At 40.6% G+C, this 230686-nt stretch carries 188 protein-coding genes, 8 tRNA genes, 1 other RNA gene and 3 pseudogenes (2 of these 200 only partly in view); 129 read left to right on the forward strand and 71 right to left on the reverse strand.

Translation table 11 applies throughout. The annotated features are described in order from the left end of the window. A pseudogene (locus tag M998_RS20220) lies at window positions 1-93 on the reverse strand (hypothetical protein) (its annotated part extends 78 nt beyond the left edge of the window); the annotation flags it as partial. A 336-nt stretch (window positions 94-429) separates the two neighbouring features. Here M998_RS20220 and M998_RS17115 point away from each other — a divergent pair. From M998_RS17115 to M998_RS17130, 4 genes are all read left to right on the forward strand, one after another. After that, complete coding sequence (locus M998_RS17115) at window positions 430-951, forward strand: hypothetical protein (RefSeq protein ID WP_243851777.1); 522 nt, start codon at window positions 430-432, stop codon at window positions 949-951. Between the two features lie 177 nt (window positions 952-1128). Continuing rightward, the gene (locus tag M998_RS17120; protein WP_068909991.1) at window positions 1129-2733 is read left to right on the forward strand and encodes a class I SAM-dependent DNA methyltransferase; all 1605 of its coding nucleotides are present in this window, start codon (window positions 1129-1131) and stop codon (window positions 2731-2733) included. After that, a complete protein-coding gene (locus tag M998_RS17125; RefSeq protein ID WP_068909993.1) occupies window positions 2723-4177 on the forward strand; it encodes a restriction endonuclease subunit S in 1455 nt (484 codons plus the stop codon). Before M998_RS17120 ends, M998_RS17125 begins: the two co-directional genes overlap by 11 nt. 119 nt (window positions 4178-4296) lie before the next feature. Next, on the forward strand, window positions 4297-7575 hold the full coding sequence (locus tag M998_RS17130) for a type I restriction endonuclease subunit R (RefSeq protein WP_068909995.1): 3279 nt from the start codon (window positions 4297-4299) through the stop codon (window positions 7573-7575). Between the two features lie 357 nt (window positions 7576-7932). Here the strand turns inward: M998_RS17130 and M998_RS20185 are convergent, their stop codons facing one another. Further along, on the reverse strand, window positions 7933-7998 hold the full coding sequence (locus tag M998_RS20185) for a hypothetical protein (protein ID WP_082787591.1): 66 nt from the start codon (window positions 7996-7998) through the stop codon (window positions 7933-7935). A gap of 145 nt (window positions 7999-8143) precedes the next feature. Here M998_RS20185 and M998_RS17135 point away from each other — a divergent pair, with 145 nt between their 5' ends. Continuing rightward, window positions 8144-8368: a hypothetical protein gene (locus M998_RS17135; RefSeq protein WP_068445476.1), complete on the forward strand. Its 225-nt coding sequence runs from the start codon at window positions 8144-8146 to the stop codon at window positions 8366-8368. A gap of 89 nt (window positions 8369-8457) precedes the next feature. On the opposite strand, the gene M998_RS17140 is transcribed toward M998_RS17135, so the two are convergent. Next, window positions 8458-8898, reverse strand: coding sequence for a DUF2625 family protein (locus tag M998_RS17140; protein WP_068909997.1), 441 nt, complete (start codon window positions 8896-8898; stop codon window positions 8458-8460). 215 nt (window positions 8899-9113) lie between these two features. Here M998_RS17140 and tnpA point away from each other — a divergent pair, with 215 nt between their 5' ends. Continuing rightward, the gene (gene tnpA, locus M998_RS17145; protein ID WP_068909998.1) at window positions 9114-9569 is read left to right on the forward strand and encodes an IS200/IS605 family transposase; all 456 of its coding nucleotides are present in this window, start codon (window positions 9114-9116) and stop codon (window positions 9567-9569) included. 454 nt (window positions 9570-10023) lie between these two features. On the opposite strand, the gene M998_RS17150 is transcribed toward tnpA, so the two are convergent. Further along, on the reverse strand, window positions 10024-13668 hold the full coding sequence (locus M998_RS17150; protein WP_068910000.1) for a hypothetical protein: 3645 nt from the start codon (window positions 13666-13668) through the stop codon (window positions 10024-10026). A 496-nt stretch (window positions 13669-14164) separates the two neighbouring features. Between M998_RS17150 and M998_RS17160 the strand changes: the two genes are divergently transcribed. Genes M998_RS17160 through M998_RS17170 form a run of 3 tightly spaced genes read left to right on the forward strand, consistent with a single transcriptional unit; the run spans window position 14165 to window position 17488 of the window. Beyond that, entirely contained in the window at window positions 14165-15214 is a 1050-nt protein-coding gene (locus M998_RS17160; RefSeq protein WP_068910004.1) for an ABC-three component system protein, read from the forward strand. After that, window positions 15207-15683, forward strand: a complete 477-nt coding sequence (locus M998_RS17165; RefSeq protein WP_068910005.1) for an ABC-three component system middle component 2 — start codon at window positions 15207-15209, stop codon at window positions 15681-15683. Before M998_RS17160 ends, M998_RS17165 begins: the two co-directional genes overlap by 8 nt. Beyond that, a complete protein-coding gene (locus M998_RS17170) occupies window positions 15680-17488 on the forward strand; it encodes an AAA family ATPase (protein ID WP_068910007.1) in 1809 nt (602 codons plus the stop codon). Before M998_RS17165 ends, M998_RS17170 begins: the two co-directional genes overlap by 4 nt. Before the next feature lie 200 nt (window positions 17489-17688). On the opposite strand, the gene M998_RS17175 is transcribed toward M998_RS17170, so the two are convergent. The 8 genes and pseudogenes from M998_RS17175 to M998_RS17215 form a co-directional block, all read right to left on the reverse strand. After that, the gene (locus tag M998_RS17175; protein ID WP_068910009.1) at window positions 17689-18525 is read right to left on the reverse strand and encodes a DUF932 domain-containing protein; all 837 of its coding nucleotides are present in this window, start codon (window positions 18523-18525) and stop codon (window positions 17689-17691) included. Between the two features lie 13 nt (window positions 18526-18538). Next, window positions 18539-18964 carry an antirestriction protein gene (locus M998_RS17180; protein ID WP_068910011.1) on the reverse strand — a complete coding sequence of 142 codons (426 nt, stop codon included), beginning with the start codon at window positions 18962-18964 and terminating at the stop codon, window positions 18539-18541. Between the two features lie 91 nt (window positions 18965-19055). Beyond that, window positions 19056-19396 (reverse strand): annotated as a pseudogene (locus M998_RS19590) (GTPase family protein); the annotation flags it as partial. 451 nt (window positions 19397-19847) lie between these two features. Then, entirely contained in the window at window positions 19848-20321 is a 474-nt protein-coding gene (locus M998_RS17190; protein WP_068910015.1) for a YfjT/YkfB family phage-associated protein, read from the reverse strand. Between the two features lie 73 nt (window positions 20322-20394). Continuing rightward, the gene (locus tag M998_RS17195) at window positions 20395-21024 is read right to left on the reverse strand and encodes a hypothetical protein (protein ID WP_068910017.1); all 630 of its coding nucleotides are present in this window, start codon (window positions 21022-21024) and stop codon (window positions 20395-20397) included. Window positions 21025-21135: 111 nt separating this feature from the next. Beyond that, window positions 21136-22461 (reverse strand): DUF3944 domain-containing protein, encoded by a 1326-nt coding sequence (locus M998_RS19845; protein WP_232007542.1) that lies wholly within the window; start codon window positions 22459-22461, stop codon window positions 21136-21138. 567 nt (window positions 22462-23028) lie between these two features. Beyond that, complete coding sequence (locus M998_RS17210; protein WP_232007544.1) at window positions 23029-24183, reverse strand: hypothetical protein; 1155 nt, start codon at window positions 24181-24183, stop codon at window positions 23029-23031. A gap of 232 nt (window positions 24184-24415) precedes the next feature. Further along, window positions 24416-24649 (reverse strand): helix-turn-helix transcriptional regulator, encoded by a 234-nt coding sequence (locus M998_RS17215; protein WP_068910019.1) that lies wholly within the window; start codon window positions 24647-24649, stop codon window positions 24416-24418. Window positions 24650-24791: 142 nt separating this feature from the next. On the opposite strand from M998_RS17215, the gene M998_RS17220 reads away from it, so the two are divergent. From M998_RS17220 to M998_RS17235, 4 genes are all read left to right on the forward strand, one after another. Next, window positions 24792-25538 carry a hypothetical protein gene (locus tag M998_RS17220; RefSeq protein ID WP_068910020.1) on the forward strand — a complete coding sequence of 249 codons (747 nt, stop codon included), beginning with the start codon at window positions 24792-24794 and terminating at the stop codon, window positions 25536-25538. A gap of 525 nt (window positions 25539-26063) precedes the next feature. Then, on the forward strand, window positions 26064-28778 hold the full coding sequence (locus M998_RS17225; protein ID WP_068910181.1) for a DNA methyltransferase: 2715 nt from the start codon (window positions 26064-26066) through the stop codon (window positions 28776-28778). A 3-nt stretch (window positions 28779-28781) separates the two neighbouring features. Beyond that, window positions 28782-30725, forward strand: a complete 1944-nt coding sequence (locus M998_RS17230; protein WP_068910022.1) for a DEAD/DEAH box helicase — start codon at window positions 28782-28784, stop codon at window positions 30723-30725. Continuing rightward, window positions 30726-31886, forward strand: a complete 1161-nt coding sequence (locus M998_RS17235; RefSeq protein WP_068910024.1) for a GIY-YIG nuclease family protein — start codon at window positions 30726-30728, stop codon at window positions 31884-31886. Window positions 31887-32093: 207 nt separating this feature from the next. On the opposite strand, the gene M998_RS17240 is transcribed toward M998_RS17235, so the two are convergent. The 4 genes from M998_RS17240 to smpB all read right to left on the reverse strand — a co-directional run bounded on the left by M998_RS17240 (window position 32094) and on the right by smpB (window position 35387). Next, window positions 32094-32867, reverse strand: a complete 774-nt coding sequence (locus tag M998_RS17240; protein WP_068910025.1) for an LEM-3-like GIY-YIG domain-containing protein — start codon at window positions 32865-32867, stop codon at window positions 32094-32096. Between the two features lie 201 nt (window positions 32868-33068). Beyond that, window positions 33069-34310 carry an integrase gene (locus tag M998_RS17245; RefSeq protein WP_068910027.1) on the reverse strand — a complete coding sequence of 414 codons (1242 nt, stop codon included), beginning with the start codon at window positions 34308-34310 and terminating at the stop codon, window positions 33069-33071. Between the two features lie 182 nt (window positions 34311-34492). Further along, window positions 34493-34856, reverse strand: a transfer-messenger RNA (tmRNA) gene (gene ssrA / locus M998_RS17250). A gap of 48 nt (window positions 34857-34904) precedes the next feature. Further along, entirely contained in the window at window positions 34905-35387 is a 483-nt protein-coding gene (gene smpB / locus M998_RS17255) for an SsrA-binding protein SmpB (RefSeq protein WP_068445342.1), read from the reverse strand. 152 nt (window positions 35388-35539) lie between these two features. Here smpB and M998_RS17260 point away from each other — a divergent pair, with 152 nt between their 5' ends. Then, window positions 35540-35974 carry a type II toxin-antitoxin system RatA family toxin gene (locus tag M998_RS17260; RefSeq protein WP_197467561.1) on the forward strand — a complete coding sequence of 145 codons (435 nt, stop codon included), beginning with the start codon at window positions 35540-35542 and terminating at the stop codon, window positions 35972-35974. Continuing rightward, window positions 35967-36260: an RnfH family protein gene (locus M998_RS17265; protein ID WP_068445340.1), complete on the forward strand. Its 294-nt coding sequence runs from the start codon at window positions 35967-35969 to the stop codon at window positions 36258-36260. The genes M998_RS17260 and M998_RS17265 overlap by 8 nt, the downstream gene beginning before the upstream one ends. Before the next feature lie 282 nt (window positions 36261-36542). Here the strand turns inward: M998_RS17265 and bamE are convergent, their stop codons facing one another. From bamE to nadK, 3 genes are all read right to left on the reverse strand, one after another. Beyond that, window positions 36543-36920, reverse strand: a complete 378-nt coding sequence (bamE, locus tag M998_RS17270) for an outer membrane protein assembly factor BamE (RefSeq protein WP_068445338.1) — start codon at window positions 36918-36920, stop codon at window positions 36543-36545. A gap of 112 nt (window positions 36921-37032) precedes the next feature. Further along, the gene (gene recN / locus M998_RS17275) at window positions 37033-38694 is read right to left on the reverse strand and encodes a DNA repair protein RecN (protein WP_068910028.1); all 1662 of its coding nucleotides are present in this window, start codon (window positions 38692-38694) and stop codon (window positions 37033-37035) included. Between the two features lie 85 nt (window positions 38695-38779). Beyond that, window positions 38780-39679 (reverse strand): NAD(+) kinase, encoded by a 900-nt coding sequence (gene nadK / locus M998_RS17280; RefSeq protein WP_068910184.1) that lies wholly within the window; start codon window positions 39677-39679, stop codon window positions 38780-38782. 101 nt (window positions 39680-39780) lie between these two features. Here nadK and grpE point away from each other — a divergent pair, with 101 nt between their 5' ends. Further along, window positions 39781-40371: a nucleotide exchange factor GrpE gene (gene grpE / locus M998_RS17285; RefSeq protein ID WP_068910030.1), complete on the forward strand. Its 591-nt coding sequence runs from the start codon at window positions 39781-39783 to the stop codon at window positions 40369-40371. A gap of 61 nt (window positions 40372-40432) precedes the next feature. Here the strand turns inward: grpE and ung are convergent, their stop codons facing one another. Then, entirely contained in the window at window positions 40433-41113 is a 681-nt protein-coding gene (gene ung / locus M998_RS17290; RefSeq protein WP_068445333.1) for a uracil-DNA glycosylase, read from the reverse strand. A 329-nt stretch (window positions 41114-41442) separates the two neighbouring features. On the opposite strand from ung, the gene grcA reads away from it, so the two are divergent. Both grcA and M998_RS17300 read left to right on the forward strand, forming a co-directional pair. Next, window positions 41443-41826 carry an autonomous glycyl radical cofactor GrcA gene (gene grcA / locus M998_RS17295; protein WP_068910032.1) on the forward strand — a complete coding sequence of 128 codons (384 nt, stop codon included), beginning with the start codon at window positions 41443-41445 and terminating at the stop codon, window positions 41824-41826. A gap of 162 nt (window positions 41827-41988) precedes the next feature. Next, window positions 41989-43440, forward strand: a complete 1452-nt coding sequence (locus M998_RS17300) for a Tle-like phospholipase domain-containing protein (RefSeq protein ID WP_068910034.1) — start codon at window positions 41989-41991, stop codon at window positions 43438-43440. 25 nt (window positions 43441-43465) lie between these two features. Here the strand turns inward: M998_RS17300 and srmB are convergent, their stop codons facing one another. The 4 genes from srmB to M998_RS17320 form a co-directional block, all read right to left on the reverse strand. After that, window positions 43466-44806, reverse strand: a complete 1341-nt coding sequence (srmB, locus tag M998_RS17305) for an ATP-dependent RNA helicase SrmB (protein ID WP_068910035.1) — start codon at window positions 44804-44806, stop codon at window positions 43466-43468. 161 nt (window positions 44807-44967) lie between these two features. After that, the gene (gene gltS / locus M998_RS17310) at window positions 44968-46173 is read right to left on the reverse strand and encodes a sodium/glutamate symporter (RefSeq protein ID WP_068445325.1); all 1206 of its coding nucleotides are present in this window, start codon (window positions 46171-46173) and stop codon (window positions 44968-44970) included. 645 nt (window positions 46174-46818) lie between these two features. Further along, complete coding sequence (hutG, locus tag M998_RS17315) at window positions 46819-47736, reverse strand: formimidoylglutamase (protein ID WP_068910037.1); 918 nt, start codon at window positions 47734-47736, stop codon at window positions 46819-46821. Between the two features lie 2 nt (window positions 47737-47738). Next, the gene (locus tag M998_RS17320) at window positions 47739-48470 is read right to left on the reverse strand and encodes an IclR family transcriptional regulator (RefSeq protein ID WP_068445321.1); all 732 of its coding nucleotides are present in this window, start codon (window positions 48468-48470) and stop codon (window positions 47739-47741) included. Window positions 48471-48626: 156 nt separating this feature from the next. Between M998_RS17320 and trmN the strand changes: the two genes are divergently transcribed. Beyond that, entirely contained in the window at window positions 48627-49364 is a 738-nt protein-coding gene (trmN, locus tag M998_RS17325) for a tRNA(1)(Val) (adenine(37)-N(6))-methyltransferase TrmN (protein WP_068910038.1), read from the forward strand. A gap of 61 nt (window positions 49365-49425) precedes the next feature. Here the strand turns inward: trmN and nadB are convergent, their stop codons facing one another. Continuing rightward, entirely contained in the window at window positions 49426-51027 is a 1602-nt protein-coding gene (nadB, locus tag M998_RS17330) for an L-aspartate oxidase (protein ID WP_068910040.1), read from the reverse strand. A gap of 362 nt (window positions 51028-51389) precedes the next feature. On the opposite strand from nadB, the gene rpoE reads away from it, so the two are divergent. The 11 genes from rpoE to acpS all read left to right on the forward strand — a co-directional run bounded on the left by rpoE (window position 51390) and on the right by acpS (window position 61169). Then, complete coding sequence (rpoE, locus tag M998_RS17335; RefSeq protein WP_068445318.1) at window positions 51390-51968, forward strand: RNA polymerase sigma factor RpoE; 579 nt, start codon at window positions 51390-51392, stop codon at window positions 51966-51968. A gap of 60 nt (window positions 51969-52028) precedes the next feature. Further along, window positions 52029-52646: an anti-sigma-E factor RseA gene (rseA, locus tag M998_RS17340; protein ID WP_068445315.1), complete on the forward strand. Its 618-nt coding sequence runs from the start codon at window positions 52029-52031 to the stop codon at window positions 52644-52646. Then, window positions 52646-53596, forward strand: coding sequence for a sigma-E factor regulatory protein RseB (gene rseB / locus M998_RS17345; protein ID WP_068445313.1), 951 nt, complete (start codon window positions 52646-52648; stop codon window positions 53594-53596). Before rseA ends, rseB begins: the two co-directional genes overlap by 1 nt. A 3-nt stretch (window positions 53597-53599) precedes the next feature. Continuing rightward, window positions 53600-54064 (forward strand): SoxR-reducing system protein RseC, encoded by a 465-nt coding sequence (rseC, locus tag M998_RS17350; protein WP_068445310.1) that lies wholly within the window; start codon window positions 53600-53602, stop codon window positions 54062-54064. A 309-nt stretch (window positions 54065-54373) separates the two neighbouring features. After that, a complete protein-coding gene (gene lepA / locus M998_RS17355; protein WP_068446556.1) occupies window positions 54374-56170 on the forward strand; it encodes a translation elongation factor 4 in 1797 nt (598 codons plus the stop codon). Between the two features lie 17 nt (window positions 56171-56187). Next, window positions 56188-57153, forward strand: a complete 966-nt coding sequence (gene lepB / locus M998_RS17360; protein WP_068445308.1) for a signal peptidase I — start codon at window positions 56188-56190, stop codon at window positions 57151-57153. A 297-nt stretch (window positions 57154-57450) separates the two neighbouring features. After that, window positions 57451-58131 carry a ribonuclease III gene (gene rnc / locus M998_RS17365; RefSeq protein ID WP_068446554.1) on the forward strand — a complete coding sequence of 227 codons (681 nt, stop codon included), beginning with the start codon at window positions 57451-57453 and terminating at the stop codon, window positions 58129-58131. After that, window positions 58128-59036: a GTPase Era gene (era, locus tag M998_RS17370; RefSeq protein ID WP_068445307.1), complete on the forward strand. Its 909-nt coding sequence runs from the start codon at window positions 58128-58130 to the stop codon at window positions 59034-59036. The genes rnc and era overlap by 4 nt, the downstream gene beginning before the upstream one ends. A gap of 12 nt (window positions 59037-59048) precedes the next feature. Further along, a complete protein-coding gene (gene recO, locus M998_RS17375) occupies window positions 59049-59777 on the forward strand; it encodes a DNA repair protein RecO (protein WP_068445305.1) in 729 nt (242 codons plus the stop codon). Between the two features lie 274 nt (window positions 59778-60051). Continuing rightward, entirely contained in the window at window positions 60052-60783 is a 732-nt protein-coding gene (gene pdxJ / locus M998_RS17380) for a pyridoxine 5'-phosphate synthase (protein ID WP_068910043.1), read from the forward strand. Further along, entirely contained in the window at window positions 60783-61169 is a 387-nt protein-coding gene (acpS, locus tag M998_RS17385; protein WP_068910044.1) for a holo-ACP synthase, read from the forward strand. Before pdxJ ends, acpS begins: the two co-directional genes overlap by 1 nt. Window positions 61170-61290: 121 nt before the next feature. On the opposite strand, the gene M998_RS17390 is transcribed toward acpS, so the two are convergent. After that, window positions 61291-61551 (reverse strand): YfhL family 4Fe-4S dicluster ferredoxin, encoded by a 261-nt coding sequence (locus M998_RS17390; protein WP_068910046.1) that lies wholly within the window; start codon window positions 61549-61551, stop codon window positions 61291-61293. A gap of 258 nt (window positions 61552-61809) precedes the next feature. After that, window positions 61810-62262 carry an XRE family transcriptional regulator gene (locus tag M998_RS17395; protein WP_068910048.1) on the reverse strand — a complete coding sequence of 151 codons (453 nt, stop codon included), beginning with the start codon at window positions 62260-62262 and terminating at the stop codon, window positions 61810-61812. A 198-nt stretch (window positions 62263-62460) separates the two neighbouring features. Here M998_RS17395 and leuE point away from each other — a divergent pair, with 198 nt between their 5' ends. Beyond that, on the forward strand, window positions 62461-63108 hold the full coding sequence (leuE, locus tag M998_RS17400) for a leucine efflux protein LeuE (RefSeq protein ID WP_068445298.1): 648 nt from the start codon (window positions 62461-62463) through the stop codon (window positions 63106-63108). 78 nt (window positions 63109-63186) lie between these two features. Further along, entirely contained in the window at window positions 63187-63678 is a 492-nt protein-coding gene (tadA, locus tag M998_RS17405) for a tRNA adenosine(34) deaminase TadA (protein ID WP_068910050.1), read from the forward strand. Window positions 63679-63737: 59 nt separating this feature from the next. On the opposite strand, the gene mltF is transcribed toward tadA, so the two are convergent. Further along, a complete protein-coding gene (gene mltF, locus M998_RS17410) occupies window positions 63738-65402 on the reverse strand; it encodes a membrane-bound lytic murein transglycosylase MltF (RefSeq protein WP_068910052.1) in 1665 nt (554 codons plus the stop codon). Window positions 65403-65671: 269 nt separating this feature from the next. On the opposite strand from mltF, the gene purL reads away from it, so the two are divergent. Continuing rightward, window positions 65672-69559, forward strand: a complete 3888-nt coding sequence (gene purL, locus M998_RS17415) for a phosphoribosylformylglycinamidine synthase (RefSeq protein WP_068910053.1) — start codon at window positions 65672-65674, stop codon at window positions 69557-69559. Window positions 69560-69674: 115 nt separating this feature from the next. Here purL and M998_RS17420 read toward each other — a convergent pair whose 3' ends face one another. The 8 genes from M998_RS17420 to M998_RS17455 form a co-directional block, all read right to left on the reverse strand. Beyond that, a complete protein-coding gene (locus M998_RS17420) occupies window positions 69675-70040 on the reverse strand; it encodes a type II toxin-antitoxin system PemK/MazF family toxin (protein ID WP_068445292.1) in 366 nt (121 codons plus the stop codon). Beyond that, window positions 70040-70303 (reverse strand): AbrB/MazE/SpoVT family DNA-binding domain-containing protein, encoded by a 264-nt coding sequence (locus M998_RS17425; RefSeq protein WP_068445290.1) that lies wholly within the window; start codon window positions 70301-70303, stop codon window positions 70040-70042. Before M998_RS17425 ends, M998_RS17420 begins: the two co-directional genes overlap by 1 nt. Window positions 70304-70467: 164 nt before the next feature. Beyond that, window positions 70468-71553: a ferric ABC transporter ATP-binding protein gene (fbpC, locus tag M998_RS17430; RefSeq protein WP_068910055.1), complete on the reverse strand. Its 1086-nt coding sequence runs from the start codon at window positions 71551-71553 to the stop codon at window positions 70468-70470. Continuing rightward, complete coding sequence (locus M998_RS17435) at window positions 71543-73612, reverse strand: ABC transporter permease (RefSeq protein WP_068910056.1); 2070 nt, start codon at window positions 73610-73612, stop codon at window positions 71543-71545. The genes fbpC and M998_RS17435 overlap by 11 nt, the downstream gene beginning before the upstream one ends. A 296-nt stretch (window positions 73613-73908) precedes the next feature. Further along, window positions 73909-74940, reverse strand: a complete 1032-nt coding sequence (locus M998_RS17440) for an ABC transporter substrate-binding protein (RefSeq protein ID WP_068445283.1) — start codon at window positions 74938-74940, stop codon at window positions 73909-73911. 46 nt (window positions 74941-74986) lie between these two features. Next, window positions 74987-76315, reverse strand: a complete 1329-nt coding sequence (uhpC, locus tag M998_RS17445) for an MFS transporter family glucose-6-phosphate receptor UhpC (protein ID WP_068445281.1) — start codon at window positions 76313-76315, stop codon at window positions 74987-74989. A gap of 105 nt (window positions 76316-76420) precedes the next feature. Further along, the gene (locus M998_RS17450) at window positions 76421-77947 is read right to left on the reverse strand and encodes an MASE1 domain-containing sensor histidine kinase (protein ID WP_068445279.1); all 1527 of its coding nucleotides are present in this window, start codon (window positions 77945-77947) and stop codon (window positions 76421-76423) included. 5 nt (window positions 77948-77952) lie between these two features. Beyond that, window positions 77953-78579: a response regulator transcription factor gene (locus tag M998_RS17455; RefSeq protein ID WP_068445277.1), complete on the reverse strand. Its 627-nt coding sequence runs from the start codon at window positions 78577-78579 to the stop codon at window positions 77953-77955. Window positions 78580-79764: 1185 nt separating this feature from the next. On the opposite strand from M998_RS17455, the gene M998_RS17460 reads away from it, so the two are divergent. The 5 genes from M998_RS17460 to glnB are packed head-to-tail and all read left to right on the forward strand — an operon-like array spanning window position 79765 to window position 85385. Next, the gene (locus M998_RS17460) at window positions 79765-81204 is read left to right on the forward strand and encodes a sensor histidine kinase (protein ID WP_068910058.1); all 1440 of its coding nucleotides are present in this window, start codon (window positions 79765-79767) and stop codon (window positions 81202-81204) included. 2 nt (window positions 81205-81206) lie between these two features. Continuing rightward, window positions 81207-82034 carry a two-component system QseEF-associated lipoprotein QseG gene (gene qseG / locus M998_RS17465; protein ID WP_082913045.1) on the forward strand — a complete coding sequence of 276 codons (828 nt, stop codon included), beginning with the start codon at window positions 81207-81209 and terminating at the stop codon, window positions 82032-82034. Beyond that, window positions 82021-83361 (forward strand): two-component system response regulator GlrR, encoded by a 1341-nt coding sequence (gene glrR, locus M998_RS17470; RefSeq protein ID WP_068445273.1) that lies wholly within the window; start codon window positions 82021-82023, stop codon window positions 83359-83361. Before qseG ends, glrR begins: the two co-directional genes overlap by 14 nt. A 50-nt stretch (window positions 83362-83411) precedes the next feature. Beyond that, on the forward strand, window positions 83412-85034 hold the full coding sequence (locus M998_RS17475) for an NAD+ synthase (RefSeq protein WP_068910062.1): 1623 nt from the start codon (window positions 83412-83414) through the stop codon (window positions 85032-85034). Between the two features lie 12 nt (window positions 85035-85046). Continuing rightward, the gene (gene glnB, locus M998_RS17480) at window positions 85047-85385 is read left to right on the forward strand and encodes a nitrogen regulatory protein P-II (protein ID WP_068445269.1); all 339 of its coding nucleotides are present in this window, start codon (window positions 85047-85049) and stop codon (window positions 85383-85385) included. A gap of 211 nt (window positions 85386-85596) precedes the next feature. On the opposite strand, the gene hmpA is transcribed toward glnB, so the two are convergent. Further along, window positions 85597-86796: an NO-inducible flavohemoprotein gene (hmpA, locus tag M998_RS17485; RefSeq protein WP_068910066.1), complete on the reverse strand. Its 1200-nt coding sequence runs from the start codon at window positions 86794-86796 to the stop codon at window positions 85597-85599. Window positions 86797-87262: 466 nt separating this feature from the next. On the opposite strand from hmpA, the gene glyA reads away from it, so the two are divergent. Next, window positions 87263-88516, forward strand: a complete 1254-nt coding sequence (glyA, locus tag M998_RS17490) for a serine hydroxymethyltransferase (RefSeq protein ID WP_068445265.1) — start codon at window positions 87263-87265, stop codon at window positions 88514-88516. A 79-nt stretch (window positions 88517-88595) separates the two neighbouring features. After that, window positions 88596-89747: a 3-phenylpropionate MFS transporter gene (locus M998_RS17495; protein ID WP_068910068.1), complete on the forward strand. Its 1152-nt coding sequence runs from the start codon at window positions 88596-88598 to the stop codon at window positions 89745-89747. 142 nt (window positions 89748-89889) lie between these two features. Here the strand turns inward: M998_RS17495 and suhB are convergent, their stop codons facing one another. Beyond that, window positions 89890-90693 (reverse strand): inositol-1-monophosphatase, encoded by an 804-nt coding sequence (suhB, locus tag M998_RS17500; RefSeq protein WP_068445261.1) that lies wholly within the window; start codon window positions 90691-90693, stop codon window positions 89890-89892. Between the two features lie 125 nt (window positions 90694-90818). On the opposite strand from suhB, the gene trmJ reads away from it, so the two are divergent. The 22 genes from trmJ to rluF all read left to right on the forward strand — a co-directional run bounded on the left by trmJ (window position 90819) and on the right by rluF (window position 117762). After that, window positions 90819-91550, forward strand: coding sequence for a tRNA (cytosine(32)/uridine(32)-2'-O)-methyltransferase TrmJ (gene trmJ, locus M998_RS17505; protein ID WP_068445259.1), 732 nt, complete (start codon window positions 90819-90821; stop codon window positions 91548-91550). Between the two features lie 119 nt (window positions 91551-91669). Continuing rightward, window positions 91670-92167, forward strand: a complete 498-nt coding sequence (gene iscR / locus M998_RS17510) for a Fe-S cluster assembly transcriptional regulator IscR (RefSeq protein ID WP_068445257.1) — start codon at window positions 91670-91672, stop codon at window positions 92165-92167. A 156-nt stretch (window positions 92168-92323) separates the two neighbouring features. Then, window positions 92324-93538, forward strand: a complete 1215-nt coding sequence (locus M998_RS17515) for an IscS subfamily cysteine desulfurase (protein WP_068910069.1) — start codon at window positions 92324-92326, stop codon at window positions 93536-93538. A gap of 24 nt (window positions 93539-93562) precedes the next feature. Beyond that, window positions 93563-93949: a Fe-S cluster assembly scaffold IscU gene (gene iscU, locus M998_RS17520; RefSeq protein ID WP_004264914.1), complete on the forward strand. Its 387-nt coding sequence runs from the start codon at window positions 93563-93565 to the stop codon at window positions 93947-93949. A gap of 153 nt (window positions 93950-94102) precedes the next feature. Continuing rightward, window positions 94103-94426, forward strand: a complete 324-nt coding sequence (gene iscA / locus M998_RS17525) for an iron-sulfur cluster assembly protein IscA (RefSeq protein ID WP_068445253.1) — start codon at window positions 94103-94105, stop codon at window positions 94424-94426. Between the two features lie 108 nt (window positions 94427-94534). Then, window positions 94535-95056 carry a co-chaperone HscB gene (gene hscB, locus M998_RS17530; RefSeq protein ID WP_068910071.1) on the forward strand — a complete coding sequence of 174 codons (522 nt, stop codon included), beginning with the start codon at window positions 94535-94537 and terminating at the stop codon, window positions 95054-95056. A 9-nt stretch (window positions 95057-95065) separates the two neighbouring features. Next, the gene (gene hscA / locus M998_RS17535; protein WP_068910072.1) at window positions 95066-96916 is read left to right on the forward strand and encodes a Fe-S protein assembly chaperone HscA; all 1851 of its coding nucleotides are present in this window, start codon (window positions 95066-95068) and stop codon (window positions 96914-96916) included. A gap of 2 nt (window positions 96917-96918) precedes the next feature. Then, on the forward strand, window positions 96919-97254 hold the full coding sequence (fdx, locus tag M998_RS17540) for an ISC system 2Fe-2S type ferredoxin (RefSeq protein ID WP_068445247.1): 336 nt from the start codon (window positions 96919-96921) through the stop codon (window positions 97252-97254). A 36-nt stretch (window positions 97255-97290) separates the two neighbouring features. Continuing rightward, window positions 97291-97491: a Fe-S cluster assembly protein IscX gene (gene iscX / locus M998_RS17545; protein WP_068910073.1), complete on the forward strand. Its 201-nt coding sequence runs from the start codon at window positions 97291-97293 to the stop codon at window positions 97489-97491. A 171-nt stretch (window positions 97492-97662) separates the two neighbouring features. Beyond that, a complete protein-coding gene (pepB, locus tag M998_RS17550) occupies window positions 97663-98958 on the forward strand; it encodes an aminopeptidase PepB (protein WP_068910075.1) in 1296 nt (431 codons plus the stop codon). A gap of 116 nt (window positions 98959-99074) precedes the next feature. Continuing rightward, window positions 99075-99527: an enhanced serine sensitivity protein SseB C-terminal domain-containing protein gene (locus M998_RS17555; protein WP_068910076.1), complete on the forward strand. Its 453-nt coding sequence runs from the start codon at window positions 99075-99077 to the stop codon at window positions 99525-99527. Between the two features lie 299 nt (window positions 99528-99826). Beyond that, window positions 99827-104866, forward strand: coding sequence for an alpha-2-macroglobulin family protein (locus tag M998_RS17560; protein WP_068910078.1), 5040 nt, complete (start codon window positions 99827-99829; stop codon window positions 104864-104866). Between the two features lie 100 nt (window positions 104867-104966). Beyond that, a complete protein-coding gene (gene pbpC, locus M998_RS17565; RefSeq protein WP_068910079.1) occupies window positions 104967-107288 on the forward strand; it encodes a peptidoglycan glycosyltransferase PbpC in 2322 nt (773 codons plus the stop codon). A gap of 236 nt (window positions 107289-107524) precedes the next feature. Beyond that, window positions 107525-107950 (forward strand): nucleoside-diphosphate kinase, encoded by a 426-nt coding sequence (ndk, locus tag M998_RS17570; RefSeq protein WP_068445237.1) that lies wholly within the window; start codon window positions 107525-107527, stop codon window positions 107948-107950. A 220-nt stretch (window positions 107951-108170) separates the two neighbouring features. Then, on the forward strand, window positions 108171-109343 hold the full coding sequence (gene rlmN / locus M998_RS17575) for a dual-specificity RNA methyltransferase RlmN (protein WP_473086662.1): 1173 nt from the start codon (window positions 108171-108173) through the stop codon (window positions 109341-109343). Window positions 109344-109548: 205 nt separating this feature from the next. After that, window positions 109549-110487: a cytoskeleton protein RodZ gene (rodZ, locus tag M998_RS17580; RefSeq protein ID WP_068910081.1), complete on the forward strand. Its 939-nt coding sequence runs from the start codon at window positions 109549-109551 to the stop codon at window positions 110485-110487. A 165-nt stretch (window positions 110488-110652) separates the two neighbouring features. Then, window positions 110653-111774: a flavodoxin-dependent (E)-4-hydroxy-3-methylbut-2-enyl-diphosphate synthase gene (gene ispG / locus M998_RS17585; RefSeq protein ID WP_068910083.1), complete on the forward strand. Its 1122-nt coding sequence runs from the start codon at window positions 110653-110655 to the stop codon at window positions 111772-111774. A 199-nt stretch (window positions 111775-111973) separates the two neighbouring features. Next, window positions 111974-113251, forward strand: coding sequence for a histidine--tRNA ligase (gene hisS, locus M998_RS17590; RefSeq protein ID WP_068445229.1), 1278 nt, complete (start codon window positions 111974-111976; stop codon window positions 113249-113251). A gap of 10 nt (window positions 113252-113261) precedes the next feature. After that, on the forward strand, window positions 113262-113885 hold the full coding sequence (locus M998_RS17595) for a YfgM family protein (RefSeq protein WP_068910085.1): 624 nt from the start codon (window positions 113262-113264) through the stop codon (window positions 113883-113885). A 21-nt stretch (window positions 113886-113906) separates the two neighbouring features. Continuing rightward, the gene (gene bamB, locus M998_RS17600; protein WP_068910087.1) at window positions 113907-115079 is read left to right on the forward strand and encodes an outer membrane protein assembly factor BamB; all 1173 of its coding nucleotides are present in this window, start codon (window positions 113907-113909) and stop codon (window positions 115077-115079) included. A 140-nt stretch (window positions 115080-115219) separates the two neighbouring features. Next, window positions 115220-116698, forward strand: a complete 1479-nt coding sequence (gene der, locus M998_RS17605) for a ribosome biogenesis GTPase Der (protein WP_068445222.1) — start codon at window positions 115220-115222, stop codon at window positions 116696-116698. A gap of 191 nt (window positions 116699-116889) precedes the next feature. Then, window positions 116890-117762, forward strand: a complete 873-nt coding sequence (rluF, locus tag M998_RS17610) for a 23S rRNA pseudouridine(2604) synthase RluF (protein ID WP_068910089.1) — start codon at window positions 116890-116892, stop codon at window positions 117760-117762. 192 nt (window positions 117763-117954) lie between these two features. Here the strand turns inward: rluF and M998_RS17615 are convergent, their stop codons facing one another. Together M998_RS17615 and hemF are read right to left on the reverse strand one after the other, a co-directional pair. Beyond that, window positions 117955-119088 (reverse strand): M4 family metallopeptidase, encoded by a 1134-nt coding sequence (locus tag M998_RS17615; protein WP_068910091.1) that lies wholly within the window; start codon window positions 119086-119088, stop codon window positions 117955-117957. 158 nt (window positions 119089-119246) lie between these two features. Continuing rightward, window positions 119247-120164, reverse strand: a complete 918-nt coding sequence (gene hemF / locus M998_RS17620; RefSeq protein ID WP_068910093.1) for an oxygen-dependent coproporphyrinogen oxidase — start codon at window positions 120162-120164, stop codon at window positions 119247-119249. A 136-nt stretch (window positions 120165-120300) separates the two neighbouring features. On the opposite strand from hemF, the gene M998_RS17625 reads away from it, so the two are divergent. The 8 genes from M998_RS17625 (at window position 120301) to cysM (ending at window position 128121) form a co-directional block, all read left to right on the forward strand. Beyond that, window positions 120301-120732 (forward strand): GNAT family acetyltransferase, encoded by a 432-nt coding sequence (locus tag M998_RS17625; protein WP_068445214.1) that lies wholly within the window; start codon window positions 120301-120303, stop codon window positions 120730-120732. Window positions 120733-120881: 149 nt separating this feature from the next. Continuing rightward, window positions 120882-121469: an RpoE-regulated lipoprotein gene (locus tag M998_RS17630; RefSeq protein WP_068445212.1), complete on the forward strand. Its 588-nt coding sequence runs from the start codon at window positions 120882-120884 to the stop codon at window positions 121467-121469. A gap of 214 nt (window positions 121470-121683) precedes the next feature. Next, a complete protein-coding gene (locus M998_RS17635) occupies window positions 121684-122580 on the forward strand; it encodes a Dyp-type peroxidase (protein WP_068910094.1) in 897 nt (298 codons plus the stop codon). Between the two features lie 439 nt (window positions 122581-123019). Further along, on the forward strand, window positions 123020-124042 hold the full coding sequence (locus tag M998_RS17640) for a sulfate ABC transporter substrate-binding protein (protein ID WP_068910096.1): 1023 nt from the start codon (window positions 123020-123022) through the stop codon (window positions 124040-124042). Further along, window positions 124042-124872, forward strand: coding sequence for a sulfate/thiosulfate ABC transporter permease CysT (gene cysT, locus M998_RS17645; RefSeq protein WP_068445206.1), 831 nt, complete (start codon window positions 124042-124044; stop codon window positions 124870-124872). Before M998_RS17640 ends, cysT begins: the two co-directional genes overlap by 1 nt. Then, complete coding sequence (gene cysW / locus M998_RS17650) at window positions 124872-125732, forward strand: sulfate/thiosulfate ABC transporter permease CysW (RefSeq protein WP_068445204.1); 861 nt, start codon at window positions 124872-124874, stop codon at window positions 125730-125732. The genes cysT and cysW overlap by 1 nt, the downstream gene beginning before the upstream one ends. Window positions 125733-125734: 2 nt before the next feature. Continuing rightward, window positions 125735-126823, forward strand: a complete 1089-nt coding sequence (gene cysA, locus M998_RS17655) for a sulfate/thiosulfate ABC transporter ATP-binding protein CysA (protein WP_068910098.1) — start codon at window positions 125735-125737, stop codon at window positions 126821-126823. Between the two features lie 413 nt (window positions 126824-127236). After that, a complete protein-coding gene (gene cysM, locus M998_RS17660; protein ID WP_068445201.1) occupies window positions 127237-128121 on the forward strand; it encodes a cysteine synthase CysM in 885 nt (294 codons plus the stop codon). A 113-nt stretch (window positions 128122-128234) separates the two neighbouring features. Here the strand turns inward: cysM and crr are convergent, their stop codons facing one another. From crr to cysZ, 5 genes are all read right to left on the reverse strand, one after another. Further along, window positions 128235-128744, reverse strand: coding sequence for a PTS glucose transporter subunit IIA (gene crr, locus M998_RS17665; protein WP_068445199.1), 510 nt, complete (start codon window positions 128742-128744; stop codon window positions 128235-128237). Between the two features lie 321 nt (window positions 128745-129065). Beyond that, the gene (ptsI, locus tag M998_RS17670; RefSeq protein WP_068910100.1) at window positions 129066-130793 is read right to left on the reverse strand and encodes a phosphoenolpyruvate-protein phosphotransferase PtsI; all 1728 of its coding nucleotides are present in this window, start codon (window positions 130791-130793) and stop codon (window positions 129066-129068) included. Window positions 130794-130933: 140 nt separating this feature from the next. After that, window positions 130934-131191, reverse strand: a complete 258-nt coding sequence (ptsH, locus tag M998_RS17675; RefSeq protein ID WP_068445195.1) for a phosphocarrier protein Hpr — start codon at window positions 131189-131191, stop codon at window positions 130934-130936. 355 nt (window positions 131192-131546) lie between these two features. Next, on the reverse strand, window positions 131547-132500 hold the full coding sequence (gene cysK / locus M998_RS17680) for a cysteine synthase A (RefSeq protein ID WP_068910102.1): 954 nt from the start codon (window positions 132498-132500) through the stop codon (window positions 131547-131549). 236 nt (window positions 132501-132736) lie between these two features. Further along, window positions 132737-133501 carry a sulfate transporter CysZ gene (gene cysZ, locus M998_RS17685; RefSeq protein WP_068445191.1) on the reverse strand — a complete coding sequence of 255 codons (765 nt, stop codon included), beginning with the start codon at window positions 133499-133501 and terminating at the stop codon, window positions 132737-132739. Window positions 133502-133719: 218 nt separating this feature from the next. On the opposite strand from cysZ, the gene zipA reads away from it, so the two are divergent. The 4 genes from zipA to M998_RS17705 all read left to right on the forward strand — a co-directional run bounded on the left by zipA (window position 133720) and on the right by M998_RS17705 (window position 138583). Continuing rightward, complete coding sequence (gene zipA, locus M998_RS17690; RefSeq protein ID WP_068445189.1) at window positions 133720-134715, forward strand: cell division protein ZipA; 996 nt, start codon at window positions 133720-133722, stop codon at window positions 134713-134715. Between the two features lie 73 nt (window positions 134716-134788). Continuing rightward, window positions 134789-136825, forward strand: a complete 2037-nt coding sequence (ligA, locus tag M998_RS17695) for an NAD-dependent DNA ligase LigA (protein WP_068910103.1) — start codon at window positions 134789-134791, stop codon at window positions 136823-136825. A gap of 288 nt (window positions 136826-137113) precedes the next feature. Continuing rightward, on the forward strand, window positions 137114-138298 hold the full coding sequence (locus M998_RS17700; RefSeq protein WP_068445186.1) for a NupC/NupG family nucleoside CNT transporter: 1185 nt from the start codon (window positions 137114-137116) through the stop codon (window positions 138296-138298). A gap of 69 nt (window positions 138299-138367) precedes the next feature. Further along, the gene (locus tag M998_RS17705) at window positions 138368-138583 is read left to right on the forward strand and encodes a DUF3820 family protein (protein ID WP_068445182.1); all 216 of its coding nucleotides are present in this window, start codon (window positions 138368-138370) and stop codon (window positions 138581-138583) included. 205 nt (window positions 138584-138788) lie between these two features. Here the strand turns inward: M998_RS17705 and M998_RS17710 are convergent, their stop codons facing one another. Both M998_RS17710 and M998_RS17715 read right to left on the reverse strand, forming a co-directional pair. Beyond that, the gene (locus M998_RS17710) at window positions 138789-139829 is read right to left on the reverse strand and encodes an LLM class oxidoreductase (RefSeq protein ID WP_232007545.1); all 1041 of its coding nucleotides are present in this window, start codon (window positions 139827-139829) and stop codon (window positions 138789-138791) included. A 2-nt stretch (window positions 139830-139831) separates the two neighbouring features. Next, window positions 139832-140455 (reverse strand): glutathione S-transferase family protein, encoded by a 624-nt coding sequence (locus M998_RS17715; RefSeq protein ID WP_068910105.1) that lies wholly within the window; start codon window positions 140453-140455, stop codon window positions 139832-139834. Window positions 140456-140566: 111 nt separating this feature from the next. Between M998_RS17715 and M998_RS17720 the strand changes: the two genes are divergently transcribed. Next, on the forward strand, window positions 140567-141445 hold the full coding sequence (locus tag M998_RS17720; protein ID WP_068445177.1) for a LysR substrate-binding domain-containing protein: 879 nt from the start codon (window positions 140567-140569) through the stop codon (window positions 141443-141445). 35 nt (window positions 141446-141480) lie between these two features. On the opposite strand, the gene M998_RS17725 is transcribed toward M998_RS17720, so the two are convergent. The 3 genes from M998_RS17725 to gltX all read right to left on the reverse strand — a co-directional run bounded on the left by M998_RS17725 (window position 141481) and on the right by gltX (window position 143307). Then, window positions 141481-141556 (reverse strand) — tRNA-Ala (locus M998_RS17725). A gap of 52 nt (window positions 141557-141608) precedes the next feature. Continuing rightward, a tRNA-Ala gene (locus M998_RS17730) sits at window positions 141609-141684 on the reverse strand. Between the two features lie 201 nt (window positions 141685-141885). Further along, the gene (gene gltX / locus M998_RS17735; protein WP_068910107.1) at window positions 141886-143307 is read right to left on the reverse strand and encodes a glutamate--tRNA ligase; all 1422 of its coding nucleotides are present in this window, start codon (window positions 143305-143307) and stop codon (window positions 141886-141888) included. Between the two features lie 419 nt (window positions 143308-143726). On the opposite strand from gltX, the gene M998_RS17740 reads away from it, so the two are divergent. From M998_RS17740 to M998_RS17765, 6 genes are all read left to right on the forward strand, one after another. Then, a tRNA-Val gene (locus M998_RS17740) sits at window positions 143727-143802 on the forward strand. Window positions 143803-143827: 25 nt separating this feature from the next. Continuing rightward, window positions 143828-143903, forward strand: a tRNA-Val gene (locus M998_RS17745). Window positions 143904-143938: 35 nt separating this feature from the next. Further along, window positions 143939-144014, forward strand: a tRNA-Val gene (locus M998_RS17750). 40 nt (window positions 144015-144054) lie between these two features. Then, window positions 144055-144130: transfer RNA gene (locus tag M998_RS17755), tRNA-Lys, on the forward strand. A 33-nt stretch (window positions 144131-144163) separates the two neighbouring features. After that, a tRNA-Lys gene (locus M998_RS17760) sits at window positions 144164-144239 on the forward strand. Window positions 144240-145609: 1370 nt separating this feature from the next. Further along, the gene (locus M998_RS17765; RefSeq protein WP_068445173.1) at window positions 145610-145903 is read left to right on the forward strand and encodes a helix-turn-helix domain-containing protein; all 294 of its coding nucleotides are present in this window, start codon (window positions 145610-145612) and stop codon (window positions 145901-145903) included. A gap of 268 nt (window positions 145904-146171) precedes the next feature. On the opposite strand, the gene M998_RS17770 is transcribed toward M998_RS17765, so the two are convergent. From M998_RS17770 to M998_RS17790, 5 genes are all read right to left on the reverse strand, one after another. Next, the gene (locus M998_RS17770; protein WP_232007547.1) at window positions 146172-148046 is read right to left on the reverse strand and encodes a potassium/proton antiporter; all 1875 of its coding nucleotides are present in this window, start codon (window positions 148044-148046) and stop codon (window positions 146172-146174) included. Window positions 148047-148340: 294 nt separating this feature from the next. After that, window positions 148341-149009 (reverse strand): methionine ABC transporter permease, encoded by a 669-nt coding sequence (locus M998_RS17775; protein ID WP_068445172.1) that lies wholly within the window; start codon window positions 149007-149009, stop codon window positions 148341-148343. Then, complete coding sequence (locus M998_RS17780; protein ID WP_068910109.1) at window positions 149006-150019, reverse strand: methionine ABC transporter ATP-binding protein; 1014 nt, start codon at window positions 150017-150019, stop codon at window positions 149006-149008. The genes M998_RS17775 and M998_RS17780 overlap by 4 nt, the downstream gene beginning before the upstream one ends. A 3-nt stretch (window positions 150020-150022) precedes the next feature. Beyond that, window positions 150023-151480, reverse strand: coding sequence for an FAD/NAD(P)-binding protein (locus tag M998_RS17785; RefSeq protein WP_068910111.1), 1458 nt, complete (start codon window positions 151478-151480; stop codon window positions 150023-150025). A gap of 7 nt (window positions 151481-151487) precedes the next feature. Then, entirely contained in the window at window positions 151488-152612 is a 1125-nt protein-coding gene (locus M998_RS17790) for a peroxidase-related enzyme (protein ID WP_068910187.1), read from the reverse strand. 214 nt (window positions 152613-152826) lie between these two features. Between M998_RS17790 and M998_RS17795 the strand changes: the two genes are divergently transcribed. Together M998_RS17795 and M998_RS17800 are read left to right on the forward strand one after the other, a co-directional pair. Continuing rightward, the gene (locus M998_RS17795; RefSeq protein WP_068445166.1) at window positions 152827-153669 is read left to right on the forward strand and encodes a MetQ/NlpA family ABC transporter substrate-binding protein; all 843 of its coding nucleotides are present in this window, start codon (window positions 152827-152829) and stop codon (window positions 153667-153669) included. A 249-nt stretch (window positions 153670-153918) separates the two neighbouring features. After that, window positions 153919-154656 (forward strand): cyclase family protein, encoded by a 738-nt coding sequence (locus M998_RS17800; protein WP_068445165.1) that lies wholly within the window; start codon window positions 153919-153921, stop codon window positions 154654-154656. 78 nt (window positions 154657-154734) lie between these two features. Here the strand turns inward: M998_RS17800 and M998_RS17805 are convergent, their stop codons facing one another. The 3 genes from M998_RS17805 to M998_RS17815 form a co-directional block, all read right to left on the reverse strand. Then, a complete protein-coding gene (locus M998_RS17805; RefSeq protein ID WP_068910113.1) occupies window positions 154735-155970 on the reverse strand; it encodes an ArsB/NhaD family transporter in 1236 nt (411 codons plus the stop codon). A 208-nt stretch (window positions 155971-156178) separates the two neighbouring features. Then, window positions 156179-156589: a hypothetical protein gene (locus M998_RS17810; RefSeq protein WP_068910115.1), complete on the reverse strand. Its 411-nt coding sequence runs from the start codon at window positions 156587-156589 to the stop codon at window positions 156179-156181. Window positions 156590-156713: 124 nt separating this feature from the next. Then, window positions 156714-156788, reverse strand: a tRNA-Arg gene (locus M998_RS17815). Between the two features lie 451 nt (window positions 156789-157239). On the opposite strand from M998_RS17815, the gene mlaA reads away from it, so the two are divergent. After that, window positions 157240-157992 (forward strand): phospholipid-binding lipoprotein MlaA, encoded by a 753-nt coding sequence (mlaA, locus tag M998_RS17820; RefSeq protein ID WP_068445006.1) that lies wholly within the window; start codon window positions 157240-157242, stop codon window positions 157990-157992. Window positions 157993-158614: 622 nt separating this feature from the next. Here the strand turns inward: mlaA and fadL are convergent. After that, window positions 158615-159927, reverse strand: a pseudogene (gene fadL / locus M998_RS17825) (long-chain fatty acid transporter FadL). Between the two features lie 354 nt (window positions 159928-160281). Here fadL and M998_RS17830 point away from each other — a divergent pair. From M998_RS17830 to sixA, 4 genes are all read left to right on the forward strand, one after another. Continuing rightward, a complete protein-coding gene (locus M998_RS17830) occupies window positions 160282-160578 on the forward strand; it encodes a YfcZ/YiiS family protein (protein WP_073890231.1) in 297 nt (98 codons plus the stop codon). 255 nt (window positions 160579-160833) lie between these two features. Then, entirely contained in the window at window positions 160834-162153 is a 1320-nt protein-coding gene (gene fadI / locus M998_RS17835; RefSeq protein WP_068910116.1) for an acetyl-CoA C-acyltransferase FadI, read from the forward strand. Beyond that, window positions 162153-164327 carry a fatty acid oxidation complex subunit alpha FadJ gene (fadJ, locus tag M998_RS17840; protein ID WP_068910118.1) on the forward strand — a complete coding sequence of 725 codons (2175 nt, stop codon included), beginning with the start codon at window positions 162153-162155 and terminating at the stop codon, window positions 164325-164327. Before fadI ends, fadJ begins: the two co-directional genes overlap by 1 nt. Window positions 164328-164575: 248 nt before the next feature. Next, a complete protein-coding gene (sixA, locus tag M998_RS17845; protein ID WP_068444997.1) occupies window positions 164576-165064 on the forward strand; it encodes a phosphohistidine phosphatase SixA in 489 nt (162 codons plus the stop codon). 87 nt (window positions 165065-165151) lie between these two features. On the opposite strand, the gene smrB is transcribed toward sixA, so the two are convergent. Continuing rightward, window positions 165152-165694, reverse strand: a complete 543-nt coding sequence (gene smrB, locus M998_RS17850; protein WP_068444995.1) for an endonuclease SmrB — start codon at window positions 165692-165694, stop codon at window positions 165152-165154. A 287-nt stretch (window positions 165695-165981) separates the two neighbouring features. On the opposite strand from smrB, the gene hutI reads away from it, so the two are divergent. The 11 genes from hutI to M998_RS17905 all read left to right on the forward strand — a co-directional run bounded on the left by hutI (window position 165982) and on the right by M998_RS17905 (window position 178335). Beyond that, window positions 165982-167226, forward strand: a complete 1245-nt coding sequence (hutI, locus tag M998_RS17855) for an imidazolonepropionase (protein WP_068910120.1) — start codon at window positions 165982-165984, stop codon at window positions 167224-167226. Between the two features lie 355 nt (window positions 167227-167581). Next, window positions 167582-168319, forward strand: coding sequence for a histidine utilization transcriptional repressor HutC (gene hutC, locus M998_RS17860; RefSeq protein WP_111750936.1), 738 nt, complete (start codon window positions 167582-167584; stop codon window positions 168317-168319). A gap of 499 nt (window positions 168320-168818) precedes the next feature. After that, window positions 168819-170498 (forward strand): urocanate hydratase, encoded by a 1680-nt coding sequence (gene hutU / locus M998_RS17865; protein WP_068910122.1) that lies wholly within the window; start codon window positions 168819-168821, stop codon window positions 170496-170498. A gap of 12 nt (window positions 170499-170510) precedes the next feature. Next, complete coding sequence (gene hutH, locus M998_RS17870) at window positions 170511-172043, forward strand: histidine ammonia-lyase (protein ID WP_068910123.1); 1533 nt, start codon at window positions 170511-170513, stop codon at window positions 172041-172043. A gap of 98 nt (window positions 172044-172141) precedes the next feature. Beyond that, complete coding sequence (gene hutT / locus M998_RS17875) at window positions 172142-173527, forward strand: L-histidine transporter HutT (RefSeq protein ID WP_068444988.1); 1386 nt, start codon at window positions 172142-172144, stop codon at window positions 173525-173527. Window positions 173528-173731: 204 nt separating this feature from the next. Beyond that, complete coding sequence (gene prmB, locus M998_RS17880; protein ID WP_068444986.1) at window positions 173732-174664, forward strand: 50S ribosomal protein L3 N(5)-glutamine methyltransferase; 933 nt, start codon at window positions 173732-173734, stop codon at window positions 174662-174664. Between the two features lie 100 nt (window positions 174665-174764). Continuing rightward, on the forward strand, window positions 174765-175853 hold the full coding sequence (gene aroC / locus M998_RS17885) for a chorismate synthase (RefSeq protein WP_068910125.1): 1089 nt from the start codon (window positions 174765-174767) through the stop codon (window positions 175851-175853). A 212-nt stretch (window positions 175854-176065) separates the two neighbouring features. Next, the gene (locus M998_RS17890) at window positions 176066-176869 is read left to right on the forward strand and encodes a TSUP family transporter (protein WP_068444981.1); all 804 of its coding nucleotides are present in this window, start codon (window positions 176066-176068) and stop codon (window positions 176867-176869) included. A gap of 17 nt (window positions 176870-176886) precedes the next feature. Further along, window positions 176887-177435, forward strand: coding sequence for an elongation factor P hydroxylase (locus M998_RS17895; RefSeq protein ID WP_068910127.1), 549 nt, complete (start codon window positions 176887-176889; stop codon window positions 177433-177435). A 29-nt stretch (window positions 177436-177464) separates the two neighbouring features. Further along, complete coding sequence (locus M998_RS17900) at window positions 177465-177737, forward strand: YfcL family protein (RefSeq protein ID WP_068444977.1); 273 nt, start codon at window positions 177465-177467, stop codon at window positions 177735-177737. Window positions 177738-177819: 82 nt separating this feature from the next. Then, a complete protein-coding gene (locus tag M998_RS17905) occupies window positions 177820-178335 on the forward strand; it encodes a GNAT family N-acetyltransferase (protein ID WP_068910128.1) in 516 nt (171 codons plus the stop codon). On the opposite strand, the gene mnmC is transcribed toward M998_RS17905, so the two are convergent. Continuing rightward, window positions 178332-180368 carry a bifunctional tRNA (5-methylaminomethyl-2-thiouridine)(34)-methyltransferase MnmC2/FAD-dependent 5-carboxymethylaminomethyl-2-thiouridine(34) oxidoreductase MnmC1 gene (gene mnmC / locus M998_RS17910; protein WP_068910130.1) on the reverse strand — a complete coding sequence of 679 codons (2037 nt, stop codon included), beginning with the start codon at window positions 180366-180368 and terminating at the stop codon, window positions 178332-178334. The genes M998_RS17905 and mnmC overlap by 4 nt on opposite strands. Window positions 180369-180571: 203 nt before the next feature. Between mnmC and fabB the strand changes: the two genes are divergently transcribed. Then, entirely contained in the window at window positions 180572-181783 is a 1212-nt protein-coding gene (gene fabB / locus M998_RS17915) for a beta-ketoacyl-ACP synthase I (protein ID WP_068910131.1), read from the forward strand. A 564-nt stretch (window positions 181784-182347) separates the two neighbouring features. Here the strand turns inward: fabB and M998_RS17925 are convergent. From M998_RS17925 to M998_RS17935, 3 genes are read right to left on the reverse strand one after another with little or no spacing between them, the layout of a single operon-like run. Then, window positions 182348-183856 (reverse strand): tripartite tricarboxylate transporter permease, encoded by a 1509-nt coding sequence (locus M998_RS17925; RefSeq protein WP_068444966.1) that lies wholly within the window; start codon window positions 183854-183856, stop codon window positions 182348-182350. Window positions 183857-183866: 10 nt separating this feature from the next. After that, entirely contained in the window at window positions 183867-184298 is a 432-nt protein-coding gene (locus M998_RS17930) for a tripartite tricarboxylate transporter TctB family protein (protein ID WP_068444964.1), read from the reverse strand. An 11-nt stretch (window positions 184299-184309) separates the two neighbouring features. After that, window positions 184310-185284: a Bug family tripartite tricarboxylate transporter substrate binding protein gene (locus M998_RS17935; RefSeq protein WP_068444963.1), complete on the reverse strand. Its 975-nt coding sequence runs from the start codon at window positions 185282-185284 to the stop codon at window positions 184310-184312. Between the two features lie 396 nt (window positions 185285-185680). Here M998_RS17935 and tctD point away from each other — a divergent pair, with 396 nt between their 5' ends. Together tctD and M998_RS17945 are read left to right on the forward strand one after the other, a co-directional pair. Next, window positions 185681-186349 carry a transcriptional regulator TctD gene (tctD, locus tag M998_RS17940; protein ID WP_068444962.1) on the forward strand — a complete coding sequence of 223 codons (669 nt, stop codon included), beginning with the start codon at window positions 185681-185683 and terminating at the stop codon, window positions 186347-186349. Beyond that, window positions 186346-187779, forward strand: a complete 1434-nt coding sequence (locus M998_RS17945; protein WP_068910133.1) for a sensor histidine kinase — start codon at window positions 186346-186348, stop codon at window positions 187777-187779. Before tctD ends, M998_RS17945 begins: the two co-directional genes overlap by 4 nt. A gap of 61 nt (window positions 187780-187840) precedes the next feature. Here the strand turns inward: M998_RS17945 and M998_RS17950 are convergent, their stop codons facing one another. Beyond that, on the reverse strand, window positions 187841-192517 hold the full coding sequence (locus tag M998_RS17950) for a tetratricopeptide repeat protein (RefSeq protein WP_068910134.1): 4677 nt from the start codon (window positions 192515-192517) through the stop codon (window positions 187841-187843). Between the two features lie 494 nt (window positions 192518-193011). After that, complete coding sequence (locus M998_RS17955; protein ID WP_068910136.1) at window positions 193012-193929, reverse strand: DMT family transporter; 918 nt, start codon at window positions 193927-193929, stop codon at window positions 193012-193014. Between the two features lie 97 nt (window positions 193930-194026). On the opposite strand from M998_RS17955, the gene M998_RS17960 reads away from it, so the two are divergent. From M998_RS17960 to M998_RS18010, 11 genes are all read left to right on the forward strand, one after another. Further along, a complete protein-coding gene (locus M998_RS17960; protein ID WP_068910138.1) occupies window positions 194027-194842 on the forward strand; it encodes an AraC family transcriptional regulator in 816 nt (271 codons plus the stop codon). Window positions 194843-195025: 183 nt separating this feature from the next. Further along, window positions 195026-196156, forward strand: a complete 1131-nt coding sequence (gene pdxB, locus M998_RS17965) for a 4-phosphoerythronate dehydrogenase PdxB (protein WP_068910140.1) — start codon at window positions 195026-195028, stop codon at window positions 196154-196156. A gap of 93 nt (window positions 196157-196249) precedes the next feature. Continuing rightward, entirely contained in the window at window positions 196250-197260 is a 1011-nt protein-coding gene (locus tag M998_RS17970) for an aspartate-semialdehyde dehydrogenase (protein WP_068444952.1), read from the forward strand. Then, window positions 197260-198075 (forward strand): tRNA pseudouridine(38-40) synthase TruA, encoded by an 816-nt coding sequence (gene truA, locus M998_RS17975; RefSeq protein WP_068444950.1) that lies wholly within the window; start codon window positions 197260-197262, stop codon window positions 198073-198075. Before M998_RS17970 ends, truA begins: the two co-directional genes overlap by 1 nt. Window positions 198076-198165: 90 nt before the next feature. Then, window positions 198166-198852 (forward strand): DedA family protein, encoded by a 687-nt coding sequence (locus M998_RS17980; RefSeq protein ID WP_068444948.1) that lies wholly within the window; start codon window positions 198166-198168, stop codon window positions 198850-198852. A 178-nt stretch (window positions 198853-199030) separates the two neighbouring features. Continuing rightward, a complete protein-coding gene (gene accD / locus M998_RS17985) occupies window positions 199031-200011 on the forward strand; it encodes an acetyl-CoA carboxylase, carboxyltransferase subunit beta (protein ID WP_068444946.1) in 981 nt (326 codons plus the stop codon). Next, window positions 200001-201290, forward strand: a complete 1290-nt coding sequence (gene folC, locus M998_RS17990) for a bifunctional tetrahydrofolate synthase/dihydrofolate synthase (RefSeq protein ID WP_068910141.1) — start codon at window positions 200001-200003, stop codon at window positions 201288-201290. The genes accD and folC overlap by 11 nt, the downstream gene beginning before the upstream one ends. Before the next feature lie 5 nt (window positions 201291-201295). Beyond that, the gene (dedD, locus tag M998_RS17995) at window positions 201296-201952 is read left to right on the forward strand and encodes a cell division protein DedD (RefSeq protein WP_068910144.1); all 657 of its coding nucleotides are present in this window, start codon (window positions 201296-201298) and stop codon (window positions 201950-201952) included. A gap of 179 nt (window positions 201953-202131) precedes the next feature. After that, complete coding sequence (cvpA, locus tag M998_RS18000) at window positions 202132-202635, forward strand: colicin V production protein (RefSeq protein WP_068444940.1); 504 nt, start codon at window positions 202132-202134, stop codon at window positions 202633-202635. Between the two features lie 14 nt (window positions 202636-202649). After that, a complete protein-coding gene (gene purF / locus M998_RS18005; RefSeq protein ID WP_068444937.1) occupies window positions 202650-204167 on the forward strand; it encodes an amidophosphoribosyltransferase in 1518 nt (505 codons plus the stop codon). 258 nt (window positions 204168-204425) lie between these two features. After that, window positions 204426-204998, forward strand: coding sequence for a UbiX family flavin prenyltransferase (locus M998_RS18010; RefSeq protein WP_068910145.1), 573 nt, complete (start codon window positions 204426-204428; stop codon window positions 204996-204998). Window positions 204999-205003: 5 nt separating this feature from the next. Here the strand turns inward: M998_RS18010 and M998_RS18015 are convergent, their stop codons facing one another. Beyond that, on the reverse strand, window positions 205004-205930 hold the full coding sequence (locus M998_RS18015) for a TIGR01777 family oxidoreductase (protein ID WP_068910148.1): 927 nt from the start codon (window positions 205928-205930) through the stop codon (window positions 205004-205006). Between the two features lie 408 nt (window positions 205931-206338). On the opposite strand from M998_RS18015, the gene yfcD reads away from it, so the two are divergent. The 4 genes from yfcD to M998_RS18035 all read left to right on the forward strand — a co-directional run bounded on the left by yfcD (window position 206339) and on the right by M998_RS18035 (window position 210251). Next, complete coding sequence (gene yfcD, locus M998_RS18020) at window positions 206339-206884, forward strand: NUDIX hydrolase YfcD (RefSeq protein ID WP_068910150.1); 546 nt, start codon at window positions 206339-206341, stop codon at window positions 206882-206884. A gap of 471 nt (window positions 206885-207355) precedes the next feature. Beyond that, window positions 207356-208591 carry a M24 family metallopeptidase gene (locus M998_RS18025; RefSeq protein WP_068910152.1) on the forward strand — a complete coding sequence of 412 codons (1236 nt, stop codon included), beginning with the start codon at window positions 207356-207358 and terminating at the stop codon, window positions 208589-208591. A 17-nt stretch (window positions 208592-208608) separates the two neighbouring features. Then, window positions 208609-208806 carry a DUF3311 domain-containing protein gene (locus tag M998_RS18030; RefSeq protein ID WP_068444925.1) on the forward strand — a complete coding sequence of 66 codons (198 nt, stop codon included), beginning with the start codon at window positions 208609-208611 and terminating at the stop codon, window positions 208804-208806. Continuing rightward, window positions 208803-210251: a sodium:solute symporter family protein gene (locus M998_RS18035; protein ID WP_068444923.1), complete on the forward strand. Its 1449-nt coding sequence runs from the start codon at window positions 208803-208805 to the stop codon at window positions 210249-210251. The genes M998_RS18030 and M998_RS18035 overlap by 4 nt, the downstream gene beginning before the upstream one ends. A gap of 101 nt (window positions 210252-210352) precedes the next feature. Here M998_RS18035 and pta read toward each other — a convergent pair whose 3' ends face one another. Together pta and ackA are read right to left on the reverse strand one after the other, a co-directional pair. Then, a complete protein-coding gene (gene pta, locus M998_RS18040; RefSeq protein WP_197467567.1) occupies window positions 210353-212482 on the reverse strand; it encodes a phosphate acetyltransferase in 2130 nt (709 codons plus the stop codon). A gap of 80 nt (window positions 212483-212562) precedes the next feature. Beyond that, the gene (gene ackA / locus M998_RS18045) at window positions 212563-213765 is read right to left on the reverse strand and encodes an acetate kinase (RefSeq protein ID WP_068444920.1); all 1203 of its coding nucleotides are present in this window, start codon (window positions 213763-213765) and stop codon (window positions 212563-212565) included. Between the two features lie 566 nt (window positions 213766-214331). Between ackA and yfbV the strand changes: the two genes are divergently transcribed. The 5 genes from yfbV (at window position 214332) to M998_RS19850 (ending at window position 219214) form a co-directional block, all read left to right on the forward strand. Next, window positions 214332-214787 (forward strand): terminus macrodomain insulation protein YfbV, encoded by a 456-nt coding sequence (gene yfbV / locus M998_RS18050; RefSeq protein ID WP_068910153.1) that lies wholly within the window; start codon window positions 214332-214334, stop codon window positions 214785-214787. A 572-nt stretch (window positions 214788-215359) separates the two neighbouring features. Then, window positions 215360-215854 (forward strand): YfbU family protein, encoded by a 495-nt coding sequence (locus M998_RS18055; protein WP_068444917.1) that lies wholly within the window; start codon window positions 215360-215362, stop codon window positions 215852-215854. A 203-nt stretch (window positions 215855-216057) separates the two neighbouring features. Continuing rightward, the gene (locus M998_RS18060) at window positions 216058-216732 is read left to right on the forward strand and encodes a sugar phosphatase (protein WP_068910155.1); all 675 of its coding nucleotides are present in this window, start codon (window positions 216058-216060) and stop codon (window positions 216730-216732) included. An 87-nt stretch (window positions 216733-216819) separates the two neighbouring features. Beyond that, complete coding sequence (locus M998_RS18065) at window positions 216820-218649, forward strand: SLC13 family permease (protein ID WP_068444913.1); 1830 nt, start codon at window positions 216820-216822, stop codon at window positions 218647-218649. A gap of 139 nt (window positions 218650-218788) precedes the next feature. Further along, window positions 218789-219214: a hypothetical protein gene (locus M998_RS19850; RefSeq protein WP_231906733.1), complete on the forward strand. Its 426-nt coding sequence runs from the start codon at window positions 218789-218791 to the stop codon at window positions 219212-219214. Between the two features lie 55 nt (window positions 219215-219269). Here M998_RS19850 and yfbR read toward each other — a convergent pair whose 3' ends face one another. Both yfbR and M998_RS18080 read right to left on the reverse strand, forming a co-directional pair. After that, entirely contained in the window at window positions 219270-219851 is a 582-nt protein-coding gene (yfbR, locus tag M998_RS18075) for a 5'-deoxynucleotidase (protein WP_068444911.1), read from the reverse strand. Between the two features lie 651 nt (window positions 219852-220502). Further along, the gene (locus M998_RS18080; protein ID WP_068444910.1) at window positions 220503-221717 is read right to left on the reverse strand and encodes a pyridoxal phosphate-dependent aminotransferase; all 1215 of its coding nucleotides are present in this window, start codon (window positions 221715-221717) and stop codon (window positions 220503-220505) included. 893 nt (window positions 221718-222610) lie between these two features. Here M998_RS18080 and M998_RS18085 point away from each other — a divergent pair. From M998_RS18085 to nuoG, 7 genes are all read left to right on the forward strand, one after another. Then, a complete protein-coding gene (locus tag M998_RS18085) occupies window positions 222611-223534 on the forward strand; it encodes a LysR family transcriptional regulator (RefSeq protein WP_068444908.1) in 924 nt (307 codons plus the stop codon). Window positions 223535-224567: 1033 nt separating this feature from the next. Then, window positions 224568-225011, forward strand: coding sequence for an NADH-quinone oxidoreductase subunit A (locus M998_RS18090; RefSeq protein ID WP_068444906.1), 444 nt, complete (start codon window positions 224568-224570; stop codon window positions 225009-225011). 18 nt (window positions 225012-225029) lie between these two features. After that, complete coding sequence (locus M998_RS18095; protein WP_068444905.1) at window positions 225030-225704, forward strand: NuoB/complex I 20 kDa subunit family protein; 675 nt, start codon at window positions 225030-225032, stop codon at window positions 225702-225704. A 74-nt stretch (window positions 225705-225778) separates the two neighbouring features. Next, window positions 225779-227581, forward strand: a complete 1803-nt coding sequence (nuoC, locus tag M998_RS18100; RefSeq protein WP_175403104.1) for an NADH-quinone oxidoreductase subunit C/D — start codon at window positions 225779-225781, stop codon at window positions 227579-227581. A gap of 2 nt (window positions 227582-227583) precedes the next feature. Further along, complete coding sequence (nuoE, locus tag M998_RS18105; RefSeq protein ID WP_068444901.1) at window positions 227584-228132, forward strand: NADH-quinone oxidoreductase subunit NuoE; 549 nt, start codon at window positions 227584-227586, stop codon at window positions 228130-228132. Next, window positions 228129-229490, forward strand: a complete 1362-nt coding sequence (gene nuoF / locus M998_RS18110) for an NADH-quinone oxidoreductase subunit NuoF (protein WP_068444899.1) — start codon at window positions 228129-228131, stop codon at window positions 229488-229490. Before nuoE ends, nuoF begins: the two co-directional genes overlap by 4 nt. A gap of 98 nt (window positions 229491-229588) precedes the next feature. Next, window positions 229589-230686: the 5' end (the start) of an NADH-quinone oxidoreductase subunit NuoG gene (nuoG, locus tag M998_RS18115; protein WP_082913046.1), read on the forward strand. 1626 nt of this gene lie beyond the right edge of the window; 1098 of the gene's 2724 nt are visible here — the first part of the coding sequence; it begins with the start codon at window positions 229589-229591; the stop codon falls past the right edge of the window.

Here is a 230686-nt window from a genome sequence, read left to right on the forward strand (position 1 = left end):
CGGTGGGAGGTGATTTAAACTTTCATGAGTCCGATTTTGATTATAATCTTGCAGCCAAAACCAAGCCATTTCTCTGACTTGGCAAATGTCTTCTACTTTCATACCAGAATCAGCAAGTTTTAAAATATTAACGATCTGAGTTTCAGTAAAACGAGCTTTTTCATCATGACCTCTGCAATTGTTAGGGCAGAAAATCTAATTATAGTTGTCTTATTTTAGGGGAAGTGGACAAAACCTATACACGAATACCATTTTATTTCAGAATATTTAGAGCTTATAGTAATGGTTCTCTTTATTTTCACGGAATGTTATGGCAATAAATAGGTAGCGAGTCTGAACTATAAATAAATAATTAATTTAGGGAAATAATTAAGGTTTTTTATGGAATACCAATTTAAATCATACAGTAAGGGCAATAAGAACAAAAAAATGTCTGTTTACTGGATTGTTATTCCTTTTATCATTTGGATAGCGTTCATGTATTGGTCGCTAATTCTAGGTCGGAGGATTGTGTTATTCGAATGGCTCCCTCAGTGGACTATCTCTATTACGTTTGCTGCTATTGCGGGGATAATTGGCGGAGTTTGGAGCATTTTGCGTCGTCCGATAAAGCATGTATTTAAAAACTTTCTCCAGTCTGGGTTTATGGCTCTTGTATTAATCGTTCCTACGTTTGATGTGTTGGCGTATTTACTAGCAAACAAAACAATTCGCTACCAAACTGAATATGAAATCACATCACCGGGCCCTAGCACTAGCCGATTTAGTCGATGTGATTACGGTATATGGATAAAAGAAACCTATACAGGTCGGTGGAAATTACTTTGTATCAGTGATCCAAAATCGAAAACTCAGAAAAGCACAGGAATGGTATGGGTTACAACAAAAACAGGGCCTATTGGCGCATACATTGTTGATTACCAGTTCTCGCCTTTTACCCCTGAGTACTGAATATTGGGCTATAAAGATTGATATAATTTTAGCTTTAGCTGCCCAAACCCACCTGATTTTATGCGATAATCTTTTCCAAACCTATTTTGTATACATTATCGGCAGTTAGCGTAAAAATAACCAACACTAACTCAGCGCTCTCCGATAATAACTGATAAGAAAAGAGAATCTATCGACATGGCTAAATCACCCGCGAAAAAACCAACTAAAGGCTTTGAAGAAACCCTTTGGGATACCGCTAATCAACTGCGTGGCAGTGTTGAATCCTCCGAATATAAACATGTGGTGCTAAGTTTGGTGTTCCTGAAATTTATCAGCGATAAATTCGAAGCCAAACGTAACCAGTTAATTGCTAACGGTCAGGAAGCCTTTGTTGATATGGATGTTTTCTATCAACAAGATAACGTTTTCTTTTTACCGCAACAGTCTCGTTGGTCTTATGTTCAAGAGCGTGCGAAGCAAGACGATATCGCAGTCATTATTGATACCGCGTTATCCACCATCGAAAAAAGCAACGCATCACTGACAGGCGCTTTACCGGATAACTATTTTTCTCGCCAAGGGCTTGAGCCGAAAAGGCTCGCCTCACTGATCGACAGCATTGAAAACATCGATACCCTTGCCACCGAATGTGGGCTAGGGGAAGAGGATCTGGTTGGTCGCGTTTATGAGTACTTTTTAGGGCGCTTTGCGGCTAGCGAAGGTAAGGGCGGCGGCGAGTTCTATACGCCGAAATCAGTCGTTACACTGCTGGCTGAAATGCTCGAACCCTACCAAGGCAAAGTGTATGATCCGTGCTGCGGCTCGGGGGGGATGTTTATACAGTCTCTAAAGTTTGTGGAAAGTCACCAAGGTAAAAGCAAGGATATCGCGATTTATGGGCAGGAACTCACCAGTACCACCTATAAACTGGCGAAAATGAACTTGGCGGTGAGAGGGCTAACGGGCAACTTAGGGGAACGCCCAGCGGATACCTTTTTTGCCGACCAACACCCTGATCTGAAAGCTGATTTTATTATGGCAAATCCGCCATTTAACTTAAAAGATTGGCGTAATGACGCTGAGCTAACCAATGACCCACGTTTTGCCGGTTTCCGTACCCCACCGACTGGCAATGCTAACTATGCGTGGATTTTGCATATGTTGTCTAAGCTCAGTGAAGACGGTGTTGCTGGGTTTGTGTTAGCCAATGGTTCGATGAGCTCGAATACCAGCGGTGAAGGGGAAATTCGCCAAAAGCTAATTAAAGATGACCGTATTGAGTGCATGATTGCTTTGCCCGGTCAGCTCTTCTTTACCACGCAAATCCCTGTTTGCCTGTGGTTTATCAGTAAAAGCAAACAAGCGAGCGCCAAATATGGTTATCGTGATCGCCAAGGGGAAACCTTGTTTATCGATGCCCGTAATCTTGGCTCCATGATCAGCCGTACTCAGAAAGAGTTCACAAGCGAAGATATCGCTACTATCGCCGATACCTTCCACGCATGGCGCAGTAGCGAAAGCGAACTAAAACGCCGTGTCACCGCCAAAGAAATCAGTGTTGAACAGTATCAAGACCAAGCCGGTTTTTGCAAGGTGGCCAGCCTTGAAGATATCAAGGCCAATGATTTTGTCTTAACACCGGGGCGTTATGTGGGCGCTGCGGAAGTTGAAGATGATGGTGTGGCGTTTGAAACAAAGATGCAGGAACTGACCCAAACCCTTTATCACCAAATGGATGAAGCCGCTGAATTAGATAAAGCGATCCGTAAAAATATGGAGGCGTTGGGTTATGGTGAGTGACACTAAGATCTATACTGTTAAGGAGTTAGTTGACCTAGGAATAATAGAAAAGCCTCTTGATGGTAACCATGGCGGTATTCATCCTAAAAGCAGTGATTATGTTGAAAGTGGAATCCCATTTATTATGGCATCAGATTTAATCAGTGGTTCCGTCGATATTGAAGGTTGTAAATTTATTACTGAAAAACAGGCGAAATCATTAAGGAAAGGTTTTTCTAAACAAGGTGATATACTACTTTCCCACAAGGCTACTATAGGTCGTACAGCTATAGTTGGAAAATTATCAACTGATTATATAGTGCTGACACCACAGGTTACTTTTTATCGAGTGAGAGACACCACACGATTGAATCCAATGTATTTAAAATACTACTTTGATTCTGAGGCATTCCAAACATTGTTTGAGCAGTGGGCTGGTGGCGGTTCTACACGCCTATATCTTGGTATTACAGGGCAAATGAAGCTCCCTATTGAGCTACCACCGATAGCTAATCAAAATAGCATTGTGAATTTAGTCGATAAATTAGATAAAAAAATCACCCTCAATCGCCAAATCAACCAAACTTTAGAGCAAATGGCGCAAGCATTATTTAAATCATGGTTTGTGGTTTTTGACCCTGTTATCGATAACGCTTTGGATATTGGTTTTTTTGAGCAGGATTTAGCTTTCTCTGATGAGTTACTGCGTCGAGTTGAAGCGCGTAAAGCGGTGCGAGAAAGGGATGATTTCAAACCGTTACCGGAAGATATTCGTCAGTTATTTTCTGACGCTTTTGAAGAGTCTACTGAGCCTACGTTGGGGCTTGGGGGATGGGTGCCGAAAGGGTGGGACTCGTCGCCAGTAGGTTCATTAATTGAGTTGATTGGTGGTGGTACGCCTAAAACATCTGAGAGTAGCTATTGGGGGGGCGATATACCATGGTTTTCAGTGGTTGATGCTCCGAATGATAGTGATGTATTTGTAATGGATACTGAGAAAAAAATAACAGAATTAGGTATTCAAAATTCATCAGCGAAAATTTTAAAGGTAGGGACAACTATCATCAGCGCTCGAGGTACTGTTGGTAAATGTGCTTTAGTCGCTAAGCCTATGGCTATAAATCAATCATGCTATGGTATAGTCGGAAAGAATGGGGTTCATGACTATTTTATTTATTACCTTATTCGACATTCAGTATCTCATTTGCAGCAAAGAAGCCATGGCTCTGTTTTTAGTACGATCACCCGGGATACATTCAGTTCCTTCAACTTCATTTTTTCAGGGCAGTTGATAGCTAATGCATTTGGAGAAACTATATCCTTTTGGTTTGAAAAAATAGATAGAAATAACCAACAAAATTATATTTTACAGAACCTCCGCAACACGCTCCTCCCCAAACTGATCTCCGGCGAGCTGTCTTTAAACGATATCAAAATAGACATTCCAGAAGAAACTCCCATCTAATTTATTCGACCGCTTCACACTTTTTTTGTTGTGAGGCGGCTTTTCTTATTCAATCAATTAAACTATCTTAATTAAAACAATTCGATAAAAACCAATATATAAAAATAGAAGCCACTGACATGAGCCATATCTTTACTGAAGCTAAACTGGAACAGGCGATAATTGAACTGCTAGGACAACATGCAAACAATGCAGGGCAAACTTGCTATCCGCATTATGTCGGCAATACCATCCCACGCAAAGACAACAGTGAAGTGTTGATTGTTGATGATTTGCGCCAGTACCTTGCTCGCCAATATCAGTTGGATGGCATCACTGATGGTGAAATTAATTCCATCCTCCATCAGCTTCAAGCCCTGCCTGCCAGTGACCTATACCAAAGCAACAAAACCTTCTGCCATTGGCTCAGTAACGGCTTTTTACTCAAACGAGAAGACCGCAAGCAAAAAGACCTGTATATCGAACTGATTGATAGCCAAACATTACCAAGCCAATTGATGCGGTTATTTGCAGGGGAAGACGTGCTATCGGTGGCCGATAATAATCGCTATCGGCTAGTTAACCAGTTGGAAATAGAGGGGCAAGCGCGAGATGGCGGGGTGCAAACGCGTATCCCCGACGCGATTTTATTCGTCAATGGCTTGCCGCTGGTAGTATTCGAATTCAAATCGGCTGTACGTGGGGAAGAGGCTACCCTGTTTGATGCGTGGACACAGCTTTGTGTCCGCTATCGTCGCGATATTCCTAAGCTGTTTGTTTATAACGCCTTGTGTATTCTTAGCGATGGCGTGAATAACAAAATGGGTAACTTGTTTGCCCCTTACGAATTCTATTATGCATGGCGTAAAGTCAACGGTAACGAATCAACGGAAAAACAGGGTATTACTGGCCTGTATACCATGATCGAAGGATTATTCCATCCAGTGCGTTTATTGGATGTACTGAAAAACTTTATTTTCTTTCCTGATACCAGCAAGACTCCAGTGAAGGTCTGCTGTCGTTATCCGCAGTATTATGCGGCTCGTAAGCTGTATTACAACATTAAAAAAGAGCGTAAACAGATCATTGCGGGTGGTGAAAACATTGGCGGCAGTGGTAAAGGTGGCACCTACTTTGGTGCGACAGGCTGTGGTAAAAGCTACACCATGCAGTTTTTAGCACGTCTATTGATGAAAAGCATCGATTTCGCTAGCCCAACGATTATTTTAATTACTGACCGTACCGACCTTGACGAACAATTAGCAAAACAATTTTGCAATGCGAAAGCCTTTATTGGCGATGAAATTATCGTACCGGTATCCAGCCGCCAAGATTTACGCGATAAGCTAGCAGGGCGTGCCAGTGGCGGGGTATTTCTCTCCACTATTCATAAGTTTACCGAAGATATTCAACTACTGTCTGAGCGCAGTAATATTATCTGTATCTCTGATGAAGCTCACCGTAGCCAAATTAACCTCGACCAAAAAATCACTATCAACCAAGAAGATGGTACGGTTAAAAAGACCTATGGTTTTGCCAAATATCTGCATGATTCACTGCCTAATGCCACTTACGTTGGTTTTACGGGCACGCCTATCGACGCCACCTTAGATGTCTTCGGGGAAACCATCGATAGTTATACCATGACCGAATCGGTGAATGATGAAATCACCGTGCGTATTGTGTACGAAGGGCGTGCGGCTAAAATCGCTCTTGATAATAGCAAACTGGAAGAAATCGAACGCTATTACCAAGAGTGTGAAACTCAAGGCACCAGCGATTATCAAATAGAAGAAAGCAAGAAAGCGACGGCGAATATGAACTCCATCCTGGGTGACCCTGATCGCATAGACGCACTAGCCAAAGATTTCGCGCAACATTACCAGAAGCGGGTTGAGGAAGGTTCAACGGTCAAAGGCAAGGCGATGTTTGTCTGTGCCAGTCGTGAAATTGCGTATGCGCTTTACCAGAGCCTGAAATTACAACGACCTGAGTGGTTTGAAGCGAAACTGGCAATAGACGGCGTGGAACTTACTGAGCAAGAGAAAAGTGAATTGATGCGTCTGCCGATGGTCAACATGGTGATGACCCGCGGAAAAGATGACCAAGAAGCCATGTACAACTTACTGGGGACGAAAGATTACCGCAGAGAGTTAGATAAGCAATTTAAGAACCCGAAATCCAACTTCAAAATAGCTATCGTAGTGGACATGTGGCTGACCGGTTTTGACGTGCCAGAGCTCGATACCATCTATATCGACAAGCCGTTGCAAAAGCATAATCTTATTCAAACCATTTCCCGCGTGAATCGCCGTTTTGAAGAAAAGAAAAAGGGTTTAGTTGTCGATTATATTGGTATTAAAAGCCGAATGAATATGGCGTTGGCTATGTATTCGAAGGCGGATAAATCTAACTTTGAAGATGTTCAGCAATCTATTGTCGAGGTACGTAATCACCTGCATTTATTGGCGCAGGTATTCTATAAGTTTGATAGTCGTGACTATTTCTCAGGCACGCCAACACTGCAATTAGACTGCCTCAATAGAGCGGCTGAATTTATTCTGCAAACTAAGAAAGTTGAATTGCGCTTTATGGGCTTAGTGAAGCGGTTGAAAGCAGCCTACGATGTTTGCGTGGGCAGTGAAGATATCACCCAAGGCGAACGTGAACACATTCATTTTTACCTAGCAGTACGTTCCATCGTCTACAAGTTAACGAAAGGCGATGCACCTGATACGGCGCAGATGAATCAAAAAGTACGCGAGATGATAGCTGAAGCTCTCAAGGCTGAAGGGGTCGAAGAGATCTTCACTTTGGGGGATGACAAAGCTGAAATCATCGATATTTTTGATGATGAATACATGGCGCGCATCAATAAAATCAAGTTGCCTAACACCAAAATGCAACTGCTGCAAAAGATGCTGCAAAAAGCCATTAGTGATTTTCAAAAGGTCAATCAGCTCCAAGGAATTAATTTTTCCAAGCGCTTCCAAGCATTAGTTGAACAATATAACCAACGCAAAGAGAATGATGTGCTTAATGGTGAAGAGTTCGACGATTTCACTGCGCAAATGGCGGATATGATTTGTGACATTAAAGCAGAAATGATGTCGTTTAAGGATATCGGCATCGATATGGAAGAGAAAGCGTTTCTCGATATTTTGCTGCATATGTGCAAGAAATACGATTTTACCTACGATGACGACAAAATGCTGGCACTTGCTAAAGATATGAAGCTGATTGTTGATGATAGCACACGATATCCTGACTGGAGCAATCGGGAGGATATTAAAGCGAAGCTGAAAGTCGATCTGATTTTATTATTACACCGTTATGGTTTCCCGCCAGTGGCGAATGACGAGGTATATAAAAGCGTGCTGGAACAAGCTGAGAACTTTAAAAAATATCAATTGGTGTGACTGGTAATAGCTGAAATATCGTAGGTTACTCTAATTTACTGAACTAACACGCATTAATGGGGGAGTTGATGGCACAACCGTTTATTAATACCCCCGAACCCTGCTGGTTACTTCAAGAACTAGAGGCTATGGCTCAAGCCATTTAGCTTAATCGCTTAAACAACGAATCATAATCTTCAGAAAATAATGCTGAAAGTTTATTTAAACAATATCGGCAGTTTTCTGGGTAGTATACTTAATGTACCTGCATCAAAAGTAGGGTCAAATTCGAGCTGTAATGCACTGTACCAAGCTGTGGTGCTCATCGTCTAAACTAGGTTCGAATAAATTGTAATCTCCTAGATGGTAGTCGGCATCTTAATTAAAGACTAAAAATACATGGTAGTGAGGACGCTCAACTATTGCGATTTCTTTTACCCACATATAACGCACATTGTTTTCAAAGGTACGTTTACCTTGAAGCTCTTAACGGTGTTGGTCGTGCTGAAGTTTAGCCTTTAAGGACTCAGTAAATCGGGATAGGATTTCCTATGATTGAAATTAAATGACTAATGGAGTTTAACTGAAAATGGCTATAGTATTCATTCCTTCACTTGTTGCATTACTTGAATCAAAAGAGAAAGAGGCTGGGTATGAATTGACTCAGAATGAGGTTGAATCCATCTGTGATAATGCTACTGCTATTGAGTTACCAGCGGAAGTTGTAGACGATATGGACAAAAGCCGTGGCTATCAGGATCTGAATGCGAATAATGTCTGGAATGGTTGGTTAATTTACAAGAAAACTAGATGATTATGAAAATAGTTGAAGAACTAAGAACTGAACATCTCAAAATCGATGGTGAGCTATAAATCAGTCTGCTCAGGGAGCCGGTAAGTCATTTACATATTGGTTAATTGATGTTGTAAGTTCAGGCTGAATTGACCAGTGTTTATCAATAGGCCTGTTTTTCGTGAGCGCTGATCTATCGACAATTGCGGCTCAGTCCAAAGGAAAGGATAAAAGGAGTAGACGGAATCATAATTCATTGAAGATATTTCCTCTCGCCAACCAGTCCAACGTACACTTTGATAGAACAAATCTAAATCGCCGCTAAGGGCCCAATGCAAAAAGACCCTGTAAATAATTCTGTGTATTGACCATGAGCGTGTTTGAGCTGAATTTAATGATGTCACATGTCTAGAGTTCCCTGAATCGTTATCATAAAAAGACTCAGAAGAATAATGAGTCAAATAGGCTTTGCTTGAATTTTCAAATGCTTTATCTATTGCCTTCCTATTCTCCTTTCTTTTGGAAAGTCGAACCAATTCAGCAGAAGCCATTTAAAATACTCCAGTTAGTTTGTCAGATATAAAAAAGCTCACCGAAGTGAGCTTTTTTATTTATGGCTTCAGCCAGTTTAAGTCGCGTTAGCGTCTTAAACATAAAACCACCCGCTTTGCGGGTGGAGTTCAAGGGTTATACCAAGAAAAACACCTTTCCGTTACGATATAGATGTTCAAGCTAATATTCGTAACTCAAATAAGGAAAGGTGTTTATGGGCATTAAAGCACAAAGCTCAGCGCATACAAAGTGGCTGTGCAAATACCATATCGTCTTTTCGCCGAAATATAGACGAAAAGTTATTTTCAACAGTATCCGCTCGAGTGTAGGTGAGATTTTACGAGACCTTTGTAAGTATAAAGGCGTCGAAATAATTGAAGGGCATCTTATGCCAGACCATGTTCATATGTTGGTGAGTATCCCACCGAAGATAAGTATTTCAAGTTTTATGGGTTACTTAAAGGGTAAAAGCTCGTTGATGATATTCGATAAGCATGCAAATTTAAAATATAAGTTTGGCAATAGGAAATTTTGGGCGGAAGGCTACTATGTAAGTACAGTAGGATTAAATGAAGCCACGATCCAGAAATATATCAGAAAGCAAGAAAAGTCAGATTTAATCCAAGATAAATTAAGTATAAAAGAGCATGTAAACCCCTTCAAGGGGTAAGCCAAAGTAGCAAAGACACTTAGCTTGAACGAAGAGAAAGCAGCGTCATTTAGGCGCAGTCGGTAACAAGCCCTTATAGGGCTAGAGCAAACCACCCGCTATGCGGGTGGGCTGGCGGAGTCTGAATTCGTCGCTTAACTAAATGATTTTATAGTGCTAATGTTAAATTCAACTTTTCAAAAGTGCCTAATAAGGTGCCTAAAAATATTTTGATTGATTTCTGTGCATTGGAATTAATGGGCACTGATTCGCTGTAGTTTGGTATTTTATCAGTTAATGAAGAAATTACCACTTTGCTTCAGTGGTTTATATTTCGCCATGAACGATAAAAAACACAGGATGTATTTTACAGGTAGCATAGCTAATACAACCAATACATACAAAGATACATAGAAGTCAAAAATTAAAATTCAGAGGATGCATATTTATTAATTAGAACCTGCATCCTCATAAATCAAAAATTATTAATTTGTAGGTCTACTACCATGAATACCACAGCGATCTCACGATGGTCTACCCGATAAGTTGTTAAATAACCACTTATTTCATAGTCTGGAGGCATTAATTTTTCGTAGCTGAGATAGGTAAGATTAGTAGGAATATCTCTTTCAAACATTTCTTTTACATAATCAAGTAAAGGTTTTATCTCACTAGCGTATGAATAAATTACATGAAAATATAAATCACAATTACCATAATTTATAAGTTTATCAAAATGAGACTTTATATTTGTTCTGTTCAGTCCAGAACAGACGAGTGCTTCGTAAATGGCAATTTCTTGGCCTGCGACTCGAATAACTGCATCTCTTTCTCCTGGGTTACCATTTGGATTTCTCCCTCCAAGAGATTGGTCTGCTACATCCCACTTGGCTACAGCAAGGGAAGCTCCTAGTACTTCCCTTACTGCAGTATTCAGGTCATCCTCGAATCTTGCTTCATCTTTTTCATTTTTTTTATTACGTAATATGCAAGCCATATGTTGAAGTGACGATACGGCTCGTGCGACTTGTCGTACAAGATAACCTCTAACACCTTTTCCAGGAGGACCAAGCACATCACCAACCTGAGAAGGTAAAAGCTCAGACAGTTGTTGTAGGGCATTTCGTATTGGGGCAATAAGGTCAATAGACGCAGTAGTGGAACTTATGATAAGAGTATTATCACTTGACTCCAAACTTTCCTTGAGATTTAGAAGATTCTCGTTATCTCTATATTTTGTGAGAGCGCCATCCAGTATAGCGATAGCTTCACTTTTATTACCTATTTCATACATTGCTAACACAAAGATGTACTCGATATCGGGAGTGGTTGCTTTTCTTCGACGCTTGCTTAAACTTTCTAATGCATCTTCTGGTCGTTGCAACCCAATCAGGAGTATGGCTCGGTTAGAAAATAGAGCATTACTAAAACAATCTTCATTATCATCAATCTCTGCATTTATTTCTGCGAGGAGAGTTTCAGCAGCCGTTCGGTTTGTATCATCAATAGGTTGTAGTTTAGTCCCTAGTAGCTGTTGAACAGCAACAGCGAATAAGTTCTCTTTATAAGAAAAACTTGCATTAGGTAAGGATGCTAAACGAGAAAGAGTAGCTCGTGCTTGTACAAGATTTCCATTTTGTCGAAGTAACTGTGAAGTAGCCCTGTAGAAGTCTAGTTGATTTTGCGCCTGATGTGCAGATGCACCTGTTAATTCTAGTGGTATATTTATGGAATCAAGTGATGACCAGTTTTTTTCCTTCATGAGAATTTGAAGTTCAACACTAAAAAGACCAAGTCTGAACTGAGGCGGTGCTTTGGGTAGATCTACTTTGATATCACTAAGGTACTCTCGTGCAAGGTTAACTTGCCCTACCGCTAGCAATGATTCCATTCGGTGTTGTATTTCTACCCATGTCCATGGAACAAACGCTTCACTCGGTTTCAATTGCTTTAATCTTTCATCAACTTGAGTTTTTTCAGAATAAGGCAAATGTTGGCTGAGCTCAGATAAAAATACCGGATCATCAGACTGCATAAAGATTTGCAGCAACTCCTTTTGATTATCTCTATCTAGTTTTTGATATGCATCAGCTAGATCTGATGCTGGTGAACCTTTCTCCGTAGCCATAAAAATAGTTGAGCTATACCTATCTGTCAGTGCTCCAATTTTCCCTTTTTCATCATGCTCTATAATACTCCAAGAAGTAAGAGTCTTTAGAGCATTGTTAAGCTCCTTAGGGATGCTTTTTTCAGGCCATTCTGATACTGCGCGAGCAAGTAATCGTACGTGAACTCTTAATGTTTTCCCTATTGAAGAGCGTACTGAAGGTTTATCATCTACAGTTGCCGCTTTTAAAATGTCAGTACTATTGAATGGGATCAGTAAAGCATCTCTTTCGGAGGTATTTTGAGCAAAGGCTGTCATGACGAGTCTCATAGCCTGTGAAGGTGTCAAATCTTCAGCATCAGTCCAGTCAAGATTTCGTTCTTGGGCAAATTTTGAATACAACGTGATAATAGGCTGACATTCGCTTCCTGATAGTTCAGGCTGGAAGTTTAGAACATCTAACACAGCTGCAAAGCATGCACGTGGAATATTAGTCTGATAGGCAGACTGATCTAACATATGCTTCAGTACAGAGAACTTAACATCTTCATTCTGCTTATTCAGCAATCCAATAAGTTTACGCCCAATAGGTTCTTTCGAATTCGTTAGAGAATGTTTATTTGAGGCTTTATCTATATAGCACCAGGTAATTAAAGATGTATAATCCTGAAGCTCAAGCTTACCACTCTCCAAATGGTAATCAACAAATGATAAAGCATCTTCGATGGCAAATGCCTTAGTTTGAATTTCACGCCCTTTTATTCGATTACTGTGCTGTCCTAATCCAATTTGCCAACCAATAATTATTTTGGTGGTCATGCAGACTGTTCTGCAATCCATGAGCATATCAACTAATAGTAAAGGATTAGCTTTGATTCGTAACGTGTGTAGCAATAGTGCCATTGGATGCTTGGTAACGAACTCAAGAAATGTTGTATTTTTAAGTATTAGATCATGCCCAAAATCTGTCATTTCAAGTTCTGAGCGCAGTAGGTTAAAAGCAAAGCTTACCGCACATGGGGCATCAGAACGCATAGACAAACGCCCCATCATTAGATATTCAATATCTTGACGCTCTAGCCAATCCAACTTGCTGACCAGCGTTTCTGGAGGTGCGTCAGATTGGCTATATCTATACCGAAGTTCACTACTTGAGATTGCAAAGGTATTCTCAACTAAACTGGTGTAATCTTTTAGATCGTTACACCATGTTCCCCATAGATTTTGACGCTCTAATACTCGATATGCTGCGTCATGGCAGAATTGTTTCTCAATCACACTCCAATCCAGATCCCATTTACTACTACCTCCGAGTAGATAGCACCAGACAGACCACTCGGTAAAAGCGGAGTCAATGCTCTCTTTATGAGAAACTAACAGTTCTGGGGAGCCATTTACTGCATCTTTGTTAGCTTCTGCAATTTTGAGACTATCATCTTGTTTACTTTCATGTGAAATCAATGGCGCTGGACAAAGTTGCTTCCATAGATTGCCAAGGAAAATATCAGGATTATTGATAGAAATATGATTACTATGACTTAGCTGGCATATGACTTCGTCGGCAATTTCCTGAATATCTGAAGGGATAGTTTCAATTTTAGAAATAAAAGAAATTTTACTGAGCCCAAGAAGAAATGATTTTGTGCTTGGGCTAGGATAATTGATGTGCGAGTAGGTGCCTATAGGAGGTTTTTGCATGATCCAACTGCAACCATCGAATGTTACCCAACCAAATCGCCTAAGCTCATTAAAGTTTGGTCCTCCATCAGTAATACGTTCTTCTGTAGTGTCCCATAGGCTGATTATGTCTTTCTTACTTCCTAAAAACTCCGGCCTAAAGTACTGGATAAGTTTATGAAGGCTAATTTCATCAAATGTAGCTTCAATATTTTGGGCTAAGTTAGAATTATGCGAATGTGATAGCCAACGTTCAAACATTTCACGTAACTCGTGACGTACTCCAATAGGGTCCCACATACCTTCAAGCGGACGTATTTTTTCAAATTTAGACATAACGACTCCATTTTAATTGACTTTATCTTCATTACTGATGCGCTCAGTATAATTATATTGAGTGTAGTTTTAATGATCTCTAGTGTAGATAGTTGGTGGAAGTGATGAAGATATTACTGACATTGTGGTCTATTAAACAACGGAAATGAAATGACTAATTGTAATTATGGGTTATTGGATTGATTTTACTAGACGATATTTTATCTCAAATAGCTTTTATCAATTGATCGCTAAATGAATACCTGCTCAAATGAGAATACTTAGCTAATAGCCTGCTTTGCGCCAGAAGCAGATATAACTAAAATTATTTTTTATTACCAATGAGTGCTAGGTATATATTTAAGGGTATGAAATTTTGAAATAGTGGAGCAAATGTAGTAAATAACCTACTAGTATTAAAGGTTAGCGGGTATAAATGTCGTTTTTTGAGGTCATTATCCCTGTATTGGATAATGAATATACAAAATAGAGCATTAGCAGTTAAAAAAGGATTATCATGAGCATCACTTATCATAGAGGGCCGGCGCTTCCAACTCCAGAACAAAGGTTGTTACTGATGAATGAGGATGAATGGGAGAACTTTATCCTTCAATCCGTTCAGCAACTAACTAAAGAAGGGGAGTATGTACAGGCTCATCGTATTGGTGGTGCTGGAGATAAGGGCCGTGATGTTTGTGGTAACACACAAGAAAAAACTGAATACTGTTCTTGGGATCTTTATCAAGCCAAACATTACGCAGACACATTATCACCAAGTGCTTTTGCGCCTGATTTGGCAAAATTTTTGTTTTATGTTTTTTCAAATGAATATTCACAGCCAAGAAATTATTTTATTTGTGCATTAAGAATAGGCCCTAAACTCTACGACTTAGTTACTAATCCCAGTTCATTAAATACTGAAACGTTGAAGACCTGGATATTAAAGGAGTGGAAAAATAAAAAAGGAGATTTTAAAACCTTTAAGAAAGAATTAAGCCCTGAGCTAGAGTCTTTTATAGAGGTATTTCCATTTGATATTATAAAAATAAAAACTCCAAGTGAACTGATTGATATACATTCTAGAACCGATAAGCATTGGGAGATGTTTGGTATCTTAGGTCCGAGAGGAGATAATCCCAAAGTGCCTATTGAGCCTGGTACTCAAGAGCAAAATTATATAAAAAAATTATGTGGAGCATATGAGAGTGTCGAACGAATAAAAATCTTATCGATCGATCAAATACCAAAGGCTTATAGCAAGCATTTTTCTAACCAAAGAATTATTTTTTATTCCGCTGAAGGGTTAAATAGATTTAGCCGAGATAAAATTCCAGGGGCTTTTGATGAGCTTTTAGAACAAGTAAATATAGGAATAGGTTCTGTAGAATCAATACCTTATGCCCATGGTGTTGATAAAATCAATGAGGTTCAAAAGGTAGCTAATGCACTTCAGGTAACTTCTAACCCTCTTCATATGCGGTTACAAGCAGGAGATCTTCAGGGCGCATGTCATCACCTAGCTAATAATGGAAAGTTAAATTGGGTCGAGGAAGATGAGAATGAATAACATATTTAATTCACCATTTGAGATGGGTGTTCGAATGGTGTACTTACTGCTTTCACTCTACCCAAGAAAGATGGATTTACAAAAATTAGTTTATCTTGAATATGCGGCTGTATACTCTGAGGATTTAGGTGGTCCAACAAGTTTGCATACTCCTGTCCCAATGCGAGGCGGTGAGCATATATCCAAAAGGGATATAATTGAGTCAGGGCTTCATTTAATGTCAGCAAGGTCTTTCATTGATATTACTTATGACTCTACCGGGATTTATTATTCAGCTGGTGAAAACGGACCTACACTAGTGGGATTAATTGGCGGCACTTATGCATCTCAGTTGCTTATATCGTGCGAATGGGTGGCAAGAAATTTTGGCGATTTCGACATTAATGAACTCTTATCTTTATTTGACAAGAAGAGTTTAATTTGGGGGGCTGAGTTCTCCTCTTTAGAAATTGAAAGGAAACTACTATGACAATTAAAATATTCAAACTCACAGTTTCTGGAGCAAATAAAGAAAAAGGCATTATTTTATTTAATGGCGAATCTCATTTAATTTATGGGCCAACCGACACAGGAAAGTCGTATATTGTAGAGTGCTTTCGCTATTGTTTAGGAGGGCGGGATAAGCCAAAAGATATTGGTTTCTCTGAAGGATATACAACTCTTTCATTGCAAGTTAAAGTAAATAATGAAAAAGATTTCACTATATTTAGAGGATTGGATAGTAATGAAAAAAGTGTATATCATGGATTTGTTGATACCTTGCCGAATCCAGAACATGATAAATTGAACGAGGATATTACTTCACTATTAGTTAAATGGAGTAATGCTGCTGGCAAGTTAATTTTAACTAAGCGTGGTGTTAAGGGTAACTTTGCCGCAGGGGATATACGTTTCCTCTCAATTTTTGATGAGATAAGGACATTAGATAATGTTGCTTTCATTGGCTCAGACTCAAACGTAAAGACTAGGAATTCGTCAAGTCTAGCATTAGTTCTATCTGGATGCGATGATTCAAAAATGATTTTACCATTATCAACGGATGAAATAAATAAAGCAAAAGGTCACGCGACTGCTATCGAAGAACAAATTAGTGATCTTAAAAATGAAATGCCTGATAATTTGATTAAAAGCGAATTAGAAGATTCGTTAAAAAAAATTGACTCTGAGATTAAGAGAGTAAATGAAATTGTCAATGATTTAGGTGTTGAGTTAACTGAGATTAGAACACAGGAGCTTCTTCTAGAGAAACAAAAAAATAGAATAGATAATGAAATAATAGCTTTTCGTGAATCATTATCCCGCTTTAATATTTTAGATAAAAAATATTTGAATGACATATCCAGATTAGAGGTACTAAAGAAAGCAGCCGAGATTGTACCTGAATTTGAAATAAAACCTTGCCCATTATGTGCAACGCCATTAGAAATGCAAGTTAATCACGCTAGCAATAATGTCGATTTTTCAATTTTTAGTTTGGCATCTGAGTCTGAAATAAATAAAATTATGAGCCTCAGAGCAGGTCTTTTAGATGCTGTTCGAGGGATTCAAGATGAATTGAATGTTTTGGATGAAAAAAAATCCATTGTAATAGAAGTGGTTAAGGATCTTCGAGAGAAGAAAAAATATCTAATGAAACCAGTAAAACCGATTGATAAATTCGGGTTTGCTCTTTTGTCTGAAAGAAAAACTGAACTCAGTTCGTTTATTAAAACTCTGGAAAAAATAGATAGTTTGGATGTGCGCCTTGCTGAAGTGACAAAGAAAACAAAAAAAAATAAGCATGAAGTAGTCCGGGATTTATCAGCAAGCAGTACTTTACTGTGTCAGGATATATTGAGTTTATTGTCTGAATGGCAAGTACCAGGAGTGGAGACTATTTCCTTCGATGATAAACTCTCTGATATTGTCATAAATCATCGCCAACGTGTATCGTTCGGTAAGGGAAAAAGAGGTATTTTCTTAACTGCTTTCATGATTTGTCTTATGGAGCGAGCAATTAAAAATGGTTATCCTCATCCAGGGTTTCTGGTTATTGACTCACCTGTTGTTACATATAAAGATCCAAAATATTCATCTAATGATAATGACGAAGAACTTTTAGATGAAAGTGTTAAAGAAAGTTTCTATTCTTGGTTCGGAAATAAAACCACATTAGGTCAAATTATTATCTTGGAAAATGAAGAACCATCTCCACTACAAAAGAGAAAATTAAAATACACTGAATTTGTTGGAGTCGCTGGATCGAATGGTAGAAAAGGTTTCTTTCCTATGTAAGTGGTCATTGTTGATGACTCAATTTGTTTAAAGTTGAGTCATCATTTACTAGAGCTTACTATACTTTTAATAACATTAGACTACAGTCTCGTTTTTTCTTTGCTCGAGTTTGATTATCAGATTTAGTTGTGTTCTATCTACAAAACTTGCTATCTTGAGTAAGAGCACATCATTTTATGAAAAACAATGTGCTACCATTTTTAAATCCTTTCTCTTCCAGAAAAACACTCATGCATCTTTTCAGTCATTACCCACAGTGCCTTATTTAATTTAATATCCCCATCAATACCATTCATCGAACGTGTGCGAGCTCGCTTACCTTTCGCATTTCTGCCCGATAGTCCTCCTTTAATTAAATTCTCCTGCAAACGTTGATATACCGTCCACAGGTCATCTTTCTTATCCTCCCAGCGGCGCGGCTGTAACACTTGGTCTTCGGTAATCGGTTGATGTTCCTCACCAAAGCGATAAGTTAAAGCCGCATGTGCCAAGGCTTGCTGTGCTGTTGGAGGTAACATGAGAGATTGCATCTGTTCACGCTTTTCAGCAACAGAATCAAACGTTTCTAGTACCTCATATGCTCCTTCAATTACCTTGCCTACCACATCACCTTTATGTGGCACACGCACTTCACCAAAGGTATCGCCGCACACTAAACCATTTTGGCATACAGCTCTAAATAGACCCGGCAGCATTTGATAACTGCTTGAGCCATCATGGCTATTTAGGAGAATAATTTCAGGCACTTGGATTCCTGTGATTTGGTCATGTCGCCGAAGTCTTAACATATGCTTGGTGTGCTCTCGACGACTGATATCACGCACCCGAGTCTGGCAGGCAAAGAACGGATAGAAGCCTTCTTTTTGCAGGCTATCTAACAAGGTAATGGTCGGGATGTAGGTATAGCGTTCACTGCGAGAATCGTGCTTTTCTTCAGAAAATACGCTCGGTACAGTACGAAATAATTCTTCAATGGTGAGTGGACGGTCACGACGAATACTGTTAGCAGAACCAAAACGCGAAGCTAATAAACTCATGATAGACTCCTGATTAATCAATTAAGTGGAAAATGGCATTGGATTCGGGATGTTGTGAAGCATAGTCACGCAGCTGATAAAAGCGGTCGCACATCACTTCGCTTTCCGTTTGGAATGACCAGATGCTGTACAGGATCAGACACACCGCAATCCCTGCAGCCTCTTGGCTCACGGTGGCTTCGTTGCCGTTGTGCATGTTGAATAGGGTTAAGATGTCTGCGTTGATATCGGGGTAGATAAAGGCACCGCCATTGCTGAGTGTGCCATATTCCCAGTAACCGCCATGATATTCATCACAAAACTGGCCCATCGTGGTGAAGATCACCACTTCAAAGGTGGTCCAGCCTTTCACACCACCAAAATGGTTGAGCCAAAAATCAAGGCGTTGTTCATCAGGGACTAATTCCATTGTGATAGCGGATTCAGTTGTGTTATTCATAAGTTGATACTCCAATAAAAAGAAATAAAAAAGCGCCAATCCCGTTAAGGACTGGCGCTTGATGTCATCAATGTTTTGTTAATTTAAGAAGCTAAAAGAAAAAACTCCACAGGGATTTAGCAACGGATACGATGCTATTTTTGACAGTACTGACCGTATGTTTTATCAGTGGGGGAAATGGAATGATATCGACTATGGTATTGATGATATCACTGATAAGTTGTTCAAAATCATTAAGTAAAAGGATTTCTACAGAGATGGTTCTATAAGTTGAGTGTAGCTGCCTAGCGATGCTACTACTGACTTCTGCGGGTAATACCTGCATGAGTTGGTCTGTGAATTCAGTAGTTGATAGTCTTCTATCGCAGATGCGACCATCACAGAATGATGTGACTTAAATGTGGTAATCACTGCTTGTATTTTTATATCAAGTTAGTACTTATTTAGGGATGGCTGGTGGTACTCCTTATCCGGGGAAAAATATCCCGAGAACCTCATCAGTGGCTTCAATGACTTTCAGGGGACAGGAGCAGCGATTCAGCTCGTTTGTTGTAACAGCACTTAATGGCATCAGACACTGTCAAGGATCCGCAGAATACAAGTCATTAAAGCCGTTATCAACTCGGTAAAAAACACCGTAACTGCTTCTCTGGCTATATTGATATAATCGTCATCATAGCCAGCGTGGCGAAAGTGAATTTCAATAAACTGCTGTGCTTGACGGGCTCCGTACCCGTTAAGAACCTTGCCTAAGGCAGTGATAAGCATTTTCAAAAAGGACATAGTGAAACCTCAGAGCTACCAGTAGTAGCCTACAATAAAAAAGGTAGGGGAATGTGAGCACATCCGTTTCAGACAAAACGGATGTTGTGAGGTGCTGATATTAATCCTCAGTGAGGGTTGTACAAACTGACATATCAGCGAGTACCTTATGAATATTGCTGGCGGAGGGTGTGAAACGGGCTACTTTTTTGTTGTTAATCCAGACTTCAAACGGTGTTGCTTTTCTAACAGCATCAATGAATGATATCCATGCATTATCCCCATTACGCCAGCCTAAAGACGGGGGAATACCATACTGTTCATCGCCGGTAACCAGCGTGATCTGGGTATTTTCGTCATGTGAACTCAGTATTCTTCCATCCGGCAATGTGACTAGTACACTGTGTTGTAACACCTGAGTATCATCGGGATTACTGGTACAGCTGATATTCAACTGAGTATCCTGTGAATCGGTGATGATATACTCAAATACACCCATGCCGTAGCCGGAACCCCAGATGTTGGGTACGGCATAAGCGGTGGGGACAGCACTCAGCAGCGTAGCTGTGAGTGCAAGATATGATAATATTTTCATGGTCTTTCCTTAATTATTACCTATAATTTAAATAGTTAATGACAGTATTTATATTCAGAGCCTCACTCCTGATTTATCGTGCGCGAAACATAGACAGAATATCGATAGAATAAAAATTATTTAATGATAACTCTCCCTGCTGAGCTGCATACACTCTTGTTATAGGGCGTAATAATTTATCTCCAATATGATTAATTACCCGGCTCACCTCTGGCGTATTACTGACTTCAGTCACCACCTGTCCCTTTGACTGATAGAGAGTATATTCTACCGTACCCGTGACTTGCCTAGTGTTTGCCATATCAATAGCGGTTTTATTCACATTCGCGATAAAACTTTTATTATTCTCGTAGCTGGGTTCTTTCATCGCCCTTTGGTTAATATCATCAATCCGCTGTTTTAAATTGTTATTTTCATCATCGGATAGCATGGCTGTGAGATGCACTTTGCAAGTTAACGATTTCACATTCGGATTGCTATCAATAGCGATAGGGTTATCCCAAGTTATCTTCACCGCATGACTCGTTAAACCAGACTGACCGTATGGGTGGAATGTTCTGAAGTCGACTTTATTTAAAGCGTTACTGACAATAACCTCGTTAACTGATTTTAGTACCTCTTCGTTTTCACACGAAAAATTATCTCCACATCCCGTTAGGGTAGATACGACGAGAAGAAATATCGCTGATTTAAACATTTTCATTTAATAATCCTTGATCAGAATAAATTGATTTTTTTGAGGAGCAGGGTGATCAGATATTTCATTTCTTCTTTTTAAAGAGACTTTGAATATACCTGCAGAGTGATAATGAATTTATTTATGAATAATCCCGCTGATGTAATCAAAATGAGGAAGAGCACGCATAAATCTCGGGTCCTGCAGGATACGATCAATATGCCTGTTCCGTGCAAAATTGCTGGTGGTCATCACCACATCGGTAATTGCAGAGAGGGTAAAAACTTGAATACGATCCTTTGATACCGCCGCCAGATACCACTCTCCGTCGTGGCAGATGAGTCTGTAAGGTGCGATTGATGACTGAAGATGTTTCCGATGCAGGAAACGTATAAGGCGGTTACGGATGATGGCCTGAACAATGACCTGAAAACCACCAAATAATTCAGGAGCCTGCCGTGGCGGATCATTCCAGATAATACAAGGTGAGTCCTGACGGTTATCGAGTAGTACTGAAAGCAGTTTAGGATCCAGAACCGGAAAATAATGTGCCACGCTGGTTATCTGGGCAAAGCGTAGAATATCACTATTGGTTCGGAAAGGTCCTCGTGCATCACGGAGACTAACGTGACCGTCGATATATTCAGTGTCGAGATAACGTAGACGCTCACGCAGGTCGCGCTGCACCGTGCGGCCAGAAACGCCAAACTCTTGTGCCAGTTGACTAATGTTGAGTGATTCCCCCATAAAGAGGCGGCTGACAAGTATAGCAAGACGTATGGCTAACCGGTCATAGCGGTGTTCCTGTTTAGGCATGATAAGTGCTCCCTGCAGAAAATAGCCGGACCAGCCAGCGGTCGGCAAAAAGTGGATTAACGGGAAATATGTCACTGATAGAGTGAGGTCACGATAATGCAGACCAGTATGGTGATTCGGTAAGCCGAGCCAGAAATGTTGAAAATCATTTATGCTGAAAAAAGAGGTTCGTAACGCTGTCTGTACTACCATGATGATAAGCTGAGGTGTTGGGTTGGTCAGATCAGGTTGCATATTGCGGGAAAAGGCAGCCAGCTCTTCTTGGGTCATCTGATCCAAGTTCTTCTCTAGTAGCTTCATTAACAGAGTGAGTTCAATGGCTTCGGTGGAACTTTTTACGTTGTAGTTCACCTTGAGCTTGTCGTATTCCTTTTCAAGGATTTCCCTGTAAGCCACTCCTTGCCACAGACGGGCTAAACTCATCAAGATATTCGCGCCATAGCACTGAATCTCAGCAGCTATCTGTTGCCAATAGCACCGATGTTCAGCTTTTAGTAAATGGTACTCAATGGTGCAGGTCAAGCTCTCAGCTCTATGGGTATCACTGTCACGGGGGGCTGTGGTAAGAATGAAAACCAGCGATTGAAGTTCTTCATTGCTGCATTGGCCCAGTAGATGTAAATCAGGAGCGTGGCGGTAAACAGCCATTGCTTGCCCTCAGTCAGTATGGTGGAAAGACCATACTGTAAGGGAGTGTGTTGCGCAGATATGTCACTGAAAATGGCTAATATATGTTCTATTCTGAGGAGTATGGACAAGGTGTGTCTGAGAATATAGAAGAATTAACAGATAATTTTTAGCGTATATGGATGTTAAAAATATAATTCATGAGTTATTTTATTTATCAGTTAGTACTTATTCATAGTAGTAATATATATTTGAAATTTTTATGGTTATACATAAATTATAATTTTTTAATTTTAATTATTAGTAATGATTAATTTTTGGTTTGTTTTTACTCGACTGATTTTAATATTACTCCATATCTTGCGATGTTGGCTTTTATTCAATTAGGACTGTTCTGTATTTTAGTTAGCAAGAAAGATGGCATTGCAATATGCTTTGCCATCTCTGTAAATTTTTTAATTTAGACCTTTTTGAGTTAAGATAAAGTCGGATATTTCCATCTTGCAGTTTAAATAAAGCCGGTAAAGTCGAATGTAAGTTATCAATAGCAAAGTATTACTTGTAGATATTTGCTTAAAACTCTTCTTACTATGGGATGACTAAAAAACCATGCTTGTCAAGTGGTGGCTCTGAAAAAAAAGAGTTATAAAATATATTACATGCTTCCTGATCATGTAAATCCAGATTGAAATAATTGGTCATATATTGATCTAGTATATTTTGATAATAAGCGTAATTTAAACTCTTTTTATCTTCTGCCTGACATATAATGTCTTTTCGTAGACCGGAAAATATATCAATAAAATGGTCTTTATCTCCATTTAACATGGCGTGAAAAGAAGCAACAGCAAATAACTCATTTGCAGGACCAGCGGATATATATGAACATATTTCAATATGATTAATTGAGTCTCTAAACTGTTCAAGACCTAGGCGCCATGTTTCTTCCTTTAATAGCTTTAGCAATGGTGGATTAGTATATATATTAGTACCAAATAACCTATACGATACCTCGGCGGAAGCAAAAGTTACCTGTTTAGCCGGAAATAGAGCTTCTTGTACTTCAATCTTTCCATATTGCTCTATAAGTGCCTTTAAAAGCGTGGATTTGACAGGAGTAGATGGTCTTGCCGCCTTAATACCACTAAGCTTTTCACTAAAATTATCAGTAGGTACAGAGTCTTTCATCTTTCTGTTAATCAACGCTGGGGCAATAATTATATTTCTTACTGTATTGCTCCCACCTTTGGAATTAGGATAAATATGACATAGCTCTAACTCAAACCAAGGAATAAGACGTTTTATAGGAACACGATACGAGTCAGTAACTCTGTGTCCATTTATTGTATTATATGCCTTCTGGTGAGTTGCTTTACGCTGGTATAACCGAATAAGGTTAGTAATATCATCCGGACTGTTAATACTCCCCAACCCTAGAGGATTATTTTTGAGCGTAGACTCTACATTAAGCCAGTAAGAATGTTTGACTAGATTAACAATGCCATTATCATCTATCAATCGTCTAGCTTTATTACGATGCTCATTACAGCAGTAGCGATGATTACGGGTATTAGATAGACTGTTACCACAAGGTGGATATTGACATGTTAATCCCCGCTTAATTGCTCGCCTATCCGCATTGAACAATCTACGTTGATAATGGTCAGAGCATAAACGTAATTCACGCTCAGCAGGTAGCTGACCTACTAAGGATTTACAGTTATTTCGTTTACAAATAGCCATGCTGAACTCTTATTAAAATAGTTTATATTATCTGATGAAGTAAGTGTTTTTATAAATATCAATGAGCATAAACATATTAATTAATAGACTAATGTCATTCACTCCAATTAATAAGATACATCTGTCTCAAATGAAGTAGAAATACACTAGCAAACCAATAATTAATTTCATTGAATTAAATTTCTTATTCATCAAATTTTATTTGCTAAGTTGGTGGTATGTAATTCGATATTTACGTCGGTTCGGCAATAGCAGATGCTGATGCTAAATGGCGTTTCAACAACCATTCATCCAGTTCAGATTCAAGCCAACCGACAGACTGTATACCCAGACGATATTGTTTGGGAAATGTACAGTCATAGCGTGGTGACTTTGGATTGAGCCAGTCATAGATGGTTGAACGGGCGATACCAAGTTTGTCCGCGACTGCATTCATACGTAAGATTTTTATGGTTTGTGTCGTCATATACGTTTGTTCCTGTTAGGTCCTGTATGGATAGGACTACAAGGTACAGGGAGAACTTACAAGGTGAAATATGTGAAGGCATGTATTAAAATACATTTACTATATGTATATTCACTTTCTAATAAAACTATTAGGTAACAATATGATGAATGAAATCTATGAACGTATAAAAAGTGAATTTGATTCATTTATTACTAGATTAGATACAAGAGGAATTCGCACGATAGAGATACTTGATGAGAGGGTAGTCCAGCAAATGGAGTGGATACGTCTAAATTATGATGATCTAAACCAGGCCAGAGAATACGTGAAAGATAAATATAGTGATATTTATCATAGTGTTAACTTACGCATAAACTACGATATAAACGGCTATTTGTATTGGGCACGTCTTAACTTTTACTGGGGAGAACATGAGTGGGGTCAAGGAGAGCAGACTGAGGGAATATGGTTTATGGTACAGGCTACAAGAGCTCTTGCTTTATGGCAGGGGTATCTTGATGGATTGGATCGTCGTGAGCATGAGGAGTCGGTACAGCAACGACGGAAAAGTAGTGGATCTAAAGGTGGTTTTAAACGTGCGGGACGTTATCAGCCCGTGAAAGAGGAACTTATAAGGTTGCTCAAAGAAGAAAAGCCTGAAACGGGTTGGAAAACAAAGCGTGACGCTGTTGATGCTATAGAACCCAAGCTGTGGCGTTTTATTGATGGCTCTTATAGAAAGGCATTTAACAAAGAAAATATACAGCGCCGTAAGGCCTTTGAACTAGAAAGAAAGCCTTTCAGCATGGTCAGAGAAAGTTTAGATCGTACTATGCTGGACTGGTCAAGGAATGATGAAGCAATCAAAAATGCATTTCAACAGGTTGTTGTCAGGAGAGGTAAATAACCTGAGCTGCGAATAAGAATTGAACTAAATGCCCAAGTCACGATCAGATTGTTTGACGAGAACATTCATAATCGTAAGGATTTGGGCAATGGTTAATTTAGAAAAAATCTACACTGATGTCGATACTTTTGAGTCTGTAATTTTAATTAGTGATTATGCTGATAATATAATATAATATAATATAAATTAATTTAATTTAAATTATATTATCTTCTTCTTTTATGGTCTATTTTAGCTCTATATTTTTCTTTATATGTTTATCTATCCCGTAATCACTATTATCTTAACTCTTATTATGATGGGCTTATTTGTCTAGGATAAATACTAATGAAGTAACATTAGCTATCGAAACTTGAAATAAGTCAGGTTTGATCTAACGTTTTTATGAAATTTGACTATATTTCCCGTCTAGTACCTGTATGAATAATTTTTCATACTATCAAAATCAGGGTTAACTAATAGATTGAATTAACTATTCATATTACAATGAATTTAATATCATTTTGGTCATGTGGTCATGAAAATATGAATAGCGTACAAATAGAAGAAAATGTAAAAAATTTGGTGAAACAAGTATTAAGCCAAGAAATATCAAAAGATGATTTTGTTTACGAATTTCTGCTTGCTTATGGGCATCGTAAGTCAGTAATCAGCCGCGTTAAGTCTGGAGAGCGCAACCTAGCTAAGAATGCTGGTGAAGTGATCTTAAAGCGTCACTTGTATTTCAAACCATGCGTCTCAAATTTGTTCTCTGAAATAGATACCCTCAAAAATAGCAAAATAGTTGCTACCAATAAGATTCGTTTTGTTGTTGTCACGGATTTCTCTCAGCTCATTGCTATTGATATAAAGACTCAAGACACGCTTGATGTTGAGCTTGGTCAACTAGCGAAGCACTTCGATTTCTTCTTACCTTGGGCGGGTATGGAGAAAATGGTCTATCATGGTGAAAACCCCGCGGATGTTAAAGCTGCTGAGAAGATGGCAGATTTCTTTGACTATATAAAATCGATCAATTATTCAGCGAATGCTACAAAAGAGCAGTTGCATGAGGTGGTTTTATTTCTTAACCGTTTACTCTTCTGTTTATTCGCTGAAGATACGAAGATTTTCAAGCATGAGCCATATCAATTTACTAATGTAATTACACGTACAAACGTTGATGGTAGCGATGTTCATTTAGCTTTGAAAAGGTTATTTGAGGTATTGAATACTCCGGCAGAAAGCCGCCCAGATTTACCTGATTACTTAAGTAAATTCCCATACGTAAATGGCGGGTTATTTAAAAAAGAAATAGCCATTCCTACGTTCGATTTCAAAGCTAGGAAAATGTTACTTGATGCAGGTGAGTTGGACTGGTCTGATATCAATCCAGATATCTTCGGTTCTATGATTCAAGGTGTTGCCGAACCAGAAACTCGTAGCAAAATGGGAATGCACTACACATCGGTATCAAACATCATGAAAGTGATTGAGCCGCTGTTCTTGAATGATCTTTACGAAGAGTTTGATAAGTGTAATGACAACCTAAACAAACTAAAGAAACTTCAGGTACGCCTAAGCCGCATTAAGTTCTTTGACCCCGCTTGTGGCTCTGGCAACTTCTTGATCATTACTTACAAAGAAATTCGTTTATTAGAAATAGAAATATTAAAGCGTATCAGTGAACTAGAAAAACAGTTAACGAATTCATCTATTGGACAAAATTATACCGTTGATGTTTTTGGTGAAAGTTTATCAGCAATCCACTTAGATCAATTCTATGGTATCGAGTTTGACGACTTTGCTCATGAGATGGCGATTCTCTCTCTTTGGCTAGTCGAACATCAGATGAACATGGTGTTTGAGACCGAGTTTGGTTATACGGCACCAACGCTCCCATTGAAGCAAAGTGGTCGAATTTTTGCGGGGAATGCAGCGAGAATTGATTGGGATTTGGTATGCCCGATAGCAGATGATGAAGTATATGTGTTGGGAAATCCTCCTTATTTAGGCGCTCGAAATCAGGACAAACAGCAAAAATCGGATGTTTATACCTGTTATAATGGTGCGAAAGAGCATAAGGATGCTGATTATATTAGCTGCTGGTTTATTAAGGCGTCAAAGTACATCTCTCAATCAAATGGTAAGTTTGCGTTCGTTTCTACTAACTCTGTGTGTCAAGGAGATCATGTCTCTATATTATGGCCACTGATCTTCAATAATGAGCAAGAAATATTTTTTGCCTATGAGTCTTTTAAATGGACTAATAATGCCAAATCTAATGCAGGAGTTACTTGTGTTATTATTGGGATTAGAAATATTTCTCGTGAAAAGAAAAGCTTATACAGCGCAAAAGAGTTTCGAGAAGTTAATAACATTAATGGCTATCTTACATCGTCAAGTAATGTATTGGTATCAAAGCGAACTGATGGCCTTACACGTAGACCCAAAATGGTAATGGGGAGCCAAGCGAGGGATGGCGGAAATCTTATATTATCTGTAGAGGAGAAAGATGAAATTGTTTCTTTATATCCTGAGTCAGAGGTATTGTTTAAAAAACTTGTTGGATCGGATGAGTTTATTAAAGGTAATGTTCGATGGTGCTTATGGATTGAAGATAATCAAAAAGAACTAGCTGAATTAATACCACCTATTAATTTACGAATTAAGAATACTTTTGAATTTCGGTTAGCATCTAAAGCAAAAACTACAAATGGTTATGCAAGTATACCTCATAAATTCGCGCAGAGAGCACATAAAAATGGATCTGCATTACTTATTCCTGCGGTTTCATCGGAACGGAGAGATTATATACCTCTTGGGTTTGTAGATGATAGTGTTGTTATATCCAATCGAGCTTTTGTTATTTATGAGGCACCTATTTACCTTTTTGGTCTTTTAACTTCCAAAATACATGTTGCTTGGATAAAAGCTGTGTCTGGAAGGTTGGAGACGAGAATTAATTATTCATCAGGGATATCTTACAACACATTTCCTATTCCAGAATTAAGTTCTGTACAAAAAGAAAAAATAGAAGAACTTGTTTTATCTGTACTAGAGGTTCGTGAAGAATTTCCAGAACGAACCATTGCCGAACTATATGATCCAGAAACGATGCCAAAGTTATTGCTTGATGCTCACCGGTCATTAGATCTTTATGTAGATAAATGTTATAGAAAACAAGGGTTTTTAAATGAGGACGATGCTCTAAACTTTCTGTTTAGTCTTTATGAATCAACTTTGGCGCTAGGGAGGTAAGAAATGCCTGATTTAGTCCACGTAACCTACGCCCAAACAGGCGAAAGTACCAACACCAATGATAGGGGGATGCGAGCCATGCAGGCTCGTGCTTTTGAGCAGCGAGCCAGTCAATATCTGCTGATTAAAGCACCTCCTGCTTCTGGTAAATCTCGTGCCCTAATGTTCATTGGCTTGGATAAGCTTCACAACCAAGGCATCGATAAGGTAATTGTTGCCGTTCCTGAACGTTCTATCGGTGGCTCTTTTGGGTACACTCAGCTAACTAAATTCGGTTTCTTTGCGGATTGGAACATCAATCCGCATTACAACCTTTGTACATCTGCCAGCAATCAAAGCAAAGTTAAAACCTTTAAAGAGTTTTTAGATAGTGATGAGCGCATTTTAATCTGTACTCACGCTACCTTACGCTTTGCATACCAAGAATTAGAAGACTCAACTTTTGACAATACCTTATTGGCAATCGATGAGTTCCATCATGTTTCTGCTGATGGTGACAACGTGTTGGGTGATGTGTTGCGTGCACTTATCGAGAACAGCACCGCACATATCGTTGCGATGACGGGTTCTTACTTTCGTGGGGATAGTGTATCTATCCTGACCCCAGAAGATGAGATGAAGTTTGATAAGGTTTCTTTTAACTATTACGAGCAACTGAACGGCTACCAGTATCTCAAGTCTTTGGGGATTGGCTACCACTTCTACAAGGGGCATTACCTCACTGCACTAGAAGAGGTGTTGGATACTGATAAGAAAACAATTGTTCATATCCCTAATGTAAACTCTGCTGAATCAGGTAAAGACGACAAGTATGAACAAGTTGCAGCTATCTTAGACATTATTGGTGAGCACCAATTCACTGATCCTGATACTGGTGTTATTCATATCAAGCGTAAGGAAGATGGCAAAATCATCAAAGTTGCCGATCTCGTATGGGATGAAAAAGACAGAGAAAAAACCCAAGCGTTTTTACGTGACATTGAGCATGAAGATGACATCGATATCATTATTGCGCTAGGCATGGCTAAAGAAGGATTTGACTGGAGTTTTTGTGAGCATGCTTTGACAATTGGGTATCGCAACTCTTTGACTGAAGTTGTACAGATTATTGGTCGTTGTACTCGTGATAGCCACAATAAGACTCACGCTCAGTTTACCAACTTGATTGCGGAACCTGATGCTTCAAGTGATCAAGTTAACTATGCCGTGAACAACATGCTCAAGGCAATCACATGTTCTCTCCTTATGGAGCAAGTGCTAGCACCAAACTTTAAATTTAAAGCAAAAGATCCAGCAGATAAGGATCCAACACCGCCAGGAGTGATCAGTATTGGTGGTTTAAAAGAGCCAAGCACTAAGCGTACTAAGCAAATAATCGAAACAGACCTTGATGATTTGAAAGCTTCTATTTTGCAGGATGATAACATAGTGAAAGCTTCAGCAGCAGGTCACGATCCTGAAGTCATAAATAAGGTGTTGATTCCTAAGCTTATTGAGAAAAAATATCCAGACCTTTCTAAAGATGAGATTGAGGAAATTCGTCAACGAGTGGTTGTGGACTCAGCAATCTCAACTTCTGAAATTAAAGAAGAGGGGGGCAAGAAGTTTGTTCGTATGGCTGGGAAGTTCATAAATATTGATGAGCTACATATTGACCTTATCGACCAAGTAAACCCGTTCCAGAAAGCATTTGAGATTCTATCGAAAGCGGTAAACACAGACACACTTAAGTTGATTCAAGACTCTATTGAATCGACTCGTATGCAAATGTCTAAAGAAGAAGCTATCGCTCTGTGGCCGAAAGTTCAAGAATTTGTAAAAGAGCACAATCGACACCCAGATCTTAACTCTCGTAATGGTCGTGAGCGAGAATTAGCTCAATGTGTTATCTATCTGCGCCGTGTGGCTCAAGAACAGGCAGCACAAGCTCAAAAAGAGGCAATGTAGATGGAAGATTGGCTGAAAGATATCCTTGCTTCAGATACGCTGGGCTTATTAAAAACAAAACCTAAATCATTGGTACCAACCGCCGACGACCACTTACTAACTAAATTTAAACAGATTAATGAATTTTTTGATAAGCATGGGAGAGAGCCTCAAGCGAATCGTGGCAATCCGATTGAGCTGATGCGTAACAAAAGCCTTGAGTCTATCCGTAGTAATGAACAGTATTGCCGTGCACTAGAACAGTACGATATTCATGGACTTCTACCACGGTTTGAAGAATCCAAACCAGACTCTATTGAAGCGATACTTGCTGATGACATGTTAGGGATATTGGATTTGCCTGATGGCAGCATCTTCAATCTAAAACACGTTAAGAAGACCTTAGAAATGCCTCGTCATGTTGCCAAGCGTAAGAAGTGTGCCAACTTTCATGACTATGAACCTCTGTTTCAACAGTGTCATGCTGATCTTAAAACAGGCGAAAAAGAAGCGGTTCAATTCACTGGTGAGCAGCAAATTCAAAAGGGTATGTTCTTCATTCTTCATGGCATCACTTGCTATGTTTCTGACATGGAAGAAAGACAGAAGAAGAATGGCAAGGTAAATGCTCGATTACATCTGGTTTTTGAAAACGGCACGGAATCAGACATGTTACTGCGCTCGCTAGCTACTGAGCTATACAAGGATGAAACGGGACGTCGTATATTAGATAAAAATGATAAAGCTTTAGATGCATTGCTAAACATCACGAATGATGATCAAAAGTCTGGTTATATCTATATCCTAAAGTCCTTAAGCAGTGAACCTGAGATCAGCGGTGTGAATAATCTATACAAGATTGGTTATTCAACCACACCTGTAAAACAACGTCTTGCTAATGCAGAGAATGAACCAACTTATTTAATGGCACCAGTTCAGCTAGTATCTGAGTTTGAGTGTTACAATATGAAAACACATAAGTTTGAAGGATTGCTACATACATTTTTTGGGCATTCCTGTTTGGATGTGAAAGTAGCAGATCATAAAGGGATCTCTCATATCCCAAGAGAATGGTTTATTGCACCTTTAAAGTGCATCAAGCAGGCTATACAAATGCTTATCACTGGTGACATTATTAACTATTGCTATGATGCTGTAACACAAGAGATAGTTGAGAGGTAGGCTGTTTGTTGAAGGGAGGGACTTGTCACTCCTCCCTATTATTATCAGAATAATAACTATTCATACTGCCGTGTGGTTTGTTTTATGCCTATATAAGCGATGTATTAACAATTATAATTAATGTAGGTCTATAAGCTTATTGTATGAGCGTTAATCTTTGTATCTTTCCATCTTCCTCTATCTACTTAAACTTTGTTTATTTAGCAATTAAAAAATAGAAGAATATCTTACAGGTGACATAGCACCTTTTTTTCTCAAATCATCAGGAATTTTTTTGCCGAGATAAAGTTGTGTTATTTCAGGTGGTGCCGCTTTTCCTCGGAACCCAAAACGGGATTTTTGAGTAGATTCAAACTCGTCGTCTGCATTCCAGGAAAGCATCTCTGGAAAATTCTCACGGGTAGATATGAGCCACTCATCAGCCACATACACCCCCCTTACGATTCCTCTAACTGTAGCCAGTATAACTTCAGCTTTACGGGCACGCTCAACATTGACACGCCAGCTAAAACGTACGGCATCATAGAGGTCTACATCCTTTGAACTTCTGTTCACAGATATCATGAGAACTTTATGTTGGAACACGACTGTTTCAGGTTGGTATGTTGCGATTAACTCTTTTATGTGTGCAGCTCCATATTCATTACTGCCAGCACCGTTCGTGATGTTAGTTAAACCGGGATAGGCGTCTATAAGTGCGGCTTCAACCTCGTAAGCGGTCTTTTCATCAGACATGCCGTGTCGGTGAATTACATGGATAACCTCAAGACCAGCTAATCTTATCTCTCGAAGTTGTTTAAGTTTGTTGCTAAGTAATTCATCATCGTCAGCCGCGGCGACCTCTCCTCGCATATGAGCAAATACACGATTTCCTTTTCCTTTTCCCACGTAGAAGGTACTTCCATCCCGAGGATCAATTAGGCGGTATACATACCAGCCAAGATGTTCTATTATTCCCGGTGGAAACTCATTAATATCCATGTCATAACTCCTTATTACTTGATTTATGAGGCATAAGCAAAACATAGTAATGCCGATTAACACTTAATAGTACTCATTAATCTTCTTTGATTGGTATAGTGAAGAAAAAGCAACTTCGGATCTTGGCACAAAGCTGACATTTGGACGATGTATAGTTCTGTGCCCTTATAGTACCAGCTCAAATTTGAGCTGGTACACATGTTACCCAACTAGCGATATCCCTCTTATTCCACCTTCTATAATACTTCCCCTATCAGCCGCTTCAATAAAATCAGCCCACCATTGCATCATAGGGCGTCTTTGCTCTAGATAATCACTGCGGTTATAAGCACGCCTAACTTCATTTTTATCAACGTGGGCGAGGGCGGCTTCAATCACATCGGGTGGGAAGTCCTGTTCATTGAGAGCGGTGCTGGCAATTGAACGTAGACCGTGTGAAACAAGTACACCTCCGAATCCAGTGCGTTTTAATGCAGCATTGACGGTTTGGCTATTCATAGGTTGGGTAGGTTTAATGCGGCTAGGAAAGATAAACTCACGATGACCACTGAGTGGTTTCATTAGTTCTAAGATAGCTAACGCAGCGTCAGATAACGGAATAGTGTGCTCACGGTTCATCTTCATTCTGGCAGCAGGGATCTTCCATTCTTTGGTTTCAAAGTTGATTTCATCCCAACGCGCTTCAGCGGCTTCGGCAGGGCGGGAGATGGTAAGTAGCTGCCACATAAACAAGCATCGAGTCGATAGGCTAATACTAGCTGTACGCATTGTCTGCATGAGCTTTGGTAGCTGATCTGGGGGGATGCTTGGCATATTCTTTTTCTTGGGCTTTTCAAAAGCTTTACCAATGTTGATACTTGGTACGGCATCAATTAACCCAGTATTTTGAGCATAGATCATGACTTCGTTGATTCGCTGACAAAGGCGACGAACGGTTTCTAACGCACCTCTGGCCTGAACGGGTTGTATTGCTTGAACCAATATATGGGCTTTGATATCGGTAACGCTGATATCACCAATAGCGGGAAATACATCTCGTTCAAGTGAACGCCAAATATCGTTACCGTAGTCTTCTGTTACAGTAGACTTCTTCACTTCCCACCAACGTTCAGCGACAAGTTGAAAGGTATTTGCCTTAGCTTCTAAGCTGTTACGGACTTGCTCTTTATGGTGATCTTGTGGGTCTATTTGTTTAGCGAGGAGTGTTCTTGCTTCAAGGCGATAGCTACGTGCATCGGCAAGGCTGACGGCAGGGTAAGAACCAAGGCTCTTTTTAGCTCGCTTTTTAGTGAGAGGGCGAATGTAGCGAAATGACCACAGCTTGCTGCCATTGGGTTTAACCAATAGCTCTAATCCATCGCCATCATAGAGGACATAATCACTCTGTTTCGGCTTTGCTGCGTCGATCTCTTTTACTGATAAGGGTTTGGTTTGTCTTGCCATTTTGATGTTCCATTGTTTTTAGGCACCTTAAAAACTATAAAGGTTAATGAGGTGCCTATCAAGGTGCCTAAGATGATCGGATTTAATTAGGTGACATCAGACTGCGCAGGACATAAAAAAGCCCGCAACTCATTGAGTTAGCGGGCTTTTCAGTCTTCTTTGGACGTCCTTAGAAGATAATTTGGTGGAGCTGGCGGGAGTTGAACCCGCGTCCGAAATTTCTACATCCTCGGTACTACATGCTTAGTCTAGTCTTTAAATTCATTTGCCAGCTGCGGACAGACACGCCACTAACAAACTATCCTGATTAAGTTTAATGCTTCAATCCCAGGCAAGGTATCCACACGATCTCTTTTGGTTTTGACCTCTCTTGATCCCCGTCCTAAGAGCGGAGGCTAGGGAGAGAGGGCGCTATGCAGGTTATTAAGCTGCTAGTGCGTAGTTTTCGTCGTTTGCGACTATTTTTTTGCGGCTTTTTACGAGGCCAACCGCCCCTCGGCATGCACCTTGGGTTTCGCAAATCCCGTCGAATCCAGAATCAGCCCCAAGTTGTTGAACGCAGTATAACAGGAAATTACTCTATAAAGCTAGGACTTAGCGATTAGAATGTTTCATTATACGTGCTTTATCTAATTGCCACTCACGATCTTTGATGTCAGAACGCTTATCGTGTGCTTTTTTACCCTTGGCAACGCCAATTTTAACTTTACACCACGCGTTTTTCCAATATAAGGAAAGCGCGATGACAGTGTAACCTTCACGGTTGACTCGACCATAAAGGCTATCTAATTCACGTTGGTTAAGTAATAACTTTCTACTACGTGTTGGGTCACACACAACATGTGAGGATGCAACCATTAGTGGTGTGAAGTTAGCGCCGAATAAATATGCCTCGCCATCTCTTAGCAAGACGTAGCTATCACCAATGTTGGCTTTGCCAGCACGTAATGATTTGACTTCCCAACCTTGTAGGGACAAACCCGCCTCGAACTCCTCTTCGATAGAATATTCGTGGCGAGCACGTTTGTTCATAGCAATTGTTGCTGAACCGGGTTTATAGGGTTTTTTCTTTGTCATAGTCCAGTCATTATACTGTAAGCTGAGTTGAAAGAAATCTTTCTGCACGGATATTTTTTTAATTGTGCAATTATTGCTCTATTAGGTTTTGTTTTTTGTTTAACCAACCAATAGTGGTATTATATGCACAGTTTTTGGGGATAGGAATTGATATGCCACAGATAAGTCGCTCTGCATTAGTCCCTTTTAGTGCAGAACAAATGTATAAACTCGTTAATGATGTTGTTTCATATCCTAGTTTTTTGCCAGGGTGTGTGGGTAGTCGTATTATTAGCCATAATACGGATGAAATGACTGCGTCAGTAGAGGTATCGAAAGCAGGGATCAGTAAAACGTTCGTAACCAAAAATGTGTTAGAAGACAATAAATGTATTCACATGCAATTGGTTGAGGGACCTTTTAGTAAACTTTCTGGAGGATGGCGATTTATTCCATTAAGCGCAGATGCTTGTAAAATTGAATTTCATCTTGATTTTGAATTTACAAATAAGCTGATTGAACTGGCTTTTGGTAAAGTATTCAAAGAGCTTGCTAATAATATGGTTCAAGCTTTTACGTTAAGGGCTAAGGATGTTTATAGTGTCTGACCTAAATGTTGAAGTAACTTACGCTTTACCAGAAAAACAATTTTTATTACCTGTTAAGGTTGCTGAAGGTGCAACTATTGAAGATGCAATCATTGCATCGGGTATTCTTTCATTACGTGCTGATATTGATCTGAAAAAAAATAAAGTGGGTATTTACAGTCGTCCTGCAAAACTAACTGATGCGCTGCAAGATGGTGATCGTGTTGAGATTTATCGACCTTTAATTGCAGACCCTAAAGAGCTACGACGTAAACGCGCTGAAAAATCAAAAGAAGCTAAAAAGTAATTAGATCTTTAGTTCATTACTGAGCTGATAAGCCGAGTTAATACTCGGTTTTTTTGTTTTTGTCTTAGCACTTGCCCACACAAAAGAAACTCATTGAGTGGAATAATTAATTTAGGTCATCAAATAAGACAAGTTAGGGAAATAAGGATGACAGATAAAAGAGTCAGAAAGAGAAAAGTTAATAAGAGAATTAATAACTACCCGCTGGTTACTTATTTTAAGTCTTGGCAGGTAGTTACAATACAGAATATTGAAAAATTAAGAATATGCTACTTCAGTGTTTTATTCTGAAGCTTTAATTTCTTTTTTTTCCATTGATTCTTGCGCAGCAAGGTTTTTCTCATTCTTAATGTCAGTCAAGATACCATTACGATCAAAAATGAGCGTCAGAGTTTCTTGTTGAACTGGATCATGACCAAGCTCTTGGCGGAAAACATAATACCAGGTCTGAGTACCAAACGGGTCGGATAACATTGGTGTGCCCAAAGCATAAGCGACCTGTTGCTGAGTCATTCCTTTTTGGATCTTAGCAACATCTTTCGCTGTCAGGTAATTACCTTGGTTAATGTCTGGATGATAGACAAGACGTTCCATCATTGAACAGCCCGTAGACATTAATGCGAGTGATAGTGCAGCAGCAGTTAACAATTTATAACGCATGGATATCTCATTCCTTTTGGAGTCAGAACATCAATGATAATCGACATTGATACAATTTAAAACCTTCCTTAACGACTCTAAGACCACATGAGAGCAAAAAAGTTGTGAAAAACTAGGCTGCAAGCAATTCTTTTGCATTTGCGAGAGTGTTTTTTGTTACTGCTGAACCTGCCAAAAGCCTTGCAAGTTCTTGTAATCTTGACTTTTTATCTAAGAGTTGCATATGGGTTTCAGTTTCCACTCCATTTGTTTCTTTGCTGACATAAAAATGATGGTGTCCACAACCGGCCACTTGAGGTAAATGCGTCACGCACATAACTTGGGTTGATTCTCCTAGTTCTCGCAGTAATTTACCAACGATAGCTGCGGTTGGTCCACTGATACCGACATCAACTTCATCAAATATCAGTGCAGGCGTATCCATTTTTTTCGCGGTGATAACTTGAATAGCAAGTGCGATACGAGATAGCTCTCCACCTGAGGCGACTTTAGCAAGAGCTTGATGAGGCTGCCCCGGGTTAGTCGTCACATTAAATTCCAGTTTAGATGCACCATCAACTTGTAGCTGCTCAGGGACAAACTTAATGTCGATGGTAAACTTACCGTGAGGCATTGATAGTTGATGCATACTACTGGTAATTAATTGGCTCAGTTCTTGCGCATAATGTAAACGTACGTGGTGTAGTCTTTCTGCGCTGGCTAATGCAGTTTGTCGATCCATAATGACTTGTTCATTTAAAGCGACACAATCTTCATTTTGATTAGCGATTTGTTCTTTTTCTGCTAATAACTGTTGAAATAATTCAGGTAATGTTTCTGGAGATACGTGGTGTTTTCGCGCAAGATTGATTTGCTTAGAAATACGTTTTTCAAGCTCAAATAAACGATTTGGATCTAATTCATACTGGTCACAATAATGCTTTAATTCATCACTGACTTCGCTTACTTGAATAGCAGCCTCGTCAAGCATGTCTAACAAACCCGAGAACTTAGGATTTAAGGAGGTCAATTCAGTTAATTCGCTCTTCGCTGTATTCAACAAACTAATGATATTAGAATCATCACTGTCAGTTAAAATTTGAGTTATATTTTGGCCGAGAGAAAGGAACTGCCCGTGATTTGCGAGTTGTTTATATTCTTGATCGATTTCTTCAAACTCACCTTGAATAGGCGTGAACTCGTTGAGTTCTTTTAAATGATATTCAAGTAACTGTTGGCGAGATTCTCGTTCTTGCATTTGTTTTTGAAACACGGCAAGTTGTTGGCAGGAATCATGCCATTTTTGCCATGATTGTTTCATTTGAGATAACAGATCTTGTTGATTTGCATACGTATCAAGTAGGAATTTTTGATGGGTGGTATCAAGCAATAATTGGTGTGCATGTTGTCCATGGATTTGAATCAATAGAGCGCCGAGTTCTCTTAATTGTGAAAGTGGAACTGAAACACCGTTGATAAAGCCACGAGAGCGGCCGTCAGACGCAATAGTACGGCGTAATAAACACTCATTGTGATTATCAAGCTGATGCTCAGAGAGCCAATTAGAGGCCATTTGCGCGTCTTTAAGAGAAAAACGCGCGCAGAGGTCAGCGCGTTGTGCGCCGGGACGAACCATATTAGCTTCCCCGCGATTGCCTAGACACAGGCCGAGAGCATCAATAGCAATAGATTTACCTGCACCAGTTTCACCCGTAATGGCGGTCATACCACTTCGAAAGTCAATTTCTAACTCACGGACAATAGCGAAGTTATTAATAGTTAGTTGCGTCAGCATGTGCGCTCTCCTGTAAAAATACACACCTGTGTTTTCATACAGTTTAACCTGTTTTTTTATACAGTAAAGAGCTAGAGTGAAAAAATTAAAAAGTTTTTTTAGACCATCCTAATTTTGAACTTAACGTATTGAAATAATTATAATCTATTGGATGAACTAAATTTAAATTTTTATTACTGCGCTTAACAATAACTTCTTCTCCATCTTGAATAGGTAGCATTATTTGGCTATCACAGCTGACTTCATAGTCAATATTGCTACGTAAAAACTTCAATCGGATACTACTATCGCTGCTAATAACTAAAGGGCGAGATGAAAGAGTATGAGGAAACATAGGAACAAGTACAATGGCGTCTAAGTTTGGTGTTAATATTGGTCCGCCTGCAGATAAAGAATAGGCTGTTGAGCCTGTTGGTGTTGCAATAATGAGGCCGTCTGAGCGCTGAGAGAAAGCGAATTTATCATCAATATAGACTTCAAATTCAATCATATGAGCCACTTTACCTGGGTGTAAAACAATTTCATTGATTGCCGTACTTTTCCGCGATTTTTGATTGGGCTTAATGACTTGAGCTTCGAGTAAAAAACGTTTTTCTTCATGATATTCACCTTCCAATACACGGGAAAGCTGTTGTAAAGCGTTATCAGGATCAAGGTCGGTTAGAAAACCTAAATTCCCACGGTTTACACCGATTACTTTATTGTTATAGCGAGACAAAATTCGTGCAGCGCCGAGCATATTCCCATCACCACCAACGACGACAACTAGATCTGCTTGCTGACCTATTTCAGTTAGATTGCCTGTATTCGCATTTTTTAAATTTAAATCTTTCGCAACTTGTTTATCAATAATGGCATGATAATCTTTGGATATTAGCCAATGGTAGATGAGTTCATGTGTAGCCAAGGCTTCAGGGTGCCTAGGGTGGCCAACAATGCCAATGGTCTTAAAATGTGATTGTGGTTTAATCTTGTCCGTTTGCATACTTTTTTGGCCTCTCATTGTATGACTTCCCTTGAATCCCTGTATTAGATCCCCATAATACTCTCATATATGGGATTAATGCTAAATACGCGGAGATATTCATGAGTAGTAAAGACCAAAATATGCATGATGAGCAAGCTTCTGATCAAAATGAAACTCAAAAAGTTCAAGCAGAACAAGAAGTCGAGCTTCAGCAAGACGAATTGCAAGCAGATGAACAAGCGTTAGCAGCGCGTATTGCTGAACTTGAGCAACAGCTTGAAGCTTCAAGAAAAACAGAGCGTGAAGCGATGTTACGTGCTCATGCAGAAATTGAAAATATTCGTCGTCGTACTGAGTTAGATATCGAAAAAGCACATAAATTTGCGCTTGAGAAATTCTCAAACGAATTATTACCCGTGCTTGATAATCTAGAGCGTGCAATTGAAGCGGCTGATCACGAAAGTGAAGAATCAAAAGCAATGCTCGAGGGCTTAGATTTAACACTAAAAGCCTTTACGAATGCGATTGCTAAGTTTGGTATTGAAGTTGTCGGTGATACTAATGTGCCATTCAATCCAGAAGTTCATCAAGCAATGACAATGATTGAATCACCAGATCATCAATCAGGTCAAGTCATCAATGTGATGCAAAAAGGTTATACTTTAAATAGTCGCTTATTAAGGCCAGCAATGGTTATTGTCTCTAAATAATCATTGGGTTGAATATAAAATGGGATGCAATGGCATCCCATTTTTTGTGATAGAGACAAAATTACTCTGGGATCACAGGGTTCCAGTCAATTGGGGGGCAGTTCTGCTGCTCTAATAATGTGTTTGTTTGGGAAAAATGCCCACAGCCTAGAAAACCACGATGAGCAGAAAGAGGGGAAGGGTGAGGTGCTTTTAAGACATGATGACGTTTAGTGTCAATGATACGCCCTTTTTTCTGAGCATGAGCTCCCCAGAGTAGAAAAACAACCCCTTCAGTATGTTCATTAATTGCGGCAATGACTTTATCGGTGAACGTTTCCCAGCCTAAATGGGCATGTGAATGGGCATTACCTTGTTCAACCGTTAAGACGGTATTCAACAATAATACCCCTTGGCGTGCCCAATTCAGTAAATAGCCATGATCAGGACGGCTAAATCCATCAATATCTTTTTCGAGTTCTTTATACATATTGACTAGTGATGGTGGCGGCTTAATGCCAGGCAGTACGGAAAAAGATAAACCATGTGCTTGCCCTGGCCCATGATAAGGGTCTTGCCCAAGTATCACGACTTTGACATCAGCAAGTTCGGTGTAGCGAAATGCATTAAAAACATCATCTTGAGGTGGGTAGATGATTTTTCCTTGTTGACGTTCATTTGCGACATAAGCCAATGTGTCTGTAAAGTAAGGCTGAGTCTTTTCAGCGCCAATGACATCGTGCCAAGTGAGTGAATTTGACATGAAATATCCCATAACGATTAATTTATAGCGGTTAGCTTACTTGTTCATGGGTGAGAGATAAAGCATTGTTCTTGGCTATGTCGTTCAAATTATTTTGAAAAACTATAAAAATAAGTAAATTTGTGATTTTTAAATTTTGATTTAAATCATAAAGTTGTATAAGACTGATTAATTACTATTCGAAATAATTGATAAATATCAAAGAAAATGACCACTCTAGCTGGTATATATTAGATAAATAGATTGGTTAGACCAAATATCCAATCGGTTGTTGGTATAAGGCTAACAATCAAAGATTGATTCAATCTAGCTCGAACGTGGAGGTCGACATGATTACTGGTATTCAAATTACTAAAACTGATAACGCAGCGCTACTGAACTCTTTTTGGTTACTTGATGACGAAAAAAATGAAGCGCGTTGTGTCTGTGCTAAAGCGGATTATAACGAAGGGCAAATCGTTACTAAAGAACAACTTGGTGCTTTCGAGTACCGTGAGGTTCCTTTAGAAATGAAACCAACAGTGCGTGTTGAAGGTGGGCAGCATTTAAACGTTAACGTGCTTAGCCGCGAAACGTTAGAAGATGCGGTTAAAAACCCAGAAAAATACCCGCAATTAACTATCCGAGTTTCGGGTTATGCGGTACGTTTCAACTCATTGACCCCAGAACAACAGCGTGATGTTATTACCCGTACTTTTACTGAAAGTTTGTAATAAACGTTAAGCTTAAAACACGCTTGTTAAGCGTTAACAAACTCTAAAAGCCATTGATGACAATGGCTTTTTTATTACCTTCTAATAAAGTAAATTATTTCCCTCCTTTGTTATTTGAATTTAAATATTCTTCCTACTTATAGCATCTGTTAGGGAGAATTTATGCTTTTGAATAACAGTACAGCACAAGCACAAACTGCAACAAATGCGCTTTCTTTAATTAAAGATAGCCTAAACTTATATCTACAAAATAGTTTTGCTGGGGAAACGTTAAGCGAGCGAGATAAATGGCCAGAGGATATCACTCGGAGCGATTTTCATGGTAGAGATTCACAGCATAAAGACTATGTTTTAGCGCTACTTTCACATGGGGTCTATCATAATAATTGGAATGAAATTCAAGGTGTTGAACGCTTAACTAAGGAGAAGGTCACTCAATTGGGCATCGATGCTGACCTGTTAACGGATGACGCTACTGGATTTCAAGCAAATATATGTCGATTTAAAGATTTATATATTATTTGTTTTGCAGGTTCGAATGATCTTGTGGATTTTTATGCCAATGTGCGTCAAGGTCTTGGGTATTATGAACCACAATATTTTCAAGCTGTGGGTTTAACTAATATTTTATTCAATGCGGTTAAAGGTAATATAATCTGTACTGGGCATTCGCTTGGTGGTGGCCTTGCATCAATAGCGGCTTTAGCGAGTCAATCCCCCTGTATTACATTTAGCCCGGCAGGCCTTGCTAAGAATACGGTGAAACATATTGGAATGGATTATAATATGGCTAAAAAAATTGCCGATGAAGGGCTCATTCGGTTCTATTTAGTACAATATGACTGGCTTGATACACTCCAAAATACCCTACCTATCCCTTCCTCATTGGGAAATCGTATTAAAATGGCTTATAGCGAACATGATTCTTGGAAAGATTGGTTGCCCCACCGCTTATTAACCCGAAGTTTTATTGCACACTCAATGGTGAAAATTGTTAGGATGATGTGTAAATATCAACCATGGAATAATTGGAATGCATTAACGGGTGACTATGAAGAGAAGAAGGGAACTATTATTACTGAACTCCCTACACCTGAAGAAATAAAAGCAACTACTTGGCAAGAAAGTTGCAAAAATGCAATTAAAAACGGAAATATTACTGAATTTTCTCAGTTAATTAAATTAAATGAGAAACAAGCTGATATTGTTTTTCTTGCTAAGCAATCGGTCGGTGCATCCAACAGCCAATTTATGCAGCTTTTAATTGAATCCCCCTATGGTCAAACAATTAAAAATATACAGTCAATGCAGCAGAAAAGTATACTTCATTTAGCTGCGCAGAGTGGGCGTATCGCTCAATCTCAAATTTTATTGAAAAACGGTTCAATGGTTAATCTCAAAGATAATTTAGGGAATACACCTTTGCATGATGCTTTAAATAGCCATGCTTTAGCAGTTGCTGAATTACTTTTAGTGAATGGTGCAGATTGGCGGATGAAAAACAATCAAGGCTATGATTGCCGTGATGTATTGGATAATCATATATTAAAACTTGATACTTTGACGCAAGAAGGAAAAATGATGCGAGAGAAGATCATAGGAATGATGAATTAAAAGCGGGCCGAAGCCCGCTCAAAGATTACTCTGTTTTATCGCTTGTTGTAGACGCTGCTGGGGTAACTGGGGTACGGCGTTTACCAATATTTTTCTTATCGCGATGACGTATTTTTTCTTTCTTTTTAGTCTGCTCTTCTTTTTGTTTTTCTTTACGTTTTGCAAGCACTTTCTTTGACGGTTTTGGTTTATTCAACATAGCGTCTGAAGGTGCTTTAGTTGATGGGCGTAAAGAGTCAATAACGCGTACTTTGATCGGGTCTTCAATATAACGCGTGATTTTACCAAATAATGGGTAGTCATGTGCTTCAATTAAAGAAATAGCAATTCCTTTACGGCCTGCGCGACCCGTACGGCCAATACGGTGTAAATAAACATCGGCAGTGCGTGGTAAATCAAAGTTAAATACGTGGCTGATATTATCAATATCTAGGCCTCGAGATGCGATATCAGTGGCCACCAATACTTTTACTTGTCCACTCGTTAATCGGCGTATCGCTTCAGTACGTTTAGCTTGGACCATTTCACCTTCAAGGTAACACGGCTCAATGCCTGCAGTACGCAACCACTGTACGACTTCACGTAAGCGTTCACGCTTGCGAACAAATACAATGGACTTAGTGACTTCTTCTTGTTTTAGAAGATGACATAACAACGCGGTTTTATGCTCAAGGGAGTCAGCACGGTAATGAAATTGTTGGATCTTTTTACGTTCGCGACGAGAAGGGTCAGAATCAATTTCGATAGGGTTTTCTAACAGGCGTTCAGCAAAATCACGAATAGCTTCCCCTTCAAGGGTGGCAGAAAACAGCATGGTTTGTTTGCGCCAGCGGGTTTCACCTGCAATCGTTTCGATATCATTTGCAAAACCCATGTCTAACATGCGGTCAGCTTCATCTAAGATCAAAATTTCAACCGCTCGACAGTCAAAGTTTTCTTCTTTAATGTATTGTAGCAAACGACCTGTTGTCGCTACGCAGATGTCTTGGTTTTCACTAAAGACTTCAGCATGGTTCATATAAGCAACACCACCCGTAATAGTGGCAATATCTAATTGATTATGCTCACAAAACTCTCTTGCTTGATCAGCAACTTGCATAGCAAGTTCTCGAGTTGGTGTTACAACCAGAACACGAGGTGGTCCTGATTTTTTTCTTGGGAAATCAAGTAAATGCTGAATTGCTGGCAATAAGAATGCCGCAGTTTTACCTGTTCCTGTTGGGGCTGAACCTAGAACATCACGTCCATCCATTGCTGCTGGGATGGCGGCTGCCTGAATAGCAGTCGGGCGCTGGTAGTCTTTTTTGGCCAGCGCTTGGAGCAGGCTTTCGTCTAGTTCAAGTTCAGAAAATGTGGATGCAGTCATGATATACCTCTATTTGGGGCGCTGATTATAAACAGGTTAGCGAAATTGTTCACCTGAAAAAATCAGCTTTGTATAAAGTGTACATGTTTTCATTGATGACGGGCAGTGATATATCAGGGGGTAGGTGCTCTTCCTTTGTCGGGAAAAGCACCTTATTTGAATTAACTGAGCATATTAATCAACCATGTATGGTATGGGATCCCAACTAAATCGATTAACACAGCGCCACTTAATGGCACAATCATAAACGCTTTCATTGAGACTTGTTTATAGCGTTCGCAAACAGAGGACATATTTGCCATCGCATTAGGTGTCGCACCTAAGCCATGTCCCATCAAGCCTGCGCACATCACTGCCGCATCATAGTTTTTACCTAGCAATCTAAATATAACAAAAACAACCAGTAAAATTAAGATAATGACTTGGGCAATGAGAATTGTGAATAGTGGTAAAGCGACAGATTTAAGCTCCCATATTTTCAGAGACATCATCGCCATCGTCAAAAAGAGCCCCAATGAGACTTCAGAAATGAGGTCAACGGACTTTTGGTTAATACGGAATAATTCAACTTGGTCGTTAATATTGCGGATCACAATGGCGATGATCATGGCACCAACATAGCTAGGCAATGAGAACCCGGTTGCTTTGGTAAATTGGGCAGAAGCAAATTGACCAATGACCATAATACCTAGAATGAGTGCTAGCATTTTTAAAAAGGCATGAGCATCAATGGATTCGATTTTACTGGCGATAGTCTCTTGCACTTTGACACTCGTGACATTCTCATCAGCTTTAATTTTAACGTTATGTTTTTTTATTAAAAATGATGCAATAGGCCCGCCGAGTAAGCTACCCGTAATTAAACCGAAAGTTGCAGCGGCAATGGCTGCGACAGTCGCAGATTGAACACCAAGGCCTTCCGCCATTCCACCAAATGCTGCAGCACCACCGTGACCGCCCGTTAGTGAAACACCACCCGCCATGATCCCTATGACAGGCTCAATGCCAAGAAGGTGTGCTAATCCTGCGCCAAACGTATCTTGGAAGATAACCACAAACCAGCAAATAAATAAGTAAATAAACAGCAACCTACCACCGCTTTTTAAAATACGGAAGCTGCCATCAATTCCGATGGTCGTAAAGAAAGCAACCATCAAGAAGGTTTGCAAGCTGGTGTCAAAATTGATTTCGGCAAGATTGAAAGACTTTAACCCCCAAATAATCAAACTTACCAAAAAACCGCCAATAACGGGAGAAGGGATGCAAAAGCGTTGAAGCCATTCAACGCGTTTTTTCAAGTGGATCCCCATGAGTAGGCAAATTACAGTGAGGAAGAGTGTTGCGAGTGTGTCGAGATGCAATATCATATATTTCCCTTTTTAAACTTTGTCTTTCAAATTACAGCGTTGTTGGCTGCACTTAGCTACCCAAGTCACATACTTTTGTATGCTCCTTGGGATAGCTTCATTTGCCGCCTAGCTGTAACTCGAAATCCAAGCGTTTAAATACAGTTAGATTCAAATTACAGCGTTGTTGGCTGCACTTAGCTACCCAAGTCACCTACTTTTGTATGCTCCTTGGGATAGCTTCATTTGCCGCCTAGCTGTAATTCGAAATCCAAGCGTTTAAATACAGTTAGATTCAAATTACAGCGTTGTTGGCTGCACTTAGCTACCCAAGTCACCTACTTTTGTATGCTCCTCGGGATAGCTTCATTTGCCGCCTAGCTGTAACTCGAAATCCAAGCGTTTAAATACAGTTAGATTCAAATTACAGCGTTGTTGGCTGCACTTAGCTACCCAAGTCACCTACTTTTATATGCTCCTTGGGATAGCTTCATTTGCCGCCTAGCGGTAACTCGAAATCCAAGCGTTTAAATTTAGTTAGGTTTCAAGCTGCAGCGCTGTTAACACTGTATATTTTCATATGGTTACTTAGTGGACTAAGTTTTTATTTATTGTTTGAAAGACAAGGTCTTTAGTTTATCAGTCGGTTTATAATGGTTGTTTTTATTAGAATAAATATTGGTAAATCAAATAAGCGGCTAATTTCGATGTATGGTTATCGATATCAAATTCAGGATTGCATTCAGCGATATCAAATACGGTGATTTTGCCACTTGATTTGATAACGCCAAATAGTTCATCAAAGGTTTCGGTTGAAATACCTCTAGGGGCAGGAGCGCTGACACCCGGCGCGATAGCGGCTGAAAAAACATCAAGATCGATAGTGACATAAAGATGATCAACCTGATCGATAAACTGCTGAATCTGTACACGTGCTTGGGCTAATTGAGATGATGTTAATGCTTTATCTCGAATATATTGGCAACCAAGTTTGTCTGCGGTATCAAATAAAACCTTAGTATTTCCATGCTCAGCAATGCCTAAACATAAATAATTGAATGGACGCTGATGCTGTTTACACAATTTTGCTGATTGTAAAAAGGGGGTACCGGAAGTGGCTTCTGATGCTTCCCGCAAGTCAAAGTGGGCATCAAAATTGATAATACCAATCGTTTTATTTGTATTTTGCTTTTCAACAAAATCAAATAACCCTTGAAAACTAGCGAAAGCGACTTCATGACCACCGCCTAGCACGATTGGCTTTTGATTTGCCTCTAATATAGTCACTATTTCATCAGATAAGCGGCGTTGTGCGGCTTCTAAGTTTCCATCGTCACAGCTAACATTGCCTGCATCTCTAATGGCTAATGGTTGATGAAGAGGAAGACCGGCTAATTGACGTCGGATCTCATTGGGTCCCGCTTTTGCACCCAAGCGACCTTTATTGCGGCGAACACCTTCATCTGATGTAAAGCCAATTAGAGCAAACTGAGCAGGAGAGGTTTTATTGATAACTTGATGAATACGCAGGTGCTCTTGTGTTTCACCGTCAGTGCGACCTTGCCATTGAAAAGGTTGTGTCATGGTTACTCCAAGTTAATGAGTTTGGTAATATTATGGGCTGATTGACAAGTTTCAGTGATAAATTCGTCAAGTCGATGAGTAGAACGAAATTCAGGCGCCATCACAGAGACAACCGCGAGTACATCATTGCCTTTAAATATGGGGGCTGCGACGCCCAGAACGCCGACATCAATTTCACTCACCGACATGCCATAACCTTGTTGGCGGATCAGGCTTAAATCTTGCTTTAGCTGCTCCGTGGTTCCCATCTGTTTTAACTGTTTGGCATAAATATCAAAAACTAATGCTTGATATTGTTCATCACGAAAAGCTAATAAAGTTTTGGCACTCGCCCCTTTAATTAAGGTGTTTCCACGACCAATAATGAAAGAGCACCGCAATGCTTGTTCGCTTTCAATCATATCGACGCAAATGGTTTCACAGAGATTGGATGTGACAATTGCCGCTGTTTCTTGTGTTTTTTTCGCTAAAGATTGCAACTCAATTCTTGATGAATTCATTAACAAGCTATGGTGATAGTATTTTTCTTGAGTTTTGATACTCTGCGAGCCAACGGTGTATGTCCCGTATTGTTTAGCATAAGTCACAAATTCCCAGTTTATGAGAATAGTCAGTAATCGATAAACAGTTGATAAAGGGATGCCAAGTGCTGTTGAGATAGCCTGTGGTGTGACAGGAGATGCGTAACTAGTGATATACGAAAGGATATCGAGTGTTCGGTTTATACTGTTCATAGCATCTCCTTTTTTTCGAACTTAGCAGTAAAACTTTTCGCTCTCAAATATAATTCTCATATAGTGAGAATTATATTGTAGCAAATATGTGAAATTTACACTTTAATTCTCTTATTTTGAAAAAAAGAGAGTAAAAAAATAATTTAGAGAGCTGAAATGAGCCATTTGAAAAAAAAATACCGGAAAGGTGGTTTTACATTTAAGCAATTTTTTGTGGCACATGACCGTTGTGCAATGAAAGTGGGAACAGATGGCGTATTACTTGGTGCTTGGGCGCCAATTGCGGGAAAAAAACAAGCGCTTGATATTGGTAGTGGAAGCGGTTTGGTGGCTTTAATGCTAGCTCAGCGAAACGAAAATATTTTAGTTGATGCTGTTGAATTAGATACAGCAGCAGCAAGACAAGCTGAGGAAAACTTTATTGAATCAATGTGGGCAAAGCGGCTTAATGTCGTCAACCAAAATATTATTGAATTCAGTGAACAAACAACCACACAATATGATTTGATTGTCAGTAATCCTCCTTATTTCGAGCCTGCGGTTGCTTGTCGTGATGAAAAGCGGGATCAAGCTCGTTATACCGCCACGTTGACGCATGAAGTTTTGCTGGATTGTGCAAAACGTTGTTTAATCCATGATGGATTATTTTGTTTGGTCTTACCTTATGATGTCGGTGAAAAAATTGAGAAAATGGCGTTAAATAGTGGATGGTTTAGCGCATATCGTATCAATATTCGTGATAAAGCAACCACGGAATATCATCGAATGTTACTTGGTTTGATGTTAAAAGACGCCGAGACACTGGAGTCAACACTGGTACTTAAAGAAGAAAGTGATAATAGTTATACGGAAGCGTTTCAGGCGCTAATTAGGCCTTTTTATTTGAAATATTGAAGAATTAAAAAGCGAAAAGCCTAAATTTAATCGGGTATTTAGGCTTTCAATCGCGATGTGATTAAGGTTTGAGTACCGTTGGCCCTGAGTGCTCGAGTAAATTCGGGTAATCCAATGTGTAATGCAAGCCGCGACTCTCTTTGCGTTCTAACGCACAACGCACCATTAATTCAGCGACTTGAACGAGGTTTCTTAACTCTAACAAATTATTAGAGATACGGAAATTGGCATAATAGTCATGAATTTCTTGTTGTAAGAGGTGAATTCGACGCAAAGCTCGCTCAAGCCTTTTAGTACTTCGAACAATCCCCATATAATCCCACATAAACAGTCTTAATTCGTGCCAGTTATGTTGAATGACAACTTGTTCATCTGAGTTATGAACTCGGCTTTCATCCCACTCGGGTAGCACTGGAGCTTCATCGATTTGATTGATGGTGCGGATAATGTTTTCAGCGGCAGACCAACCATAAACTAAGCATTCTAAAAGAGAGTTAGAGGCCATCCGATTTGCACCATGCAAGCCCGTGTAACTCACTTCGCCAATGGCGTAGAGATTGGCAACGTCAGTCATTCCTGTTTGATTCACAATAACGCCGCCGCAGGTATAGTGGGCAGCGGGTACAATTGGGATTGGCTCTTTGGTGAGATCTAAGCCTAATGATATTAATTTGGCGTAAATCATTGGAAAATGGTTTTTTATGAAATCAGCAGGTTTATGACTGATATCCAAATACATGCAATCTGCACCTAACCGCTTCATTTCATGGTCAATTGCTAGTGCAACGACATCTCGTGGGGCTAATTCACCACGATCATCATGATCGGGCATAAAGCGGCTACCATCAGGGCGTTTTAAGTATGCGCCTTCTCCACGAAGGGCTTCGGTGAGTAAAAAATTGCGCGCTTGAGGATGGAATAAACAGGTTGGATGAAACTGGTTAAATTCAAGATTAGCAACGCGGCAGCCTGCTCGCCATGCCATAGCAATGCCATCCCCAGAAGAAATATCAGGGTTGGTGGTATATTGATAAACTTTGGCGGCACCACCAGTAGCAAGCACAATCGTTTTGGCGCTGATGGTTTCAACTTGTTCTTTTTGGCGATTCCAGACGTAAGCACCGACAATGCGCGGTGATCCTGTGGTATCCGTTTCGTTTGAAAGGATTAAATCAACAGCGTTATAACGTTCTTTTATATGAATATTGGGATGGGCGAAAGCGAGGTCAACTAATGTGGTTTCAACTTCTTTACCTGTCGCATCAGCATGATGAAGGATGCGACGATGACTATGACCCCCTTCACGGGTTAAATGATATTGAGTTTCCCCAGCTTCAGTCACCTCGGTATCAAAAAGAACGCCTTGGTCAATCAACCATTGCACACAGTTTTTTGCATTAGAGGCAATGAATTCAACGGCTTCTTTTTCGCAAATACCGGCACCTGCAATTAAGGTGTCTTCAACATGAGATTCGATACTGTCTGCATTATCGAAAACGGCAGCAATGCCCCCTTGAGCGTAATAGGATGCCCCCTCGCTGAGACTACTTTTACTCAGAATAGTGACTTGATGAAAGGGTGCGAGTCGTAATGCAGCTGAAAGCCCTGCGACACCACTCCCAATGATTAAAATATCAGTGTAATGCTGTGTGGATGCGTTCATAAGTGTTTGCGTGTGTTTATAGTATTTATTGAACTTTTTATGTTAGCCTATCAGGCTGTCTAATGCTATTGGCTGAGCGATGTTTAGTATTAACGAATCAGCTGTTATTTAGGGATAGCATTAGATAAGTTTAATCCGTATGCTGTATTCTTTCTATACGATTGTTTTATGTAAGGTATTAGCAAGGATCGTTAAGATCATCGGAAAGTAAAAATGGATACTTTTGTAAATTTTTTACGATTTATCTTTATTAAATTGAACTTCATCTATTTTTACTACTCCAAGTTTACGCTTGCTTAAGGAAGGGAGAACATGAACAGGTTAAGAAATTATCAGTCTAAGTTCGGGAGATTGTTCTTGGAATGAGCGAGCAACTAACAGATCAGGTATTGGTTGAGAAAGTACAAAAAGGTGATCAACAAGCCTTCAACTTACTGGTTATAAAATACCAGCATAAAGTTGCGAGCTTAGTATCCCGCTATGTACCACAGGCAGATGTTCCTGATGTAGCTCAGGAGTCGTTTATAAAAGCGTACCGTGCAATTGGTTCATTCCGTGGTGATAGTGCTTTTTATACTTGGCTTTACCGTATCGCGGTCAATACAGCTAAAAATTATTTAGTTGCGCAAGACAGGCGTCCGCCAGCATCAGATCTTGAAGCGAGTGATGCAGAAAACTTCGAAAGTGCGGGGGCTTTAAAAGAAATTTCGAACCCAGAGAACTTAATGTTGTCTGAAGAATTGAAAAAGGTTGTTTTCCGAACCATCGAATCATTGCCTGAAGATTTACGAATGGCGATTACATTAAGAGAACTCGATGGTTTAAGCTATGAAGAAATTGCGGAAATTATGGATTGCCCAGTCGGCACCGTACGTTCACGTATCTTTAGGGCAAGGGAAGCGATCGATAACAAAGTGCAACCATTGATTCAAGGTTATTAAAATTATTGAATTGATGAGTTGGCCTATAATTGTGATGCAATTAACTGAAGGTAATTGGGCATGCAAAGAGAGAAACTTTCCTCAATGATGGATGGCGAAGCTCTAGATTTAGAACTTATTAACGCTATTGCATATGATTCAACGTTAAAGCAACGTTGGGAGAGCTATCATCTTATTCGTGATACTCTGCGTAATGATACTGGCGATGTCATCCATTTTGATATTGCAAGTAAAGTTGCGGCAGCATTAGAGAATGAAGCTGTGCGTATTAATCCTCAGGTGGTTGTAGAGTCGCAACCTGAACCCGCAACGTGGGGCAGATTCCCATTTTGGGACAAAGTTCGCCCTTGGGCTAGCCAGATCACTCAAATAGGTGTGGCAGCCTGTGTATCGTTAGCGGTTATTGTTGGTGTGCAGCAGTATAATCAAAGTAATGCTATTGACTCAGTGGTTGATGAACCTGCTTTCAACACAATACCAGTGGGCAGTGGTGCTCCCGTTAGTTTGAACATATCTGATGGGCAGCTATTTGGTAACGAACAACAAATTCAGCAAGTTGAACAACAAAATCAGCGTATTAATGCAATGCTGCAGCAGTATGAAATTGAGCGTCGTTCTATGCTTAATCAACAAGCTAATGAAAAGTCAGCGTCCTCCGCAGGAGTTAACTCGCACTAATGAATAAATGGTTATCCGTCATCTGTCTGACGGGCGCCCTAATTATTTCTAATCAAGCTTCGGCATCTCAACAGGATGCCGAAGTTCTTTTTAAAGAAATGGGAAGTGCTGCTCAGAACCTGTCTTACGAAATGTCATTTATGACGTTCAGTCCACAAACTATCGTACCTGTCCGCTATCGGCATGCAATTATAAATGGCGTACCCATTTCACAGATGATCCAAATGGATTCATCAAGGCGTGAAATTGTGCAAAAAGGCGATGAAATTAGCTATTTTGAACCCGGTTTTGACGCATTTAGCCTAAACGGGAAAAATATTGTTGATAATTTGCCTGCGGTACTTTTTGCCGACTATCAAAAAATTGAACCTTACTATAATTTTATTGATGCGGGTCGCACACATATTGGTGATAAGCCGGCATTAGTAATTCGAATTATTTCCAAAGATAATTCGCGTTTTAACTATGTTATTTTAGTCGATGAAGAAACTAAGTTACCACTAAGAGTTGATTTGCTTGATAGCAATAATCAGACTCTAGAGCAGTTTCGTGTTATTTCAACCGTGCTTGATAGTAAAACAGTCAGTGATTCATTAATGGCTCTGAGTAAGGTTAATCTCCCTCCGTTATTAATTTATCCAAAAAATAGTAATCCTTCATTTAAATGGCAAGTGGGTATGTTACCCCCAGGTTTTGAAGAAATTTCACGCTCTTTACGTAAACTTGGTGATAATGACACTGTTGAAACTGCGATGTTTAGTGACGGCCTATTTACTTTTTCAGTCAATATTACCAATACGAATCAAGGCTCATTATTGGACGTTCCTCTGCAAAATGGGCGCCGCACAATTTATAGCATGACTAAGAAGCAAAATGTGATTACGATAATAGGTGAGCTGCCGTTATCAACTGCGCAATTAGTCGCAGGCAGTGTTCAGTTTCGGGAGTAAATTATGGTAAAAGAGTGGGCAACAGTTATTCGTTGGCAAAAAGGTAGGGCACTTCTACGTTATGGTGCTTCATCGGGATGCGGTAGCTGTAGCGCCCGTGCTGCTTGTGGCTCTTATGCTTTAAGCAAGATTGGGCCAAATACAGAGCATGAATTAGAAATTGAAATTCAGCAGCCTTTAGTCGCGGGTCAAAAAGTTGAAGTCGGTATACCTGAAGGAAGTTTGCTGCGTTCAGCAATGTTAGTTTATTTAACGCCTCTTTTAGGTTTATTTATATTTGCAGGCTTAGCTCAATTTTGGGACTTAGACCAAGTTTGGGTTGCATTGTTTGGTATTGCTGGTGGGTTTGTGGGATTTTTTATTGCACGCAAATTAGCTTATCATTGGCGAGATGAAGCCGCATTTCAGCCTGTCGTTTTGCAAATAGGCTTGCCCCCAGGGGAGCTTTTAGTACAAACTTCCTGTTAGTTACCGAGTGAATTTCTATTTTTACGAAAATCTCTTTTATATTTATGAAGATAGTTAATTCGTAGATAGTCTGAATCGCCTGTTATTGACAGGCGATTTCATTTTTGTTCGTTGTAAATTATATAAATAATTCATTATGCCTATGCAGGTTTACAGTTGTTTTACATTGAATCTTTGTGTTAGACGGTTCTTCTATGTAAAATGCTGCTAATTAGCAATCTTGTGATAATCATAGCATTTTAGTTTTGTGGCGGTTTTTGCTCAAAACTGATTTTGTAAGGCAATTTAAAAGAAGATATTACCTTGAAAATCAATAATATAAGAAATTTTTCTATCATTGCTCATATCGACCATGGCAAGTCTACTTTATCAGATCGTATTATTCAGATTTGTGGTGGTTTAACAGATCGTGAGATGGCGGCGCAAGTTCTAGACTCAATGGACTTAGAACGTGAGCGTGGGATCACTATCAAAGCACAAAGCGTGACGTTAGATTATAAAGCGTCTGATGGTGAAACTTACCTCTTAAACTTTATCGATACACCCGGTCACGTTGACTTCTCTTATGAAGTATCACGCTCACTAGCGGCATGTGAAGGCGCATTATTGGTTGTTGATGCAGGGCAGGGCGTTGAGGCTCAAACACTCGCTAACTGCTACACTGCAATTGAAATGGATTTGGAAGTTGTTCCGATTCTAAACAAAATTGATTTACCTGCCGCAGATCCTGATCGCGTTGCTGATGAAATAGAAGATATCGTTGGTCTGGATGCTCATGATGCAGTTCGCTGTTCAGCGAAAACAGGGGTCGGTGTTCAAGATGTAATCGAGCGATTAGTCAAAGAAATCCCACCACCTATTGGTGATGTTGACGCGCCATTACAAGCACTAATTATTGACTCTTGGTTTGATAATTATTTGGGTGTTGTTTCACTTATTCGCATTAAAAACGGCACGCTGAGAAAAGGTGACAAAATTAAAGTCATGAGTACCGGGCAGGTCTACAATGCGGAGCGCTTGGGTATTTTTACGCCAAAACGTGTTGACCGAGACGTACTTAGTTGTGGTGAAGTAGGTTGGTTAGTCTGTGCAATTAAAGATATCACTGGAGCACCTGTTGGCGATACCTTAACAGGTGCCCGTAATCCAGCGGATAAAGCATTACCGGGCTTTAAAAAAGTTAAGCCACAGGTTTATGCGGGTCTATTCCCTGTTAGTTCTGATGATTATGAAGCATTTCGTGATGCTTTAGGCAAATTGAGCTTAAATGATGCCTCTTTGTTTTACGAACCAGAAACATCAACAGCACTAGGATTTGGTTTTCGTTGCGGTTTCCTCGGCTTGTTGCACATGGAGATTATTCAGGAGCGTTTAGAGCGCGAATATGATCTTGACTTGATCACTACCGCGCCGACGGTCGTTTATGAAGTTAGGCTGACCGATGGTGAAGTTGTATTGGTTGATAGCCCATCTAAATTACCACCACTGAATAATATTGAAGAGTTGCGGGAGCCAATTGCAGAGTGTCATATGCTGATGCCTAAAGAATATTTAGGTAATGTGATTACACTTTGCATTGAGAAACGTGGCGTTCAAACCAATATGGTCTATCATGGAAATCAAGTATCGCTGACTTATGAAATTCCTATGTCAGAAGTGGTCTTAGACTTTTTTGATAGATTAAAATCAACTTCTCGTGGTTATGCCTCATTAGATTACGGATTTAAACGCTTCGAACCATCAGATATGGTACGGGTTGATGTTCTTATCAACAATGAGCGTGTTGATGCTTTGGCATTAATTACTCACAGAGCGAATTCTCAATATCGTGGACGTGATCTAGTTGAAAAAATGAAAGAATTGATCCCGCGTCAGCAATTTGATATCGCTATTCAAGCGGCGATCGGTAACCATATTATTGCTCGTTCTACAGTTAAACAGCTACGTAAAAACGTTCTTGCCAAGTGTTATGGTGGTGATGTTAGCCGTAAGAAAAAACTGTTGCAGAAGCAAAAGGATGGTAAGAAACGTATGAAGCAAGTGGGTAACGTTGAGCTACCACAAGAAGCGTTCCTTGCTATATTGCACGTCGGTAAAGATAACTAAAAATACAAGGAGTCTCAATGGCTAACACTTTTGCCTTGCTCTTAACGCTGGCAACATTAATCACTGGGATTATTTGGTGTTTAGACAAGTTTAAGTTTGCCCCTGCACGAAAAGCGAAGCTGAAAAAATTGCAGGAAATGACAAGTGGTTCAATGAGTGAAGACGAACTGGAAAAAGCAGTTCGTCGACCATCATGGCTAGAGACAGGAACATCAATTTTTCCTGTTCTAGCGATTGTGCTTATTGTTCGTTCATTTATCTATGAGCCGTTTCAAATACCATCAGGGTCGATGATGCCAACATTATTGGTTGGTGACTTTATGTTAGTTGAAAAATTTGCTTATGGATTAAAAGATCCCATTACGCAAACAACCTTGATTGAAACAGGCAAACCAAAACGTGGTGATATTGCCGTATTTAAATATCCGAAAGATACGAATGTTGATTTTGTTAAACGTGTTATTGGTATGCCGGGTGATAAAATTGTTTATAACCCAGATGCAAAAGAACTGACTATTTATCCAAATTGTGCTGACAACAACTGTACTGAACGTTTACCAATCACATATGGCCCATTAGCACCAAGTGAATGGACGATGTTTTTTGATATAGATTCCGTCGTTGATAGCCAAAAAGGTAATTTCGAGATACCGGTGGATCAAGAATTACCAAGAAATGCACTTCGTCAATATCAAAGAAGTGAAACGTTAGGGGCAGTTGAACACCAAATCTTGATCATTCGTCAAGCGGTTACTGAAGCGAAATATATTCAGCCAAACATGCCGCATAATGAATGGATTGTTCCAGAGAAACATTATTTTATGATGGGTGATAACAGAGACAATAGCTCCGATAGTCGTATGTGGGGCTTTGTTCCTGAAGAAAATTTGGTTGGGCGAGCAGTATTTATTTGGCTAAGTCTTGATAAGCAAGAAAATGAATGGCCAACGGGTATCCGCTTTAGTCGTATTGGTCCACTATAATTTGATAATAATCGCCTAGTATCAATGCGGGTTTTCAACTGGAAACCCGCATTATCCGAAGCATTATTATTCTACCCAGTGTACAATATAATTTAATTAATATTATTGGTTCCCCAATTATTAACTCTTCTCTTTTTAAGTCATTATAACTAATAAGAAATTATAGTATTAGTTTGTTTGACTGATAAAATTGTTGCGTTGCGGGAGTCAGTGCAAACGCAACAGTTTTGTAAAATAATATATTTTACAGGTCTGTTGCGTGTGCTTTTTTATCAAATGAAAAATGGTTGGGCGCACATGAACCCCTCGTTGTTAGAAAGATTACAGCGTAAGCTTGGTTATCAATTCGTACAAAATGATTTGTTGATTCAAGCTTTAACACACAGAAGTGCAAGCAGTAAACATAATGAACGCCTTGAATTTTTAGGCGACTCTATTTTAAGTTTTGTGATCGCAAATGATTTATATCATCGTTTTCCAAAAGTGGATGAAGGTGATATGAGCCGCATGCGGGCCACTCTGGTGCGTGGAAATACATTGGCTGAAATAGCCCGTGAATTTGAACTGGGTGAATGTTTACGTTTAGGCCCGGGTGAACTGAAAAGTGGTGGCTTCCGCCGCGAATCAATCCTTGCTGATACTGTTGAAGCCCTAATTGGCGGTATTTTTCTTGATAGTGATATTCAAACAATCGAGAGAATTATTTTAGCTTGGTATCAAAGTAGATTGGATGAAATTAGCCCGGGTGATAAGCAAAAAGACCCGAAAACGAGATTACAAGAATATCTGCAAGGGCGTCACTTACCATTGCCTAACTATATAGTAGGGCAGGTAAAAGGTGAGGCTCATGATCAAGAATTTACGATCCACTGCGAAGTTAGTGGTATTGAACAATCGATTAATGGTGTTGGTTCAAGCCGTCGTAAAGCAGAGCAAGCCGCTGCAGAACAAGCATTGAAAATTTTGGAGCTTGAATGAGTGAATTACAATCCCACTGTGGCTTTGTTGCTATAGTTGGACGACCAAATGTTGGTAAGTCGACGCTGTTGAATCAGCTTTTAGGGCAGAAAGTATCAATTACTTCAAGAAAGCCTCAAACGACTCGCCACCGTATTATGGGGATCCATACAGAAGATAATTATCAGATTATCTATGTTGATACCCCAGGCTTACATATTGAAGAAAAAAGAGCCATTAACCGTTTAATGAACCGAGCTGCATCAAGTTCGATTGGTGATGTTGAGGTAGTCATTTTTGTGGTTGAAGGTACTAATTGGACACCTGACGATGAAATGGTGCTCAATAAATTATCAAGCTTACGCTGTCCGGTGATCTTGGCGATTAATAAAATTGATAATGTCACGGATAAAACAATTTTATTGCCACACATTGCGATGATCAGTGAAAAGATGAATTTTTTGGATGTTGTTCCGATCAGTGCTGAAAAAGGCATGGGTGTCGACACTCTGGCGAGTATCGTTAAAAAGCATATTCCAGAAGCAATCCATCATTTTCCTGAAGATTATATTACTGACCGTTCTCAGCGCTTTATGGCCTCAGAAATTATTCGTGAAAAGCTAATGCGTTTTCTCGGGGATGAATTACCGTATTCCGTTACTGTAGAAATTGAGCAGTTTAAAATGACGGATAAAGGCTTCTTTCATATCAATGGGTTAATTCTTGTTGAGCGTGAAGGCCAGAAGAAAATGGTTATTGGTAATAAAGGTAGCAAACTAAAAACTATTGGTACTGAAGCACGTATCGATATGGAAAGAATGTTTGAGACTAAAGTACACCTTGAGCTTTGGGTTAAAGTTAAATCAGGTTGGGCGGATGACGAAAGAGCACTGCGTAGCCTTGGTTATGTTGACGACCTAAAATAGTTGGTAAGTAAGGTGAGTGGCTGGCAACGCGCGTTTGTACTCCATTCTAGGCCTTTTAGTGAAACAAGTTTAATGCTTGATTTTTTCACTGAAGGCGAAGGGAAAATTCGTTTACTGGCCAAAGGTGCTAGACGTAATCGCTCACCTTTACGAGGTTGTTTGCAACCTTTTACACCTTTGCTTATCCGTTGGGGCGGCAAAGGTGAAATTAAAACTTTAATCAATGCTGACCCCGTGTCTTTAGCTCTCCCATTAAGCGGTACTGTTCTTTATAGTGGCTTATATCTTAATGAATTAACTGCACGTGTATTAGAATTCGGCACACCGTATTCTGCGCTATTTTTTGATTATCTTTCTTGCTTACAGATATTAGCGGCTAGTGAATACACCCCAGAATCAGCTTTGCGTCAATTTGAACTCGCATTGTTATCGTACCTTGGTTACGGTGTTGATTTTCTGCATTGTGCAGGAAGTGGCGAACCTGTTACTGATACAATGACTTACCGTTACCGTGAAGAGAAAGGTTTTATCGGTAGCTTGGTGATAGATCAGTTAAGCTTTACCGGTAAACAACTTAAGGCATTAGCTAGCCGCGAATTCCTTGATCCCGATAGCCTGAAAGCAGCGAAACGGTTTACTCGCATGGCATTAAAACCTTATCTAGGAGGAAAACCATTAAAAAGCCGTGAACTATTCAGGCAGTTTACTTCTCCTCTACCAATCCAAAATAAGCCTGATTAGCGTTATTTTTTGATTTTAGTTGTACGCTACTCAGTTTCCTATCTCTTTGAACAACGCTATTTTTACTTTCCGTTACCTTTCAAGACAAGCCGATTTTCTATCTGGATATCTTTTTTACGAAGCGCTTCCCAAAATCTAAATGTAATAGTGAAAATGTGATTATCAGTTTGAAATTCTTTTTGAAGAGTGAGAGATTAACTCCCTCAAGATGCCAAATTGCAGTAGGATAGAGGCATAAAAGAGTTTGTTACTGTTTCTTGATAGGGAGTTAAAAATGGCTGAGCTTTTATTGGGTGTGAATATTGATCACATTGCAACGGTAAGAAATGCTAGAGGTACTCAATACCCTGATCCTGTGCAAGCCGCATTTGTTGCGGAGCAGGCCGGGGCTGATGGTATTACAGTTCATTTACGGGAAGACCGTCGCCATATTACTGACAGAGATGTTGCACTGCTCAATGAAACGATTCAAACTCGAATGAATCTTGAAATGGCAGTAACGGATGAAATGATTGATATTGCATGTCGCATTAAACCTGCATTTTGTTGTTTAGTACCGGAAAAACGTGAAGAAGTTACGACAGAAGGTGGGTTAGATGTTGCTGGTCAAAAACAAAAAGTTGCATACGCAGTCAAGCGTCTATCTGAAGCCGGGATCTTAGTTTCTCTTTTCATTGATGCGGATCACGAGCAAATCGATGCCGCACAACAGTGTGGAGCCCCATTTATTGAGATCCATACAGGTGCATATGCTGATGCTAAAACAGAGCAAGAACAAGAATTAGAATTTCGCCGCATTCGTGATGGTGTGGTTTATGCTGCGGGTAAAGGGATTAAGGTTAATGCGGGGCATGGACTAACCTATCACAACGTCCAGCGTATAGCCCAGCTACCTGAAATTTATGAGCTAAATATTGGTCACGCCATTATCGGTCGAGCTTTATTCAGTGGCTTATCTCAGGCTGTGTCTGACATGAAGACATTACTGACAGAAGCGCGTAAATAATGGCAATTGTTGGCCTAGGTACGGATATAGTTGAAATAGCACGTATTGAGTCTGTTATTGAGCGCACGGCTGATAGCTTAGCAAAGCGAATATTGACACAAATTGAATTCACTCAATACCAGCAGCAGACTAAACCGGCGCGTTTTCTGGCTAAACGGTTTGCGGTGAAAGAAGCGGCTGCCAAAGCTTTAGGTACAGGGATCCGTAATGGTCTGGCATTTAATCAGTTTGAAGTAACGAATGATAAATTGGGTAAGCCATTATTAAGTTTGACTGGTGAGGCCTTAAATTTAGCTAATAAACTACGAGCGACACACTTTCATGTTTCTATCACAGATGAACGGCATTATGCGTCTGCAACTGTGATTATCGAAAGCTTAGCGTAAATTATTTGGTTATTTGTCATTTTTGGTGGTTCACAAATTGCTGGTATCAGGTTTATGGCCAGCAATTTATTTTAGCGAGGTATTCAAGGGAAAATTAGATAGTTACGCAGCATTTGTAACGTTAAATTTTATCTGCGTGATGAATAATCACAAATTTATCCCAAAGTTGTTCTTGGGTTTCCATATGTTCAGGATCCGTGATGATGGTGTTAGTGATGGGGCAAACTGATTGGCAAGTGGGTTTATCATAGTGCCCAACGCATTCAGTACATAAGTCTGAGTCAATTTCATAAATTTCATTGCCCATATAAATTGCATCATTGGGGCATTCGGGCTCACACATATCGCAGTTGATACATTTTTTTGTAATTAATAGTGCCATTTTTATCAGTGAAATCTATTTTATCTTGTATTAAGGCGGCTATTCTACACTGAAATTCAATAATTGAATACTGAAATGTTTAAATGAAAATAATAGGCTAATGTTTTATTCATGGTTATTTTTGTTAATTTATTGTATTTGATTTAATTTAAAGTATGAGTTATAAATAAAATGAAAATTAAACATTAGCTTTCGTAAAAAATAAGGATTGGAATGAAAATGCAATCCTTATTGTTAGTTTAATGTTTTTGTTTGTTTTTATTCAACAAAGTTAACTTTATAGATATACCATTCTTTATTATTTTCAGTTTGAATGAATATATGAAGAATGCCGGCGACAAGAAACATTGTTGTAGATTTTATTGTGTTTTCAACAGCAAAATCGTCACTTAGTAATATAGTAATATTTGCATTATCAGCTATTTGGTATAACTGAAAGATTTTAGTTTCTAAATTGTAGCCATATAAAAATTGTTTATTTTGAGCTGTATCGTAAAAGGCTTGTAGATTACTTAGATAAGTAAGCAATTTTCCTTTTTGTACGGGAACTTTTTCATCAATTTTACCATTATCTGCCAGTGAATATATTGCGTAAGATTTATCTTTTGAGTGCCCTAAGAAAAAGTTTTTTTTAGCTGCGGTAAACGCTAATGTTGTTGGATAGAAATCTTCAAAGCCGGCTTTTTGAATGGTTGATTTATAAACTGCCATTTTATTTTCCTTATATTAGGTTTTAATGAGAGTGAACCAAATGCACATTCATCATATTTAAATAGGAATCATTTGAATATAATATTTGTTATTAGTCTTTAATATATATATTAAATAAAGATGAATGATTAATGCTTTAAATATTCACAATCAATAGAAGTTATGGTAGTAATAATAAAAAAATATAAGGGTTTTATCATGTTTGAAAATCTAGGAGTGTTGAATTTTTGGACCTACTTAGCCGGATTGATTCTCATCATTATCGTACCGGGGCCAAATTCGTTGTATGTATTAAAAACAAGTACTTCTTATGGGACTAAGTCAGGGTATCGTGCAGCTCTAGGTGTGTTCACTGGAGATGCCATGTTGATCTTTCTTTCCTTTATTGGTGTTGCTTCGTTGATTAAGGCTTCGCCAACACTGTTTACGATAGTTCGCTATCTTGGGGCCGCCTATCTTTTATACTTAGGTGGGAAAATTTTATATGCGACATTCTGGCAAAAAAAATCGCTTTCATCAGAGACAGAAGCAGTTTTAGTCAAAAAAGAAAAGGTTTTTACGCGTGCTTTGGTTCTTAGCCTAACGAATCCAAAAGCCATATTGTTTTATATCTCATTTTTTATTCAATTTATTGATTTTAATTACACTCATGCTTGGGTTCCTTACCTTGTATTAGCGACTATTTTAGAGATGGTGAGCTTTCTATACCTGAGTCTACTCATCTTTAGTGGTTATTTGATCGCACGTTTTTTGCGTGAAAAGCAAGTGTTAGCTAAACTAGGAAACTGTACCGTTGGTGCTTTTTTTATGGGTTTTGCCGCTAAATTAGCCATTTTTAGTAATTAATACGGCTATATTTCGAATTGCAGTCACTTGAACATTTAGTGATAATCTAACACTAATATAGAGAATATAGAGGTAAGAGTGACGCAAATAGAGATTGATGAGTATTGGATGAGTCAAGCGCTTGAACTTGCAAAAAATGCACAAGAGGCAGGAGAGATCCCTGTCGGTGCATTATTGGTTAAAGATAATCAGTTAATTGCATCAGGCTGGAACTGCTCAATTGAAAATCATGATGCAACGGCACATGCGGAAATAGTGGTATTACAGCAAGCAGGAAAAGTACTAAATAACTATCGTTTACTTGATACGACCCTCTATGTCACCTTGGAGCCTTGTATTATGTGTACAGGTGCGATGATCCACAGTCGTATAGGGAGAGTTGTTTATGGGGCTAAAGACTTCAAAACAGGTGCATGTGGTTCTTTTATTAATATTATGGGCATGTCAGGCTTAAACCACTATGTTGAAGTAACTGGGGGAGTATTAGAGGAAACTTGCTCATCAATGCTGAGCGCTTTTTTTAAAATGCGCAGAGAACAGAAAAAAATATTAAAGCGTCAACAGAGTTAGCGCTTATCATTATGAATAATAAATTTTGCTATGAATAGCTTATTACTTAAAGTTAAATTTTAGCCTTTGTTATTGGGATCCTCATGAGGTGAATTGATTTCTTCTCGCGCATTTTGATTTGTTACAGGCAGTGTGGGTAAAAATTGAGGCCCTAATGGGAGCTTGCTATTAGGGATGAATTCGGGCTTTTTAATTGATGATTTTGCCGATTCAACATAGCCAAGGCTCACTTTTTCCTCTGGAGGAGATTGCCCCTCGTTTGGTTGTGTATCTTGTTCAGTATCAATCGCTTTTTCTGGGTAAAAAATATAAGTTAACGATTGCTGTGCAATATCCAACGAATGCTGTTTTTTATCTTGGCTTTGTAAGTAGCCAACTAAACTTTGATGGTAGCGTCGAATATTTTCAACGTATCGGTAGGCTTCGTGCCCACGAGCATAACCATAGGTAAGCTGAGAGTAGTATTTCTTTTGTGTTAGAAGCGGTAATCTAGCTTTGACATCCAGCCAACGATCTGGGTCGCCTCCGAGCATTTGAGTTAATTTTCGGACATCTTGCATATGCCCATACCCCATATTATAAGCAGATAAAGCAAACCAGATACGATCATCTTCGGCGATAGATTCCGGCAAGCGTTCCATTATATATTCAAGATAAGCGGTACCTCCCTTAATACTTTCTTCAGGGTCTAATCTATCGGCAATCCCCATTGTTGTCGCCGTTGGCTTAGTTAACATCATTAAGCCTCTAACCCCTGTTGGAGAGGTGGCGAGTGGGTCCCAATGGGACTCTTGCCATGCGATCGCCGCAAGTAGCTTCCAATCTATTGAGTCTGCATACTTTTCAAATAAAGGCTGATATTCAGGCAGTTTATTATTGATTGCTTTAATAAATGTGAGGGTATCGAAGTAATCAAAGGTCTCTACATGACTAAAATATTTTTCTGTCAATCTAGCAAGTAACTCTGTTTCATTACTTGAATTAAAAAAATCTAATAACGCAGCATTTAAGCTATCGTCTTGGTTACGGCTCATATACCAAGTAATGGCATGATCATCAAGTAAATCAAAGGCGACAGCAATTTGAGGATGAATACGTTGCTGTAAAGCGACAGCGATTGAATCTTCTAATACGTAATCAATTTCGCCATCAGCCAACATTTCAAGCAATTGATTTGTTGTGTATTTGGAATTTTCTTCCCATTTTAAGTTTGGATATTGTTTAGCAAGCTCTTTTAATGTCGTTGCATGGGCAGTTCCTGACATTACAACTAGTTTACCGTTGATATCATTGAAGGATTTCGGTCGAGTTGAGCCTTTTCGATAAACCAATTGCTGCGTAACATTCAGGTAACTAGGCCCTGTTTTCATTTTTTCCAATCTGTCTTTATTATATAGCAGGCCTGCAACAGCAATATCGGCAGTGCCTTTTTCAAGATCGTTAAAAATTTCTTCGAAGGTAGGCCTTAGTGTGATTTTTAATTTTACACCTAGGTACGTAGCAAAGCCTTGAGCCAGCTCATAGTCAAAACCATGCAACTGTTTTTGCTCATCGATATAGATAAGTGGGGAGCTAACGGCACTAATACGCAATTCACCTTGAGACATGATTTTATTGATTTGTGAATCTTGCGAATTTGACCATCGAAGATTAAAACCGATGATCATGGTAGCCAGTAAAGCGATGACCACGATAATTAAATAGTTAACTTTTAAGTTATTCAAATAGTTATTTCTCGTGCGTTTAACAGGTGCTGTGTAATGTAAAAAAGATAGTCAAGTAATGGTTATAATTCCAGTAGTCGGGTATTTTGCTCAACAATGATGATCGGTGCAACCTATATTATCCTATTTAGCACATAATAATATTTAACTAATCGCTTTGTTTTTAATCACGCAAACGGTTTCGTATTGATGAACATTGCTCTATAATGTGTTCCGGTTTCCCTGCTTTTGTGATCAGGGCTGGCGATTAAAAGAGAGAATTTAAGACGATGGAAATTTTGCGCGGTTCACCTGCTCTATCAGCATTTCGTATTACCCGCCTTCTGGCGCTGTTTAATGAAAAGCAGCTTCCTGTTACGAATATCTACGCTGAATATATGCACTTCGCTGATTTATCAGCACCATTGAGTGACAGTGAGCAAGGCAAACTAAGCAGTTTGTTAAAATATGGTCCTTCTCTCGCAGAGCATGAGCCATTTGGAAAGCTTATTTTAATCACTCCACGTCCGGGAACTATCTCTCCTTGGTCTTCAAAAGCGACAGATATCGCACATAATTGTGGCCTAGCACAGGTAAAAAGAATTGAGCGGGGCATCGCCTACTACGTACAAGCCGATGCTTTAAATGAAGCCCAGTGGCAAGATGTTGTTTCCATCTTACATGACCGAATGATGGAATGTGTGTTTACTGAGTTTGAACAAGCGGAAGCATTATTCGTTCAACATGAACCTGCACCATTAAAATCTATTGATATTATTTCGGGTGGGCGAGCGGCGCTTGATATTGCAAATAAAGAAATGGGCTTAGCGTTAGCCGATGATGAAATTGACTATTTATTAGCCGCCTTTACTGAATTAAAACGTAATCCTACAGATATTGAACTGTACATGTTTGCACAAGCAAACTCTGAGCATTGTCGTCATAAAATTTTTAATGCTGATTGGATTATTGATGGTGAAGAACAGCCCAAATCGCTGTTTAAAATGATTAAAAATACCTTTGAGAAAACACCGGATTACGTATTATCGGCTTATAAAGATAATGCGGCCGTGATGGAAGGTTCATCGGTTGGGCGTTTCTTCCCTGAACCCAATGATCGCACATACCGTTATCATCAAGAAGATGCGCATATTTTGATGAAAGTCGAGACGCATAACCATCCAACGGCAATTTCTCCATGGCCGGGAGCCGCAACAGGTTCTGGTGGTGAAATTCGAGATGAAGGCGCAACCGGGCGCGGTGCTAAACCGAAAGCTGGGTTAATTGGTTTTTCAGTATCCAATTTACGTATTCCTGGCTTTGAGCAGCCATGGGAAGAAGATTTTGGTAAGCCTGATCGTATAGTGACCGCTTTAGATATTATGATGGAAGGCCCACTCGGGGGCGCTGCATTTAATAATGAATTTGGTAGACCTGCATTATTAGGTTACTTCCGTACCTATGAAGAAAAAGTGAATAGCCATAATGGTGAAGAGCTACGAGGTTACCATAAGCCCATTATGTTAGCGGGGGGGATTGGTAATATTCGTGCAGATCACGTCCAAAAAGGTGAAATTACCGTTGGCGCCAAGTTAATTGTGCTTGGTGGGCCATCCATGAATATTGGTTTGGGTGGTGGTGCTGCTTCTTCAATGGCATCAGGTCAATCAGATGCAGATTTAGATTTTGCTTCTGTTCAGCGCGACAATGCAGAAATGGAACGCCGATGCCAAGAAGTTATCGATAGATGCTGGCAGCTTGGTGATGATAACCCAATTCTCTTTATTCACGATGTCGGCGCGGGTGGTTTGTCGAATGCCATGCCAGAATTAGTGAATGACGGTGGGCGAGGTGGTCGTTTTGAGTTACGTAAAATTCTGAATGATGAACCGGGTATGAGCCCATTAGAGGTTTGGTGTAATGAGTCACAAGAGCGTTATGTTATGGCGGTTTCCCCTGAGCAAATGCCATTATTTACTGCGATTTGTGAGCGTGAGCGTGCGCCATTCGCGGTTATTGGTGAAGCAACGGAAGCGCGTCATCTAACATTAGATGATACACATTTTAATAATCAACCTATCGATATGCCATTAGATGTTTTACTGGGTAAAGCACCTAAAATGTTAAGAGACGTTAAAACGTTAAAGGCGCGCCCTGATGCATTAGATAGAACGGCAATTAGTTTAAATGAAGCCGTTAAGCGTGTACTTCATTTACCTGCGGTTGCAGAAAAAACCTTCTTGATCACCATCGGTGACCGTACAGTGACGGGTATGGTTGCTCGCGACCAAATGGTTGGCCCTTGGCAAATTCCAGTGGCTGACTGCGCAGTGACGACGGCAAGCCTTGATAGTTATTATGGTGAGTCGATGTCTCTAGGTGAAAGAACGCCAGTTGCATTGCTCGATTTCGCGGCATCAGCGCGGATGGCTGTCGGTGAAGCATTGACTAATATTGCTTGTTCTTATGTAAAAGACCTTAAACGTATTAAGTTATCCGCAAACTGGATGGCAGCAGCGGGTCACCCCGGTGAGGATGCGGGTCTTTATGAAGCAGTGAAAGCCATTGGTGAAGAGCTTTGTCCAGCATTAGGCCTGACTATTCCTGTAGGCAAGGATTCAATGTCAATGAAAACACGCTGGGAGCAAGATGGCAAAGAGCGTGAAATGACTTCCCCATTATCCTTGGTGATCACCGCGTTTGGGCGTGTTGAAGATGTTCGCTTGACCGTAACGCCTGAATTAAAAACAACAGCAAATAATGCATTGTTATTGATTGATCTTGGACAAGGGCATAATGCGCTTGGTGGCTCTGCTCTGGCGCAAGTGTATCGCCAACTTGGTAATAAGGCGCCAGATGTGCGCAGCCCTGAAATACTCTCAGGCTTCTTTAATGCCATTCAACAGCTATTATCCGAGCAAAAATTGTTGGCTTATCATGATCGTTCTGATGGCGGGCTATTTGTCACTTTGGTTGAAATGGCATTTGCAGGTCATTGTGGGATCAATGTGGATATCAGCTCTTTTGATGAAGATACGCTAGCGGCACTGTTTAATGAAGAGCTTGGTGCGGTGATCCAAATTGAAGAGGCTGACCGTCAATATGTTGAAGAGTGCTTTGCACAGGCCGGCTTAGCCGGATGTGTACATTATTTAGGGTCTGCAACAACGGATGACGCGGTGATCATCAATAGCCGTGATACCGTTGTTTATAATGAATCTCGTAGTCTGTTACGCCAATGGTGGGCAGAAACGACATGGCAGATGCAGCGTTTACGTGATAATGAAGTCTGTGCTGATGAAGAGCATAATGCGAAATTAGACAGCAAAGATCCGGGGCTAAGTACCCATCTGACATTCGATATTGCCGATGATATCGCTGCGCCTTATATTTTGTCTGGTATTCGTCCTAAAGTCGCGGTGCTTCGTGAGCAAGGGGTTAACTCACACGTTGAAATGGCGGCAGCATTTGACCGAGCAGGTTTTGATGCGGTAGATGTCCATATGAGCGACTTATTGTCAGGTAATCTTTCTTTAGCCCAATTCCAAACTTTGGTTGCTTGTGGGGGCTTCTCTTACGGAGATGTGCTCGGCGCTGGTGAAGGTTGGGCGAAATCAATTCTGTTTAACGCTAAAGTGCGGGATGAATTTGAGTCATTCTTTCATCGTGCTGATACACTTTCACTTGGTGTGTGTAATGGCTGCCAGATGATGTCTAATTTACATGACCTCATTCCGGGAGCTGAATTCTGGCCACGTTTTGTCCGTAACCGTTCTGAGCGTTTTGAAGCGCGTTTTAGCTTAGTCGAAATTGCAAAGAGCCCATCTTTGCTGCTGCAAGATATGGCTGGTTCTCGCATGCCAATTGCGGTTTCACACGGTGAAGGTCAAATGGAAACTCGTGCAGCGGCACATTTACAGCAATTAGAAAATAATGGGCTAGTTGCTATGCGTTTTGTGGATAATTATGGGCAAGTGACGGAGCAGTACCCGGCAAACCCAAATGGTTCAGTGAATGGTATCACCTCTGTGACTTCAACTGATGGTCGAGCCACCATAATGATGCCTCACCCTGAGCGTGTTTTCCGTACGGTGAGTAATTCATGGCACCCAGAAAATTGGGGAGAAGATAGCCCATGGATGCGTATTTTCCGTAATGCACGTAAGCAATTAGGTTAAAATCTAAGATTATTAATCTAGCTTAAACAATAAATTAAAGGCACTCGATGATAGGTTTATCTCGGGTGCTTTTTTTATGGATGGTGGGTAATGTTGTATTTATAGTGTAAAAATTTTATTGAGGATCGATAATATCGACGATTTTCCCCAGTACTTCTTCAAAAATATTCTCTTCTAATGTCGCTGAATATGTCGCTTTTCTTGTGACTAAATCGAGGGAGCGTAGTTGGTAGCATAAAACACAGCCTGTAATTTTTCCGGTATCAGTACTTGAACCATCTAAATAAACTGTGACGCTTTGAGCTCGTGAAGCATTACCACCACTGGTGATTGGAGCACATAGCACAGTACCCAGAGCTTGATTAAGTTGTGAATCTGTAATCACTAAATAGTAATGGGGGCCTTTAAATTCTTTACCACTAACAGGATCGCCATTGATATGCCAAATTTGGCCTTTATGAGGCTTTTTTACTTTTGCCATTAGATAATCTCATGACCAATTGGATCTGAGTTATCCAGTTGGCTATTTAGGCTTTGAATTTCATTTTTATCAATGCCAGAGAGTAGTTCAGTAATTGATTTTCGCCCTCTAGCAATCCGCTTTGCAGGCTTGATACATACAGACTCACCAACTGCGTCGATATCTAGCTTCATCCCGACAACCCAGCCGGCCATACTGGCAATATCGCTTGGGATTGTCAGTACAACAGCACCACCTTGTTGCCTTAATTTTGTTGTTGACATAATAAACCTCATTTATGAGAAAAGAGTGTAACTTAGTCACACTATATCATAAGTTACATAAAGTCACACATTGTTCAAGCTTCAACTTATTAACAAAGTGGATAAAAAAACCGCCTAACTTTCATTAGACGGTTATTAGTGTTAACTGTTTTCGAACGGATTAATTATTCAAGAATAAACATGCCATAGGGGTGGATCTGTAAATACAGGTTTTCACCAACAGAAGGCTGCAATTGGGTTGCATTTATTTGCAATAGCATTGATTGCCCATGCCAATCTACAGTCACTTCGTATTGCGGCCCCATATAAGCAACATGGGTAATAACACAGCGCTGGCTGTCCTCTCCTTGATGACTCAATGTGATAGCTTCAGGGCGAACACCAACGGTAACTTGAGTTTTATTGCTAATAAATTGCTCTGGGCGTGGCAAGCGATAATTAAAAATATCAACAGCATCAGCGCTGAGTGTTGCAGGGAAAATATTCGCATCCCCCATAAAACTGGCCATAAATTTAGAGGCTGGCTGGCGGTAGAGTTCTTGCGGCGAGCCCAACTGCATAATTTTACCTTTGTTCATCACCAAAACCATATCAGATACTGCAAATGCTTCGCTTTGGTCATGTGTGACGTACAGTGAGGTAATATTAAATTGCTGCTGCAATTCACGAATTTTTTCGCGCATACTGCGGCGTAAGTTAGCATCTAAGTTACTGAGTGGTTCATCGAACAGTAAGACTTTCGGTTTTAGGATCAATGCGCGAGCTAAGGCGACTCGCTGCTGTTGCCCCCCTGAGATTTGGTCAACAAAACGCTCACCAAAACCGGCTAAATCAACGATTTCTAAGGCTTCATCAACCCGTTTTTTGATCTCAGCTTTAGGTAACCCCAGCATCTTTAATCCGTAGCCAACGTTCTCCCCTAAAGACATATGCGGGAACAATGCATAAGATTGGAAAACCATACAGATATCACGCTGCTGTATTGAACGGTCAGTGACATCCTCACCATCAATGAACATACGACCTTCAGTGGGTTTTTCGAGTCCAGCCACCAAACGTAATACCGTCGTTTTACCACAGCCCGAAGGGCCTAATAAAGTGACCATGCTCCCCTGTGGGATAGAAAGGCTTAACTCGTCAATGACCGTATTGGTCCCAAAGCGTTTAGTAATATTTTTTAATTCAACAAAGCTATTTGTTTTAACAAAACTAGGTTGTGTCATGTCAGTGACTCCATGATTACTGTGCATTTTTGGCTTTGGAACGTGAAACACGGGCTTCGCCAATCAAATAGTCAAACAAGAAAATAATGGCAAGCATGACCACTATCAGGATAGAACCGTAGGCAATTGCGACACCGTATTCGCCATCTTCAACTCGGTTAAGAATATAAGCGGTTGCAACACGGGTATCTGGTGTGACGAGGAATACAATGGCACTGACGGTAGTAATTGCCCGCACGAAGCTGTAAATAAGTGCTGATAAAATAGCCGGGCGCAGCAGAGGTAATAGGATGTAAAAAATCGTCCGCATTGAACCTGCACGTAAACTTAATGACGCTTCATCCAGCGACTTATCAATTTGTCCCAGCCCCGCAATCCCCGCTCGAATACCGACAGGCACGTTACGCATCGTCATTGAGATAATGATGATAGCTGCCGTACCCGTTAAGTAAAATGGCGAGTCATTAAAGGCTAAAATGTAGGACACCCCAGCAACGGTTCCTGGAACAGCGAAACAAAGCATGGTGGTGAATTCGATGGTTTTCTTACCACGAAATTCTTGACGAACCACAATGTAAGCAATCAATAAGCCCAGTGTGGCGGTAATCGGTGCTGCAATAGCGGCATAAAGTAAGGTATCAAGCAGTGAAGGCCATGCACCATCGCTCATTCCTTGACCGAACAATTTAATGAAGTTATCTAAGGTTAAGGTGTAATCAACACCCCAGTTAACGGTAAAGCTTCCGTAGAAAATACTGCCGTATAGCAATACGTTGAAAGCAACCCAAAGGGTGAGGATCGTGGTTACGATAGTGACTAATGAGATAGGTAATGGTTGAACATCGCCACGGTAAGATTTACCTGAAACCGTGACATAAGAGCGTTTACCAATCCACATATACTGCACACAGAAGATTAATAATGAGAATACTAACAGCGAGGCACCTAAGGTACTTGCTGCTTGATAATCTAACTGAGAACCGGTGATATAGAAGTAAATCTGGGTTGCGAGTACGTCAAAGTTACCGCCCAGGACTAATGGGTTACTAAAGTCAGCGAGTGATTGTACGATAACAATTAAAAATGCATTGGCGAGCGCAGGTTTCAATAATGGCATGAAAACGTTAAAGAACGTTTGATAGCGATTTGCGCGAAGGGTATAAGAGGCTTCTTCTAATGATGGATGAATGGTTTTTATTGCACCATCCAAAATCATAAATGACATTGGGGTAAAGGCTAAAACTTGCGCTAACCAAATTCCGGTGAAACCATATAGCCAGTTGGTATTTTCCAGTCCCATATATGTCGCCATAAATTCAGTGACATAACCTGAACGACCCATCATTAACGTGACACCTAAACCGACAATAAAAGGCGGCGTCACGATGGGGAGGATTGAAAACACACGGCCAATAATGGCGGATCGCTTGGCAATGCGAGAAGTATAAATCGCGAGGATTAAACCAAAGAATGTACAGCCAGCACCAACAGCCAATGAAAGGAAGACGGAGTTAATAATAACTTGGATAATGTGTGACTGAGTCAGAATGGCGACGAAAGCCAAAGGTGCAAAATCACCATTACCATCGGTAAACATCGGAATAAAGATGGCGATGCTTGGGAAAACGATGAATAGGGCAATCAGCACGACAACGGTAATTAAGGATCCAATAACAAATTGGTCTCCCCCTAACCATTCTAAGCGGGTTAGCGCCAGCGTCATTATCATACCAAGGGCAATAAATAGGATGATGGCTGAATAACCAAGACCTCTACCGTCAAAATAAGCCGTTAAAACAACAATTGCTGCTGTAATGACAGCCACGGCAATATCAAAATAGTGACGGGATTTATGATAACGATCCGCGGGTGTTAATGGGCGAATAAGCAAAATCGAGGGTAATAAATACCATAGCCAGCTAATGTTGAGGCTACTCCAGCCGTAAGCGGCTAATATTTCATCTTGTGTTGAGTCGAGTAAGCCATAATCTAAGCTCCAAGATGGCAGCAAGGCGAAGCCTAGCCAAGCGATCAGGAGCCAAAGAAAGAGCGTATCTTTCTTTGGGGCTGATAGTGTATGAGGCATGTGTCTTTCCCTCAGTCCGTTATATTTTGCGCTACAGTATTGTTGGCTGCATTTGGTCACCCTAGTCACATACTTTGGTATATTTCTAGGGATAATCCCATTTGCCGTCTAGCTGTAGCGCAAACTATTTAGGACTTAAAAATGTTGTAATAAGAATTATTGAGTCAATTTTTGAGTTGTCATCATGATTACTGACGCTCGAATTATTAGGACTTAATTTTTATTTTTTTAAAGTAAGAGCTAAGTGCGGGGGTTACACCGCACTTAGACTTGTCATACTTCAAGTTGCAGGGTTGTTATTTGCTCATTTTGACTTCAGTAACCCATTTGTTGATGAGATTTTTACGAACATCAGCGTCGCCATATTTATCCATATCATAGTTAATAAGATTTAAATCATTGAGTTTTAACGAGATAGGTGAAGGCTCTGCCGTGGTATTGGTCAAGATTTGGTAAGATTGACCCTGTTTCCAACTTAGCTCTTGTGCTTCTTTAGACAGAACGAAATCAACAAACAGTTTGGCATTGTCGAGGTTACGCGCATTTTTTAAAATACTGATACCGCCGATTTCATAGCCAGTTCCTTCACAAGGCGCGATAAGCTCAAGTGGTGCACCGTTTTCAACTTCTAATGAATAATCATGTAAGAATCCGATACCAATAGCGGATTCACCGCGAGCGGCATTACGGGCAGGGGCAATACCGGACTTAGTATATTGTGAAATATTACTATTCAATTTTTTTAGATAATCAAAAGCTTGCTCATTTCCCCAAAGTTGGTCGAATGTTGCCAGTGCGGTATAAGCAGTTCCTGAGCTTTGTGGATCGGCAATTTGAATTTCACCTTTGTACTCAGGTTTGATCAAATCTTTCCAGCACGTCGGGACGGGTAAACCTTTTTCTTTCAGGCGATCTTTATTAACACCAAAGCCTAGGATGCCAATATAAACAGCGGATGAATAGTTACCCTTACGTTTTGCTGGGTCTTGGAATTGCGGCATAATTTCCGCTAGATTTGGTGATTTATAGGCTTGGAGTAAATCCATTTCACCCGCTTGTGAGTGTGGGTCGAGTGTCCCACCGTACCAAACGTCAGCTTGTGGATTACGTTTTTCTGCTTCGATTTTGGCAAGTGTACTACCTGAACCATTGCGGATAAAGGTGGTTTTAACATCATATTTTTTAGCGAAAGCCTGGGTTTCTGCTTCACACATCGCATTTGTTGCGCTGCAATAAACCACAAGACGACCCGCTGCGTTAGCGGTTGTTGAGATAGCCGCGAGTGATAAACCGGCTGCGATAAGTGTAGAGAGAGTTTTCAGTTTCATGGTCCGTCCTTTATTCAGATTTATTATCGGATTCGATCTTAGTAAGTTATTCATGCTTTATAGTAGAGGGTGAAACAGTGCCTGCTAAATGCTCTCGCTTGCTAACATTTGCAATCAAAAGAGGCATTAGCAGTAGCCCCATCAAGGCTGCTGCACTGGCAAGTAAGGCAAACATTCCTGACCAACCATAGCGTGCAATGACTTGAGAGAGAGGCCATCCTGCAATTGCAGCGCCTAAATAGGCATACAATCCGAGATAGCCAGTTACCGTGCCAGCTGCTTTTTTATGACAATATTCTGTTGCAGCTAGACCGATTAACATTTGTGGGCCAAAAACAAAAAAGCCGATAGCAAAGAAACACACAGCCAACAATGCATAATGATGAATGGGTGTTAACCATAGGGCGCTAACCGAAACAAACAGCCCAAGGGAAAACAATAGGATCATTGGTGCTCGCTGACCTCGAAATAAAATATCGGAACCCCAACCAGAGCACAGAGCGCCGAGTAATCCACCCAATTCGAACAGCGATAACGTCGCATTTGCACTTAGCAAGTTTGTACCGTGGGTTTCCGTCAACCAGAGATTTCCCCAATCGTTTATCGCCATACGAATGAGGTAAACCAAAATATAAGAAACGCCCAATAACCAAATCATACGGTTAAATAAAATCGTTTCTTTCAATATTGTCAGCATTGGCAATGGTGGCGACAGACGCTCTTGGCGCAGCTCTAACACATCGTGGCGCCATTGCCCCACGGTGGGTAACTGCTCTTCTTCTGGTGTTCCTTTTAGTCTGTTACATAGCCATAAGCCAATGACAATACCAATAATACCGGGAACGATTAATGCCATCTGCCAACTATAATAAGTCGCGAGCAATGCTGCCAAAAGTGGCAATAACATGCCCCCTAAATTGATTGAGATATTCCACAATCCCCACCAAAATCCCCTTTCATTTCGAGAATACCAATTTGTTAGTATTCGAGCGCAGGGTGGCCAGCCCCAACCTTGAAAGAAACCATTTAACGTCCAAACGATCAGTAATGCGGGAAAAGATAAACAATAAGCAAAAATAATATTGAGTATTCCAGTCATCACAAGACCGGCTCCCATAAACCAACGATATCCCGTTACATCGTGAAAAATACCCGATAAAAATTTAGAAATACCGTAAGTTAAATAAAAGGCGGTTGCTATCCAACCGATGTCACTTTTGTCTAGCAATAATTCAGCTTGCATGACCGGCATAACAAAATTAAAACTTTTTCGTGTCAGGTAAAAAGTGGCATAACCCACAATCATGGATAGCATTAATTGACGACGCCAAAAACGGTATGAGTTATCCAGATTCAATTTGCGTTTACCTGTCATGGTGGCGTTTATCCCGTAGAGCAAATGTAATCAAATTTTTAACAAAAAGGATGAGATAAGGTATTAGAGGGCTAGGAATAATTCCTAGTTTTACAATGTTTAATCTTAAAATGTGGGCAAGTTAACAATTATTTTTGTTCCGCCTTGTGTTGTTAAGGTCCAGTCCCCGCCGAGTGCTCGGATACGTTCCTCTATTCCTCGTAAACCAAAACCACTTGTCCGTTTACTGAAAGGGATACCTACACCATTATCATTAACAATAAGCTGTATCGAGTCACCTTGTTGGTGTAGTGATATTTGAATTGTTGTTGCCTTAGCATGCTTACTAATATTATTTAATAATTCCTGAACAAGCCGGTAAAGCGTGAACAGTACAGTTTCATTTTCTGGCGTTTCATATAAGCCATAATGGAAATGACATTGAATATTATTTTCATCAAATGAAAATTCAGAAATCAAATGTGTTAGCGCCTTTTCAAGTGACATCTCATCGAGTACCGGGGGACGCAATTGACGCAGAAGTTGGCGTGTTGATTGATGGATCTGTTGGGCGAGTTCGTTGATTTGGCTAGCCGCTTGATGCGTCAATGAATCGGGGGCGGTCTTTTTGACTAACATTGACTGAATTTGAATGGCAGTAATATTTTGGCCAATTTCATCATGTAATTCGCGTGCAATGGCTTTTTTGATATCTTCTTCGGTATGGACTAATTGACGCATCAAATCTCGTCGAGCTGTCAATTCTTGTTCTAAACGTTGTCTGTAACGCTGCAAATTATTGGCCAGCTGTTTTTGTCGACTAATTGCAATACCTAGGCCGATACCAATCAAGGCTTGGGTACTTAAAAACATCTCTAGTTCTTGTAAATCAGCGAAAGCGCCATGAAATTGGCGTGCAAAGGTAATAATTAAGCTGCCGAGTAATGCGGATAATACGCCACCTTGCCAGCCATAGCGGTAAGCCATAAAGACATTAGGAATAAAGACTAATAGAACAATCAACCGTTCAATTTCTGGGGCAAAAAAAACTTGAACACTGAGCCCGACAACACAAAATAGAAAGCACCAAACTATCAATGAGGTACGTAGTTGTTTATCCGGAGTACCGTAGTCGAGTAACATTTGATAATGCTGCTCATGTAGGTATTCATAAATAAGGTAAACAAAGGGTGATAATAATATTCCACCGGTAAATGCCGTTAGGAAGAGTTGGCTGATTGAATAATTAGATAACCAAGCAAATAGAAGTGCATGTAGAACACTATTTGCAGCAACACCTGCTAGTAGCAATAATAGTCTCTGCCAATATAAGGTATAGCGCCACCAAATATTTTGAATAAAAAAGGCAACACAGAGGCTCACTATTGGGGATAGCAATAAAAGAGGTTGAGATGATAACTGCTCTTGTGCCAACCAAAAATTTAATATCCCTTCACAAAGCAGTAAAGTTGGCCAATAGCGCCGCCAGAGAATAATCATTAAGGCCAGACGCAGACCTTGGGGTAAAAATAGTGTTGCCTGAAAACTATTTTGACTTAAATAAAAGCCAATAATCCACAGCCCAATCCATATCAACGAATAGGTTAATAAAAGAAAGAGTGATTGCAGCAGTAGACGGGTGCTTTTATTCATCAATACTACCTTGAAATAAGGTTGTGCTCTAAGGCATAATGAACCAGGTCAATGGTATTTTCACATTGTAATTTACTCAGCACATTAGCGCGGTGTACATGTACTGTTTTATGGCTAAGGATTAATTGCTCTGCAATTACTTTTACACTTAAACCTGCTACCAATAAATTAAATACTTCCCGCTCCCTTGGCGTCAGCTCTTGCATGCCTTGCTTTTGTTGCGGGGCGTGTCGCAAGGCACGCATAGCATCAGAACATAAATAACAACCGCCTTGATGAACGGAACGGACGGCCTGAACTAACTCTTCTGGGCCACAGCGTTTGGTTAAATAAGCGCTTGCGCCTGCATCTAAAGCACTTTGCACGAATGCTGTGGTGTCATAAATACTTAAAATGATGGTACGAAAGTCAGGTTTTACTTGTCGTAAACGGGTTAAAAGTTGGAGGCCATTTTCATCAGGCATCGAAATGTCCATGATTGCGACATCGATATCATGGCTGATCAAATTTGGCCAAGCCTCTTGGGCATTAGCGTATTGGCCAACAATACGAATATCAGGCTCAAGCGTAAGAAGTTGAGCAAATCCTGAACGTACCACTATGTGATCGTCAATAAGCGCTATTTTTATCATTATAACTTCTATGTTGGGTGAATAAGGTGTTGAGAAATCTTATAGCAAGATAGAGGCGGATAAGCTAGAAGCATCATTGAGAATTCTGATGTGTATCCTGAAGGGTTAGAGAAAAAGCGTTAAATTTTCACTAGAACCTAATAAATAATTATTAATAATAAAATAATTTATTGGGGGATGATTGCTTATTATCGAAATAAATTTAAATTGTTTTTATAAAACAGTTTGTTATGTATTTTTTTGTTCGGAGGTAACGCGGACTTTTTAGAGTAACATTAAGGCTGTCTAAAATCAGCGACAAACCGCCATATCGAGTGTCGCCAAAAGGTGACATTTATCCCATTGATAAATATAGCTTTTAAATATACGGTAAATAGGTGTCTTAAATAAGAGACATTCTGCAAGGACATGATGATAGATCGGATAGGTAAAATGTCGGTAGCGTTTGGTGTTAATAAATAAAGTCTTTATTATTATGATGTTAAAAAATAATTTGTAAAGTTGGCACGGGTTGTGCATAATAATACTCAGTTGCTCATTCAATTTATTATGTAGGTCCAAAAATAGTTGGGTACATACCACATAAAGCAAGAATGATGCCAAAGTAAGGTGCCTACCGTCCAACAGCACAGATACTCGCCTTCGGGCCTTATCAAACACAGGGCGACACGTTGAGTGAGGCACCACCTATATGATTATCTTTATCGAAAAGACATAATCATATAAACCTAGTCATAAATAGATAAATTTAATGACTAGGCAAATGTTAAGAAGTCAATCATCGCTGGCGGGATAAGGGGAGTACCTTTATCTCGCCTTCCTCTTTCTTATATCCGTCATATTTTGAGCCGTAGCGTTGTTAGCTGCACTCAGCTATCCTAGTCACATACTTGTGTATGTTCCTAGGAATTAAATGTTGGTTCGTTTTGATACCGTGTATTGATAAAACACGATAAACTATAAAAATTCCCTTCTAGTGTAATGCGTCTTTTAATGATTAAAAGTTTCCATTTACTATATTTCCCTGAAATTACTCATCTTTTATATAAATAGTTGGCATGCTGATTGCTATCTTATAAAGGTGCCGTTAATCCGATTTTAACGCATATGAATATAGAACGATCATTCAGCTTTCCGCTATAGAGTGAGTTCTGCTACCATTAAAATACGTTTAATAGGCATGAGATGAATGCATTGAGAAAATGGCGGTTTTTCCCACGCTCCTTGCGGCAACTTGTTGTAATGGCATTTTTGCTGGTTTTGTTACCGCTGTTGGTATTGGCATATCAGGCTTACCAAAGTTTGGAACAACTGAGTAACCAAGCAGCGAACATCAATAAAACCACGCTTCTTGATGCCAGACGTAGCGAGGTTATGAGTAGCCTTGCCCTCGAAATGGAACGAAGTTATCGGCAATATTGTGTTTTGCAAGATGAGGCACTCAAAAGTCAATATAAAAAGCAATTTGTAGATTACGAGCAAATGTTTGAACGGCAAAAAACAATTTTACCCACAAAATCGGACACGACAGTGTTAACCCAAACGCTTGAACAGCTTAAAGTCGTTAATTGTGAAAATAATGAGCCGACACTGCAAGTTATGTCAGCCCTTGAGCAATTCTCATCAGCAAATTCACATTTAGTTCAAGAAACGCGGGATGTCATTTTTAGTCGTGGGGAACAATTGCAAAAAGCCATTGCCAATAAAGGGCAGCTATTTGGTTGGCAAAGTTTGATCCTGTTCCTATTGAGTGCATTGCTCGTTACGCTTTTTACTCGCATGATTATTGGCCCGGTGAAAGTCATTGAAAGAATGATTAATCGTCTTGGTACAGGCGGAACGCTTGCGACTAATATTGAGCGTTTTAAAGGACCAAGAGAACTCAGAACGATAGCACAACGTATTATTTGGCTCAGTGAACGGCTCGCCTGGCTTGAGTCTCAGCGTCATGAATTTTTACGTCACATTTCTCATGAATTAAAAACCCCATTAGCCAGTATGCGGGAAGGCACCGAACTGCTTGCAGATGAAGTGGCAGGACCATTAACCAGCTCACAAAGAGAAGTGGTTGAGATACTCGATCACAGCAGTAAGCATCTTCAGCAACTTATTGAGCAGTTACTTGATTATAATCGTAAGCTGGTAGATGAGCCGCCGGAAGCTCAGGATGTTGATTTGAAAAAATTAATTGAAGATATTGTTAATGCTCATAATTTACCCGCTCGAGCTAAAAATATTAAAACGGATATCCGTTTAAAAGAAGAAAATTGCCTAGCGGAGCCAACTTTACTTGGAAGAGTTATTGATAATATCTACTCCAATGCGGTGCACTATGGTGGCGAATCAGGTAATATTTGGATCTCTAGTCGTAGAACAGGCAACAAACTGCTTATTGAAGTGGCAAATACAGGTACTCCCATTCCTGAATCCGAGCAAAGTATGATTTTTGAACCTTTTTATCAGGGCTCTTTACAAAGAAAGGGCGCGGTTAAAGGGAGTGGATTAGGGTTAAGCATCGCACAAGATTGCATTAAGCAAATGGGCGGTGAATTATCATTGGTACCTAATAAATTGGCGGATGTCTGTTTTAGAATTGAACTGCCTCTAACTGCAGAGAACGAATAACAATGCTAATTAGGTCTACAAATTATTCGGCAATGCTGCGTTTTAGAGCGCTGCCTAAGAGAAATAAAGGGTTAAATCGCCATGCTGTCTCACTACGTCCGGTGTGTACAGCGATAAACTTTGGGGTCATTTTATTTTCCCTTATCTTAACAGGATGTGTTACAAAAAACGGGCAATCTCCTCTAGAAACATTAGCGCAAGTGGTTGTTCCTGAAGTTAAAGTTACAGATTATCGTTATACTTCATGCGATGCTATTTGGGGAAATGAACAACCTAATTCAAGGGATAATGCACTGTTTTGGTTACGTATGATGGACTGTGCTGATAGAGTTGATACCTCAAAGGCTCGAACTGATGCGAGCCAAATTGAAGTGGATAATTGGTCAAGTGCATTTCAGCAAAATATTTTGTTGAACTCTGCTGATCCATCCATTTCTGAGCGCCGTAAAATGCTTGATAGTATTAATACTTATAGCTTGAGCTTCCCAACCGCAGTCCGTCCATTGCTACAATTATGGCGAGAACAGCAGGTACAGATTATCAATCTTGCTGATGCGAATGCTCGCTATAAGCGCTTACAGCAAGAAACGGATACAAAATTTGATCGTTTAAAAGAAGAAAATGCAAAGCTGAGCTTTGAATTGGACGCAACTTCTCGCAAATTAGAAAATCTGACCGATATTGAGCGTCAGCTTTCATCACGCAAAAAAAGCACTAACGAAACAGAAAAAGAAGTCGAAAATTCAGTGGATGGTGAAAAGCCAGCAGAAGTGACGAGTGAGCAAACTGAACCCAATAAAGTGGAGAAAGAGCCTAATGACAAACCGTAAATCAGCGAATTTGCTGTTGGTTGATGATGATCCTAGCTTACTGAAATTACTGGGTATGCGCCTTAGTAGTGAAGGCTTTAAAGTCGTGACCGCTGAAAGTGGACCTGAAGCATTAAAAATTCTACAAAAAGAAAAAACTGATTTAGTTATTAGTGATTTACGCATGGATGAAATGGATGGGATGGCGCTGTTTGATGAAATTCAAAAAGTACACCCAAATTTACCCGTCATCATCTTGACTGCCCATGGCTCAATACCTGATGCCGTCGCTGCAACTCAGCGCGGCGTGTTTAGCTTTCTCACGAAACCTGTTGATAAAGATGCGCTTTATAAAGCCATTGATGAAGCTTTAGCCTTATCTTCAACACCGATGAAAGATGAGGAATGGAGTACAGGGATCGTCACCCGTAGCCCATTAATGCTGCGTTTGTTAGAGCAAGCTTATATGGTGTCACAATCTGATGTGAGCGTTTTAATTAATGGGCAAAGTGGTACAGGTAAAGAAGTTTTAGCTCAAGCAATACATAAAGCCAGCCCGCGAGCACGAAAACCTTTTATTGCAATTAACTGTGGTGCATTACCTGAGCAACTACTTGAATCAGAACTTTTTGGTCATGCAAAAGGGGCATTTACAGGCGCTGTAAGCAGTCGTGAAGGGTTATTTTTCGCGGCAAGTGGTGGAACTTTATTTTTAGATGAAATCGGGGATATGCCGATGCCATTACAGGTAAAGTTATTGCGTGTTTTACAAGAGCGAAAAGTTCGACCACTAGGCAGTAATCGCGATTTAGACATTGATGTACGTATTCTTTCTGCTACCCATCGCAACTTACCAAAAGCGATGGAGAAAAATGAATTTAGGGAAGACCTTTACTACAGATTAAATGTAGTGAACTTACGCATTCCAGCACTCAATGAAAGAGCGGAAGATATTCCTTTACTCGCGAATCATTTATTACGTGAATCTGCCGCACGACATAAGCCTTTTGTACGCAGTTTTTCGAGTGATGCAATGAAGTGCCTTATGACCGCAACTTGGCCCGGAAATGTTCGTCAACTGGTTAACGTTATTGAGCAATGCGTTGCCCTTACAACATCGCCAGTAATAAGCGAAGCACTAGTGAGTCAAGCTTTACAAGGCGAAAATACCGCATTACCAACCTTTGTTGAAGCTCGCAATCAATTCGAATTAAATTATTTGCGTAAATTGTTGCAGATGACGAAAGGCAATGTCACTCAAGCGGCTAGAATGGCAGGGCGAAATCGTACTGAGTTTTATAAATTACTTGGGCGTCATGATTTAGAAGCAAATGATTTTAAAGAATAATTTCAAGAATTACCTTTACCCTAAAAATGCGCCGGGAGAAGAAACATTTTATGAGCCGTAAGCTTAATATTTCACTTGCTCAATTAAATTGGCTAGTTGGTGACATTGAAGGCAACTGCGATCGCATGTTGCAAGTTGTCAGTGAACAAGCAGAAAACACCGATATTGTCATGTTTTCAGAGCTGGCTCTGACAGGTTATCCGCCGGAAGACTTAATTTTTCGTGGCGATTTTGAAACACGCTGTTTAGTGCAATTAGAACGATTACAACAAGCAAGCGAACAAACCGCTATTATTGTGGGTCATCCTTGGTATGAGGATGAGCAAATCTACAATGCGTTATCATTTTTCTATCAAGGTAAATTGCTGGCTCGTTACTTTAAGCAAGAGCTACCAAATTATGGTGTATTTGATGAGCCGCGTTACTTTAGCGCCGCTGAAGATACCTGTGTTGTTGATTTCAAAGGCTATCGTTTAGGTTTGTTGATTTGTGAAGATATTTGGTACGACGAGCCTGTTGATGCGGTTAAGGGAGCGGGTGCTGAGCTTTTATTAACCATAAATGCGTCACCGTTTGATATCAATAAAGAGCATATCCGCGCTGACTTGCTAGTTGACCATTGTCAGCGAACAGGCTTACCGATCGTCTATTTAAACCAAGTTGGCGGGCAAGATGAACTGGTTTTTGATGGTGCATCTAAAGTTTTAGCTAATAAAGGCAAACAAATTTTTCAATTAGCTGAATTCAAGGAAGAGGTAGTAACCGTTCAATTTAATGACCTTAATCTTTCCGTTGATGGTAAAAGTACCCCTGAAAGCTCCCCTGTGGCACAGGTTTATCAAGCCCTCGTGATGGCAACCCGTGATTACATAAATAAAAATGGATTCAATGGGGCGATTTTGGGGTTGTCAGGTGGCATTGATTCAGGGTTAACCGTCGCGATTGCGGTTGATGCCATCGGTAAAGAGCGTGTACAAGCGGTTATGATGCCATTTAGATATACACTTGAAATGAGTGTTCATGATGCAAGAGAACAAGCCGAACTGCTCGGTGTTGAGTTTGATATTGTTTCCATTGAGCCTATGTTTGATGCTTTTATGTCGCAGCTTGAGCCGCTGTTTGTGGGAACACAAGTAGATACCACGGAAGAAAACTTACAAGCGCGTTGCCGTGCTGTTATATTGATGGCAATGTCAAATAAACGTCGCCGTATCGTTCTAACGACGAGTAACAAAAGTGAATCCGCAGTAGGCTACTCTACCTTATATGGTGATATGGCGGGTGGTTTCGATGTGTTAAAAGATGTACCCAAAACGTTAGTCTTTAAGCTAGCAAATTATCGTAATACAATCTCGCCAGCGATCCCACAGCGGGTGATTGATAGGCCGCCATCCGCAGAGTTAGCGCCAGGGCAGTTAGATCAAGATAGCTTACCGCCTTATGATATTTTAGATAAATTGTTAGAAGGTTATGTAGAAAAAGATTTATCCGTCACTGACCTTATTAAGCTCGGCTTTGATAAAGAAATCGTGCGCAAAGTTGTCCGTCTAGTTGATATTAACGAATATAAGCGTCGTCAGGCTCCTGTTGGACCAAGGATCACCATGCGTAATTTCGGTAAAGATCGCCGTTATCCGATCACCTCGGGTTTTGGCCGTAAAAGCTGGTCATAACAGGAACTATTTATGAAAAAAATTGATGCAATTATAAAGCCATTTAAACTTGATGATGTGCGTGAAGCGCTAGCTGAAGTGGGTATCACTGGGATGACTGTTACGGAAGTAAAAGGTTTCGGCCGTCAGAAAGGGCACACTGAGCTTTATCGCGGTGCAGAATATATGGTCGATTTTTTACCCAAAGTAAAAATTGAAGTTGTGGTGCCTGACGACATTGTTGAAAATTGCGTGGAAACCATCATGCAAACTGCACAAACAGGCAAAATTGGTGATGGTAAAATTTTTGTGTACGACGTAGCTCGTGTTATTCGTATTCGTACAGGCGAGCAAGACGAAGAAGCGATCTAATTTGTTGAAGAAAAAGCGGTAACGGTAATACTTGATATTATTCAATTTGTTAGAGCTAAGGTTCCAGCAGATTGAATAAAGAAAGTACCAATACACAGGAATGGGATTGTTGCGTATTTTTATGCGAACCCGTTACCGCAAAATAATTAATTTCATTATAGCCCGTCATACTTTTTGATTGTAAGGTATGACGGAAAGTCACAATGAAACGTTAGTTTAACGATAAAACTTTGTGTGGCCCAAAGCACTCATAGTGAATGTTATCAGGGGTGATACCCATCTCAATCAGCTGCTTTCCAACATGCTGCATAAAGCCAACAGGTCCACAAAAATAGAATTGCATATTCGGCAGTGCTATCCAGTCTTTGACTCGTGATAAGTCCATAAATCCACTGTATTGATAATCAAATCCAGCTTTATCATTTTCTCTTGGCTGATTGAACCAAATTGCAGAATGTCCCTTTTTTTGGTTTGCCATTAATTTACTGATTTCGTGATGAAATGCGTGTACTGCGCCGTTTTCAGCCGCATGTAGCCAATTGACTTGAGCTTGATGTGCTTGTTCAGTTAAATGATTAAGCATACTGAGCATGGGTGTTAAGCCAACACCAGCTGAAATCAATGTAACCGGGGTTTGAGGATCAACATCAATAAAAAAGTCACCGCAAGGTGGCGCTAAATGAACAACATCACCTTCATTTAAGTTTTGATGTAAGAAGCGAGAAACGGCACCTTGATCTTCTCGTTTTACTGCAATTCGGTAGCTTTTTCCATTTGGCGAGGTAGTTAATGAGTATTGGCGAATTTCTTGGTTATCGAAACCATCATGGTTGATATAAATAGTGAGGTACTGCCCTGGGCGATAGTCAGCAACGGGCTTACCATCAACAGGAACAAATTCAAAGCTGGTAATTACATCACTTTGTTGTTGTTTACAACTGACATGAAATTCGCGTAAACCTTCCCAACCTCCCACTTTAACTGCATTTTCGCGGTAAATATCTTCTTCACGCGCAATAAAAATATTTGCCAGCACACCATACGCTTTACCCCAAGCATCTAATGCTTCTTGTCCCGGGTTTAATAGCTCATCAATAGCACCCAATAAATTTTCACCAACAATGGGGTAATGCTCTGGTTTGATATTTAAACTGACATGCTTTTGTGCGATTTTTTCAACGGCGGCTATTAAAGCTTCTGGGGTTTCAATATTGACAGCATAAGCACAAATAGCATTAAACAAAGCTTCACGCTGATCACCATTCATTTGGTTTGTCATATTGAAGATATCTTTTAATTCAGGATGCTGCTTGAACATTCTGTCATAAAAGTGAGCGGTAAGTTTTGGACCTGTCGCAGCGATAGCGGGGATAGTGGATTTAACAATAGCAATAGTTTGAGTGTCTAGCATGCAGGTGCTCCTGAATTATTTTCATGTTTCCCAATTATGCTTTGACGTGAATATCACTTTGCTATTCGAATGACATACTTCTGTATTTTCATTTAGATAGCGTTGTATGTTATTCACGAAAAATAACATTTTTATGGGAGTAACAGGGTTTATTTAAAAACATGTATTTTAAATACAACTTATAATAATTAAGGTTACTTGTAAATAGTTCAACAAATAAAATAGTGGCTAAATAGATGTGTAATGTGAAGGGGCTAGCAAATCTAGATGTTCATCCGTCTAAAATTCAAATATAGATTATTTTATAGTAAAGCTCTTTATCACTTTTTAAGTGAAAAAAATTAATGCAATCGTTTGCGTCCATTTCATCTTTAGGGCTATCTCAAGAGTGAAAAAGAGTTTACACTGTATGTTATTGCGATGAATTTATTGTCAACATATTGAATTGCTGAGGCAGGAGAAGCGGATGTTAAAGCGTGAAATGAATATTGCAGACTATGATCCACAACTATGGCAAGCCATGGAGCAAGAAGTACAACGTCAAGAAGAGCACATTGAATTAATTGCTTCCGAAAACTACACCAGTCCACGTGTTATGCAGGCTCAAGGTTCTCAGCTAACCAATAAATATGCAGAAGGCTACCCGGGCAAGCGTTATTACGGTGGCTGTGAATACGTTGATGTTGTTGAACAATTAGCGATTGATCGTGCCAAAGAGCTGTTTGGCGCTGATTATGCAAACGTACAACCGCATTCAGGTTCGCAAGCTAACGCCGCTGTTTATATGGCACTGCTACAACCCGGTGATACTGTGTTAGGTATGAACTTAGCTCAGGGCGGCCACTTAACCCACGGTTCACCCGTCAACTTCTCCGGTAAACTGTACAATATCGTCCCTTACGGTATTGATGAAAGTGGTAAAATTGACTACGAAGACATTAAAATACAAGCTGAAAAACACCAACCAAAAATGATTATTGGTGGTTTCTCTGCTTATTCTGGTCTAGTTGATTGGGCTAAAATGCGTGAAATTGCCGACAGTGTTGGCGCATATCTATTTGTTGATATGGCTCACGTGGCCGGTCTGATTGCTGCAGATGTTTACCCAAACCCAGTTCCACATGCTCACGTTGTGACAACAACAACCCATAAAACTTTAGCAGGCCCACGTGGTGGTTTAATCCTTGCTAAAGGTGGCGATGAAGAGCTGTATAAAAAGATTAACTCTGCGGTATTCCCAGGTTCACAAGGCGGCCCTTTAATGCATGTTATTGCAGGTAAAGCGGTTGCACTAAAAGAAGCAATGGAACCAGAGTTTAAAGTTTACCAGCAAAAAGTCGCTAAAAATGCGAAAGCTATGGTGGAAATTTTCCAACAACGCGGCTACAAAGTGGTTTCTAATGGTACTGAAAATCACCTATTCCTAGTGGACTTAGTTGATAAAGATATTACAGGTAAAGATGCAGATGCCGCTCTTGGCCGTGCTAATATCACCGTTAATAAAAATAGTGTACCGAATGATCCTAAGAGCCCGTTTGTTACTTCAGGTGTTCGTATTGGTTCACCGGCTATTACGCGCCGTGGCTTCACCGAAGCTGATGCACGTGAGCTAGCAGGTTGGATGTGTGATATCCTAGATAACCTCAATGATGAAGCGACCATTGAGCGCGTTAAACAAAAAGTATTAGCAATTTGCAAAAAATACCCAGTCTACGCATAATTTAGTTTAAACAGTTTCTTAAACCCGCTTCTACACTTTGTATGAGCGGGTTTTTTGCTTTCAAAATAAGGGAGGAGTGATGGTTATTCCATCAACGCGTTGGCTAGCTATTGATTATTTTACCTATTTTTTTGCCTACAGTATTTTCTTACCTTTTTGGTCAGTGTGGCTACAGGGAGAGGGTATTGATGCAGAAATGATTGGTGTTTTACTGGGTGTAGGGTTGGCCGCTCGTTTTCTTGGCGCGATGTTTATTACGCCTTTAGTTAAAGAACCCTCGACATTAATTACAGCGCTAAGAATATTAGCCGCACTGTCTTTACTTTTTTCTGTCGGTTTTGCCTTTGGATCGCATTGGGCATGGCTATTATTTGTGATGATAGGCTTTAACCTATTTTTTGCCCCAATGGTTCCTTTGGGGGATTCACTTGCTGGAACATGGCAAAAGCAATTTACTTTTGATTACGGAAAAATTCGCGTTTGGGGCTCCATCGCCTTTATTATCGGCTCGTCATTGATGGGGTATCTGGCTGGCGTTTGGGGGCATAAAGCCATCATGATGGCGCTGATTATCAGTTGCTTAGCGATGCTACTTGCGGCGATGTTAAAGCCTGCAATCATGCCATCGGGAGCTGCAAAAATCGAAGGCACATCCAAAATTACTTTTAAACAACTGGTCGCCGATAAAAACGTGGTCAGATTTTTGGTTTGTGTCACGTTATTACAAGGGGCTCATGCGGCTTACTATGGCTTTGCTTCATTATTTTGGAAAGAAGCAGGTTATTCTGACTTAGTTATTGGTAATTTATGGTCATTGGGTGTTGTGGCGGAAGTGATCGTTTTTATGCTAAGCCATCGTTTATTCCGTCGTTGGAGTGCGCGTAATTTACTCTTACTTTCCGCATTTTGTGGAATAATCCGTTGGGGGTTGATGGGCGCCTTTACAACATTACCGATACTGGTTGTTGTGCAAATATTGCATAGTGGCACATTTACCGTTTGCCATCTCGCTGCAATGCGGTTTATTAGTGCTCGAAAAGAAAATGAAATCATTCCATTGCAGGGCGTTTACTCTGCATTGGCAACCGGAGGTGGGTTGGCGATTATTACGATCATTGTTGGTTATATCTACGAGCGAGCACCTGCAAATCATGGGGTCGTATTTTATTTAATGGCGTTATTAGCTGTCCCTGCCTTGTTTATTCGGCCTAAAGTGACAGCACAGGCGTGATAGATGCACAACAACATTGACTATTTTCTGAGAGTAAAGGAAGTAGAGGAATAAGACGGTGGTGCTTTATCTTGTCAGTAGCCTTTAACAACAGGGCTACTGACAAATTGTTTAAATTAAATCTAAACAATAGAGACTTAAATTAACGCTTTAATGCTTCAGACAAGTCATCACGCATGGTTGCAAGAATATCTTTAACCACGCGAGGGTTACCTGCAACTAGGTTACCAGAAGCTAGATAGTTATGATTACCAACGAAGTCAGTGACAATCGCACCAGACTCACGAGCAATCAGCTCACCGCCTAAGAAATCCCAAGGTTTTAAGCCAATTTCATAGTAAGCATCAACACGGCCAGCGGCAACGTAACATAAATCCAAAGCTGCGGATCCTGTACGGCGGAAATCTGCGCATTCAACAAACAGTTTGCTCATGATATTCATGTATGCAGTTGCGTGTTGTTTTTGTTTGAAAGGAAAACCCGTGGCGATGATCGTTCCTTCAATGTTTTTTGCATCTGCAACACGCAACCGGAAGCCGTTAAGTTGAGCGCCTTGACCACGTGTAGCTGTAAATAATTCATTACGCATTGGGTCATAAACGACAGCGACTTCTGTACGGCCTTTAAGGCGTACAGCGATAGAGACAGCAAAATGAGGGAGGCGTCTTATGAAATTGGTGGTGCCATCCAGTGGATCTATTACCCATTGAATATCGTCATCTTTACCGAGTAATTCACCACTTTCTTCTGTGATGATAGTGTGGTCTGGGTAAGATTTACGAATGACTTCAATAATTAATCGCTCTGATTCTCGGTCAATGTTGGTAACAAAATCGTTGGTACCTTTTTTAGTTACTTCAATGTTTTGAGGCGTTTCATAGTGTTTAGCTATGAGATTACCGGCCTTACGTGCGGCACGTATGGCGATGTTAAGCATCGGATGCATGGGCTTTTTCCACTGGAATGTTAAAGAACGAAAAACTAGAGTGCGCGGATTATATAGATGTTCGTCACAATAAGCAATTTTGTGTTAAACTATCGCGATAATTTTTTCATCATAATGTGTAAACCATGCTAGATAATATTCGTATCGTTCTTGTTGAAACCTCACACACTGGCAATATGGGCTCTACTGCCCGAGCTATGAAAACCATGGGGCTTTCAAATCTGTATTTAGTTAATCCGCTAGTTCAACCAGATTCTCACTCAATTGCACTTTCTGCCGGCGCCAGTGATGTTATCGGCAATGCGACGATTGTTAATACCCTCGATGAAGCCTTAGAGGGTTGTAAATTAGTTATCGGAACAAGTGCTCGCTCCCGTACATTATCGTGGCCAATGGTTGAGCCGAGAGAGTGTGGTGTCAAAGCGGTTAATCAAGCCAAAGAATCACCCGTGGCTATTGTTTTTGGTCGCGAACGAGTGGGGCTGACCAATGAAGAATTACAAAAATGCCAATATCACCTTTATATTCCTACCAATCCTGAATATGGCTCATTAAACTTAGCAATGGCTGTGCAATTAGCTAGCTACGAAATCCGTATGGCTTATTTAGCGATGGATGAAAAAAATGCCGTGTTATCAGAAGTTGATGAGGTAGAATATCCACCATCTGAAGATGTTGAACGTTTCTATGTACATTTGGAAAGCGTATTAAATGAGTCAGGCTTCATTCGTAAAGCGCATCCAGGTTTGATCATGAGCAAATTACGTCGCTTATTTACCCGTGCTCATATAGAAACCCAAGAGTTACATATCCTGCGGGGTATCTTAACATCAATGGAAAAATGGGCGAAAAAGTGAGGTTAAATCCAAGGTAAAAACCCGTGAATAATACTTGAGTAAATTAGTCAGGTAAATAGTTGACTAAATTAGTCGGGAATGACACAATTAGCACATATTTTACCATGGAGTATTACGTTATGAGACTCACTTCCAAAGGGCGTTATGCAGTAACTGCGATGTTAGATGTTGCGTTACACTCTCAGACAGGTCCAGTACCTTTAGCTGACATTTCTGAACGTCAGGGGATTTCCCTCTCTTATCTTGAGCAACTGTTCTCTCGTTTACGCAAAAATGAGCTCGTTTCTAGTGTTCGTGGCCCCGGTGGCGGCTATCTACTAGGTCGAGGTCCAGACCAAATTTTTGTTGCTGAAGTAATTGCTGCGGTTGATGAATCAGTCGATGCAACGCGTTGTCAAGGCAATAAAGAAGGTTGCCAAAATGGCGATCGCTGCTTAACACATGCATTGTGGCGTGATTTGAGTGATAGAATTTCTGATTTTCTTAGTAGTATCAGCCTTGATGAGCTGGTTAAAAATCAAGAAGTGATGGTTGTCGCTGACAGACAAGATAATGAAAAGCGTAAAACTGTGCCAAATGGTATTTCGCCAGAATCAATTATCAATGTACGTGCTTGATTAAGCAAAATTTATTTAGATTTAAGCTTTATAAAATATTAAAAAATTGCAGTTGATACAGGAAATGGTGAGAAATTGCACTAACAGACAAATTCCACCATTTGTATCTTTAAAAATTAAAGGCAAAGATGTCTTGTCCTTTGGAGTATGTGAGCAATGAAATTACCAATTTATCTTGATTATTCAGCGACAACGCCGGTTGATCCTCGCGTAGCTGAAAAAATGATGCAATGCCTAACGATGGATGGGGTTTTTGGTAACCCAGCTTCTCGTTCCCACCGTTTCGGTTGGCAAGCAGAAGAAGCCGTTGATATTGCACGTAACCAGATCGCAGAATTAGTAAATGCTGATCCACGTGAAATCGTATTTACATCAGGGGCAACGGAATCTGATAACTTAGCGATTAAAGGTGCGGCTAATTTCTATAAAAAGAAAGGCAACCACATTATTACGTGTAAAACAGAACATAAAGCGGTTCTTGATACTTGTCGCCAATTAGAGCGCGAAGGTTTTGAAGTGACATATTTGGCACCTCAAAGCAACGGTATCATTGATATGAAAGAGCTAGAAGCCGCAATGCGTGAAGAAACAATCCTCGTTTCTATTATGCATGTGAATAATGAAATCGGTGTTGTTCAGGATATTGAAGCGATTGGCGAATTATGTCGCAGCCGCGGAATTATTTTCCACGTTGATGCAACACAAAGTGTGGGCAAACTACCTATTGATTTACCTTCATTAAAAGTTGACCTCATGTCATTTTCTGCACATAAATTGTATGGCCCTATGGGTATCGGTGCTTTGTATGTGCGCCGTAAGCCTCGTATTCGCATTGAAGCACAGCAACACGGTGGCGGCCATGAGCGCGGTATGCGTTCAGGAACATTACCTGTTCACCAGATCGTCGGCATGGGTGAAGCTTATCGTATCGCAAAAGTGGAAATGGCTGAAGAATCTGAACGTTTACGTGGGTTACGTTTGCGTTTATGGAATGGCATTAAAGATATCGAAGAAGTTTACCTCAATGGTGATTTAGAAAACGGTGCGCCGCATATTCTGAACGTCAGCTTCAACTATGTTGAAGGTGAATCATTGATGATGTCACTAAAAGATTTGGCGGTATCTTCAGGCTCTGCTTGTACTTCTGCCAGCCTAGAACCTTCTTATGTACTTCGTGCTTTAGGGATGAACGATGAGCTAGCACACAGCTCAATCCGCTTTTCTTTGGGTCGTTTTACCACCGAAGAAGAAATTGACTATGCAATCAAAATGATTCATGGCGCAATTGGCCATTTACGCGAACTGTCTCCTTTATGGGATATGTTCAAAGAAGGCGTAGATCTTAACAGCATCGAATGGTCTCACCATTAATCAGACGGTTTCAGGAGTTTAAAAATGGCTTACAGTGAAAAAGTTATCGATCATTATGAAAATCCACGCAACGTGGGCTCATTTGACAACAGTGACCCAAGTGTCGGTAGTGGAATGGTAGGCGCGCCTGCTTGTGGTGATGTCATGAAGTTACAGATTAAAGTAAATGATGACGGTATTATCGAAGATGCGCGTTTTAAAACGTATGGCTGCGGCTCAGCAATTGCATCAAGCTCGCTGGTTACTGAGTGGATGAAAGGCAAAAGCTTAGACGAAGCTGAATCAATCAAAAATACAGCCATTGCAGAAGAGTTAGAGTTGCCACCAGTGAAAATTCACTGTTCAATTTTAGCGGAAGATGCAATTAAAGCTGCTATTGCAGATTATAAAAGCAAACGCCAAAGCAAATAATGCTTTAATACCGGTTTGCAAGGGTTGCTAGCGTCGATACGATAAAAAATAAAAATACGCAACTTTGTAACTGATAGGTATAGTTTTAATTTGAAGGCGGATGCTACTAAATCAATAGCATCTGCCTTACTTGTTTTTAATGTGAGGTTCGCAATGTCTATTTCTCTTACAGAAAGTGCAGCGCAACGTATTCAATCTTTTTTACACAATCGTGGCAAAGGTGAAGGCTTGCGTTTGGGTGTAAGAACTTCGGGTTGTTCTGGTATGGCTTATGTTCTTGAGTTTGCCGATATCATCAATGAAGAAGACACAGTTTTCGAAGATAAAGGTGTAAAAGTTATCGTCGATGGTAAAAGTATTGTTTATCTTGACGGTACTGAGTTGGATTTTGTCAAAGAAGGCTTAAACGAAGGGTTTAAATTTAATAACCCTAACGTTGATAGTGAATGCGGATGTGGTGAAAGTTTTCACGTATAATCTCTTCTTATCAAAATAATTTCCAATCAATACACCTACGTAGATTAATCGTCGCTAATAGGTTAATCAGTAGGGGTATAGGTAACCGGTTCGAGAAACTGAGCACTTATGGATTACTTTACTCTTTTTGGGTTAACGCCCACATATGCGATTGATAACGAACAGCTAACACTTCGCTATCAGGATTTACAGCGTCAGTACCATCCCGATCGTTTTGCTACCTGTTCAGAGCAGGAAAAATTGCAAACACTTCAACATGCTGCGACCATCAATGCAGCCTATCAAGCTCTTCGTCATCCGCTTAAACGTGCCGAATATATGCTGTTGCGCCAAGGTATCGACATTAATAATGAGCAACACACAATGCATGATACGGTATTTTTGATGGAGCAATTAGAGTTGCGTGAGGAGCTTGATAATATCGAAAATAGCCCAGAAGCGCTCGATCGCCTGACTGTATTTATGAAAAATGTCAAACAGATGCAGCAGACACGCAGTGCCTTGATGGTCACTCAGCTTGATGCCATGCAATGGGAGCAAGCGGCAGATACAGTGCGTAAATTGCGTTTTCTCGACAAGTTACAGCAACAGGCTGGGCAGATCGAAGAACAGTTACTGGACGATTTTTAAGAGAAAACGATTATGCTATTACAAATCAGTGAACCTGGAATGACCGCTGCGCCACATCAACGTAAATTAGCCGCGGGTATTGACCTTGGAACGACTCACTCTTTAATCGCCACAGTACGAAGTGGTGAAGCCGCAGTATTGCCTGATAACCATGGCCGCTATTTACTGCCTTCAATTGTTAATTATCAAGTAGACAGCAAACAAATTGGTTGGGAAGCTAAACAATTAGCAGAGCAAGATCCAGTAAATACAGTGATCTCAGTGAAAAGAATGATGGGGCGTTCGCTCGCCGATATTCAAAAACGCTACCCAGAATTGCCTTATGATTTCACTGAGAGTGAAAATGGTTTGCCATTTATTCAAACCGCTGCAGGTCAAGTCGATCCCATTCAAGTTTCATCTGACATATTAAAAACATTAGCAAAAAGAGCAGAAGAAACCTTGGGTGGTGTGATGGACGGTGTGGTGATCACTGTACCGGCCTATTTTGATGATGCTCAGCGTCAAGGTACTAAAGACGCAGCGCGTTTAGCGGGGTTACATGTACTTCGTTTACTGAATGAACCAACAGCAGCGGCGATTGCTTATGGTCTCGATTCAGGGCAAGAAGGGGTTATTGCCGTATACGATTTAGGCGGTGGGACATTTGATGTTTCTATCCTACGTTTAAGCCGTGGTGTGTTTGAAGTTCTTGCTACGGGGGGCGATACGGCTCTCGGCGGAGATGATTTTGACCAAGTCTTAGCCCAGTGGATTGCCGAGCAAGCGAGTTTATCAATAAAAGGTAATCATCAGCTTAATCGCCAATTATTGAATATGGCTACCGAAGCAAAAATTACCCTGAGTGAGTCCTGCCAAGCTTCAATTTCATTGCCAAATTGGCAAGGGGAAATAACCCGTGAACAATTTGAATCTTTGATTGAAACACATATCAAACGTACATTGATGGCATGTCGCCGCGCATTGAAAGATGCAGAAGTCGAAGCTGAAGACGTTCTAAATGTGGTGATGGTGGGCGGGTCGACTCGCGTGCCATTAGTCAGAGAAAAAGTGGGTGAATTTTTTGGTCGAGCACCACTCACCTCGATCGATCCAGACAAAGTAGTCGCTATCGGCGCCGCTATCCAAGCGGATATTTTAGTGGGTAATAAACCGGATAGTGACATGCTGCTATTGGATGTGATCCCACTGTCTCTTGGGTTAGAAACCATGGGGGGGTTAGTTGAAAAAGTTATCCCTCGCAATACCACCATTCCTGTTGCACGAGCCCAAGAATTTACCACATTTAAAGACGGGCAAACGGCTATGAGCGTCCACGTTGTACAAGGTGAACGTGAAATGGTATCGGATTGCCGCTCGCTGGCGCGTTTTACCTTACGTGATATTCCGGCAATGGCTGCCGGCGGGGCACATATTCGTGTCACATTCCAAGTTGATGCTGATGGGTTATTGAGTGTCAGTGCAATGGAAAAATCGACTGGCGTAGAAGCCTCGATTCAAGTTAAGCCATCTTATGGTCTGACTGATACTGAAATTTCAACCATGATTAAAGATTCAATGACTAATGCGCAAGATGACTTAAATGCGCGCCGCCTTGCGGAGCAAAAAGTTGAAGCGGCGAGAGTGCTTGAAAGTTTGACCAGTGCATTAGAGCAAGATGCACATTTACTGACGCCTACAGAAGCGTCAGAAATCGATAATGCAGTCGAAGTATTAATTAAAGCGGTTGAAGGTATTGACTCAATCGCAATTGAAAATGCCATTAAACAACTGGATAAGCAATCGCAGGAGTTTGCTGCGCGTCGAATGGATTCCTCTATTCGCCAAGCGTTGTCAGGCCATTCTGTGGATGAGATATAATTATGCCTAAAATAGTTTTTTTACCTCATAGTCATCTATGCCCAGACGGTGCTGTTGTTGAAGCACAAGAAGGGGAGTCGATTTTAAATGTTGCACTACGCAGTGGAATTGAAATCGAGCATGCATGTGAAAAATCATGTGCCTGCACAACTTGCCATTGTATTGTGCGAGAAGGGTTTGATTCGCTAGAAGAAAGTACGGAATTAGAAGATGACATGCTGGATAAAGCCTGGGGTCTTGAACCCGAGAGCCGGTTAAGTTGCCAAGCGGTTGTCACAGATGAAGATCTGGTTATCGAAATTCCAAAATATACGATTAATCATGCTCGCGAACACTAAGCGCTTCGCTATCTTGTGGATAGGAAGGGGATAAATATGAGCTTAAAATGGTCTAACAGCCGTGAAATCGGTGAAGCGTTATATGATGCGTTTCCTGATGTCGATCCTAAAACCGTGCGTTTTACCGATATGCACCAATGGATTTGTGATTTAGAAGAATTTGACGATGACCCGAAAAAATCCAACGAAAAGATTTTAGAAGCGATTTTATTGGTTTGGTTGGATGAGTTTGAATAGCAATCAAGAATAATATAGGCCGGGCTACTGTTAAAACAGAGTCCGGTTTTTTATTGGATATCAGCACTATATTGATACCTTTGGTGTTATTTATCAGTTAAGGTATTAGCATCTGCCGACAGAAACATGGGCTTTTGACTGTTGGTAAAAATAGACAAAGTGAGAGAAATAATGACAAAACAAATTATGCCAGTAATGATTTCTTGTGAGCCAGCAGCACCTTGTTGGGGTGAAGGCGCATTATTAAGCTCTGGCGAACAAGGCATGACTATCCACCTAAAACATCCGGGCAAATTGTGTGCAGTACAAAGTGCAGGCCGTAAAATTGATGGTCAAGGTATTCGCAATGTCGCGCTGGCCGGTGAAGGTTGGGACTTAGAAAAAAGCTGGGCATTTTGGCAAGGCTTTCGTGCACCGAAAGGCGCTAGAACCATTGAATGGCCTGTTTTACCAGAAGAACAACGTAAAGAATTAGAAAACCGTATCCGTACTATTGATTGGGTTCGGGACGTGATTAATGCGCCAGCAGAAGAAATTGGCCCAGAGCAATTAGCGAAAAGAGCGATTGATTTATTGTGTACCGTGGGTGCTGAAGATATCAGCTACCGTATTATTAAAGGCGATGATCTTGCAGAACAAGGTTATGCAGGTATTCATGCAGTGGGTCGTGGTTCTAGCCGTCCCCCCGTCTTCCTTGCGATAGATTATAATCCAGGGGCTAACCCAAACGCACCGGCATTTGCTTGCTTAGTGGGTAAAGGGATTACTTTTGATTCAGGTGGTTACAGCATTAAGCCATCTTCATCAATGAATTCAATGAAAGCAGATATGGGTGGCGCTGCTACATTGGCAGGCTCATTAGCACTTGCTATTACGCGTGGTCTGCAAAAACGTGTGAAAATGTTCCTGTGTATGGCTGACAACATGGTGAGCAGTAATGCATTTAAATTAGGCGATATTATTCGTTACCGTAATGGTAAGTCGGTCGAAATTATGAATACCGATGCAGAAGGTCGTTTAGTGCTGGCAGATGGTTTGATTGATGCGAGCAAAGAGAAACCGACACTGATTATTGATGCAGCAACATTAACGGGTGCGGCGAAAACGGCGGTAGGGGGGGATTATCATTCAGTATTGAGCTATGACGATAAATTAGTCTCTGAATTAATGGCTTCTTCAGATGCAGAATATGAATTGTTCTGGCGTCTGCCTTTAGCCGAATTCCATCGCCAACAATTACCATCAGGTTTTGCGGATTTAAATAATATTGCTGCGCCATCTCATACCGCAGGTGCAAGTACAGCCGCCGCATTCCTATCATATTTTGTTGAAAACTATCGCCAAAATTGGGTACATATTGACTGTTCAGCTACTTACCGTAAATCGCCAGTTAGTCTTTGGGCTGAAGGTGCAACCGGTATTGGTGTGAGAACTATCGCCAATTTATTGGTTAATAAAGCAAAATAATTTATTTTTATTTGCAATCAAGGCACGGAAAATTGACTTTTCGTGCCTCTTTTTTACCTGAGATAAATTAAGGGTATAATAAGCCGATACGTTTTTAACTATGTAGGGGATAGGTAATGTCGCAGCAGTCGAATAATAAAAAACCAGATTCAGAAAGTAACGTAGAATATTCCGAGCTAACTGTGCCAGAAGGTTCAGCATTTAAATTAAGTGTGTTAGATGAGGAGCCAAAAGAATTAACGTCAGCACTGAGTGAATTCTTTAAGCAACACAAAGTGCTTCGACGTGCCTTTATTGTTTCGGCGGTGGAGGAGGATGAAGGGGAAGAAAGCACGATATTAATGGTAGCGCTAGAATTTGTTGCAGGCGCAGAAAATATTGAATCGATTATCCATGAGGCAGGAACTTTGGCTTGTGAATATTTAGATGATGAAGAATCTATTGATTTTTGCTTAGTTAATGAAGAAGAAAAAGGGGTGAGTCATTTCATTACTCAGCATGTTGCCCCATTCTATCAGCGTCGCTTAGGCAGTTTTTTACGTGACACGATCCCAATAAAAAATACCTAATGATATGGGCCATCGTTAAAGTTGTCTGTTTAGTGGGGAAATATGTTTTCCCACTCGCAAATGAAATATTGCTAATTAATTAAACTGATATTCGACTTTCTATTTATAAAAAATCCCACTTTAATTCTCTTTTTGCCAACCTTTCTTTTTTCCGTTTTGTCTGATAGGTGTTTTTATTCCATTCTGTTAAATTATGTAACATTGGTAATTACGTATATTGATATTTCCTTAAAGGTTCAAACTGCCGGTTTGAGCTGAACGAACATAATAATTTTAACTAATTAAAGGATGGGACGGTAATGAATCAACAATCAAGTTGGGCTTCATTGGCGGGTCTAAGAACTAAAAAGCGTTATATTGCATTAGCCTTAGCGTCTGTTCTAGCGCTAGCAGGTTGTGATAATACAGAAGAGACAACCGAAAAAGAGACCAAAGTCACCTCGACAACTGCTGAAAATCAAACCAAAACAGCGCCTATTGCAGAACAAAAGAAAGCAGTACCTAAGCTTTCCACTGAAGAAATGGTGAAAAAATACGCAGGGAAAGATCTCGAAATTTTGGATGCTTCTGAGCTGCAACTTGATGGCGCAAGTGCCATGGTGGTTACATTCTCTGTTCCAATTGAACCTAATCAAAATTTTGGTCAATTTTTAAATTTGGTTGATGTGAAATCAGGCAAGCTGGACGGTGATTGGGAGCTTTCTGATAATCAACTGGAACTGCGCTTTCGCCACTTACCTCCATCAAAAGAATTAAATTTATCGGTCACGCCGGGTATTAAGGCTGTGAATGAACGTACCATCGCGGCAAGTTTTGATAAAAAATTCCAAACAGCACAAATTATTCCAACAGTCGGTTTTGCGAGTAAAGGCTCTTTGCTGCCAAGCAAGGTAGCGCAAGGCTTGCCGGTTATCGCCCTCAATGTAGACAAGGTGGATGTAAATTTCTTCCGTGTTGATGAAAAACAGCTTCCGCAATTTTTAGCCACTTGGCAATACCGTAGTAATTACGAATATTGGTATTCCGAAGAGTTTCTCGACAAAGTTGAACTGGCCTATACCGGGCGTTTTGACCTGAACCCAGATAAAAACACTCGCCAAACGGTGCTATTACCCCTTAAAGACATTAAAGAATTACAACAAGATGGCGTCTATTTAGCCATTATGGAAAAGGCGGGTAGCTACAGTTATCAATTCCCTGCAACCGTATTTACCCTCAGTGATATCGGGGTTTCATTACACAGCTATCAAGACCGAGTCGATATTTTCACGCAATCATTGGCGAAAGGTTCGGCGATTAAAGGGGTTGAGCTGCGTATTCTCGATGAGAAAGGGCAATTGGTCACTAAAGGCACAACCGATGGCGATGGTCATGCACAACTGGATAAATTAGCGGGTGGAAAATTATTACTGGCAACCCATGAAGGGCAAACCAGTATGATTGACCTCACGCAGCCCGCACTCGATTTATCCGAATTTGATATTTCAGGCCCTGCAGGTTTTGCAAAACAGTTCTTTGTCTTTGGCCCTCGCGACCTTTATCGACCAGGTGAATTATTATTGGTAAATGGTTTGCTGCGTGATGGTGATGGTAATCCCGTTAAAACTCAGCCCGTTAAAGTGGATGTATTAAAAACAGATGGGCAGGTGGTTAGAAGTTTTGTTTGGCAACCGCAAGAAAATCAAGATGGTTTATATCAATATCAATTTGAAATTCCTAAAAATGCCGAAACCGGTGGTTGGTCACTGCGTTTTGATTTAGGAGATGGCTCGCCGCAACGTTACTACAAGTTTAATGTTGAAGATTTCATGCCTGAGCGCATGGCGTTGGATATTACCTCTAGCGACAAACCTATTTTAAATACCGAATCCGTTGATTTCGATATTAAAGGTCGCTACTTATACGGTGCACCAGCGGCAAGTAATGAATTGCAAGGCCAAGTCTTGCTTAAGGCTAACCGTGAAGCGGTGGCTAAATTACCGGGTTTTGAATTTGGCTTAGTCAGTGAAGAAGGTTTACCACGTAAACTGGATGAATTTGATTTAACGCTGAATGATAATGGCGAAACGGTGATTTCATTGCCTAAAAGCAATTGGGAATCAACGCGCTCACCTATTTCTGCTGTACTGCAAGCCAGTCTTTTAGAGGCAGGTGGTCGTCCGGTCACGCGTCGTGCTGAACAAGCTATTTGGCCAGCCGATAAACTGGTGGGTATTCGCCCATTATTTGCCAAAAAAGAAATGTATGACTACCGCACAGACCGTTATGTGAAACGTCATAATGTGGATTCAAATTCATTAGCTGAATTCGAATTGGTCATGGCGGATGCAGCCGGTAATAAATTAGCGGCTGAAAATTTAACTGCGCGCTTAGTGTACGAGCGTCGAGACTACTATTGGAGTTGGTCTGAAAGCAGTGGTTGGTCATCAAACTATGATCAAAAAGATTTGGTTATGGCAAATGAAAATATTGCCATTGCTAAAGACGGTACGGCAAAAATTTCTTTCCCTGTGGATTGGGGCTCATTTCGTTTAGAAGTTTTAAACCCAGAAAATCAATTAGTCACCAGTATTCAGTTCTGGGCGGGATACTCATGGCAAGATAATACTGGCGGGAGCGGATCTGTTCGCCCTGATCAAGTCAAATTAAGCTTGAACAAACCGGCTTATTTACCGGGTGAAAAAGCAAAAGTACATATCGAATCACCGAAAGCAGGTAAAGGTTATATTCTGCTGGAGTCAAGTAATGGGCCGTTATGGTGGCAGGAAATTGATGTGCCTGAAAAAGGCTTAGATGTTGAAATTCCTGTTAATAAAGAGTGGGCTCGGCATGATTTATATCTCTCTACAGTGGTTGTGCGACCGGGGGATGATTCAAAAGAAGCGATAGTAAAACGTGCGGTAGGGGTGTTACATCTGCCAATAGCGGATGAAAACCGTAAAATTGCTTTGGCATTAACCTCACCAAACAAAATGCGTCCAAACCAAGACCTGACTGTGAAAATTAAGGCGACTTCACAAGAGGGTAAACCATTACCTGAAAAAGTGAATGTATTACTTTCTGCGGTCGATACTGGTGTATTGAATATCACTGATTTTAAAACCCCGGATCCGTATGATGCCTTTTTTGGTCGTAAACGTTATAGCGTTGACCAATATGATGTTTATGGGCATTTGATTGAAGGGCAAGGCAAGATAGCCAATTTACGTTTTGGTGGTGATAGTGAAGATGCCGCATTAGAACGTGGCGGGATGAAGCCACTGACTGAAGTACAAATCATTGCGCAGCAAGCACAGCCAGTGACTTTAGATAAAAATGGTGAAGGCGAAATCACCTTAGCAATTCCTGATTTTAATGGTGAATTGCGTTTGATGGCACAAGCTTGGAATGAAAAAGACTTTGGTCATGCAGACAGTAAAGTGGTTGTTGCAGCACCGTTAGTGACTCAAATGTCAATGCCACGCTTTATGGCGGGGGGGGATAAGTCCTATTTTGCCCTTGATCTGACCAACATGACCGACAATACGCAAAATGTAACCGTTAACTTTAAAGCGACAGGCATGGTCAAACTTGATGGTGTGACGAGTCGTGAAGTTGAGCTACAAAAAGGTAAACGTACAACCTTAACTCTACCGGTTAAAGCAGATTATGGCTTTGGTGAAGGAGAGGTATCGATGACCATTAACGGCGTACAAGTTAAAGGTGAAGTGGAAAAAGAGTACAATAACAGTTGGAAAGTCGGGGTTCGTCCTGCTCAACCTGCTGAAACAATCTCTTTTGCTACCGCAATTGAGCCGGGAACATCATGGTCACTACCTGTTAACCAAATTGCGGGATTGCAGCCGGATACGATAGAAGGCCAAGTACTATTAACCAGCCGTCCGCCATTGCAAATTTCGCGTTATATCAGAGAATTATTTGCTTATCCATACGGCTGTCTTGAGCAAACGATCAGTGGATTATATCCATCCCTATTCTCAACCCAAGCAGAGTTGAAAAAACTTGGGATTAACACGCAAACAGATGCAGATCGTCATAAAGCTATCGAAGTGGGGATCCCGCACTTATTAAGTATGCAACGTGGGGATGGTGGTTTCTCTTTATGGGATAGAAATGGTCGTGAAGAGTTCTGGTTAACCGCTTATGCCGCTGATTTCTTGAATAAAGCCAATCAGCGAGGCTTTACGGTTCCACAAGATGCAATCAATAATGCCAATACGCGCTTACTGAGTTACTTGCAAGATGCTAACCAAATTAATTATCCGTATACGGATAACCAAGCCGGGGCGCGTTTTGCGACACAAGCTTATGCAGGTTTGGTCTTAGCAACACAACAAAAAGCACCATTAGGCGCACTGCGTCAGCTTTATGGTCAAAGCAGTAATGCCACCAGTGGTTTACCGTTAGTGCAATTAGGCGTCGCACTTAATTTGATGGGCGATAAAGCACGTGGTGAAAGTGCCATTATTGATGGCATGAAAAAACAACGTGGGCGTTATAGCTATGTGGGTGATTACGGCTCAATTATTCGTGATGATGCCATGATTGTGGCATTACTCAACGAATACAATTTGATGCCGAAATCTCGCGATCAAAAACTGCAAACATTATCGAATAACCTAACGTCGCAGCGTTATTTCTCAACACAGGAAAGCAACGCCCTTTATTTAGCGGGTCGCTATTATGTTAATGAGACAGAAGAACCATGGAAAGCGTTAATCAATGGTCAAGAGCCGCCAATGGTTTCTGATAAACCTATCAGCGAATTTTTAACCAAAGCGCAAATCCAAAATGGTTATAGTATCGAAAATAGTGGCACAAATACCTTGTATACACGCTTAAACGTTGTCGGTTATCCGCAAAGTTCACCAAAACCGATGTCGAATGTATTAAGTGTCATGCGTAGTTACTATGATATGAAGGGTAACCCCATTACACTGGATAGATTAAGAAGCGGTGAAATGGTCGTGGTGAAGTTGGATGTCAATGCAACTCAAGCTGTTCCTGATGCACTGGTGGTTGATTTGTTACCAGCAGGTTTAGAGTTAGAAAATCAAAATCTGGCGAATAGCAGTGCAAACCTCAGTGAATCAGCACCTAATCTGCAAGAGATGATTGATGATATGCAGCAGTCACAAATTCGTCATATGGAATATCGTGATGATCGATTTGTTGCCGCTGTTGAAGTTCAGCAATATAAACCCACTACATTGGTTTACTTAGCACGAGCAGTGACACCGGGTGTGTATAGCATTCCTGTTCCTCAAGTGGAATCTATGTATGTTCCTGAATGGCGCTCAACGGGTTATTCAGAAGGTCAATTAGAAATCGTTAAATAGTTGTCTAATTAAGCCATTAAACCAAGAGAGGGAAAAGCCATGTTTTTCCCTCTTTTTTCGCAATCAAAGTCATGAATGATAACTCGCGGTATGTTTACGAATGAAAAAATGGTTACGTCGAACAGGGTGGTCACTGCTATTCCTAGCTGTATTTTTGCCGTTATTATTTTTAGCGGCAGATAAAATTTGGCCATTGCCAATTAAACAGGTAGAGATGGCTAGAACGGTTGTCGCGGCAGACGGGACCCCCCTTTGGCGTTTTGCTGATAAAGAAGGTATTTGGCGGTTCCCGGTTAAATTGGATGAGGTATCTCCTGAGTTTATTGAAGCCTTATTAACTTACGAAGACCGCCATTTTTATCGTCATCCGGGTGTTAACCCATTTTCCTTAGTGAGAGCAACAGGGCAGTTTATTCGCTCGGGGCGTATTGTCTCTGGGGGGAGTACCATTTCGATGCAGGTTGCTAGACTCGTCGATCCCCACAGTCGAACACTGGGGGGAAAATTAAAGCAATTATGGCGTACTGCACAACTTGAATATCATTATTCGAAAGATGAGATACTCGAGATGTATCTTAATCGAGCGCCTTATGGCGGAACCATTGAAGGGATCGGCGCGGCAAGTTGGGTTTACCTCAATAAGTCTCCCGCAAAATTGACGGCCAGTGAAGCGGCATTATTTGCTGTTTTACCCCAAGCACCAAGCCGTTTAAGACCCGACCGCTATCCAGAGCGTGCACAAGCAGCTCGCGATAAAGTATTAGATAGGCTGGTGGAATACCAAGTTTGGAGTGCGGAAAAAGTTGATGATATCAAGCAAGAGCAAATTTGGTTAGCGCCCCGTAAAAATCCACATTCAGCCCCTTTATTGGCACGTAGAGTGGTAAAAGAGAGTCAAGATTCGATTATTGAAACGACGATTGATGCCAGTTTGCAAAGTCAATTGGAAGATATGGCATTAAATTGGAAAAACCAGCTACCAAAGCAAACCTCTCTTGGCATATTGGTTGTTGATCATACCGATATGAGTGTAAAAGCCTATATTGGCTCAATTGATTTTCAAGATGATAGTCGATTTGGCCATGTGGATATGATCCATGCATGGCGCTCACCGGGGTCAACACTTAAACCGTTTTTATATGCTTTAGCGATGGATGATGGACTTATTCATGCTGAATCTTTGTTGCAAGATGTACCGAGACGATTTAATGACTATCGGCCCGGTAACTTCGACAGTGGATTTAATGGGCCTGTTAGTGTCAGTGATGCTTTAGTACGCTCACTTAATCTACCGGTGGTACAACTGCTGGACACCTACGGGAGTAAACGCTTTACCGCACAATTACGTAATGTTGGCACTGAGCTACGTTTCCCTGTGGGGAGTGAGCCCAATTTATCACTCATATTGGGAGGAACAGCAACGCGGATGGATGATTTGGTTTCTGCCTATAGTGCATTTGCGCGTCAAGGTAAGGTCTCGCCGTTGCGCTTTAAACCCACTGATATATTACGTGATAGAGCATTGATGTCTCCCGGCGCAGCATGGATTGTACGACGTATTATGGGGGGCGAAGCAAGACCGGCTCCTGATGCTAATTTATCGGGTCAAATTAACTTAGCATGGAAAACCGGCACAAGTTATGGCTATCGTGATGCATGGGCGATAGGGGTCAACCCGCGTTATACTATCGGTGTTTGGGTTGGTAGGCCGGATGCAACTCCAGTAGCGGGGCAGTTTGGTTTCGCCACCGCAATTCCCATTATGAATCAAATCAATAATCTGTTGCTAACACGAATTTATCAGTCTCACGAGCCATTACCCAAAGACACCAAACCCGCGAGTGTTAGTCAAGCGGTTATTTGCTGGCCGGGGGGGACCGCGTTATTAAAGGATGACAATAATTGTCGCCAGCGTCGCTTAAGTTGGATTTTGGATAATACGATCCCACCAACATTAATGGCGAGAGATCAAGAATCGTTACTGGGACTGAGACAAAAAATCTGGGTTAACGAACAAGGATTACAAGTTGCCGCTGACTGCCCAAATGCGCAGGAAAAAGAAGTTCACCTTTGGCCTATAACCGTTGAATCATGGCTGCCTTCGAGTGAGAAGCGTGAAAATAGATTGCCTAAAGCCGATACGGTTTGCCCACCATTAAAACTCGAAATGCCGCCATTATTGATTTCAGGGATCCGTGAAGGTGAAGTTCTTCAGCGCTTACCGGGAAAAACAGCATTAGATTTGCGATTAGTTACACAGGGGGGGCAAGGACAGAAATGGTGGTTCCTCAATGGTGAGCAAATCAGTGATACTGAGCAAAATGGCAGCATTTTATTGACTCTGGACAAGAGTGGCCGCTACCAAATTTCAGTTTTAGATTTGAGTGGACAAGTCACAGCGGTGAACTTTAGGGTTAAGTAGCAAACAAAAAGTGTGACTGAGTCAAAAAAATAGTTTTTTTTGCTATAAAAAGTTTAACAAAATGTTGATGTAACTGTAGGAAATTGTAATCGTAGCCCCTATAATCAACGCCTTATTTTTCTGATCGCTAAAATCAGAAATAGAAACACCATTAAAACTATAACAGACACCTATCTCCGGCTTCTTTAATAGGGAATAAACGAGTAAAGGTAAAGTTAATCGCTAAGAGGTTATTTATGACGGTTCAACGTACATTTTCAATTATTAAACCAAACGCAGTTAAGAAAAACGCAATTGGTGCAATTTATCACCGTTTCGAGAGCGCAGGCTTCTCAATCCTTGCGGCTAAAATGCTGCATTTGACTCGTGAACAAGCTGAAGGTTTTTACGCTGAACACAAAGGCCGTCCTTTCTTTGAAGGTCTGGTTGAATTTATGACGTCAGGCCCAATCATGCTGCAAGTCCTTGAAGGTGAAAATGCAGTTCAACGTCACCGCGACCTGATGGGTGCAACTAACCCAGACAACGCATTAGCGGGTACTTTACGTGCTGACTATGCAGACAGCTTCACTGAAAACGCCGTTCACGGTTCAGATTCTGAAGAATCTGCTGCACGTGAAATCGCGTATTTTTTCGCTGAAGATGAAGTTTGCCCACGCTAATCGACTTTTAATAATGCATTAGCATTATGATTATAAAGTTTGTACAATGCGATGCCCTGTTAGTATATTAATATTAACAGGGCTATTTTATACTCGTCGTACTTCAAGTTAATAACTGAATTATCCATAACTATTGTTTGTGATAAAAACATAGTTTTCTATTTTATGTCATGCTACTAGCATCGCCGAAAGTGTAACAACGAGGCACACAATGTCCGAAATGAATCAAAATGCACAATGTGCAACTTCTTCTGCTATTTCCGTCACGCCAGAAAATAATAATCAAAAAGTTAATCTACTGGATTTAAATCGTAAGCAAATGCGTGAATTTTTCGCCCAAATGGGGGAGAAACCCTTCAGAGCCGATCAGGTGATGAAATGGATTTACCACTATTGCTATGACGACTTTGATCAAATGACGGATATCAATAAAGTCCTCAGAACAAAGCTCAAAGAAATTGCAGAGATTCGAGCGCCAGAAGTATCAGAAGAACAGCGCTCATCAGATGGCACGATTAAGTGGGCGATTAGCGTTGGTGATCAACAGGTTGAAACGGTTTATATCCCTGAAGCGGATCGCGCAACTTTATGTGTATCATCCCAAGTTGGTTGTGCGCTGGAGTGCACATTTTGCTCAACGGCGCAGCAAGGTTTCAATCGTAATTTACGTGTATCTGAAATTATTGGTCAGGTATGGCGCGCCGCTAAAATTATAGGCTCGTTAAAATCGAGTGGTCGCCGCCCAATCACTAACGTCGTCATGATGGGAATGGGTGAACCTCTACTGAACTTAAACAACGTTGTTCCTGCAATGGAAATCATGTTGGATGACTTTGGTTTTGGGCTTTCTAAGCGCCGAGTGACGATTTCAACCTCGGGTGTAGTGCCTGCGTTAGATAAACTTGGTGATATGATCGATGTGGCATTAGCGATATCACTGCATGCACCCACAGATGATGTACGTGATGAACTTGTTCCTATCAATAAAAAATACAATATTGAAACTTTCCTTAATAGTGTTAATGGTTATTTAAGTAAATCGAATGCAAATGCAGGGCGTGTAACTGTTGAATATGTCATGCTTGACCACGTTAATGATAGTGTCGAGCAAGCACATCAGCTTGCCGAGTGTTTAAAAAACACACCAAGTAAAATTAATTTAATTCCATGGAATCCCTTCCCTGGCGCGCCATACGGCCGTAGTTCTAACAGTCGAATCGACCGTTTCTCTAAAGTGCTGATGGAATATGGTTTTACGACGATTGTGCGTAAGACTCGCGGCGATGATATTGACGCTGCTTGCGGGCAACTCGCTGGGGACGTGATCGATAGAACAAAACGCACCTTGAAAAAACGCCTTGCAGGGGAACCTATTCAAGTAAAAACAGTCTGATTAATTGATAATCTCAAATCAGTGAGTTAGGTTATAATTCGGGGCGTTTTATGGTTAGGCAAAACGCCTTTGTTCACCTACAATAGTGAGTAGCAGCAATAAGATAAATTTAATTGTTGCTTCAAAGCTATGATAAATTATGACGAATAAAGCAGAGCAATGTTTGCTTTATATTTCTTTAACTTGAAAATAGTGTTGCCAGCAAATGACTATCGAAAACAATACCGAGCAAGCCAATGTCACTGTAGGAAAAATATTATCTCAAGCACGAGAGCGCATGGGATTGACGCAAGAGGCGGTCGCTGAGCGACTTTGTCTCAAAGTTAGTACGGTAAAAGAGATAGAACAAGATATTCATCCAGCTGGTGTAGAGCCTACATTTTTACGTGGATATATACGTTTATATGCACGCATGGTCAGTGTACCTGAAAGCGAAATCCAAACTTTCTTAAAAACAGATCAGCCTCTACAACCTTCTAATGTTTCGCCAATGCAAAGTTATTCCCTTGGAAAAAAACGGAAAAAACGAGAAGGCTGGTTAATGAAGCTTACTTGGCTGATTGTTGTTGTCCTAATTGCAATGGTCGGTGTTTGGTGGTGGCAAGATTATAATGCGCAAAAAGATGAATTAAATACGATGGCAAGCCAGAGTGATTTAATTTTATCTCAGCAAGGTAATAATGCGAATTCCGTTGATTTATCGAATACAACAGAAAATACGCCGCCTTCAAGTAATGAGACTGCAAATGCTGCACCAGCTGCTCAGGCACAAGATCAGCTATTAAATATCGACGAGCCAGAAGCCCAACCTGTTAGAACTGTGCCGTTACCAAATGCACAGCCATCTTCAACGGCAATTAACAGAAGTGAATCAACTGATTCAAATGAAACTCCACCGGCAAGTGCAAGTGCGTTAGTCTTGAATTTTTCAGGCCAATGCTGGTTGGAAATTCGCGATGCGAATAATAAGATTTTATTTAGCGGCATGAAAAATAATGGCGATAAATTAGAATTAGATGGTGCGCTTCCTTACCGCTTAAACATTGGTGCGCCTGCGAATGTGGCTGTGCAGTTTCAAGGTAATGCGGTTGATTTAAGCCGTTTTATCAAAGCTAAACGTTCAGCAAAATTACAACTGCCATAAGCATCAGTGGCATAACGAATTAGTGGAAGCAAACTATATCCTAAACCTCATTTATGATAGTTTATAGTTTGCTTTCTTGTGTATAGTGGAATACGTAAAAAACAATGTACATACACTATACCAAGGTATTAAAGGGCACAGGGATGTCCGGAGAATTAAAGAAAAATGCATAACGAATCACCGATAATAAGACGTAAATCCACTCGTATTTATGTAGGTAACGTGCCTATTGGCGATGGCGCACCTATCGCTGTTCAATCAATGACTAATACCCTCACAACGGATGTCGATGCTACCGTTCGTCAGATTAAAGCGCTTGAGCGTGTTGGTGCTGATATTGTTCGCGTTTCTGTTCCAACAATGGATGCGGCTGAGGCATTTAAATTAATCAAACAGCAAGTGAATGTACCGCTGGTAGCAGACATCCATTTTGACTATCGTATCGCACTTAAAGTGGCAGAATATGGCGTCGATTGCCTACGCATTAATCCAGGTAATATCGGCAATGAAGAACGTATTCGCCAAGTTGTTGATTGCGCACGTCATTACAATATCCCTATCCGTATTGGGGTAAATGGCGGCTCGCTTGAAAAAGATATTCAAGAAAAATATGGTGAACCAACGCCAGAAGCATTAGTTGAATCTGCGATGCGCCATGTGGATATTCTGGATAGACTGAATTTTGACCAATTCAAAATCAGTGTAAAAGCCTCGGATGTTTTTTTAGCGGTCGGTTCTTATCGGCTTTTAGCCAAAAAAATCGATCAGCCTTTGCACCTTGGTATCACTGAAGCGGGTGGCGCACGTGCGGGCTCTGTAAAATCAGCAGTTGGCCTTGGTTTGTTACTGTCTGAGGGGATCGGTGATACGCTGCGTATCTCATTAGCGGCTGACCCAGTTGAAGAAATCAAAGTTGGTTTTGATATTTTAAAATCGTTGCGAATTCGCTCTCGTGGAATTAACTTTATTGCTTGTCCAACTTGTTCGCGCCAAGAGTTTGATGTTATTGGCACAGTGAATGCGTTAGAGCAACGTTTAGAAGATATTATCACGCCAATGGATATTTCTATTATTGGTTGTGTCGTTAATGGCCCTGGCGAAGCAGAAGTCTCAACATTGGGTGTGACGGGTGCTAGAGCGAAGAGCGGTTTCTACGAGGATGGTATTCGCCAAAAAGAGCGCTTTGATAATAATAATATTATCGATCAGCTTGAAGCCAAAATTCGTGCGAAAGCCGCGATGCTTGATGAAGATAATCGAATTAAAGTCAATCAATTAGAAAAATAATTGGACTAGTGGCGTAATTAAACGGTTAATCCGTGATTGATGATGTTAATAAGCATCAAACTTTTTTAAATTAGGCGTTGAAAGACTTAATTGGCAGAATAATCCCGATTACAGCGCCTAATTACAGTTTGTTGATTGAATCTGATAACATTTCGCTCTTATAATCGAACTAATGTAATTTTGAAAATAGAGAAATAAAGTGGGAAAAAATATCCAAGCCATTCGCGGAATGAATGATTACTTGCCGTCTGATACCAGAGTATGGCAAAAAATCGAAGCAACATTGAAAAACATTTTACAGGGTTATGGTTTTAGTGAAATTCGTACCCCGATTGTAGAGCAGACCCCGTTATTTCGCAGAGCTATTGGTGAAGTTACCGATGTTGTTGAAAAAGAAATGTATACCTTCAACGACCGTAACGATGAAAGCTTGACTTTGCGCCCAGAAAATACGGCGGGTTGTGTGCGTGCCGGTATTGAGCATGGTTTGCTGTACAATCAGGAACAGCGTTTATGGTATTTAGGCCCCATGTTCCGCTATGAACGCCCACAGAAAGGTCGTTACCGTCAATTTCACCAATTAGGTGCTGAAGTTTTTGGTTTAGCGGGTCCCGATATTGATGCTGAAGTTATTTTGATGACGGCACGTTGGTGGAAAGCCTTAGGGATTAGTGAGCATGTGACATTAGAACTGAATTCTATTGGTTCTTTGGACGCTCGTGCAAACTACCGTGATGCACTGGTGGCGTTCCTGGAACAGCATAAAGAGACGCTAGACGAAGACTGTAAACGTCGTATGTACACGAATCCGCTTCGGGTGCTCGATTCAAAAAATCAAGATGTTCAAGCGTTGTTAAATGACGCGCCTAAATTATTTGATTATCTGGATCAGGAATCGAGAGAGCATTTTGATGGCTTATGTAAGCTACTTGATATTGCTGGTATTCAATATCGTGTCAACCAGCGTTTAGTTCGCGGTTTAGATTACTACAATCGTACGGTGTTCGAATGGGTGACAACTGCATTAGGATCACAAGGTACAGTCTGTGCTGGTGGTCGTTATGATGGCCTGGTTGAGCAACTTGGTGGACGTGCAACACCCGCAGTGGGTTTTGCTATGGGCATGGAGCGTATGGTTCTACTGGTACAAGAGGTTAACCCTGAATTCACTGCTGATACTTCTGTTGCGGATGTTTACCTCGCTTCATTTGGCGAAAATAGCCAGCAAGCAGCGCTGTTAGTGGCAGAAAAAGTACGTGATGAATTACCAACGCTACGTTTAATGACTAATCACGGCGGCGGCAACTTCAAAAAACAGCTTGCAAGGGCTGACAAACAAGGCGCTAAAATCGCCCTGATTTTGGGTGAAGACGAGATTCAAAACAGCCAAGTGACTATTAAAGATTTGCGTACTGGGGCACAAGAAACTATTTCACAGCAACTAATGGCATCACGTTTAGCTGAGCTGTTAGGTTAAGGAGAGACAAGTGGAAGTCTATACAAACGAGAATGATCAAGTTGAAGCAGTCAAACGCTTTTTTGCTAACAATGGTGTTGCATTAGTCGTTGGGTTAGTCATTGGTGTTGGTGGTGTATTTGGCTGGAACTATTGGCAGTCACATAAAACTAACGTACTGCAAGAAAGTGCGCAGAAGTATGAAAATGTGAGTGCTCAATTACGTTCAGGCTCAGTCCAAAGTATTGAAGCTGCACAGAAATTCGTAGTAGAAACTGACGATGTTTATAGCGCGATGATGGGGCTTGAACTCGCACAAATTTCGGTTGATAAAGGTGAGTTAGCGAATGCAGAAAAAGCATTAACTGACGCTTTACCTAAAGCAAAAACTGCAGATATGCAGGATTTGATTAATTTTCGTTTAGCAAGAGTTCAACTTGCCGAAGGCAAGGCAGATGAAGCGATTGCTTCTGTAGCAAATATCAAAAGTCAGTCATGGCAAGCTGCGGCACAGGATGTTCGAGGTGACGCCTTACTCCATAAGGGTGATAAAGCTGGCGCAAAAGCAGCCTATACTCAGGGGTTAGAAAGTGAAGGTTCTCAAGCTCTCAGAGGTATTTTAACTCTGAAATTGAACAACGTATCTAATTCATAAAGAAGAAAGGAAACGACAAACATGCAGTTGCGCAAAACTCTTTTGATAGGCCTCGTCGCTTCAGCTTTACTTGCCGGTTGTTCTAGCGAAACTGATTCTATTATTATGGCTCCGTTACCTCAGGTTGAAAATCAATTCACCCCATCAATTGTTTGGGACAAATCAGTTGGTAATGGGGTTGATCAATTTTATTCTGAATTGTCCCCTGCGTGGGACGGCACAATGGTATATGCCGCAGATCGTAAAGGTCTAGTTAAAGCATTAGAGCTTGATAGTGGTAAAGAAATTTGGTCTGTCGACCTTTCTAAGCGTACCGGTTTTCTGTCGGCTAATTTATCTGCGCTACTTTCGGGCGGTTTAACCATTTCAGATGATAAAATTTTTATCGGAACTGAGCGCGGAACAGTCATTGCGTTAAATAAAGAAGATGGCCAAGTTGCTTGGGATGTTGAAGTTGCTGGTGAAGCACTGTCTAAACCGATTGTGAGTAATGATCTCGTTATGGTTCATACTAGCAATGGTCAGCTTCAAGCACTCGATATGAATAGCGGTGAAATTAAATGGACAGTGAATATGGATACACCATCATTGTCCTTACGTGGTGAATCCGCGCCAAGCGTCGCTTTTGGTGCTGCGATTGTGGGAGGGGATAACGGCCGAGTGAGTGCTGTTTTACTTTCACAGGGCCAGTTAATTTGGCAACAACGTATCTCTCAAGTAACCAGCTCAACTGAAATCGGTCGTTTAGATGATGTTGACATGACACCAATTATTGATGACGGTAAAGTTTATGCCATCGCTTATAATGGTACACTCGCTGCATTGGATATGCGTTCAGGCCAAATTTTGTGGAAACGCGAATTAGGTTCAGTCAGTGATATGGTACTTTCAGGTGAAAATCTGTATCTTGTTGACCAAAATGACCGTGTATTATCCATTCGTAAGAGTGACGGTGTGACCTTATGGACACAAGAAGAATTGCTAAACCGTGGTCTATCAGCACCAGAAATGTTTAACGGTTATTTAGTTGTGGGTGACAAAGAAGGTTATCTACACTGGTTAGATATGGCGACGGGGGGCTTCGTTGCTCAGAATAAATTAAATAGTTCTGGCATCCATAGTCGTCCTGTTGTTGCTAGCGATAAATTGATGGTACAGACAAGAAACGGAACTGTTTATCTATTAACACGTTAATTTCCTGACAAGCTGCAAATTTATCGATAAAATTAACGGTTCCTGACACTAGGAGCCGTTTCGTTTTTTTGTTTTCTGAGTAAGCTGATGTTTAAGCCTCAGAATTCTTTTAGTTAATTAAAGTTGTGAGGCATCTAAGAATGATACCCGTCGTAGCGCTGGTTGGGCGTCCAAACGTAGGAAAATCCACGTTATTTAACCGATTAACCCGTACCCGTGACGCACTTGTAGCGGACTTTCCCGGTCTGACCCGTGATCGTAAATATGGTCGTGCTGAAGTTGAAGGGCATGAATTTATTATTATCGACACGGGTGGTATCGATGGTACAGAAGAGGGTGTAGAAACCCACATGGCTGCACAATCTTTACAAGCTATCGAAGAAGCGGATGTCGTGCTGTTCATGGTCGATGCTCGAGCAGGATTAATGCCTGCAGATGAGGGTATCGCCAAGCACTTACGTAGTAGTAAGAAAAAAACTTATCTTGTGGCAAATAAAACAGATGGTATTGATGCTAATACCGTTATTGGTGATTTTTATTCTTTAGGCCTTGGTGAGATTTATTCTATTGCCGCTTCTCACGGCCGTGGTGTAACACAGTTAATTGAGCATTCACTGAAGCCTTTCATTGAAACTGAAGATGAAGAAGTTGAGCTGACTGACGAAGAAGCCAATGCCGCATATTGGGCTGAAATAGAAGCGCAAAATGAGCTTGCCGAAGAGGAAGAAGACGATTTCGACCCATCAACATTACCCATTAAACTGGCAATTGTTGGTCGTCCTAATGTCGGTAAATCAACGCTTACTAACCGTATTTTAGGTGAAGATCGCGTTATTGTATTTGATATGCCAGGCACCACTCGCGATAGCATCTACATTCCAATGGAACGTGATGAGCGAGAATATATTCTAATTGATACTGCGGGTGTGCGTAAGCGCGGTAAGGTCACTGAAACCGTTGAAAAATTCTCAGTAATTAAAACATTACAAGCGATCGAAGATGCAAACGTTGTATTGTTAGTTATTGATGCACGAGAAGGTATTTCCGACCAAGATTTATCATTATTGGGCTTTATTCTTAATGCAGGGCGCTCTTTAGTGATAGCCGTCAATAAATGGGATGGCATGAAGCCTGAAGACCGTGATCATGTGAAAGATATGCTTGAGCTGCGTCTTGGTTTTGTCGATTTTGCGCGTATTCATTTTATTTCCGCATTACATGGTAGTGGTGTTGGTAATTTATTTGAATCAGTACAAGAAGCCTATGGGTCAGCAACCCGTCGAGTGGGGACCGCATTATTAACGCGTATTATGAAAATGGCGGAAGATGAGCATCAACCACCACTTATTCGTGGTCGCCGCGTGAAAATGAAATATGCTCATGCGGGGGGACATAACCCTCCAATCGTTGTGATCCACGGTAACCAAGTAACGGATTTACCGGATAGTTATAAACGTTACTTGATGAATTATTTCCGTCGCTCTTTAAATGTAATGGGGACACCAATCCGCATTCAATTTAAAGAAGGGGAAAATCCTTATGCTGATAAGAAAAATAAACTGACGGCAACTCAGTTGCGTAAACGTAAACGTTTGATGCAGCATATGAAAAAGCGTTAATTATAAAAGCAGACACTAAAATTAAATGGAATTTTGGTGAGCTTTAAAAAAGCCGTAGCAGGTTAATCATGTTACGGCTTTTTACTATATTGAAAAATGTTGATGAGAAGCCGTGTTCATTAAAGCAGTTGTTTACAGGAACGCATGTTTATAGGTATTTATCTCTATGATGCCAATGATTGAGGGAAATTATGGAAATCAAATCTTCCACACGTCTTAATAAATATATTAGTGAGAGCGGTATTTGCTCAAGGCGCGATGCTGACCGTTACATAGAACAAGGCAATGTTTTTATTAATGGTAAGCGTGCAGGCATTGGTGATCAAGTATTCAGTGGCGATGTTGTCAAAGTCAATGGACAATTGATTGAACCGCGTGATGAAGATGATTTAGTGTTGATTGCACTGAATAAACCTGTTGGTATTGTGAGTACAACAGAAAGTGGTGAGAAAGATAATATCGTTGATTACGTGAATCACAGTACGCGTATATTTCCTATTGGTCGGTTAGATAAAGACTCTCAGGGGCTTATTTTCCTGACAAATCATGGCGATCTGGTGAATAAAATTTTGCGTGCAGGTAACTCTCACGAAAAAGAATATATTGTTACAGTAAACAAACCCATTACCGATGATTTTATTCGTGGTATGGGAGCGGGTGTTCCTATTCTTGGTACGATGACTAAAAAGTGCAAAATTAAAAAAGAAGCACCTTTTGTGTTTCGTATTACCCTCGTTCAGGGTCTCAATCGCCAGATTCGTCGCATGTGTGAGCACTTTGGTTTTGACGTGACGAAACTTGAGCGCGTTCGTATTATGAATGTTGGTTTAACTGGGATCCCTGTGGGTGAGTGGCGTGATTTAACAGATGATGAACTTATTGAATTATTTGATTTGATTGAAAAATCCGAATCTGATGTGAAACCGAAAAAACAAGTTAAACCAAAAGTACAATCGGCAGCAAAAAGTACGGTGAAACAAGGGGCAAGTAAGCCTAAAAATAAACCTGAAACATCTTCGCGTAAGAAATTTACTGAACCTGGACGTAAAAAGAAAAAACGTTAAAGTTTGAGTGAGTTAACAATAGCGATGAGCAAGGCTGGATGAAGAGTATTTTACAAAATTCTTTTTTTGGCCTTAATTATGATTAAATTAAACCGTTATATCAAAAGTCAGCCAAAATTGAGGCCGACAATAATAGACTAACGGGTCAAACTAGTTCACATCTAAAAATAACCTGACTAAATGGATAGGCTGTTATACATCACCAACCTCTAAGCCAACATCAAGCCAGCTTTGGCGGGTTTTCATTGCAATGCTGTTATCAAACAACTTTGTCGCTGCACGAAGGGTTGCATCCGCAAATTGTCTGAAAGTTGCTGTATTTGAGACAAGCGGGTCAGATACGGCTTCAATCCAGATCTTACCGGCGACATCCCATGAATAACCACCAAGTTCACATGCTAATAAATAGAACGCTCTATTTGGTATACCAGAATTGATGTGTACACCACCATTATCAATACGAAGCGGTAGATTACGAAACTCGGACATATGACCAACTTGAGGGTCATTATTGCTGCTTGAGAAATAATAAGCGCTACCCGGTTTAACCATAGAACGCAGTGCGGGTGCTCGTACTTTATCAAGAAACAGGTTTTCACCTAATAACCAATTTGATTCATTTGCTGTTTCTTTTTGGACATATTGTTTAACCATTATGCCAAGGACATCGGCGACGGATTCATTAAGTGCGCCTGATTGAAATACATAGTCAAAATCGGCTTGGGAACTGATGAATCCATGGGCAAGTTCATGGGCGACTATGTCAATATCATTGTAGAATGGACCAAATATTTTGCCATCACCATCCCCAAAGAAAATAGCTTGAGAATTCCAAAATGCGTTGGCGTAATTCGTACCATAATGAATAACCGCATTAATATCTGCATCACAGCCAAACATTTTATCAATATTTAATTGCTCCTCAAAAAATGAACGTATCAGCCCAATTGAAGTGAAAACATGATGAGCAGGGGCATTAGGGGCAACGGTATCATCCTCTGTCATGATAATAGAGAAATCATTGTGTGCCATATGCTCATCAGTTGGAATTTCTTCACGGCGGCAAATAGGTAGGTCAGAATGATTATGTGCGTAATTTTCAATACGTTGTTGAGCATCGCGAATAAAACGACGGTACCCTTTCTCACTACATTGAGTGCTAGATAACAGTTTTTTTTGATATACCGCATCCTCATTTGAATAAGTGCGGCTTAAGATTTCGTTAATATGAAAGAGTGTGCGTTTTAGGTTTTTATTTTCAGTTTCGTTGAAAAAATTAGCAACTAAGCATGGGGGCAGTAGTGAACGACCAAGTACTTTACTCATTTATGACTCCATTTCGGGTGGGTGAAATAGAATCATAATCTGTTGTGTTCTTTTTGTAATTACTTGATAATTAATGAATTAAATTATATCTTGCTGTTTTTTGTTAGCAGATTTGTAGAACATGAGTACTATTTTATTTCATTAATTTATCTCTATAATTATTTTGGAAGCCACTCTTTACCTGAAACCAAATACTCGGTATAGAGTTTGGATTCTTCACTATTAGGCTCAGGGTGATAATCATATTCCCAGCGGACTAAAGGAGGCATAGACATTAAGATCGATTCTGTGCGACCTCCGCTTTGAAGGCCAAATAATGTGCCTCTATCCCACACCAGATTGAATTCAACATAGCGCCCACGACGATAGAGTTGGAATTGACGTTCACGCTCTCCCCATGGATGGTCACGACGTTTTTCTACAATAGGAACATAGGCTTGAAGAAAACCATTGCCAACATCACGAGTAAAATTGAAACAAGATTCAAAGCCACCTTGGTTTAGGTCATCATAGAATAAACCACCTACACCGCGTGGTTCATTGCGGTGTTTTAAAAAGAAATATTCATCACACCAGTGCTTGTATTTCGGGTAAATATCAGCACCATAAGTGGTGCAGAGATCACGTGCTACCGTGTGCCAATGCTTAACATCGTCAATAAAGCCATAAAAAGGCGTTAAATCAAAACCACCACCAAACCACCAAATGGGATCACAGCCTTCTTTTTCTGCAATAAAAAATCGTACGTTGGCATGCGTCGTTGGAATATAAGGATTAAGTGGGTGGATAACTAAGGAGACTCCCATCGCTTGGTAGCGACGACCTGCGAGTTCAGGGCGATGTGCAGAGGCTGAAGCGGGTAACTGTAAACCTTTAATATGCGAAAAATTAACCCCTGCTTGTTCGAAAATTACACCTTGAGTTAATACCCGGCTACGGCCACCACCCCCTTCGACACGTTCCCAAGTTTGTTCAAGAAAAGTTTCTTTTCCATCTAGCTCGGTTATTTTTTGACAAATATTATCTTGTAAGCTCTGAAAGAAGGCTTTTACACGGTCGATATCTGGGTAATTCATTGTTTTTTAATAAAACCATAGGTTAAAAATCATGCGTAAAGTATACCTCTTTGAGGTAAAAAAGGCATATTGAATATTGATTGTGTGGCAAAAGCAGTGATAATGGCAGGAAGCTGAGTTTAAACGGACAATTGTTATGGAAATACGAATCTTCCGCCAAAGTGATTATGAAGAAGTGATTACATTGTGGGAACGCTGCGATCTTAATGAATTCGCAGGGGATCCCGAGCTTGATATTGAACGTAAGCTGCAATGTGGTGCTGACCTTTTTCTTGTTGCCGAGGTTACGGGTGAGGTCGTTGGAACCATTATGGGTGGATACGATGGCATTCGTGGTACGGCAGTGTATTTAGCGGTTCATCCTGAATATCGTGGGCGCGGGATTGCGAATGCATTGGTGAGCCGATTAGAGAAAAAACTGGTTGCCAGAGGTTGCGCAAAAATAGAGCTACTGATGAGCGAGGAGTCGGATGCGGCTATCTGTATGTTTGAGAAAATGTTGTATGAAGAAGAGCAACCGACACGCTTAATTTACTCAAAAAAACTCACTCATGATCTCGATTTCTAAGTTGATTGACTCTCTGCTGACATATTTTCTTGAATGTTTCGGCAAATAGGTTGTCACAGTATGCATTACGCGATTTATTAAAGAGAGCTATACCCATATTTTTTTGGGTATATAAACCCCCTAAAAATGTCATGAGAAAGAATAGCGCAATGGAAAATGTCACGATAATCGGAAAAGTTTTTAGAGTGGCCCTATTAGGGGGCACTATCTTGTTGTCTGGTTGTGCGGGAATGAGTGTTTTTTCGCCATCAACTTGGTTTAGTAGTCCGCTGGTGGTGTCGGCTGCGGGAGTAGGGGAAATAACCAGTATGACGCCAATGCAAATGGATGTCGTAAACCAGCAACTGGATAGCCGCTACAAAATAAGAAGTGGCATGCAGATGGAAAATGGCGATGTCGTTACTATTTTCCAAGGCATTGATGATGAACAGGTTAAAATTGAAGTCATTGGTCCTGAGAACGGTTATGCAGCCAAAATTATTGTCAGTGATCCTAATATTGTGACCCAATGGGGAAGCGGAATTGGCACGTCATTTGCTGATTTATACGACAAGGCTTTTGGTGCTTGCAAATTAGGTGAGCGCATTAATGACTTGCCAACAGTTGAATGTGTTGCATCACAAAGCCCTAATGTGACGTATCGCTTTAATGGTAAATGGCATGGGCCAGAAAACATTATGCCATCGGATGATCAACTTAAAGAATGGCAGGTTTCACAGATTATTTGGCAAAAGTAATCTTCATTTTTTGAATAATACCGTTGGTGATATCAGCATTAACGGTATTATTTTTCAAACTAGCTCAATATTTTCCCTTTCTTAAATATTCTTTCTTATAATGTATTCCTATTACCGATAAAGCCTTGAGTTAAGACAAGGTGAAAATCCCCCTTAATAGAGTAATATAGACTTAAGAGTTTATATAATTTATTCATTTTACGAGGTTTATAGGATGTCTCATTCTCAAAGTGGTATTTTGAAAGAACATAGCCGTTTCGGTATCTTTATTGAGGCGATGGTACAAGGACCTCTTGATGAGATTAAATCAGCCTGCCAGCATTTTGTTGACTCATTACAACAGCTACAAGAAAAATACCCCGATGATCGATTAGGTGCTGTGGTTGCATTCGGTTCTGAAGTGTGGAAACAAATTGGTTTAGCGGAATCCGCTCCTGAGTTAAAGCCCTTTCGTGCACTTGGTCGGGGGCTGGCACCGGCGACTCAACGTGATTTGTTGATCCATATTCAATCGCAACGCCATGATATTAATTTTTCGCTTGCTCAAGCCGCACTAAAAGCGTTTGGAAAATCAATTCAGGTTGTTGAGGAAATTCATGGTTTCCGTTGGGTTGATGATCGCGATTTAAGTGGTTTTATTGATGGTACCGAAAATCCTCAAGGGGAAGAAATTGCAGAAGTGACCTTAATCGAAGAAGGCAAAGATAAAGGTGGTAGCTATGTTATGGTACAGCGTTATGAACATGATTTACGTAAATGGGATCGTTTTTCAGAGCATGAACAAGAAAAAATGATTGGCCGCACTAAAAAAGACAGCATTGAACTTGATGAAAGCGTCCGTAATGCGACATCTCATGTGTCACGTGTAGTGATTGAAGAAGAGGGCGAAGAGTTGTCTATCATGCGTCATAGCTTGCCATACGGAACGGCAAGTGGGAAACATGGCTTATTCTTTATTGCTTATTGCGCAACATTGCACAACATCGAACAGCAATTACTTAATATGTTTGGTGAAACTGATGGCAAACATGATGACCTGCTGCGTATGACGAAGGCGGTTTCTGGGAGTTATTATTATGCGCCGTCGATTGAGACATTAATTTCTCTCTAAAGTTACTCGTCATACTTCGAACCGTAGCGTTGTTGGCTTCTTTCGCCAACCCAAGTCACATACTTATGTATGCTCCTTGGGATTAGCTCAATTGCCGCCTAGCTACGGCTCGAATTATTTAGAGTAACCCACTAACTAATTCGTTAGCTACAAAAGTGATGTTTTGAAAAGGTGACTTTGAGGATGCTAGCGGCTATATATTGTTTTTTGTATAAATCCTTATCAAATATTTTTCCTTTCGAAAAAAATGCTCGAATTGAGCACTGCTCATGTTGCTAACGACTTAAAATAAATAATAATTTTATGGCTTATTTCCATAATTTCTTTGATATTCTAATTTGATATATTAAATAGTGATTGATAACTACACAGTTATAACTAAAGCATATACAGTATTCTTCAATACGATAATTTTGGTTTAGTAACGAGTGGGTATCTAATGAAAAAAAATAGCTTAAAAAAAACAGCATTAGCCAGTTTGGCAACACTTTCGTTGTTTGGCAGCTCACAATTGTATGCGGCAGAGTTACTGAATAGCTCTTATGATATTGCCCGTGAATTATTTGTAGCCCTAAATCCCGACTTTGAAAAACAATGGAATGAAGCGCATCCCGATGACAAATTGACCATCAAGCAATCTCATGCAGGTTCATCAAAACAAGCTTTAGCTATTTTACAAGGGCTTAAAGCAGATGTAGTGACTTATAATCAGGTCACAGATGTGCAAATTTTACATGATAAAGGCAATTTAATTCCAGCTGATTGGCAAGCTCGTTTACCTAATAATAGCTCCCCTTATTATTCCACCATGGCATTTTTAGTCCGCAAAGGTAACCCAAAAGGCATTAAAACGTGGGATGACCTAGTTCGTGAAGACGTAAAGTTGATTTTCCCTAACCCAAAAACATCGGGTAACGGACGCTATACCTATTTAGCCGCTTGGGGAGCGTTCAACCAAGAAAATGGGGGGGACACGAATAAAACTCGTCAGCAAATGAAACAATTTTTAAAGAACGTTGAGGTTTTTGATACCGGAGGCCGTGGTGCAACCACTTCATTCATTGAAAGAGACCTTGGTGATGTATTAATCAGTTTCGAATCAGAAGTAAATAATATTCGCAGCCAGTATGGTGAATCTGATTATGAAGTAATTGTGCCACCTGTTGATATTTTGGCGGAATTTCCAGTTTCTTGGGTAGATAAAAATGTGCAAAAAAATGGCACAGAAGCTGTTGCTAAAGCCTACTTAAATTATCTGTATAGCCCAAAAGCACAAGAAACGATCACCAGCTTTAATTATCGCGTTAATGATAAAGCGGTAATGGAAGCGAATAAAAGTAAATTTCCAGAAACGAAATTATTTACGGTGGAGTCGCAATTTGAAAGTTGGCCAAAAGTAATGGATATCCATTTTTCAACGGGCGGGGAGTTCGATGAACTGATGGCTCAAGGTCGCCGTTAATGCGTAAATCTGGAAAGCGTTTTCTGCCAGGATTTGGCCTAACACTCGGTAGCAGCTTACTTTATACCTGCTTGATTTTGCTGCTACCACTGAGTGCTTTAGTGATCCAATTATCTGAAATGACATGGCAGCAATATTGGGCAGTGATTAGCTATCCACAAGTGGTTGCAGCGTATAAAGTCACATTGCTGGCCGCCTTGGTGGCGAGTTTATTTAATGCCGTTTTTGGCATGCTACTGGCTTGGATTTTAACCCGATATCGTTTTCCGGGACGCTTATTTTTAGATGGTTTAGTAGATTTACCTTTTGCATTACCAACCGCAGTCGCTGGGCTAACACTTGCTACTTTATTCGCGACATCCGGTTGGTACGGGCAATATCTTCATCAGTTTGATATCAAAGTGGTGAATACATGGCTAGGCATAGCGGTTGCGATGGCATTTACCAGCATCCCTTTTGTCGTGCGGACGGTACAACCTGTTTTGGAAGAATTAGGTCCAGAGTATGAAGAAGCGGCTCAAACGCTTGGCGCAAGCCGTTGGCAAACCTTTCGCCGTGTCGTACTACCCGAAGTTTCCCCTGCATTACTCGCAGGAACTGTTTTATCTTTTACGCGTAGTTTGGGAGAGTTTGGGGCGATCATTTTTATTGCAGGCAATATCGCATGGCAAACCGAAGTGGTTTCTTTGATGATATTTAGTCAGTTACAGCAATTTGATTACCCAGCGGCGAGTGCGGTGGCATCGGTCATTTTAGCGGTTTCATTATTGCTACTCTTTAGCGTTAACGTGGTACAAAGCCGATTTGGCAAACGGTTAGGGGGCAAATAATGGCGCAAATTACACCAATTGATTTATCGCGTAAGCCACCGATTAATTGGGGAAAATGGGCGTTAATCGCCATTGGTATTTTTTTCTCAATTTTATTGCTAATTATTCCTATCGTTTGGATTTTTATTACCGCATTTCAAAAGGGTTTTGATGCGGTTTTAATGAATTTAAATAATGCAGATATGCTTCATGCGATTGGTTTAACTGTATTAATTGCGGCTATTACAGTCCCTGTTAATCTGGTTTTTGGCACCATGATGGCATGGTTAGTCACACGCTTCCATTTTCCCGGACGACAATTATTGCTGACATTGGTGGATATTCCTTTTGCTGTTTCACCTGTTGTCGCAGGGCTGTTATATCTCCTTTTTTATGGTTCTAATAGTTGGTTTGGGAGCTGGTTAGAAGGGTTTGATATCCAGTTAATGTTCTCTTGGCAAGGAATGGCTTTGGTGACTATTTTTGTGACTTGTCCATTCGTGGTAAGGGAATTAGTTCCTTTAATGCTTAGCCAAGGAAGCCAGGAAGATGAAGCTGCGGTATTGCTAGGAGCCTCAGGCTGGAAAATGTTTTGGCGTGTCACATTGCCAAATATTCGTTGGGCGCTGTTATATGGCGTGATTTTGACTAACGCTCGAGCGATTGGTGAATTCGGTGCGGTATCGGTGGTCTCTGGGGCTATTCGAGGGGAAACCTACACCTTACCACTACAAGTGGAGTTGCTGCATCAGGATTACAATACCGTAGGCGCATTTACGGCAGCTGCAATTCTTGCGTTGATGGCAATTCTTACATTGATCGTAAAAAGTGTATTGCAATGGCATCTGAGCCGACAGCAATCCGAATCAGGAGTTCATTAATCATGAGTATTGAAATCGAAAAAATTGGTAAGTTATTTGGTAAAACATCGGTACTGAACAATATTTCGCTGGATATTGCATCAGGTGAAATGGTGGCATTATTAGGGCCATCGGGCTCAGGAAAAACCACCTTACTTAGAATTATTGCAGGTTTAGAACAACAAACTCAGGGGAGCCTGCGTTTCCATGGGCAAGATGTGAGCCGTATTCATGCAAAAGATCGCCGAGTGGGGTTTGTTTTTCAGCATTATGCGCTTTTTCGACATATGACGGTATTTGATAATGTTGCTTTTGGTTTAACTGTATTACCAAGAAAAGAGCGGCCTTCTATCGCAGCAATTAAGCAAAAAGTAATGCAACTATTAGAGATGGTGCAACTGTCTCATCTGGCTACCCGTTATCCAGCCCAGCTTTCTGGCGGGCAAAAACAGCGTGTTGCGTTAGCAAGGGCATTAGCGGTTGAACCTCAAATATTACTACTTGATGAACCTTTTGGCGCACTTGATGCTCAAGTGCGTATTGAGTTACGCCGCTGGTTACGCCAGTTGCATGAAGAATTGAAATTTACTAGTGTATTTGTGACTCATGACCAAGAAGAAGCGATGGAAGTTGCTGATAGAATAGTGGTGATGAGCCAAGGGCATATTGAGCAAGTGGGTACACCGAATGATATTTGGCAGCGACCAGAAACTCGCTTTGTACTTGAATTTATGGGTGAGATTAATCAACTTCAAGGACAAATCATCGGCTCTCAGCTACACATTGATGGATATACATTTCCATTAAGCCATATCAGTACTCAACAAGGTGACGTAGATGTCTTTTTAAGGCCTTGGGATATTTCATTGGTTAAAGAAGTTGATGAACAGCATCGTTTGCCTGTGAGAGTGACTGAATCTGGACCGAGAGGGCATTTTTGGCAGTTAACTGTACAGCCTTTAGGTTGGGGGAAAGAACCGATATCTGTGGTGTGGCAATCATCGGATACCATCCCTTTAAGGGGAGAGCAATACTTTCTCGGGAGTCAGCAAGCAAAAATTTATCAAGGTAATAACGAATTATTATTTCCCCAATTAGCGCAAAGTGCATGAATATAATTTGTTAAATGAATAACACCAATAAATGTCTACTATTGGTGTTATATTTTTCTATTCCTTTCTGGGTATGCCCGTCAGCATTATTCTCATATAAATTTCATTGCATACAAGTGATGCGGTTTTTATACGCCTAACTTAATGATAATTATCATTTTTATATATTATTTAATTATAAAATATGATTGGTAATTATATGAACTTATTGTAATATAATAATATAGAATAGCTATATCACTAATAGTAATAAAGATAATCTATTTTTCTAATATAATTTATGTGAAGATATTTCATGTTTTCTATTATTTATTTTGGGGTAATATCTTATCGGTATTTGATCTAACTTATAACAATAAATTATACCTTAAAGATTTCAACTTGAAGAAAAACAGGTATATAAGGAAAACACAGTGTCAACTCTGGAACAGTTTATTGGTAATACTCCACTTGTGAAACTTCAGCGTTTGAATCAAGGAATTGATGCTGAGATCTGGGTGAAGCTAGAAGGAAATAATCCGGCAGGTTCAGTGAAAGACAGAGCTGCATTTTCAATGATTAATGAAGCCGAAAAACGTGGTGAAATTCAGCCCGGTGATACATTAATAGAAGCAACCAGCGGAAATACCGGAATTGCCCTTGCAATGATAGCGGCGGTAAAAGGCTACAAGTTAAAGCTATTGATGCCAGATAATATGAGCAAAGAGCGCCAAGCCTCGATGAAAGCCTACGGAGCTGAATTATTGCTGGTTAGTACAACCGTAGGCATGGAAGGTGCTAGAGATCTGGCAAAAGAAATGGAAAAAAAGGGTGAAGGGAAAGTATTAGACCAATTTAATAACCCTGATAACCCATTAGCGCATTTCAATACAACAGGACCTGAAATTTGGCAGCAAACAGAAGGGCGTATCACGCATTTTGTTTCCAGTATGGGGACAACCGGTACGATAACCGGTGTGAGTCGATTTTTAAAATCGCAATCGCAAAGTATCCATATTGTTGGATTGCAGCCAGCTGAAAAAAGCCAAATTCCGGGTATCAGACGTTGGTCTCCGGGGTATTTACCGGGTATTTTTAACAGTGAGCTTGTGGATAGTGTTCTCGATGTTAACCAAACCGAGGCAGAAGAGACCATGAGAGCATTGGCTAAGTATGAAGGTATCTTTTGCGGTGTGAGTTCTGGTGGTGCGGTAGCGGGGGCTTTGCGTGTTGCGAGTCAAAATCCGGGAGCCATCATTGTTGCCATTATTTGTGACCGCGGTGACCGCTATTTATCGACGGGTGTTTTTGATAATTAGTGACTGAAGATATTATTGGTCATCGAAGAGACTAAAAGCGGCGATAGGACGAATTAAACCATCAGATGTTAGATTATACATCTGATGGTTTTTTTATGGCGTTGATAAAGAAATTATTTCTTTATCCGCATAATGACAGTTTCACCTACTGTCACAGTGCCATTAAGCTTTGTTAATTCTTTGATTTCATCCATGTTAGAAATCACAACTGGCGTCAGAACAGATTTTGCTTTTTCTTCTAAAATCGCTAAATCAAATTCAATGATCAAGTCGCCTTTCTTCACGGTTTGCCCTTCTTCAGCGATACGCGTAAAGCCTTCGCCTTTGAGTTCAACGGTATCAATACCGAAGTGAACAAAGAGTTCTATACCATCATCAGATTCAATGGAGAACGCATGGTTAGTTTCAAAGATTTTGCCGATAGTGCCATCAACAGGGGCAACAATTTTGTTACCGGTAGGTTTAATCGCAATACCATCGCCGACTATCTTTTCTGCGAACACAACGTCTGGAACATCTTCAATATTGACAATTTCGCCTGATAAAGGGGCGACAATCTCAATACTGCCACTGCTACTTTTGTCTTCCGAAACTAGTGATTTCAGTTTGTCAAACAGACCCATGGACCTTCTCCTAATCGTTTATATGGGACCGAACTAATGTGCTGTTCCTCGGGGTGGTTGATTTTTGCTGCTTATTTTTACAGCCTAAAAAGAGTAATAAATAATCAGCCTAATTGAGGTTAGTATTGATTATCAACAATAATCACTATCTCAACTAAAAAAGATGATCAAAATCTGCCCTTCGGGTTCGATTAAAGAACGTTCCACTCATTTTATTCTACGTTGAGTGGCTCTTGCTTAGTTCACTAAGCGGCGAACCTCTCGCCTTGCCTAAAAGGTCTTTAATTCGAATGAAAATTGACCATCAAAGATCAATAGCTCCTAGCATAACGTTTTTTCTTGAATAAAGGTATCAACAAGTTTCATCAATTCATCTGACGTTGCTTGGGCAAGGGCTTGTTCAGCTAATGCCTTGGTGTCAGAAAAGTTAGCATTACGAATTAATTTCTTAATGCCGGGAATTGAAATTGCACTCATACTAAATTCATCCAGACCCATGCCAAGAAGCAACAGAGTCGCACGTTCATCACCTGCTAATTCACCGCACATGCCCGTCCATTTACCTTCCGCATGGGAAGCATCAATCACTTGTTTAATCAAGTTTAAGACGGCTGGAGACATTGGGTTATACAGGTGGGAAATCAGTTCATTACCCCGATCCACCGCTAAGGTGTATTGAGTAAGATCGTTCGTCCCAATACTAAAGAAATCAACTTCTTTTGCTAAATGACGAGCAATAACAGCAGCTGCTGGCGTCTCAACCATTACACCTACTTCAATTGTTTCATCGAAAGCTTTACCTTCTTCACGTAACTGAGCTTTAAGCATCTCAAGTTCTGCTTTCAGTTCACGAACTTCCTCAACGGAAATAATCATCGGGAACATGATACGCAGTTTACCAAATTTAGACGCTCTTAAAATAGCCCGTAACTGTGAGTGTAGAATTTCTTTGCGATCTAGACAAATACGAATTGCACGCCAGCCGAGGAATGGGTTATCTTCTTTCGGTAAATTCATATATGGCAAGTCTTTATCACCGCCAATATCCATGGTACGAACAATAACCGCTTGGCTACCCATCGCTTCTGCAACGGCTTTATAAGCTTGGAATTGTTCTTCTTCCGTTGGTAGCGAATCTCTGTCCATAAATAAGAATTCAGTACGATATAAACCAACACCTTCCGCACCATTACGTTCCGCACCGGTGACATCACGGACAGTCCCAATGTTGGCACAAACTTCAACTTGATGACCATCAAGGGTAATCGCTGGCAAGTCTTTTAACTTAACCAGTTCTTCTTTTTCTTGTAAATATTCATCTTTGAAGGTTTTTAGTTTGTCGATTTCAGCTTCAGAAGGGTTCAAGTAAATTTTATTATTTACCCCATCTAAAATTACATAATCGCCATTTTTAATTTTGCTGGTTGCATTAGAGGTACCGACGATCGCAGGAAGTTCTAATGAGCGAGCCATGATAGAGGTGTGGGAGGTACGACCACCTATATCAGTGATAAAACCTAACACTTTATCTAAATTTAGTTGTGCTGTTTCTGAAGGGGTTAAATCTGCAGCAACTAAAATCACTTCTTTGTCGATAGCACTTAAATCAACAATTGGGATGTTAAGAATATTTTTTAATAGGCGTTTACCGATATCGCGGACATCAGCTGCACGCTCTTTTAGGTACTCATCATCGAGGGCTTCAAGGGCTTGAGCTTGGTCTTCAATGACGGAATAAGCAGCGGCATCAGCGGTTTTTTTATCGCCTTTGATAAGAGTGACAATTTCTTGTTCCAGCTCTTCATCTTCTAGCAACATAATATGACCTTCAAAAATCTCAGCTTTTTCCGCACCAAGATTTTTTTCGGCTTTCTCTTTAATGAGGCTGAGTTGTTCGGCTGATTTATTTCGACCCTCAATAAAGCGTTGAATTTCTTTTTCTATCTGATCGTCGGCAATTTTCTTTGTGCTAACTAAGATAGGATCTTCTTTGAGGATTAATGCCTGACCAAAAGCAAAACCTGGGGATACTAAAATTCCTGAAATCATAATATTACCTTACTGCTGGTAGGAGTTTCTGATGTTGTAGAGACAACAATAATCTGTAAGAGATTGTACAGACATCCCCGAATGATTAGATTCAGGGACAGAATATCAAATCGGTAAAACGGGTTTTTCTGCGAACAAGATTATTCCAGTTCACCCATCAATTTAACTAAAGATTCAACAGCTTGCTTTTCATCTTCGCCTTCGGCAGAAATAGTCACAACAGTACCTTGAGTCAAACCAAGAGTTTGCAATTTGAACAAACTTTTCGCGCTTGCTGATTTGCCACCAGAAATCAAAGTAATATCAGAAGAGAATGCTTTGGCTTCTTTCACAAATTGAGCTGCTGGACGAGTGTGTAGACCGTTTGGTGCTGTAATAGTGACTTCTTGCTGGAACATAGTATTTCCTCAATAACTTTAGTTTTTGTAATGACCCAGCCTATTGTAGATGAAATAAACTGGGTTTGCGTATAAGTTAGATGGTTAACTTGTAAAAAGGTTTCCTACTTTGTGCGGTAATCGTCTTTTTCTGTGTTACCGACGAATTTATCGTATCTTTTTAGCAGGAAGGAAACAAATTTTTTGGCTTGTTTCTTGATTTAAAAAACGATTAATTTCGTGGCGCGAAATAATTACTATGTTTAATACTAAACCCAGAATTATAAATCATCTCCATCCGTGCTAAACTTTGATCTGTGCCACAAAAAAAGCACCAAATAGGTGCTTTTTTAACGAAATATTAACGAGTTTATGATTAATCTGCCGATATATCCGCGAATAGGACTGTTGACAAATAACGCTCTCCAGATGAAGGTAAAATAACCACGATATTTTTATCTTTATAGGCAGGATCTGCGGCAAGTTTTACCGCAGCGGCGACGGCAGCACCAGAGGAAATACCGGCTAAAATCCCTTCTTTTTCCATCAATTCCCGCGCGGTCTGAATTGCTTCGTCATCGCTGATTTTATAAACTTTGTCTAATAGCGTGAGATCTAAGTTGCCTGGGATAAAACCCGCGCCAATTCCTTGAATTTTATGTGGGCCAGGTTGAATCTCTTCTTTTGCTAGGGCTTGACTGATGACTGGGGACGTTTCAGGTTCAACGGCAACAATGGTGACGTTTTTACCTTTTGTGTTCTTCAAATATCTTGCAATACCCGTTACTGTACCACCCGTACCGACACCCGCAACCACAGCATCTACAGTACCGTCAGTATCATCCCAAATTTCAGGGCCTGTGGTTTTTTCGTGAATTTCGGGATTGGCTGGATTATTAAATTGTTGTAATAAAACATATTTTTTAGGGTTGCTACTGACGATTTCCTCTGCTTTAGCAATCGCCCCTTTCATGCCTTTTGCGCCTTCAGTTAATACCAGCGTTGCCCCTAGTGCTTTTAGTAGTTTACGGCGCTCAATACTCATAGTTTCAGGCATGGTGAGCGTAAGTTTATAGCCTCTTGCTGCGGCAACATAGGCAAGGGCAATTCCGGTATTACCACTCGTCGGTTCAACCAATTCTTTATCTTTATTTAGGATACCTCTTTTCTCGGCATCCCAAATCATGTTTGCGCCAATACGGCATTTAACACTAAAACTTGGGTTACGAGACTCCACTTTTGCCAAAATATTGCCATTCCCAAAGTGCTTTAAACGCACGAGAGGGGTATGGCCAATAGTTAACGAATTATCTTCATAAATTTTGCTCATGGGATATCCTTAAAATAAATCAGTTAGCCTAAATGTTGTATAACGCTTGAATTTAACATACGTGAAGAGCGGATTAATGCAAATATGATTTGAGTCTAAGCTTATAACAAAATGATATTTTATATCCATTTGTTATAAGTGTTCACCAAGTAAATAAAAAAGACTTAGTTATATTAAAGAGGAATTGCGTTTTAAACGAGAACGGCGCAGGTCTTGATACCTGCGCCAAGAACTGATTAGTATCTAGCGTAGCGTGTACGATAGCGGTCAACCCACATTAATGTGGCACCACAAACGGCAACGGGCATGATCACTAAATTCACAAAAGGTAACATCATTAATATGCTGATAAAGCCGCCAAATTGAATATTACGCATGCGCTCTTTGGCAAGCGCTTGCTTCATTTCACTGAAACTCACTCGGTGGTTATCAAAAGGGTAATCACAGTATTGAATTGACATCATCCAAGCACCAAAAATAAACCACAATACAGGTGCGATAGTTTGCCCAATACCTGGGATAAAAAATAAAATGAGTAGGCCAATGGCTCTGGGTAAGTAATAGCCAATTCGGACTAGCTCGCGTTTCATCATACGTGGTACATCTTTTAGCAGTTCTGTTATTCCTGCATCAGGAGCCGGTTTACCCGTAAGCTCAGCTTCGAGCTTTTCAGATAACCATCCATTAAAAGGTGCTGCAATAATATTTGCGACAGTACTGAAAAAATAAGTAAAGACTAATAAAATAGAAATTACTGCCATCGGCCAAATAAGATAATTAAGCCATTGTAGCCAATCAGGAACATAGCTGATAACTTGGTCTATCCAACCACCGAGTTTAGTAAATAACCACCAAAAAGCGCCCCCTAAAAATAAAATATTGGCTAATAGGGGTAAAATAACAAAGCGTTTTATGCCTGGACGTGTGACGAGTCGCCATCCTTGTGCAAAATAATAAAAGCCAGAACGGTCTTTTTGTGGCGAAAGTGTCGATTGGGTCATACTTCTTGTTCTCTCCTTTTCGGTTGAACATGTATCATATAGGTATGGATTTACCCTGACTAGCCATTATTCGCTTAAAAAAGCAGCAAACGAAAGCAGAATATTCTCTTTCTTGCAAGAAAATCGTTCTGAGGGTTGCACTTAGAGCGATTGACAAATAATCTTAAGGTAGTTTCCGCCGTGATGGCATTATCATTCATCAACTAGAGATAGCAGCGATGCAGGATTTGCGTCTGATATTAGTGGTCGTAGGTGCGATAGCGATTGTCGCTTTATTACTGCATGGTTTATGGACCAGCCGTAAAGAGCGCTCGAAGTTATTTCGCGACAAACCCATAAAACGTAGAAAAAATGACACTCAGGAGAATTCATCAGAATATGATGATTCTGCATTGTTCACTGAAACTCAATCAACACAAAGGGCGGCTGAGCAACCCGTTGTGCCTGAGCCCGTCTATCAGGTAAAAGAAGAGCCTTCTGTTGAGCCTAGTATACAGCCGCTAACATCGAATAGGCGTGATGCTGAACCTGAGCTAAAAATGACGCCAGAAACAGCTGAACGCGTGCAGCCTGTTGTGGCTGAACGTGTCAATGTTGCACCTGAGCAATTGACAATTAATATGGCAGAAGAATTAGCCAGTGCATCCGAGGTGAAAAATCACGTAGCCCAAAATGAGCCGATTGAACCGCGTTTTGATGCACAGGCCTCACATGATGTTCTTCAGCCTATTCAACGTGAGCAGCAAGCTGCTTCGGTTGAGCAACAGCCCGAGACACAAGAAAGCGCGGCTAAAGCTGAAAGCAAAGAGACGGTACTTGTTCTTCATGTTGCGGCTCATCAAGGGCAAGTTTTACAAGGCGATGCGCTGCTACAAAGTATCCTTCAAGCAGGGTTTCAATTCGGTGAGATGCAAATCTTCCACCGTCACGTTAATCCGTCGGGTACTGGACCTGTCCTATTTAGCTTAGCTAACATGGTTAAACCGGGTTCTTTTGATCCAGAAACCATGTCAGACTTCACCACGCCAGGTGTTTCCATGTTTATGATGGTGCCATCTTATGGTGAAGCTGCGCAAAACTTTAAGCTGATGTTACAAGCCGCACAACGTATCGCTTCAGATTCGGGAGGCATTGTACTCGATGATGAACGCAAATTGCTGACACCTCAGAAAATAGAGGTGTATCATGCTAGGATTAGAAACACGCTCAGTTAACTTTACGTTTTTAACGGTAAGTAATTCCAGAAAACCTCCTCTTTAGGGGGTTTTTTATCATTATTGGTGAAACATGACTACGAAACCTGCGATTGAAGATCTAAAACAACATATCGACGCGCTAAAACAACAACTACGCCATCATGAATATCAGTATCACGTTTTGGATGCCCCTGAAATCCCGGATGTTGAATACGATAAATTGATGCAAGAACTTAAAGCCATTGAAGCACAATATCCGGAACTTATTACCCGTGATTCTCCAACCCAACGAGTGGGTGCGGCGCCTCTCGCAGCTTTTGATACCGTTCGTCATGAAATTCCTATGTTATCGTTGGACAACGTTTTCGATGAAGAAAGCTATCTTGCATTTGATAAGCGGGTACGTGACAGGTTAAAGGATCACACCGAGCTAACTTTTTGTTGTGAGTTAAAACTTGATGGCTTGGCGGTCAGCTTACTGTATGAAAATGGTGAATTAGTACAAGCGGCAACCCGTGGCGATGGAACGGTAGGGGAAAACATTACCACAAATGTCAGAACCATCCGTGCGATCCCACTGCGTTTAACGGGGGATAACATTCCTGCTCGTGTTGAAATCCGAGGTGAAGTGTTTATGCCTCAAAAAGGGTTTGAAGCATTAAATGAGGAAGCTCGCCGAACAGACGGTAAAGTATTTGCAAATCCACGTAATGCCGCCGCGGGTTCATTGCGTCAACTCGATCCACGTATTACTGCAAAAAGGCCATTAGCTTTTTATTGCTATGGCGTTGGCTTGGTGGAAGGTGAAACATTACCAGATACCCACTATGAGCGTTTGGTGCAATTCAAAGCTTGGGGGCTACCAGTCAGTGATTATGTCCAGTTACGCATTGGTCATCAGGCTGTTTTAGATTATTACCGTGAAATCGAGCAAGTTCGTTCGCAATTAGGGTTCGATATCGATGGTGTGGTGATTAAAGTTAACGCGATTGCTATCCAAGAAGAATTAGGCTTTGTATCAAGAGCACCTCGCTGGGCAACGGCGTTTAAATTTCCGGCGCAAGAGCAAATAACCCTGCTAAAAGAGGTTGAGTTTCAAGTCGGCCGCACAGGTGCTATCACCCCAGTAGCGCGTCTCGAGCCTGTACAGGTTGCGGGTGTTATCGTCAGTAATGCCACTTTACATAACGCAGATGAAATTGAGCGTTTAGGTGTACATATAGGCGATACAGTGGTTATACGCCGTGCTGGTGATGTGATCCCGCAAATTGTGAGTGTGATGGTAGACAAACGCCCTGCAGACAGCCGTGAAATTATTTTTCCAATCCAGTGCCCTGTTTGTGGCTCTGATGTTGAACGTGTTGAGGGCGAAGCGGTCGCACGCTGTACTGGCGGCTTAATCTGTGGTGCACAGCGTAAAGAGGCTTTAAAGCACTTTGTTTCTCGCCGAGCCATGGATGTTGACGGCATGGGCGATAAAATTATCGACCAATTAGTTGAGAAAGAGTATGTCAAAACACCGGCAGATTTGTATCAATTAAGTGCGGGAAAATTGACTGGGCTAGATAGAATGGGGCCTAAGTCCGCTCAGAAAGTTATCGACGCATTAGAAAAATCCAAACAAACCACATTGGCACGTTTTATTTATGCATTGGGCATTCGTGAAGTGGGTGAAGCGACCGCCGCTAATCTTGCCGCACACTACACTACTCTTGATGCGGTGATGACAGCTGATGAAGAATCGTTGAAAACGGTACAAGACATTGGCCATATAGTTGCCAAGCATGTCGTGAATTTCTTTCATGAAGAACACAATCAAAGTGTCATTTCAGACTTGATAAACAAAGCGAATATCCATTGGCCTGAAGTTAAAGTGATCAATAGCGCAGAAATTGATAGCCCATTTGCGGGAAAAACAGTGGTTTTAACCGGTTCAATGAATATCCTAACGCGAGATGAAGCTAAAGATAAGCTTGTTGCATTAGGGGCAAAAGTAGCTGGCAGCGTTTCAAAGAAAACCGATATGGTGATCGCTGGGGAAGCCGCTGGCTCAAAATTGGTTAAAGCGAATGAGCTAGGAATTGAAGTGATTGATGAAGAGGAGCTAATACGTTTGCTGAATATCTAATAGTGAACTATATTCTATTTGGCTTAGTTATCTTTGAGTTGCCTGCGATAAGCGTAGGCAACTTAATTGCTGTAGGTGGTTGTTACACTTAAATTAAATTGTTGGAAAAACACCCATGCCAAAAAATCGACTGTTTGATATCTGCTGCTCTAAAACGTGATCAACCCCTTCTTTTTGCAAAATACACGTAGCTCGTTTTCATATTAATGTGATGGTAGTCTCATTTAAATGTTACCTATTACATAGAATATGCGCATAGACTGAATCTTAAATTTGTTGGAGTGGCACATGACCTCGATCCTGCATTTCGTATTATCCTTAGTAGTAATTGCAGCCCTTGCTATTTTAGCAAGTAGTAACCGTAAGGGGATCCGTCCTCGTTATGTTGTTCAACTACTTGTTATCCAAATTGCATTGGCATATTTATTCTTAAAATCGAATATTGGTGAATCATTTGTACTTGGCATAGCTGGAGTCTTTACCCATCTACTCGGGTATGCGGCGGAAGGAACTAAATTTATCTTTGGTGGCATGATTGAAGGTAACTTAGCATTCTTCTTCTTACAGGTTCTTTGCCCAATTATCTTTATTTCTGCGCTTATCGGTATTTTACAGCACATTAAAATCCTACCAATTGTTATACGTATCATTGGTACTGTCTTATCAAAAGTAAATGGTATGGGCAAATTGGAGTCATTTAATGCGGTGAGCTCATTATTGCTGGGTCAATCTGAAAACTTTATCGCCTATAAAGATCAGTTAAACAGAATGTCTGATCGTAGAATGTACACCATGGCAGCAACAGCAATGTCAACGGTGTCGATGTCTATTGTTGGTGCATATATGACCATGCTGGAGCCACGCTTTGTCGTCGCCGCATTGGTTTTGAATATGTTTGGTACTTTCGTGGTTCTATCATTAATTAACCCATACCCACCGGAAGGTGAAGAAGACATTCAAATGAGCAACCTACACGAAGGTCAAAGCTTTTTTGAAATGCTAGGTGAATATATCCTTGCTGGGTTTAAAGTTGCGATTATCGTTTCTGCGATGCTGATTGGTTTTATCGCTTTAATTGCGATGGTTAATGGTATTTTCTCTGCGATCTTTGGTATCGACTTCCAAACCATGTTGGGCTATGTGTTCTATCCATTTGCTTGGATTTTAGGCATCCCAGCAGATGAAGCATTGCAAGTTGGTGGGATCATGGCCGTTAAGATGGTGACTAATGAATTCGTTGCAATGGATGGCTTACAAGCGATTTCAGCGGGTCTATCTGAGCGTTCGGTGGGTATCCTGTCAGTATTCTTAGTCTCTTTTGCTAACTTCTCATCTATCGGTATTATTGCTGGTGCGATTAAAGGGTTAGATGAAAAACAAGGTAATACCGTTGCGCGCTTCGGCTTGAAATTACTGTATGGTTCAACGCTGGTTAGCTTCTTATCTGCGGCAGTGGTTGGCTTAGTATTGTAAAAGACCAAAAAGTGTTAAAGTTAAAAACGGCGTTCATTTGAATGCCGTTTTTTATTTCAAGGAACAAACATGGAAAAGCAAGATTTAATCGATATGGCAAATACCTATATGCCTTTTGGAAAATACAAAGGGTGTATATTAATTGATTTGCCTGAAGAATATCTTCTGTGGTTCTATAAAAAAGGGGAGTTTCCAGCGGGGCGTTTAGGGCAATTAATGGAAATGACACTAGGCTTAAAAATCGACGGCCTTGATGGTATTGTTAAGCCTCTAAAGCGTCGCTAAGATACTCGTCATACTTCAAGTTACCGCGTGTTGCCTGAACTCATTCGTACTCATCATTGATTTATGTCGGCTCCCAGCGATTCATTCCTTGTATTACAGGTGCTTTTATTCCTATCGATGGGGGTTATACGGCACAGTAATGATTGAACATAAAATATAAAGCGCCATCAGGCATAGGGTTACAAGGCGCTTTATACTTGAATAATTACCAGCTTACTTGCGTATCAGATACTATCTGGTGGGTAGGAAATAAAGGTAAAACATCCTCTGCAAGCTCTTGAATAACCTCAGCCGCAGGTCGTTCGGAATATTGAATACCGAGAGCGGCATGGTTGACACCGGCATTTTTCCACTCCTCAAGTAATTGAATCAATCCTTTACGCCCTGTACGCAAGATAAAACCACCCTGCAGTGGTGTACGTGGAAAATTAGGGTCATCGACTAAGTCTATCCACTCGTTAGTCACATGCGGGCGAAAATCATGATTAGGAATTAATTCACGCCATGCCGCAATTTTTTGTGCTAATCGTTTGGGCCCTTGGGAATTGCTGGTGGCATCAGGATACGTTAACCAACCGTCCGAATAGTCTGCAACCCATTGTAACGATTGACCAGATGCACCAGTCACTATAAGCGGAATTTTTCCTGTAACCGATTTTGGAAGCATCTGGGCGTGGCTGAAATGACCTAATGGTGAATCAATTGACAACTCCCCCTCTTGAAGCAACTGCCGAAAATAATCAACGGACTGGGCAAAACGAGCCGCACGTTGTTCGTATTCGATACCATAAGCAGGGAATTCAATGGCCCTATCCCCAGATGCGATCCCCATAACAAGGCGATTGCCTGATAACTGATCGAGAGTTGTTGCCACTTTTGCAAGGTCAATAGGATGACGAAGTGAAAAAATAGCACTGCCGGTCACTAAGGCGACATGATTAGTTTTAGCGGCGATAAACGATAAATACGTAAAGGGATCAAATAATTGCCCCGCATCGCCAAATAGTGGGTCAAATAATGGGATATCTCGTACCCATAAGGCAGAAAAGTTTGCATCATCGATTTGTTGGATTATTTCAGTTTGCCCTTCTAATACACGGGAGTTTCCTCGGTAGAAGCGAAGGGGTAAAAATAATCCAATCGTTAGAGCATTAGGGGAAAACATTCGACGATAGCCCACATGATTTGAAAATGAATCAGATGGCAGCGCTTTTTGTTGAGGTATAAATGTCATTGGATTTTTCATGATTAAGCCCCCGTCGCTGGGACGGGAAGGGTGATACCCTTGATAATGGCAGGTCTTGCAGCTAAACGCGCATACCAAGCACTAAGATACTTATATTGACTGAAATCTAGCTGAATAACGCGAGCAATGTGAAGCCAGCCAAAATTAGCGATATCGGCGATAGAATATTCATTACCGGCAATATAATCATTTTTTTGTAATTGGTTGTCTAACACGCTAAAGGCTTTATAAGTAAGATTTAAATAACGCTCGATAACGTCCTGTTTAGGTGATCCGTCGAAAATAGCAAAGTTAACCCATTGTCCGATAATAGGGCCAACACTCGCAGAATGAAACTGTAGCCACTTAATGGCTTCCCACCTTTCACTTAATTTAATAGGTAATAGTTTTCCTGTTTTTTCAGCAAGATAAAGTAAAATCGCGGCAGACTCAAACAGCGTAATACCGGTTTCACTATCAAAAATAACAGGAATACGACCATGAGGATTAAGTTGTAAAAACTCTGCCTGCTGATGTTCACCTTTATCAATATTAACGTGATGCAAAAGGTAAGGCAGTGCTAATTCTTCTAATAAAATAGTAATTTTGTAGCCATTGGGTGAGCTATCGGTGTAAAGTTCAATCATTGCTCTCTCTTTAGATTTAATTCAATATTAGGATTTGTTTTTATATTATTTCCTTTAATATTAATTAAATAAAACCATATTAACTAAACTAGTGTTTAGAGAATCTAAATTATGAATCCAGTTTTGCCTTTACTGGCTTTACGTGCTTTTGCTGAAGTCGCTAAGCACCAAAGTATTAAAAATGCGGCGAGTGCACTGGGTGTGACATCCGGTGCGGTTAGCCAGCAAATTCGTCTATTAGAGGATCGGATTGGATTACCTTTATTTATTCGGCATCGCTATAGCATGACGCTTACGGCGGCAGGGGAACGCGTCTATCCGTCATTATTACAAGCTTTTGAGCAAATCGAAGGGGCAATGAAAACATTAGTCAATATTCGCACCGAACGCGTATTGACAATAAGCACGGTGCCTTCATTCGCCGCATCTTGGTTAGTGCCTAGACTGGGCCGGTTCACCAAGCTTCACCCAGAAATTGAAATACATATTGAAGCGTCAGCTACGCTGGTTAACCTCCATCATAAACGCGTCGATATTGCCATTCGCCATGGGTTAGGGGAGTATCCTGATTTAGTTTCAGAGCGTTTGATTACGCCTGTATTACTGCCCGTGATGAGTCCGAATTTACTTTCATCCTATAAGATTAAGCAACCTCAAGATTGCTTAGATTACCCTTTGCTGCAAGATAGTGATCGGAAAGATTGGGCTCTTTGGTTATCAGCTCATGGTGTTGAAGATGATGCAAGAGCAATACGAGGAAGTGCCTTTGATGATGATTATTTATTAATTAGAGCTGCAATTTCGGGGCAAGGCTTAGCCTTAGTACCACAAGAGTATGCACAACAAGAAATTGAAGAGAAGCGGCTTGTGCAAGTGCTGAATAAGCCTTGGCCAGCGCATTTTGCTTATTATTTGGTGATGTTAGCTGAGACGAAGCAGAGACCGGAAGTCGATGCATTTATCAATTGGATCAAAGGGGAAGTGGTATGAAATTAATGGAGGTGTTCGTGTTGATAAGAAAAGAGTGGTGGAGCTAAGCGGGATCGAACCGCTGACCTCTTGCATGCCATGCAAGCGCTCTCCCAGCTGAGCTATAGCCCCAAGTTCTTGATTTCATTATGCTTAAATACATACCATCTAATCTGGAATTAGATGGTGGAGCTAAGCGGGATCGAACCGCTGACCTCTTGCATGCCATGCAAGCGCTCTCCCAGCTGAGCTATAGCCCCAAACAAAATCTTTTGGACGGGAGGCATCATATTCAAGCTCGATAGGAGTGTCAATAAAATAATGTGGATTTTGAGTTTAATTGCTGAAATATAGAACATTTTGCAATCAATCAGTCATTAAATTAACAGAAATTAAAATAGGCGAGGGGGAGTACAAGAAAAACTGCCCCCATCAATGCAGAGGGCAGTAATGATCGTTTACTATTGTGCAGATGCTTCGCGATCAGCAATAAAGGCTAATGCTTTATCAATACGCGTAATAGAGCGGGATTGGCCAATTGCATGGACAGTGACATCCAAGCCGGGAGACTGACCTGCACCTGTTACCGCTACACGCAGTGGCATACCCACTTTACCCATGCCGACTTCTAACTCAGCCGCAGTTGCTTCAATCGCTTGGTGCACATTTTCAGCGGTCCAATCAGTAATCGCCGCTAATTTTTCTTTGACGACCTCTAAAGGCTGGCGAGCGACTGGACGAAGGTGTTTTTTCGCTGCATCAGCATCAAACTCTTCAAAATCTTGGTAAAAATAATGACAAGATTCCGCCATTTCTTTCAATGTTTTACAGCGCTCACCAAGAAGCTTAATGAGTTCAACTAATTGTGGGCCATTACGCGTATCAATATTTTGTTGTTCAATATGCCATGCAAGGTGTACAGCAACTTCTTCAGCTGGCAAGCTATTGATATAATGATGGTTTAACCACTGTAGTTTTTCAGTGTTAAAGGCACTTGCCGATTTACTGATTGCATCAAGGCTGAAGTATTCTTTCATTTCGTCGATAGTGAAGATTTCTTGGTCACCATGTGACCAGCCCAATCTGACCAAGTAATTCAGCAATGCGTGTGGAAGATAACCATCATCACGATATTGCATCACACTAACAGCACCATGACGTTTAGATAATTTTTTACCATCATCGCCTAAAATCATTGATACGTGTGCATATTCAGGAACAGGTGCACCAAGTGCTTTTAATATATTAATTTGACGAGGTGTATTATTAATATGATCTTCACCACGAATAACGTGAGTGATTTCCATATCCCAGTCATCTATAACTACGCAGAAGTTGTAAGTTGGCGAACCATCTGTACGACGAATAATTAAATCGTCTAATTCTTGGTTGCTAAATTCGATTGGTCCACGGATGGTATCATTAAAAATAACAGAACCATCTTGTGGGTTACGAAAGCGTACGACATGTGGCTCATTAGGAGTATGGCTGTGCGCATGGTCACGGCAGCAACCGTCATAGCGAGGTTTCTCGTTATTTGCCATTTGCTGCTCACGTAACGCTTCTAGGCGCTCCTTAGAGCAGAAACAGCGATAAGCGGTGCCGGCTTCTAACATTTGGTCAATGACTGCATTGTAGCGGTCAAAGCGTTTAGTTTGGTAATAAGGACCTTCATCCCAATTTAGGTTCAACCAGTTCATACCGTCCATAATGGCATCGATAGCTTCCTGAGTTGAACGTTCTAAGTCGGTATCTTCAATACGCAGGACGAATTCGCCTTGATTGTGGCGACTAAATAACCAGGAGTAGAGTGCGGTACGTGCACCACCAACATGCAGATAACCAGTTGGACTAGGTGCAAAACGGGTTTTGATTTTACTCATCGAGATTGCCTTAAATTGCGAAATGTTGTTTATTGCGCGTTTATACCCTTTATTTAGTTACATGGGCAATGCCTCACGCAGCTGGGATCATTTCGGGTATATACTCATCATACTTCAAGAATATGACTAAAAAGTGCTTCTATTCTATCACCCTACCATGATTCCTCAATCAGGTTATGGTGATACTGGGTAATAAAATGACAAGAAGTATAAAAAACAGTCAATAAAGAAAAAGCAAAATATTATTTACTTTTTTTATAATGAAAAATGGCGAGTGCTTGTAGATAATTGATTAAATAGGAAGCTTTGTTGGCGATTATTGAAACATCTTGCTTATTTTTGCAACGAACAGAATAAATCTATTCAAAAACCGTTGACTCAGAACTCAGTATCCCTATAATGCACCTCCATCGACGACAGGGCGATTAGCTCAGTTGGTAGAGCACCTCCCTTACAAGGAGGGGGTCAGTGGTTCGAGCCCGCTATCGCCCACCACTGTCGACGATAAGAGTAAATAATTGGGCGATTAGCTCAGTTGGTAGAGCACCTCCCTTACAAGGAGGGGGTCAGTGGTTCGAGCCCGCTATCGCCCACCAATTATTTATTCACAATGTGATATGCCTCATGAAGTGGGCGATTAGCTCAGTTGGTAGAGCACCTCCCTTACAAGGAGGGGGTCAGTGGTTCGAGCCCGCTATCGCCCACCACTTCATTAGTTGCTCGCATTAATAAAATTTTGAATTAGATGGGCCGTTAGCTCAGTTGGTAGAGCAGTTGACTTTTAATCAATTGGTCGCAGGTTCGAATCCCGCACGGCCCACCATCTAAAATATTCAAAATTCAGCAGTCCCCAGAAGGGCCGTTAGCTCAGTTGGTAGAGCAGTTGACTTTTAATCAATTGGTCGCAGGTTCGAATCCCGCACGGCCCACCATCTAAAAAAATCTCAAAAACATCACTCTAGTCACCAACCTGATCTATAACAAAGCAATGACTTTGCTAAGATAGTTGCAGGTTTGACTTAATCCCTCCATGATTAAAATGCGCCTATCCTTCTATTCTAAAATTTAAATTACTTTTTTGAGTGAAAGACATTAATCGTTAATTCTCTTGATTATCAAGCATAATAATCATCACTATTAAGACAATACTCCTTGAAATAACACATCTTACGAGTTAATAGATTAATATTTTTAATGTTTATTTGATTGGGCGATTATAGATATGAAGCATAACGCTTCAACATGACTAGTGAGTAGAAGAAACTCAAATCAAAATAAGTGTAAATACTTAATTTAATGAAAGACCATCAATTAGCATTGTCGCTAGTCGGACTAAACTAAATTTTTGTGATTGAGAATAATTCATATCGTAGGTTTGTGAGCGATTATTGTGCTACATTTTTTATTATATTTTTAGCTAAAATTTGGCAATTGTTATTGTTGGCGATAAAACTGAACTTTTATTCAATTTGGTATCATAAAGAGGTAACACTAAGAATTTAATGGATTATTATGCTTTGATGTCTCGACATGGCAGTGCTTAAGTTTGGGTGGCATCTTTTGAAGATAAAATAACAAAATAATAATTAACTTATCAGTAATTATTATTTTTTCATAATTTTGTGATATTCATCAAGTAAAGTGAACGTTTAACTTTCTTAACGTTAAGGTTTTGTTATGTTGGATAAGGTTTTAAGTAAAAGCAGTACGCTATTTTAAAAATTTAATGTCTTAATTTGAATTGTAACTAAAACTTTATCAATCTATGTTATTGATATTTGATATGGAATTATGATTATATATGTAAGATTGATAAATTTTACTGTTTTTTACAGAAATTAATCAATTATCATACGGTATTTATTCATAAAATGAATATGTTGATTTTCAATCATCAAATTTGTTACAGTGTTAAATTATTCTGTTTATTTCCTTTATTTTTAGATTAATTATCGGTTAAAAGGCTAATTTTCAGTGAATAATTTCATTGTAAGGAGCGAAGGGCTAACATAAAGCAACGTTACTCATCTATTGATTAACATCTTAACTAGTTGAATATACTATATTAATTTCAGGTTGTGACCCTTATGTAATCCTAGTAATAAATTGTTACATAGTTGCAATGTCATATTTAGACTAGTTGAAACTAATTAGATGGCTAGTATATCATTCCCCTCGAGATATATGCTGAATCGTTAGCATCATTATCAATAGTCATACCCATATAAAGATAACAATAGAAAAAACACAGTGAAGTTAGCTGGTTTTTAATTCAATAATATAAATTGAAGCGAGAATATTTATGAATACAAAATATCCTGTCGCTTGTGCAGTTGGACAAAAAATTAAATCACTAAGAAAAGCTCAAGGCTATACTGTTTTTCAGTTAGCTAAAGAGATTGATATCAGTGAGCAACAACTATTTCGTTATGAACGCGGTGTAAATCGCATCGATATAGATTGCTTAGTGCGTGTTTTAAAAATATTAGACGTTAACATGGGTGAGTTTTTCAGTGAAATACTGCAAGATGATATTCACGCAGTAGAGGGCAGAGAATCTAAAGGGTTTGATGACTCAATCTATTCTTTAGTTTAATAATTTATCAAATACATTTGTTTCATAATGAAACTTAATTAAGTTTATATTCCTTAAATGTTTCAATTATGAACATGGAAGCTACTATATTGACTCTAATTAATTTAGTAGGCATGCTTGATATATTATTTTTTCTCTTTGAATGCGTACCTATAAAAATAAAAGCCCTTTAAGGGCTTTTATTTTATATATACTGATGTAGAGTAATAGCTCAGTAATATTGGATTAAATAGAAATAATAAATAACCTCAGATAAATTAATGCGTGATTAACTTTCGAGCTCCTTCGTTGGTTCTAATATTACGGTTACAATCCGAGTTCCTATCATCTCGCCAATCCGTAACTGTAAGTCGGCTAATTTTATAACAAAATTTTGAGATGGTTCATTTTCCGTAGCATAAATAAATTGGTTAAGCGTTCTATCATCGCCATTATCAATCTGGATGCCATAAGATGAATATATCTCATTCAAGCGTGTTGTACCCTTAAGGCTTAATCCTGAGTCTGGTAGCTCAATAGGCTCGAGTTCAGGCGCATTTTTTTCGGAGAAAAGGCGTTCAAGGAAAATACGATTTTCAGGTTTGAGGACAACAAATAAATGGTCATCAGCATAAAACAGGGTAGATCCTCTCGGGGGTAGAACACTTTTGCCTCGAGTTATCATAGCAATAACGGTTTGGTCGGGTAATGCGAGTTGTGATAAACGGCGTCCGACAGCAGAACAGTCATCACCTAATGTATATTCCACGAGGTCGGCATCTATTTGATCAACGGCGGTGATATCTAAAGTTGCAGCGGGAATAAGGGGCGGTTGTTGCATCAGATTAAGTTTACGGGCGACATAAGGTAATGTAGATCCTTGTAAGGTTGCAGAGATTAATACGACGAAAAAGACCACATCAAAAATAAGATTAGCGCCGGGTAATCCATAAATAAAGGGAAAAATAGCCAAAATAATGGGTACAGAACCGCGTAGTCCCACCCATGAAATTAGGGCTATTTCAGGTTTAGGAAAACCAAACAACTTGAGTACAGGTATCACTGCTAATGGCCTTGCGATAAAAGTAAGCACTAATGCAATAATTAACCCTTCCAGCCATACCTCAATAAGTGAACTCGGATTAACCAACAACCCTAACATTACGAACATAATTATTTGACTAAGCCACGCTAAGCCATCGTGGAATAAGAAGGTATTACGTTGAAAAACAAAGCGATGGTTACCAATAACAACACCGGTAACAAAAATTGATAAGAACCCACTACCGTCTAGATTACTGGCAAGCCCAAAAGAAAGTAATCCACATGCTGCCACGAGCACAGGGTAAAGTCCCGTTGCTAATAGCTTAATTTTATTGATTATTTTTACTGAGATCCAGCCTACGCTGAGGCCAACAACAGTACCAATTCCCATCTGACTGAAAAATAATAGTACTAATTCACTACCAGATGCTTGTGGATTCATCAATAACTGCAATAAGCCAACAGTTAGAAAAATAGCCATAGGGTCATTGGTAGCACTTTCTATTTCTAGCGTTGATTGCAGACGCTCATTCAAATAGATGCCTGCATTACGTAATAAAGAGAACACGGCGGCGGCGTCAGTTGAACCAACGATAGCGCCGAGTAATAACCCTTCAAGTAAAGGTATACCAAGAATATAGGCTGCAGCTACCCCAGTGACACCGGCCGTGACAAGCACACCTAAAGTTGCGAGCGTAAAAGCGGGTTTCCAAACTAAACGAATTGATTTTACCGATGTTTGTAGACCACCATCAAATAGAATTAAAGCGAGTGCAAGCGAACCCACGGCATAGGAGACATTGACATTATCAAAAGTAATTTTTCCTATGCCATCTTCCCCTGCTAACATGCCAATAAAAAGGAACATAACCAGCATGGGTAAGCCGAGACGAGCGGACAGTTTACTGGAAAAAATACCCAGTAATATCAGTATTGATGTAAGTAGAATGAGTTGTTCAATAGTCGGCATAATCAGTTTAATCTGTAAGTGAATAAAACGCTGGCGATGCATCGTAAAGCGCGCGAAGAGGACAAGTAACCATAAATAGCTAAAAGAGGTAAAAATATGCGGTTGACTGATATTTTGGCTTGAATGCCAATAATAAACATTAAAAAGCATATCATCCTGATTATAATATAAATTACTTAAAATAAATTGATGTTTTATCGCATTTTAATCATTAAAATAGTAAATAGGCTATAAATTCTAATTAGATTAATCGATTCACGCGTTTTAGCTCGCTATTTAGTTTAATTGAGTATCTCTAGGTGCTCTATGATGAAATATAGCTATAAAATCAGCTGGATAAATAGTATTAAGCCATGATGATCAGAGTGCGTATAAAAGGAGGGGGAGTTAGTGTTGAATAGAAAAATAAGGCCGAAGAAATAATGGCATCGGCCTTACCCATAATTAATGAAAACGTGCTTTTTTAGCTAAGTAATCACCAATAAATTGCATGCCTTGTACAATGATCACTAATGTAACAACCGTAATTGCCATAGCCACATTATCAAATCGTTGATAACCATAATTAAGCGCTAAATCACCCACTCCGCCACCACCAACTGCACCCGCCATCGCCGTTGCACCGACTAACGTAATACTGGCCGCCGTGAGGCTTAAAATTAGCGATGACTTCGCTTCAGGTAAAATAAAATGCCAGACAATTTGCCAATTTGTCGCGCCCATTGCATCAGCGGCTTCAATAATACCTGAATGAACACTTAGTAATGAGTTTTCAACTAACCGAGCGGTATAGGGGGCAATAAAAATAACTAGAGGTACTATTGCTGCAGTTGTTCCTATTGATGTCCCAACCATAAAGCGAGTGAGAGGGATCATGGCGACTAATAAAATAATAAAAGGTAACGAACGTATAATATTAATAATTGGATTAACAATACGATAAATACATTTATTTTCCCAAATACCATCAGGTCTTGTTACAACAAGTAAAATACCAAGCAAAATACCAAACAATGAGCCTAATACTAAGGCAATGCTAACCATCGTAAAGGTTTCTGACATTGCTAATAAAAATTGTTTACTCGTTAACGCAGTATCAAAAAGCTTTGTCATAGCGCCCCCTTATTAACAGCTACACCACGATGACGTAAAAATTGAATTGCATCATCGATATCAGTTTTATTACCAATTATTTGTACAAACATGCTACCAAGGACAATGCCGCTTATTTCTTTCATATTGGCAAATAAGATATTAATTTTGATTTTATTTTGTAGCATCAATTCATTTACTACAGGCTCGTGAGCAGACTTCCCTAAAAATTCTAACCGATATACATCTTGTCGATGTTCCAAATTATGAAGTACGCGCTCAGGGATCTCTTCATTTAATACAGTACTAACAAATTTTTGTGTCGTTAAATGTTGCGGCTTAGCAAAGATGTCTAATAAAGTTCCCTCCTCAACAATACGCCCTGATTCCATAACGGCGACACGATTACAAACTTGTTCAATGACTTCCATTTCATGAGTCACGACTAAAATAGTAATATCCTGCTCACGACTAATTTTTTGTAATAATAATAATATGGATTGCGTTGTTTGCGGGTCAAGTGCTGATGTGGCTTCATCACAAAGTAAGATTTGTGGGTTATTAATTAATGCACGAGCAATACCTACTCGTTGCTTTTGCCCACCAGATAGTTGGCCTGGATATTGATTTTTTTTATCGCTTAATTCGACATATTCAAGAATGCTATCAACTCGACGATTAATTTCTTGTTTATCGATTCCAATTAGTACCAGTGGCATAGCAATATTTTGAGCCACAGTTTTGGTTTCCAATAAATTAAAATGTTGGAAAATCATACCAATGCTTTTCTTATGATTGCGAATTTCGGCTGGGCTATGATCAGCAATATTTTGCTCATTGATAATCACTGCGCCACCGGTTGGTTTTTCTAATTGATTGACCAAACGAATAAGGGTGCTTTTTCCCGCGCCGCTGTAGCCAATAAAACCAAAGATATCCCCTTTATTTATATGCAAATTAATATCTTGCAACGCAACTAAGGATTGCCCATTTTTTTCATATACTTTTTGGACATTTTGAAATGTGATCATTATTTACTCCACATTATCGGTTAGTTGCACACGATTTGCTGGTGAAGGAGCGGCTTGCCACTCATCGCCTAAAAGTTCAGCTTCAGTACTTGTTTTCACTAATTCAAGGTGATGCGATTGATGCATGAGATAGAGTTGTGCCGCAATATGGTCGGCAAGTCGTTCTGCACCTGTATTAGTTCCTGGGATCAATCCAATAACGGGCCCCATACTTAAAGACGCACTCAAATTGAAGCAATAAAATGTGCTTAATTGAGGTAAATCGTATTCAGCTTTAGCTTGTAATTCAAAGTGTGAGCCGAGATAGGGGTGAGAGGCTAATTCGCTATTTTCTTCATTTTTAGGTGGTGTATAAACGTCTCTCCACGTTTTAATCAAAGGGGCTAATTGATTAAATGCCGTTTGTTTAAACCAGTTAATACGATACCCAGTCGCCAAAATTAAGTAATCGAGGATAAATTGATCATTGTTGGTGGTGACATGAAGTTTTTTACCCTTTAATTCAACCTGTTTAACAGGAGAGTTAAAATTAAAATAAGCATTTTTATGGCGTGAGACACGTAAAGTACTGCCATGAGGCGCAGGCGTTTTAGCCTTTGCAACATAGTCGGTATAATGCCATTTTTGTGCATCTGTAAAATAGGCATAAGCATTCGAAAATCCGGCACTTCCTGCGACTTTCCCGCGATTAACTCGCGGCATATCACTTGCACGGATCAGGATTTCTACCGAGTTGGCGCCATATTCAAGTGCAGTTGCCGAGCTATCCATCGCACCAGCACTGTAACCCACTACGCCAATATCGAGCCCAGCAAAACGTTGATAATCACTCCCTGCATATGAATGTTCCCAATACGCTTTAGGGATATGATCCATAAAACTTGGAATATTGGGTTCACTAAAAGATTCCATACCTGTTGCTAAAATGACATGTTGGGCAATATAGCGTTTGCCGCCATCTGGCGTTTCGAAAAATAATTCACTGCCACTAGGGGTAAGCTGTACATCAACCAATTGATATTGGTTGAATACCTGTGGATTTGTCATCAATTTGAACCATTGTAGGTATTCTCCCCACTGTAAACGAGGGATTTTGTCCAACTGCTCCCATGCAATGTGCCCAAATTGCGCTTTGAACCAAGCCTGAAATGTGAGTGACGGGGACGCAAGTGCAGGCCCGACAACTTGTTTTGGCGAACGTAATGTTTCCATTAGCGCCGGTTTTTGCCATGGACCTTCTTTACCCGCAATGGCTTGGTCAAATACCACTGCATTTATACCGCGTAATTTCAGTGCAAATGCGGCGGTAATACCTGACATCCCCGCGCCAATAATCGCGACATCTAATTGGTTATTTTCGAGGTTATTGTTTGACAGTGACCATGATGTTATTGGTAAATTTAAGTATTGAAGATCTTGTTGTATTTGTGCTTCCAAAGCAGGTAAGCCATTGATGCCCATTATGAGATTACTCCTTATCTTCAATGAGTTTGAAAGGCTCTCCGAGGGACAGCATTAAGCGATTTGCCCACGAGAAAAAGGCGGCTGATTGAATAAGGTCAACAAGTTCTAATTCAGATAAGCCGAGCTCTCGTAGCGTGCTTACTTGTTGAGTCGATGCTTGAATGGGCGTTGTCGAAAGCGAGGCGACAAGGTCGGTAAGGGCCAATAATCTATCATCGAAATTTTCAGCGAGGACAGATCCTGTTTGAGTTGCTAATAATGCATCAACATCAAATTTACGTGTTTTTTCGTATTGGCTTGCTTTGCGGGCATGTACCGAGGCACAGTAAATACATCCATTGACTTTACTGACCACAGCGGCAGCAAATTCACGTTCCCAGCGCGGTAATCCACCCGAAGTATAAAACACACCTCGGTCTATCAATGTGCGAATTTCTAATATTTTGCTGTGATGAGCGAGTAATAAAAAATATTCAGAATTTAGTTGACCGAATTTTTTCATTACTTGCGCTTCATTATCACTGAGAGTACTGGCGTCTCTTGCGGGTAACCAAGCCTCCCAGCCTAAATTATCTTGCGTAAATTCAGTTGGTGAAGGCTTACCTTGCTGGGTTAATAATTGATGATTCCATTCACCCGCAGTAACTTTTTTAGAGGAACTTTCATCATTATTCTGAGCAAGTAACAAAAGTAATCCTTCAATTAACCTAGCTTGGTAGGTTACAAAGGTAATTAATTGGGCAAGCAATACAATATTTGCTGATTGCCAGCCGTGCTGTGTCAGATTTTTAATGAGCGAATAATTTGTCGCTTTTGGCTCAAGGGTTAATATTTGCAGATATTCCTTAGCTAGTTTTAAATCGACTGTGAATTCAATCGGTTTTTGTGCCTGCAATAGTTGAAGATAATAATTTGCTAAGTTTTCACTGCCTGTTAGTTTTGCAACTTCTAGGGCAAAGTAATATTGAATATTTATTGGTAATACGGTTGAGGACGTAGAAAAAATAGTGTCAAAAGCCGCTTGTGTATTTTCAGTTGCCACTTCACGTTCTTGGCGTATTTTCGCCAAATCAGAATCCGGTGTTAAATTAGTCAGAAAATTAATTAAATCATCATTGAGAATAGTCATAAAGTAACTCACTTTTTTTAAACGTTTTTTTATCCCCTTCATTACATCTCATACACATCAGTAATCGAACGAATGATTTGTTATATGCATATAACTAAATGGAATTAAAATCCTTTTATATATTACTTTTGTATTAAGATATAACGATACGATCTAAGTGGCGCGGACAAAAAATGATTATACTGCCTTAAATATTTTCACAGGGCTGTTACAAATGTTAAAACAAAAATTAATAAATATATCTCTGATTGCCACCGCGATTATCTCGCTTACTGCTTGTGGTGATAACACTGAAAAAGACAATCCAAATAAAAAACAAATTACGATTGGCTTCGGGGTTGGCAATTATATTGACCAAGTTGACAAAGGCATTGTGCCTATTTTAGAAAAGAAAGGTTACACCGTTAATTTACGTCAGTTTTCTCAAAATAGGCAAATAAACCCAGCATTTGAAGAAAGTTCAATTGATGCATCAGTCAATCAAAGTCGTGCTTACATGGATGCCTATAACAAGAAAAACAATATTAATATGGTCGCACTAACGGATTCACCAAGTGCTCCACAAAGTTTACGCTCTAATAAACATCAATCAGTCGATGAAATACAGGATGGCATGATAGTCGCTTTATCAAATGATCCTGTAAATGCAGAGCGTGGCGCACGTATTTTAGAAAAATTAGGTTGGATTCAAATTAAACCTAATGTGAGCACCTTAAGTTTTAGTGTGAATGATATCGAATCAGGAAAATATAATCTTGATATACGCGAAACCGATGCAGCACAAGGATTGCGATTATTAGATGACGTCGATTTTGTCGTTGTTAACGGTAATTATGTTGCCAGTGCGGGGCAGCGAATTGCGGATGGATTGGTGGTAGAGAATTCACCACTGGAACACCGTGTTATCGTTACTGTCATGCAAAAAGATCAGGATGCGCAATGGGCGAAAGATTTAAAAGAAGCCTTTGAGTCAAAAGAGTATGCAGATTATGTACGTTCACAGCGAATTTATGATGGGTTCATCGAGCCCGATAGTTGGAAGCAGTATCCTAGATAAAGTCCTAGTCTAATTTTATTTAATTTAAAGTTGTGCTTTAGCCACTAAATAATTACTGTTTAGTGGCTTTTTGTTTTTATATTTCTGTTATTTATTCTTTGATCTTTAAGGTATTTAATATGAAAAATATTCGTATTGAATAGATAGACAAAACAAAGTTTTTTAGTTATTTAATAGATGAAGTGACTTAATAAAAATAAAGCTGGATAGCTTACGATTTTAATAAAATTAACCTGACAGGGGAAAGAAATGGCGAATGAACTGATTAATGCACTCAATGTATTAAAATCGAAAACGTGGGTTGATTTAACACATATATTTGATAAAAACTCACCTCACTTTTTCATGTTTGAGTCTGCGGAATTTAAAACATTATTTGGTTACCCAGAAGGTTTCTTTGCCCAGCAATTTACCTTTCCAGGACAATACGGCACACACATTGATGCGCCATGCCATTTTGTCGAGGGCAAACGCTATTTACATGAGATCACGTTGAAAGAGTTGGTATTGCCACTTATCGTTATTGACCAGTCGGAAAGGGCTAAACAAGATCCGAATTTTTCTTTTTCTCGCGATGATGTAATTGAATTTGAGAAAAAATACGGACAAATCGAGCCAGAAACATTTGTGGCATTACGAACTGATTGGAGTAAACGCTGGCCATCTCAATCTAAAATGGATAACAAAGATGCTGAAGGTAATAACCAAATACCAGGTTGGGGAATTGATGCCTTGAAGTTTTTATTTGAGGAAAGAGGCGTTAAAGCGATTGGCCATGAAACATTTGATACGGATTCCGCCAAAGATTTTCGTCAAAATAATGCGTTATTAGCGGAATATTATGTACTTGAACAGGATACATACCAAGTTGAGCTAATGGCAAATTTAGACAAACTTCCAACTCGCGGTGCTGTTATTTTTAATATTATGGCTAAGCCTAATAATGCTAGCGGTTTTCCTGTCCGTTCATTTGCTATTCTTCCTTAAAAATCTGAGTCATAAGTTTATCAATCTGTAATCTTGGCAGCAGATTGATAAATTTAATAAAAATTAACTGTTGTCAAATTAAAGTGCAATTAAAATCCAAGCGGTAGCAAGTAACATACAAATAGCTGCAACTATGCCGCCCGATTTCGCAAATTCAGAAAATGAAATTTTTACGCCATATGCGGCAGATTGCTCAACAACAATAATGCCCGCAAGACTGCCAAAGACAAATAAATTACTTGAGAAGCCCGAACCGAGTACTAAAGCTGCGCCAAGTGAATCCGCATTCCCATCGGGGGTTAAAAATGGCACGAGCAACATCACTGATGGATTATTGCCAACAATAGTGCTTAGTACACCCGTTACTAAAAAGAGAATAATGGGATTATTTAAATCCACTCCATGGTTACGTAAGTCATTTAATAATTGTTGGGGTAAACCGGTTGAGGCAAAGGCGGCATTAACGACAAATAATCCCATTATTAATAATAAAAGATTACCATCGACAAGTTTTAGCATATCACTTGAGGCGATAGAACGATTAAGTAATAAAAATCCGGCGGCGGTTAGCGCAATTAACTCTCTTGGGATATCACTTGCTACAAAAGCGATAATAACAGCGAAAGTAATAATACCTGCCTTAGCTGTCTCCCAAACATTTAAATTTTCTTGAGGTGAAGATGTAGGGGGCGATTGAGGATTATCTTTGGTTAAATACCATCGGTTTCGATATAACCAAACTAAGACTAGCCATGTGAGCGGTAAAGATAATAATGCTGGGATAGCTGATGCTTGAAGTAAACCGACAAATGAAATATCTAATCCCTGTGCTGCAATCATATTTTGTGGGCTACCTATTAATGAGCCAGCAGCGCCATTATTTGCGGCAAAACAGAAGCCGAGTAAAAAAGGAATAGGGTTAAGACCACGAGATAAAGTAATCGAAACTAATAAAGGTGTCATTGCGACAACGACAACATCATTGGTGAGCAAGGCGGAGAGTATCCCACCAACAGCAATTAATACAGCAAGTAACGTTGGAGCACTGACTTTTAGCATCGCTACACGGTTAGCAGTCCAACTATAGAAGCCAGATACAACAAAAGATGCAGAAACGACCATTAAGCCAAATAGCATACCGATTGTTCGATAATCAATAGCATTCCAAGCATGAGGCGGTGTAATACTTCCGATTGCCATCATTGCTAAAGCGCCAATAACAGCAGCACCGGTTCTATCTACTTTAAAACCAGGCAGCTTACCAAATCCCATTGCGATATAAACCAACAGGAACACAATAATAGTGAGAGTCATAATAGTCGCATTATTACAAATAAAGTTAAGGCTAATTTAGCGATGAATGATTATTGAGGCAAGACTAAATAATCTTTTAATAATAATAAGTTGCATTTACTACTAAATACGACCATCTCAATTGGATTGATCTGTAAACCGAAGGAAAATAAGATTGTTATTGATAAATATTCACAGTCTTTTGGCTAGATATTTAGCGTTAAAATGTCTATTTGGTATTACTACAATTCACTTGTTTGTCGACAATCATACAATTTGCCGTAGCAGATGGGTTTACAGGTAAACTTAACTGCTCAACCCAGCGCATCAACCTTTGCTTTGCTGTTAATCTTACGGTCACTTGAATTTTATCTTTTTGGCTAATATTCTCCACTGAATATTCAATTAATTGATTTTTATTGAAAATAAAAGTGTAGTCTGCTTTTCCATTTGAGAATTCTGGATGAATTTTATTTAAATATAAAAGTAATTCATAGTTATCCTGAATAGCCTGTTCATCGGGTATTCCTTCAATTTTAATTACTTGATTTTTAGGCATTCCAGCTAAGACGACATTAGATTCAGTCGTCGTTACACAACCGGTTAAAAGCAAAAATAAGAAAAACAATGTCTGTTTCATGGGGAACCGCTTGAATAAATGTGGACTTAAATTATTGGTTAGATAATAGCCTGTGCATGGGTTGATTGAAATAGGAGAATATAAGAATGAGGAATGTCTTTTTTAGGCAATGCATTGATTTTACTGGTGTCCCCTGCAGGAATCGAACCTGCAACTAGCCCTTAGGAGGGGCTCGTTATATCCATTTAACTAAGGGGACATAAATCATTAGCACTAAACTGAGGTTGGCATTTTACTGTTCAGACCCAATTGAATCAAGTTGTTACGCTAAAATTATTTTGCTTGAGTGTTTAATGTACGATTGGTTTGTTTTTTAAGCGAACATTAAAACTGTACATTATTCCGTAATACGCTTTTTGTTAAAGTTTAAAACAAAATGGCGCATTAAGATTTTGATAAAAAATATTCTATTTATATTTCAATTGGTTGATTGCTATTTTTTGGGTCAGTATTTACCCGAAGATGCTTTTTGTACTAACTAATAATTTTTCTTATAATAATGTAATAATTAAATAAGGTATAGTTAGTACTATTGGGATATTTAATCACTCAAAACGATTAACAAATTTATCTGTTTGACTTTATGATAAGCGGATTCGTGAAAATTTTGAAAGTACTGCTTCAGGATGGTACAGGGAATGGAGAGGATTATGAAGTTTCGCATGAGCATTGTGCTTCTTATTGGGATATTAATTGGTGGTTGCGCCAGTTCAATTGATCCTGCAACACAAGAACGCTCAGACCCACTGGAAGGTTTTAACCGAGCAATGTTCAATTTCAACTACAATGTCTTGGATCCTTATGTCTTAAGGCCGGTGGCGGTTGCTTGGAATGACTATGTGCCTATGCCAGCTCGAAATGGATTAACCAACTTTTTTGTTAACCTTGAAGAACCTGCAAGCATGTTGAATAGTTTCTTACGTGGTGAAGTGACCCAAGGTTTTAAACATTTTAACCGTTTCTTCCTCAATACCGTATTTGGTATGGGAGGCTTAATTGATGTTGCCTCTATGGCAAATCCACAACTGGCTAAAGAAGAACCAAAACGATTTGGTAATACTTTAGGATATTACGATGTGGGTTATGGGCCGTATGTTGTATTACCCGGTTATGGGAGTGCGACCGTTCGAGAACAAGGTGGTGACTTAGTTGATGATTTATACCCAATGCTGAGTTATTTAACGTTCTGGATGTCTGCGGGTAAATGGGCGCTTGAAGGAATTGAAACCCGAGCAAGGTTATTGGATTCTGATGGATTGCTGAGAAATTCGTCTGACCCATACTTGATGTTGCGCGAAGCTTATTTCCAGCGAAATGATTTCTTGTCGAAAGGTGGCGTGTTGCAAGCAGTTGAAAACCCAAATGCTGCTGCGATTGAAGGGGATCTTGATTCTATTGATTAAAATAGAAAAGCGTCTTGATCGTTGAAAGGTTTATCACTCTCTATACAGTAAAATATTAGAGAGTGATAAATTTAAGACTAATCATTGTCCTGCTTTCCTCGCTGTGACACTGTGTCAATCAAAGCAATAATTCCCAGCACACCAATGAAACTAACCGTAAACAGTGTTCCCATAAAACCTCCTACGTTGTCGTCATAAATACCTCTTTGAACTCTCCCGTTCACAAATCAAAAATATATTTATCAATGCAATACATTAATTCATATGTTGTTTTTACTTTATGATCGCGATCGTTTATTCATAATACTGAATATTTAGACAAGAACATTCAGCTAATTCAAGGGTGGTTAAATAAAGTGTAAATATAGACTTGCCATACTTCAAGTTGTCGCGTTCTTGACTGCGCTCAGCGGTTAAAATCAGAAGGTTTGCCTATGCTTATAGGCGAATTGATCAGAATATTGGCTGTTAATAATTTGTTATAAAATGATTCATATATTTATATATAAATGACTTTGAGAAAATGTCAATAAAAAGTAGTTTGGGCGGGGTTTTAATAAAAAAGTGTGAGTAGGGGGAAATCAGGGGGGGAAGATCCCCCCTGATAAAATAAGGTAGATAATTAGAATGCGTAGTTAAAGTTCACGCCATACAGCCATGCAGAGCCTTCAGATTTAAAGCGCACAACTGAGTTAGGGTCTGATTCAACAAGTTTTTCATTAATATTGACTTTTTTACCGTGCATATAGGCAATACCAACATCGACAGAAGCATCTTCATTGAATGCATAGGTTGTTCCCGCACTTAACCAGTAACGGTCTTGGTCAGGGATTGAGATTGAGCGATATTCAGAGCGGACAGGGCTTTCATCGTAAGCAATACCGGTGCGGAATGTCCAGTTATCGTCATAAAAGTAAGTGGTACCAATAGCTAAGCGCCAAGCATCTTTAAAGTGTTCAGGTTTATGGAACAGTTCTTTACCATTACTTTTTTGATAAGCGGTTAGGTCTTTAAAGGTACTCCACCCAGTATAAGCTACGCTATAATGCATTGCCCATTGTGGTGCAACTTTATGATAGCCAGAGAACTCCCAGACATCAGGTAAATTGAGATCTAGTTTACCTTAACGGTGCCGCCATTAAGCCCACCAATCTGAGCAGGGAGATCATTTGAGAACTTACCCTCTTCAAATTTAACTTTGACTTCTGAACGGTACGTTAAACTTAGGCGGTTGTCTTGATTGAATTCATATAGAATCCCTGTGTTCCAACCATAACCCCAGTCATCACCTTTCAACTTTGCGGCTGTTGTACTTGGCGTAACGCCTAAAGCAGGTGGAACTTTACCAGCGCCAATCCCCATATGGCGGGTGATTTCGGCATCGGCATAGACAGCATTAACACCTAAACCAAAACTAAAGTTATCATTTAAACGATATGCGCCGCTTAAATTTAAGTTAACGGTTTTTAAGTCAGTTTTTCCTGCAACAGGCCCACCGGCATAATCCTTGCTAAAATCAGTCGCTAAACCAAAGTTGGTGGTCATTGAGGTGCCAACAGCCCATTTATCATTGATTGGGAAGATAAAGTGAGCATTGGGAACAAGGGCATTAGGGGCGATATTATTGGCAGTAAACATATCGTTATCACGGCCTTTAATATCAACGGTCGGGTCAATATAAACTGCACCAACGGAAAGAGAAGGGCGATTAAATAGCATCATTGCAGCGGGGTTACGGCTACCTTCACTTGCGTTATCCCCCATAGCGCCAGCGCCAGAGAACGCACGTCCGAGTGCCGAGGTTGAATATTCATTAAGCAAAAAACCAGCCGCGCCTGCGTTGGAAGACATTATTGCCACTGCTATAGCTAAAGCTGACCGAATTGCCACTGCTATAGCTAAAGCTGACCGAGTAAACAGGTTTTTCTGGCTCATGACCAAAACCCTCTTGTATGTTTTATTTGAATAAAGCGACTTCTATCGCAAGAAGCGCTGAATTGTAGGGTCGCTTGTCGTTATGACAAATCAGACCAGTTACTAGAGTATAGGTCTGACCACCTGATATGTTGCAAGTATGTTTTGTATTTATTGTGACCTTGCTTTCAAAAATGCGATCTATTTAACAAAACGGCAACATAAAAAGACAAAAAAAGCACAATAAATATCCACAAGTGGGGTTAGATCAAACTTATGTTGGATTATTAGCGATAAACTTTGATTCAGACTGGTTTTTACCACTTTTTCAGCGTTATGATAGGCGCTTAACAGTTTGTTTATTTGGAGAGTAAAATGACTGATGCGATTAACCGTTGTAGTGCGGAAGAGACAGCAGCTTGCTGTTGTGTAGATGTCGGTACGATTCTTGATAATAAAGATTGTACGGCCTCGTATCAGCATGTTTTCGCAACACAAGGAGAGGCGGAATCCATGTTGAAAACACTCACAGACAAAGCGAAATCGGTTGAGTCTGAACCTTGTGTTATTAACCACTCTTTTAACGCTGTAGAGGGTGGAATTGAATTAACGGCTGATTTTAATTTTAGCTGTGAAGCAGAAAGTCTAATTTTTCAATTAGGGCTTCGTTAATCAAGCGATTGAATTGATTTTATCACCCTTTTACTTTCGTTATTCAACGTTGTGAAAGGGTTTCTTCTTGTTACTCACCTTTAGTTATTTCCTTTCTCATTCATTTCATTCTAAGTTGCGCGCTGCTTCGCATTTTTCATTAGTACCATTTGATAATTGTGAAAATTATGTTAACAATCAATACAGGTCAGACCTCTTTGGTCGGGTATTGAAAAACAATTTTAATTTTCCTTTTTTCTTGTAGCAGGAGCGACCATGAATCAACTTTCCCAACATGGCGAAAGCACTTATATAGCGAAAGAAAGAATTGCCATCGTGAGTGGGTTACGTTTACCTTTTGCTAAGCAATCTACTGCCTATCAAGGGATTGCGGCTGTTGATCTCGGCAAAGCGGTGGTCGCAGAGTTGTTGTGTCGCAATGATTTAGACAACGCATTAATTGAACAGCTGGTGTTTGGGCAAGTAGTACAAATGCCTGAAGCGCCGAATATTGCAAGAGAAATTGTCTTAGGAACGGGAATGAGTGTGTCCACGGATGCCTATAGTGTTTCCAGAGCCTGCGCGACAAGTTTTCAAGCCATTGCTAATGTTGCTCAAAGCATGATGGTGGGGGATATTTCAATTGGTATTGCCGGTGGTGCAGATTCATCTTCCGTGTTGCCCATTGGCGTTTCAAAGAAATTAGCCGCAACACTTTTAGCCTTGAGCAAAGCCAAATCAGTAGGCCAAAAATTATCGTTAATTGCAAAACTGCGTTTAAAAGACTTAGCACCAGTAGCCCCGAGTGTCGCAGAGTATTCAACAGGCTTGCGAATGGGCGATACCGCAGAGCAAATGGCGAAAAGCTATCAAATTAGCCGTATTCAACAAGATGAATTAGCGCATCGCTCTCATTTACTTGCGGCTAAAGCATGGGATAGCGGGGTATTAGCGCAAGAAGTGATGACGGCCTATATGCCACCATTTAAGCACGCTTTTTCACAGGATAATAATGTCCGAGGTAACTCGGTTTTATCGTCATACGCTAAATTAAAGCCGGCATTTGATCGTAAACATGGCACCGTGACTGCGGCAAACAGCACACCTTTAACGGATGGTGCGGCCGCTGTATTGATGATGACTGAATCAAGAGCAAAAGCCCTAGGCTATACCCCTCTAGGGTATATTCGAAGCTATGCATTTTCTGCCATCGATGTATGGGAAGATATGTTGCTAGGGCCCTCTTATGCGACACCTATCGCTTTGAAGCGCGCAGGGTTAACGTTACAGGATTTAACACTAATTGATATGCATGAAGCATTTGCTGCCCAAACATTAGCGAATATAAAAATGTTTTCAAGTCGTCAGTTTGCTCAGGAAAAGCTCGGGCTAATGCAAGAGATTGGTGAGATAGATATGGATAAGTTTAATGTGCTTGGTGGCTCAATCGCTTATGGACACCCATTTGCGGCCACAGGTGCTCGTATGGTGACTCAAACATTAAATGAATTGCGTCGACGTGGTGGTGGGTTTGGCTTAACAACGGCTTGCGCCGCAGGTGGTTTAGGTGCAGCGATGATCTTGGAGGTGGAATAATGGAACAACATTCTACTACAGAGGTAAAAACGGATATCACTGAACCTGCGTTTACACTCGAAATTTATGATGAAAATGTGGGTGTGATTTTTATTGATGTGCCGAACGAAAAAGTAAACACCTTAAAAGCGGAGTTTGCAGAACAATTTTTAGCCATTTTACACAAGGCACAATCGACATCTGGGTTAAAAGGCTTAGTTATCACATCGGGTAAAAAAGACAATTTTATCGCCGGTGCTGACATTAGCATGATTGCAAATTGTGAAACAAAAGCACAAGCCAGCGAGCTTTCAACAGAAGGCCATGCGCTATTTGATAAAATAGATAATTATCCTTTACCGATTATTGCTGCAATTCACGGTGCATGCTTAGGGGGTGGCTTAGAGCTTGCGCTGGCTTGCCATGCAAGGGTGTGTTCAAGTGATGATAAAACACGGTTAGGGCTGCCAGAAGTGCAGATTGGGCTGTTACCCGGTTCCGGTGGTACGCAGCGACTACCTCGCTTAGTGGGTATCCCTCATGCACTAGACTTAATGCTCACAGGGCGACAGCTAAAAGCGAAGCAAGCACAAAAAATCGGCTTAGTGGATGATGTTGTCCCTACGACTATTTTATTAGATGTCGCAATAAAAATGGTAAAAAAAGGTGGCGTTCATCGTCCTGCAATCCATTGGCAGCAGCGTTTACTTAGCAGTAAGTTTTTACGTAATCAAGTATTTAAAAGTGCTAAACAAAAAGCATTAAGCAAAACAAAAGGGCATTATCCGGCGCCGGAAAAAATTATTCAGGTTGTTAAAATAGGCATGAATAAAGGTCTCAAAGCTGGCTATGCAGAAGAAGCAAAAGCGTTTGGTGAATTAGTGATGACACCTGAGTCGGCAGCGCTGCGTAGCTTATTTTTTGCGTCAACAGCATTAAAAAATGAGGCAGGCGCACAAGCAACACCATTAAAAATAAAACAGATAGGTGTACTCGGTGGCGGTTTAATGGGCGGTGGAATTGCTTATGTCAGTGCTTCTCAAGGTAAATTACCTGTTCGTATCAAGGATATTTCAGATAAAGGTGTAACTCAGGCATTGCGTTATAGCTGGGATTTGCTTACTCAACGAGTATTAAAAAGACGTTTATTGTCTCGTGAGCGTTCAGCAATTATGTCTAGAATTTCTGGGACGTTAAGTTACCAAGGGCTTGATAAATCGGATGTCGTTATTGAAGCTGTCTTTGAAGATTTAGCATTGAAACAAAAAATGGTTGCTGAAGTTGAAAAAATGTCAGCGGGGAGCGCTATTTTTGCATCAAATACATCGTCTTTACCTATTCATCAAATAGCCGCTGAGTCGACTCATCCTGAAAAGGTAATTGGTCTACATTATTTTAGTCCTGTCGATAAAATGCCATTGGTGGAAGTGATCCCGCATGAGCATACTGACGCAAAAACTATCGCAACTGTTGTCGCTTTGGCTAAGCGCCAAGGAAAAACTGCCATTGTCGTTGGTGATGATGCCGGCTTTTATGTTAACCGAATATTAGCGCCTTATTTATGTGAAGCGGCTGAATGCCTTGTACAAGGTGAGCCGATTGAACATATCGATAACGCATTGGTCAATTTTGGTTTTCCTGTTGGCCCATTTAATCTACTCGACGAAGTGGGCATCGATGTGGGAACTAAAATTTTGCCTATTCTTGTCGAGCGTTTTGGTAATCGATTTAAAGCGCCTGAAGCACTAGATAAAGTGGTTAAGGATGATAGAAAAGGAAAGAAAAATGGTAGAGGATTTTATGAATATGGCCACTCATCTTCCCGTTTAATATTTTGGAAAAAATCATCAAAACGTCAAGTTGATAAACGTATCTATTCATTAATTAATATTCACGTTGAGAGTAAACAAAGCAAAACGGAAATTGCTCAACGCTGCGTCATGTTAATGCTCAATGAAGCGGCGCGTTGTCTGGATGAAAAAATTATTCGTAGTGCTCGGGATGGGGATATTGGCGCTGTATTTGGCATTGGCTTCCCACCATTCTTTGGGGGACCATTCCGCTATATGGATAGCTTAGGGATTGCGAAAACCGTTGAGACGATGAAAATGCTATCAGAGCGTTATGGTGACAAATTTCAGCCTTGCGATTTGTTATGTCATATGGCTGAAAATAATACAAACTTCTATCAATAATTTAATGGTTAGCGGCTAAATTTTTGTTTGTTGAAGAAACCTGATACCGTATGGCGCTAATACGGTTATCAGGTTTTTTTGTTTTTCTGCAAATAAAAAAGATTAACAAAAAACAACTTAAGTCATTTTATTTGGCTCGAGTTTGTTGCAGAATCAATTCTAGCCCCAACTGATGGTTACTTTTATAACAATTATCTTAACAAAAAGATTAGTCATTCCGATAGGATAGGCTACTCAGATGGTGGATTATGCAAGTTTATATTATGCGTCATGGTGATGCAGCGATACAGGCAGCGAGCGATGCTGCTAGACCATTAACTCAAAAGGGAAAAGACGAGTCAGTATTGATGGCGCAGTGGCTAAGTCGCCATGAGCCTAAAATTGATCACGTATTAGTAAGCCCCTATCTACGAGCAGAGCAAACATTACAGGTAGTGCGTGATAATCTGACTTTACCAATACAAGTTGGGGTTATGGAAGCGCTAACGCCTGGAGGGGATGCGACATTTGTTGCTGATTATATTCGAGACCTTGCAGTGCTTGAAACTAATGCGGTTTTAGTCGTTTCTCATTTGCCACTGGTGGGATATTTAGTTTCCGAGTTGTGTCCACAAGAGGCTCCTCCTATGTTCACCACTTCAACAATCGCCTGTATTAACATTGACGTAGCACATTTAAAAAGTCATGTTGAGTGGATGATGAGTCCATCTCAACTTATGTTTGCTAAAGATCGTTGATCTTTTAGGGAAAGAGGGCGTTTTGTTACCTCAAGTAAGGGGTCTCTCTCTATGTTGTAAAAGCAAGTCTAAAAGGTCATCTGAATCTTAGCGACGAGCACTTTCAATCGTCTCGATTAACAATAAAATAGCGGCATTACCCCCCCATTCTTTAGGGGCTTGGTGAAATGCAATAATATCAGGGTGTTGTGCAAGCCAAAGCGGAGTTTGTTGCTTTAATATATGCTTACCATGTCCATGCATGATGCAGGCACAATAGACATTCTCCCTTTTACATGCCGCAATAAGCGCCCCGATTTCTTGCTTAGCTTCCATTTGCGTCAGACCATGCAAATCAAGAAAAAGCTCTGGTACATAATCACCTCTACGCAATTTTTTTAGTTCATATGGGTTTGAACTTGGCTTCAAATAGCGGGTAGGACCTTCGTCTTCAAGCAGCGGCTGAAACTCATCTGAAAAATAAAAAGAGGCATCAATTTGTTCTTGCATGACTTTTTTATTGGATGGTTGTGTGACTTTGGCTCGTATAGGAGCATGTAAAATTTGATCTTGGCGGATTTTTTTTGTTCCGCTAATCGACTCTTTAAATAGATGAATATCTTCATCCTTTAGTCCAAATTTATTTTTCATATTCTTTTAATAAAACATTCTTTTTTAGATGTGCGTGACTTAACTTAGTGTAACTCATTTTTAATATGAACAGTTATAGACTCCCTCGACTATCTTCGTCTGTACCTTATCGGTCACGCGAATTATTTTGAGTATAACTGAAGAATATCGGTGTTGAATAACAAATTTGTAACCTTTTAGAGCAGTATACATTGACAAGAGTAGGTCTTTTAGTCTAATTGTATATACATATATATACCTCTATTTATGAAATTAATAACATGATTTCAACTCTAATAGGAAATGCTATGTCATTTAAAGCTCAATCCCAAGATGTTGTTTGGCGTAATAGCCGTATTGCTTCAATGGATGTGGATTCAACATCAGCATATGGGTTAATTGAAAATCATGACTTAATTGTTCGTGATAATAAAATAATCGCGATATTACCGAGTGATGAAGTTGATGGAACAGATAGTCAAGTCATTGATGTTGAAGGTAGGTTAATTACGCCAGGATTAATTGATTGCCATACACATTTAATTTTTGGTGGCAACCGAGCGGCGGAATGGGAACAGAGAATGAATGGTGTTTCCTATGAAACGATTAGTGCTCAGGGTGGTGGTATAAACTCCACGGTACGTTCGACAAGACAAACAGATGAAAAAGCGTTATTTGAGGTTTCTCAACCGCGACTAGAAGCACTAATTCGCGAAGGTGTGACCACCATTGAAATGAAGTCAGGTTATGGTCTCGATTTTGAAAGTGAGAAAAAACAATTACAGGTCGCTAAGCAATTAGCTGCAATTTATCCTATTTCAGTTAGCTCGACATTATTATCTGCTCACACTGTTCCCCCAGAATATAAAGGGAAGGCTGACGAATATATTGATTTAATTTGCGAAGACATAATGCCTAAACTTTGGCATGAAGGGCTTTTTGAATCGGTAGATGTTTTTTGTGAAAGTGTTGGTTTTTCATTGGAACAAAGTAAAAAATTATTTTTGGCGGCTCAAAAATTAGGGATCCCGGTTAAAGGGCACGTAGAGCAATTATCTAATTTGGGTGGCAGTGAGTTAGTTGCGAGTTTTAAAGGGTTGTCGGTTGATCATATTGAATACTTAGATATTGAAGGGATCCGTGCGCTTAAAAAGAGTGGTACTGTAGCCGTTTTACTGCCCGGTGCATTTTATTTTCTAAGGGAAACAAAATTACCACCTATTGAATTGTTACGTGAGCATCAAGTGCCGATGGCGATTTCAACGGATTTTAATCCGGGAACAAGTCCTTTCGCGTCATTGCGTATGATAATGAACATGGCAGCCGTATTATTCCGATTAACACCTGAAGAAATTTGGGCTGGCGTAACATGTCATGCAGCAAAAGCATTAGGCCGTGAGCAAACTCATGGTCAATTGAAAGCAGGGTATCATGCAGACTTTATTGTCTGGAATGCAAAAGACCCTGTAGAAATGATTTATGAGCAAGGCAGTAATCCGTTGTTTATGCGAGTCTATCAGGGGGTGGTCACCACTGATGTACTTGCCGCTTAGCTGACTTTAAATTATGCAGCATGATTTATGTAGAGTATGAACAAGTCATGCTGATGAAATTATTTTAGGTATTAATCAGTATTAGATAAAAATAACCACCTATAATGCAGTGGTCGTCATCATAATTAATAACGTTCTGATTGCTGTGAGTTTGGATAATATTCAACATAGGCAGTAATATTTTATTTTAAATTTAATAAGGCTTACTTGTATTTTCTTTTATAAAATATGATGGGCTCAATTTTATTATTTGCGACTGTCAGGATAAGTAGTATCCGATAGCTATAATGGCAGTGTTTGGGATTTAATTATCTTATCACCTGCTTGGTTCTTATTGACTAAACTGGAAATCACTGTGACAGCCGAAAAACAAACCAAAGAAAAGATAGGAACTCCTATTCCTCTCTATTTGCAAGTAAAACAATCGATTACTGAAAAAATATACACAGGGGAATGGCAAGCTAACGATAGAGTGCCATCGGAAGCCGAACTAGTTATTCAATTTCATTGTAGCCGAATGACGGCCAATCGTGCTTTGCGTGAGCTAACCGCGGAAGGGTTGCTGGTCAGATTGCAAGGCGTAGGGACTTTTGTTGCAGAGCCGAAAGGTCAATCAGCACTTTTTGAAATCCACAGTATTGAGGCTGAAATAGTTGCAAGGGATCATCAATACAGTTGCAAAATAATTAAACTTGAAGAGGTTACGGCTTCGGTCGCGCTGGCAAAAGAGCTAAATATATCGGTAGGTACACGGGTTTATCATTCGATTATTGTTCATTTTGAAAATGAAATTCCGGTTCAAGTTGAAGATAGATATGTTAATGCATTCGCTGCGCCTGAATATTTACAACAAGACTTTTTATCTGTCACTCCTCATGACTATCTTTCTCAAGTAGCCCCTCTTACGCAAGGGGAGCATATTGTTGAAGCCGTTGAGGCGGACGAGCGTTCAGCTAAATTATTGCATATTAATATAGGGTCTTCTTGCCTACTCATTACTCGACGAACCTGGTCACAAGCCTTCACTGTCACCAGCACAAAGCTATTGTTCCCCGGACATCGTTATAAATTAAAGGGGCGTTTTTCTTCCTAGTTATTCAATATGATGGTAGCTAATTATTTAAATACATAGTTAGCTATTAAACCCATTTATATCCCTCCTGATTTCGCCCCTTAAATAAATCCACGATAAGCTAAAATCTGCGATTCAACCAAAGCTAAATGTAAATTTACTGTGAATAAAATGTGATATTGATGGCATATTTAGAATAAAAAAACAGTATGGTTTAAACTTTGTATCGGTTTATTTGATTGATTAATAAGTGAAAATAAAATAAATCCAGTCATTTTATCTCAATGTGTTGTTAAAAAATGAATTGATTGTACATGTATATACAACTATACCTATAGAGAGACGAAATCAGTACAACATGTATTTCTCCCAAGTAAATTCAAGTTGCCCGTTAGCGGCACAGATAGATAAAGACTGACATTGAATATGCCATCAACAGCGATATTGAATGTAGACCCTTTGCTTGCCACTGACACTCAACCTGAATTATTTAGGGTATCGATAAAGAGGGTATAAAAAAGTGACCGCACTTAATAATAAATATAGAAATGTCGAAATTAGATCGCCTCGTGGAAACACATTGACCGCAAAAAGTTGGCTGACGGAAGCCCCTTTACGCATGCTAATGAATAACCTTGATCCTGATGTCGCCGAAAATCCGCATGAATTAGTGGTTTATGGTGGGATTGGGCGTGCAGCACGTAATTGGCAGTGCTATGACCAAATCGTAGAGTCACTTAAACAACTTGAAAATGATGAAACCCTACTTGTTCAATCCGGAAAACCGGTAGGTGTATTTAAAACCCATGAAAATGCCCCTCGCGTATTAATTGCTAACTCAAACCTTGTCCCTCACTGGGCAAATTGGGAGCATTTCAATGAATTAGATGCGAAAGGCTTAGCCATGTATGGTCAGATGACCGCAGGTAGCTGGATTTATATTGGTAGCCAAGGGATTGTACAGGGCACCTATGAAACATTTGTTGAAGCAGCGCGCCAACACTTTAATGGTGATTTAACCGGACGTTGGGTATTAACGGCAGGTTTAGGTGGAATGGGTGGCGCGCAGCCGTTAGCCGCAACATTAGCCGGCGCGTGTTCACTCAATATTGAATGCCAGCAAAGTCGCATTGATTTTCGTCTAAGAACCCATTACGTGGATGAGCAAGCAACCGATCTGGATGATGCACTTGCACGCATTAAAAAATACACCGCAGAAGGAAAGGCAGTTTCGATTGCGCTTTGTGGAAATGCCGCTGAAATATTGCCTGAATTAGTTAAGCGCGGTGTTAAACCTGACATGGTTACAGACCAAACCAGTGCCCATGACCCACTTAACGGTTATTTACCCATTGGTATGAGTTGGGATGAGTACCGTGAACAAAGTGTAAAAAACCCGCAAAGTACCGCGCTTGCAGCTAAAAAATCCATGGCGGAACATGTTAAAGCCATGTTGGCATTCAAGAAACAAGGTATTCCAACCTTTGATTACGGCAATAATATCCGTCAAATGGCATTAGAAATGGGGGTTGAAAATGCCTTCGATTTCCCGGGATTTGTGCCTGCTTATATTCGCCCACTATTTTGTCGTGGTGTAGGACCGTTCCGTTGGGTTGCGCTATCCGGTGATCCTGAAGATATTTATAAAACTGATGCCAAAGTTAAACAATTATTGCCAGACGATAAGCATTTACACCGTTGGTTAGATATGGCGCGTGAGCGTATCAGCTTTCAGGGATTACCTGCACGAATTTGCTGGGTTGGCTTAGGAGACCGAGCAAAATTGGGTTTAGCGTTTAATGAAATGGTAAGAAGTGGTGAAGTGTCGGCACCGATCGTTATTGGTCGTGACCATCTTGATTCTGGGTCGGTAGCAAGCCCAAATCGTGAAACAGAATCAATGAAAGATGGCTCAGATGCTGTGTCAGATTGGCCATTACTCAACGCATTATTGAATACCGCCAGTGGCGCAACATGGGTGTCTTTGCATCATGGTGGTGGCGTCGGTATGGGCTTCTCACAACATTCCGGTGTTGTCATTGTTTGTGATGGAACCGATGAAGCCGCTGCACGGATTGCTCGCGTTTTACATAATGACCCTGCAACAGGGGTGATGCGCCATGCGGATGCGGGCTATGACATTGCAATCGAATGTGCGCATGAAAAAAATCTTAATCTACCAATGCTAAAAACACGTTAAGGAGTGCCATTAATGACTAAGTTAACTATCCATCCAGGAAAAATGACACTTGATGAATTACGTGTTGTCTTTGAACAGCCCGTTACCGTGACTCTTGATAAACGCGCTCATAGCGCAATTGAAAAAAGTGTTGCGACGGTGAATAAAATTATTGCTGAAGATAAAACGGCATACGGGATTAATACCGGTTTTGGGTTATTAGCCAACACGCGAATAGCGACGAAAGATTTGCAATCATTGCAACGCTCCATCGTGATGTCCCATGCTGCAGGGGTAGGCGATCCATTAGATGATGAACTTGTTCGTTTAATTATGGTGCTAAAAGTTAACAGCCTAGCGCGTGGTTTTTCGGGTATTCGCCTTGAAGTGATTAATGCGTTAATTGCGATGATTAATGCTCAAGTGTATCCGTTTATTCCAGCAAAAGGATCTGTTGGTGCTTCAGGTGACTTAGCGCCTCTCGCTCACATGAGTTTAATTCTATTGGGTGAAGGAAAAGCGCGTTTTGAAGGTAAATGGATTTCAGCCAAAAAAGCGTTAGAAAAAGCAGGTTTAACCCCATTAAAGCTCGAAGCGAAAGAAGGCCTCGCTTTACTTAATGGTACACAGGTCTCGACAGCATTTGCACTTAAAGGGTTATTTGAAGCCGAGACATTACTGCTTTCAGGGATCGTCTGTGGTGCACTGAGTGTTGAAGCAACATTGGGGTCACGTAAGCCATTCGATGCTCGGGTACAAGAAGTTCGCGGACAAAAAGGGCAAATAGATGTGGCAGCACTGTTTCGTGAAATTCTATCACCAAGTAGTGAGCTTGCTCAGTCCCATGAAAATTGCGTTAAAGTTCAAGACCCTTACTCATTGCGCTGCCAACCGCAGGTAATGGGGGCTTGCTTAACACAAATTCGCCAAGCCGCGGAAGTTATTTTAATTGAATCTAATGCGGTATCAGATAACCCATTAGTATTTACCGATAATAGCGATATTATTTCGGGTGGGAACTTCCATGCAGAGCCTGTTGCGATGGCGTCAGATAACCTTGCCCTTGTATTCGCCGAAATAGGCGCGCTATCAGAAAGACGTATTGCATTATTGATGGATACGCATATGTCCCAGCTTCCCCCATTCTTAGTCAATAATGGTGGGGTTAACTCAGGATTTATGATTGCACAAGTGACGGCGGCAGCTTTAGCGAGTGAAAACAAAGCATTGGCACATCCATCAAGTGTTGATAGTTTACCAACCTCAGCCAATCAGGAAGATCATGTCTCAATGGCACCGGCGGCAGGGCGTCGCCTGTGGGAAATGGCGAAGAATGTAACCGGTATTCTTGCTATTGAATGGTTATCGGCTTGCCAAGGTATGGATTTCCGTGAAGGGCTTAAATCCAGCGAAGCGTTAGAAAAAGCGCGTTCAACCTTAAGAGACAAAGTCACTTATTACGACAAAGATCGTTATTTTGCACCGGATATTGAGGCGGCAATTGAATTAATCAACAAACACAAATTATCAACATTATTTTCTGTTGGAACTGTTTTCCCTAAATAGTACATCGAGCAAATAAAGGGCAGTTGGCGACGTATCAACTGCCCGTAGCGGTATATCTGCACAACAAATAAATAATAAAATAATACGAAGGATAATTCATGCAAAGCACATCACAACTTGCGCGAGGTCTTTCTGCGCGCCACATTCGATTTATGGCTCTCGGTTCTGCGATTGGTACAGGGCTATTTTATGGTTCAGCAAAAGCGATAGAAACCGCAGGTCCGGCGGTACTGCTGGCTTATATAATAGGGGGTGCAGCCGTTTTTATGGTGATGCGCGCACTGGGTGAAATGGCAGTTCATAGCCCACTAGCCGGTTCATTTTCTCAGTATGCTAGTCATTATCTTGGCGCAAGGGCGGGCTTCTTTACGGGCTGGACATATGTTTTTGAAATGCTGATTGTTTGTCTTGCTGATGTGACCGCATTCGGCTTCTACATGAAACTCTGGTTTCCGGATGTCGCACAATGGATATGGGTACTCAGTATTATCTGTTTTATTGGTGCGATAAATCTTTGTCACGTCAAAACCTTCGGTGAAATGGAGTTTTGGCTATCACTGATCAAAGTCGTGGCGATTATTGCCATGATAGTCGGTGGTGCAGCCATTATGATGTTTGGCTTTGGTTCAGCCGCTGAGCATCCTGTGGGGATTTCAAATCTGTTTATTCATGATGGCTTTATGCCAAATGGTATAGGCGGGGTCATTGCCTCCTTTGCCGTGGTGATGTTTGCCTTTGGTGGAATTGAAGTCATTGGTATCACCGCAAGTGAAGCGAAAAACCCAGGTGTAACCATTCCTAAAGCAATTAATGCCGTACCAATTCGTATTCTATTATTTTACGTACTGACGCTGTTTGTGCTGATGTGTATTTACCCATGGAACCAAATTGGTCAGCAAGGTAGCCCATTTGTGCAAATTTTTGACAGCTTAGGAATTCAATCCGCTGCAAATATTTTAAATGTGGTGGTCATTACGGCAGCAATTTCTGCGATTAACAGTGATATTTTTGGTGCAGGACGCATGATGTATGGAATGGCGCATGAAGGGCAAGCGCCGAAAGCCTTTACCAAACTGACTAAAAATGGCGTGCCATGGATGACTGTGCTGGTGATGGTTGGTGTGTTGTTTATTGGTGTGGTGCTGAATTATTTAATTCCTGAAAAAGTCTTCTTAGTGATTGCTTCAATTGCGACTTTTGCCACCATCTGGGTATGGCTAATGATTTTACTGTCTCAGTTTGCGATGCGTAAAAAAATGACGCCGGAAGAAGTGAGTCAGCTAAAGTTCCCTGTCCCAATGTGGCCAGTTGCCCCCATTGTTGCCATTGTATTTATGCTGTTTATTTTTGGTGTGCTTGGTTATTTCGAAGATACGCGGATAGCGCTATACGTCGGTATCATTTGGCTGGTGTTATTAAGTATTGCCTATGCAGTATGGGTAAAAAAGCCAGAGAATAAGACAAAAGAAATGACGCAAAGCTAACGGTTATTTTTAATATTATGTTTACTAAAAGATGCCCTCAAGCGTTGTTGAGGGCATCTTTGTGATTAAATCCCATTCAAACCGCGCATCTTGAATAAGTGTATCTTTATTTTATTGTATTAATCTGCTGATTTGTCTCTCACTTCGTGGCAAACTTTAACCATTCATATTTACCTTTCAATAGACAGGCAGGAGACACCCTTCTTGGAAAAGATCTTCGTTGACGAAGCAGTAGCAGAACTTCACACCATTCAGGATATTTTACGTTGGACAATGAGCCGCTTTAATGCCGCCAATGTGTATTATGGCCACGGTACAGATAACTCGTGGGACGAAGCATTACAATTGGTGCTCCCAACCCTTTATTTACCGTTAGATTTACCCGATGAACTGCTAACATCGCGCCTGACACCAACGGAGCGCCACCGTATTATTGAGCGTGTTTTACGCCGCATCAATGACCGTATTCCGGTTGCTTATCTCACAAACCGTTCTTGGTTTTGTGGTCACGAATTTTATGTGGATGAGCGTGTTCTTATTCCCCGCTCTCCAATTGGTGAGTTAATCAATAACCACTTTGTCGGTTTATTATCAGATGAACCGCAAACTATTTTGGATATGTGCACTGGCAGTGGCTGCATTGCGATTGCTTGCGCCTACGAATTTCCTGACGCAGAAGTCGATGCAGTCGATATTTCAACCGATGTCTTAGCCGTAACGGAACAAAATATTGCTAACCATGGCTTAGACCATCGTGTGATCCCAATTCGCTCTGATTTATTCAGGGATATGCCAGAGGTGAAATACGACTTGATTGTCACTAATCCGCCGTATGTTGATGCAGAAGATATGTCGGATTTACCAGAAGAGTTTCGTGTCGAACCCGAATTAGCCTTAGCCGCGGGTAGTGATGGCTTAAAATTGACGCGTCGTATCTTAGCGGATGCGCCACGCTTTTTAACCGAAGAAGGTATTTTGGTGTGTGAAGTGGGCAACAGCATGGTGCACTTAATTGAACAATATCCAGAAGTTCCGTTTATTTGGCTTGATTTCGAATACGGTGGCGATGGTGTGTTTATGTTAACGCGTGATCAATTAGTTGAGTATCATGTGTGCTTTGAAGAATTTAAAGTATAGTTGAACTGTTCCACATAATAATGTATTCAAAGACAACATCATGTTCTTAACAACCAATACATAATTATAACAATCGCAGGCTTAGAATAGGAAACTCGGGATGGCAGGAAATTCAATAGGGCAACTTTTTCGCGTGACAACATTCGGCGAGTCACATGGTCTGGCGTTAGGTTGCATCATCGATGGCGTACCGCCGGGGTTATCACTGACTGAGGCGGATTTACAGATTGATTTAGATAGACGTCGTCCAGGCACTTCGCGTTATACCACTGCGCGTCGTGAACCTGACCAAGTCAAAATATTGTCAGGTGTATTTAATGGTGTTACCACAGGAACCAGCATTGGTTTAATGATTGAAAACACCGATCAGCGCTCGCAAGATTACGGCACCATCAAAGATGTATTCAGACCGGGACATGCGGATTACACCTACGAGCAAAAATATGGTCAGCGTGACTATCGTGGTGGTGGCCGTTCATCGGCGCGTGAAACCGCGATGCGCGTGGCAGCGGGTGCAATCGCTAAAAAATATCTACATGAAAAATTTGGTGTTGTGATCCGAGGTTGTTTGACGCAAATGGGCTCTGTTGAGTGTGAAATAAAAGATTGGTCAATCGTTGAAGAAAACCCATTTTTTTGCCCAGACCCGACCAAACTTGAAGCGTTAGATGAATTGCTGCGTGGATTGAAAAAAGAAGGGGATTCAATCGGCGCAAAAGTGACTGTGATTGCAGAGAATGTGCCAGCGGGTCTCGGTGAGCCCGTATTCGATCGCTTAGACGCGGATCTTGCTCATGCATTGATGAGCATCAATGCCGTGAAAGGGGTTGAAATTGGTGATGGCTTTGGGGTTATCGGCTTAAAAGGCAGTGAAAACCGGGATGAAATTACTCGTCATGGTTTTACCTCGAACCATGCGGGTGGCATTTTGGGTGGTATCAGTAGCAGCCAACCTATCATTGCCCATATCGCGATGAAACCAACTTCCAGTATTACCGTTTCAGGTAAGACATTAAACCGTGATTTTGAAGAAGTGGATATGATCACTAAAGGTCGCCACGACCCTTGTGTTGGTATCCGCGCAGTACCCATTGCAGAAGCGATGATGGCGATTGTCTTGTTGGATCACTATTTACGTCATCGCGGTCAATGTGCCGATGTCGTCCCTGCAATGAAGCCATTTGAATAATTAAAAATAGTCTGTTGGTTATTGGAATTACTATGGGTAGGCAACGTTTGTCTGCCCATAAAATTTGGTATTGATAAAGGTTTGGATGAAGCCTTCCAAAAAATACCTCATCTGGGTTGTATTCTTCTTATTTTAAATTAACAAAAATAGGTTGATTAATAAGAATAAACTACGTATTTGCATCATGATGTTTCTCTTGTCTGGATTGTAAAATGGATTGGCTAACCGCCGTTGCACCTGAAGTTTATTTACTGCTCTTCTTTGTGGCCCTTTTCGCCGGTTTTATTGATGCTATCGCGGGTGGTGGTGGGTTATTGACCATCCCGGCATTGCTGTCGGTTGGCATCACGCCAGTAGAAGCCCTTGCAACCAACAAATTGCAAGCGGTCGGTGGTTCATTTTCCTCAACGCTCTATTTTGTGAGACGCAAAGCCATTGATTTGCGCGAACAATTATTTCCTTTCATCATGACAATGATTGGGGCGATGTTAGGGGCAATCCTGATCCAGATGATTGATACGGCATTTCTAAAACAGCTACTGCCGGTCATGGTGATTTGTGTGGGACTGTATTTTTTATTGACGCCATCTATCGGCGCTCAAGATAGGCAACAACGTATTAGTATGCCGGTTTTTGGTGTGGCGATTGGTATGAGCCTTGGTTTTTATGATGGCGCTTTTGGGCCGGGTACAGGATCGTTTTTGGCATTAGGCTATGTATTGTTACTCGGTTATAACCTCGCCAAGGCAACGGCACATGCTAAATTACTCAATTTTGCATCTAATTTTGGCTCTTTAGTGTTCTTTATTATCGGAGGTCATGTTCTTTGGGTGCTCGGTTTTGTTATGCTTATCGGCCAAATGATTGGTGCTAGGCTGGGTGCTCGCTTAGTATTAACTAAGGGACAAAAATTAATTCGACCAATGATTGTTATTATTTCACTGCTCATGAGCGTTAAGCTATTACATGATAGCCATGGTGATGTAATTAAAGCTTGGTTCCTCTCATTATTTTAAGATGATTTTAACTTTCCATGACTAAACATCATTATCAGCAGTTAATTGAGATTTTTGACGAATGCTTTGGTGAAGAATATAACACCAAACTGGTAAAAGGGGACGATGAGCCGATCTATTTACCGGCTGATGAGTCAACGCCATATCATCGTATTGTGTTTGCACATGGTTTTTTTACCAGTGCGCTGCATGAAATTTCACACTGGTGTATTGCGGGAGAAGCAAGGCGTCAGCAAGTTGACTATGGTTATTGGTATTGCCCTGATGGGCGAGATGCAAAAACACAGTGTGATTTTGAAGTGGTGGAAATCAAGCCACAAGCCTTTGACTGGCTATTTTGCGCCGCAGTAGGGATCCCGTTCAATGTCAGTTGCGATAACCTCGACGGGGATTTTGAGCCAGACCGCATCGCCTTTATGCGTAAAGTTCATGCTCAAGTGATGCAATACTTAGAAAAGGGTATCCCAGAACGCCCATTACGCTTTGTTAATGCGTTACAAACGTTTTACAATACAGCCCCTCTTTGTGCGGAGGCCTTCCCTTATCCGGAAGATATTTTCGCCTAATATTTGATTAACTACAGTAAGGATTAAGCATGCTTGCGGATTTTGAAACACGCATACTGACAAAAATTGATGATATGGTTGAACATGCCAGTGACGATGAACTATTTGCTGGTGGGTACTTGCGTGGACACTTAACCCTTGCTGTGGCTGAGCTGGAAGAAGAGAACCAAACCAGTGCAGATGCGTTATATCAACGTGTGGAACAAAGTATTCAAACGGCAATAAAAGCGGGCGAACTCACACCACCTGATCAAATTCTGGTTTTGGGTATGTGGAAAAATTTACTTGATAGCGTGATTTAATTCGTCAATTGACGTTGTTGTAAAAGTGGGGAAACCCGCTTTTTGACTTTCTAATTTTAGTGAATTAAATAAGAGATCGATTATGTATGTCATCCGTTTAGCCAATGTATCCGATGCGAGATTATTGCCTGATATTGAAAAATCAGCCGCACAAATTTTTTTAGGCCATGAAAAATTTAGCTGGATAGCGCAAGGGAACGTGCAAACAGAGCAAGACCATCTTAATTTTATTCAGCGAAAAATGGAATGGGTAGCAGTCAATGGCAGTGATGAACCTATTGGTTTTATCAATGTAGAAAAACAGGTTAATAGTCTGCATATTTGCGAGCTATCAGTTTGCCAGCAGTGGCAAGGCCAAGGAATTGGTAAGCAACTGGTCAATCATATTATTGATTTGGCATTGGCACAGAAAATACCGGCTATCTCATTAACCACATTTTGTGATATCCCATGGAATGCACCGTATTATCAACGCTTGGGTTTTCATATTATTAAACATGAAAACTTAACCAATGAATTAAAATCTATCCTTCAACATGAAATGGATGCGGGTTTTCAAGTTGATGAGCGATGCGCCATGATAAAAATAGTCAATTAGTACGGTTTCTTTACTTTTCGCCCCAATAATAGTTTTCGAACCCAAAAACGATTTGGATGTAACTCGGCTAAAGTTTCATCGTCTAAAGGTAGCGGTTCACCAAAAATTTGTGCCGCTAAAATTTCTGCGCATAACGGCGCAGTGGAGAGGCCGCGTGAGCCTAATGCCCCTAAAATAAATAAATTAGGGTGTACAGGTGCTGTTTCTATGGCTTGCCCTCGTGTGAGCTGGTTTGGCAAGTCTTGGTAAACAGACATATGTTTATCGAAGTCAGGGACATTACCGACTAACGGCATATGGTCGCGAATAACACAGCGGATCCCTTGTCGTGAACGTTTTTGTGAAATATCAATCTGTTGAGGCCAAGTGACGTCAGATAAATTATCGATTAATTTTTGGCGATTATCATATTGTTCTTCCTCGCTATAATCTAAATCGAGGTGCTCACGTTGATAGCTAGCTCCTAAACAATGCTGCAAGTTAGATGAATCAGCAGGGGTTAAATAACCTTCAAAACAAAGCACATTCTTGAGTTTTTGTAGTGTGGGATTCGTTGGAATATGGCTAACTTGACCACGGATAGGCGAAATAGGTAAATATTCTGTTTGCGTAAATTGCCTCAGTTTATGGCCGTTGGCGATAATCACATTTTGGTGAGCAATCTGTTTTTCTGTGTCGTTCACCGCGATGTGTAATTGCCAACCATCTTCCGTGTGATTAAGCTCGGTCACATCATGCCCAAAGAAAAAACGCACACCGCAAGCGCTAAGATATTGTGTCAAACTTTCACAAAGCTGGGCAGGGCATAACCAGCCTCCTGTTGCATAGTGAATACCATCATGAGCGACATCAACACCACAAATTTGACTCAATTGTTGTCGATTTTTAGCGATAGCAAAGTCATCAGGCCACTCAGTTTGTAACATACCTTCAATTTTGCGTGCGATCTTTGGGTTATAAGCTAACTGGCTAACACCGCACCATTGCCCATCGAATTGTAATCCTAATTTCGCGAGCTGGTGATAAAATCGCAAAGCAAAGGGAAATGCGCTGACAAATAGACGCTCAAGGGGGTCATCCGTCCCAGTGAGTAGCGGGTAAATAGCGCCTTGGCGGTTGCCAGATGCATTTTGGGCAACCTGTTCATCTTTACAATATAAGGTGACGTTAGCGCCGCGTCTCATCAGGGCAAAGGCGGCCGTTAAACTGGCTAACCCACCACCAATAATTGCGATATCTTGGGTGTTATCTGATTGTTGCCTTGCAAACCAAGGCATTGGCTGCTCAATCTCTTTGTTTTCTAATACGCCGGTCAGCATTTCCCGTTTTTGCCCAAAGCCTTTGACTTTATTAATACTAAAACCGGCTTGTGTTAATCCTCTTTTGACAAAACCTGCAACAGTAAAGGTGGAAAAAGTGCCATTTTTTCGGGCAAATTTAGCCATTGTAGTGAACAGCTGTTCACTCCACATTTGTGGATTTTTTGAAGGTGCAAACCCATCAAGAAACCAAGCATCTACCTTGTTGTTTAAATTGCAATTAAGCTTCGATATTTGTTCATTTATGTCACCAAACCATAAATCTAAAATGACATGGCCATTTTGCAAAAGAATACGGTGATTTCCGGCCAAAGGTATAGGCCAGTTTTCAATTAATGATTGGGATAGGGCTTTAAGCTCTGGCCAGCAGTTGTGAGCGGTGATTAAGTCTTGTTTAGATAACGGATATTTTTCAAAGCTAATAAAATGTAAACGTTGCAAGGTAGCGTCAGGTTGAGTCGCCTTAAACTGATTAAATGATTGCCATAAAGTTAAGAAATTCAGACCTGTACCGAAACCAGTTTCTGCAATCACACAGGTTTCAATAGGATGTGTAGCGAAACGTTCAGGAAAATGATTTCCTTGTAAAAAAACATGACGAGCTTCTTCTAAACCATCTTGGTTAGAAAAATAGATATCTTCAAATTGCGCTGACATTGGCGTACCTTCTTCATTCCAGCTAAGGTGCGCGGTTTGTACTGCTCTCTTTTTCACGTGAACGCCTGTTTCTTTTTAATCAATGGCGAAATTTTAGCGCTGTTAAGCGCGTAAGGCTACCTTCACATGAAAGTCTTATTCCTATCTCAAATAAAAAAATACAAATATTTACCCTGATCGGACTTGTTCAGCGTACAAGTGTAAGCTAAAGTGACACCCTGTAATCCCGCAATCATATAATTATAGTCATGAGGTAACGAATGAAGCGTGCAGTCATAACTGGCCTAGGTATTGTTTCCAGTATTGGTAATAACCAGGAAGAAGTACTGGCTTCTCTGAAGGAAGGTCGTTCCGGGATCACTTTCTCAGAAGAATTCAAGGAGGCAGGGCTTCGTAGCCATGTCTGGGGTAATGTGAAAATGGATACTGACGGTTTAATTGACCGTAAGATCCGCCGTTTCATGAGTGATTGTTCAGTCTATGCCTACCTGTCAATGGAACAGGCGATTAAAGATTCGGGTTTAGTTGACGACCAAGTTTCTAACCTGCGTACTGGTATTGTTGTCGGCTCAGGTGGCGGTTCACCTCGCAATCAGGTTGCGGGTTCTGACGGTATGCGTGCAAAAGGTTTACGCGGCGTCGGTCCTTATATGGTAACGCGTGCGATGGCATCAGGTATCTCTGCATGTTTAGCCACACCGTTTAAAATTAAAGGCGTTAACTACTCAATCAGCTCTGCGTGTTCAACATCCGCACACTGTATTGGTCATGCGGTTGAGCTTATTCAGCTTGGCAAACAAGATGTTGTTTTCGCGGGTGGCGGTGAAGAACTGAGCTGGGAAATGACCTGCGAGTTTGATGCAATGGGCGCATTGTCTACTAAGTACAATGAAACACCAGAAAAAGCATCAAGAACCTATGACCAAGACCGTGATGGCTTCGTTATTGCCGGTGGCGGCGGTATTGTTGTGGTTGAAGAATTAGAGCATGCATTAGCGCGTGGCGCACGTATCTACGCTGAAGTTGTCGGCTACGGTGCAACATCTGATGGTGCGGATATGGTTTCCCCATCCGGAGAAGGTGCAGTCCGTTGTATGCAAATGGCAATGCAGGGTGTTGATAAAATTGATTATATCAATACTCATGGTACTTCAACTCCAGTGGGTGATACCAAAGAACTGGAAGCTATCCAAGAAGTTTTTGGTACTAACTCCCCAGCTATCTCTGCAACTAAAGCAATGACGGGTCACTCATTGGGTGCTGCCGGTGCTCAAGAAGCAATTTATAGCTTGCTGATGTTAGAGCATGGTTTTATCGCACCGAGCATTAACGTTGAAAACCTGGATGAAAAAGCCAATGGCTTGAACATCGTCACTAAACCAACTGAGCAATCATTGAATACAGTGATGTCTAACAGTTTTGGTTTTGGTGGTACTAATGCAACATTAGTCATGAGCAAATACAAAGCGTAATAAATATTGCTTGAGCAATAACATTCAGAAAATGATAAGCGAAGACTTCGGTTTTCGCTTTTTTTTATTGATGACTAAAGACAGTTTCAGTTATCCCTCTTATTTTGCAATAAAAATTGAATGTAACTGTCGTTTTATGACATACGAAAAATAAAGATTGGAGCACTATAAATACTTCAATAGGCCAATTAGGTAAGCGTGAAAATGAGCATATCAAGATTTAATCCTTCGTTGTGGAAAACCGATTTTAAACTCTTAAATAGCGCATTAAAGAAGCGAGTCTGCCAATCATTCAAATCGGCATTTAGAAAAATTAAAAATACATGTCATCGCTTTATACTTAGCGATGATAGAAAGTATCAGGTAAAACAAGAGAACTTGCGTCGTTTTATGGCAAAGATTGAAAAAGTCGACAGTTCATCAAGTTATTATTATCAGGCAAATAATATAACTAATGATTTTCAGAAAAACGCCTCGATTAAGTCAACTTTTCAATAGACAAAAAAATGCCCCTAAATAACGATGGGGCAAAGTTTTACAGAGATGGTAATAATAATCGAGTCGTTAAGAAACGGTATGTTTAGCTTTACGTCGACGAATTAATTTGACAATGGGTGGCAGAACCAAGACCACAACCGCAAGAACTAAGAGACTTTGGGAAATGGTACTGCTCCAAAGAATATTAAAGTCACCATTGCTGATAGATAATGAGCGGCGTAAGTTTTGTTCTAGCATTTCGCCCAACACGAAGCCTAAAATGAGCGGGGAAAGCGGAAAATTCATTTTGCGTAGAATAAAACCAAAAACGCCAAGCCCCATCATCAATAACAGGTCAAACGTGGTGCTGTGAACCGCATAGACACCAACAGCTGAAATACTGGCGATAGCCGGTACTAAAAACCACAATGGCACAGTTAACATTCGAGTGAATAACCCAATCAGTGGAATATTCATGATTAATAAAACCACGTTGGCTATCAATAAGGCGGCGATTAACCCCCAAACGATATCTGGTTGCTCAGTGAACATCCCTGGGCCTGGGGTGATATTGTATAAAGTCAGTGCTCCCATCATGACAGCAGTCGTACCTGAGCCGGGTACGCCAAGGGTTAACATTGGAATGAATGATCCACAAGCAGAAGCGTTGTTTGCCGCTTCCGGCGCGGCAACCCCGCGCACGTCACCATGACCAAACTGACTGTTTTCTCCGCTAATTTTTTTCTCTGTCATGTAAGTGATAGCACTGGCAATGGTTGCCCCTGCGCCGGGTAACACACCGACAAAAAAGCCAATAAATGAAGAGCGCAACGTGGGTCCCACACAGGCTTTAGCTTCTTTTCGATTAAATAACATTCGGCCTGTTTTACGGATCAACCCTTGTCCTGTTGCAGTGCCTTCTAGCATCAGTAAAATTTCACTGACAGAGAATAAACCGATGACGACAACAATAAATTGCACTCCATCGGATAAATTCACGCTATCAAAAGTGAAACGATATTCCCCAGAGTTAGCATCAACCCCGATCGTCGCTAACGATAAACCAATTAATGCAGCCAGTAATGATTTAATTGGGTTTTCACTCATCATGCTGCCAAGGCAGGCGATAGCAAATACCATAAGTGCAAAGTATTCGGCGGGGCCAAATGCCAGCGACCATTGTGCGAGTAACGGTGCAAATAAGATAATCCCGACAATTGCAATGGTTGAACCAATAAATGAACTGACTGCGGAAATTGATAACGCCACACCACCTTTACCTTGTTTTGCCATAGGGTAACCATCTAGCGTGGTCATAATGGCAGCAGCGTCACCGGGAACATTCAGGAGAATCGAGGAAATCCGTCCACCGTATTCACACCCTAAATAGACTGTGGCGAGCAATATCAGTGCCGATTCCGCAGGGAGTTTTAGTGCAAAGGCTAAAGGTAATAATATCGCCACACCGTTAATAGGGCCAAGACCTGGCAACATACCGACGATAGTGCCAATAAAGCAGCCAATAAGTGCAATCAAGAGATTTTGAGGCACCAATGCGACCTCAAAGCCTTGAGAGAGATACATCCAAGTGTCCATGATTGTCCCCTTAATTAAATAGGCTACCTATTGGTAGAGTGACATCCAGCAATTTATCAAAGGCATAGAACAGCGTAATGCCAAGGATTGGACCAGAAATAAAAGCGGCAACGCGTGTTGCACCAAACAATAAAGCTACACTGATGGTTAGCAAGGTGGTCGCAAGTGGAAATCCTAACCATTCAAATGCCCATGCATAGATAACTAATGACAGTATTAACAACACTAAGCGACGAAGAACGTAAGGCTTAGGCCATTCGATGGCTTCTTGCTTACCGAAAAGCAATGCCAGAGAACAGAGTGCCATTAAAGAGAGTATGGCTATCGGAAAAGGGCGGGGGCCCAGTGGTTCGTAAGAAAACTCACTTTGTATCCCCCAGCCAATGTAAATTCCGATACCACACAGTATTAGCCAGACTGTGGCGAATATGCGTTGACTCATATCAGGCTCCGTTATTTGGCTAAACCAAATGAGCGGGCTTGCTCACGATATTGCTCAATCTCTTTTTTCACATAGCTATCAAGCTCTTTTCCAGTGAGGTTGTATTCAAACAATCCCCGGAGTTCACGCTGTTTTTTGAATTCGTCAGTTTGTTGTAGTTTTTGGAATGCTTCGACCCATTGGTTGTAATCTTCATCGGAAACTTTAGGTCCCATATAAAAGCCGCGAATAATTGGCCAAACGATGTCATACCCTTGTTCTTTGGCTGTGGGAATTTCTGCAAGACCATCTTCAAGTCGTTTATCTGAATAAACGGCCAAAATACGAATTTTTCCGTCATTGATATACGGCGTCATTTCACTGATATCACCAGATAAAACTTGAATGTGATTTCCCAGAAGGGCGGTTAAGGTTTCGCCACCTCCTTCAAAAGCCACATAGCGCATTTTTCGCGGGTCGATATCGACAGCTTTGGCGAGAAGTGCGGTTTTCATCCAATCTTGGCTACCAATAGAACCCCCTGCGCCAAATACAATGCTATTAGGATCTTTTTTAAAGGTATCCATTAAGTCATTGAGGGTTTTGTAAGGGGAATCAGCGCGAACCGCAATCATGCCGTAGTCACTACCAACACTGGCCAACCAGCGGACATCATTTTCGTTATAGCGGCCAAATTTCCCCTGTGCAAGATTGAGCAAAGATCCGCCAGAAAAGGCAACAATCGTGCCGGGTTCCGCAGGGCGTTGTGCAACGATTGCGTTATAAGCAACGGCACCTATACCTCCGGGCATATAAGTGACACGCATCGGTTTTTCGATTTCTTTGGTTTCAAGCATAGAAACTTGAACTAATTTACAGGTTAAATCAAAGCCGCCACCCGGTTTCGCTGGGGCAATACATTCAGTACGTTCAGGTAAAGCACTTGCTTGATTAATGCCAACTAAAAATATTGTTGCTGCTAAGGTGCTAATTGTGAATTTACGCATTCTTTTTTCCTCACTTAAACAATAATTAGAGCTATATGTTATTTTTTGCCTTTTCATCATTGTCAGGTGAAGCTTTCATTTACCTTTCGTTAACAAATTTTATTGTTTTTATGTGACATACTCGTCATACTTTTCCTTTCTGTGTCTCGGAAGTCACTTCACGACTGGGTTTATATCTTGATAGACGTTCCTAATACTTAATTAAACGTTAAATGATTCTAAGATTATTTAAATTTATTCTTTCCCTATATGTTAATTTAATGTTAAATTAATGCTCTGGTATCATTCTGCGTGCGATAGTTGTGATAGACATAATAAAAACAACAGCTAACTCTTTCATTATGCAGGTGTAAATGCCAACGTATACGCATAGATCGCTAAGAGAGTATACGGTGAATGAGAATGTTATTGGTTGAAGACCATGATGAGTTGTCATTGTGGTTACAAAAAGCATTAACCGCTTCTGGCTTCGCGGTGGATGTTGCAAGTGACGGGTATATTGCGGATCAATTATTGCAAACAGAAAATTATTCACTGGTGGTATTGGATGTTTCTTTACCTCGAATGAATGGCTTAGATGTTTTAGGTCAAATGCGCAAACGCCACCAAGAGACACCAGTACTACTGTTAACCGCAAACTCTGATGTTTCTGACCGAGTCAAAGGGCTTAATGCAGGGGCGGATGATTATCTCACAAAGCCTTTTGATATTGCTGAATTAGAGGCCAGAATTCGTGCTTTATTAAGACGAAGTCAAGGGCAAGTTAATGAGCCTCAGCGCTTTGGTGAGTTGTGTTATCACGAAGACGGCTATTTTTTATTGGGAACAGAGCCTTTAGGCCTAACACCGAGAGAATATGCAGTATTAAATACCTTATTTCACCGACGTGGTCGGCCTGTGTCAAAAATGCAATTATTTGAACAGGTGTTTTCCTTATCGGATGAAGCCAATTTACAAAGTATTGAATTATATGTGCATCGAGTCAGAAAAAAGCTCGTCGGTTCAGATGTCAACATCAATACTTTACGCGGATTAGGATACCGATTAGAGCAGTGTAGTGTATGAAATTAGTCTCTCATCCACGCTCTCTCTTTCATCAGTTGCTGCTCTTTTTCGGTATCCCCCTTATTTTATTAGGCAGTTTTTCCGTCTATACCCACTATTACAGCGCTAAAAATGCCGCTAACCAAGCTTATGATCGTACGTTACTCGCCTCTGCCAGAACGGTTGCTGAGCGGCTACAAGTGGTCGATGAGCATCTTTCGGTCAGTGTGCCATATGTGGTATTAGACAGCTTTGAATTGAATAATAATGACCGCCTGTTTTACCAAGTTATCTCCCCCAATGGCGAAACGATTTCGGGGTATGATGACTTGCCTGCTATCCCACCCTATTGGATGCGTTCCCAGCACTACACCGCATTAGTCTATTTTTATGATGCCCAATATAAAGGGCTACAAATTCGAGTTGCCTCCTTTTTCCAACCCATTAATGAGGGGGGAATAACGGGTATGGTCGAGATCCGTGTGGCTGAAACCACATATGCACGTCAGGATTTTGCTAACCAACTTCTTATTTCTGCCTTAATGAGCCAAGGGACGGTAGTGGTGCTAACTTTGGTTCTCGCCTATTTATTATTACGTAAATTACTGACCCCCCTTAAAAGGCTGTCTTATTTGATGTTAGGACGCTCAGCCAATGATTTAACGCCAATTCCCAATATTTTGCCGTGGTCTGAATTATCGCCATTGATTGATGCGCTGAATCGTTATGTTGAACGTTTAAAACGGATGGTAAAACGGCAAGAACGGTTTAGTGCGGACGCATCACACCAATTAAAAACACCTCTTACAGTGTTAAAAACCCAAGTTTCAGTGGCATTGAGCAGTGATGACGAACAGCAAAGGCAACAAGGTTTACAGGCAATAAATAAAACCTTAGATAGGACGATTGTACTAACCGATAGGTTGTTGCAGCTTTCACGGTTAAAAGCCCATGAAAAAGAGGCAATACATCAATATCGAGCGGTTAATTTAGTCGAACTTGTTCAACAAGCCTGTTTTACCCGTTTGGGGCAGGCAGAAAGTAAGCATATTGATTTAGGTTATGAAGGTGTCGATATCGCTTGGATTAAAGGTGAACCCATTTTGCTGGTGGAAATGTGTGCCAATATTATTGATAACGCCATCAAATACACACCTGAAAGTGGAGTGGTGACAGTGCGCGTTCGCCTTGATAACGATGACCTACAATTTATCTACCTTGAAGTGGAAGATTCTGGACCGGGAATACCAGATAAAAAAATTAATCACTCAATGGAAGCCTTTACCCGGTTGAATAATGCTCTTGGCATGGAAGGCTCAGGGCTTGGTTTGACGCTAGTAAAAGATATTGCTGATTATCATGATGCGCAGTTGCGGCTATTAAAAAGCCAAGAACTCGGAGGGTTGCTCGTACGTGTTAAGTTTACAGTGAGTAGTGCGCCGACCAAATAAAAAGGCATTGCGCTAAAAAGATTAACGCGATGCCTTATGAAAATTAATAGCAAAAAACAATTTACTTGTTCATTTGACTAAAATCCCACTCTTTGAGTGCTTTTATCGCATTTTCATTTTGATATTTTGCCGCAATTTGCAGGTAATCATAGGCTTTTTGAATATCCTGCGGGCTTTTGGTTCCGATTAAACCGTTATAATACATATAGCCAAGCTTGTATTTTGCCATGGCATGGTGGTTGCCTTGCTCAAGATCGGTCATCTCAAAATATTTAGCCGCTCGCGGGAAGTCTTTCTCGACACCTTGGCCGAAATAGAGCATATCTCCGGCTAAATGGGCAGTATTACTGTCATTTTGTTGGGCGCCAAGGTCAAAGTAGTAAAGCGCTTTTGGATAATCCCGTTCAATACCGCGTTCGTTATCTTTACGATAAAGATTACCTAAAATATTATAAGCACGAGAATAGCCATTTTTTCCTGCTATTTCATAGTAATAAATCATTTTTTGGGTATCTTCCGGCACTTTTTCGCCACGGGCATAACTGATGCCAAGAGAGAATGCCGCAATGCGGTCACCGGCTTCGGCTTTTAGGCGTTGAGCTTCAATTTCCTCGGCATACCGGCCGTACTTTTGAAATTCTTGTTCTTGAGCGAAACGCTCATCAACGGCTTGTTTATCCGTTTCAGAGAGTCTATCAAGTAACTCAATATCGTCAGGGTCTTTTTCTAATAGCAACGCATAGTAATAGCTCTCTTTGGCATCCCATTTCTGGGTGTAAGCCTTATATAAGGCATCGAGCGCGTGAGTATCATGGTATTTGAGTGAGATTTTAAACCACTCAATGGCTTTATCAATATTTCTATCGATATCACAATCACCATCGAGATACACTTCACCGATCGCTTTGGTACGACTTTCAGGATAGCCAACATATACACGATCTTGAGTTTTACTGAAATTGCCTTTGACGAGCCATTCATTAAGATAAATGCCCGCTTGATCAATATCAGCATGACTATTGTTGCAATACTCGCCGGGGTAATTAAGTTTGTAGAGAATTTCAATCGCTTCTAAATCCCCTTTTTGATAAGCCTGTTGTAAATAACCTAATGCTTTAGGTGAATCAGTGGGGGCATAGTAGGTATACAGATCTTTTAATGCGTTAGTGCGGTTAGCCGATTCACTTTCAAGTAATGCCAGATATTTAGCTGAATCTTTATCGCGAATAATGATGTTAGCTTCAAGTTCATCTTTACCTGAAATACCAACGCGATATAGATGAGATAATGTTTCGAATGCCTCTTCAGAAACGAATGAGTTATTTGATTTTAGCGCATCGTTGAGACGTTGTAGTGCGAGATTATAACGTTCTGAATCCGTAGGGATATTCGCGTCATAAATATCGAGTTTGGCTAATTTTACCTGAGAATAGGTATCGCCTTTTTCAATACCCATTTGGTACAGGGAATACTTTTCTTCATTATCTTCAATCATCGAATCAATAAGTCGTATCGCATCTAAATTACCCGCAGCGACACTTTTGTTATACCAAATTCGCGCCGCAGGGTATTGCCCGCGTGACTTATACCACTCGGCTAATTCAAGGTAGGCTTTGGTATCACCATTGAGAGCAGGAAGGGCGATGGTGTTATACACATTAATGTAGCTGTCAGTTCTATTTTTATTTGGATTTTTTCTTAACCAAATAATGGCTTCATTCCAGTCGGGTTCGATAATCCAAGTTTTATTTTCTTTGTCATAAACGCCATTATAAAGCATTTCTTCATAAAGGCTTATCGCTGAGCTATTCCCTTCTTCACTCGCCTGTTTTAGGTATTTAATAGCTTGTGGGATATCTTCTTTTACGCCATAGCCGCGAAGATAAGCTCGACCCACTTTATATTTAGCACTCGGACTATTATTAATCATTTCCATGCCAATATCGAAATCATCCATATACTCGATATACTGATCTCCCCAGCTTCCTGATTTGACATAATACTCACGGGCTTTTTGGCGGTTGGCCTCAACCAGACGGCTTCCATTTAGATATTGGTGAGCCAGTTTTCGGGTATAATCTTGACTGCCTATATTGGCGAGTTGGTTATAGTAACCAATTATTTTAACCTTATTATCATCAAGTAAATTGTCTTGGCTATAATAGTCAATCAATTCTTCTAATGCGCTCTCGTTATTGAGTTTTGCACTGGTGCTAAGGTATTCAAGCCATTTATTTTTATCAATTTTTTGGCCATAATTTCCAAATTCATAAGCTTGAGCTAGGGTGCGAAGTGCATCACTGTCCCCTTTGTTTGCCTTAGCTTGGATTTCGATAAATTGCTTTTTGCCTTTTTCAATTTCTTCTAAGCGCCATTTTAAGAAACTAAAATCGGCTTTTGAGATTTTATGGTAATAGCTCAACGCAATATCGTAGTCTGCATCTTCGCCATAATTACCTTTTTGATATATTTCGCCTAGATCATATAAGCATCGGTTACTGCCTAATTCGGCACATTTTTTATAACGAGGAATGAGGTCGTTAATGGTCAATCCAGTTATCTTTTGGAACCTGGATTTATAATAAGGCTTATTATTAACATAATTAACTGTATCTAAATTTTGTATAATATAAAGCGAGGCAGAAATACTACCAAGATCGGCTGCTTTTAATATTGCATCATAATAAGGTTTTATTTCAGTATCAGGGGCAGTGTCTATATTTTTAACTTGTGCAAGCTTGTTAATGCCATATTGATAAGTAATTTCCGCATCAACACCGATTAATGGCTCGATTTGTTTTAGAGCATCAGGGTTATTTTCGAATACAGCAAGGTGAACTAAAGCCGCTTTTGATTCAGGACTGACCATGCCGGTTTTTAAGATGATGGTATAAGCATCTTTAAGTTGCGGCTCGCTTAACTCAGCTTTTGATTTTTCAGAATTGATAAGCTCAAGGGTGATCTCAGACGCCAATTTTTCTTGGTCCTGTTTATAGCGCAATAGTGCTTTTGCATAATGAATGCGTGCACCGTAACTATATTTACTGGCTGTTTGGTATAGGTCAAAAGCTTTGTCCAGATTTTTTACCGGATCTTGTTGCATTAAGTAGTCAGCATAATGATGCGCATTATCATAATTTTCTCTAGTGACTACGTCATTTTCTAATAGTTTTATGATATAGGCATCATCGATAAGATTTTTAATATCATATTGATAGTAAAGAGTAATTAATTGACGGTTCGCGGTAAGGTTATCGCTATCTTCATCTAAAATGGTTTTGAAAATGGGAACGGCTTTTGTGAGATCTTGTTGAGTGCCTAAACCGTAAGCATATTTAATTGCCAGCCGAATTTTATTGTCACTGGTTGGAGCCAGTTGAGTGGCCTTTTCCATTAACTCAAAGGATTTTTCTGTTGAATAAATGGAGCTGCCATTTTCACCATAAGCTTGGCTGGCAAGCAACAGCGAGCGAGGGGAATTCGGGTATTTTTCTAGCAATATTGGCGTGTATTTTTCAACAATCGTATTCAATTTTTTATTCGGGAAGCTGTAATTATTGAGTGCTTGGCTAATGAGAGTTTCTAGTGCATCTAAGTGGCTTAAATCTGCCGCTGCGGTTAAGTATTTTTCAGCTAATTCTTTATTTCTTTCAATGTTATTATTAAAGATATCCCCTGAGTAAAGTCTATAAAGCATATAAACGGCATCAGGGTAATTAGCATCAGCGGCAGCAATCAGGTTCTTTATTTGAGTTGGGTTGATTGAATAAGATAAATACAATGCTTTTGGATTTTTTTTCATCACTAATGGCTGTAGGTAAGCCATAGCACGGGCTTTACTTTTAGGTACGCCATCTCCTGTTAGGTATTTTTGTGCCAACATATAAATCGCAGTTTCATTATCTTGGCTGGCCAATAATTCTAAATTAGCTAAAAGTGCTTGTTTTTCTTCCGCGGTTTGTACGCCATAAAGGGATAAAGGCGTAGGCTCTAATTCTTGGCTATCATCAACCAATCCGAGAGCCGAAGAATATGACATTTCTTGATATTTTTCTGCAAATAATTTGTTTGGCGTGATGCCATTTCCACCTTCCTCATAAATGGTTGCAAGTAACATTGCAGGAAGTGGAAAGTTTTTACTGACTAATGGCGTCAGGATCTCGACGGCTCTTTTATTATCTTTATCGAAATTATAGGCAATATAACCGAGTGCGAATTTGGCGAGCGGTGAGTTTTGTTCCGCGGCTAGACTAAAGTATTTACGCGCTAATTCGATATTTTGAGGGGTATTATCATATTTATCATTAATATAAATACTACCAACCAGCTCTTGAGCTTCTTTAACGCCTAAATCAGCGGCTTTGGTGATCGAAACAATTCCGTATAAGTCATCAGGTACATCTTCCATATATTGGTTATAGCGATAATAACCTAAGTTATAGAGTGCATTTTTATTATTTGCTTTTGCGGATTTAATCAACCAATTTTCAGCTTTAGTGTCATCGGATTGAGTACCAATACCATCCATATACATCATGGCTAATGCATAAGCCGATTGAGGGTCTGAATCTGCGGTTTGACTAAACAGCTCAAAAGCAGCTTGAGATTCCCCTTGCTGATATAAATCGTATCCTTTCTGTGCGTGATTTGATTGGTTAATATTATTTATAAAATAAATGCCTACAAATACGACAATTATAATTAACAAAAATAACCAAAGTTTAATTTTTTTAGTCATATTAAGTCCTTTTGATGACTATTATTTATTTGATAAACCAATAGCCATAATTTATTTTTTCTGTTTTAAATTGTTATTATGAAAAATAATAAAAACAGAAACTGGTAAAATACACATATGAAAATTTTGGCTAAGTCTAGTGACTTGGTCATAATATTCAATCGGATTACTGACATTCAATGCAGAACCAAGATGCATATCACTATATTGGTTATAACGACTAGGAAAGTATGCAGTTTAATAGAGGAAATACGTCGAGGATATCAGGTAATATCTATAAGAGATAAGAAATAAAATGATAAAGTGTCACAAAGTATTAATTTATGAAAATAGCAGATAAAACAGGTAATAGAATAAATTAAAATAAGGTTATTGTTTCGTATATGGCGTATTTAGTGGATTATTGATACCAAAAAAATAGCCCCACCGAAGTGGGGCATATGAGCGACGACATTGCATTAAAACGGGCTATATTGAGATGTTATTAATACTTATTATTCCATATCTTCTTGTAGTGCTTTTTTCTTGCGTCCAAAAGCTTGTGTTAATGGTGTTCTGAGCTGTTGCGCCAACATCACACCGAGTAGAACGATACCCCCACCAATAAGATGATAGCTTCTTAATTCTTCCCCTAAAGCAAAGATGGCGATGATAGCAGTAAAAACAGGGGCTAAATTCATAAATATCGAGGTGGTATTTGCACCTAAGCGCATAACGCCTTGGATCCACAGGGCTGGTGCGACGATAGAAGCAGCAATACCTGCAAAGATGACTAATCCAATATTGTCATTATTGAGCGTGACATCTTTGGCAAATAAAAAGTTTGGCGTTAATAAAATCAACCCAAAGAATATTTGCACATATAAGGAATCCCAGCTGGATAGTTGAATAGCCCAACGCTTAGTTAACACGCCATATAGCGCATAAGCGGCAGACGCGATAAGCATCATTAACTCACCTTGCCCTAAACCATTCGATAACATAGAGGCAGGGTTACCTTGACTGACTAACCAGAGCAAGCCTAATAAAGATAATGCGGAACCAACAACGATACCAACGGTTGGAATGACGCGCAGCACAAATATGCTGATCACCACTGTTAGTAGAGGTATTAATGAGTTCATTATCCCCATAAATGTTGCACTAACACTGTGGGCTGCATAATAGGCGAGGCTTTGGTAAAGCATCATACCTAAAGCACCGAGGATCGCCAGCTGCCACCAGTGCTGCATGACGACTTTTCTGTTTCTCAGTACTGATCGTAAAACAAAGGGGGTCATTACGACCAAAGCTAATGCCCAGCGATAAAAAGATATTGCAGCAGGATCAATTGCAGTAGATGCTGCTTTGTTGACGATGGCATTCATCGACCATAATAAAACCGCAATCAGCGGAAAGAGGAAATTTTTCATTAAAAGCGTTCTCCCTAATGAGTAAAGCTAGTATACCTGTGTCTGATTTTTTATATATACTGATATCCAGACAATCGATAACGCTTTTCAGACAGTGATGATGAAAAAGATAGAATCTAACAGCAGGCAAATTAATGAGTGCAATATTATTGAGCCCGAATTTATTGCATTACGTCATGAGCAAATCAATACACAAACTGAATATAAATCTCATACACATCCCTTCGGGCAACTGTTATATGTTGTTTGCGGTATTATGGAAATGGAAGTAGAAGGTAAGCATTACCTCGCACCGCCTGAGTTTTGTATTTGGATCCCCGCAAATACTCAGCACGCTAGCTTTAATAAGCAAAGTGTCAAATTTCGTATTATCGATTTTTCGAAAAAATACAATCAAATCCTAGCAATGAACCCTTGTGTCGTGCGATTGAGTTCGATTTTTCACGCTATCATGACCGACATGTACCAAAGAGGCGTAGTACAGCCGCAAACCGAGCAAGATAGTCGCTTGGGTGAGGTTTTAATTGATCAATTTTTAATTTCCCCTTGCCAAGATAGTTACCTACCAACCTCCAAAGACAAGTTTTTAGCGCCAATATTGCAGGAGTTACAGCAAGAACCGGCAAATAACACTACGTTAGCGGGCTGGGCAAAACGTTATTATACCTCAGAGCGAACCTTGTCACGACGTTGCCAACAAGAGCTGGGTATGTCATTCAGTGAGTGGCGTCAGCGTTTGCGTTATTTGCATGCCGTTGCTGGGCTCGAACAGGGTAAGAGCGTTTATGAAGTGGCTTTGGATGTGGGGTACAGTTCAGCCTCGGCCTTTATTGCCATGTTCCAGCAAATTTCGGGTGTAACACCTGATCGTTTTCGCTTCAAAGAATTTATTGAACAGGACAATCACGGGTAGTTGGTTTTATTAGAACGTGGCAAAATATTTGTTATATACTCGGCATACTTCAAGTTATCGCGTTGTTGACTACGTTCATATGCACCCGTCACAGACTTATGTATGTGCCTAGCGGCTCATTGACTTGTCGCCTAGTTGCACCTCGAATTATTTAGCGTATTTGAATCTATTGGGACAAATTAAGTGAAAATTTTAGTTGATGAAAACATGCCATACGCCCAAACATTATTTAGTGAGTTAGGCGAGGTTAAAGCGATCCCAGGACGCCCCATTCCAACGCAAGAACTGATTGATGCCGATGCATTAATGGTGCGCTCGATTACCAAGGTAAATCGTTCATTATTAGATAATACCGAGGTTAAGTTCGTTGGCACGGCAACAGCAGGTTTTGATCATGTCGATACCCAATGGTTATCAGAGGCGAATATTGGTTTTTCATCCGCACCGGGATGTAATGCCATTGCGGTGGTTGAATATGTTTTTTCGGCTTTATTATTACTTGCTGAGCGAGATAATTTTGATTTACGTGATAAAACAATCGGTATTATCGGGGTTGGTAATGTAGGAGGGCGTCTATTTAATCGACTTTCTGCATGGGGAGTTAAAACCGTATTATGCGATCCGCCAAGGGCAGCGAAGGGTGATAAAGAAAATTTTGTGCCTTTAGACGCAGTGCTTGAACAGGCAGATATCCTCACATTTCATACACCACTGAATACAACAGGTGAATATAAAACACTTCATCTTATGGATGAAAGTCGTTTATCTCATTTACGGGAAGGCACTATTTTAATCAATGCCAGTCGTGGCGAAGTGGTGGACAATCAAGCCCTGCTAGGTTTACTGAAGCAGGGGAAAAAATTGAGTGTCATTTTGGATGTTTGGGAGCCTGAGCCGAACTTAGAGACTGAGTTATTAGATAGGGTTGATATTGGTACGCCTCATATTGCAGGTTATACCCTTGAAGGTAAGGCGCGCGGAACCACTCAAGTATATGAAGCATATTGTCAATTTCTAGGAAAAACGAGCCAAGTTTCGTTATCTTCATTACTACCAAAGCCCGATATCAGTTCGATAACATTAAATGGAAAATTAACGCAACAGCAGCTCAAAAGATTGGTGCATCTGGTGTATGATGTGCGCCGTGATGATGCAGCGCTTCGTGCGGTGGCAACAGTAGCCGGGGAGTTTGATAAATTACGTAAACATTATCAAGAGCGCCGCGAATGGTCATCTCTCCACGTTTTATCTGATAATGAAGAAACTGTTAGCCAATTGAATCTATTAGGTTTTAATGCGAAGTTGGCTAATTAGTATTTATATTTAATTTGGGCTGAAATCACGAATGTCGGCCTAAATAAACCACATAATAAAGCGCCATAAAGTTTTATTTTTAGAGGATCAGCCATGACTGAAGGTTGGAATATTGCGTTATTAGGGGCAACCGGCGCAGTCGGTGAAGCGATTATTTCACTGTTAGAAGAACGGGAATTTCCGGTAGGTGAATTACATGTACTGGCGAGTGAGCGCAGTGCCGGGGAAGTGATCCGATTTAATGGAAAAAGCCATGCAGTGAAAAATGTTGCTGATTTTGATTGGTCACAGGCACAAATTGCATTTTTTGCTGCGGGAGAGGCAGCGAGCTTGCAATATGCGGAGCTTGCGGCACAAGAAGGTTGTATTGTTATTGATAATAGTGGTGTTTTTGCATTAGATCCAGATGTGCCTTTAGTGGTGCCAAGTGTGAACTCACATGTATTAGCGGACTACCGTAATCGTAATATTATTGCATTGGCAGACAGCTATGTTAGCCAGCTATTAACCGCAACTAAACCCTTGATTGATGCGGCAGGCGTCAGCCGTATCACGCTGACAAACATGTTATCTGTTTCTGCCCACGGTAAAGCCGCCGTTGATGAACTTGCTGGGCAAAGTGCTCGCCTATTGAATGGGGTTCCCCCAGAAGAAGGGCGCTTTAGTAAACAATTGGCGTTTAATATGCTGCCATTGCTGGGCGACCAAGAAGGCAATGTTTCACAAGAACGCCGTCTTGTTGAGCAAGTACGCAAAGTTTTACAAGATGAAGGTTTACCTGTCGCGGTCAGTTTTATTCAGTCTCCGGTATTCTACGGTAATGCTCAGGTGGTTTATTTAGAGTCATTGCGCCCGATTGGGGCTCAAGAAGCACAAGAAGAACTTGAACGTTTTGACGATATTCAGGTCTCAGAAGAGGGTGATTATCCGACACAAGTGACGGATGCTTCAGGGAATGACCAGCTCAGTATTGGTTGCATCCGTAATGACTATGGTATTCCAGAAGTGCTCCAGTTTTGGTCTGTTGCTGATAATGTTCGTTTCGGTGGTGCATTAATGGCAGTAGAAACCGCAGAAAAATTGGCTCAGGAGCTGTTTTACTGATGTCAGAGTCAAAAAAATTGTCTCGTATTGCGTTAGGTATTGAGTACAACGGCAGTCATTATTGCGGATGGCAGCGCCAAAAAGATGTAATAAGTGTCCAAGGTCGTTTGGAAGAGGCTTTATCCAAAATTGCCGCGGAGCCTATCAGTGTTTTATGTGCTGGACGCACGGATACTGGCGTACATGCAACGGGGCAGGTAGTGCATTTTGAAACCTCGGCTGAGCGCAAAGAAGCTGCTTGGACGATGGGAGCGAACACTCATCTACCTTCAGATATTGCCGTTCGTTGGTGTAAACCTGTAAATGACGAATTTCATGCGCGTTTTAGTGCCGCTGCACGTCGGTACCGCTATGTGATTTTCAATCATCGATATCGACCCGCAATTTTATCGAATGGAATAACGCATTTTCATTATCCACTCGATGAAAAAAGAATGCACGAAGCTGCACAAACACTGCTTGGCGAACATGATTTTACATCATTCAGAGCACTGCAATGTCAGTCAAAAACGCCGTGGCGTAACGTGATGCATGTAAATGTCAGTCGCCACGGAAATTATGTTGTGGTTGATATTAAAGCTAACGCATTTCTTCACCATATGGTCAGAAATATTGTCGGAAGTTTGCTGGAAATTGGGCGTGGGAATCAGGACATTGACTGGTTAGGCCATCTTCTCGCGTTAAAAGACAGAACTAAAGCAGCCGCAACCGCGAAAGCCGAAGGGTTGTATTTGGTGGGAGTTGATTATCCAGAGAAATTTGCGCTACCTGCAAATGTAATGGGCCCGCTTTTTCTTGCAGATGAGCTGATGTAAATCTAAATTAATGTAAAACTCAAAATAACGTCTAAATGAAATTAGCGTTATGGCGGGATAGCATGGATGCTATTAATAATGAGGGTTTTTATGGAGTTTATCAGTTTTATCATCGATTTTATTTTAAATATTGATGTTCACCTTGCAGAGTTAGTCGCTGCTTATGGTAATTGGGTCTATGGTATTTTATTTCTGATCCTATTTTGTGAAACAGGGTTGGTGGTTACGCCATTTTTACCCGGTGACTCATTATTATTTGTGGCGGGAGCCATTGCTGCACTCGACAGTAATGATTTAAATGTCCACTTGATGGTTGTATTAATGATTATCGCTGCAATTGTGGGCGATGCGGTGAATTACACGATTGGACGAATTTTTGGCGAGAAGTTATTTAAGAATCCAGATTCGAAAATTTTTCGTCGAGTTTATTTAGATAAAACCCATGTTTTTTATGAAAAACATGGCGGAAAAGCGATTATCTTGGCGCGATTTGTCCCGATCGTTAGAACCTTTGCACCATTCGTTGCAGGTATGGGGAAAATGTCTTATCGTCATTTTGCCTTTTATAATGTGGCCGGTGCGTTATTATGGGTGTTACTCTTTACCTATGCAGGGTACTTATTCGGTGATTTACCGATAGTACAAAAGAATTTGAAATTACTGATTGTCGCGATTATCTTTATTTCTATTCTGCCTGGGGTAATTGAAATTATTCGACATCGCCGTGCTGCCGCAAAAGAAAAGCGCGCAGCAACGCAAAAAATGAATAACCAATAACAGGTTTAAAAAGTTTTTATCTACAGTGAGATATCATTGTGGTTTAATGGCAAAAAATAACATACTGGCGATATGCCTGTCATAATTCAAATTGTATGCCTTAGGTGAGAAACTAAGGCACTGCATTTGGTTTTATTTTAGGGATAGTCAGAGTGAAATCAGACAAAAAGGTCCATTAATGAGCTGGATTGAAAAAATTTTAAAGAAAGGTAACTTAACCCAATCACATAAAGCCAATATTCCTGAAGGTGTTTGGAAAAAATGTGATAGTTGTGGGCAAGTCCTGTACGGAGCTGAACTTGAGCGTAATTTGGAAGTGTGTCCTAAATGTGACCACCATATGCGTATTCATGCACGTCAACGTCTTGAAACTTTTCTTGATGAAGACTCAACAACCGAATTAGGTAGCGAACTTGAGCCAAAAGATATTCTCAAGTTTCGTGATTCAAAAAAATATAAAGACCGTATTTCCGCTGCACAGAAAGAAACGGGCGAGAAAGACGCCATTATCGTCATGAAAGGCACACTAAAGGGAATGCCCGTTGTTGCTGCGGCATTTGAGTTTGCTTTCATGGGCGGTTCAATGGCTTCTGTTGTGGGAGCCCGTTTTGTTCGTGCAGTTGAACAAGCATTGGAAGATAACTGCCCATTAGTGTGTTTCTCTTCGAGCGGCGGTGCACGGATGCAAGAAGCCTTGTTATCATTGATGCAAATGGCAAAAACCAGTGCAGCACTTGCTAAAATGCAAGAGCGTGGTTTACCGTACATTTCAGTGCTGACAGATCCAACCATGGGCGGTGTTTCTGCTAGCCTTGCCATGTTAGGTGATATTAACGTTGCTGAGCCTAAAGCGTTAATCGGTTTTGCCGGTCCGCGCGTTATCGAGCAAACTGTACGTGAAAAATTACCTGCAGGTTTCCAACGCAGTGAGTTTTTACTGGAAAAAGGGGCAATTGATATGATTGTTCGTCGTCCAGAAATGCGTGACAGACTTGCCAAAATTTTAGCAATGCTAACCAACAAACCAAGTTTTGACACAGAAACGATTATTATTGTTGAAGATGACCAAGTAGACATTGGTATTGTTGATGACATTGAAAGCATCGATGCAAATAGCCAAGAAAAGGATTCTGCTAAGCTTAAAAAAGATGATGAGTAATTTAATCATTCCAAATGCCGAGTCTCCATTGGAGGCTTGGCTTTCTTATCTCACTGACCTACATAGCCAAAATATTGATATGGGGTTGGAGCGAGTCGGGCAAGTTGCTCGTCAAATGACGTTAACGCAACCTGCACCTCGTGTTATCACTGTCACTGGCACAAATGGAAAAGGCACAACCTGTCATACCCTCGAATCTATTTTAATGGCCGCTGGGTTTAGCGTCGGTGTCTATAGTTCACCACACCTTGTTCGTTATACTGAGCGAGTTCGTATCCAAGGAAATGAACCTTCCGAATCTGCTTTTTGCCAAGCTTTTGCGACTATTGAAGCCCAACGTAATGAGGTTTCATTAACTTATTTCGAGTATGGCACTTTAGCAGCACTCCAATTATTTAAACAAGCTAATCTTGACATTGTGATCCTTGAAGTTGGCTTGGGTGGGCGCTTAGATGCCACCAATGTGGTCGATGCGGATATTGCGGCGATTACCAGTATTGCATTAGATCATACGGATTGGCTTGGTTCTGACCGTGAATATATCGGTTATGAAAAAGCGGGTATTTTCCGAAATGGCCATTATGCGGTTGTCGGTGAGCCTGATATGCCCGAATCTATTGGCCTATATGCTGATGAGATCGGCGCTAAGCTATTTCGTCGAGATAAAGATTGGCAGTATATAGAGCAAACAAATAGTTGGTGTTGGAAAAGTGCTCAACGTCAATGGTTGAACTTACCTTTACCTAATGTTCCATTGGCTAATGCAGCTACCGCGCTGGGTGTGATCAGTTGTTTGATGCAAATAGATGCAAACATAGCAAAAAAACTGACTGAACAAGCGATACACCAAGGGCTGAAATCTGCTCAATTACCGGGGCGCTTTCAAATTATTGGTGAAAAACCATTAATGATATTGGATGTCGCACATAATCCGCATGCGGCAGGCTATTTAGTGAGTAAACTGGCACAATTGCCTTCCGTTGAAGGCCGTCGGATACGTACTGTCGTGGGGATGCTTGGTGATAAAGATATTCAAGGTACACTGACTTGCTTATCGCAACAAGTGACTGATTGGTATGTTGCACCGCTTACTGAGTTTAGAGGTGCTGATGTATCTGAGCTTAGCCAGCACCTTGATAGTGCAAATGAATTTGATTGCGTTGAAAAAGCTTGGCAGCAAGCTTGTTTGGATGCTAAAGAACAAGATGTCATTGTGGTTTGTGGTTCATTCCATACAGTAGCCCATGTCATGATGTTATTGGAAAAACAAAAAGGATAGAGCTGGTGGCTAGTAAATTTCAGAATCGTCTTGCTGGCGCCATAGTGTTAGTGGCTGTGGGGGTAATTGTGCTTCCCGCACTGCTTGATGGCGATAAGAAATATAATGAAAATGAATTTGCAGCCATTCCTATTATTCCTAAACCGGGGGATGAAGAAGATATTGAAGCCATTGCGCCAATTACGCATAGTGCATCAACAGCTTCTTCAGAGGGAGCATCAGAGGCGATGTTATCTGAGGCTATCACTGAGCAACAACACAGTGAGCAAGCCGCGGCTGCAAATCAGGCAACGCAAGAAGTCTCTAATCTTCCTGCGGTGGTGGAGCCTGAAAAACCGAAGCAACCAGAACCTAAGCCTGAACCAAAACCGAAGGTTGAACCTAAACCAGAGCCTAAACCTGATCCTAAACCTCAGCCACAAGGTAAAGCGTTTGTTGTTCAAGTCATTGCGTTGAATAATGCCAGTAAAGTGGAAGAGATTGTTGCAAAACTTCGGTTATCGGGCTATCAGGTTTATACCGTTCCTGCTAAACCCGTCAATAATAAGTTAACCCGTATTTATGTTGGGCCAGAAGCATCAAGGCAGAAGCTAGAAGCCGCGCTACCTGAGCTGAATGCAATTACAGGAACTAAAGGGATAATACAAGCGTTTAAACCTTAAAATTGACAGGCAATAATCCCTAAAAGACAAAGGGATTTAATAACTTACTGCGGCGACTAGGATTTTTTCTTTTCGCCGCTGATTTTTTTAAATTGAATGAAAAATGGCTACGCAAACGTTTTCGTTTTCTGTTAGAATGCACTTCGCCGTTGTCGCGAGTGCGAATTTTGGAATGAGATATGGTCTGGATTGATTATACAATTATTGCCATTATTGGCTTTTCGGCACTGGTTAGCCTGATCCGTGGTTTTGTCCGTGAGGCATTATCATTAATCACTTGGGGCTGTGCTTTTTTTGTTGCGAGTACATTTTATCCTTACTTAGCGGGCTACTTTACGCGTTTTGAGGATGTATTAGTACGAAATGGCATTGCAATTGCTGCCTTATTTATCGCAACATTGATAGTCGGCGCAGTGGTCAACTATGTGATTAGCTCATTAGTGCAAAAAACAGGGTTATCGGGTACAGATCGTGTTCTGGGGATCTGCTTCGGTGCGTTGCGTGGTGTATTGATAGTATCGGCATTGCTCTTTTTTCTCGATACATTTACGCCGCTTCCTCAAAGTGAGGATTGGCAACGTTCAGAACTTATTCCGCAGTTCAGTCATATAATCAGGTGGTTCTTTGACTACCTGCAAAATGCGTCAAGTTTCCTACCGGAGAATATTTCTCCGTCTGGCTGATGAGGAAAGACTAAATGTGCGGTATTGTCGGTATCGCCGGTGTAACACCGGTCAACCAATCAATTTATGATGCGTTAACGGTGCTACAGCACCGTGGACAAGATGCAGCAGGCATTGCCACTATTGATGGCAAAAATAATATTCGTTTACGTAAAGCTAATGGCTTAGTAAAGGATGTATTTGAAACGCGTCATATGCTCAGATTACAAGGCTGTATGGGATTAGGCCACGTTCGTTACCCAACAGCAGGAAGCTCAAGCGCATCCGAAGCGCAACCGTTTTATGTCAACTCACCTTTTGGTATTACACTTGCGCATAATGGTAATCTGACAAACGCTCATGAACTCGCACGGAGTTTGTTTGAAACAGCACGCCGCCATGTCAATACCACCTCAGACTCTGAGATATTATTGAACGTGTTAGCCTTTGAGCTAGACCGTTTTGACCACTTCCCTCTTGAGCCAGACAATGTTTTCAGCGCCGTTGCAGCAATGCATAAAAAATTGCGAGGTGCTTATGCCTGTGTTGCCCTGATTATCGGCCACGGCATGTTAGCGTTTCGTGACCCACATGGCATTCGTCCATTAGTCTTAGGGCGTCGCATTCTTGAGAATGGCGCACATGAATATATGGTTGCCTCTGAAAGTGTTGCCCTCGATACGCTAGGCTTCGAATTTTTACGTGATGTCGCACCAGGTGAAGCTGTTTATGTCACAGAGAAAGGCCAATTATTTACCCGCCAATGCTCTGAGAACCCGCAATTGACCCCATGCATATTTGAATATGTCTATTTTGCACGCCAAGATTCCTTTATTGATAAAATCTCGGTCTACAATGCAAGATTGCGTATGGGGCAAAAATTGGGCGCGAAAATTGCACGTGAATGGGAGGATTTGAATATTGATGTGGTTATCCCCATTCCAGAAACATCGTGCGATATCGCGTTGGAAATTGCCCATATTTTAGGTAAACCTTATCGCCAAGGTTTTGTTAAAAACCGTTATGTAGGCCGTACATTTATCATGCCAGGGCAGCAAGAACGTCGTAAATCTGTTCGCCGCAAACTCAATGCTAACCGTGCAGAATTCCGTGATAAAAATGTGCTATTAATCGATGATTCAATTGTTCGTGGTACAACCTCAGAGCAAATCGTCGAATTAGCGCGAGAAGCTGGCGCGAAAAACGTTTACTTTGCCTCAGCAGCGCCTGAAGTTCGTTTCCCAAATGTCTATGGTATCGATATGCCAAATGCGAATGAGCTTATCGCCCATGGTCGTGAAGTGGATGAAATTCGTAAATTGATTGGTGCCGATGCCCTTATTTTCCAAGATTTAAGCGATTTAATTGATGCAGTTGGAGAAGAGAACCCTGAAATCAATGAATTTGAATGCTCGGTTTTTGATGGTATCTATGTCACGAAAGATATCGATCAGAGTTATTTAAATTATCTCGAAAATTTACGTCAAGATGATGAGTTGAAGCTGAGAGATAAGAGTGAAGTAGAGGATCTTGAGATTTATAATGAAGGCTGATCTTTAATAATCCTCGTCATACTTCAAGCTGTAGCGTTGTTGGCTGCATTCGCTAACCCTAGTCACATACTTATGTATGTTCCTGGGGATTAGCTAACTTGCCGCCTAGCTACAGCATGAATTATTTAGAGGGTTGAGTTACGAATATTCATTAAACCTAAATAAAAATTCCCTTTCTCTGTGTTTTTCCTGCTGGCACCTACCAACAACTTCAATGTATTTAGTATATAATGCAGAAAAAATTAATGGGTGCGCAGCATGAAGAAACTTATCATTGGAGTGACAGGGGCGAGTGGGGCGATTTATGGTGTTCGATTGCTCGAAGTGCTTAAACCTGCGCTAAATGTGGAGACACATTTGGTGATGAGTGCGGCTGCGCGTCAGACGCTTGCTTTAGAAACTCATTACAGTCTTAAGGATGTTCAACAGCTAGCTGACTATAATTATGATAGCCGTGATATCGCAGCTGCTATCTCTTCTGGCTCATTTCGTACAGCGGGCATGGTTATAATGCCTTGCACCATGAAAACCTTATCAGGCATCGTTCATAGCTATACAGACACATTAGTCACTAGAGCCGCAGATGTGGTGCTTAAAGAAGGCAAAAAATTGGTTCTCGGTGTGCGTGAAACCCCTTTGCATGTGGGGCATTTGCGCTTAATGGTGCAAGCAGCAGAAATGGGGGCTGTCATTATGCCACCGATGCCTGCGTTTTATCATCAACCTAAAACCATTCAAGATATTGTCGACCAAACGGTTAATCGCGTGCTTGATCAATTTGATATTGAATTGCAACACGACCTATTCGTTCGGTGGCAAGGCAGTAAATGAAATAATTAGTGTGAAGATACGTCTTCGTTTTCATTTTCCACTAAAAGGTCGATTAGTGCACTTTTGAGATCAACAAACTCAAATTTAAACCCTGCTTCTTCCAATCGTTTTGGAATTGCCTGTTGACCGCCTAAAACTAAAGTTGCAGATTCGCCTAACATGGCTTTTATAACAAAGGCGGGAGTGCGAACAAAAGAAGGGCGGTTAATCACATCACCAAGTATTGCGGCAAACTGGTCATTATGGACAGGGTAAGGCGCTGTCATATTAAAAGGCCCAGAAAGCGTTGGTGTCTCTAATAAAAAGCAGATAGCTTTAACCATATCGTTGATGTGTATCCATGGCATGTATTGCTTACCATGTCCGATGGGGCCACCTGCGGCTATTTTAAAAAGCGGTAATACTTTGCCTAATAATCCACCTTTTGGTGATAATACTAATCCAGTACGCATTAAGCAGACGCGCGTTTTCTCTGATTCGGCATTTTGAGCGAGGGCTTCCCAATGCTGGGCGAGTAGGTGGGTAAATTCATCATGGGGCTCATCAAATTCAGTAATAACCGATTGGCCTTGGTCTCCATAGTAGCCGACCGCAGAGCCCGAAAGAAAAACTTGCGGGGGAGTTTCACTTGCCATGACTAACTCAGTGAGCCGTTGAGTTATTTTCCAACGACTGTCACAGAGTAATTTTTTTTGTTCATCAGTCCAGCGTTTTTCAGCAATCGGCTCGCCCGCAAGATTAATAATCGCATCAAAATCATTGAGATCTTTTTTATCGCTCAGTGAAGTCCAACATTCAACGGCTTTGCAAAAATGACTATACACTTTTTGTGGTGAGCGACTTAGCACGGTAATTTGATGCGAACGTGCAACTAATGCTTGGACAAGCGGAGTCCCAATAAGCCCTGTGCCACCTGTAATTAATATTTTCATTTTTAGCTCCTTTATACTCAAAATAATTTAATTTGCTTGTAGGTACAGCGCGAATACAACCTTCAAGCAACTCAAAGGATTAAGGGTATGTATCCTTAATTTCACTTAGCCTAGTACATTAAATGTCATTCAAATTAGCGAGAATCAATGCTTTTTGTATTTGCTAACTATAGCATCTGCTTTATAGATTTGTTGGGTTTAAGTTAAGGGTAATTCAAAAATAATAACCATGACGACATTAAAAGAAACCACGCTTCTTTTAGTGATAGAACCAAAACGCAAAATTAGCTAGGATGACTTGCAACAGCTTGATGAAAAGCATACCTTGTATCAAATTATTTTGCCGAATCATTACGGCAACCTATCTATGGCATAACGCAGTATTACAGACTAAAAAAGGTTTTCAGGATGGAACAACAGACCGAGGTAGTTGAATGGGTTGATATTGTCGATGAAGACAATCTGGTTATCGCTCAAGCAACACGCAGTCAGATGCGAGCCGAAAATTTGCGCCATCGTGCAACTTATATTGTTGTTCATGATGGTGCTGGGAAAGTTTTGGTTCAAAGAAGAACGGATATTAAAGATTTTCATCCCGGTTTATTAGATGCAACTGCGGGTGGTGTCGTCACGCAAGGTGAAAATATCCTCGAATCAGCAAAACGTGAAGCAGAAGAAGAACTGGGTATTGCAGGGGTTCCTTTTGCAGAGCATGGACATTTTTACTTTGAAGATAAGAATTGCCGTGTTTGGGGTGGGTTATTTAGCTGTGTGAGTCACGGCCCTTTTGCATTACAAGAAGCGGAAGTTGTAGAAGTGAGTTGGTTGACACCACAAGAGATAAGCGCTCGCTGTGATGAATTCACGCCTGATTCACTAAAAGCCCTTTCTTTATGGCTAACGCGAAATAATGATTTTGAAAAATCGATTAGCTGCGCTGAGAACTCACAATAAGCTAGGCTAAAAAATAATAATGCAGTATTCACTCTTCTAAGGGGATGTACCTGTCATAATTTAAACCGCAGGGGCATTTGCTTTACATCGCTACCCGTTTATGCAGGTTAACCGAGTAGCGATGTTTATCGCCTATCTGCAACTTAAAATTTTTAGGGAATATTTTCTTTAGCCCTTTTACTTTCATATCGCCTTTCCAACTCACTAGCATGAATAGTTTTTGACTAATATATAGCGATTAGTTATATCTGACGTGCGGTTTAATCGATATATTTAGTTGAACTCTAGATATAATATTATGTAGTTATTTGATGTATGAATTTACTCGTCATACTCCAAGTTGCAGGGTTGTTGACTACACTCCGCGAGTCAAGTCATAGAGTTTATCTATGCTCCCTGACTCTCTTCGCTTGTCGCCTACCTGCAACTCGAATTATTTTGAGTATAAAATTAGTGATCGAGAGAATAAAAATGACAACTCATAAAACAGATCTTTCTTTAAAACAACAACACCTTGAAAATGTCACGACTAAAGCCCGTGAAATTATGGAACGTGATGGTATTGAAGCCTTAATTGCCACTGTTGGGGATAATTTTTATCACCTAACGGGTTTTGCCAGTTTCTTTATGTACACCTTTAGGCAGACGGGTTCAGCGATTGCGGTAATTTTTCGCGACCCGTCGGTTAAATCGTTAGTGATCATGAATGAGTTCGAAGCGGCAAGCTTACAACTTGAAATGCCTAATGCCCAAATTAAAACGTTCCCAATATGGGTTGATGTTGATGACCCTTATAATCCGAGTAATGGGAAGGTCATAAAAGAAAGGCCAATTAACAGCCCAATAGAGACGATATTTACGTTACTTAAAGATGCTTTATCTGAAGCTGGGGTGTATGGCAAACCGGTTGCTATTGAACTTGGGCAAATTACGCATACAGCTAAAGTTTGGTTGGATCGGATTATATCGGGTTTAAATCTTGTAGATTCATCACCGTTATTTAATCAATTACGGATGATTAAAAGTGAATGGGAAATACAACACCTCAGAAAATCTGCACAAATAACAGAAGCGGGTATTCAAGCGGCCAGTAAGTTAATTAAAGTCGGCTGTACTTCAGCGCAATTAACGGCTGCATTTAAAGCCACTGTAATGCAGTATCCAGAAACCAATTATAGCCGCTTTCATTTGATTTCTGTCGGCAGTGATTTTTCCCCTAAAATGCTGCCAGATAATGTACCCGCTAAAGAGGGGGACTTAATTAAATTTGATTGTGGTGTCGATGTTGCAGGTTATGGTGCCGATATCGCACGTACTTTTGTGGTGGGCGAACCTAACGAAAAAGTCAGTGAAATATACCGCACGATACTAAAAGGGCATCAATATATGTTAAGCCGTGTTGCCCCCGGTGTACTGTTGAGCGATGTCTTTAATGAAACAATGGCATTAATTCGTTGCTCAGGCCTACCGCATTATAATCGTGGACATTTAGGTCATGGTGATGGTGTTTTTGTCGGCTTAGAAGAAGCGCCTTTTGTTAGCGCCGCAACGACAGAGACATTCCGTGCCGGGATGGTGATGAGCCTTGAAACACCGTATTACGGAATTGGTGTGGGTGGCATTATGATTGAAGATATGGTGCTTATCACTGAAACTGGTGTGGAAATGTTAAGCCATCTTCCCCGTGAATTGGTTTCTCTCGGCTAGGTCAGAAGGAATTTTATATGAGATGGTATCATTATTTAGTTATTTTCCCGATATTGGCATTAACGGTTGGTATTTATTACGCTAATAGTGTTGAGCCTTTTATTATGGGGCTGCCTTTTTTGATGTTTTGGATTGTGGCATGGGTTGTTATCACGGCATTAGTGATGTTGCTCATTAATATATTAGATAATAAAAGAAGCAAGGAAACGCCATGAGCTCAGCATTAATCGTCATTATTGCGTTTTTCTTTTTTAGTGTTTACTTAGCGATTAGAGCCAAAAAAGGCAAAACGATGGATCACGAAGGGTGGTCTGTTGGTGGGCGCAGCTATGGCGCGCTATTGGTTTTTTTACTCAGTGCTGGGGAAATTTATACTACATTCACTTTTCTCGGTGGAAGTGGTTGGGCCTATGGTAAAGGGCCGGCAATTTTATACACATTGGCTGTGAACGCGTTTATGGGGATCTTCCTTTATTGGGTGCATCCACGTGTTTGGCGCTTTGCTAAAGACCATGATGTTAGAACAATCTCTGATTTATTTGCTGCTAAATATAAAAGCCAAGGTTTAGGGCTATTAATTAGTTTAATCTCGATTGCGGCGATGGTGCCTTTATTCGTTTTACAATTAAAAGGTTTAGGTATTATCGTTTCCCAAGCATCTTATGGTGCAATACCGGCAGATATGGCCATATGGATTGGCATTATTGCTGTTACACTATTTGTGATGATTTCAGGTATTCACGGTTCTGCTTGGACGTCGGCATTAAAAGACTTAATGATTTTGATTATTGTTGTTTTTATCGGCATTTATATCCCATTGCATTATTACGGTAGTTTCGGGGATATGTTTAAAGCAATCGATACAGCAATGCCTAGCTATTTAACGTTCCCTGAAACAGGGTTGAATATTCCTTGGTATATTTCCACAATATTCTTATCGGTTGTCGCTTATTTTTGTTGGCCGCATTATATGGCTGCGGTATTTACGGCAAAAGATGAAAAATCATTACGACGTAATAGTATCTTGATCCCGGCTTATAGCTTAATTATGTTATTTGCCTTTTTTGTCGGTTATGCCGCAATATTGCAAATACCCCATCTCGAAGGCTCGATGGTGGACTTATCGCTATTTGAAATTTCTAAAACGACATTTTCACCATTAGTCGTTGGGTTTATTGGTGCAGCAGGTATGTTGACAGCATTAGTGCCGGGTTCAATGTTACTGTTAACCACATCAAATATGCTCGCAGGTGTCGTACAAAAAGCGTTGAACGTAAGTGAAGAGAAACGTCAGTCAGGTATTTATGCCCGCTATATGGTGCCTTTCGTTGCATTGGTCAGTTTGTATTTTATCTTCCATAGCAATGATACTTTAGTCGCTATTATGCTATTGGGTGTCAATATTGTTGCGCAATTTTTTCCTGCGTTATTGATGAGTTTTAAACACAATAACCCAATGACATCAGCAGGTGCGATAGCGGGTATTCTTGCGGGTGTTATCTTCCTAGCGGTGACTTATATTGAACATATTTCTTTAGCACAGTTATTCCCATGGTTAGGGAATGGCCTTAGCTTTATGAATATCGGTATTGCTGCCTTTATTCTGAATATTATTGTTGCGACAGTGGTGTCTTTATTTACGGCTAAAAAGGATAAGTGAGTCGTATTTTTGATAATTAATCTATTAGACATAAAAAATGCCCGCTGATCATTAGCGGGCATTTCAATTTAAGATGACTTAAAGTGCATTAAAATGAAGAATTAAGCATTTTCATTTTGTGCAGCTTGGATCGCTGTCAGTGCAACAGTGTAAACAATATCGTCTACCAATGCACCACGGGACAAGTCATTAACTGGTTTGCGCATACCTTGCAGCATCGGTCCGATTGACACAAGGTCAGCAGAACGTTGTACTGCTTTATAGGTCGTGTTACCTGTATTCAAGTCTGGGAAGATAAAGACCGTCGCTTTACCCGCAACAGGCGAGTTAGGTGCTTTAGATTTAGCGACATCAGCCATGACCGCAGCATCATACTGTAATGGACCATCGATGATTAAATCTGGACGTTTTTCTTGTGCTAAACGCGTTGCTTCACGGACTTTTTCAACATCGCTACCTGCACCAGAATCACCCGTTGAGTAAGAAATCATCGCAACACGAGGGTCGATACCAAATGCGGTTGCAGAGTCGGCAGATTGGATTGCAATTTCTGACAGTTGCTCGGCAGTTGGATCTGGATTGATTGCACAGTCACCATAAACAAATACTTGTTCAGGCAGCAGCATAAAGAAAACAGAAGAAACGAGTGAACTGCCCGGTGCCGTTTTAATGAGCTGAAGCGGTGGGCGAATGGTATTTGCTGTGGTATGAACCGCACCCGAAACTAGCCCGTCAACTTCACCTTTTTCAAGCATCAAGGTGCCGAGAACAACGTTATCTTCAAGTTGTTCGCGAGCGACAACTTCAGTCATGCCTTTGCTTTTACGCAGTTCAACTAAACGCGCAACATATTCTTCACGCGCTTTAACTGGGTCAACAATTTCAATTCCAGTACCTAATTCAATACCTTGAGCAGCAGCAACACGGCGAATATCTTCTGGATTACCTAATAGTACGCAAGTTGCAATACCACGTTCAGCACAGATGGATGCTGCTTTAACGGTACGTGGCTCATCACCCTCAGGCAGAACAATGCGTTTACCCGCTTTACGAGCAAGTTCAGTTAATTGATAACGGAATGCAGGTGGTGATAAACGATTAGGGCGTTCAGAGTCAGCCACTAATGATTCAATCCAGTCGCTACTGATATGGCGTGCAACGTAGTTTTGAATTTTTTCGATACGTTCATGGTCATCCGCGGGGACTTCAAGGCTGAAGCTTTGCAGATTCAGTGAAGTTTGCCATGTATTGCTATCAACCATAAAGACAGGTAAACCTGTTTCGAAGGCTTGTTCGCAAAGTTTACGAATAGGTGCATCGATATCATAACCGCCAGTTAGCAGTACTGCACCAATTTCCACGCCATTCATTGCCGCTAGTGATGCAGAAACTAACACATCAGGGCGGTCTGCAGAAGTCACTAGCAGTGAGCCTGGACGGAAGTGCTCCAACATATGAGGAATACTACGTGCGCAGAATGTTACTGACTTAACGCGGCGAGTTTTGATTTCACCTTCGTTAACAATTTTTGCATTTAAGTGCTTAGCCATATCAATGGCACGTGTTGCAATTAAATCAAAGTTCCACGGAATAGAGGCCAATACTGGCAAGTTCAGTGAAGACAATGTTTTGGTATCAAGATTGGCAATAGTTGCTTTGGTCGAGTCGTCAAAAATTTCAGACAGGTCAGGGCGAGTACGGCCTTGTTCATCAACAGGTGCATTGACCTTATTAATGATAACCCCAATGATATTTTTGTTGCGTTGACCACCGAACTCGTTACGAGCAAGTTCAAGGCGTTCTTGCATTTGAGTGATACTGCTATTACCTGGGGCTGTAACAAATACAATCTCAGCACCTAGCGTTTTGGCTATCTCATAGTTTAGTGATTGTGCAAAAGAGTGTTTACGTGTTGGAACCAAGCCTTCAATCAGGATAACTTCAGCATCTTTAGTGTGCTCATGGTAACGTGCGACGATCTCTTCCATCAAAACATCTTTTTTTGATGAAGTCAGCAATGATTCTACATATTCCATCGTTAGCGGCTCAACAATCTTGGTAATACTTGAGTGTGAGCGCAGAACTTCAGTAGTTTGGTCTTTATTACCGGAAATACGTGGCTGAGAGATAGGTTTAAAAACGCCCAGTTGAACGCCTTTTTGTTCCATTGAGCGAACGACACCCAAGCTGACGCTGGTTAAACCAACGCTGGTGCCTGTAGGAATTAACATAATTGTACGGGACACGTGAACCTCTTTATTTCTGTGCAAATAGAGAACCGCCAGCAAATTTGCTGGCGGCTTAAAGCGTTTTATGCGGTTAGACGTGCAGCGTCTTGGGCAATGACCAACTCTTCGTTGGTTGGAATAACAAGCGCTGGGCGGCTGTTATCGGTGGTGATCACACCTTCTTTACCAAAGCGAGCTGCAAGGTTGCGTTCATGGTCATATTCAAAACCAAGAAGCGCTAATTTTTTCAGCGTAATTTCACGCACTTGCGCAGAGTTTTCACCAATACCACCCGTGAAGACGATTGCATCAAGGCGGCCTTCCATCAATGCACTGTATGCGCCAACATATTTCGCTAAACGGTGGCAGAAAACGTCCATTGCACGAGTTGCATCCGCTTTCGTACCATAGTTGTCTTCAACATAACGACAGTCACTAGTGACACCCGTCAAGCCCAGTAAACCGGATTCTTTAGTTAACATTTTGTTGATTTGATCAATACTCATGCCTAATGAATCATGTAAATGGAAAATGATAGCCGGGTCAATATCACCGCTACGAGTTCCCATTACTAAGCCTTCTAATGGTGTTAAACCCATTGAAGTATCGACACATTTACCGTTGACAATTGCGGTAACAGAACCACCGTTACCTAAGTGGCAAGTGATGACGTTCAGTTCATCAACCGGTTTATTGAGTCTTTTGGCTGCTTCACGAGAAACATAAAAATGGCTAGTACCATGAGCACCATAACGACGGATACTATGTTCTGAATATAATTCGTATGGCAGTGCGTAGAGGTAAGATTCTTCCGGCATTGTCTGATGAAACGCAGTATCAAATACAGCGACATTTTTATTAATCAGATGCGGGAATGATTTTATTGCTTCTTCAATACCAATGAGGTGAGCAGGATTGTGCAGTGGTGCAAATGGGATAGCCGCTTCGATGCCTGCGATCACTTCATCGGTGATCAGGACAGATGAAGTGAATTTTTCGCCACCATGAACAATACGGTGACCAATTGAGGTTATCTGAGCAGACAATTCTGGTTTTTCAGCAAGGATAGTGTTAACTATGAAATTCAGTGCTTCACTATGTGCAGCACCTGCACCTAAAGGCGCTTCTTTCTTCTCGCCATCCATTTTCCACTTAATACGGGCTTCAGGCAGATTAAAACACTCAGCTAAACCAGATAAGAATTCATCACCATTTGTAGGGTCAATAATGGCGAATTTCAGTGAGGAGCTACCGCAGTTTAGAACCAGTACCAGCTTACTTGACATGGAAATACCTATCGTTAATTGTTGTTGTGAAGCCTTTAAAAGAGCGAATAACCGCTAGCAAAGACTTAGAATAAAATATTAGTCGCTAGAGACTAGCGCATTTTTTACCAGATAAGTCATGATTGATATCATATAAAAAGTGAAAACTTAAACAGACTGGTAAATTTCAGGGCTTTATAAAACTAACGTTACCTTTCCTGTTAAGTGTTTATCAAAAATACTTAACATCTGGCGTTGAAATAACGCTTAAAACCCCAATATATCACTGTAGTCGACAAATTTTAGTGGGCGACAAAGTGGTAAAAACCAACAGCAATTCTAAATAGCGTTAATTCTACTAAAATTATTTTATATTTTATACGTTTTTTTTAAAAACAGGGCATTTGATTGATTCAAATCATAAGTGCCGCATAACAGTCACTATAGTCGGTGCTATAATGGTGCGAAGCGGCAACTATAAGAGAATAGCTGATTTTGCTTAAAGTGGTTTCATTTAAGGTAAATTAGCAAAAATATTTCTCTAGTACGCGTGTTTTTGATTTTTAGATTTCCTTAGGAAGTGATGAATGAGCACATTACAAAATACCCCTCCCGGGTTCTTTAAACGATTCAGATTGGGGAATCTCTATCTGAAAACTTTTCCTTTGGAAAAAAAACTTTCCCCTATTTTTCCTGAAATCCGCATTAATAAAGCGGTTAAATTTGGTATCCGCTTTATGCCGCCAGTCGCGATATTTACCTTAGCATGGCAAATTGCTTTAGGTGGCGAACTAGGGCCAGCAATCGCGACAGCGCTATTTGCCTGTAGTCTACCTATGCAAGGGCTTTGGTGGTTAGGGAAAAGAGCGGCAACCCCATTACCCGCCAGTCTATTAAGCTGGTTTTATGAGATCCGTGAGAAATTTACCGAGGCAGGTATCGCAATCGCACCGATAGAACAACAACCAAACTATATGGCTTTAGCGGAACTTTTGAAGCGTGCTTTTAAGCAGCTGGATAAGTCGTTTATCGACGATATCTAGGTTTACTCGTCATACTTCGTGCTACAGCGTTGTTGCCTGCGTTCAGCGACTTGGGTCACATAGTTCCCTATGCTCCCCAAGCTCTCTTCACTTGCCGCCTAGCTGTAACTCGAATTATTTAGAGTAAACGGTATTATTTAGCGGGATAAAAAACAATTCGTCATACTTGGTGCTACAGCGTTGTTGCTATCGCTCAGATAACCTAGTCACATACTCATGTATGCTCCTCGATTATCTTTGCTCGGCGCCTAGCTGTAACTCGAATTATTTAGAGTAAACGGTATTATTTAGCGGGATAAAAAACAATTCGTCATACTTGGTGCTACAGCGTTGTTGGCGACGTTCAGATAACCTAGTACATACTCATGTATGCTCCTCGGTTATCTTCTCTCGGTGTCTAGCTATAACCCGAATTATTTAGAGTAGAATACCAACACTGATCACTAAAAAACTTGGTTTAACAACAACTAATGCGAAAAGGCTGTTTAGATCAATAAAAGTCATCTTTTCACTGTCCATCCTGATTGTTGAATGCGAAGATTGATTCAATAATTTTTCCGAGGAGAGCCATGATGGAAATGACTAATGCACAACGCCTAATTTTATCCAATCAATATAAAGTGATGACGATGCTTGATCCTGATAATAGCGAGCGTTATCGTCGCCTGCAGACCATTATTGAACGCGGTTTTGGTTTGCAAATGCGTGAATTAGATAGAGATTTTGGTAATCTTACTGAAGATACCTGCCGCACAGTGATTGACACCATGGAAATGTACCATGCGTTGCAAGTGTCATATGCTAACTTGGAAAATAAGCAAGATATCGATGGCCGCCGTGTCCAGTTCTTAGGTTTTGATGCTGCGACCGAAGCGCGTTATTTAAGTTACGTGCGTTTCATGGTAAATACAGAAGGTCGCTACACACACTTCGATAGTGGAACCCATGGGTTTAATTCTCAAACACCAATGTGGGATAAGTATGTCAGAATGTTGGCGATTTGGCATGGTTGTCCGCGGCAGTATCATTTGTCAGCAGTGGAGATCTCCCAAATTCTGACTGCTTAAATTTACTCGTCATACTTCACGTTATAGCGTTGTTGGCTTCTTGCGCTAACCCAAGTCACATACTAGTGTATGCTCCTTGGGATTAGCTTATTCGCCGCCTAGCTACAACGCGAATTATTTAGAGTAAAACCAATTTTATTATTTGAATAATTTAGACATAATCGAGTTTATTTTTTGAATTCAATAAATTAAAAGGAGCAAACGTGAAGTTAAAGGCGAAAGGTTTTCTATTTGATCTTGATGGCACATTAGTGGATTCATTAGCAGTTGTAGAGCGGAGTTGGTGCCTGTTCGGTGAAAAAATTGGTGTTAGTAAAGAAGATATTATTAGCTATATTCACGGAAAGCCTGCGTTAGAAACTTTGCGTCACTTCCTTCCTCATGCCAGTGAAGAGGAAATCATGGTTCATTTTCGCTGGTTAGAAAAAATGGAAAGTGAAGATATGGAAGGGGTAGTGGCTCTACCGGGTTCAGTGGCATTATTGTCACGATTAAATGAACTCAGTGCGCCATGGGCGATTGTCACTTCAGGCACTGTACCGATTGCCCATGGACGTCGGAAAGTCGCGGGGTTACCTGAACCAAAACATTGGGTTACATTCGAAAAAGTCAGTAAGGGAAAACCAGACCCAGAACCTTTCTTGCTCGGTGCTCAAGCATTGTCACTTAACGCAAATGAGTGTATTTCGTTTGAAGATGCCCCTGCAGGTATTCATTCTGCATTAAATGCGGGTAGTAAAGTCATTGCAGTTCATGCGCCAGAAGGAATGCCGAGAAGAGATGAAATTGATATAGTTGTCAGTTCATTAGAGCAAATTTCGGTTACAGGACCTGACAATAATGGCTATTTTGAACTTTCCGTGTCAAAAATAGATTAACAGTGATTTAATCAAAGTAATTCTCCGTAAAACATGGTTAACTAAGGTAAATATTTAACACTGTTTTTTTCGTCGAAAGGGGATGTTTTGAACGGAGAATTGCTGTGGGTGTTAACCCTCTTACTGATTGCAATAGTACTTTTTACCACCAATAAAATCCGTATGGATGTGGTAGCACTATTAGTTATTGTCGCATTTGTTTTGAGTGACACCTTAACGCTTGAACAAGCAACAGCAGGTTTTGCAGACCCTAACGTATTACTTATTGCTGCGCTCTTTGTGATAGGTGATGGGCTCGTCCGAACGGGTATTGCTTACCAGATGGGGGAATGGCTTGTTCGAGTAGCGGGAAGCAGCGAAAGCAAAATGTTGGTGTTTTTAATGCTAACTGTTGCGGGTCTTGGCGCTTTTATGAGCTCAACAGGTGTTGTGGCTATTTTTATCCCCGTCGTCCTCAGCGTCGCTTCTCGCATGAAGATTTCACCCAGCCGTCTTATGATGCCCCTAGGTTTTGCCGGCCTGATCAGCGGAATGATGACACTGGTTGCTACTCCTCCCAATATGGTAGTGAACAGTGAATTGGTACGTGAAGGTATCAAAGGTTTCCAATTTTTCTCAATAACCCCCATCGGTATTATTATCTTATTTGCAGGTATCGCCTACATGTGGTTAACACGTCGTTGGCTGGGCAACAGTGAAGCAGATAAACTCCCCGAGCGTTATCAACGTACTTTTCGTGATCTTATTCGTGACTACAAATTAACTGGGCGTGCACGTCGGCTGGCTATTCGTAAAGGGTCCCCGCTTATTGGACACACTTTAGATGAGCTTCACTTACGTTCTCGTTATGAAGCTAACGTTGTGGGTATTGAGCGCTGGCGGAAATTCCGTCGTGTGATGGTCAGTGCAACGGGCGGGACTGAATTACGTGAGCGGGATGTTCTATTAGTTGATATTTCTGTTAGCGATGACGATTTACGCCAATTTTGTTTTGAACAACAACTCGAACCCATGATTTTGCGTGGTGATTACTTTTCAGACCAGTCTCGTGATGTCGGCATGGCTGAGGTTTCAATGAACCCGGATTCAGAACTCTTGGGGAAAAGCCTGCGTGAAATTAAATTTAGAACCCGATACGGTCTTAATATTGTTGGGATCCGCCGTGATGGTAAAGCACTTGATGGCAAATTGGTCGATGAAGCGTTAAGGCTGGGGGATGTTCTGCTGGTTATTGGTGACTGGAAGCTCATTCGAGTTCTTTCCACCAAACCACGTAACTTCATTGTATTAAATTTAGCGGCCGAAGTTGAAGCGGTTGCTCCTGCATCTTCCCAAGCACCTCATGCACTGTTTTGCTTAGCATTAATGGTTGCCATGATGGTAACAAATGAAATTCCAAATTTTATTGCTGCATTAATTGCCTGTTTATTGATGGGGAAATTCCGTTGTATTGATATGGAAAGTGCCTATAAGTCAATTCACTGGCCAAGCATCATTTTAATCGTTGGAATGATGCCATTTGCTTTAGCGTTGCAAGAGACGGGGGGAATTACCCTTGCTGTTGATGCTCTCATGAAGATTGCAGGGAATATGGGGCCGCACGTGATGTTATTATGCCTATTTATACTCTGTGCAACAATAGGGCTATTCATTTCAAATACGGCGACTGCCGTATTGATGGCACCGATTGCGATAGCAGCTGCACGTCAAATGGACGTTTCTCCGCTACCCTTTGCCATGATTGTCGGTATTGCAGCATCTGCTGCATTTATGACACCAGTTTCATCCCCAGTAAATACTCTCGTCCTTGGGCCTGGGGGTTATAAATTTTCTGATTTCTTAAAAATGGGTGTTCCATTTACTATCATTGTGATGATCATCAGTATTCTAGTAGTGCCTATGTTATTTCCTTTCTAATTAATAGGGCTCTATTTTTATTGAGCCCTATTAATCAATATTAAAATATTTAAAAATACCTCTTTAATATTTAAAATTCTTATTCTTATAGTCCAATATTGGTAAATTAATTCTTCTTTATTATTTTATGGTGACGCGGATGAAAATAAATTCGAGTATAATAGATACTGAGAGATACTATTATGGCCTTGCTACATTTGAAAATTTTTGGGGTGAGGATTTAACCCGAGTTGAAATACATTATTATATTTCTGATATAATAAATAGCTCAGAACCTCGTTTTTATAAAAGAAGTTTTATGCGCAATGTTCCTAATAAGTCTATTCTGAAGGATGTTTTTTCATTTAAGTATGAGTTAGGTGTATTTGATTCATATGATTATTGGCAAGTTCTAATCGAAACGCAAAGTGGACGGGTCTATGAAACGAAGAGTAATTTTTATTGTTCAATTAAGAAAGAAGATCATGGGCAGGTGACTCTAGGCGTTAATGGTGAGTCTAAAAAATTATATGTCCATTTTCCAAGTTCTTCAGATTGTTCAACTGCATTAAAATTAAAAGATTAAAAGATTAAAAGATTGATAGATTGAGTAGGAATAGTGAAGTATTCCTACTTTTAGACTAATTACTAATTTCATCAAGGGACAAATTAAACCCAGGAACAAAATTTTCGATAAAATATTGCATTTCTGGGCTATTGCGCTCGTCTAACATCTTTTCAAGCCGTTTTTTCGCGAGTGTAAACTCACTGTTGCCCGCTGATAGCTCTTCTAAACATTTTAAATAGGCGCATAGCGTATCCGCCTGTTTAACAATGAAATGCTCTTCATCTGATTGTAAATCTTCTATAAGCAATTCTTTAAAATCTTCTTGCAGTTCTTCTGGCAGCATATCCAACAATTTCTGTTGGGCAAACTTTTCAATTTTTTTATACTCATGAGCGATTTGTGGGTTGTGATATTTTATTGGTGTGGGTAAATCACCCGTAATCACTTCACTTGCATCATGGTACATTGCGAGTAGCGCAATGCGTTGTGCATCAACATTTCCAGCAAATTTACGATTTTTAATAATCGCTAGTGCGTGTGCCACCATAGCCACTTGTAGGCTGTGCTCTGAAACGTTTTCAGTACGAACATTACGCATTAAAGGCCAGCGATGGATGAGTTTCATTCTAGCAAGGTGGGCAAAAAAGTAGCTCATAGAACCTCATTATAAATGCAAAGAAATAATTATAAGGTATATGCTGGTCACTGTTCAAGTTGCAGGACTGCTGGCTGTACTTATTCGCACTAGCTATCTATTTATTTATAGAGGTGCATGCTAGATAAGAAAATGGTAACGCATTATTTTATCGATTAGCATAAATCTTAATTATTTAGCGTGCTGAAAATTAAGATAAAGATAGATTCATTCAAATATATCTAAATGAAAAGATAAAAAGATAAAAAGATAAAAAGCAAAGATCAGACTGAATTAAATCGATTATAGCAGTAGTAAGAAAAATAAAAATTGAAAATAAAAATAAATTTTAATCTACAGGCGATAGTCTAATTAAGAGCGAGAGAATAAAACACCTTAACTTGGTTTTAATTATCATTTGATTTGGTGTCATAAAAAATTATAATCAAAGGTGTCAGCAATTAAATTTTATTAAGGGACGTTATGAAGTATTTTCCAATAATATTATTGTTATTTTTCTTAGCAGCGGTTTATTTTATATCTATTATTTGATAATCAAATTATGACTGTTTTTATTCGATGGTATTAAAATGATTATTTGTGATAGCGATAAATAAAAATAGCCGCCTAAAAATCAGGCGGCTATTTTACGATTACAGAACAGAATTTATCTTATTGGCGATAGTGTTCGATGAAGCGTCCAAATTTATTAATTGCCATTTCAAGGTCGTCTACATAAGGCAGAGTCACGATACGAAAATGGTCAGGTTCTGGCCAGTTAAATGCCGTTCCTTGTACAAGTAGAACCTTTTCTTGCAATAGTAAGTCCAAGATCATTTTTTGGTCATCATGGATATTGAAGCGCTTAATATCAATTTTTGGGAACATATATAGTGCCCCTTGTGGTTTGACACAAGAAACTCCCGGGATTTGGTTAATTAATTCCCAAGCACGGTTACGCTGCTCATAAAGCCGACCGCCCGGTTGAATAAACTCACTGATACTTTGATAACCTCCAAGCGCTGTTTGGATGGCATGTTGCATTGGTACGTTGGCACACAAGCGCATGGAAGCGAGCATTTCTAAGCCTTCAATATAGCTTTTTGCATGTTTTTTCGGACCGTTGAGTACCATCCAACCTTGACGAAAACCTGCTACGCGGTAGGTTTTAGATAACCCATTGAAGGTGATCGTTAATAAGTCAGGTGCAAGGGCTGCGATTGAGTGATGAACGGCATCGTCATAAAGGATCTTGTCATAAATTTCATCTGCATAAATAATCAGATTATGTTGGCGAGCGATCTCGACAATTTCCATCAGCAATTCTTTACTGTAAACCGCACCAGTTGGATTATTTGGATTAATAACCACGATACCACGCGTTCTTGGGGTTATTTTTTTACGAATATCGTCGAGATCAGGCATCCAACCTTGCTGCTCATCACACATATAGTGAACGGCATTTCCACCTGAAAGGGAAACAGCCGCTGTCCATAATGGGTAGTCTGGAGCGGGAACTAGCATTTCATCACCATTATTAAGCAATGCTTGCATGGCTTGGACAATTAATTCAGAAACACCATTACCGATATAGACATCTTCAACCGTCATTTCGTGGATACCACGCGCTTGATAATGCTGAACGATGGCTTTCCGTGCGGAATAGAGACCCTTTGAATCACAGTAACCTTGCGAACTCGGCAGATTACGTAGGACATCAACGAGGATCTCATCAGGTGCTTCAAAGCCAAACGGTGCTGGATTCCCAATATTCAGTTTGAGGACTTTGTTACCTTCTTCTTCTAAGCGCTTAGCTTCTTTTAAAACTGGCCCACGAATGTCATAGCAAACATTATCGAGCTTATTGGATTTTGTTAAATTATTCATTGTTCTCTCATTACCCTAACGGGTGGCTTTGATAGGGGGACCAGCATATATCTCTTACTGTACTCTTCTGTCGGAAGCTTTTGAAGATGCAAGATAATTTTTGGTGTAAAAGGTTGGTTTGTGCATAAATGCAATACAGCGCATCTTAAAATATTCAATAAGTTAGATTTAATATCTAGTTGTATTGCTTTATTTGATATTTTATTTTAATAATTATTGTTGTTTTGGAGTAAAAAAGGAAAGAAAGGCATTAAAAGTGACTCAATTAAAATTTATTGTATCAAAATGTAATATTGAGCATTAAATCATTAATAAAGAAATAAATTTAACACTTAATTGGTGACTTTTTATAATGTTTTGACCTTTTTTGTTAGTAATATTGATTGTTTCAGGCGTGTTTTTTAAAGTAAAGATGAGTGATTTTTTGACAATTAATTGATATGTCTGATAATTGTCAAATAGTGAAATGCTTTTTATAATGTGCTTACATTAAAATAATTGCAATTACATTAAGTATGTTAGTATTTAGACAGCCCAATAAAGATTTTCTTTATGCGGTTTTTGCACTGAAGAATACGTTAAATATTGTTAGGTTACCCTTAGAAAACCTCATTGTTATAACCGCTAAATAAAACTATTTAGTCGTTAAATGAGTACAATAGGGACTTACTTATATCAGTTTTTGAAAGTGTATTGCTTTAACCAGATACCAATATGTTTTAATAAGGATTATGTATTTTTACTTAATCCAAGCCTTTGACTAAACATATACCAGGAAATGCAAATCTATGGATTAGAGATGCAAATAATGAAGTAGTTGATACAAACTCGCTGATTCTCACGGAGGAGAGCAGAAACACCAGGTAATATAAAATTATATAAGAGAATTAACGATGATAAATTCCAATCGTCCAATAATGAACTTAGATCTCGACTTGTTACGTACTTTCGTTGCAGTTGCTGATCTTAACACCTTTGCTGCTGCGGCAGCTGCAGTATGTAGAACACAGTCGGCTGTTAGCCAACAGATGCAACGTTTAGAGCAATTAGTCGGTCGTGAGTTATTTGCACGCCATGGTCGGAATAAGCTTCTGACCGCTCATGGATTGCAACTATTAGGTTACGCAAGGCAAATTCTGCGTGCAAACGATGATGCGACAGCGTCATTAACCTATAATGATGCAGAGGGTGAGCTTAGGATCGGTGCATCTGACGATACTGTCGATATTTTGCTGCCATTCCTACTTAACCGTATTGCCTCCGTATATCCACGTATTGCGATAGAAGTGAGAATCAAACGTGCTCAATATATTGAGGCGATGTTGGATAACCACGAAATCGATTTAGCCTTGACCACGGCCAGAATTAGCCATCACCCTAAAACAGCATTAAGAACTGTCCCTGTTTTATGGCATAGCGCCCCTGATTTCCAGTTACGCCATAATGAACCTATTCCTTTGGTTGTAATGGATGAAACCAATCCTTACCGTAAGCTGTGTACCGCAGCCTTAGATGAAGCAGGACTTCCTTGGCATGTTGCCTATGAAGCGGCCTCTTTACCAGCAGTAAGAGCGGCAGTTAATGCGGAAGTGGGTGTAACGGCAAGACCGATGGAAATGCAAAACGCAGATCTTCGCATATTAAGTGAGGCTGATGGTTTACCTCGCTTGCCGGATATTCAATACTGGCTATATAAAAATGCCGATGAGCAAAAAGATTTTGTTTTGACGGTATTTAATGCCATTGAGAATAAAAAAATTCCTTATGTTGCATCAACAGCCAGTGAAATCGCTGAGTCAAATCTTAGCGAAGGGTGAATGAGCCGTCTATCACTGACGAAATAGCATTAATTATTATTAATTACCGAAGCTGAGCCTCAATGATATTGAGCTCGGCTTTTTTTATGGCTTTAAACTAATTAATCTGCCGATGATATAATCTTATTACTCGTTTTAGCGTGTCACTTTTAAATAGCGTGGAATGATTACCTAATAAGTAGTAGTTAAAGTCACTAATAGTATCGGATATTATTTAGAGAGAACCCTCAATATTAAAAATATATTAATCCTATTTTTAATATTAACAAATTCTAGCTTGTATCATTTTTGTGTGGCCAACGGTATTAAAAAGCTTATCCAACTGAGCGATATCATGATTAAGTTCATCGTTATGAATTTTTTATGCTTAGATGGTCACAAATAAATCAATTAACCACTTAATAAGTATGGTTAAATAATCAATAGCATGAAATAATTGTGATATAGATGGCATAACATGAATTTCATTACTTAGTTAACAACTTGTTACTTAATTAACATTCTTTTTTTGCTGAATTGATAAAATAGCGCTGGCTTGTCAGAGAGTTACTATAACTGATGAATAAAAAAGCGTTATCAAGAGATAAAGTAAAATTGAATGCAATGTAAACAAATTGAATACTTTTTCAATAAAACTGTGCGTTAGATCAAATAAAAAGCGCAATTTTTCATCTGTTAAGACAGGTTTTTCCTGAGATAATGGTGTAGTAAAAACGAATAATCAGTTAAACTAGATTGCGTGTTTGCTTGTGTATCATTAAACTGACACGTTTTAGCAGGTTGTGCGTATTTTTTGTTGTATCAGTGTTTTTGAGATGTGAATGTTTTGTAATAAATACGGGTTATTTTGCTTAATTTGAGCGAAATAAATTGTAATGAGAGAGGACAAACCAAACACAGTCTTCAGGCTGATTTTTAGTTTGGTGATAATTTTTGGTCTTTCTTCTCGATTAACTGGGCTATTGTGGTGCAATACTGCCGTGTTGTTAAAAAGAGCAGTTTACACACCATAAGTAATGAGTAAGCAACGAGTATGTCTACATCAATCCTAGCGTTAGCCCATAACTGGGCATTTGCGGTATTCCTTATCGGCACTATCGGTCTTTGTGCTTTCATGTTGGTCGCTGGTCATTTTCTGGGCAGTCGCGCCAAAGCCAGAACAAAACACGTCCCCTACGAATCAGGTATTGATTCTGTTGGTAGTGCCCGTCTTCGCATGTCAGCTAAGTTCTACTTGGTGGCAATGTTTTTCGTTATCTTCGATGTTGAGGCTATGTTTTTATTTGCATGGTCTGTGGCCATCCGCGAAGCGGGTTGGGTCGGTTTCATCGAAGCCGCTATCTTTATTCTAGTATTGTTGGCGGGACTCTTTTATCTGATTCGCGTTGGGGCATTGGATTGGACTCCAGTCCGTTCTCGTCGCGCAGTTAAAGGTCCTAGTGAAGTTATTAAAATCAGCAATCGTCATCCGCAGTAAAAAGCGAGGCATTATAAAATGGATTATACGCTCACCCGCATAGATCCGAACGGTGAGAACGACCGTTACCCACTGCAAACTCAGGAAATCGTAAGCGATCCACTGGAGCAGCAAGTTGAAAATAGTGTGTACATGGGAAAACTTTCTCATGCATTACATGATGTTGTTAACTGGGGACGTAAAAACTCTCTATGGCCATATAACTTTGGCCTTTCATGTTGCTATGTAGAAATGGTGACTTCGTTCACGGCTGTTCATGACGTTGCCCGCTTTGGTGCAGAAGTACTGCGTGCTTCACCTCGTCAAGCCGATTTCATGGTAGTAGCAGGAACCTGTTTTACAAAAATGGCGCCTGTTATTCAACGTCTTTACGATCAGATGCTGGAACCTAAATGGGTTATCTCAATGGGTTCATGTGCAAACTCTGGTGGTATGTATGACATTTATTCTGTCGTACAAGGTGTCGATAAGTTTATCCCTGTGGATGTTTATATCCCGGGTTGCCCACCACGTCCTGAAGCCTATATGCAGGCTCTGCTTCTTTTGCAAGAGTCCATTGGCAAAGAGCGTCGTCCGCTCTCCTGGGTCGTTGGCGATCAGGGTGTTTATCGTGCCAATATGCAGTCAGAAAGAGAAAGAAAGCACGGTGAACGTATCGCAGTGACTAACCTGCGTACACCAGACGAAATTTAAGGCTTAAAGCCATACAGCGTAACAGAGCAATGTTGTTGCGAAATAATAAACCTGATCAAGCGTTATGGTGAAGAATGATGACAGATCAGATAGCGCAAGTAAGTAATACCCAGCCAGGATGGCAGACACAGGATCATTTAAATGACCCTGTGCTTCTGGAGCTGCGCAACCAATTTGGGCCGGATGCCTTTTCTGTTCAAGCGACTCGGACTGGTATGCCAGTCATTTGGGTTAGGCGTGAACAGCTGCTGGAAGTTGTAGATTTCTTAAAGAAACTACCAAAACCGTATGTCATGTTATTTGACTTACATGGGGTAGATGAGCGTCAAAGAATTCACCGTCAAGGTCTGCCAGAGGCAGATTTTAGTGTTTTCTATCACTTTATCTCCATTGACCGTAACCGCGATATTATGTTGAAGGTGGCTCTTAACGAGAATGACCTAAACGTACCATCCGTGGTTTCACTGTTCCCGAATGCAAGTTGGTATGAGCGTGAAGTGTGGGATATGTTCGGTATAACCTTCCAAGGTCATCCGAATTTACGCCGCCTGCTGATGTCGCCAAGCTGGGAAGGTCACCCGCTACGCAAGGATTATCCTGCGCGAGCAACTGAATTTGACCCGTTCGTCCTGACTAAGCAAAAGCAAGATCTGGAAATGGAAGCATTAACTTTCAAACCAGAAGAGTGGGACATGTCACGTGGAAATGAAAACGAAGATTTCATGTTCCTGAACTTGGGTCCAAACCATCCATCTTCTCACGGTGCGTTCCGTATCGTGTTGCAGCTTGATGGTGAAGAAATCGTTAACTGCGTTCCCGATATCGGTTATCACCATCGTGGTGCTGAAAAAATGGGTGAGCGTCAGTCATGGCATAGTTATATTCCTTACACTGACCGCATCGAGTATCTTGGCGGTTGTGTTAATGAAATGCCATACATCTTAGCCGTGGAAAAACTGGCAGGTATCGAAGTACCGGATCGAGTTAAAACTATCCGTGTCATGATGTCTGAGCTGTTCCGCATCAATAGCCACCTTTTGTACATCAGTACGTATATTCAAGACGTTGGTGCAATGACACCGGTGTTCTTTGCGTTCACCGATAGACAAAAAGTGTACAACGTTGTTGAAGCTATTACTGGTTTCCGTATGCACCCAGCTTGGTTCCGTATTGGTGGCGTCGCTCATGACTTGCCGCACGGTTGGGATAAACTGCTACGTGAGCTATTAGATTGGCTACCAAAACGTTTAGAATCTTATGTGACCTCTGCACTGAAAAACTCCATCCTCAAAGGCCGTTCAATCGGCGTGGCTTCTTATACGAAAGAGGAAGCATTAGCATGGGGTGTAACAGGTGCAGGTTTACGTGCGACAGGCGTTGATTTTGACGTACGTAAATGGCGTCCATATTCAGGTTATGAAAACTTTGAATTCGATATTCCTATCGCTCACAACGGTGACTGTTATGACCGTGTGATGATCAAAGTTGAAGAGATGCGCCAGAGTATTCGTATTCTTGAGCAGTGCTTGAAGAATATGCCTGAAGGTCCTTTCAAGGCAGATCATCCACTGACAACTCCACCGCCAAAAGAGCGGACGTTGCAGCACATTGAAACCCTGATCAACCACTTCTTACAAGTGTCTTGGGGGCCTGTGATGCCTGCGAATGAGTCATTCCAGATGGTTGAAGCCACGAAAGGGATCAACAGCTACTACCTAACCAGTGACGGCAGCACCATGAGCTATCGTACACGTATTCGTACCCCGAGTTATGCTCACTTGCAGCAAATTCCGGCGGTGATTAAAGGTAGTTTAGTGTCGGACTTAATCGTCTATCTGGGTAGTATCGATTTTGTAATGTCGGATGTGGATCGCTAACCATGCATAATGAACATAACGAAAATGATAAGCACAATGCGCTCGATGTGGTGAATGTGTTTGAACCTCAAGCCCATCATGGCTTTGTCCTGACTGACAAAGAACGTGAAGAGATTGAAGGTGAGAAACACCACTACGAAGACGCTCGTGCAGCATCAATTGAAGCACTGAAAATTGTGCAAAAAAACCGTGGCTGGGTTGAAGACGGTGCTATTTACGCAATAGCAGACGTTCTCGGTATCCCAGCGAGTGACGTGGAAGGTGTGGCGACATTCTATAGCCAAATTTTCCGCCAACCTGTTGGACGCCATATTATTCGCTATTGCGACAGTGTTGTTTGCCATATTACGGGTTATCAGGGCTTAGAAGCTGAAATTATTAAGCAGCTCAATATTCGCCCAGGCCAAACAACAGAAGATGGTCGCTTTACATTGCTGCCAACTTGCTGCTTAGGTAACTGTGATAAGGGTCCATCGATGATGATCGATGATGACACGCACAGCTACGTTCAGCCTGAAAATATTGAAAAGCTACTGGAGCAGTATCCATGACAAACTCCTCCGTTAAACAAGTGATCCGCACTGCTGAGACACATCCGCTGACATGGCGTTTGCGTGATGACAGTCAACCGGTTTGGTTGGACGAGTATCGCAGTACTAACGGATATAAAGGTGTTGAACGTGCTCTCAAAGGCATGGCCTCAGAAGAAGTTGTTAACCTGGTTAAAGACGCAGGCCTAAAAGGTCGCGGTGGTGCAGGGTTCTCAACAGGTCTGAAATGGAGCCTAATGCCGAAAGATGAAAACATGAAACTGCGTTACTTCTTATGTAATGCGGATGAAATGGAGCCGGGCACCTATAAAGACCGTCTATTGATGGAACAACTACCACACTTATTAGTGGAAGGAATGATCATCGGTGCTTATGCATTAAAAGCCTACCGGGGTTATATCTTTTTACGCGGTGAATATGTTGAAGCGGCACAAAATTTACGTCGCGCCATCGAAGAAGCCAAAGCAGCAGGCCTGCTAGGCAAAAATATCCTCGGTTCGGGTTTTGATTTCGAACTGTTTGTGCACACTGGGGCGGGGCGTTATATCTGTGGTGAAGAAACCGCATTGATTAACTCCCTTGAAGGCCGCCGTGCAAATCCTCGATCTAAACCGCCATTCCCCGCTACATCAGGTGCGTGGGGCAAGCCAACTTGCGTCAATAACGTTGAAACCATCTGTAACGTGCCCGCAATTTTAGAGCACGGTGACCAATGGTATATCGACTTGAGCGCAGGTAAGAGTAAAGATGCCGGCACAAAACTGATGGGTTTCTCCGGTCGTGTTAAAAACCCAGGTCTCTGGGAACTGCCTTTCGGTACCACTGCACGTGAAGTGTTAGAAGACTATGCTGGCGGGATGCGTGACGGTTTGAAATTTAAGGCATGGCAGCCGGGTGGTGCAGGAACAGACTTTCTGACCAGTGACCACCTCGACTTACCAATGGATTTCGAGAACATCGCCAAAGCCGGTAGTCGTCTTGGAACGGCATTAGCAATGGCGGTTGACCACGAAATCAATATGGTTTCTTTAGTGCGTAATCTCGAAACATTCTTCGCACGTGAATCCTGTGGTTGGTGTACGCCATGTCGTGATGGTTTACCGTGGAGTGTGAAAATTTTACAAGCGCTGGAAAAAGGCGAAGGCCAGCCGGGGGATATTGAAACCCTCGAGCAGTTATGTCGCTTCCTCGGCCCAGGTAAAACTTTCTGTGCACACGCACCGGGTGCGGTTGAACCGCTACAAAGTGCCATCAAATATTTCCGTGAAGAATTCGAAGCGGGTATCTCGCAAAAAGATTTGCGTAATCTTACGCACATTGCCGGTATCCAGCCAAATCTGCTTAAGCAGCGTTGGTAGTATCTAACGATTGAGCAACCGTTAGATAAGTTTTTCACCAAGAACGTATTTTTGATTAACGCCTGCGCTTAAGCGGGCCTTTGGGAAGCATGCTGACTATGGCTACAATATATGTAGACGGCAAAGAATATAATGTAAACGGGTCTGAAAACCTGCTACAAGCCTGCCTATCGCTGGGGCTAGATATTCCTTATTTTTGCTGGCATCCGGCGCTGGGAAGCGTTGGCGCTTGCCGCCAGTGTGCGGTTAAGCAATATCAGAACGCGGATGATACTCGCGGTCGCCTAGTAATGTCCTGTATGACACCGGCAACGGAAGGCACTTACATCTCTATCGATGATGAAGAAGCCAAACAATTCCGTGAAAGTGTTATTGAATGGCTGATGACCAACCATCCACACGACTGTCCAGTCTGTGAGGAGGGTGGTAACTGCCATTTACAAGATATGACGGTGATGTCCGGTCACACCATGCGTAAATATCGTTTTACGAAACGCACTCACGTTAATCAGGATCTCGGGCCGTTCATTAGTCATGAAATGAACCGCTGTATCGCCTGTTATCGTTGTGTTCGTTACTATAAAGATTACGCTGATGGCACTGACTTAGGTGTCTATGGTGCCCATAACTATATTTACTTCGGTCGTACAGAAGACGGAACACTGGAAAGTGAATTTTCAGGGAACTTAGTCGAAGTCTGTCCGACAGGGGTATTTACCGATAAAACGCACTCCGAACGCTATAACCGTAAATGGGATATGCAATTTGCACCGGGTATCTGCCAACAGTGCAGCATCGGTTGTAATACCAGCCCAGGTGAGCGTTATGGTGAATTGCGCCGTATTGAAAACCGCTATAATGGTTCCGTAAACCATTACTTCCTCTGTGACCGTGGCCGTTTTGGTTATGGTTATGTCAATCGCAAAGATCGTCCTCGCCAAGCCGTTTTGAACAAAGACGGTGTTAAACAGGTTATTTCAGCGATTGAAGCCATGCAAAGTGGTGCGCAAATTATCAATCAAGCGAAAAAAGTGATTGGTATTGGTTCACCGCGTGCAAGCATTGAAAGCAACTATGCATTACGTGCACTGGTTGGCGCAGAAAACTTCTACTCAGGTATCTCAACGGGTGAACAGCGCCGCTTAGCGCTGATGCAAAATATCCTGCAAAATGGCGGTATTTATACCCCGACCCTG

Source organism: Providencia heimbachae ATCC 35613, assembly GCF_001655055.1.
GTDB classification, from domain to species: Bacteria; Pseudomonadota; Gammaproteobacteria; order Enterobacterales; family Enterobacteriaceae; genus Providencia; species Providencia heimbachae.

Bases quoted from the DNA above. Each gene is read 5' to 3' on its own strand.
- M998_RS17160 (WP_068910004.1), top strand. From the start codon at position 14,165: ATGAGCATCACTTATCATAGAGGGCCGGCGCTTCCAACTCCAGAACAA.
- M998_RS18015 (WP_068910148.1), bottom strand. From the start codon at position 205,930: ATGAAAATATTAATTACAGGTGGCACAGGGCTTATTGGGACTCCGCTT.
- mlaA (WP_068445006.1), top strand. From the start codon at position 157,240: ATGAAGTTTCGCATGAGCATTGTGCTTCTTATTGGGATATTAATTGGT.
- M998_RS17635 (WP_068910094.1), top strand. From the start codon at position 121,684: ATGTCTCATTCTCAAAGTGGTATTTTGAAAGAACATAGCCGTTTCGGT.
- M998_RS17225 (WP_068910181.1), top strand. From the start codon at position 26,064: ATGAATAGCGTACAAATAGAAGAAAATGTAAAAAATTTGGTGAAACAA.
- M998_RS17930 (WP_068444964.1), bottom strand. From the start codon at position 184,298: ATGAGTCAACGCATATTCGCCACAGTCTGGCTAATACTGTGTGGTATC.
- M998_RS17495 (WP_068910068.1), top strand. From the start codon at position 88,596: ATGGTTATTCCATCAACGCGTTGGCTAGCTATTGATTATTTTACCTAT.
- M998_RS17810 (WP_068910115.1), bottom strand. From the start codon at position 156,589: ATGAAACAGACATTGTTTTTCTTATTTTTGCTTTTAACCGGTTGTGTA.
- M998_RS17830 (WP_073890231.1), top strand. From the start codon at position 160,282: ATGACTGATGCGATTAACCGTTGTAGTGCGGAAGAGACAGCAGCTTGC.
- M998_RS17440 (WP_068445283.1), bottom strand. From the start codon at position 74,940: ATGAAACTGAAAACTCTCTCTACACTTATCGCAGCCGGTTTATCACTC.
- M998_RS17165 (WP_068910005.1), top strand. From the start codon at position 15,207: ATGAATAACATATTTAATTCACCATTTGAGATGGGTGTTCGAATGGTG.
- M998_RS18085 (WP_068444908.1), top strand. From the start codon at position 222,611: ATGATAAATTCCAATCGTCCAATAATGAACTTAGATCTCGACTTGTTA.
- M998_RS17935 (WP_068444963.1), bottom strand. From the start codon at position 185,284: ATGCGTAAATTCACAATTAGCACCTTAGCAGCAACAATATTTTTAGTT.
- zipA (WP_068445189.1), top strand. From the start codon at position 133,720: ATGCAGGATTTGCGTCTGATATTAGTGGTCGTAGGTGCGATAGCGATT.
- M998_RS17475 (WP_068910062.1), top strand. From the start codon at position 83,412: ATGAGCCGTAAGCTTAATATTTCACTTGCTCAATTAAATTGGCTAGTT.
- yfbR (WP_068444911.1), bottom strand. From the start codon at position 219,851: ATGAGCTACTTTTTTGCCCACCTTGCTAGAATGAAACTCATCCATCGC.
- M998_RS19845 (WP_232007542.1), bottom strand. From the start codon at position 22,461: ATGGCTGTTTACCGCCACGCTCCTGATTTACATCTACTGGGCCAATGC.
- hutH (WP_068910123.1), top strand. From the start codon at position 170,511: ATGACTAAGTTAACTATCCATCCAGGAAAAATGACACTTGATGAATTA.
- nadB (WP_068910040.1), bottom strand. From the start codon at position 51,027: ATGAACGCATCCACACAGCATTACACTGATATTTTAATCATTGGGAGT.
- M998_RS17805 (WP_068910113.1), bottom strand. From the start codon at position 155,970: ATGACTCTCACTATTATTGTGTTCCTGTTGGTTTATATCGCAATGGGA.
- rnc (WP_068446554.1), top strand. From the start codon at position 57,451: ATGAACCCCTCGTTGTTAGAAAGATTACAGCGTAAGCTTGGTTATCAA.
- M998_RS17710 (WP_232007545.1), bottom strand. From the start codon at position 139,829: ATGAAAAATCCAATGACATTTATACCTCAACAAAAAGCGCTGCCATCT.
- accD (WP_068444946.1), top strand. From the start codon at position 199,031: ATGAGCTGGATTGAAAAAATTTTAAAGAAAGGTAACTTAACCCAATCA.
- iscU (WP_004264914.1), top strand. From the start codon at position 93,563: ATGGCTTACAGTGAAAAAGTTATCGATCATTATGAAAATCCACGCAAC.
- ung (WP_068445333.1), bottom strand. From the start codon at position 41,113: ATGTCAAATTCACTCACTTGGCACGATGTCATTGGCGCTGAAAAGACT.
- M998_RS17905 (WP_068910128.1), top strand. From the start codon at position 177,820: ATGTATGTCATCCGTTTAGCCAATGTATCCGATGCGAGATTATTGCCT.
- der (WP_068445222.1), top strand. From the start codon at position 115,220: ATGATACCCGTCGTAGCGCTGGTTGGGCGTCCAAACGTAGGAAAATCC.
- ndk (WP_068445237.1), top strand. From the start codon at position 107,525: ATGACGGTTCAACGTACATTTTCAATTATTAAACCAAACGCAGTTAAG.
- M998_RS17450 (WP_068445279.1), bottom strand. From the start codon at position 77,947: ATGAATAAAAGCACCCGTCTACTGCTGCAATCACTCTTTCTTTTATTA.
- tctD (WP_068444962.1), top strand. From the start codon at position 185,681: ATGAGAATGTTATTGGTTGAAGACCATGATGAGTTGTCATTGTGGTTA.
- yfcD (WP_068910150.1), top strand. From the start codon at position 206,339: ATGGAACAACAGACCGAGGTAGTTGAATGGGTTGATATTGTCGATGAA.
- M998_RS17800 (WP_068445165.1), top strand. From the start codon at position 153,919: ATGGCGAATGAACTGATTAATGCACTCAATGTATTAAAATCGAAAACG.
- nadK (WP_068910184.1), bottom strand. From the start codon at position 39,679: ATGCAAACGGACAAGATTAAACCACAATCACATTTTAAGACCATTGGC.
- M998_RS17435 (WP_068910056.1), bottom strand. From the start codon at position 73,612: ATGCCTCATACACTATCAGCCCCAAAGAAAGATACGCTCTTTCTTTGG.
- M998_RS18095 (WP_068444905.1), top strand. From the start codon at position 225,030: ATGGATTATACGCTCACCCGCATAGATCCGAACGGTGAGAACGACCGT.
- M998_RS17785 (WP_068910111.1), bottom strand. From the start codon at position 151,480: ATGGGCATCAATGGCTTACCTGCTTTGGAAGCACAAATACAACAAGAT.
- M998_RS17420 (WP_068445292.1), bottom strand. From the start codon at position 70,040: ATGGCAAAAGTAAAAAAGCCTCATAAAGGCCAAATTTGGCATATCAAT.
- M998_RS17210 (WP_232007544.1), bottom strand. From the start codon at position 24,183: ATGGCTATTTGTAAACGAAATAACTGTAAATCCTTAGTAGGTCAGCTA.
- M998_RS17135 (WP_068445476.1), top strand. From the start codon at position 8,144: ATGGCTATAGTATTCATTCCTTCACTTGTTGCATTACTTGAATCAAAA.
- M998_RS17720 (WP_068445177.1), top strand. From the start codon at position 140,567: ATGAATCCAGTTTTGCCTTTACTGGCTTTACGTGCTTTTGCTGAAGTC.
- qseG (WP_082913045.1), top strand. From the start codon at position 81,207: ATGCTAATTAGGTCTACAAATTATTCGGCAATGCTGCGTTTTAGAGCG.
- cvpA (WP_068444940.1), top strand. From the start codon at position 202,132: ATGGTCTGGATTGATTATACAATTATTGCCATTATTGGCTTTTCGGCA.
- cysK (WP_068910102.1), bottom strand. From the start codon at position 132,500: ATGAGCAAAATTTATGAAGATAATTCGTTAACTATTGGCCATACCCCT.
- recN (WP_068910028.1), bottom strand. From the start codon at position 38,694: ATGCTGACGCAACTAACTATTAATAACTTCGCTATTGTCCGTGAGTTA.
- rpoE (WP_068445318.1), top strand. From the start codon at position 51,390: ATGAGCGAGCAACTAACAGATCAGGTATTGGTTGAGAAAGTACAAAAA.
- M998_RS17895 (WP_068910127.1), top strand. From the start codon at position 176,887: ATGACTAAACATCATTATCAGCAGTTAATTGAGATTTTTGACGAATGC.
- trmN (WP_068910038.1), top strand. From the start codon at position 48,627: ATGAGCCATTTGAAAAAAAAATACCGGAAAGGTGGTTTTACATTTAAG.
- fabB (WP_068910131.1), top strand. From the start codon at position 180,572: ATGAAGCGTGCAGTCATAACTGGCCTAGGTATTGTTTCCAGTATTGGT.
- M998_RS17235 (WP_068910024.1), top strand. From the start codon at position 30,726: ATGGAAGATTGGCTGAAAGATATCCTTGCTTCAGATACGCTGGGCTTA.
- fadI (WP_068910116.1), top strand. From the start codon at position 160,834: ATGAATCAACTTTCCCAACATGGCGAAAGCACTTATATAGCGAAAGAA.
- M998_RS17980 (WP_068444948.1), top strand. From the start codon at position 198,166: ATGGAGTTTATCAGTTTTATCATCGATTTTATTTTAAATATTGATGTT.
- nuoC (WP_175403104.1), top strand. From the start codon at position 225,779: ATGATGACAGATCAGATAGCGCAAGTAAGTAATACCCAGCCAGGATGG.
- fadJ (WP_068910118.1), top strand. From the start codon at position 162,153: ATGGAACAACATTCTACTACAGAGGTAAAAACGGATATCACTGAACCT.
- M998_RS17170 (WP_068910007.1), top strand. From the start codon at position 15,680: ATGACAATTAAAATATTCAAACTCACAGTTTCTGGAGCAAATAAAGAA.
- cysT (WP_068445206.1), top strand. From the start codon at position 124,042: ATGCGTAAATCTGGAAAGCGTTTTCTGCCAGGATTTGGCCTAACACTC.
- crr (WP_068445199.1), bottom strand. From the start codon at position 128,744: ATGGGTCTGTTTGACAAACTGAAATCACTAGTTTCGGAAGACAAAAGT.
- M998_RS17925 (WP_068444966.1), bottom strand. From the start codon at position 183,856: ATGGACACTTGGATGTATCTCTCTCAAGGCTTTGAGGTCGCATTGGTG.
- M998_RS17790 (WP_068910187.1), bottom strand. From the start codon at position 152,612: ATGACTATTCTCAATGATGATTTAATTAATTTTCTGACTAATTTAACA.
- purF (WP_068444937.1), top strand. From the start codon at position 202,650: ATGTGCGGTATTGTCGGTATCGCCGGTGTAACACCGGTCAACCAATCA.
- pdxJ (WP_068910043.1), top strand. From the start codon at position 60,052: ATGGCTGAGCTTTTATTGGGTGTGAATATTGATCACATTGCAACGGTA.
- M998_RS17190 (WP_068910015.1), bottom strand. From the start codon at position 20,321: ATGAAAATATTATCATATCTTGCACTCACAGCTACGCTGCTGAGTGCT.
- lepB (WP_068445308.1), top strand. From the start codon at position 56,188: ATGGCTAACACTTTTGCCTTGCTCTTAACGCTGGCAACATTAATCACT.
- pbpC (WP_068910079.1), top strand. From the start codon at position 104,967: ATGAAAAAATGGTTACGTCGAACAGGGTGGTCACTGCTATTCCTAGCT.
- M998_RS17180 (WP_068910011.1), bottom strand. From the start codon at position 18,964: ATGAATAACACAACTGAATCCGCTATCACAATGGAATTAGTCCCTGAT.
- rseC (WP_068445310.1), top strand. From the start codon at position 53,600: ATGGTAAAAGAGTGGGCAACAGTTATTCGTTGGCAAAAAGGTAGGGCA.
- M998_RS17300 (WP_068910034.1), top strand. From the start codon at position 41,989: ATGCTTTTGAATAACAGTACAGCACAAGCACAAACTGCAACAAATGCG.
- M998_RS17320 (WP_068445321.1), bottom strand. From the start codon at position 48,470: ATGAACAGTATAAACCGAACACTCGATATCCTTTCGTATATCACTAGT.
- M998_RS17515 (WP_068910069.1), top strand. From the start codon at position 92,324: ATGAAATTACCAATTTATCTTGATTATTCAGCGACAACGCCGGTTGAT.
- hemF (WP_068910093.1), bottom strand. From the start codon at position 120,164: ATGAATTACCCAGATATCGACCGTGTAAAAGCCTTCTTTCAGAGCTTA.
- fdx (WP_068445247.1), top strand. From the start codon at position 96,919: ATGCCTAAAATAGTTTTTTTACCTCATAGTCATCTATGCCCAGACGGT.
- M998_RS17220 (WP_068910020.1), top strand. From the start codon at position 24,792: ATGATGAATGAAATCTATGAACGTATAAAAAGTGAATTTGATTCATTT.
- M998_RS17120 (WP_068909991.1), top strand. From the start codon at position 1,129: ATGGCTAAATCACCCGCGAAAAAACCAACTAAAGGCTTTGAAGAAACC.
- M998_RS17455 (WP_068445277.1), bottom strand. From the start codon at position 78,579: ATGATAAAAATAGCGCTTATTGACGATCACATAGTGGTACGTTCAGGA.
- pta (WP_197467567.1), bottom strand. From the start codon at position 212,482: ATGTTAATTCCTACAGGCACCAGCGTTGGTTTAACCAGCGTCAGCTTG.
- M998_RS17390 (WP_068910046.1), bottom strand. From the start codon at position 61,551: ATGGCACTATTAATTACAAAAAAATGTATCAACTGCGATATGTGTGAG.
- rseB (WP_068445313.1), top strand. From the start codon at position 52,646: ATGAATAAATGGTTATCCGTCATCTGTCTGACGGGCGCCCTAATTATT.
- M998_RS17615 (WP_068910091.1), bottom strand. From the start codon at position 119,088: ATGAGTAAAGTACTTGGTCGTTCACTACTGCCCCCATGCTTAGTTGCT.
- M998_RS17115 (WP_243851777.1), top strand. From the start codon at position 430: ATGTCTGTTTACTGGATTGTTATTCCTTTTATCATTTGGATAGCGTTC.
- ackA (WP_068444920.1), bottom strand. From the start codon at position 213,765: ATGTCAAGTAAGCTGGTACTGGTTCTAAACTGCGGTAGCTCCTCACTG.
- nuoE (WP_068444901.1), top strand. From the start codon at position 227,584: ATGCATAATGAACATAACGAAAATGATAAGCACAATGCGCTCGATGTG.
- M998_RS18055 (WP_068444917.1), top strand. From the start codon at position 215,360: ATGGAAATGACTAATGCACAACGCCTAATTTTATCCAATCAATATAAA.
- hmpA (WP_068910066.1), bottom strand. From the start codon at position 86,796: ATGCTAGACACTCAAACTATTGCTATTGTTAAATCCACTATCCCCGCT.
- M998_RS17215 (WP_068910019.1), bottom strand. From the start codon at position 24,649: ATGACGACACAAACCATAAAAATCTTACGTATGAATGCAGTCGCGGAC.
- M998_RS17700 (WP_068445186.1), top strand. From the start codon at position 137,114: ATGACCTCGATCCTGCATTTCGTATTATCCTTAGTAGTAATTGCAGCC.
- M998_RS17560 (WP_068910078.1), top strand. From the start codon at position 99,827: ATGAATCAACAATCAAGTTGGGCTTCATTGGCGGGTCTAAGAACTAAA.
- hutI (WP_068910120.1), top strand. From the start codon at position 165,982: ATGTCATTTAAAGCTCAATCCCAAGATGTTGTTTGGCGTAATAGCCGT.
- cysZ (WP_068445191.1), bottom strand. From the start codon at position 133,501: ATGACCCAATCGACACTTTCGCCACAAAAAGACCGTTCTGGCTTTTAT.
- M998_RS17630 (WP_068445212.1), top strand. From the start codon at position 120,882: ATGGAAAATGTCACGATAATCGGAAAAGTTTTTAGAGTGGCCCTATTA.
- glrR (WP_068445273.1), top strand. From the start codon at position 82,021: ATGACAAACCGTAAATCAGCGAATTTGCTGTTGGTTGATGATGATCCT.
- M998_RS17795 (WP_068445166.1), top strand. From the start codon at position 152,827: ATGTTAAAACAAAAATTAATAAATATATCTCTGATTGCCACCGCGATT.
- gltX (WP_068910107.1), bottom strand. From the start codon at position 143,307: ATGAGTAAAATCAAAACCCGTTTTGCACCTAGTCCAACTGGTTATCTG.
- M998_RS17950 (WP_068910134.1), bottom strand. From the start codon at position 192,517: ATGACTAAAAAAATTAAACTTTGGTTATTTTTGTTAATTATAATTGTC.
- sixA (WP_068444997.1), top strand. From the start codon at position 164,576: ATGCAAGTTTATATTATGCGTCATGGTGATGCAGCGATACAGGCAGCG.
- M998_RS17765 (WP_068445173.1), top strand. From the start codon at position 145,610: ATGAATACAAAATATCCTGTCGCTTGTGCAGTTGGACAAAAAATTAAA.
- M998_RS17460 (WP_068910058.1), top strand. From the start codon at position 79,765: ATGAATGCATTGAGAAAATGGCGGTTTTTCCCACGCTCCTTGCGGCAA.
- M998_RS17130 (WP_068909995.1), top strand. From the start codon at position 4,297: ATGAGCCATATCTTTACTGAAGCTAAACTGGAACAGGCGATAATTGAA.
- purL (WP_068910053.1), top strand. From the start codon at position 65,672: ATGGAAATTTTGCGCGGTTCACCTGCTCTATCAGCATTTCGTATTACC.
- M998_RS17140 (WP_068909997.1), bottom strand. From the start codon at position 8,898: ATGGCTTCTGCTGAATTGGTTCGACTTTCCAAAAGAAAGGAGAATAGG.
- M998_RS18035 (WP_068444923.1), top strand. From the start codon at position 208,803: ATGAGCTCAGCATTAATCGTCATTATTGCGTTTTTCTTTTTTAGTGTT.
- rseA (WP_068445315.1), top strand. From the start codon at position 52,029: ATGCAAAGAGAGAAACTTTCCTCAATGATGGATGGCGAAGCTCTAGAT.
- M998_RS17960 (WP_068910138.1), top strand. From the start codon at position 194,027: ATGATGAAAAAGATAGAATCTAACAGCAGGCAAATTAATGAGTGCAAT.
- M998_RS17780 (WP_068910109.1), bottom strand. From the start codon at position 150,019: ATGATCACATTTCAAAATGTCCAAAAAGTATATGAAAAAAATGGGCAA.
- smrB (WP_068444995.1), bottom strand. From the start codon at position 165,694: ATGAAAAATAAATTTGGACTAAAGGATGAAGATATTCATCTATTTAAA.
- folC (WP_068910141.1), top strand. From the start codon at position 200,001: ATGATGAGTAATTTAATCATTCCAAATGCCGAGTCTCCATTGGAGGCT.
- leuE (WP_068445298.1), top strand. From the start codon at position 62,461: ATGTTTGAAAATCTAGGAGTGTTGAATTTTTGGACCTACTTAGCCGGA.
- M998_RS17125 (WP_068909993.1), top strand. From the start codon at position 2,723: ATGGTGAGTGACACTAAGATCTATACTGTTAAGGAGTTAGTTGACCTA.
- cysA (WP_068910098.1), top strand. From the start codon at position 125,735: ATGAGTATTGAAATCGAAAAAATTGGTAAGTTATTTGGTAAAACATCG.
- hutG (WP_068910037.1), bottom strand. From the start codon at position 47,736: ATGACACAACCTTTTCAATGGCAAGGTCGCACTGACGGTGAAACACAA.
- tnpA (WP_068909998.1), top strand. From the start codon at position 9,114: ATGGGCATTAAAGCACAAAGCTCAGCGCATACAAAGTGGCTGTGCAAA.
- M998_RS17955 (WP_068910136.1), bottom strand. From the start codon at position 193,929: ATGAAAAATTTCCTCTTTCCGCTGATTGCGGTTTTATTATGGTCGATG.
- fbpC (WP_068910055.1), bottom strand. From the start codon at position 71,553: ATGCACAGTAATCATGGAGTCACTGACATGACACAACCTAGTTTTGTT.
- M998_RS17195 (WP_068910017.1), bottom strand. From the start codon at position 21,024: ATGAAAATGTTTAAATCAGCGATATTTCTTCTCGTCGTATCTACCCTA.
- M998_RS17175 (WP_068910009.1), bottom strand. From the start codon at position 18,525: ATGAGTTTATTAGCTTCGCGTTTTGGTTCTGCTAACAGTATTCGTCGT.
- M998_RS17945 (WP_068910133.1), top strand. From the start codon at position 186,346: ATGAAATTAGTCTCTCATCCACGCTCTCTCTTTCATCAGTTGCTGCTC.
- rluF (WP_068910089.1), top strand. From the start codon at position 116,890: ATGGAAATCAAATCTTCCACACGTCTTAATAAATATATTAGTGAGAGC.
- bamB (WP_068910087.1), top strand. From the start codon at position 113,907: ATGCAGTTGCGCAAAACTCTTTTGATAGGCCTCGTCGCTTCAGCTTTA.
- hscB (WP_068910071.1), top strand. From the start codon at position 94,535: ATGGATTACTTTACTCTTTTTGGGTTAACGCCCACATATGCGATTGAT.
- M998_RS18090 (WP_068444906.1), top strand. From the start codon at position 224,568: ATGTCTACATCAATCCTAGCGTTAGCCCATAACTGGGCATTTGCGGTA.
- M998_RS17425 (WP_068445290.1), bottom strand. From the start codon at position 70,303: ATGTCAACAACAAAATTAAGGCAACAAGGTGGTGCTGTTGTACTGACA.
- truA (WP_068444950.1), top strand. From the start codon at position 197,260: ATGTCAGAGTCAAAAAAATTGTCTCGTATTGCGTTAGGTATTGAGTAC.
- grpE (WP_068910030.1), top strand. From the start codon at position 39,781: ATGAGTAGTAAAGACCAAAATATGCATGATGAGCAAGCTTCTGATCAA.
- M998_RS17625 (WP_068445214.1), top strand. From the start codon at position 120,301: ATGGAAATACGAATCTTCCGCCAAAGTGATTATGAAGAAGTGATTACA.
- smpB (WP_068445342.1), bottom strand. From the start codon at position 35,387: ATGACAAAGAAAAAACCCTATAAACCCGGTTCAGCAACAATTGCTATG.
- M998_RS17900 (WP_068444977.1), top strand. From the start codon at position 177,465: ATGCTTGCGGATTTTGAAACACGCATACTGACAAAAATTGATGATATG.
- M998_RS18080 (WP_068444910.1), bottom strand. From the start codon at position 221,717: ATGAATAATTTAACAAAATCCAATAAGCTCGATAATGTTTGCTATGAC.
- srmB (WP_068910035.1), bottom strand. From the start codon at position 44,806: ATGACTGCATCCACATTTTCTGAACTTGAACTAGACGAAAGCCTGCTC.
- M998_RS17705 (WP_068445182.1), top strand. From the start codon at position 138,368: ATGGAAAAGCAAGATTTAATCGATATGGCAAATACCTATATGCCTTTT.
- ispG (WP_068910083.1), top strand. From the start codon at position 110,653: ATGCATAACGAATCACCGATAATAAGACGTAAATCCACTCGTATTTAT.
- ptsI (WP_068910100.1), bottom strand. From the start codon at position 130,793: ATGATTTCAGGAATTTTAGTATCCCCAGGTTTTGCTTTTGGTCAGGCA.
- M998_RS18025 (WP_068910152.1), top strand. From the start codon at position 207,356: ATGACAACTCATAAAACAGATCTTTCTTTAAAACAACAACACCTTGAA.
- uhpC (WP_068445281.1), bottom strand. From the start codon at position 76,315: ATGACAGGTAAACGCAAATTGAATCTGGATAACTCATACCGTTTTTGG.
- M998_RS17245 (WP_068910027.1), bottom strand. From the start codon at position 34,310: ATGGCAAGACAAACCAAACCCTTATCAGTAAAAGAGATCGACGCAGCA.
- M998_RS17640 (WP_068910096.1), top strand. From the start codon at position 123,020: ATGAAAAAAAATAGCTTAAAAAAAACAGCATTAGCCAGTTTGGCAACA.
- ptsH (WP_068445195.1), bottom strand. From the start codon at position 131,191: ATGTTCCAGCAAGAAGTCACTATTACAGCACCAAACGGTCTACACACT.
- gltS (WP_068445325.1), bottom strand. From the start codon at position 46,173: ATGATATTGCATCTCGACACACTCGCAACACTCTTCCTCACTGTAATT.
- nuoF (WP_068444899.1), top strand. From the start codon at position 228,129: ATGACAAACTCCTCCGTTAAACAAGTGATCCGCACTGCTGAGACACAT.
- era (WP_068445307.1), top strand. From the start codon at position 58,128: ATGAGTGAATTACAATCCCACTGTGGCTTTGTTGCTATAGTTGGACGA.
- M998_RS17890 (WP_068444981.1), top strand. From the start codon at position 176,066: ATGGATTGGCTAACCGCCGTTGCACCTGAAGTTTATTTACTGCTCTTC.
- pepB (WP_068910075.1), top strand. From the start codon at position 97,663: ATGACAAAACAAATTATGCCAGTAATGATTTCTTGTGAGCCAGCAGCA.
- suhB (WP_068445261.1), bottom strand. From the start codon at position 90,693: ATGCATCCGATGCTTAACATCGCCATACGTGCCGCACGTAAGGCCGGT.
- hutT (WP_068444988.1), top strand. From the start codon at position 172,142: ATGCAAAGCACATCACAACTTGCGCGAGGTCTTTCTGCGCGCCACATT.
- glyA (WP_068445265.1), top strand. From the start codon at position 87,263: ATGTTAAAGCGTGAAATGAATATTGCAGACTATGATCCACAACTATGG.
- M998_RS17715 (WP_068910105.1), bottom strand. From the start codon at position 140,455: ATGATTGAACTTTACACCGATAGCTCACCCAATGGCTACAAAATTACT.
- iscX (WP_068910073.1), top strand. From the start codon at position 97,291: ATGAGCTTAAAATGGTCTAACAGCCGTGAAATCGGTGAAGCGTTATAT.
- acpS (WP_068910044.1), top strand. From the start codon at position 60,783: ATGGCAATTGTTGGCCTAGGTACGGATATAGTTGAAATAGCACGTATT.
- aroC (WP_068910125.1), top strand. From the start codon at position 174,765: ATGGCAGGAAATTCAATAGGGCAACTTTTTCGCGTGACAACATTCGGC.
- cysW (WP_068445204.1), top strand. From the start codon at position 124,872: ATGGCGCAAATTACACCAATTGATTTATCGCGTAAGCCACCGATTAAT.
- M998_RS17230 (WP_068910022.1), top strand. From the start codon at position 28,782: ATGCCTGATTTAGTCCACGTAACCTACGCCCAAACAGGCGAAAGTACC.
- M998_RS19850 (WP_231906733.1), top strand. From the start codon at position 218,789: ATGAAAATAAATTCGAGTATAATAGATACTGAGAGATACTATTATGGC.
- M998_RS17775 (WP_068445172.1), bottom strand. From the start codon at position 149,009: ATGACAAAGCTTTTTGATACTGCGTTAACGAGTAAACAATTTTTATTA.
- iscR (WP_068445257.1), top strand. From the start codon at position 91,670: ATGAGACTCACTTCCAAAGGGCGTTATGCAGTAACTGCGATGTTAGAT.
- iscA (WP_068445253.1), top strand. From the start codon at position 94,103: ATGTCTATTTCTCTTACAGAAAGTGCAGCGCAACGTATTCAATCTTTT.
- bamE (WP_068445338.1), bottom strand. From the start codon at position 36,920: ATGCGTTATAAATTGTTAACTGCTGCTGCACTATCACTCGCATTAATG.
- grcA (WP_068910032.1), top strand. From the start codon at position 41,443: ATGATTACTGGTATTCAAATTACTAAAACTGATAACGCAGCGCTACTG.
- ligA (WP_068910103.1), top strand. From the start codon at position 134,789: ATGACTACGAAACCTGCGATTGAAGATCTAAAACAACATATCGACGCG.
- M998_RS18030 (WP_068444925.1), top strand. From the start codon at position 208,609: ATGAGATGGTATCATTATTTAGTTATTTTCCCGATATTGGCATTAACG.
- trmJ (WP_068445259.1), top strand. From the start codon at position 90,819: ATGCTAGATAATATTCGTATCGTTCTTGTTGAAACCTCACACACTGGC.
- M998_RS17150 (WP_068910000.1), bottom strand. From the start codon at position 13,668: ATGTCTAAATTTGAAAAAATACGTCCGCTTGAAGGTATGTGGGACCCT.
- M998_RS17260 (WP_197467561.1), top strand. From the start codon at position 35,540: ATGCCACAGATAAGTCGCTCTGCATTAGTCCCTTTTAGTGCAGAACAA.
- rlmN (WP_473086662.1), top strand. From the start codon at position 108,171: ATGAATCAAAATGCACAATGTGCAACTTCTTCTGCTATTTCCGTCACG.
- M998_RS17555 (WP_068910076.1), top strand. From the start codon at position 99,075: ATGTCGCAGCAGTCGAATAATAAAAAACCAGATTCAGAAAGTAACGTA.
- M998_RS17770 (WP_232007547.1), bottom strand. From the start codon at position 148,046: ATGCTTTTTAATGTTTATTATTGGCATTCAAGCCAAAATATCAGTCAA.
- glnB (WP_068445269.1), top strand. From the start codon at position 85,047: ATGAAAAAAATTGATGCAATTATAAAGCCATTTAAACTTGATGATGTG.
- M998_RS17240 (WP_068910025.1), bottom strand. From the start codon at position 32,867: ATGGATATTAATGAGTTTCCACCGGGAATAATAGAACATCTTGGCTGG.
- rodZ (WP_068910081.1), top strand. From the start codon at position 109,549: ATGACTATCGAAAACAATACCGAGCAAGCCAATGTCACTGTAGGAAAA.
- yfbV (WP_068910153.1), top strand. From the start codon at position 214,332: ATGAGCACATTACAAAATACCCCTCCCGGGTTCTTTAAACGATTCAGA.
- M998_RS17970 (WP_068444952.1), top strand. From the start codon at position 196,250: ATGACTGAAGGTTGGAATATTGCGTTATTAGGGGCAACCGGCGCAGTC.
- M998_RS18010 (WP_068910145.1), top strand. From the start codon at position 204,426: ATGAAGAAACTTATCATTGGAGTGACAGGGGCGAGTGGGGCGATTTAT.
- M998_RS17395 (WP_068910048.1), bottom strand. From the start codon at position 62,262: ATGGCAGTTTATAAATCAACCATTCAAAAAGCCGGCTTTGAAGATTTC.